The following is a 230,686-nucleotide window of genomic DNA, read 5'->3' on the forward strand; positions in this document are numbered from 1 at the left end:
CGTGCGTAACCGATTCTTTCAGATCCTGTGTTTTCATACCGTATCCGTTCCCGTGGCGTTCCGTAACGCTTTCAGGCGGTGCGCATTCGAGTTTCCGCCGCATTCACGCCGTACGGTCCGCATTTCCGCGTTATTCTCCGCGCGCTTTCGCTTCATCCCAGAACGCGTCCATCTGCGCAAGGTGCGCGTTGTCCATCGGAAGGCCCGCTTCCGCCATTTTCCGCTCGACGTACCCGAATCTGCGGTAAAATTTACCGTTCGCCCGTTCCAGCGCCGTCGCCGGATCCGCTTTCAGATGTCTGGCCCAGTTTACCACGGCAAAAAGCAAATCGCCTATTTCTTCTTCAAGATGCAGCTGGGCCCGATTGACCGCTTCGGGCGCTCCTTTCGTAAAAGCGGCCGGAACGTTTTTCTGCGCGGTTTTTTCCGTAGCGCTTTCCTGCGCGGTCTTTTCCCGACCGTCCGTTTCCGGTACGTCCGCCGCCGCCTCTATCGCGCTGCGCACGGTCAGCACCGCTTCTTTTACTTCTCTGATTTCTTCGGCAACTTTTCCGAACACGTCCGCTTCGGCAGACCAATCGAAGCCTTTTTTGCTCGCCTTTTTCTGCATTTTATACGCTTTCAAAAGCGGCGGAAATCCCGCCGGAACTTCGTCCAGCGTGCAGCCCGATTTTCGGCCTTCAACGTTGCGCTTGATCGCGTCCCATTGGTTCAGCACTTCTCCGGCCGTTCCGACTGCCCCTTTCATCTGCGACTTGCCGTCCGATTCGGCAAACACGTGCGGGTGGCGCCGTATCAGCTTGTCCGTGATTTCGTTCAGCGCGTCCGTAACGGTAAAATCGCCGTTTTGCTCGTACATGTAGGCGATCATAACCGCGTTGAGCAGTACGTCGCCGAGTTCTTCCCTTGCGTGCACAGCGTCTCCGGCGGAAATCGCTTCGACCGCTTCAAAAACTTCTTCTATCAGATCGTGCCGCATGGAAAGCGGCGTCTGTTCCCTGTCCCACGGGCAGCCGTCGTCTGCGCGCAGCCGCTTGATAACCGAAAAAAAACGCCCGAAAGCGTGTGTCGTGTCGTTCATGCGCTCAGTATACCGGAAAACGGTGGCGCAGTGAAAGCCCCGATGAACGATTCGATCGGCACTGTTGATTGCCGCCCGCGCACCATCCGCAGACCGCGCGCCTTGACCGTCGCCAGTGCGGTTTGTTCGCTGCCCGCGCGGCTTAGCCGTAAATTTCCGGCTCACCGCTGCCGCCGCTTTTCGCGGCGATCACGCCATAAGCTTCTTTTTATTCCATTCGGGCAGCAGCTTTTGCGGCTCCGCCTTGAGCGCCTGCGCCAGCATCGCCGCGCTTTGCGGAAAAATCTGACTTAAAATGATCCGCTCGTCCGCAGTAAACTCCGACAGCACGTATCCGGCGACGTCGGCGTGATCGGGACGTCCTATCCCGAACCGGAACCGCCAAAAATCCGCCGTACCGAGCACGGCTTTTGCGGACCGCAGCCCGTTGTGCCCTCCCAGTCCGCCGCTCCATTTCAGACTCACCGTTCCCGGCGGCAGCTCAAGCTCGTCGTGCACGAGCAGAATCCGTTCCGGCGTAATCTTGAAAAAACGAGCCAATTCCCCGACGCTTTCCCCCGACAAATTCATGTACGTTTCGGGCTTCAAAAAATACACCCGTTCCGGCCCCAAATCGTCCGCCGCCGCGTACAACCCCTTGAATTTGCGCTGCCAGTTCAATGTATCCGCAAAAGGCAGCGAATCCGCAAACTGCCACGCAACGTTGTGCCGCGTCCGCTCGTATTCGCGCCCGTAATTACCCAAAAATGCAACCAATGAAATCATAATGGCACGAGTATATCGCAAATTTTCCCTTTGTTCCAGCAATGCCGGCGGCAAACCGGCTTTGCGGGGCGTTCCCTCCCGGCCGGAACACACGGATATGCTTGCGCCGAACAGTCCGCCACGGACGGCGGTGTCAACGCACCCCGGGTTTTCCTGCGGAAAACCCGCAAGCAGAGATGATACGGATGTCATCTCTGCGACTGGACACATACTCCGTATTTTTGTATATTTAATAACGGAGTCTAACATGAATAATAAAAACGATACGTATATACGAGGTGTCCGCTTTGACGACGAACCGGACGAACGGGAATGTGAAAAATCGGCGAACGAAAACGCTTCCGACGCACTGAACGCGAAATTCCTTAAAACACGCCAAATCCTGCTTTCAGGCGAAGTAAATAAACCGCTTGCCGAAAAAATCGTCCGGCAGCTTTTGATCCTTGAAGCCGATTCGGACGAACCGATCCGCATCTTTATCGATTCACCCGGCGGCGACGTCGACGCCGGATATGCCATTTTCGATATGATCCGTTTCGTAAACGCCCCCGTGTACTGCATCGGCATGGGACTCGTCGCGAGCGCCGGCGCGCTTATTCTGCTCGCCGCTCCTAAGGAACGCCGTATCGCGCTGCCGAACAGCCATTACCTGATTCACCAGCCGCTGAGCGGAATTAAAGGCGTTGCGACGGACATCGAGATTCACGCACGTGAAATCGAAAAAACACGCGCGAAAATCAACGAACTTATCTCGCTTGAAACCGGAAAATCGCTCGATCAAGTCTGTAAAGACACCGACCGCGACTACTGGATGAACGCCGAAGAAGCCCGCTCGTACGGTCTGATCAGCACGGTCGTTTCTTCCCGTGAGGAACTCGCGTAGCATTTCCTCTTTTATTTCTGCGGAACGGCAGCGTCCGTTTCCGCAGCTGTCTTTTTCACTCTGCCGCGGCGTTCGCGCCCGCTGATTCTTGCCGAAACCTCTTTCAAATCCCCGCCGTATGTGTTATAATAAACGATATGATGTTTGCTCTGTCGGATGAATTGGTCAGTCAGATCATTTTCGCAATGGAAAACCAGAACGGCGCGTTCGTTTTGGATGCCGAAACTGCGTCTTTGGTTGAAAACGATCGTACGCTGCCGACGGACGAATCACGTTATTACGTGTTGCCGGAATGGGACTCTTCGTGCGGTTTCCGCATGATGGAACGGTTCGTTTCCATGCAGCGCAACGCGCAGCTGAAACAGCAGCTGCGTTCCGTGCTGTTTTCCGGTAAGGGGGTGTTCAGAAATTTCAAGAATGTTTTAAAATCGTTTCCTGAAGCGGAAAAACAATGGTTCGCTTTCAAGGAAAAAGAAATGGCCCGGCACATTATGCAATGGTATAATACGCTGCGCGAAGCGCGGGGACTTGAAAAACTGGGTGACGAACCGGAAGAAAGCGAAGACTTGGTGCACGATGATTTCGTGTTCCGCGGATACCGAAAAGATACCGACGAAGAAGCGTTCGCCGTTGCGGCAAACGCCATTATGGGCGAATTTGAAATTCAGTGGCCCGGTGAAATCGGAATCGCGTTGTCCGATCTATGGCAGCAGAAATGCGGAATGGCGGACCCCGGCTCGTTCGTTTCGATAGTCGCAGAGACCGTGAACGGAGATTTTGCAGGCTGCGTCGCCGCGTCGCCGTATCCGTCTTACACCCGGAAAACGGTGCTGCTTACCGCGTTTTTCGTTTTACAGAACTACAGAGGGCTGGGAATAGGAAAAGAGCTGCTTACTCTGATCCTTGCCGAATTGAAAACCCGCGGCGTTCGCTGGGTTTTATTAGCCGATATGGTGATACCCGATTTTTTGGTACCGTGCTTGCTCCGATGCGGATTTTCAAGCTGCGGCGGCGGGTATATTGCGGATATATCCGCAAATAAATGAGTCGTGATTTTTTGAATTGTTAAAATATACGGCGGCATGGAAAAGCGTCGCTTTCAAAGGTATTTCCCGCGTGCTTGAGCTTACGGCGGCGGGAACGGCCGCCGTCAATGTATGAGGAGTGATATATGTCTGCCAAAACGTTTAGTTCTTTTGATGAAGAACGTTTTACCGCATTGCTTTCAGATGCGGTCGATAGAGTAAAAACGGAAGAAGATCCGGTTGTATTGAATGAATTGAAAAAACTTTTTAAGAAAAACGTTCCGTTTACGCTGAGAATGTACGTAGCCGCCTATTTGGCAAAAAGCGGAATGTCCGGTATGAGAGGTTCTTACCGGAATCAGCGCCGGGATTTCGCGAATAAACCCGGCGAGCTCCGTGGCCGCCGTGATTCGGAACGCACCCGCCGCGACGACGCATCGGATTCCCCGCGCCGCGATTCCGAACCGGCTTTCCGCCGTTCCCGGCATGAAGACGGAGCTGCAGCCGAAGCGCGCCAGGCTCCCCGGCGCGTAACGATCGACGAATCGCTTGCAACGACCATTTTTATCGGAATCGGCCGGAACCGCAGAGTGTTTCCGCGCGATCTGGTCGGACTGCTCGTGCAGGTTGCCGGTCTTTCCCGCGACCGCATCGGCGATATCCGCACGCTCGACAATTATTCGTTCGTTCAGCTGTTCAGCGAAGACGCCGAACGCGTGATAGAATCCCTGAACGGATACGATTACCGCGGACGTAAATTGTCCGTCAGTTATTCCCGTAAAAAAGAAGACGAAACGTTTGAAGACGACGTTCCGTATCAGGCGGAAAACGACTCGGTTCCCGAAACGGAATGTGACGACGCGGCGCCTTCAGGATACGACGCGGAAACGGATTCCGTCTGCGACGATGCCGTTTGCGACGATGCCGATGCCGCCGGAGATGCCGGTGACGATATGCGGAATCAGGATGCCGAATAACGGCCCGGCGGTGCGTGTTGACGACGGATATAAGCGTTTGCAGAACCGGTCCGCTCGGTGTTAATACGCTGATCGTTCCGCTGTGTCCGGGATACGTCTTTATGGCCGATCCCGGCGGCGACGCCGGCTTGATTGACAGCCTGCTGAAGCGGCAGGCTGTGGTACCGGCCTTTATCGTGTGCACGCACGGCCATTTCGACCACGTGCTGGGATTGGGAGAATTGCTGTCGCGGTATCCGGGTACGCCCGTCGCCGCCGGCGTGTATGAAACCGGATATTTCGGCAGTGAAGGCGCGGAGCGGCAGCGTGCCGATTTGCACGCGCTCGGATTGGACGATATGATCCCCGCGCTCGCCGACCTGCCGCCGGTTACCGTTCCGCTTGCAGACGGTGCGGCGCTCGATTGCGCCGTTCGGCCGGACGCTCCCGCCGCCGTAAAAACGGCGGCCGCCCGGTGGTCAGTCCTGCATACGCCCGGGCACAGTGCGGGCGGCGTGTGTTTATACAACGCCGGCGACGCGCTGTTAGTGGCGGGTGATACGCTGTTTTACGGCGGATACGGCCGAACCGACTTGTACGGCGGAGACGGGCGCGCTTTGCGGCAAAGTCTGCGCCGCCTTTCCCTGCTGCCCGGATCGGTGCGCGTGTATCCCGGTCACGGAACCGCGGCGTTCCGCTTGGATGAAAACGTGCTGCCGGCGTTTTTTTAACGAAATCCGCGGCGCAGACCGCACTGCGGGTGGGGAACAGCGGCTCCGCGGGGAAACGATCGTACGGCTGCGCTATTGCGTCTGGGCGAGCGCTTCCGAAATGCTGAACGCCCGATCGCCGATTTTTTCGATGTTGCGAACCAAGTCTATATAGAGCAATTCCGATTTTACGTCCGCGCCGCTTTCGAGCCGTTTGCGTGCGACTTTTTTAAGATTTTTTCTGAACACGTCGATTTGATCTTCAAGATCCTGGGCAATCGTCAGCTGTTCTTCGCTCAGATGTTTGTTGATGTTTTCACGGATAAACGACAGAAAGCGGTGCGCAAGGTCGATATACGGATGCAGCCGTTCTATGTCCTCTTCCGCGAACGTCATGTCTTTTTCTATGCTGCGGCGCAGCAACAGCGCGACGCTGTAACAGTCGTCGGTCATACTTTCAAGGTCGTCTACGATACGCAGCATGATTGAAACGTTGTTGCGCAGTTTGTCGCTGACGGGCAGCTGTGAGCAGTGTACCAAAAATTTTGAAAGCTGCTCCTGCATTTGATCCGCGTAGTCTTCTTCCTTTGCAAGCGATTCCATCTGCGTTTCGATGAATTCCGACGTCCGGTGTGCAAAACCGAATTCGATCCGGTCGAACATTTTGGTAACGACGCCGGTCATGTCCGCGATTTCTTTTTCCGCGCGGATAACGTACGCGGCGGCGTTTTCTTTTGCCCCCGTTTCCATAAAATCAAGCCGGTAAACGTCCGGCGTTTCGTCTTTTTTCGGCTTGATAAGCACTTCGGTAAGAGACGCGATCTGCGTCGTGAACGGCAGGAACAGCAGCGTGTTCAGTACGTTGAACACCGTGTGCAGCATGGCGATATGGAACGTGATGTTCGCTTCGACCGGTCCGGGAACCAGCCGATCCACCAGCGCCAAAAGCGGGTGCAGCAGCAGCGCCGCGATCACGGTTCCCGTAACGTTAAACAGTACGTGCACGAGCGCGGCGCGTCTGGCGTTCACTTTGGTTCCGAACGCGGCGATAACCGCGTCGATCGTGGAACCGATATTGCTGCCCAGCACCATCGCCGCCGCGAACTCCCACGGTAACAGCCTGTTGTACGACATCGTCAAAATGATCGCGGTTGACGCGCTCGACGAATGCAGCAGTACGGTGATAATCATGCCCGCGGCGATACCGATGAGAACGCTCAGCGTTCCCTTATCCGTAAAAGCCGTCAAAAATTGTATGTTGTTCGCGTCGAGGGTCGGTATCGTTTTTGAAAGGAGATCAAGTCCCAGAAAGAGCAGTCCGAAGCCCATGAGCGCTTCGCCGATATTCTGTTTTTGCAGTTTTTTTATTACAGTCAGAATGTATCCGATGCCGAACACCGGAATGGCTACCGCCGATATTTTGAAATTGAAGCCGAAAAACGCCACGATCCAAGCCGTTACCGTCGTTCCGATGTTCGCACCGAATATGACGCCGACTGACTGCGTCAGCGTCAGCAGTCCGGCGTTGACGAACGACACGACCATGACCGTGGTCGCTCCCGACGACTGGATTATCATCGTTATGAACATACCGGTCAGCATCGCAGAAAAGCGGTTTCCGGTCATCATACCCAAAATACGGTGTAAGCTTTTTCCGGCGCTTTTTTGAATGCCGTCGCTCATCATTTTCATTCCGTACAGGAGAAATCCCAATGCGCCGATGAGCTGAAAGAGTATCGATATAATATTCACAGGATACACAATATCAGAACGTCCTGCTTTTTTCAACGGGAAAGGGCGGCCGTAAGCGGCGAAACTGCGGAAAACTTTCGGCACTGCCCGGATTTTGCGTACACTGCTTGTCCTGAACAGCGGATTCGAGTATAGTAAAGGTATGAAACGTCGGTTTTTTCCGGAAATTATCGTCCTTTTTTTTCTCGTGTTCGGTTGTTCTCAAGGCCGGTCTGATTTTTCGCAAACCGAGCACACCGTGCATTTCATACCCGAACCGGCGACGGCGCACGATACGGCAGTCGTGCACGCTCCGCGTCCGTTTCCCGAACCGGTCCGTCGTATTGCCGTTTTATTCGGCTACGGCTATAATGACGACGCGTTCGTTTCTTCGGCTTTGGAAAAACTGCGTCCGGCGTTCGGGCTCGTTCAGGACGGCGGGGCGGTGATTCCGCTCGTTTTTCCCGATGATTTTAAACGCGGCGGAACCGCCCGCATTTCGGCACTGTCGGCGCTCCTTGAGGCGAACGGTGCGGACGGTCTGGTGTTGCTCGGTGCGCCGGAAGGCACTCACGCGGCTCTTGCGCGGATGCAGGACGCAGGCGGCGGCTCTGTCGGATATCCCGTTTTTTCGCTTTTGCCGCAGGATGATTTGCTCGGCATGGAAGCCGGCTGCGATTTGGTGTTGGAATATATGCCGGCAGCGAACGAGGGGGCGGCTACAGCCGAAGAAACGTCGGTATTCGTTTCCGGAAATATCCCCGATTTACTGGTACGGGCGGTCGGATATCTGTCGCTGTTTCCGCAGGATGCGGTCGATTTGAGCGGTTCGGCATATGCCGATCTGCTGCAACACGCGCGGCAACTGACGGGAAGCGAATGGACCGTTACCCGATACGTTGATCCCGAAACGGGACTGCGGCCGGTGAATCATTTTGTAATAGAACAACACTAAAACAACCATATAATAGGAAGTGACATGAATACGTTGACAGTACAGGATACTTCTCTGATAGGATCGGAAGAAGCTATTTCTATGCTCGAAAAAAAACATGCTGCGCGTTTGCTCGTTGTTTCGGATTCTCACGGAGAGGCTGAAGTTCTTGAAAAAATAATAACGGAGTTCGGAAGCGATTGCGACGCGCTGATATTCTGCGGCGACGGAGTGTGCGACGTGATCGCGTGCATGGATGAATCCGTTTCGGATAAAAAACTCGCCGCCGCGCTGCCGCCGGTTATCGCGTGCGTAAAAGGGAACGGCGACGCCGAACGGTATCCTATATATGGAGAAGAAGACGAGCCGTCGGACGGCGCCGGTACGGAGCGGCGCGTATGCCGGTATTTTGAAGTTCAGCCGCGCGTCCTTTTGCGTGCGGCCGGGCGTACGGTACTCGTCGTTCACGGTAACCGTCACGGCGTCGATTTCGGAACGGAAACGCTGCAGTCGTCGGCGGAAGTCATGGACGCCGATATGGTGTTTTTTGGGCATACGCACCGTCCGTATCGGGAAGAAAACGGTGCGACGCTGCTCCTGAATCCGGGCAGCTGCGCCCGTCCGCGCGGCGGCGTGCCGCCGACGTTTGCCGTCGTGTCCGTACCCGGCAGTACGGAACGGTACGACGTTGAATTTTTTGAATTGGAAGAAACGATGTTCGGCGGATATGTGTTTACGCCGTTTCATGAAATTTCAGGATATTGAACGCGGCGGATTTATAGCCGTCTGCGTAAGGAGGTATACGATGAAAAAATTACACATGATTGCCGTTCTTGTCGTTTTCGGAACGGCCTGCGTTTTTGCGGATAAAATCATATCCGCCGACGCGTTGCCTAAAAACGCTCAAACCCTGATCGGCACCGCGTTTCCCGGAAAGACGGTTCAGTATGCTCAGGCTGATTTCAACGAATATGAAGCGGTTTTGAACGACGGAACTGAAATCCAATTTACCGGCAACGGCGACTGGGAAGAAATCAAATCGTACGGCGGCATTCCCGCCGCGCTGCTGCCGAAAGCTGCAGCGGATTACATCGGCACGCAGTATCCGAACGTGCTTATTGTAAAAGCGGAAAAAGACTGGCAGGCGCTTGAAGTAACGCTTGCCAATCGGATGGAACTGTATTTCGACAAAAACGGTAAACTGCTCGGACAAAAACTGGACGACTGATACCGGATCGGTTACGCGTTCAGTACTTTGCCCAAAAAGTCCTTGAGCCGCGGATTTTCCGGATTCCCGAAAATCCGCTGCGGCGAGCCCTGTTCCACGATAACGCCTTCGTCCATAAAGAGAATGCGGCTTCCGGCTTCTTGGGCGAACCGCATTTCGTGCGTAACGACCGCCATCGTCATGCCTTCTTTCGCAAGGTCCTGAATGACGGACAGCACTTCGCCCACCATTTCGGGATCAAGGGCGGAAGTCGGCTCGTCGAACAGCATCACTTTCGGCTGCATGGCCAGCGACCGCACGATCGCGATGCGCTGTTTTTGTCCGCCGGAAAGCTGCGGCGGGTACGCGGATTCCTTTTCGGCAAGCCCGACGCGCTCAAGCAGTTCCCGCGCGCGTTTTTCCGCTTCAGATTTTGTCTGCCGCTTGAGCAGAATCGGCGCGAGCGTGATGTTTTCAAGCACCGTTTTATGCGGAAACAGATTGAAATGCTGAAACACCATTCCCATTTCGCTGCGGTAGCCGTCGATGTTCTTTTCCCGTTTACGGCGGGAAACCGAGGAATCGGTCATATTGTGGCCGTCGAAAATAATTGTTCCCGACGTCGGCGCTTCAAGCAGATTCAGGCAGCGCAGAAACGTGCTCTTACCTGAACCCGACGGGCCGATGATAACGATAACTTCGCCTTTTTTGATTTCTTCGGTAATGCCGCGCAGCACTTTGAGCTGACCGAAATCTTTAGTCAATCCTTCAACTTTAATCATGAGAGCGCATCCTTTTTTCTATCCGGGCAAGCAGTTTTGACAGCGGAAACGTCATCAGAAAATAAACGACGGCGGCGACAAGCAGCGGCTCGAACGGCTGAAACGTATTGCCGCGCACGGTGTTCGCCTTGTACATCAAGTCCGCGATTCCGATGATGGAAACGATGGACGATTCCTTGATAACCACGACGAATTCGTTTCCGAGCGCGGGCAGCACGTTGCGCACCGCCTGCGGTATGATGATATGGGCGAGCGTCCGCGGATACGAAAGGCCGAGACTGCGTCCCGCTTCCGTCTGACCTTTGTCCACGGACTGAATGCCGGAGCGGAATATTTCGCAGACGTAGGCGGCGGAGTTCATGCCCATCGTAATAACGCCGGACATGAAGTCGGAAAAGTTGATTCCGAGCAGCGCCGTCATGAACGGTACGTCGGGAAAGCGGATGCCGATCGCCTGCAGTCCGTAGTAAATGATAAACAGCTGCACCAGAAGCGGCGTCCCGCGTATGAACTCGACGTACGCAGTGCCCAGAAAACGCAGTCCCCGATTCTTGCTGATCCGGCACATTGCCAGCAGCATTCCGAAACACGTTCCCAGCGCGACTGCAATGAGCGAAAGTAAAATGGTGTTTTTGGCCCCGATAAGATAGAACGACCAATATCTGCTTAAAAACGAAAAATTCACAGTGTATCCTTACCGCTTCCGCCGGAACGGATTCCGGGTGCAACAAATATACGCGTATTATAAACGGAAAAACCGATAAATGCAATCTATTGAAAATTGCCGGTGAATTCTGTATAATCAAACGATATTATCGAGGTGCGTACATGAAAGGTATAGAACTGGAAAAAGCGTATAATCCGCAGGATTTTGAAGACCGGATTTATAAAGAATGGAATGAAAAAGGATATTTCAAACCCGGAAGCGACGCCGATTCTCCCGTTCATGCCGAAATAGAATCCCGCCGCGGCGGGCAAAACGCACAGCCGTATACCGTCGTCATTCCGCCGCCGAACGTTACCGGCGTGCTGCACATGGGACACGGCCTGAACAACACGCTGCAGGATATCGTCGTGCGCTATCACCGCATGAAAGGCGACGACACGCTGTGGCTGCCGGGAACCGATCACGCGGGTATCGCGACGCAGAACGTCGTCGAACGCCGCCTTAAAAAAGAAGGCCTTTCCCGCCGCGACCTCGGGCGCGAAAAATTTCTGGAACGCACCTGGGCGGTCAAAAAAGAGCATCACGACATCATTGTAAAACAGCAGCGTAAACTGGGCAACAGCGTCGACTGGACGCGCGAGCGCTTTACGATGGACGAAGGTCTTTCCAAAGCCGTCCGCGACGTGTTCGTGACGCTGTACGAGCGCGGCCTCGTGTACCGCGGAAACTATTTGGTCAACTGGTGCCCGTCCTGCGGAACCGCGCTCGCCGACGACGAAGTCGATCACAGCGACACGAACGGCGCCATGTATCATATCTATTACGAAATAGCCGGCGGCGAGTCGATTCCCGCCGTTACGCTTGAAGACGGAACGGTGTTTCCCGGCGGAACGCGTATTGAAATCGCGACGACTCGTCCGGAAACGCTGCTGGGCGATACGGCCGTCGCCGTTCATCCCGAAGATCCTCGTTACGCGGCTTTGATTGGAAAGCACGTAAAGCTGCCGCTGACCGACCGCACGATTCCCGTCGTCGCCGATACGTACGTCGACCGCGTGTTCGGTACCGGCGTCGTAAAAATCACGCCGGCGCACGATCCGAACGACTGGGAAGTGGCGAAGCGGCACGATCTTGAAATCATCAACATACTGAATCCCGACGGCACGCTGAACGACGCGTGTCCGGAAAAATACCGCGGTATGCCGTGCGCCGCCGCGCGCAAGGCGGTCGTCGCGGATCTTGACGCGCTGGGACTGTTCAAGGAAGAAGAAAAAATCACGCATTCGGTGGGGCACTGCTACCGCTGCAATACGGTCGTGGAACCGTATCTGAGCGATCAGTGGTTCGTAAAAATGAAACCGCTCGCCGACAAAGCGCTCGCTGCCTGGAAAAACGGTGAAATCGTGTTTTATCCGCGCAAATGGGAAAACACCTATTCGCATTGGATGGAAAATATCCGCGACTGGTGCATCAGCCGGCAGCTGTGGTGGGGACACCGCATTCCCGTCTGGTACTGCAAAAAATGCGGCGAAATGATCGTTTCCCGCACTGATCCCGACTCGTGTCCCAAATGCGGCGCCGCGGCGGCAGACCTTGCGCAGGATCCCGACGTGCTGGACACTTGGTTTTCAAGCTGGCTGTGGCCGTTTTCTACGCTCGGCTGGCCTGAAAACACGGGCGATCTGCAGCGTTTTTATCCGACGACGGCGCTCGTCACCGCGTACGACATCATTTTCTTTTGGGTGAGCCGCATGATTATGGCCGGCCTTGAGTTTACCGGTAAAGCGCCGTTCCGCGACATTTACATACACGGACTCGTTCGCGACAAGCAGGGACGCAAAATGAGCAAGAGTCTCGGCAACGGGCTTGATCCGCTTGAAATAATAGCCGAATACGGTTCGGACGCGCTCAAATTTACGCTCGGCTTTATGTGCGCGCAGGGGCAGGACGTTCTGGTCGATAAGGAATCGTTCAAGCTCGGCAGCCGTTTTGCCAATAAGGTTTGGAACGCGAGCAGGTATATTCTGGGTAACCTCGAAGGACGCGAACTGGTGCCTGTTACCGATTCCGATTTGACCGAACTTGATGTGTGGATATACGGACGGCTCGACGCGGCGGCGCGCAGCGCGCGGTCGGCACTGGAAAGTTACCGGTATAACGACGCCGCGCAGACGCTGTACGAGTTTTTCTGGAACGATTTCTGCGATTGGTACGTTGAAGCTACCAAACTTTCGTTCAGGAGCGGCGACGACGCGGAAAAAGACCGCGCGGTTTCGGTACTGCTCAACGTGCTTGAAGAAAGCCTCCGTTTGCTGCATCCGTATCTGCCGTTCGTAACCGAAGAAATTTACGCAAAACTGCCGCGCGCCGAAATCACGCAGAACCGTGCGCGCGCCGCCGCGAGTCAAAACTGCTGCGAACCTTGTCCGCTGCGGATTCTGCCGCACACCGAATACTCCGGAATGCTGATATCGGCTCCGTATCCCGAACCCGCCGACGCGCGCCGTAACGATACCGTCGCGGAACGGTTCGCCGTTCTGCAGGACGTTATCCGCTCAGTGCGCGCGCTCCGCGCCGAATGCGGACTTTCGCCCGACGCGAAACTGCATATTTCACTCGTCATTACGCCGCTCAGCGCGGCCGAAGTCTGTGCGGAAAAAACCGATCTGATCCGGCTGCTCGCGGGCGTCGACGCCGTCAGCTTCGTGCGTGAAAAACCCGCGCGCGCTATCGGCGCCGTCGGAACCGGCTTTGAAGTGTTCCTGCTGGTAGACGAATCCGTAAACGCGGATCAGCTTGTCGCCCGGTTCAAAAAAGAACTCGCGGCCGAACAGTCGTTCGCCGATAAAGTAACGGCGAAGCTCGCCGGAAAATTCGCCCAGAACGCGCCCGCCGAAGTGGTCGCCGCAGAGCGTGAAAAACTTGAGGCAACGAAACGCCGAATCGAAAAGCTTTCATCGTATATCGAAAGCCTGTAACCTGAACGGACGCGGAGGTACTCGTTATGCAGATGAAAGATCAGGATATGTTGCATCTGAAAGGAATCTATCTTGCACCGTATATGCAGCTGGCGACGGCGCTTATCGGCAAAAGACGCCATTCCGGCGGTAACATGTTCCGCCATCAGATAGATACGATGGGTATCCTGATCGATTACGGGTACATCGACAGCGTGCTGCTGAAAGCCGCCGTCATTCACGATCTGGTGGAAGACATTCCCGACTTCAACCGCAATCTTATTCTGGAAATCGATTCGGAATCGGGTCAGGTGTACGATTTGGTGATGGAAGTGACCAAACGGGAAGGGCAGCTTAAAAGCGAATATTTGCGCGGTATCATCGAACGCGGCAGCATGAAGTCGAAGATTCTGAAGTGTGCCGACCGCATCAGCAATATGATTTCCATGGGATTCGTCACCGATCCGGCGTTTATCGAACGGTATTGCGATGAAACCGAATATTTCCTGTTTCCGCTGGCGCTGGAAGTCGATTTCAGAATGTATCAGGAACTGATAGAATTGGTTATGACGCGCCGGAAATATTTGGAAGATTCCGGGTATTTGGATAAAAAAAAGAGCCGGTAAGATGCGGAACTCCGTTTGCGGTCGGAAACGGAGTTTTTGGGGCAACGCACCGACTGCAGTGCGCTGACCGCTCGTTATCCGATCAGCATCGGAACCAATGAAAGCACGATTCCTCCGATTATGATCGAGCCGATCTGTCCCGATACGTTCGCGCTGACGGCGTGCATCAGGATGATGTTCTGATCGTCTTCTTTAAGCGCCATCTTTTGTACGACGCGGCTGGCCATCGGGAACGCCGAAATTCCGCACGCACCGAGCATCGGGTTCAGCTTGTTGTTTTTTCCGCGGAACAGATTCATCAATTTAACGAACAGAACGCCGCAGGCGGTGTCGCCGATAAACGCAATCAGTCCGAGCAGCATGATAAGCAGCGTTTGGTATTGCAGAAAGTGTTCCGCGCGCATGGACGCTCCCACGCTGATACCGAGCAGCAGCGTAACGATGTTCGCCAGTTCGTTCTGCGCCGTTTTGGACAGCTTTTCCAAAACGCCGCTTTCGCGGACCAGATTCCCGAACATCAGAAAACCGATGAGCGGTGCCGCAACGGGAACGATAATACTGACGATAATCGTTACCGCTATCGGAAACAGAACGACGACCCAGCGGGGAATGACCGAATCTTTGGCTGTTACGTGCAGCATCCGTTCCTTTTTGGTGGTCAGCAGTTTGATTACCGGCGGCATGATTATCGGTACGAGCGACATGTACGAATACGCAACGACCGTAACCGGTCCCATTAAATGCGGAGCGAATCGGGAGGTAACGAAGATCGACGTCGGTCCGTCCGCGGCGCCGATGACGCCGATGCTGGCGGCTTCTTCTATTGAAAAGCCCATCTTATATGCAACGAACGCCGCGATAAAAATACCCGTGTGCGCCACGAGGCCGAAAATCAGCATCCAGGGGCGCTGCAGCAGCGGGCGGAAATCGATCATCGCGCCGACGCCGACGAAGATGAGCAGCGGAAACAATTCGGTCATGATTCCCGCATTGAACAGGATCTGCAGCGCGCCGGCGATTCCGTCGTGTTCCCAGACCACTTCCAGCGGCAGATTTACCAAAATCGCTCCGAACCCGATCGGCAGCAGTAGCATCGGTTCGTAATCTTTTGCAATCGCAAGCCAAATGAGCAATCCGCCTACGCCGTACATGACGATCTGCTGCCAGCCGACGGCAGCGATTCCTTCCATAAAATATGAAAACATGTTTCATACCTCCTAATAATGGTAACGTTTGAATACAAAAAAAGACCTTTTGCTTAAAAATATCCGTCACACGAATATTTTCAAACAAAAGGTCTTGTTTCTTCAGTGATGAAGCCGCAGAACCAGATCCGCCCGACGGGAGCAAACCGGTTGTTGATTCTGCAGAGGTAACTACTCCCCTTTTGGATATTTTAAACTATACGCGATGGCGGTCCGGTTGTCAAGAGCTCCGTTGACTTGACACAAGTGATATGATTGCGTACAATTAAAATATATTTTTATTGATATAGGAGTTGCTTTACTATGGTTAAAGTTGGTATCAATGGTTTCGGACGCATTGGACGCATGGTTTTCCGTGCCGCAGTAGAAAACTTTTCAAAGGATATTCAGATCGTCGGTATTAACGACCTTCTCGATCCCGACTATCTGGCTTATATGCTGAAATACGATTCGGTACACGGCCAGTTCAAAGGCGATATTAAAGTTGAAGGCAACACTTTGATTGTCAACGGAAATAAAATCCGCCTGACCGCAGAAATGGATCCTGCCAATCTGAAATGGAACGAAGTCGGAGCCGACGTCGTCGTCGAATCGACCGGACTGTTCCTGGAAGATGAAAAAGCACGCAAACACATCACTGCCGGTGCAAAAAAAGTTATCATGTCAGCTCCTTCAAAGGATTCAACCCCGATGTTCGTATACGGCGTAAACCACAAATCATATGCCGGACAGGATATCATTTCCAACGCTTCGTGCACGACGAACTGCTTGGCGCCGCTGTCCAAAGTTCTGAACGACACGTTCGGAATCAAACGCGGTCTGATGACGACGATTCACGCGGCAACCGCTACTCAGAAAACCGTCGACGGTCCTTCAAAGAAAGACTGGAGAGGCGGACGCGGAATCCTTGAAAACATGATCCCGTCTTCAACCGGTGCTGCGAAAGCCGTCGGTAAAGTTCTGCCCGAGCTGAACGGCAAACTGACCGGTATGTCCGTTCGCGTTCCCACTTCTGACGTTTCTTTCGTAGACTTGACCTGCGAACTGAACAAAGAATGCTCGTACGAAGAAATCTGCGCCGCCATGAAGAAAGCTTCTGAAGGCGAACTGAAAGGTATCCTCGGTTATACGGAAGAAGCGGTCGTTTCAACCGATTTCCGCGACGATGCGCGCACTTCCATTTTCGATGCGAAAGCCGGTATCCAGCTGGACAAAACGTTCGTAAAAGTCTGCGCCTGGTACGACAACGAATGGGGTTATTCCAACAAAGTACTGGAAATGGCTCGCGTTATCGCCAAATAAGGTCGTATAATAAAATCTTTTGATTGTCCGGCTCGGACGATCAGAATGGACCGCGCGTATCGCGCGGTCCATTCTGACTATTTATATATTTTGCCGCAAAATAAGCTTGACAGCTTGTTTATTTGAAATTCAGTATTATAATAATATATAATGAATGGTAACGTGTCTTGGATGAGGAGCCGGATGTCTTATTTCCGTACGATGTGTTTTTTCGCACTTTGCGTTTTCTGCAGTTCGTTTTTGCCTGCGGCGGACATGCACTCGATGCAGTTTTATCAGGTGGCGGATAAACTGCCGTCCATGGCGGTTTCCGCCATAGCACAGGATTCGTCGGGCGCCATGTATTTCGGAACGCGCGGCAGCGGATTGGTAAAATTCGACGGCAATTCGTATACGCCGTATCTGCGGGAACCGTTTTCTCAGGATGTAAGCATACCTTCCGTCGTGCAGTGTATGCTGATGGACAACGACGTCCTGTTTCTCGGTACGTACGCAGGTGTTTTCCGTTTCGATACGAAAACCGGTTCGTGCCGGAATTATAAGATCTGCAACGACGTCGTGTGCTGCTTCCTGCGGGATTCAAAAGGCAGACTGTGGGCGGGAACGCTGGACGGTCTGGCGCTGCTCGACGACGTTACCGGCGAAAGCGTTACGTTCAGCAATCGGGATCCCATCAGAACTATTGGCAACAATACGGTCAGAGGGTTGTATGAAGATACTTCCGGGCGGATTTTTGCCTGTACGTACGACGGTATTTTTCAATATGACGAATCCGGCGGTTCTTTTGTACGGCCCGATTTTATCCGCGACGCGAATCCCGCCGCTCACAACGTCGTGTATGCGCTTGAAGAAGATCCGGCGGGTAATTTTTGGGCTTCGTCCTGGGGAACCGGACTGGTAAAAATCGACTCCGTTACCGGCGATTTTACCGTGTATCCGCTGCCGAACAACGCCATTTACTGCATGAGCACGCGATACGTCGACGGCGCCGTTCTTGCCGGAACCTGGGGCGGCGGTTTGCATCTGCTGTATCCGGACACCGGACTCGTCAGCTCGTATACGACCGATTTGAGCGCGCCGTACGCACTGCCGAACGACACGATTTATTCGATGTATAAAGACCGCTTGGGACTGCTGTGGATAGGCACGAACGGCGGCGGTATCGTTACGTATGATAAAAACCGGTCGTTCCTGCAGCCCGTGCGTTTCGATTCGCTTTCCGAACGGAGCGCACGACTGTCGATTCACTGCATAACGCCCGACGAAAACGGGAATCTGTGGGTAATCCTGAAAAATAAGGGCGTCCTCTATTACGAACCGAAATCGGGTGTGTTAAAAGAATATTCGCCTGAAAACGGAAATCTGAAAAGCGGCATTGCGTATTGCGTGTATATTGCGCCCGACGGAAATGTGTATTTGGGAACCGACTGCGGCCTGTTCTCATACGATAAACAGTCGGATGCGTTTGAATCCGTTGCGTGGTACGCCCCGTTTTTGAAAAAGCCTGAAAGCCGGATGGTGTACGATATCTTGCAGACGTCAGACGGTGAATTTTGGATCGGAACGTACGGCGCCGGATTGGTTACGTACGATCTGGCCGGTAAAAAATACCGGCGATACGTGTCGGACGACGGCGACGCGCATTCCCTTTCCAGCAATGTGATTTATTTTGTTGCCGAAGATTCCCGTGGTACGTTGTGGGTCGGAACGAATGCCGGCTTGAATCGGTATACGGCTGAAAAAGATACGTTTCAGCAGTATGTGTACGACGCAAAAAATACCTCCGGAATCGGCGGTTTGCAGATCATATCGTTTTATGAATCGCAGGACGGAACGCTGTGGTTTTCGTCGAACGACAGCGGCGTTACCGCGATGAATCCCGAAACCGAAACGTTTGCCACGTACGCACACGCGTCGGGTCTGCCTTCCAACATTGTCGCCGGTATGGTGGAGATTTCGCCGGATATGTTTTGGATCGCTACGGGAAACGGTTTGGTACTTTTCGACCGGACTACGGGATCAATGCAGGTATATACTACCGCTGACGGACTGCCGAGCAATCAGTTTTCTGCGGAGCCGGTCGTTTTTGCCGACGGAACGGTATGGTTCGGACGTCGGGCGGCTTGGTGTTTTTGCCTGCGGAAAGTAATCTGCTGCGCAGCAGCCGTTCCGGCGAAACGGGCGCGCGTTCGGTTTTGACGGGCGTTTCGGTAAACGGCGTGCCGCTTACTGCGGAAAGTTACGAACCGGGAGCGCCGGTATACGAGTGTGCGCCGCAGGAACGCAACGTAACCGTTTCGTTCGCATCGCTCGATTTTTCTCCGCTTGCACGTCCGTTGTTTTCATATCAGTTGGAAGGTTTTTCCGACGAGTGGATACCGACCGACAATGAAAAGACGGTTCGGTATATCAATTTGCCGCCGGGCTCGTATACGTTTCGGGCGAAAGATTCCGATCCGCTGTATGAAATTCCCGACGAAGGTGCCGCCTTTTCATTCGTTATAAAGAAACCGCTGTACGTTCGCTGGTATTTCATACTGCTGTACGCAGTGGCGAGTACGATCGGGTTGTATGCGGCGGTAAAAATACGCGACGTCATTTTGCTGAAACGGAAAATGCTTCAGCTTGAAGCGCTCGCGTCTTCTTTGCAGAATTCCAATCTGGAACTGCAGCGGTTGTCCTGTACAGACGTTTTAACCGGTATTGCGAATCGGCGGGGATTTGAACGGCTGGCGCCCGATTTATGGAAAGAGGCCGTTGTACACGGCCGGCTGATGTCGCTGATAATGGTCGATATCGATTATTTTAAAGATTTCAACGATACGTACGGGCATCCGGAGGGCGATAAAATACTGAAAACGGTTGCGAAAAAGATTACCAACGTGGTCGATTCCGGCAAAAGCATTTCCTGCCGGTACGGCGGAGAAGAATTTCTCATAATGATGTTTTCCGACGATTTTAATGAAATCCTTCACGCGGCGGAACGTATCAGACAATCGGTTGAATACTTACGGATAAAAGGCGCACATCCGGGGCACGAACTGATTACGGTCAGTGTCGGTTTGTTCGTAACCAACGCACGAGCGGAATTGAATTGGGAAACGTGCGTTTCTTATGCCGATTTGGCTTTGTATGAAGCCAAGAAAAACGGACGGAATTGTGTTCGCCTGTTTACGCCGTCCCTTTTGAAAAACTGAGCGCGTTTCGCTTGAAAACGGCGCCGCGTTCGGGTCGGCGTAAGACGAGCGGTCGGCATTCAGTGCGCCGTCTGTATTCGCCGCATTGTCAAAGTTCAGCGCGCCGCAGTGCGGTTAGCTCGTGCGCGCGGTTTTTATCAAAAGCGCACAGGCGGCCATGACGGCGAATATAACGCCCAGGCAGACAACTGCGGCCAGCTTGCAGACGGCGGGAAACAGCAGACATACGGCACCCGCGGCGATCAGCAGCGTTCCTGCTGCGGCGAACAGTTTGCCGCAGAGGCGGAGCGCGTTTCGCTTGAAAACGGCGCCGCGGTCGGCGTATAGTGTGCGGTCGGCGTAAGACGAGCGGTCGGCATTCAGCGCGCCGTCTGTATTCGCCGCATTGTCAAAGTTCAGCGCGCCGTCGTCCGTTTCAAACGCGGAAAGTCCGATTTTTTCTTTTTTTACCAAAATCAAAAAGGCGTTCCACAGCAGCATGATTCCGCCGAGCGCGAGTGCGCAGCACATGATGATTTCTTTTGACACGTTACGTTCCTTGCCTTCGGATCAGGAAAAAGGCGTTCTGTATTTCCCAATCGAATACGGTGCCGGCCGCGGCAGTTTCGATCAGTTCTTTTATTTCGGTAAGTTCTGCGCCGGAAAGTGTCTGCGCGAGGTGCGCACCGTATGCGGACGCTTCGGTGTCGAACCATCTGCCGATTTCCGATTCGCTGATACGCCGTTTTTCTGCGAACGGCTGCGTACTGTATGCAATTGAAAGCGGCGTTGCTCCGTTTTCGGCCGCGGACGGTTCCGCCAGAAGCCGCGCCGCACTTTCGGCGTTCCAGGCGAACAGCGGATTCGATTCGTCGGTAAAAAACGATTCTTCGGCGGCGGCCATTTTATCGAGTATCCGTTTATGTTTGTCCGCACGTCCGGCGAGTATCTGATCCCGCACGAGTGCGCTCAACCGTTGTCCCGAATTGGGAATCTTCTGCGTTACGACGCACTGCCAGCCGTCCGCGAGCCGTGCGGCGGCCCGATACAGCGAATCGGTAAAATTCCGGATGCTTTCTGTACTGCCGAACGGATCCCTGAAATACAGCGTGTCGAACAGAATGTCTGCGAATTCGGCAGGCGGAACACTGAACGCACCCGGTTCGGCCTGTTCCGCGAATACGGCAAGTCTCGGCCGCTCAAGCGGGCCGAGCGTGTGCGCATACTGTTCCAATATCTGTTTGCCTTGAACGCTTCGGCACACGCCCGCGGTGATTCCTTCGGGACTGCGCCGGATGCATTCCCAGACGAGCAGTCCGTCGTCGGCGTTCCATATGAAGTTCCGCCCGTGGCGGCTCGGCGCCGCCAACTGTACGAGCGTGTTCCGTATGACGGACAATAATTCCGCTTTGTTCGAGTCGAGCCGCCTGCGCCAGGCGGTTTGCGCGCGTTCGAGCGTTTTGTCGGTGCCCGGATCGGCCGGACTGAACGTTAAGTTTTCGGGTGATTTCACCGGTCCTACTCTGAAATGTTCTTTTTGCCACCAATCCGCGATCGGGTTTATTTCCTGCAGCGGCAGTCCCGCCGTCTGCATTCGGGTCTGTTCTTCAAGAATCGCCGCGATTTGCAGTTCCCGGCGCGACAGTACGTCTTCTTTAATGGATTTTTCATAGCCTTGATCGCTCGGCGTGTAAAAGACACGGCCTGACAATTCGGAAGGCAGGTATTGCTGGGCAACCCAGTGATCCTTGTACGCGTGGGGATAAAGATACCCGGCGCCGTGTCCGAATCCTTCTGCATCCCGGCTTGCGTCGCGCAAATGATTCGGTACTTCGGCGTCTTCTTTTTCAACGGCCGCAAGCGCGTCGAAAAACGCCATCGAACTGTTCGATTTGGGCGCGGTGGCCAAATAGAGCGCCGCGTGGGCCAAATGATAGCGGCCTTCAGGCAGTCCGACGCGGTCGAACGCGGCGGCGCAGCTTTCAACGACGCCGACGGCGCCCGGATCGGCGAGTCCGGTATCCTCGCAGGCGGAAATCAGCATTCTGCGGAAAATAAAGCCCGGATCTTCTCCCGCAGCGATCATGCGCGCAAGCCAATACATCGCCGCGTCGGGATCCCGACCGCGCAGACTTTTGATAAACGCGCTGATGATGTCGTAGTGGTAGTCGCCGTCCCGGTCGTAGAGCACCACTTTACGCTGAATGCTTTCTTCCGCCGTTTCCCGGCTGATGTAAATGGTCTGTCCGTCCGGCGGTTCCGGCGGCGTCGCGTCCGGCTGCCATTTCTGCGGCGTCGTTTCTACGGCGAGTTCCAGCGCGTTGAGCAGACTGCGTGCGTCTCCGTTCGCCGTTTCGATCAAATGTTCAAGCGCACCGTCTTCAAAGACGACGTTCCATCTCCCGTAGCCGCGCTCCTTATCGGAAAGCGCCATGCGCGCCGCTTTTTCCAAATCGGCTTGTTCCAGCGGTTTCAGCTGAAAGACGCGGCTTCTGCTCACGAGCGCTTTATTTACTTCAAAAAAGGGATTTTCGGTCGTCGCGCCGACGAGGATTATCGTGCCGTTTTCCACCCACGGAAGCAGCGCGTCCTGCTGGGAACGGTTCCAGCGATGAACTTCATCCACGAATAAAATGGTACGGCGGCCGTATAATTTGTAATGCTGTTCGGCCTGCGCAATGGAATCGCGGATGTTCTGAACGCCGGTGAGAACGGCGTTCAGCGTGATGAAATTGCTTTTGGTATGATTGGCGATGACCCGGGCGAGGGTCGTTTTACCGGTTCCCGGCGGTCCGTAAAAAATGGCGGACGTAAGTTGGTCGGCGGCTATCGCCCGACGCAGTAAACGACCTTTGCCGACGATATGATCCTGCCCGATGTATTCGTCGAGTGTTCTCGGCCGCATACGCGCGGCAAGCGGTTCTTTGGCACCTTGTCTGCTGTCGAATAAGTCCATCGCCGCCGCACGCCGTCCCGTTTATTCGCGGTTCCAGGTGCCCCGGCTTTCGTAATATCCCCAGAGCCCGTTGACTTTTGAATATGTAGAACCGGTCATGACGGTCGTCGCGTAGACCGCTTCGTACGAGGTTGTATCCAAAGTATATTTCGTTGCGTATACGGCGTACGTCTCATAGGATTTCAGCGTGGAACTGACGTTGGATCCGGGAACGTCGGCCGTAGAACCGGTGAGCGTTCCGTCCGTCTTCAAAGTCAATTTTTTTACGCCCGCCGCCGTTCCCGCGTACAGGCAGTCCGCTTTGGGCGAGTACGTCAGCGAGTACACCTCCGCGTCGAGCGTCGTCGTGTTCGTTCCGTCGCTGACGGTTTTCTTGCTGCCGTCCAGCGTGTACGTTTTTGAATCCGCCGTGTTGCCCGCTTCGACGACGTGCGACGTAACGGCCGTGGTTGCGGCGATCGTCGCTTCGGAAAGCGTAAAAAACGATTCCGTATCGTTGCCTTTCGCTTTTCCCTTGACGTACGCATTGCCGTTGTTGTCGCTGAAAATGGTCGTTATGGAGCCGAGCGTTCCGCTCCAGTCGTCGATTTCAGTCCAGTCGGCGGCGTCGTCTGAATAAAAGAGTTCTGATTCTGAATTGAGTGCGTATAAATACGTACTGTTCGCGGCGAGCTTTATTATATTGCCGCTCGGAGAGGTAACCTCGGCCCAGCCGCGCAGGACGTTTTTAGCTTTGGCGTAGATTCTGCCGTCGGTCGCGTAAATTTTATCCTTAAACGCAACTATGCTGAAAACGCTGCCTTTGATTACGGCGTCTTCCAGTTCCGTTTCGTCTTCTATCTGAGAAAATATGGTTTCCTGCTGGCAGCCGGAAATTGCGGTAATAGTAATCAGTATCAGCAGCACCGGCAGCAGTGTGCGCACGGTAAATCGGTTGTTTTTTTTCATATTTTTGGGTTCCTTAAAAATGATAACGCGCGGTGAGCGCAACGTCCATGATGATTCCGGTGTAATTTTTGGAAGCATCTTTGCACCACTGCGGCATGATGTAGAGACCGGCGTTCAGTCCGAACGACCAGCTCGGTGAATAGCGGAAAAAAGCGCCGATTTCCGGTTTTACCACCAAACCGAAGTACATGTCGTTTATGTAATTTTCAAATGCTCCGCCGATTCCGAACGAAATGGGAAATTCGAATTTGTGGAACGCGGGCTGATACATTACTTTGAGCATCAAGGGAATGAACGTAAAAATGTTTTCGCCGACGGTCGTCATATACGCAAAACTGGCGTCGCCGCCGACTGCGAATGAACTGTTAATAAATCGCATGTAGCCGAGCGTGCCGGAGCCGCCTAAATGGAGCTGCTGTATTGCGGGTTTGAAAGGAACGTTGAGCATCAGGCCGATTTTTATGAATTGATCACCTTTTTGGTTCATCTTATAAACGAACGTATCTTCCTTTTGCGGTGTTTCCGGAACGGCTTGTTCCTGGGCACATAAAAAACCGCTTGTCAGCATAAGCGTACATATCAGCAAACAAACATGCTTCATAATTCCTCACTGGTAGCAAAAAAAATTGAAATCCTATATAGTAGTACTATACCGTATTTAGCCGGTTAAGGGAAGTATTTTTCCTTGCCGCCGGTAAAACAATACATAAACAATAAAACGGAGCGGCGGTTACAGGCCGCACAGAGCAGGGGGTCGTATGAGTGCACAAGTTATCGACGGTTTTTCAATTGCGCAGGACGTGCGCGCACAGGCGGCGAAAGAAGCTTCCTGTTTGAAATCGTGCGGCGTTACGCCGTGTCTGGCGGTCGTGCTTGTCGGTGAAAATCCGGCGAGCGTTTCATACGTGACCGGAAAAGAAAAAGCGCTTGCCGAAGCGGGCATGGAAGGCCGCGACATACGGCTTCCCGCCGAAACGACCGAAGCGCAGCTGCTCGATCTGATAACCGACTTGAACGCCGATTCGGCCGTTCACGGTATTTTGGTGCAGCTGCCGCTGCCCGGTCATATCGACGAAGATAAAATCATCATGGCGATCAAGCCCGAAAAAGACGTGGACGGTTTCCATCCGGTAAACGTGGGCAATATGATGATCGGCCGCAAATCGTATCTGCCGTGTACGCCGCACGGCGTTTTGGTGTTGCTTAAAACGATGCATATCGAAACCGCCGGTGCGCACGCCGTTATCGTGGGACGCTCGAATATCGTGGGTAAACCGCTGGGCGTGCTGCTCGTGCGCAAGGAATACAACGCGACGGTAACGTTCTGTCACACCGGCACGAAAGACCTCGCGTCGTACACCCGCCGGGCGGATATACTGATAGCCGCCGCCGGACGGCCGAACGTGATTACCGCCGATATGATCAAACCCGGCGCCGCGGTGATTGACGTGGGTGTCAACCGGATCCCCGACGCTTCAAAAAAAAGCGGTTTCAGGCTGTGCGGCGACGTGGATTTTGAAGCGGCTAAAGAAGTGGCGTCTTTTATCACGCCGGTTCCGCGCGGCGTCGGGCCGATGACGATCGCCATGCTCATGATGAACACGGTGGAAGCGGCGCGCGCCGCCTGCAAAAAATGAGCTGCCGGCCATGATAGATATCCAAAATCAAACCGACACCCGCGACGTTCCGCTGAAAAAAGTCGGCGTGCGGGGCTTGAAATATCCGGTACAGGTTCTGGACAAGCGCCGGAAAACGCAGACGACCAGCGCCGTTGCGGATTTATTCGTAGACCTGCCGCATCATTTTAAGGGAACGCACATGAGCCGCTTTATCGAGATATTTCACGCGTATCACACGGACGTGTCCATGAAGCGTTTCCTTGCCATGCTGAACGAAATCCGCTGCAAACTCGACGCCGAATGCGCGTTCGGCACGCTGACGTTTCCGTTCTTTATAGAAAAAAACGCGCCGGTTTCCGGTCAGCCGGGGATGATGTCGTACGAATGCACGTACGAAGGTTCCGTTTCCGGAACCGGAAGCAGCTTTTTCGTGTCGGTAGCGGTTCCCGTAACGACCGTCTGTCCGTGTTCAAAAGCAATCAGCGACCGCGGTGCGCACAATCAGCGCGGCGTCGTCCGGGTTAAATTGCAGAGTTCGGCCTTTTTCTGGATAGAAGACGTCATCGCGCTGGTGGAAGCCGCCGCTTCTTCCGGATTGTATTCGATACTGAAACGCAGCGATGAGAAATTCGTTACCGAAGCGGCGTACGATAATCCGCGGTTCGTAGAAGACGTTGTTCGGGAAGTGTACATCGCGCTCCGCAATTTCCGGGTCGGCGATTCTCGGGACGCAAACGCGCCGCTTTCCGAAACCGCCGGACGCAAAACCGGTACCGCCGCTTTCCGCTGGTTCAGCGTAGAAGCGGAGAATTTTGAAAGTATCCACAATCACAATGCGTACGCCTATACCGAATTCGACGGCTGAGCGGCGGATGCGCGTACTTCTGGTGGGACTCGGTACCCGATATAATCACGTCAATCTTGCCGTCCGGACGATTGCGGCGTACGTGAACGCGTATCTCACTCCCGAAGAACTCGGCTGCTGTTCCGTTTCGTACGCCGAATGGCCGGTTTCTACGCCGCTGCTCGATTTGCTGAGCGCAATCAGCCGGTACGAACCTGACGCGGTGCTGTTTTCCGTATACATCTGGAACAGAACCGCCGCGCTCGACGCTGCGGCGGAACTGCCGAAAATCGTTCCCGGCGTGATTATCGGCGTCGGCGGGCCCGAAGTGTCGTATTGTGCCGAATCGCTGCTGCCGCTGCATCGCAGCGTCGATTTCGTCATGTCCGGAGAAGGTGAAAACACCGTGCTCGACGTGTGCCGGCTGCTCGTGCGCTGTAAAGCCAGTCGCATGCGGAGCGATTTGCGGCGTTCGTTTTTGGAAGCGCTGGTAAAGCAGCCCGTAATCGGAACTTTTTTCCGGAGTGAAAGCGGCGTCGTTTCGGGCGGGGAGCGCAGCGTTATCGGCGATCTGGCTCTCATTCCGTTTCCGTACCGAAGCGCGGACGGTTCGCTGAGTGCGGACGTCGATCCCGATCACCGCATCATCTATTACGAATCGTCGCGCGGCTGCCCGTTCCGCTGCTCGTATTGTCTTTCTTCCATAGATAAATCCGTGCGGTTCGCGCCGCTGGAACGCGTTTTTGCCGATTTACAGTTTTTTCTGGATGCGGGCTGCCGTCTCGTCAAATTCACCGATAGGACGTTCAATTTGGACGAGCAGCGATATCTGGCGATTTGGCAGTATATCATCGATCATCACAACGGCAAAACGGTGTTCCATTTTGAAATCGCGGCGCAACATCTTTCCGACGCCGCGCTCCGGCTGCTGCGTCTCGTTCCGGACGGAGCGATGCAGTTTGAAATCGGTATCCAGAGTATTCATCCGGAAACGCTCGCGCAAGCGGGACGCCCGTGTGATCCCGAGCGGCTTGCGGCCGTGATTCGGCGGATTCCCCGGCAGATTCACGTACATTTGGATTTGATCGCGGGATTGCCGTACGAAAACTTTGCGCAGTTTTCCCGCTCTTTCGATTATACCGCCGCGCTCAAGCCTGATATGATCCAGCTCGGTTTTTTGAAGATTTTATCGGGAACGGCGATGGAAACGTTCGCAAAGCGGCAGCCCGGATACGAATGGCTTTCTTCCGCGCCGTACGAAGTGCTTTCCACTCCCGACATGCCGTACGCGGATTTGCTGCGCCTGAAGAACATCGAGCGCCTGACCGATTCGTATTACAATTCCGGCTCGTATTCGTATACGGTAGCGTATCTGGCGGAACGGCGGGTATCTCTGTTCGCGTTTTTTACGGAATTGGCAGACCATTTTGAAAACCGCGGTTTGTTCGGCGGATTGCATAAAAGTACGGACGAGGCCGCTTTTCTGTTCGATTTTTGTACCGGAGACGCTGCGTGCCTTTCCGCGCTCGATCGGACGGTACTGAGTGAACTGCTGCGATTCGATTTTATCCGGCGTGAAAAAGCGGGCAGTTTTCCTTCTTGGTATCGACGCCGGTACGACAAAGCCGCGCACAACGAAGCCGTCCGCCGCCATACGGAGATTGCAAGCACGCGCGAAACGTTCGCAGCGACCGATTACGAGGAATTCCTGATACATCCGGAAACGTACGAACCGGTTCCGGGCGGGTTCCGCGTGCTGTTCGTATACCCGCCGCGCGGCGGCCGTTCCGAAATCCGGCTGAAAACGGAGGCTTCGTCCGTGAAAGACCGGCGCGTCCGCTGGATTGCCGTGTCGGAACCGTGACGGAACCGTGTCGGTGGAATGCGGCTGCCGCAGTTTGACTGCAGCCGCCGCCGTTGAGTGCAGCTGCCACAGTTTGAGTGCCGCCTCTATGTTTGCATGTTCCGCGCTTTTTCGGTATACTCGCCGTATGACGTATTTTTTTGAAACGTACGGCTGCCAGATGAATAAAGCGGAATCGGCTTCGTTGGAACAACTGCTGATTGCCCGCGGCTGGACAGCGTCGGATACTCCCGAATCGGCTGATATGGCTATCATCAACACCTGTTCCGTGCGGGCTACCGCGGAAAACCGGATTTTCGGCCGATTGGGATGGTTTTCCGCTTTGAAAGCGGTGCGTTCCGGCAGCAAGGACGCAAAAAACGCTTCGTTCCCGGACGCCGCGCGTGAATTCGCTTCCGGCCGGCCGCCGCTGACGCTTGTGGTTACCGGCTGCATGGCCGAACGACTTTTGGATTCCCTGCAAAAACAGTATCCGGTGATCGATTACGTTGTCGGAAATTTCCAAAAGCAGCATTTTCAGGATATCATCGATGCGGTGGAACAGCAGCGCGCTCCGTTCGTCGTGGACGAAGAACCCGTGTATTCGTTTGCGCCGGTATCGTGGGAGCCGGGCGCGTTTACCGCGTTCGTGCCGATCATGCACGGCTGCAACAATTTTTGCACGTACTGTATCGTTCCGTACGTGCGGGGCAGGGAAGTGTCCCGCTCTCCCGCCGACATCCTGAGCGAACTCGATCAGCTTTCGGCTCACAACGTGCGCGAAATCACGCTGCTCGGGCAGAACGTCAATTCGTACCGCTGGGACTGCAATGCGGAAACCGGTGCTGCTGAAACCGGCGATTCCGCCGTGGATTTTCCGGCGCTGGTGCAGCTGATCGCGGATCATCTGCGAAAAACCGCTTCGCCGATCGGCTGGGTGCGTTTTATGTCGAGCCATCCCAAAGATCTTTCAGACCGGCTGATCGACGTCATCGCGCGCGAGCCGGTGTTGTGCCGCCACATTCATCTGCCCGTTCAGCACGGATCGTCCGACGTCCTCAGGCGGATGAACCGCCGGTATACCCGCGAGCAGTATCTCGATTTGGTGTCCCGGATCCGGACGAAACTGCCGGACGCATCGCTGACGACCGATATTCTGATCGGTTTTCCCGGCGAAAACGACGCCGACTTCGAGCAGACCGTTTCACTGATGGAGTCGGTGCGGTATCAGGCCGCGTATATGTACTATTATAATCCCCGCGAGGGCACTCCCGCCGCGGAGTACGACGGACAGATTCCGCTTGAAACGAAGAAATCACGTCTCAAACGTATTATCGATATGCAGCTGGAAATTACCCGTGCGGAAACGGCGAAGCGTCTGGGTTCCACGGTAAAAGTGCTTGCCGAAAGCGTGTCGCGCGATAATCCCGGCGAATTGCTCGGTAAAACGGAACAGGACGAGCGCGTCGTGTTCGCCGCTCCCCGCTCGTGCATCGGCACGTTCGTACAGGTACTGCTGGTCGAATTGACGGGTAATACCATCCGTGGTATAGTGAAATAACCGTGTTCCGCCGTCGGATAAAAAAGGCGGCGGCGCGTTCGATCCTGCGATACGCCTGAACTGCGACTGTTTCGGTTGTTCGGCGTTCGGTTCGGTTCGCGTCCGTTTATGGAGGATTTTCATGCCGTGGAGACTTATTTCGTTTATCGTCTGCCTGATTCTGATAACCATTTTTGCCGGTTTCAATTTGGATAACAAATGTAATATTTCGTTCGGATTTACCGTTTTGCCCAATATCCCGATTTTTCTGAGTCTGATGGCGTCTTTCCTGATAGGCGTCGTCGTGATGCTTCCTTTTACGTTCGGAAAACGGCGTAAAGATCGCCGTTCGCAGCCGGGGGCGTCCGCCGTGCCGAACGAGGCGGGCAAATCGTCTGCTGCGGGCAAACCGTCTGTCGCCGGCAAAGCGACGGCTAAGACGCCGGTAGTTAAAACGTCGGCTGCTGCTAAAAAAGCGCCGCCGCAGCAAAATACGTCGTTTCCCGACGGTTCCAAAGCGGACGGTTCCAAGCCGTCCGCTGCCGGCAGTCAGCCGAAATCCGGGTTATAGGAGCACTGTCCGTGCACCGCGCCATTTTTGCCGCAGCGGTTTTCGCCGCGTTTTGTGCAGCGTCCGTACCGGTTGCCGCCGATTCGGCTAAACAGATAGTGGAACGGGCGATGCATGCTTCTGCGTCCGACGGTACTTCCGTTTACGACGTTCTGCGCGACGTGGAAAAAGCCGCCGCCGCGGCGAAGTCCGATTCCGACCGCCGCTCTTTGTATACGGTTTTGGGGTCCCTGAACGAGCAGGTGGGATCGTACGCGGAAGCCTCCCGCTGGTATGCGGCCGCCGCAGGTATAGCCGCCGCGCCGGCTGCCGGTACGCCCTCGTACACTTCCGAACAGCTGGTGCTCGCTGCTGTACGCACCGCGCTCGGCTGCGGCGACTACGGTACGGCGGAATCGTATCTCGCTTCGATTCGCGATTCAAAAAACGAAGATACCACTGCTTTGGTAAAATTATACAACGTATGGATTTGGCTGTGCCGTGCGGAGGATGAAGCCGGTTTGCTTGAACCGGTGGTACTGCTCGAATCGTACGCCTCACTTGCCACAATGGAGCAGGTTCGTCCGGCCGTCTATTTCACGCTTTGGTACGTAACCGGAAAATCCGTATGGGCGGAAAAAATAGCCGCCGAATATCCCGATTCGCCTGAACGGGCGGTCGTAACAGGTGCTTCATATTTGTATCCGGCGCCGTTTTGGTTCTTCGTTCCGCGTCTTGCCGCCGCAGAACCCCTGTCCGCCGAGTTTTTATCCGCCGTATCAGCGGAATCTTCCGCGGCGGCCGTTTTACCGCACGGGACCTCCGCGGAAGCCGCTGCCGAGAGCGTTTCTGCCGCGGGAGCCGCAGCCGAAAGCGCCGGCACTGTCGTCAAACAGCAGCTCGGCTTTTTCCGCAGCCGCGCGAATGCCGAAGCGCTTGCGGACCGGGTACGGGCGGCCGGCTTCGCTCCGGTCGTATCAGAAGAAGCGCGCCCGAGCGGAACAGTGTATTTCGTTGTAACCGTCGCCGAAGACGGCAGCGGTACAACCGGATTGAAGCTGAAAAGCGCCGGATTTGAATGCTACCCGGTGTTCGCTGAATGATTTTTTTTGCCGGCGCCTTCAGCCAATGACAGTGCCGCAACCCGCAGCCGGCGCCTTCAGCCAATGACAGTTACGCGCTTGCTGATACCGAGGCAGACGCATCCTGCCTGAAAGAAAGCGAATCCGCCGTGCTACTGTTTTACCGCTTCGAGTTTGATGGGTGCGGCGTCTTTTTTGGTAAGTCCGACGGGCGTTACCGTTACCGGTTCCAGAATGACGGCGGTAACCGTTCCTTCTTTCGTTTTTTCGGCGGAGACAGCGTACGCTTCGTTGCCGAAAAATGCAGATCCGTCGGCATTTCTGAGCTGAATGAATTCCTGTCCGCTGCAGTAACTGACCGTCGTTCTGCCTGATTTTCCCGATCCTGTGTTCGTTTCATCGGGCAGCGAATACGTGCCGTTTTCAAATACGATGTGCGTGATTCCTTTAATATACCAATCGGCCGTTTTTTCAAGAATCTCTACGGCGGACTGCGCTTCGGTTTGTTTTTTCTGCGGTATGTTTTTTGCGGATTGCTTTTTATACTGACCGTCCCACAATGTGTTTTCTCCGATCAGCATTCTGACGTCGTCCTGATTTTTGATTTTGATTTCATCGATGCCGGTAAGCGAAATATCGATGCGTCTGGTCAAGTTGGTAACGGATCCGTTTACCGTCGAAAGGTAAATACCGTTGCGGCGCAGCGTACTGTTCACCCAAGTGTACACTTCCTGCGAATCGCCGAATTGGAAAATGATTTCCTTTTCACGAAAATTAAAAAAGACGTAGCGGATTCCGTCCGCAGTATTGCTCGTTTTATACCACAAACCGTCCAAAAAATGAGCGAACGTTTCAACCGTTCCGTCCTGAATACGGGCGAGCTCTTTTGCCGTCAGTTTGGTACCGGCAACGCGGGTTTCTGTCGATTTGACGTATTTTTCCTGCCCCGGATTCCACGAATACATGGTCTGCAGCTGATCGAGTGAATTGCCGCCCTGCGACGAGTCCGAACTGTACACCCAGACCGGAAAACTGACGCCCGTCGTCTGCGCCGCTTCGTAAGAATCGTAGCGGTCCAGCTGCTGAATGAAAATGGTACCGTCGGATCGAAAATCGCCTATTTCCGTCAGTAAAAATTTGCCGCCGTTTTTTCCGCCGAGAAAGATTTTCATGACGGAGTCGCCGTTTTCGGCAAATCCCGAATAAATCAGTGCGTTTTTATGTTCGCCGGTAATATCCATACTGGTGTAGGAAAACGTTTTAGTCTGAATGATTTCGGTGTGAATTTCCGTCGTTCGTACGTATTGTCCCTGAAACGGATTATACAGACCGACCAGCAGCGTTATGTACGGATTGCTGATCCGTTTGACCGCGTTGATCTGGTCGTCGTATCCGTCGCCGTCGAAATCGATGCTGAGTGTGTTTATCAGCGTTTCGTCGCCCAGCAGCGGAATGAAAGAGGTGAGTACGGTTTCATCCGCATAACGCGACTTTTCCGCCGCAGTTTCGGCAGTGCCGTCGGCAGCGGCCGGAATAACCGTTTTCGATCTGATAACGGCTGCATTGTTCGGCGACGCAGAATCCTTTGTGGCGATAAAAAACGCCAATACCGCTGCTACGATAACGAATACGACAATAATCAAACGCTTCATGGGCGTATCATACTATTTTCTGCAAATAATTACCATAGTCGCCGCTTTTTCATTGTAAGGAGAAAAAGCGAAATCTCCGTAAATTTCGGCCGAAGAAAAACCCGCCGCCAGTATGAGGCGTTTCAGTTCAACGGCGGAATACAGCCGCTGAACGAACTCGTGCTCTATGCGGCCTCCGGTTTCGTTATCTATCAGTATCCATCTCGATTTCAGCCCTTCCCAGGCACCTTCAACGGAAAATTCGGTAAGCACGGTTTTTCCGGCGCGCTCGAACCATTCTCCGGCGGTAAAATCCCTGACGGCGTTTTCCCTGCTGAGGCATTCCATAACGAACCAACCGCCGCTTTTGACGGACTGAGCGATGTTTTTTAAAATCAGCATGTCTTCTTCTATAGAACTGCAATAACCGAACGACGTATATAAGTTGACGGCGGCGTCGAACGGCTGCGAACTCACGTACGTGCGCAGGTCGGACTGCACTAAGTTCAGCGAAACTCCTTCGTCTTCGGCCGATTCGCGCGCGGCGTCCAAGTACGGTTTAATGTTGTCCACACCGGTTACGTCCAGACCTCTGAGGGCCAGTTCGACGCTGATGCGTCCCGGGCCGCAGCCGGCGTCAAGTATCGTGCTGCCTTTTCCGAGCCCCGCGATCGCGCATATTTTTTCCGCTATGCCCGGTGCTTCCGCCCAGTGCTGGGTGTCGAACATGATGGGGCCGTAATTGAGCCAGAAATTTTCCTGCTCGAACCATTGCGTGTTTTCCATGACAAAAAGTATACCACCTTTGCCGCGGATATGTAAGACCCGAATCCTTCTTTTATCCGATATTGACACTGATCGCCGTTCCGTTGTATATTTAACTCCCGTATATCTGCGCGGAAGCGTACTGTCCGGCGGTTTGCTCGCTGTTCGGACGGAGCGGCCTTGAGTCGATGCTGGATTCACGCCGCAAGAAAGAACTTATTTTAGTAAGGTATATACATGAAAACTATTTTCGTAAATGAACGAGACGCTGTACGTAATTGGTATATTATCGATGCAGCGGAAAAACCGCTCGGCCGCATTGCCGCAAAAGCTGCGACCGTACTGCGCGGTAAAAACAAGGCAACCTTTGCTCCTAACCAGGAAATGGGTGATTTTATCGTTATTATCAACGCCGACAAAGTCGCCGTTACCGGCGCAAAGGCTTCCGATAAAATGTATCACCATCATACGGGCTTTCCCGGCGGATTGAAGTCTCATAATTTTGCAAAAACGATCGAACGCCATCCCGAAGATCCGCTGATGCTGGCTATCAAGGGCATGCTGCCGAAAGGACCGCTCGGCCGCGCTTTGTTGAAGAATGTAAAAGTGTACGCCGGGGTCAATCATCCTCACGCAGCACAGAATCCCCAGCCGTTGGAAGTATAACAGGAGTCTATCGTGGTAAAAAATATCGGAATTGGAACAGGAAGAAGAAAGACTGCCGTTGCCCGCGTATTTTTACGGGAAGGTACCGGTAAAATCGTTGTAAACGGTAAAGATATCAATGAGTATTTCGCTACGGCAGAACAGATTCGCGTGGTAAAACAGCCGTTGATGGTTACCGCTTGTGAAAATAAATTCGACGTTCTGATCAACGTGATCGGCGGCGGTTTGAACGGTCAGGCGGGCGCGTGCCTGCACGGATTGTCGCGTGCGTTGACGCAGGTCGATCAGGAAAATTACACTTCGCTGAAAGCGAACGGCTACCTTACCCGCGATTCCCGCATGGTCGAACGCAAAAAGTACGGTCAGCGCGGAGCACGCCGCAGATTCCAGTTCAGCAAACGTTAGTGTTTGTCGTTTCTGCGACCAAACAGATCTCGTCGGAATGCGTCCAGATAACGTTTTCCACGGGATCTTGTTTTTTTATACGATTCTGCTATCTGAAACAAGTTCCGCCGGAACGTATTCAGCCCGACGCTCGGTTTTCGGAAGACGAAGCGGCCGACATCATGAACGCGTCGATCGCGTTCGGTGCGGAAAAAGCCGCCGCTGCATATCTGGAACGAAGCGAACAAAGCCGCTATCTGCTGATCCAAAAATTGCTGAAAAAAGGGTTCGATCGCGACTCGATACGCTGCGCGCTCGATTATCTGGAATTTCGCGGCTATTTGTCCGACAGCCGGTACGCGCGGGCGTGGCTGCGAAACCGTGCGATCAATCATGCCGAAGGACGCGTCAAACTGCTTGCCGCACTCGTTTCTCGCGGTATCGAGCGGAGCATTGCACAGTGCGCCGTGGACGATTTTTTTGAATCCGTATCCGAAGAAGCTGCGTGCCTGCGCGCCGTTGAAAAATGCCGCCGTCAGGGAAAAAACGAATCGCAAATCGAAAAATATCTGCAGCGCAGCGGTTTTTCTCTTTCCGTAATCCGTGCGGCTTGTCAAAATTTGACATAATTTCGTGTCCCAAAAAAAATCCGTGAGTAAACCGGTTATTTTCAAGCGTTGTTTTTGATTTATTGCGGATAATATGCTATAATTTAAGAACGACCGTGCCGGAGATTATCATGTATTCCGTGTTCGGTTCTTTGTAAAAATATCAATATACACACATTACATGCCGAGGTACATTATGTCAAAAGATTTTTCAAAAACTGTCGTATATTCTGCGTTGGAAGTTGCGAACATATGCGGTGTTGCAAATCAGACTGCAATAAATTGGATCCGCAGCGGGTATTTGAAAGCGTACAGTACGCCGGGCGGGCAATATCGCGTGTATGCGGATAATCTGCTCGCGTTTATGGCGGAACGCGATATGCGTATTCCCGAAGAACTCGCCGCCGTCTGTAAAAAATATGCGGCGCAGCAGCAGAATATTTTGATCGTTGAAGACGACGAAGGGTTGAATTCGGTGCTCGCGTCGTATTTGACCAAACAGTTGTCTTCCGTTGAAATTCTTCAGGCGTTCGACGGGTTCGAGGCCGGCGCGCTTCTGGCGAACAAACGTCCCAAAGTGATCATATTGGACCTTAACCTGCCCGGCGTGGACGGCTTCGAGCTGTGCCGCAAAATCAATTCGTCCGACGAATTCGGTCACCCGTCCGTTATCGTTATCACCGCGCTGCAGGACACCGATATAGAACAGCGGGTTGCCGAGCTGCAGGTGGCGAGTTTTTTGCGGAAACCGCTTGCATTACCCGAATTGGCGCAGATCGCACGGGAGTGTCTGGACCGGTAAATCGGGCGTTTCCCGTCCCCTGCGAGTGTCGCGGTACGGAGCTGTTGTATGGGGCTGCGGGGCCGTGATACGGCAATTCACCGTTTTTTAATCGTATTCTGACGCACGCCGCACATACGGCGGATATGATGTGCGCATGAACAGTCCCATTGAATTTGAAATCGCCGCGGATGTTTTATCCGCAGTCGCCGCGTTCAGTAAGGAAATCGCTTCCCAGCCGGTGAGTCAGGTTGACGCGGAGTTTTTTATCTCCGCAGTTCAGCGCTTTACCGGTCAGTTATACGGATTCCGGAACGCGGCGTTGTATTACCGTTCCGAACCGGACGGTCCGGTTTTCTGTTCCCTGCCTGAAGCGGAATCGCCGTGCGAGCGATCTTCGTTTGAATCCCGGATTTCCACGCTCGGAAAAATCGAAACGGAATATCGGAATCCGGGAACTTTCGTAAAAGCGGAGTTTCACGCGTATCTGTGCGTTTCGTTTTTCATCAAAAAAGTATTTTTCTTTTCTATCGTCGTGTGCGGAAAAAAAAGTGAAATCAGACAGGCGGAACGGACCGCGCCGTTCCTGCACGCGTATCTTGCGTCCGAATTCCGGCGCGTCAGAAAAAGCAAAAAAGAATTGCAATCGGTAAAAAAAAGCGAACAGGAAGCGTTCCTTCTCCGGACGAAACGGATTCTGAAAACGCGGAAATCCGCTCAGCGATGGTTCGCCGACGACGGCAGAAGCGCGCTCGATTCGGGTACCGATTTTTCCGGTTTGTATCCGTGCAGAAAAGACGTTTGGCTTTCCTGCTTGTGCGACGTAACGGTTCCTTCCGACGCGCGCGCGAGCGTACTGCTGATGATCGACGCGTATATGGCGATGCTTTCGCGCAGCGGCAGCGACGCGGAAACGGTCGTGCGGCGGATCGGGCAGGCGATTCACGATAAATCGATGGAAATGTACGCGTCCGTCGTGTGCACGCTCTACGATAAGGGCAGCGGAACGGTTACGGTCTGCGGTGCCGGAAGCTGCCGCGCGTATTACGTTCATCACGATTCGGGGCGCTGTTCCGAACTGGTTTTCGGAGAGCCGCTGGGCAGCAAAAGCACCGTTCCCGAAAAATTTCCGCTTGAAATCCGCGTGCTGAACGTTTCGCCGGGAGACGTACTGTTTTTATGCAGCGACGGAATCGCGACGGCGCAGAAAAAAAACGGCGGAACTTTTGAAAACGACGCGATAGCGGCGGCCGTAAAAAAATACGCGGCGCTGAGCGCTTCGTATCTGATGGAAAAAATGTACAAATTCTTGGACGATACGTGCGGAGTTTACCGCGACGACTGTACGTGTCAGGTTTTCAAGTATGAATAAGACGGTTTGCGGGCCGTCTTTTCAGTGCATGTGTTACGGAGGAACGATGATACAGATCGACGATGCGCACCGGTTGTTCGATAAAACCGATATGACATACCGTGAATTCGAAACTTCTTTCGGCATGATCCGCTACGACGCGCTGCTTTTAATGCAGAATCTGCCGGCGGAATTCGCGGAAACGGCGCTGCTTGAAGTACAGATAAGCGAACTGCTGAAAAACGCGATGGAACACGGTAATAAATACGATTCGGATAAAATTGTCCGTACCTGGAGCCGCTTCGACGGTGCCGAATTCCGGCTCATTGTTGAAGACGAAGGCGCCGGTTTTCACGATATAGAGCGATGGAACGAATGGGCCCGAATCCGGCAGGAATGCATCAGGCTGAAAAATACGGAAAAATTGCTGCTGTATTTGGGATACCAGCCGCAGGGAACCGCGTATTACGGCAGAAATGACGGAATAGGCGGCGTTTCGCTTTTTGCGGCGGAATCGTACTGGAATTGCGGAATCGTTTTTTCATCCAAAAGGAATTGCGTTGCGGTGAGCCGGATTTTTCCGGCTGATTTCTGCGACGGCGGCGCGGAAGAGGAGCTTCAATGAAAACGGTTGAACCCCGGCTGATACACGGAGAACGGATCGTCCGCATTGCCGAAAACCGCGCGTACGTGTTTGCCGATGAATCGGTACACGACGTTTCGGCACAGCTTGCCGAAAGCGGACTGCCCGCGGCTGCGGTCGTCGACCGCGATTTGAAATTGACCGGCATCATTGTGGCAAAAGAACTTTTTTCGATATTGGGAAAACCGTTCGGACGGGATCTGCTGTTCCGTAAGGCGATCGGCAGTGCGGCGTCCTCCGCCGTCTCTTTTTTGTATACGGAACAGATTCGCGAAGTGGAACCGCATCTGGTGCAGGATTTCGCGATGGATGAAAACAGATATTATTGTCTGGTAGACGAGCGCGGCGCGTTCTGCGGCATTTTTTCGGTAAAAGATATGCTCGTGTATTCGGCCGAGATGCAGAAACGCGATATGAATCTTGCCGGAAGCATTCAAAGCCGCATCGTTCCGCAGTATACGTACCGGCGGGGGCATTCGTGTGAACTGGCAAGCACCGTCGTTATGGCGCAGAGTGTGGGCGGGGATTATTATCACGTACGCGAATACGAACCGGGCAAATGGTTTTTCTGTTTATGCGACATATCAGGAAAAGGAATCGCCGCGGCGATCATAACCGCCGTTCTTGAAGGGTTCCTGTGTACCGCCGATTACCGGGCGGGGCTTGCGGTTTTGGTGGAACGGCTGAACGCACTGATACTGCACACGTTTTCACTCGAAAAATACGTAACCGGCGTTTTCTGTTTGTACGACGAGCCGTCCGGCTGTCTGACGTATTGCGATATGGGGCACGGCTTGATTTACCGCCGGAAAACGGCTGACGGACGGCCGGTTTTCGTACCGGCAGCCGCTTCCGCCGACAACATGCCGGTGGGCATTATGGAAGACGTGCCGGTCGAAGTAAAAACGATGCAGATCGCGCGGGGCGAAGTGCTCGTACTGTTTACGGACGGATTATCCGAACAGACCGACCAGAAAGGCAACGCGTTCGATCTTTGTATCGTTTCCGATTGCATATCCGAAGCGTTCCGTGCGCGGCGGAATACGTCGGAAGGCGTGCTGCGCCGCGTAAAAATCGCCGTACTGGAAGCGTTTTATCAGTTTCGCGCGGACGCGGCGCAGCACGACGACCTGAGTCTGTTCATGCTGCACCGTTTTTCCTGAGCCGGCGGCTCAGCGGTGATAATAATAGGCCGGAAACGGAACGTCCGGCACGACCGATTCCGCCGCTTTCCGCAGCAATCGGGTTTCAGCCGACTGAGCGTCCGCTCCGGTAATCAGCCTGCCGGCCGCGGCGCGTGCGTTCATCAAATAGCGGTACAGTGAAGTTTTCGATTCCGGTGCGAACCATACGGTTTCGAGCGCCGGATTTTCAAATACGTCGTTCAGCAGGATGTCGACGGCGTCGCCGTAACGCGCTATTTCGTCTATAAGCCCGTGTTCAAGCGCCTGCGCGGCCGTGTAGACTCTGCCGTCGGCGAGCGCCGTTACCTGTTCAATGTCCAGGCCGCGGCTTTCGGCAACAATGCCGGTGAACTGATCGTAGCATTCGTCGGCGATGGACTGCATGATTGAACGCTGTTCTTCGGTCAGCGGACGGTTTATGCTCAGCATGTCTTTATTTCGGCCCGCGGTGAACGTGTTCATTTTAATACCGTATTTGTCCATCAGCGCGGATAAATCGACCGACTGCCCGCTGATGACTCCGATGGAACCGGTCAGCGTGTTCCTGTTTGCTATCAGATAATCGGCGGCGCAGGCGATGTAATAGCCGCCGGAGGCCGCCAGCGGTCCCAAGTACGCCAAGACGGGATTGCCCGTCGTTTCCTTGTATTTAACGAGTTCAAGATAGACTTCGTCCGACTGATAAACGCCGCCGCCGGGAGAGTCGATATACAGCAGTATTCCGACGTTTTTGGAATCGGCCGCAAGTGCGCCGATCGTGTCGAGCAGCCATTGCTGATCGTAGGTGTCGTTTTTTTCTTCAATGACGCCTTCAATACTGACGACGGCAAGATACTCTTTCAATGAAAAACGCGGTTTGGTGCCGAATTGTTTGCCGTTCACCGTAACGGAAAACGGCGTCGCCGCGTGCTGCCGGTTGCCCAGTACGATTTGGCCGATACCGACGAGCGCCGCACCGGCGAACAATATGATGAGAATTATCAGCCCTTTTTTATCGGCAGCTTTCTTTTTCCGCTGTATCTTTCCGGGAACGGGCAGCGTTTCCGGTGAATACTGTTCCCGGGGGGAACCGTTTTCCTGATCGTGTGTAAAATCGTCCATCTGTTTTAACGTCCCGTGAAATCGGATTCATTGAGCACACCCGCCGTCAGCGCCTGCCGTTTCAGATATGCGTACGCGTGCGTCTGGCTTGCGCGGATATACGGTATCAGCCAGAGCAGTCCGATGCCGAGTGTCGGTATGCAAAGCAGACCCCAGCCTAAAAAGCTCAAATCCAAAACGAACAAATCGCCTTTGTATCCTTTGGTCATGGCCATGCTCATTTTCATTGCCTTTCTGACGGTGATTCCGGGATTTTCCGCAATGATGAAAAACATTTGGGAATACGCGAATGCTTTGACGATGCCGGGAATCAGGAACAGCAGCGCCCACAGCCATACCCACAGCACGAACCACAACATGCCGAGAATTCCTTCTTTCCACTTGTTCAGCGCTTCAAGGAACGTGTTGAACGGTGCGTCCGACGGGTTCCGGATAAATTGCAGAAAATACGCCGTTTCGGCAATCAGCAGAATACCCGAAATGATCACCGCCAATATGTTAAGGATAATCGGCATGGCCGAATCCGGCTGCACCGCGCTCGGCAGTGACATAAGCAAATTTATACCGCCGATAATCAGCGTTATCAGAATCGGTACTTTCCAGTGACCTTTGAGATTTCCTTTCGCTGCCGTTTTATAAGCTAAACGATCAAACATTAATGTTCCTCCTGATTTGATATGAAAATAGTATACGGTATATTATTTCTTTACGCAATTACCGGCCGAAACCCGCTTTGCCGTCGGCGTTTGCGAGCATTTCGCTGTAATATCTGGATTCGATGCATTCCGTTCCGATCCCACATTTGCGCAGCGTGTCCATGAGTTCCGTTTTTGCCGCGGAAACGACGTGCGGCAGGTTCGATTCTTCGTTGATTTCGATTTCGATAAAATCGCCGATCGGCGGCACCGTACAGAGTTCTATCAGCGTGCCGGCGGTTTTCCACTGATAGACGGTCTTCAGTTTGCGGACTGCAACCGTGAATCCGGAATCTTTGAGGAACGTTTCAAACGGCAGCCGGGTGTTTATCGTGAATTCCTGTTCGTCGTTTACTTCAAAAGCCGCTCCGTCCGCCGCGGTTCTCAGTTCTTTTCGCTTGTACGTTACGATTATCGAGCCGGGTTCTTCCGGTGTGCCGGCGCCCCGTTCTGCAGAAACGCCGCCGTTCGCGCCGGGCAGTTCATCGCTCAATTCCAGCGGAATTTCTTCCCGAATCCGTATCTGGACGCCCGTTGCGGAATGTTTCCAGTACGTGTCGGTTTTCTGACAGGCTTTTTTGAACGCTGCAAACCCGTTCAGCTGCGTGATCGTTTGTTCCCGATCATAAACGTGTGCTTTTAATTCTATTTCGTACATGGCTATAGTATAGCCCCTTTTTCTGCGAATAACCAGCGGAACGGCTTGTAAGCCGTTTATTTTTTCGCTATGATTTTCCGTATGCGGTTCCGCGCGGAACCGTTCCCGAAATACGGAGTTCTTATGTCAAAATTACGGATGAAAAATGAAAGTGTATGCCGCGGATCTTTTTTTGAAGAGCAGTTGTTCGACCGCACCCGCCGTCTGACGGATGATGAAATACGGCGTTTGGAACGGAACGGAAACCGGGCGGCGAACGGTTCCTGGAACGGGGTTTTCGTAAAAACGGCGCCGGACCGATTCGATCCGGATCTGATTCGGGGCACCGAATTCCGCGGTACGGTCGTTATCGGCAATTTGCAGGCTGCGTCGCTCAAATATCACGACTTGGAACTCGATTGCGGTATTTATAACAGTTATATAGAAAATTGTGTGATCGGAAACGATTCGTGCATCCGGAACGTAAAATATCTGGTAAATTACCGCATCGGCGACCGGGTTATCCTGTTCAATATTGAAGAGATGAGCTGCACCCGGCATTCCAAATTCGGCAACGGTATTCTCAAAGAAGGCGAAGACGAATCGGTGCGAGTCAGAATCGGCGTTTCCAATGAAAACGACGAACGCTCCGTCCTGCCGTTCGAGTCGATGCTGCCGGCGGACGCGTTCATCTGGTCGCGATACCGCGAGGATACGGCGCTGATGAATCGCTTTGTCGAGCTGACCGAATACGGCAACGATAAAAAACGGCGCACGTACGGTATCGTCTGCGACGACGCCGTCGTAAAAAATACGGTTTTGATAAAAGACGCCAAAATCGGCAGTTTTGCGTATATAAAAGGCGCGTTCAAGTTAAAGAACATAACGGTGTGTTCTTCCGAAGCCGAACCGTCGCAGATAGGCGAAGGCGTCGAAATGGTGAACGGCATTATGGGCTACGGCAGTAAGGTTTTTTATCAGGCCGTTGCCGTCCGGTTCGTTATCGGGCGGAACTGCCAGCTTAAATACGGCGCCCGGCTGCTCAATTCCGTGCTGGGCGACAATTCGACGGTGTCGTGCTGCGAACTGCTGAACAACCTGATTTTTCCGTTTCACGAACAGCATCACAACACGTCGTTTCTTATCGCGACGACCGTTTTGGGTCAGTCGAATATCGCGGCGGGGGCCACGATCGGTTCCAATCACAATTCGCGCAGTCCCGACGGCGAAATCTATGCCGGCCGCGGATTTTGGCCGGGATTGTGCTCCGATTTCAAACACAACAGCAAGTTCGCGTCGTTCACGCTCGTCTCGAAAGGTTCGTATCAGAACGAGTTGAACATTACGTATCCGTTTTCACTCGTTTCCATAGACAGTACGGAGCGCGCCGTGCACATCATTCCCGCATATTGGTTTTTGTACAATATGTTCGCGATTGCGCGGAACAATTCCAAATTCCGCAAGCGCGATAAACGCGCGGTAAAAGCGCAGCATATAGAAACCGATCCGCTCGCGCCCGACACGATGCAGGAAGTGCTCGCCGCGCTCGACCGGCTGATCAAATTGACCGGACGGACGCTTCACGCGCTCGATTACCAGTCGGCGAAAGATTTTCTGCACCAGAATCCCGATTCCGATATCGTGCTTGAAGATCCGGGCGCGCAGAAACGGTTCGGTGCGCGCATTCTGAAACCCGCGCAGGGATACCGCGAATACCGTAAAGTCGTCAAATATTTTGCGGTGCGCTCGCTGATGGAATATTGCGCGGCGCGCGGCTCTGATTTTTTGTGTGAAACGATGCTCGCGGAAATAGGCGCCGTGCCGTTGTACACCGAATGGGTGAACGCGGGCGGGCAGGTGCTTCCGCAGGAGCGTTTGAACGAATTGTTCGCCCTCGTAAAAGACGCGCGCATCAAGACGTGGGATGAAGTGCACGCGTTTTACGATGCGTGTCAGGAGTCGTATCTTTCGTATAAAGCCCGCTACGCGCTGTATCTGCTGGAGCGGCTGTATTCGCGCCCCGTCGGTGAGTTTTCTGCGGAAATATACGCCGATATCCGCGGCGACGTAACGGTCGTTTCCAACGATATGTACGAAAGTTCCATCGCATCCCGGCAAAAAGATTACACGGATTTTTTCAGGGCCATGACGTACCGCAACGAAGCGGAGATGACCGCCGTTTTGGGTACGGTGGAAGGCAACGATTTTCTGCAGCAGCTTGAAAGCGATACTGCCGCGTTCAACCGCAAACTGAGCGTGTTTTTCGACCGAATCCGTCCGTAATCGCCCGACCGCCGTGCTGCCGTCTGATTCTGCGTACCAATACGATACTCACTGCCGTTGCAGTGATTCCGATGAGACCGTTGCTTATCAGCATCGCGATGCCGACAGCTTCGCTGTCGAGTGCGGTCCATTTCATCAGTATCCACAACGGCGGAATCCGGTACACGAATAGCCGGACGATGTTCAGCGTCATTGAAATTTTCGTATAACCGAATCCGTACAGCAGTCCCATGACTGACGTCGACGCGGCGATCAGAATGGACGCGTACCGCTCGTACCGGTAAATTTTGCGTATCTGTTCGGCGAACGCCGGATCGCCTTTGGCGAACAGCTGCACGAGCGGCGTTTGGAAAACGCTCATCAGGATAAAACAGACGCAGGCGAACAGCATGTTGATGCAGAACGTTTTTCTGAAAATTTGCAGCGCGCGATCGATATTCCGATTTCCCAAATTCTGGCTGATGAGCGTCGCTTCCGCTTCCTGAAATCCGGTCGGCGGATTGGTGGCGAGTCCGCCGATTCTGTTCGACACGCCGAGTGCGCCGACGGTCAAGCTGCCGTACGACGCGCTCATCGAATTGACGATGACTTTACCGAACGCAAACACGAATTTTTCAAGGAATACCGGTACGGACAGTTTTAAGATAGGCAGGATCGTACTCCGTTTAAAACTGCATAAACGGAACGATATTCTGAACGGATTTTTTTTAGAGCGCAGTCTGCGGACGGCTGCGGCGGTAACGACCGAATTCGCGATCAGCGTCGCCGTCGGCAATAGCAACATACCGCCCTTGAAGCCGTATATGAAAACGACGTTCAGCAGCGTTTTGAGTACCAGTACGAGCGTGTTGTACACCATGATCGCTTTGGTATTTCCGCGGGATTTTTCGATTGCAAAATAGATCGTATTGACGAACACGCTGATAAGGCCCGATACTTCTATGATCAGATACGCCGTTCCTCCGGCAATCAGATCTTCGGGCATCCGCAGCAGCGCGAGCAGCGGGTACGCGAACGGCACGATCAGGGCGAGCACCGCGCCGCCGCCGATTATCGCGAGAAAAAAGAGCGTGCTGATTTGTTTGCGGACTTCGTCCATATCGCCGGCACCGTAACAGCGGGCGATGATGATTCCTCCGCCGAGCGCAAGCCCCGAACCGATTGCCGCGAGCATCGTCTGTATCTGGCTGATGAAGGAAACGGTGGACACGACGTCGGCGCTCAAATGCGCCGCGATCAGCGTGTCTGCGAACTGGAAAATCTGGCTGAGGCTGTTGTAAAAAACGAGCGGCAGTGCGACGGCAAAAATGACGCGCCACTGATTCCCGCATAGGATATCCGTGCGGCGCTGCGATTCTTTTGCGTCAATCGTGTATTTCATGCGTACAGTGTATGCGGAAAATATGAAAAAATCCGTACACTATTTGTTATTTCTATGATATTATGTGCATATATTGATATATCCGGCGGCACATGGAGCGAATATGAGCGGGCAGGTGGGCGGGAGGTGCGTAATGCGGAGCGGAACGGAAGCGGACGGGGATTATCGGCTGGAAGAAACGGGGGCCGGATTTTCGTTTATCCGAAAAACACGGGCAAAAACGAATCCGGTGCGGCATTTTCACGATTGGTGGGAGATTCTGTTTATCGATTCGGGCGAACGGACGTTTTTTTACGGAAGCCGGACGTTTCACATCGGTGCGGGTACGTTTCTGTGCATCCGTCCCGGAACGCTGCACCGCGCGCTGAATCCGCCGGACGAGGTGTGCAGTCTGTACAACGTGTACTTTTCCAACGCGGATTCCGCTCCGTTCCGGTTGCTCGAACCGCTGCTGGAAGCGTGCGCGGCGGAACCCGTTTTTCCGCTGCCGTCCGCGGCTGCCGAACTGATTGCGGCGCAGTTTGCGGAAATCGGCCGGGAATTACGGGAGCACCGTCTCGGGGCCGTCCAGAAATCGTGGGGACTGCTGTACGGCTGCCTAGCCGACGCCGCGCGCGCCGCCGCCGATTATCGCGCGGGAAGCGGTGCGGTCGGCCGGCTGTATCCGCAGGACGATATGAACAAAACGGCGGCTCGTATCATCGATTACCTGAACGTTTCGTTCCGCGAGCCCGTGTCGCTGCAAACTGCGGCGGCCCGCTTCGGTTTGAGCGAATGCCACATCGCCCGGTTATTGCGTAAAGAAACCCGTTTTTCCTTCGTGGAGTACGTACACAGTCTGCGCGTAACCGAAGCGTGCCGGCTTTTGACGACTACCGCCAAAAACTGTACCGAAATCGCCGACGCGTGCGGGTTCGGCAGTATCACGCAGTTCGGCAGGGTTTTTCGGAAACATACCGGCTGCGCGCCGCGTGAGTACCGTGCTGCCCGGAAAAACGGGCGGTAGCGGAAGTCCTTGTTCGCCGCTGTCCGGTTTTACCGCCGCGTGGTGAATTATAAGCGGCACGCGTACGTTGCCGCTGAATTCCATGCTTGCATTTATTGCATAAATATGCAATAATTCGTATATTATTACGCTTTATGTTTAAAGAGGCTTTTTATGTCAAAGTTACGCGGCGCGTTTACCGCGCTTGTTACCCCCATGTTCGCCGACGGCTCTCTCGATTATGACGGTTTCCGTAATCTGGTGCGCTATCAGCTTGACAACGGTATCACCGGATTGCTTCCGCTCGGAACGACCGGCGAAACTCCCACGCTTGAAGCGGTCGGTGAAGAAGAAAAAATCATCGATATCGCTGTTGAAGAAGTAACCTCTTATAAACAGAAACAGAAACGTGATATACCGCTGATAGTGGGTGCCGGCAGCAACAATACTGCCGAAGCGATCCGGTACGTGCAGCGCGCGAAAGACAAGGGCGCCGATTACGCGCTCGTCGTTACGCCGTATTACAACAAACCGTCGGACGAGGGCGTTTTCCGGCATTTTGAAGCGGTTTCAAAAATCGGTATTCCGATCATCGTCTACAATATAATGGGGCGGACCGGCAAAAACATTTCGACGCCGCTTTTGATGCGGATTGCGGATCTGCCGAATATTGCCGGCGTCAAGGAAGCGTCGGGCGATATCAATCAGATGATGGAAGTTATCGCCAAAATTTCCCGTAAAAAGAGCGATTTTTGCGTACTTTCCGGAGACGACGGCCTGACGCTGCCATTGATCGCGGCGGGCGGCGACGGTATCATTTCCGTCGTCTCGAACGTGGCTCCGGCGTTGATTTCAAAGTTGACCGCCGCCGCGCTTGCCGGCGACTTGGATACCGCCCGCGATATTCATTACCGGCTGCTGCCGTTTTTTAAAGCGGCGTTCTGCGACGGTAATCCCACGTCCGTCAAATACGCAATGAACGTAAAAGGGCTGCCTGCCGGCGGCGTACGGCTGCCGCTGGTTGAAGTAAGCGACGGCGCAAAAAAAACGATTGAAGCGGCGCTTGCCGAATGCGGATTATAGGAGAATAATGATGTGTGCACATAAAATAGCTGTCGGTGTGTTGGGTGCTACCGGAATGGTCGGTCAGCGATATATTTATCTTCTGAAGGATCATCCCTGGTTTGAAGTGACGTACGTTGCCGCCTCTCCGCGTTCTGCCGGAAAAAAATACCGCGAAGCGGTCGAATCCCGCTGGCTTATCGGAAGCGACGTACCCGCCGGCGTTGCGGATTTGGTCGTTCAGGATGCGAACGACGCGAAACTCGCGCTCGGCGCCTGTAAATTCGTTTTCAGCGCGCTCGAAATGGATAAAGACGCGATCAAGGCGCTTGAAGCCGCGTACGCCGCCGAAGGTATTCCCGTCGTGTCGAACGCGAGCGCGAATCGCTGGACGGACGACGTTCCCATGCTGATTCCCGAAATCAATCCGCACCATTTGTCCGTAATCGCCGAACAGAAAAAGCATCGCGGCTGGGACAAAGGTTTTATTGCGGTTAAACCGAACTGTTCGCTCCAGTCGTACATGATGCCGATTTTCGCCTTGCAGCAGGCGGGGTATCCGGTCAAACGCATGATCGTGACGACGCTGCAGGCTACCAGCGGCGCAGGTTATCCGGGGGTTCCCTCGTTCGATATGATCGACAACATCGTGCCGTATATCGGCGGCGAAGAAGAAAAAACCGAGCGCGAAGTGCTCAAAATCCTCGGAACGGTTAAAGACGGTAAAATCGAAAACGCCGCCGGCCCGCTGGTTGCGGCTCACTGTAACCGCGTTCCCGTTATCGACGGACACACGGCGTGCGTAAGCCTTGAATTCGATCTGCCCGAAAATAAAAAGCCGTCTCTTGAAGAAATAGAACGGGTCTGGACGGCGTTTACGGCGCTGCCGCAGGAGCTGGCGCTGCCGTCCGCTCCGGTGCAGCCGATTATCGTCCGCCATGAACCTAATCGGCCGCAGCCCCGGCGCGACCGTGAAAACGATAAAGGCATGGCCGTAACGATCGGCCGCCTGCGCACGTGTCCGGTGTTCGATATCCGTTTCGTCGCGCTCAGTCATAATACGAAGCGCGGCGCCGCGCTCGGTGGTATTTTGAACGCCGAACTGCTGAAAGCGAAAGGGTTTTTCGACGCACTGTAAAATTCCGCATCGACGTATTTGGATTTGAAAGGGGTAGCTATGACGGAAAAGACGTTTCCGCTGAATCACGAACAATTGGAAGCCGCCGCGCGGCGTTTCGGTACGCCGTTTTACATCTACGACGAGCGTGCCATCCGTGAAAACATGCGCCGGTTTACGAAAGCATTCGGTATTTTTCCTTCTTTTAAGGAATATTTTGCGGTGAAGGCGTGTCCGAATCCGTATATATTGAAGATTTTGGCAAGTGAAGGCGCCGGTGCGGATTGTTCCAGTCTGCCCGAACTGATTCTGGCTGAAAAAGCCGGAATGTCAGGTGAAAACGTCATGTTTACGTCGAACGAAACGCCTGAAAAAGAATATATTTACGCGAATCTGAAAGGAAACGTCATCAATTTGGACGATATTTCCCATATTGCTTACTTGGAAAAAGCGCTGGGCGCGCTGCCCGAACTGCTGTGCTTCCGGTACAATCCGGGGCCGCTGAAAGAAGGCAACGCGCTTATCGGCAAACCCGAAGAAGCAAAATACGGTCTGACGCGCGAACAGATTTTTGAAGCGTACCGCGTCTGCAAAAACAAGGGCGTTAAACGGTTCGGCCTGCACACGATGGTCGCGTCGAACGAGCTGAATCCCGATTATTTCGTTGAAACGGCGGAACTGCTGTTTACGCTCGCGGCGGAACTGAAACGGAAAGAAGGCGTCCGCATCGAGTTCGTCGATTTGGGCGGAGGAATCGGTATTCCGTACCGGCCCGGACAGAAAGCGGTCGATTACGAATACGTCGCGCAGCGTATCCGCGCTGCGTACGACGAAATCATCGTTCCGGCGGGGCTTGATCCGCTGGCCGTCGCGTGGGAATGCGGCCGCCCGATAACCGGGCCGTACGGCTGGCTGGTAACGCGCGCGCTGCATGAAAAACACATTTACCGCGACTACGTCGGCGTCGACGCGAGTATGGCCGACTTGATGCGTCCGGGTATGTACGGCGCGTACCACGAAGTAACCGTCAGCGGCAAGGAAAACGCCGCGCGCGACCGTGTGTACGACGTCGTCGGTTCCCTGTGCGAAAACTGCGATAAATTCGCCGTACAGCGCGAATTGCCCGAAATCGTTCCCGGCGATCTGCTGATCATTCACGACGCCGGTGCGCACGGCCGCGCGATGGGCTTCAACTACAACGCGAAACTGCGCTGCGGCGAACTGCTGCTGCGAACCGACGGTTCGATCGTCCAAATCCGCCGCAACGAAACGGTGGACGATTATTTTGCAACGCTCGACTTTGCGGGGCTCGGCGCTTTTACGGTCTGAAATTTGAGGACATCGGCACCGTAAAACGAAAACGTATCGAGCAGTTCCCGTTCCGTCTTTTTCATGGTACGTTCGTTCGGTATCCACGGATACAGAGTACGGAACGTATCCGGTATGTGTCCGTTTAAAGAATCATAGGCGGCAAAAAATGCGTACGCATCAACCGGAACGGTCCGTGATTCAATCGTTTCAATTCCGGTTATCAAATAGCGGTCTTTTATAAAGGAAACTGCTACTCGATCCGTATTTTTGACAATTTTCAGCGGATAGTTGTCCGGCGTCGGTTCGTCGTCGTTTTCGGTAAGTCCTTGAAAGAAATAAAATGAAACGGTAAATGTCTGTATCTCCGATTCGGCGGGAGAATTGCCGCTTATGGACAGCTGGGAAATGCCGAAAACACTTTTTGTAAACGGATTTTTCAGAAGCAGCCATTCGGCAGGAGAATAGAATTCAGTTTTTAAATCGGCGGCTGCGCGGCAAAAAATACGGGCTTTTTCAGTCATAAACAGGGACGTAACAAGCGTGTTATAGTTTGCCGCGGCGGAGCCTGCTTCGGTGTGTTCCGTTTTTTCTAAAAACTGATCCATTTTGAATTGCTCCAGCGTGTTCATGCATGTGTAATAAGTCTGTACCACTTCTTGCGCGCTCATGGCGAGGGTGGAAGGGCGGTGTGCCTTATCGGAAGATATCATCGCGCCGATTGCAGCCGTAATAACGATAAAAACCACGGCAATTCGGATTGCAGCGGTATGGTTTTTCAGAAACCGGCGGCGGCGTATGCGTTTCTGCTGCTTTTTACCGTATGTATTCTTTTTTTGAATGAAGGATTCAAGTTCAGCAGTCGTTTCCATTCGGGCATTTTGCACGCACGCTTCATAGCGCACAGGCAGTTCCGCGGCAAATGCGGCAAAAGTCGTTTTTACCGGCAGGAGCAACGCTTTCTGTATCGTACGCGCAAGCGCCGCATCGCAATGATATTCGGTGTATTCAAGCGGCAAAAAGTTTGCATCTGCCATATCGTTTACCAGTGCGTCAAAATCGTTGCCGTGCGTTACGAAAGGCGGCGTCCCGGTTATAATCGTATAACTGAGTGCGGCACACATATACGCATACGCTTTGTCTGCTTTTTTTGTCAACGAAGGATGAATCCACTGATTATAGTGCGTAATGGAAAAGCAGTGTTCGCAAAACGGACCCGGTAAAAACAAAAACGCATCCTGCGACACGAGAATTCCTGCGGGACCGCTTACCGGCATTATGATTTCGGGGTGCTGCCGTTCTGCTTGGCAAAGAATCTCGCACAATACCGTTAACACACGCCACGCTTCTGTTTTAGCGGCAGTGTTTCGTGCTTCCAGTACCGTATCGTATAAAGAACGATACGGAAGAGCGGTAAAATCTTCAGCGTAAAAAGATATGAAAGAGTTGGTCTCTTTGGTGCCGGTAAATCTCCATGGTTTAAACGTGTACGTACCGTGTCCGGAAATCGTTACGCATATGCCTTCTTCTGTAAGATACTGCGCGTATTTTGCCCGTGCGAAAACGTTTTCTGTCAGCCCGGTGTCGAATACTACCACGACTGCAAACTCAAATTAAAAAAGCGGCGCATTCTTAAACTCGTTCATAATCAATTTATATGCAACGGAACCTTTTTTCGGGATAGACGGAAGCTTGTCCCGCGAAAACCAGCACAGTTCCTGAATTTCACTCGCTTCGGGAACGAGTTCGCCGCTTTTCCAGTCTGCGGTAAACGCGAGCATCAGCTGATCGGGAAACGGCCAGCTCTGGCTCGCGACGTAGGTGATGTTGGCGATTTTGATGCCCGCTTCTTCCCGGACTTCGCGCGCGACGCACTGTTCAAGATTTTCACCGTGTTCCACGTAGCCTGCCAGACAGGTAAAAATATCGGTATTGCGCTGCTTGTGGCGCGCAAGCAGTATTTTATCGTCCTTGCTCACCAGTACGATCATTGCAGGCGATAGGGACGGAAAATACGTTCTGCCGCATAGTATGCACGTCCGCGCGGTCTCGGCCGGATCGTCGTGCAGCGGTCCGCCGCATTTGCTGCAGAAACGGGCTTTCGTACGCCAATTAAGCAGTCCGAGTGCCCGGCTCGCACAAGCGGAAGCCGGGTGCTGTTCGGCAAATAAAGCACGCAGCGGCGCCCATACGTATCCGGCCGGTTCCGGTGCCGAATCTTCCAAAAGCAATGCGGTATATTGATAATCCGGTTCAGAAAACCAGTCTGAAGCCAGCTGATATTCAAGACACTTTTGACCGGCATCTGCGTCGGGCAAAATCAGTTCGTTTGTATCAGCAACCAGGATGTGATTCCCTCTGAAAATAAACGTGTAGCCGTTTTGATTCTCCTGCGTTGTCATATATTTAATATATCATGTGTTTTGTGAACTGGCAAATGTTTTCTGCTTGAAACAAGTACCTGTTTGTGATATAGTATTTTATCGACGGCTCATATAATTTCATGATGACGGTTTGACTTCTCCTTTCTTGAGAACCTCCTCAGTCAATCCGGGGTATGAAAGTTTCTACCGGCCACCCGAAACGGCTGACTATGGGTTCCGTTTTTCTTTGGTATACGCATGCCGTTATATACCGGAGCCGCCGATCTATTATATGGTGAATGAGGCGGAGGTATAATGAAAGCTGCCATTTTTTTCGGATCAAAATCAGACACAGATACTATGAAAAAAGCCGCTGCGGTGCTGCGCGATTTCGGCGTGGAGTATTCGGCGTACGTATTGTCCGCGCACCGTTCCGGCGATTTGCTGAAACGGACGGTTTCGCAGGTTGAAGCGGACGGAACCGAAGTTATCATCGCGGGAGCGGGACTTGCCGCGCATCTTCCCGGCGTTATCGCGTCTATGACGGTGCTGCCGGTTATCGGCGTACCGCTCGAATGCGTTACGCCCGGCTCGAACGGATTTGCCGGAATGGACGCGCTGCTTTCCATCGTACAGATGCCCAAGCAGATTCCCGTCGCGACGGTGGGCGTTAATAACGCGGCGAACGCAGCCTACCTTGCGGTAGAAATTCTTGCGGTGAAATATCCCGAACTTCGCGCGAAGCTTGCGGATTTCCGTACAAAACTTGCACATGATGCCGCCGAGAACGGCGGCTTAGGAGTAACGTTATGAGTATTGAAGTGAACGGCATTGTCAAACAGGACCAGTTGTATGAAGGCAAAGCGAAAAAAGTCTTCGCTACGAACGATCCCGATCTGGTCATTATGGAATACAAGGATTCCGCGACGGCTTTTAACGGTGAAAAAAAAGGCACCATCGACGAAAAAGGCGTGCTGAATAATACGATTGCGGCGGCTCTTTTTGAAATGCTCAACGCGAAAGGAATTCCCACACATTTTATTACGAAACTGAACGATCGCGAAGTTTTGTGCAAAAAGGTGAGCATTGTTCCGCTTGAAGTTATCGTACGCAACGTCGCCGCGGGTTCTTTCAGCAAAAGACTCGGCGTACCCGAAGGTTCCGCGCTCAAAACGACCGTTTTTGAAATTTCCTATAAGGACGATGCGCTCGGTGATCCGCTGATCAACGATTATCACGCCGTCGCGATAGGAGCGGCGACCTGGGACGAACTGAAAGTCATTTACGATTTGACCGCCAAAATCAACGACATACTGAAAGCGTTCTTTTTGAGCTGCGGTGTAAAGCTGATCGATTTCAAACTGGAATTCGGCAAAGATTCAAAAGGAACCATTATTCTTGCCGATGAAATTTCGCCCGATACCTGTCGGTTCTGGGATGCAAAAACGAACGAAAAACTGGACAAAGACCGCTTCCGCCGTGATCTGGGAAACGTCAAAGAAGCGTACGTTGAAATGCTGAACCGTATTACCGGAAAAAAATAATAGGCGGATCGTGATGCAGTATAACGCACCTGATGAAATTTTGGATACCGACGAAGACAAGTTGCGTGAAGAATGCGGTGTCGTCGGTATTTATCTGAATAAGAAAGATCAGTCCGCGCCGTTTAACGCCGCCAAACTCGCGTATTACGGTCTGTATTCGCTTCAGCATCGCGGGCAGGAAAGCGCGGGAATCGCGGTTTCCGACGGTGAAAAAATCGAATCGCACAAAGCGATGGGACTCGTCGCCGACGTGTTTACCGCCGAAAAACTGGAAGAACTGGGCGGGCAGATAGCCGTCGCTCACGTGCTGTATTCCACTTCGGGTGCCGCTCATATCGAAAACGCCCAGCCGTTCGTAAACCGTTTCAAACTCGGCGGAATCGCCGTAGCGCACAACGGAAATCTGGTTAATTACGAGCAGCTCAAAGAATTCCTTGAAGAAACCGGTTCGACGTTCGTTTCTACGAGCGACACGGAAGTTATCGTAAAACTGATCGCCAAAAGCTACAAAAAAGGTTTGGAACGCGCGCTGACCGACACGATCCAGATGATCAAAGGTTCGTTTGCGCTTGCGGTTATGACGGAAAACAGTCTTATCGGCGCGCGCGACCCGAACGGGATTCGTCCGCTGTGTTTGGGTAAGCTCGATAACGGCTGGATTCTTGCAAGCGAAAGCTGTGCGATTGACGCCGTGGGCGGAACGCTCGTTCGCGACATCGAGCCGGGCGAAATCGTCATCATCAACGAAGACGGCGTTTTGTCGTTCGAATTCGGCGAGCGTACGGCGAAGCGCACGTGCATTTTTGAATACGTGTATTTTGCCCGGCCGGATTCGGTTATCGATAACATTCCCGTTCAGGAAGCGCGGCTGCGTATGGGCGCGGTGCTTGCCCGCGAAACGCCGGTACCCGCGGACGTCGTTATCGGCGTGCCCGATTCGGGCTTGGGAGCCGCGATGGGCTATGCGAAAGCGTCCGGCATTCCGTACGCGATGGGCATTGTCAAAAATAAGTACATCGGCCGTACGTTCATCGCTCCCACTCAGTCGGAACGCGAGCAGATGGTGTTCGTCAAACTGAACGCGATGAAAAGCGACGTTGCCGGAAAACGCGTCGTCATTATCGACGATTCGATCGTGCGCGGCACGACGTGCCGCCGTTTGATTCAGATTCTGCGGAAAGCGGGTGCAAAAGAAGTGCATTTCCGCGTTTCGTCCCCGCCGGTTAAATTTCCGTGCTATTTCGGTATCGACACGCCGTGCCGCGCCGACCTGATTTCATCCGCACACAACACGGAAGAAATCTGCAAGGAGATAGGCGCCGATTCTTTGGCGTTTATTTCCATAGACGGTATGTTTGAAGCGCTGCGCGATGCGAACGAGCGTTCGTACGGGTATTGCAAAGGATGCTTTACTGGCGAATATCCGATTCCGTTTCCCGGCGAATTGAACGGAAAACGGCTGTAATTTGTTTTCATGCAGACCGGCGGCAAAGTTCGCCGGTTTGATCGTTTTGGGTTCGTATGCAAAACCCGGCTTTTATAGGAGAACGTATGATCGATTACCGTCAGTCCGGAGTAGACGTTGAAGAAGGCTATCGCGCCGTTGACAAATACAAAGCGCACGCCGCCCGTACGAAGATTCCCGGCGTATTGAACGGTTTGGGCAGTTTTGCCGGCATGTTTGAAGTGCCCGCCGGCATGAAACATCCGGTTATGGTGAGCGGAACCGACGGCGTCGGTACGAAGCTCGACGTTGCGTTTGCGGTGAAAAAGTACGACACGGTCGGAATCGACTGCGTCGCGATGAGCGTAAACGACATTCTGTGCACCGGTGCGCGGCCGTTGTACTTTTTGGACTATATTGCGTGCGGTAAATTGGATGCCGCCGTCGCAGCCGATTTGGTAAAAGGCGTTTCCGACGGCTGCGTTGACAGCAACTGCGCGCTGCTCGGCGGTGAAACGGCCGAAATGCCCGGATTTTACGATGCCGGCAAATACGATATGGCCGGTTTCGGCGTCGGTATTGCCGAAAAAGACGATATCATTACCGGCGAGCGTATCGACGAGGGAGACGTGCTGATAGGTTTGTCTTCTACCGGTGTACATTCAAACGGTTTTTCATTGGTGCGTAAACTGGTGAGCGATTTTGCCGAACCGGCTCCGTTCGCCGCCGGAAAAACGATGGGAGACGCGCTGCTTACGCCGACGCGCATCTACGTTCGTCCGGTTCTTGCCGTGCTTGAAAAATGCCGTTCCGCCGTGCACGGTATGGTGCATATCACCGGCGGCGGTTTTTACGAAAACATTCCGCGCATGTACCCTGCGGCGAACGAAAAACGCGCCGCGGCGGGAAAGGAACCGCTCGTTTCCGTGATTGAAAAAGGCAGCTGGGATATTCTTCCCGTGTTCGACGATTTGGTGCGGCGCGGGGCTGATCCCGACCGGATGTTCAACACGTTCAACATGGGAATCGGTTTCATATTGGCCGTATCGGCGTCCGCCGCCGACGGTATCATCGACGAGTTCAAACGATTCGCGGCATCCGACGCCGGCTGCTGTGCCGGTATGGGCGTGTATAAAATGGGACGCGTCGCCGCTGCAGCCGGTGAAGTACGCGGACAGGCGGACGAGGTGCTGTTTGAATAGTTCCGGTGAACTGCTGCCGGAGCAGTTTATCGGCGAATCGGTTACCGTAACGGATTCGGCGTTCGACGCTTCGGTTATGGCTTCCGGCGCCCCCGGCGTTCCGTCGGTTTTTTCCTGGCGGGGCACTTCGTACCGGGTGCGCGCGGTGCTGCACACCGGCAAAACGAACCGTCCGTGCCGGCACGGTTCGGGCGAACGCTATATCGATAAACACGTGTACTGTGTTGAAACCGAAACCGGCGAAGTTATGACTTTGTATTGCCGCCGGACGTCCGGCCGTAAAGCCGGCTGGACGCTGTATTCCCTTAGGAAAAAGGCTCGACCGATGATTCAATCTGATAAAAAAACAGCCGCCGCATCGTCCGGACCGCTGCGTGTCGCCGTGCTCGTTTCGGGCGGCGGAACGAATTTGCAGGCCATTATAGACGAGCAGCGCCGTATGAACCGGCTCGCCGCCGGCGCTTTTGCAGAAGGCAGTGTCTGCGCGAATGGCGTTTTTGCAGAAGGCGGCGCCGATACGGATGACGTCGCCGCGTGTCCGTATGAAGTGTGCGCCGTATTCAGCGACCGTAAAGACGCCTACGCGCTTGAGCGCGCGCGGCAAGCCGGAATTCCTGCCGAAATCGTGAGCCCGTACGCAGTGCTCGGCGCCGATAAGGCGAAAAGTGCGACGCGCGACGAAAAGCGCTTCGCCGTGTCAGACCGCGTACTCGCGCTTTCTCGTGCGTATGAAGCGGATATTCTGGTGCTTGCGGGGTTTTTGACCGTACTGGGCGGCGCCGTTATCGACGCGTACGGCGGCCGTATCATCAACCTGCATCCGGCGCTGCTGCCTAAATTCGGCGGCGAGGGGATGTGGGGCCGTCACGTGCACGAAGCGGTGCTTGCTTCCGGCGAAGCGGAATCCGGCTGCACGGTGCATTTGGTGGACGGCGGCTGCGATACGGGAAAGATCCTTTTGCAGCGCCGCGTTCCGGTGCTGCCCGGCGATACGCCCGAAACGCTGTATGCGCGGATCGCACCGTGCGAGCACGAAGCGCTCGTTGCCGGCATAAAAATGCTTGCGGAATTACGGTAGAACGGACTGAACTCCGCGTATTGTGATTACCATGCAGTCCGTATTCCCGCGTACGCCTGAACTGCATGGCCGCCGTCCGTTTTTACATGAAAATATTCAGTACTAAGAGTTCCGCAAAAGAAACTGCCCAGGCGATGGTCGTCGTGACTGACCATACTCGTATCTGTTCTTTCGTTTCAGTGATTCCGGTAAATCTGTTGACTACCCAATAGAAACTGTCGTTAAAATATGAGAAAAACAACGAACCGCTGCAGGCTGCTAACGCTCCTAAAACCATGTTCCCTCCCGCCGCGGCAACGATCGGAGCCGTTATTCCCGCCGCCGTAATCATCGCGACGGTACCGGACCCTTGTACGAAGCGTACTAAGGTTGCGATAACGAACGGCAATAGTATGACCGGCAGGGGTGTTGCCGCTATTCCGGCGGCAATGTAATCACCGACTCCGGCCGCTTTTATTATTTGCCCCAAAGCTCCGCCGGCACCGGTTACTAAAATGATGATACCGGCTGATTTAATGCTTCCTTCCAATTCCGTGATTACTTCTTTTCTGGGTTTTTTCGGCGTAAGAGTATAAATTGCGAGAATAAGTCCGATGCTAACGGCGATGATCGGTTTTCCCAGAAAAATGAATATTGAAGCAACTCCGTTCGTTATCCGCAGCGCGCTCAGTACCGTATTCAGCAGAATCAGTATAATGGGAGTAAGCAGCGGAACAAACGCGGTAAAAGTTGAAGGCATACGGGTTTCACATTCCGTATCGGCGGTTTCGGATACGGAGCTCTGATAGGGAGGTCTGATCCATCCGTCGTCCGTTTCACTCGGAATCTGATAGATTTTTTTGCCCAGATATTTTCCGTAGAACATGCACGCTACTGCGGGCAAGACTGATATCGCCAGGGCTAACAGCAGAAAAGATCCGATATCCACTCCGAACGTTCCCGCAACTCCCAACGGACCCGGCGTCGGCGGCACCAGCGAATGGGTAATCACCAGTCCCGCTGCAAGCGCTATGCTCAAACTGACTATCGACTTTTTCGTTCGCCGGGAAATGGCTTTTGCCAAAGGAGAAAGGATTACGAAGCCCGAATCACAAAAAATGGGAATGGAAACCAGAAATCCCGTCAGTGCCATGGCCATTTCTTCTTTGCCTTTCCCGAATAATTTCAAGAATGTTCGAGCCATCCGTTCGGCAGCGCCTGAAATTTCAAAAATTTTCCCCATCATAACGCCCATTCCGATGATAATACCGATACTGCCTAAGGTTCCTCCGAAGCCTCCCGTTATCGCTGCAATAACGTCGTTTCCTTTCATTCCGCCGCCGAGTCCTATAATGCACGAAGCTACGATCAGCGCAATAAAAACATGCAGTTTTGTTCTTAAAATCAGCAGAATAAGTACCGATAAGCCGATTCCCAGTGCAATCAACATTTGTCCACCTGAAATACCATTCATAACGTGCCTCCTTAATGCAACGCTTCGTATCTTTCAACGCGGGAAATATCAATTTTAAATTATGGGTTAGATTTATGGGTTAGATGAGGTTTCCTTTTTATTCTTGCGTAAATTTTACGGCGTATTTTGCCCCCAAGCGTATCGCTTCAATCATGCTTACGGCGCTCGCGCTGCCCGTTCCCGCAATATCCATGGCCGTACCGTGGTCGACGGATGTCCGCAGAATAGGCATACCTCCGGTAACGGAAACGGTACGTTCAAAATCCAACGTTTTGGCGGCAATATGCCCTTGATCGTGGTACAGCGACAGCACGCTGTTGAATTTTCCTTGCAGTGTTAAATGAAATACGGAGTCTGCTCCTATGGGACCGGCGACGTTGTAGCCTTCCGACTGAAGTTCCTGTACCGCGGGAATGACTTCCGTTGTCTCTTCATTTCCGAAAAGGCCGTGCTCGCCGCTGTGAGGATTCAAGCCGGCGACTGCCATGGTTCCCTGCTGAACACCGAGTGTCTTCAGCATTTTGTAACAGCGTTTTACGTAATCTTTAATTCGGTCTTTTTTTACCATATCACATGCCGCTCTTAACGATACGTGACGGGTCAGAAAGAAAATGCGTAATCCCCGCACTTCAAACATGGTAAGCGGATCTTCCGTGTGAGTAAGCGCGCCGAATATTTCGGTATGACCTATATACGGTATGCCTCCGGCTTTTAAAGCTTCCTTGTTGATCGGAGTTGTCGCAATCGCCGATACTTTTTTTGCCAAAGCCAGTTCGATACTTTTTTCAATATAGCTGAACGCCGCCCTGCCGCACATTCCGTCGATTTGACCGAATCGGAAACGGGTCGTGTCGATATTATCAATGGGCAGCAGGTTTATCGTGCCCTGAGCGTATCTGCATTCCGAGGGATCTTGTATTCGGCGTATACGGAGCGGCAGTCCCGTTATTTTTACCGCTTCTTCCATTATACGGCTGTCTCCTATTATAAGACAATTTATGTCTTTCTGAATCCGTTCATCGTACAGGGCTTTTGCAATAATTTCCGGCCCTATGCCGGCGGGATCGCCCATCGGAATCGCAATACACGGTTTGGTCATACTTCCTCCAAATAATAAACAGTAATACGAAAATTTTTATAAAAGCAAACGTTCCTGCATGTACAAAATGCATCGTTTCATGGCGTCTTTATCTCCTGCCATACCTCCTTTCGTAATGATTTTGAGTCCTGCATATTTTCCGCCGATAAACTCGCCGTATGCAGCGAGCGGCAGTACTTCTCCTATCAGTTTTATACCGGAAACTTGCAGCTGCTTGCTGACGGCAACGGTAATATCGCCTCCGCAGGTATATATACCTGCAAAATCGGGTGCTTCCCGTAATATCGCGTGAGTAATTTCCGCAAAAGCAGTGTTTATCAAATCCGATAAATGGGCTGCCGTGCATTCCTGCCGTGCCGTATAATGCGAAAAATCGACTCTGTTTTCGGGATATATGCCGTCTCCGTAAATACAGGAAATTTGACTGTTTTCATATCCTGCAAGGAATTCGCCGACCGTTCTCCGTATTTCCCTTTGCCTGCTTTGTTCGCCGTTCACAAGTTCCTTCGTTCTGATACACACCGAATGAACCGATTGTGAAAGAAACAGTTCGTCTATCTGCATCCGCGCTACGGGATTAACGCTGCCGACGACGGCGAGCAGTTTCATGTTTTTTTTCTGCTCTTTCGGAATAATCGTTTTGCGTACTACCGTTGCGCTGAACGGGCCCGGATCTACGCATATAAAAGGGATTCCGCTTTCGATCCCCGCTTCTGCAATAAGATTCAAATCTTCCTGCGATATGCAGTCGAAAAGTATTATTCTTTTCCCTTCCGTTTTTGCTTCGATTATACGCGAAATGAGATGATTTTTTCCTTTTTGCAAGTCGTCTATGTACAAAACGAGCGCGTCGTATGCGGATTGCCTGCAAATCAGATTGCGTACTGAAGAAGACGTAACGGGCGTTTTCGGATCTATCGCCGCTTCCGTTTTGTGAAGGGGAACGGAATTGACAAGCATATATCCGCCGCAGACTATTCTGCCCGATTCGGGAAAACAGGGCACAATGAATGCGACGTACGGAGCTCCCACTGCGTCAAGCAGCGCGTCGATTTCCGTTCCGATGTTTCCCCGCAGCGTACTGTCTATCCGTTTGCAGAAAATACGGGTATCCTGCGCCGCAAGCATTTTTACTGCGATAAATACGCGCTCGTACGCAACTTCAGGATCAATGGCGCGGCTGTCCGTAGGATAAATGATACAGTCGCAGTTTCGAGTTACGGATTTTTCAAAACGCTCCATATCCGTAACGGTAAAGGACTGATAGTTTATTTTTTGCAGCAGTACGCCGGTTGCATTCGCTCCCGTCAGGTCGTCGGCAATAATAAGGCATTGTGCCATGTCCATTATCCTTTTATAAGCGTAATATTTTTTTGCAGCAAAAGTTGTTGTTCCGATTGCGAAAATTCTTTCGTAGTAATTACACCGGTATAGTCCGCAAGTGAATTAATCCGCGTCATTGCCTGTTTATAAAATTTACTTGAATCCACCGTGAGAAACGAAGAACAGCTGTTTTTCACGATGAGTCTTTTCAGTTCCGCTTTAGCGGCGGTGGGCGTCAGAACATCAAAACGTTGGTCGATACACGGCGCACCGATAAACGAAACGTCGAAACGCATGTTTTCGAGCATGTTATTCGTAAACCAGCCGATCATGCTGCCGGTTTTCTTCTGTACCTCTCCGCCGCAGACGAACAGCTGCACTTCGGATCGTTTCAGGTGATTGGCAATTTCCAAATCTGCCGTTACCACTTTTAAAGACGGAAATTCACTGAGTAATAAGGCAATCTGCCAGGTGGTGGTTCCGGCGTCAAGAAAAACGGTACTGTTTTCTTCTACAAAACGGAGCGCCGTACGGGCGATATGTTGTTTTTCTTCCAGATTGCTTATTTGTTTTTCCTGATAAGGAGTTTCCCGTTTTAAGAGGGCCCCGCCGTGGCAGCGGTCTATCAGGCCGTTTTTTGCCAATTTTGCAAGATCGCGGCGGATTGTCATTGTGCTGACATTTGTTTCATTGGCCAGCGTTTCTACGTGAACCGCTTTCCCTGTCTTTATTTTTTCCAAAATAAACTGTATCCGTTCCCGTTCAAGCATGATACGGTGTCTCCTGTGTTTGTATTTGTTTGATTCTGTTTGAATATGTTTAAAGTAAACCCGAAGAGCGTATTTGTCAAGCTTTTTTTTGATGATTCATGCAACTGATTACGGAAGGCTTCGTTTATACCGATTCGATTCCGGGAACGGCGACTGCCGGTAATATTCCGGTCAGCTGCGCTATGGCGAGGCCGTAATTCGTCAGGGGAATTCCCGCACGCCGGGCTTTTTCCTGACGCGCGAGCACGAACGCACGGTTAGCCATACACGAGCCGCATTGAATGATGAGGTCGTAGCGCGGTCGGCCGTTTTCATCCGTCAGCGTATCGGGAAAATCGGCGCCGCGGACGAATCGGATATGCACGCCGGGATATTTTTCGCGCAGCAGCCGGGGAATCTTTACGGTACCGATATCTTCCGAAAGCGGCGCGTGCGTACAGGCTTCGGCGATGAGGATGCTGCCGCCGTCCGGCAGCCGTTCCATGGCGTGCGCTCCTTCAAGGAACAGTTTGATGTCTCCTTTTTCCGCGGCTAGCAGAATGCTGAACGACGTGAGACGGGGCGCCGGCGAATCCGCCGTTTCGGGTCTTTTCGCTGAATCTGTCTCGTCCGCCGCTCCGGGTGTTCCCGCCGAATCCGCCGCGTCTGCCGTTTCGGGCGTAACGGCGGCGTTCGTTCCGTACCGTTCGTTCAGTTCGGTTCGGACGCGGGCGAATACCTGACTGTCGGTAATAACGAGTTCCGGCGCAGCGATCAGGGCGCGCAGCGTGTGCGGAAACTGGTCGGCCGTACAGCAGAACGCGCGGCACTTTTTGTCGAGCAGTTCCCGAAGCACGCGTACTTGCGGCAGAATCAGCCTGCCTTTGGGCGCCTGTATGTCCTGCGGCATAACCAGAACGACGGCGTCTCCGGCGCGGCAGAGGTTGCCGGTGAGCGTCCGTTCCCGAAAATCTTCCGGTACGCAGCCGGCAATTGCGGTTCGTACGGTTTCGGTAACGGAGCCGCTTCCCGCGCTGAGCGTCAGAATCGGTATGGAAGCGGCGTCCGTTCCCGCCAAGCTGCTGACGGCTTCCTCAATACGGGCGCGGCAAACGGCGAGCGTCCGTGCGCTGATCGTGTCGGTTTTGTTCAGTATCAGAATACATTTTTTGCCGGCGTCCCGCAGCCGGCGCAGCCAGCGCAGTTCCGGTTCGGGCAGCGGCTGTCCGGTGAGGAGCGTGCCCGGTTCCCACACGAGCAGCGCGACGTCCGTTTTTTCGGCGGCAAGCAGCGTCTGCGCGATGCGTTTTTCTCCGAGTTCGCCCGTGTCGTCGAAGCCGGCCGTGTCTATGAACACGACCGGGCCGACGCCGTGCAGTTCCATCGGTTTGTATACCGGGTCAGTCGTGGTGCCTTTTACCGGCGAGGTCAGCGCGGCGTTCTGTCCGGTGATCGCGTTCAGCAGCGTCGACTTTCCGCTGTTCATTCTGCCGAAAATGCCCACGTGCAGCCGCTCTGAGATCGGAGTGTTTTCCATGCTCATGTTAAAACCTGAAATCCCTTTGTCCGTTTTCTTCTTCCTGCAAATGGCGCTGCGCGGCGGCGCGGATCTTCGGGTCGGGAATATGCGGCAGTTCGTTCCGAATGCAGCGTTCGCCCCACAGTTTGGTTTCGGGAAGCGCGTAATCTTCCAGATATTCTTTGAGGGTCATCAGTGCGTTCGGATGGCAGCAGTTCGCGATCTGTCCCGATTTGACCAGCGCCATAAAACGGTCGCCCGTTCGTCCCGCGCGGTAGCACGCGGTGCAGAAACTGGGAACGTAGTTCAGCTGCAGCAGCCAGCGCACTATTTCATCGAGTGTGCGCGTGTCGTTTACGTCGAATTGCGCGGTGTCGTTTTCGGAATCGCCGCTGCGTACGTCTTCGGCGTATCCGCCGACGCTGGTGCGGGAGCCGCCTGAGATTTGGCTGACGCCCAACTGGAGTATTTTTTCTCTGGTTTGCCGGCTTTCCCTTGTCGAAACGATCATGCCGGTATACGGAACGGCGATTCTGATGACGGTAACGATTTTAGCGAACGTTTCGTCGTCGATCGCGTTTGAAAAAGCCGCCGGGTCGATGTCGTCGGCGGGACGGATGCGCGGGACGCTGATCGTGTGCGGTCCGACGCCTTTCGCCGCTTCCAAATGTTCGGCGTGCATCAGCAATCCCACGAAGTCGTATCGATACAGATTCAGCCCGAACAGGACGCCGCAGCCGACGTCGTCTATGCCGCCGTCCATCGCCCTATCCATTGCTTCGGTGTGCCACGCGTAGTTGCTTTTGGGACCGGTCGGGTGCAGCCGCTCGTATGCTTCTTTGTTATACGTTTCCTGAAACAGAATGTACGTTCCGATTCCGGCGTCTTTGAGCATTTTATACTCCGAAACGGTGGTGGCCGCGATGTTTACGTTTACCCGGCGGATGGCGCCGTTTTTGTGTTTGATGGAGTAAATGGTGTCGATGCTTTCCAGAACGTATTCGATGGGATTCATCGTCGGATGTTCGCCTGCTTCCAGTGCCAGCCGCTTGTGTCCCATATCCTGCAGCGCGGTAACTTCTTTTCTGATTTCATCTTGAGTGAGCTTTTTGCGCGGAATGTGTTTGTTTACCGCGTGATACGGGCAGTACGTGCAGCCGTTCACGCAGTAATTGGAGAGATACAGCGGCGCAAAAAGAACGATCCGGTTGCCGTAGAGTTTCCGTTTGATAGTTTGCGCCACATCGCTCATCCGCCGGTTCAAATCCGGCAGATCGCATTCCAAAAGGACGGCGGCTTCCCGATGGGTAAGTCCTTTGCAGTCTTTTGCCCGCTCGAGCAATTTTTCAACGAGTGATCTGTCGCTTTTGTGTTCCCGCGCCCATTGCAGGGTGTCGAGAATTTCTTCATGATTGATAAAGTCCGCGGCGTGAGCCGATTTTACGTTATACATAGTTTCCGATTCCTTTGTCGATGTGATAGCCGATTGCCGATACTGTACGGTTCAATTCGTCCAACGCGGCGGCGTTTTCGGCTCCCGTACACTTTTTGTTCCGGTAAATTTCATAGCGTCCTTTTTCCGCTTCCGGCGTGAGGTTCGGCATGACTACGTTCGCGCCGTGCAGAATGCCGAGCTGTCTGCCGTCGGGACGGATAGTTGCCAGTGCCGTCGTCGCCGGCAGCAGCACCCGCTTAAACCGGATGCGGATGAGCGAAAGCAGAAAAAGGGTGAGTTCAAGTCGTTCGGTTTCCGGCGGTGTGTCCGGATACAGTCCGAGCGGCGTGTGCGGATGCGGGATAAACGGTCCGATACCTATCATGTGGGGCTGTAAATCTTCCAGAAAGCGCATATCTTCCGCAAGGTGCGCCGGCGTCTGTTTCGGCGTTCCCACCATAAAGCCCGCGCCCGTCTGGTACCCCAGCGATTTCAGGTTGTACAGGCATTGCTGCCGGTACGCCGCCGTGCGTCCGTTTCGGACGTCGCGCGGTGCGCCGTGCAGGAACGCGTAATGTGTCGGGTTCGCGCTTTCGTGGCGCAGCAGATACCGGTCGGCGCCGGAGCGCTTCCATTCGGCGTATACTTCTTTCGGATATTCTCCGAGCGACAGCGTGAGCGCGCAGTCCGGATGCGCCGTTTTTATCGTTCGTATCAGTCGGCTGATCCGTTCCGGGTGAAACGCCTCGTCTTCACCGCCTTGCAGCACGAACGTTCTGAATCCCAGCGCGTAACCTCTGCGGCAGCTGTCGAGTATTTGTGCGTCCGTCAAGCGGTAGCGTTCCACGGTGTCGTTACCGTATCTGATTCCGCAATACAGGCAGTCGTTGCGGCAGCAGTTCGATATTTCTATCAATCCCCGGATAAAGATTCCTTTTCCGAATTCCCGCTGCCGGATCTCCGCCGCTTTTTGCCGCAGCGCGCGCGCCGACGTATGGCGGTTTTCAAACAGTGAAAGAAAAAGTTCCGGAGTGAACGTTCCGCCGGCGACCAGACTGTCAAGCAGTTTTCCGGTCGGGCCGTGCATTTACGAACCCGTTTTCGGTGTGATCGTTTTGGTCGATACGCCTTCCAACGCTCCCAGCTTACCGCTCAGTGCGCTGATGACGTCCTGCGGTGCGTCCAGCACGATGCTGATTATTGAAAGTTTATCCTTTTTGTAGGGAAGCCCCATTCGCCCGATGATATATTCACCGTAGACGTGAAGCAGTTTGTTGAGCTGTTCTACGGACTCTCCGTCCGTAACGACAATCCCAATCAGTGCGACCCTCGTTTCCATTCGTTACCTCCGAAAAGAATAGTTGTCGTACCTGTGGACCGGCAGATGTGTCAGTCTTTCCCGTCAGCGTTCCCGTTCCGTACCGGAGGGGAATCTTTCAGGTCAGTACCCTTTCAGTATGAGGCATATCGGGCGTTTTGGCAAGGTATTTTTACCGCGGATACGATGAGACTTGTTTCCGGGGTGCCTGCGGGCTCGGCGGTTTTTACGGCGAATCCGCGATTTTTACGGCGTTTTGGCGGTGAGCGGGCGTTTCGGCATATTTTTTTCTTGACTTTTATTTAGTGTTAGTGTACTATTTAACTATAACAGTAATACTGATGCGCATCAATAAAAACGTATTACGGCATAGGAGGTGTTATGGATTTTGATCCCGATCTGCCGATTTATCTGCAGATCATGAACGACATAAAGCGGCAGATTTTTTCGGGAGCGCTGGCTCCGGGCGACAAACTCCCTTCGGTTCGGGAACTTGCCGAATCCATTAAAGTGAATCCGAACACGATCGTCCGCTCGTATCAGGAATTGGAACGCGAAGGCGTAACCGAAACCCGGCGCGGAACGGGAACGTTCGTCGGCGAAGATGAAAAAATGCTTGCGCAGATACGCACGGAGCAGTCGCAGCGGCTCGTGCGGAATTTTTTACGGCAAATGAAAAGCAGCGGCTTTTCGCGTGAACAAATCGCTTCGTTAGTAGAAGCGGCGTTCGACGATTGCGAGGAACGCAGTACGACAGGAGGTGCAATATGAACGATCAGTACATCGTCCGGATCGAAAATCTGGAAAAAAAATATACCCGCAAACGGGCTTTAAACGGCGTGACGATTTCTCTGGAAAAGGGAAAAATCCTGGGGCTTATGGGACCGAACGGCAGCGGAAAGACTACGCTGCTGAAAATTCTCGCCGGATTGCGGAAGCCGAGCGGCGGTACGGTGACGATCGGCGGCAAACCGCTGGGAACGGAAACGAAAGCGATGGTGTCTTTTTTACCCGACCGCAATATTCTGTATCGGTGGATGAGCGCAGAAGACGCAATCCGTTTTTATGCCGACTATTTTCGGGATTTCGATACGGAAAAAGCGTTCGATATGCTTTCTTTTATGAATCTTGAGCGGCATGAAAAAATTCAGACGATGTCCAAAGGTATGGTTGAAAAAATGAATCTGACTTTGGTTTTTTCCCGCAACGCCAAATTGTATCTTTTGGACGAACCGCTTGGCGGCGTCGATCCGGTCGCGCGTGATCGCATCGTGTCCGCGATCGTCAAAACGTACAGTGAAAACTCGTCCATAATCGTCAGCACCCATCTGGTGAACGACGTGGAAAACATGTTCGACGACGTCTGTTTTATTCACGAAGGGACTTGTCTGCTGCAAGGTTCGGCCGAAAGCCTGCGTGCGGAGCGGAAAATGTCCATCAATCAGCTGTACGTCCAGTTGTTTCAGGATAAATGAAAAAAACGGTAAACGCGCCGCTTGTGCGGCCTGAGTGCCGGAAACCGACGTTTCCGCACTGTCTTTGTAACAGGAGTTTTTTATGATGAAAGCAATTTTACGTCAGGAATGGCAGGGAAGAAAAAAAATAATCGGAATATGGAGTCTGATTCAGGGTGTCGTCGCAGTTTTATCGATTGCGCTGTGTCTGATAGCACCGCACGTTTCTCTGCAGATGGAAGCCGTTGCCGAAATATGGACGGGAATCGTGTTCTGCTTCTTTTTTCTGGGACTTCCGCTGTATACGCTGCTGAGAGGGGCAGGGTCGCTGGAATATTGGACGAAAGACGGCGGATACCTCGATTTGCTGCTGCCGGTGTCTCCGTATAAACTGATAGGCGGTAAAATGATTATCGGTTTGGCCGAGTTTTTCGTCTATTTCATACCGGCATGTTTGTATTCCTCCGTGCTGGTTCCGGCGGTTTCGCTTCTGGATCCAGACAACGTATCCGGATTTGCGGAAATGGTCCCGTCGCTGTATCGCGTCGTTTTCGTAGATCAGCTGAGTTTTTCGGTCAATTTGGTTTTTGCCATAGTCGTGATTTTTCTGGTAGCGCAAGCGGTTTTTAACTGCGCCGTCGTACTGTATTTATCTTTCATCAAATGGAAGCGCGGCGCAACCTTGGAGATCTTCATTCTGATTTTGATTGCGTGCTATATAATGATAAAAGCGACCGCGTTCACTGCGGAAATATCGGGATTCAATTATGAAGTACTCGATTCGTGGAAAAACTTTTGGCGCGTATCGCTCGTTTCAGGCGTTTTCGGCGTACTGTATTATCTGCTGACTTGTTTTCTGATACGGCATAAGGTGGAAGTCTGAACTTTTTGCCGGCGATGCGGGAGCGGCACGGACGCCGTTCCCGCGCCTTGACTTTGACTTTACATTTGCATAGAATTGAATCCATGCCGCAGCGCAGCCGCCGCGGTTCGAGGAGTCGAAAATGCAGGCGCAGCGCGTTCTCAATCTTAACCCGTACAAACCCGGCGAACAGCCGACCGACCGCACCTATATCAAACTGAATGCGAACGAAAACCCGTATCCGCCGCCGCCGGCCGTCGTCGAAGCGCTCGTAAATAAACTGTCCGCGTCGCCGCTGACGCTGGCTCGGTATCCCGATCCCGACGCGTCGGCGCTGCGCAACGCAATCGCTGCTTTTTTGAACGAGACCGGCGGCGTGCTGTGCCGTGCGACTGCCGCTTGCGGGGCGGACTCAGCCTGTGAAGCGGACTGTGCCTGTGAATTGAACTCTGCCCGCGAATCGTGTTCGGCCTGTGAAGCGGACTATGCCCGTGCCGCACCGTGCGTTCCTTCCGCGCGGGACGCGATTCCGTTTACGGTTACGCCCGACATGATTTTTACCGGAAACGGCTCGGACGAAGTGCTTTCGTTCGTGTTTTATTCGTTTTTCGATTCCGACCGCCCGCTGATTCAGCCCGAACACACGTACAGTTTCTATCCGGTGTATGCGGGTTACTACGGAATTCCGCTCGTGAAGGTTCCGCTTGCTCCCGATTATTCACTCGATACGGACGCGATGCTCGCCGCTGCAGCCGAACACGATGCCAGCCTCATTTTTGCCAATCCTAACGCACCTACCGGCATCGGTATGAGCCGCGACGAAGTGCGTGCGTTTTTGAATGCAGCCCCCAAAGACCGCGTTCACGTGGTAGACGAAGCGTACGTCGATTTCGGCGGCGAAAGCTGTATCCCGCTGCTCGCCGAGTTCGGCAATCTGGTAATCGTGCGTACCTTTTCAAAAAGTTTGTCGTTCGCGGGAATGCGCCTCGGTTATATCGTTGCGAATCCCGATTTGATTCGGATCGTGACGCGCGTCAAGGATTCGTTCAATCATTTTCCGGTAGACACGCTTGCACTGACGGCGGGTATCGCGGCGTGTGCGTCCGCCGCGTACTACGCGGACTGTGCGAGAAAAATTGCGGATGAACGTGATGCTTTCGCTTCGTTTTTGCGGGAAAACGGCTGGTTCGTACTGCCGTCGCAGACGAACTTCGTGCTGGCGCGCAAGGATTCCGTTTCCGGAAAACGAGCGTACGAGCAGATAAAACGGAACGGCATTTTGGTACGCCGCTTCGACACCCCCGGCGTGGAATCGTTTCTGCGCATCACGATCGGAACGCCCGCCCAGATGCGTGCGCTCCGTACCGCAATAGGAGATTTGCAATGAGATTTTTAGTTCTTTCGGACATGCACGGCGACATCGCTTATATTGAAAAACTGGGCGAAGAATTTGCCCGATCCGACGCGGTGCTGTTCGCCGGCGATTTCGCCCGCTTTCAGGACGTACAAACCGGGCTTCCGGCGCTCAAATTGCTGACCGACAAACACGATTCGGTGTTCGCCGTTACCGGAAACTGCGACGAACCGGCGTTTCTCGAAGAATTGGAAAAAGCCGATATTTCGGTACAGGGCGGACTGGTGTTCCGCGACGGACTCGTGTTCGCCGGCAGCGGCGGCGCGCTCAAGTTTACCGGTACGACGCCGAACGAACGTTCCGATGAAGAACTCGTTTCCGATCTGCGGATCGTGCGCGAACAGGAACCGCACGCGGAAGGCGGCGTTCGCTGGCCGAACCTGATTGCGCTCGTTCATCAGCCGCCCAAAGATACGAAGTGCGACCGTATCACGGCGGGCGTGCACGTGGGGTCGCCTTTAATCCGCGCATTTATAGAAGAAGTTCAGCCGCTCGCCGTCGTTACCGGTCATATTCACGAATCGTTCGGCATCGATTCGATCGGCGATACCGTCGTAATGAACCCCGGCTCGCTGGCCGAAGGCCGTTACGGCGTGCTGGAAGCCGAACGCACGCCGTCCGGCTGGAAAATTGCGCGCGCCGAATTGTGCGAAATCCCTTCCGACTGAGTGCGCCGCGTGCCGATCGCGCGTTTTTTCACCGCAGCTGTTCGCGCCTGTTTCGGGAAACCTCAAAAAGCTCCGGTTCTCGCCGCTTTTCTGTTGTGAAACGGCCGGTTTCGGTGTATAATGATGCATTATGATCTGGAATCCTGAATATGAATGTATGAATCCCGAAGCGCTGCAGCGGCTCCAGTTTGCGCGCCTGAAGAACCTCGTTGAACACGTGTATCGGACGGTTCCGTTTTATCGGCAGCGGTTCGACGACTTGGGGATTGCGCCCAAAGACATAACGTGCCTCGGTGATATCGCCCGGCTTCCGTTTACGGCGAAAGACGATCTGCGCCAGACTTATCCGTACGGCCTGCTCGCCGTTCCGCGGTCGGCGATTGAAGAAATACACATGTCTTCCGGCACGACCGGCGTTCCCGTCGTAGACGCGTATACGAAGCGCGACCTCGACGACTGGGCGGAAGGCATGGCCCGAACGCTTTCCGGCGCCGGCGCCGTGCGCGACGATACGATTCAAAACGCGTTCGGCTACGGTCTTTTTACCGGCGGACTGGGCGTGCATTACGGAACGCATAAAATCGGCGCGACGATCATTCCCATTTCTTCGGGAAACACGCAAAAGCAGCTCATGCTGATGCGCGATTTTCAGACGAATCTGTTTACCTGTACGCCGTCGTACGCGCTGTACATGGCGGAACAGGCGAAAGAGCTGCACATCGATTTGAACGAATTGCCGCTGAAAGCCGGCTGCTTCGGTGCCGAACCCTGGTCTGAAAACATGCGCCGCCAGATAGAAAAGGAATGGGGCATTAAAGCGTACGACATTTACGGTTTAACGGAAATCACCGGTCCCGGCGTTGCGTTCGAATGTGAATGTCAGTACGGAATGCACGTCAACGAAGATTTGTGGTATCCTGAAATCATCGATCCGAATACGGGAACGCCGCTTCCCGACGGAGAAAAAGGCGAACTGGTCATAACGACGATCACCAAAGAGGGAACGCCGCTTATCCGCTACCGGACGCGCGACATTACCTTTATCATCCCCGAACGCTGTTCGTGCGGCCGTACGACGCGGCGTATCCACCGGCTGTTCGGCCGTACCGACGATCTGCTGATTATTCGCGGTGTAAACGTATTTCCGAGTCAAATCGAGCATGCGCTGATCGAGATTCAGGGCGTGGAACCGAATTATCTGATCGTGGTCGACCGCAACGAAGCGACGCATCTTGACGAAGCGGAACTGCACGTCGAAGTGAGCCCCGATCAGTTTTCCGATGAAACGAAGGGAATGGAAGCGCTGCGCAGCCGTATCGAAAGCGTGATGAAGAGCAAACTCGGCATCATGCTGAAAGTAAAATTGGTGGAACCGAAATCGATCGAACGTTCCACCGGCAAGGCGAAGCGCGTCATAGACAAGCGTACGTTGTAGAATTATAGGAAGCACGAATGGTGCGGTTTAAAGAGCGCCGCACCTCATTGACTTTTATAGGAGTGTAAGATAAAAATCGCCTGCAATATCGTCGGTTTTTATCTTTTATAAGTTTGCGTTGCAAACTTTCTTATCAAGTGCAGCTTTTCACTTTGCTGCGAAGCTGCGTAAAAAGCCAAGCCGGAAATTGACATTTCCTCCTTGCCTTTTTATAGGAGGCGGTATGAAAATTAAACAGATTTCGATTTTTTTGGAAAATACGGCGGGGCGTATCGCCGACGTGACGAAAGCTCTCAAAGAAGCCGGCGTCAATCTGCGGGCGCTGATGATAGCCGATACTGCCGATTTCGGTATTCTGCGTATCATCGCCGACGATTCGGAGCACGCGCTTGAAGTGCTCAAAAAGGCAAAATTCACGACGCGCACCACCGACGTGCTCGCCGTCAGCGTAAAAGACAGCGTCGGTAGCCTGCACGAAGTGATGCAGCTGTTTCAGTCGCACGGGATCAACATCGAGTATCTGTACGCGTCGATGGAAAAAACCGGCAACACCGCCGTTATCATTTTTAAAGTTGAAGATGCCGATAAAGGTCTCGCAGTGATCAAAAACGCGGGCTTGAGCGGTTCTCACTCACTGTAGCTGCTGGCGATCCTGAATCCCATGTAATTATACGTTTCGTTCGGGTCGTACGCGTACCGGTCGCCGGCAAACATAAAGCCGGTGTACGGACTCCAGCTGCCGCCGCGGCTTACGCGCTGCGAACCGACTTCAGGTCCCGCAGCGAACGCGCCGGGCGCCGTTTCTTCATACGGCGCGAACCAATCCCAGCAAAATTCCAATACGTTGCCGCTCATGTCGAACAGTCCGAGCGCGTTCGCCGTGCCGCTTCCGGGCGCGGGGTTCGCAGAAAACGGTGTTCCCGCCGTTCCGACCGCGTGCGTTGCGTTCGTGTTGCCGTCGTACCAGGCGATAGTTCCCTCGTCGACCGAATCGTCGCTTTCACCGGCTGCGTCGACCGACCCGCTGGGCAAGTCTCCGCGCTGATATCCCGCCGCGGTTCTGCGCGCGGCGTATTCCCACTCGGTTTCGGTCGGAAGCCTGTATCCGTCGGCATTCCAGTCGCAATCGGCAAGATCGCAATCGGCCGTTTCCGTCGAGTCGCGCAGTACGTTTCCGTTAAACGTATAGACCGGCGTCCGCCCCGTCTGTTCGCTGAGCGCGTTGCACCAAACGATTGCGTCGTACCAGTTTATCATGGTAACCGGCTGATAGGCGCCGGATGCAGTCGGCGCCCGTCCGCGGCGGCCGGCGGAACCTTCCTGCCCGGGGTTGGCGAACACGTAGCCGTCTTTTTCCGCCTGTATGCGTACTTTGTACCACAGCGCGTAGGGCGTTTCGTATTTATTGATGCTGAACGGCCGGACGAAGCGGCGCGCGGTAATGGACTGCGTGTTTTCTCCTATTACGAACGTGTCGAACGCCGCTTCCGCAGTGAGGGGAAGGGTGATGCAATCGAAGCCGGGTGCGGCGGCTGTTTGTGTAACGGCGGCTGTTTGTGTAACGGCAGCCGCGGCGGCGGTAAATGCGGTAAGTAAGGCAAAAACGGTTCTGAGCCGGTGAGTCAGCTTCTGTTTCATAATAAACTCCTTAATCGCGTTCAAGTTTCTGTTCCTGCACTTTCATCAGGCGGACGAGCCTGCGTTCCTTACGTTTTTGCACACTGTTTTTCCGGACGGCTTTTGCCTGTTTGATAGGTTTTTCTTTCAGCAGCACTTTTGCGGCGAACAGCGCCGTTACGACGCACAACGCCGAAACGATAACGACGCCGAGCCAGCCCGAATCGGTGAACGGCAGCGGCACGTTCATGCCGAAAAAGCTGACGATAAAAGTCGGAATCATCATTATCAGCGAAATGATCGTCAGTTTTTTCATGACGATGTTCAAGTTGTTTGAAATGACCGAAGCGAACGCATCCATCATACCCGAAAGAATGTTGCTGTACGTGTCGGTCATTTCGATCGCCTGGCGGTTGTCTATTTCGACGTCTTCAAGCCATTCGCGGTCGTCTTCGTCCAGCGTGATGAGCCGGGTTTTCGTCAGTTTTTCAAGCAGCAGCTGGTTGCTCTTGAGCGACGTGGTAAAAAATTCGAGCGATTTTTCAAGGTTCAGGAGCTGAATCAGTTCGTTGTTTTTTACGGACATCTGCAGTTCGTTCTGAATGGTCGTCGAGCGCCGGTTGATTTCTTTCAGATAACGCAGAAACGTCAGATCGGCCCGGCTGAGCACTTTGATGATGAACGCCGGAAAATCGGACAGGGAAAGCCCGCGCGCGCGGTTCGCGGCCATGTCTTTAAGCACTTCGCAGTCGGTCCAGCAGATGGTTATAATCGTGCGGGTGTACATGAGTATTCCGACGGGGACGGTAAAATAGCTGATATCGTCGGACGGAACGAATACGGGAAGCCGCGCTATCGTGAGCGTATATTCGTCGTCCTTTTCTATTCGGGACAATTCGTCCGGGTCGAGGATGTCGAGGATGTGTTCCTGCTGAACGTGATATTCTTCTTCAAGAATGCGGATGTCTTCCCGGGTAACGGAACGGGCGTCGATCCACGTGTTGCGCGAGGGATCCAATTCGGCTTGGTCGCATTTAATGACCCGACCGTTTTCCTGCTGCCAGTATGTAATCATAACAATGTCCTTCTAAAAAAAGTGAAAGAGGCTTTCCGCGCGTCGCAATCGGTGCGCGGCATAAATGATAGTCGATGGTAATACTTCCAGGGTCGCTATCCATCTTTATGCCTCCTTCTTAGAAGATACAAAGTCCACAAACTTTACGTATACTATATAGAAAAACCGTAAAAAACGCAAGCTCGTTGCGGTATTCTCGCGTATCGTCTGGGAATTCGCGGCTGCGGAAACGTTCGTTCGCGTATTTGCCGCCGGGTCTTGCATAAATATTCATAATTTTGTATAGTAGTACCGTAAACAACGACGTTTACTGAAAAAATCACTTCGTTCGAGGTGTATTTTTTCGGTAAACGTCTTTTTTTTTGTCCGAGCCGTGCGAAAATCGTTCGGCTGCAAGGAGGTAAGCATGAAACGAGAAGGCGAAGTTCGCATTCCGTCAGGTTGTGCGATTTCAGGTATTTTTTCACGGGCGGGAAAACGGATGTCCGGCAGGGACATCATTACGTCGATCGCCGTAATGCACGACCGATCGAACGGATTGGGAGGCGGTTTCGCAGGATACGGTATCTATCCTGAGTACAAAGAATACTATGCGTTCCACATTTTTTACGACAGTACCGCTTGTAAGCACGAGTGTGAACAATATCTGGAACGCCACTTCGATATCATCAATCTGTCGAAGATTCCGACGGCTAAAAATCCCAAGATTCGGGACGAACCGCTTATATGGCGGTATTTCGTAACGCCGCTGCCGACGAAGCTCGGTGCGAGTCATCTCGATGAAAAAGAGTACACGGCGCAGTGCGTCAATCACGTCAATACGCTCGTTAACGGCGCGTACGTGTTTTCCAGCGGAAAAAATATGGGGGTTTTCAAGGCTGTCGGATTTCCCGAAGACGTCGGCGAGTTTTATCGGCTCGACGAATACGCCGGATACTGCTGGACGGCGCACGGGCGATATCCGACGAACACGCCCGGCTGGTGGGGCGGGGCGCATCCGTTCGCCTTGCTCGACTATACGATCGTGCATAACGGTGAGATTTCATCGTACGACGCGAACCGCCGGTATATCGAAATGTTCAATTACAAGTGCAATCTGCTGACCGATACCGAAGTTATCACGTATATTCTCGACTATCTGCTGCGCAAAGAAAAATTGACGCTTGAAGAAGCGGCTCACGTCATCGCCGCGCCGTTCTGGCAGACGATTGCCGGTAAAAATGACTGCGAAAAAGCGCAGCTTTCGTTTTTGCGCAAAGTATATCCCGAACTGCTGATAACCGGACCGTTTTCCATTCTGTTCGGTTTTACCGGCGGCATGATGGCGCTGAACGACCGGCTCAAGCTGCGTTCTATGGTTGCGGCGGAAAAAGGCGATATGGTGTATATGGCGAGCGAAGAATGCGCGATTTCGGTGATTGAAAAAGATCTCGACCGCGTGTGGTCCCCTGCCGGCGGCGAGCCGGTCATCGTTACCTTGTATGAAGAGGGAAAAAAATGCCTGTAGAATTTATGTATCCTGAATTTGAAGTGATCCGCAACAAGGATCGCTGCATTGCGTGCCGCGCGTGCGAACGCCAGTGCGCGAACGAAGTGCACCGTTACGACGCCGCCGCGGGCGTGATGATCGCCGACGAATCGAAGTGCGTGTGCTGTCACCGCTGCGTGTCGCTGTGCCCGGTTCGCGCGCTCAAAATCGTAAAAAGCGACCATACGTTCCGGCCGAACAAGAACTGGAACGCTCAGACTATAAACGAAGTGTACCGCCAGGCCGGCAGCGGCGGCGTGTTGCTTTCTTCCATGGGAAATCCGGTCGATTTGCCGGTATATTGGGATAAAATCGTCATAAACGCGTCGCAGGTTACCAACCCGTCCATAGATCCGTTGCGCGAACCGATGGAAACGCGCGTTTCGCTCGGCAAAAAGCCCGAAAAAATCGAACGCGCGGCGGACGGCCGCCTGAAAACCGATATTCCGCCGCACATCGATTTGTCCGTGCCGATCATGTTTTCCGCGATGAGTTACGGTTCCATCAGCTACAACGCGCACGAAAGCCTTGCGCGCGCGGCGACGGAGCTGGGTATCTGCTACAACACCGGAGAAGGCGGGCTGCATCAGGATTTTTACCGGTACGGGCCGAATACGATCGTGCAAGTCGCGTCCGGCCGGTTCGGCGTGCACAAAAAATACCTTGAAGCCGGAGCGGCCGTTGAAATCAAAATGGGACAGGGTGCAAAACCCGGTATCGGCGGGCACCTGCCCGGTGCGAAAATCGTCGGCGACGTTTCCGCTACGCGCATGATTCCCGAAGGTTCGGACGCGATTTCTCCCGCGCCGCACCACGATATTTACTCGATCGAAGACCTGCGGCAGCTTATCTATTCGCTCAAAGAAGCCACTGCGTACAAAAAACCGGTTATCGTCAAAATTGCCGCCGTCCATAACGTCGCGGCGATTGCAAGCGGTGTCGCGCGAAGCGGCGCCGACATTATCGCCATCGACGGTTTCCGCGGCGGCACGGGAGCCGCTCCCACGCGGATCCGCGACAACGTGGGTATTCCGATCGAGCTTGCGCTCGCAGCGGTGGACGAACGTCTGCGTGAAGAGGGTATCCGCGGCAGCGTGTCGGTCGTAGTCGGCGGCAGTATCCGCTCCAGCGCGGACGTGGTAAAAGCGATCGCACTCGGTGCCGACGCCGTCTATATCGCGACGAGCGCACTGCTCGCGCTCGGCTGCCACTTGTGCCGCAGCTGCCATTCGGGCAAATGCAACTGGGGCATCGCGACGCAGCGTCCCGATCTGGTAAAACGGCTGAATCCCGACGTCGGCTCTCAGCGGCTGGTCAATCTGATTACCGCCTGGACGCACGAAATAAAGGAAATGATGGGCGGTATGGGAATCAACTCCATCGAGGCGCTGAAAGGAAACAGGCTGATGCTGCGCGGCATCGGGCTGAATGAAAAAGAACTTGCAATTCTCGGTATCAAACATGCCGGCGAATGACGCGGAGGAACGGAATGAAACGAGTATACGTAAATGAAAAATGGTGCTTGGGCTGTCATTTGTGCGAATATTACTGCGCGTTCGCCAATTCGGGCGAAACCGATATGGTTGCGGCGTTGAAAGGTAAAAAAATATATCCGCGTATTCAGGTGGAAGGCAACAACGACGTGAGTTTCGCCGTCTCGTGCCGCCATTGCGAACAGCCGCTGTGCGTCAAAGCCTGCATTGCCGGCGCGCTCAGCGTGGTCGACGGGGTTATCGTGCGCGATGCACTCAAATGTGTCGGCTGTCACACGTGCATTTTGTCGTGTCCGTACGGCTGCATCGTTCCGGCTCCCGACGACGGCAGCGGCCATTCGGTCGTGCAGAAATGCGAATTGTGCACGTCGAATCGCGCCGGAAAACCTGCGTGCGTGGAGGGGTGTCCGAACAGGGCGATCGTTTTTGAGGATCGCGGTGTGAGCGGATACGGTGTTTGCGAACGCGGTGCGGCCGGAAACGCACCCGCTGCGGGAGGCTGCAAATGAATTACGTTATTATCGGTAACGCGGCCGCGGCCGTCGGCTGTGTCGAAGGTATCAGACAGATTGACGGAAAAGGAAAGATAACGGTGATTTCGGCGGAACCGTATCACACGTATTCGCGCCCGCTCATTTCTTATTTGCTGATGGGGGCGACGACGGAAGAACGCATGAACTACCGTCCGTCCGATTTTTATAAAAAGAACAAATGTACGCTGCTCAAAGGGCGCACTGCGGAAAAAATAGACGCTGCGGCAAAAACCGTCGTGCTCGACGGCGGTGAAACGCTTGCGTACGACAAACTGCTCGTTGCTGCCGGCTCGCGTCCGTTCGTTCCGCCGATGGAAGGTCTCGAATCGCTCGGCGGTTCGTTTACGTTCATGACGCTCGAAAGTGCCAAAAAACTCGGAAAGGTGTTGTCCCGGAAGAAGCGCGTGCTGATTATCGGCGCGGGATTGATCGGTATGAAATGTGCCGAAGGCATTGCCGAACGGTGCGGTTCGGTGACGGTCGTCGAAATGGCTCCGCGCGTACTGCCGGCCGTGCTCGACGCCGAGGGAGCCGCAATCATTCAGAAGCAAATGGAAAGCCGCGGTATTTCTTTCATTTTGGGCGATAGTGTTAAACGGTTTTCATCCGACGGAACGACGTACGGCGGAAAAGCGCTTTTGAACGGCGGCAGTGAAATCGCGTTCGACGTGCTGGTTACCGCCGTCGGCGTGCGTCCGAACACGGCGCTGGTATCCGATGCCGGCGGAGACGTGGGAAAAGGCATCACGGTAGATTCCTGTTGCCGCACGAGCCTTCCCGACGTGTTCGCCGCAGGCGACTGTACCGAAAGCGACGACATCACCTGTGCTCAGCGCCGCATTCTCGCGCTGCTGCCGAACGCGTACATGCAGGGCGAAACGGCCGGCATCGTAATGGCAAGCGGAACGGCTTCATACGATAACGCCATGCCCGTGAACGCGGCGGGATTTTTCGGGTTGCATCTGGTAACTGCCGGATCGTATACGGGCGAAACGCTCGACGTGCCGGCTCCCGGCTGTGCGTATCGTAGGTTTTTCGTGCAGGACGATCTGCTCAAAGGATTCATCATTATCGGCGATACGGATCGGGCGGGTATTTACACGTCGCTGATCAGAAATAAGGTGCCGCTTTCGTCCATAGATTTTGAATTGATCAAAATCCATCCGGCGCTGATGGCGTTCGGTAAGGCGAAACGGGCCGAAATGCTTTCCGCGGCAGCTCCCGCGGAAGAAGGAGCGTAATCATGCAGCGTATAAGTGCGGGAACCATACATTTTTCCGAATTGGACGAACGGATCCGCTCGTGCGCGGATAGCGATATCATCGTAGACGATTGTACGGGGCAGCGGTATATTGCGAGCGGATTGAGCGGAAAGCGCATATCCGTCAACGGTATTCCCGGAAACGCGCTCGGTTCGTACCTCGACGGCTGCGACATAACGGTGAACGGCAACGTGCAGGACGCGACGGGCGACACGATGAACGGCGGAACAATCGTCGTTCACGGAAACGCCGGCGACGCGACCGGTTACGCCATGCGCGGCGGCGGAATCTACGTTCGCGGCAACACCGGCTACCGCGCCGGAATTCACATGAAAGCGTTCAAGGAGCAGCAGCCCGCCGTCGTTATCGGCGGTAAGGCCGGCAGTTTTCTGGGCGAATATCAGGCCGGCGGAACGATCATCGTACTCGACCTTGAACCGCCCAAAACGGTCGACGGCAAGCGGGTGCTCGGTTCTCCTGCGGAACGCCCCATAACCGGCGCGTTCTGCGCGACCGGTATGCACGGCGGCGCAATCTATTTGCGTACCGACACGCCGCCCCAGCTGCCTTCCCAAATCATGATCGACACGGCGAAAGGCAAGAATATTCCGGAGATCGCGGCGTACATAGATCGGTTCTGCGAATATTTTCCCGACGTGAACAAGAGCCGGATATTATCGTCGACGTTCTGCATTTTGAAAGCGAACACGAAAAATCCGTACAAGCAGATGTACACGCACAATTAGGTACAAAAAGCGGCGCATGTACGGTGCGCCGCTTTGCTTTTCATTCAACCGTGACGCTTTTTGCCAAGTTGCGGGGTTTATCCGGATCGTTGCCGCGCTGCACGGCGCAGTAATACGCGAACAGCTGCGCCGGTATGATTGAAATTATCGGTGAAAAGACGTCGCTCACGTCGGGTATCACGAACGTTTCATCCGCACAGTCGGCAAAATAACCGTTCTGATCTTGCGTAATGACGAGCGACGATGCGCCGCGCGAGGCCACTTCGATTATATTCGAGGCGATTTTGTCGAAGAGCGCGCGTTGCGTTGCCGTCGCGACGATCAGGGTCGATTCGTCTACGAGCGCGATGGGGCCGTGTTTAAGTTCTCCCGCGGCGAACGCTTCCGAATGAGTATAGCTTATTTCTTTCAGTTTGAGCGCGCTTTCAAGGCTGATCGCGTAGTCGAACAGGCGGCCCATAAAAAACACTTTGTTTTTGTTGAACTGCCGGGCGGCGAATTTCTGGATGATTTCCTTATTGGCCAGTATCCGTTCCGCTTTTGCCGGAAGCGCTTCCAATTCCGCGGTGAGCGGCTGGAGCTGTTCGTGCGAAAGACTGCCGCGAACTTCCGCCATTTTGAGTGCGAGCAGATACAGGCACGTCAGCTGAGTGGTGAACGCCTTCGTAGACGCGACGGCGATTTCCGGCCCCGCCCAAGTGTACAGAACCAAGTCGGCTTCCCGTGAAAGCGTGGAGCCGACCGCGTTCGTCACCGCAAGAATTTTTGCTCCGGCGGATCTCGCCAGCCGTACGGCTGCGAGCGTGTCGGCCGTTTCTCCCGACTGGCTGATGACGATGAAAACGTCGCTCGGGTCGAACACGGGATCGCGGTACCGATATTCGGACGCAATGTCGACTTCCACCGGAATGCGCACGAAGTGCTCGAACGCGTATTTGCCGACGACGCCCGCGTGATACGCGGTACCGCACGCGGTGATTACGATGCGCTTTGCGTTTTTCCAGGCCGCGCCGTCTATCGCGACTTCGTCGAAGCGGATAGAGCGCGTTCCGTCGGCTTCTTTAGTGATGCGCGGCGTCAGCGTGTCGCGAAGCGCTTTGGGCTGCTCGTGGATTTCTTTGAGCATGAAATGCTCGAATCCGCCTTTTTCCGCCGAATCCAAATCCCAATCGACGTGATACGGCGCGCGGATGATTTTTTCTCCTTGCGCAGTAAACAGATCGACGTGATCGGTATATAATACGGCCAGTTCCCGGTCTTCAAGAAAATACACTTCGCGGGTGTATTCGAGCAGCGCCGGTACGTCTGACGCCAGCAGATTTTCTCCCTGACCGAGCCCGACGACGAGCGGGCTGTCTTTGCGGACGGCGATTATCCGGTCGGGAAAATCGCGGCACAGTACGCCGAGCGCGTAGGAACCTTCGAGCCGCTGCAGCGCTTGCAGTACGGCGGAAAAAATATCGCCTTCGTAGTAATAGTTTATCAGGTGCGCGATGACTTCGGTATCGGTCTGACTGCGGAACACGACGCCGCGCGACTGCAGCCATTCTTTGAGCCGCGCATAGTTTTCGATAATGCCGTTGTGAACGATCGCGATGCGCCCGGACACGTCCGTATGCGGATGCGAGTTTATGTCGGACGGTTCGCCGTGCGTTGCCCAGCGGGTGTGTCCGATACCGATCGAGCCGCGTATCGTTTCGGCGGCGATTTTCCGTTCCAGAAATTTGAGCGCACCCTTCGCTTTTCGTACGACGATGTCTTCGTCCTGAAGAACGGCGATTCCGGCGGAATCATATCCGCGGTATTCGAGCTTTTTGAGTGCGTTTACGAGCACCGGCGTAGCTTGCCGGGCGCCTACGTATCCTACGATTCCACACATGTGAGTTTCCTTTTTTTTTAACGATAATTCTTTTTCTTACGGAAAATAATATACCGATTGTTACCTACGCGTCAATCACCGGGTGCGGCGCGTGCGGCGTTCTCTACGGCGGCGCTTATGTCGAACGCCGCCGCCTGAGCGCTGACGTCGACTGCCGTTCCCGAGCGCAGATAGTACAGTATGCAGCGGCATTTCGTTTCTCCGGTGATGTCGAGCGCGGCTTTGCGGTAGCAGGCAAGCTGCGCGACGTGCCGGTCGGGGCGGACGTCGGTGTCGGTTTTGAAATCGACGACGAACAGTTCGCGTTCCGCTTGGGCACCGGCCGGAAACGTTCCGGTGAACAGCAGGTCTATCGCGCCTTCGATAAACGCGTCCGTTCCCGCCGCCGTTTTGATTCTGCTTCTGAACGGATATTCGCTTTCCCGCCAATGTGCCGCGCGCGCCGCCGCCGCGAGTTCAGACGCGGCGAATCGTTCCGCCATGCGCTGCGCCGCGCCGGTAACGACGGCGAGCTGTCTCGGGGTGAGGGTCGCGGCACCCCGGATTTCCGCACCGAGCGGGTTTCCGGTGAGCAGCGCTTCGATATGCGCGTGAGCGAGCGTTCCGAAGTCCGCCGCGGTAAAAGCGATTGCATCGCTGCCGGTAATGTCTGCGAGCGTCTTGAACTCGTTCAGTACGGCGTCGAGTTCCGCCCATTCGGCGGTATCCGCCGCCGGCTCGAACAGTTCCGGCTGCAACGGGCGCGGCATCGGTTCCGTGCCGAGCGTACTCGGCGTGAACCTGTCGGGCGGTACGGGCTGTACGCGCAGCAGTTTTTCTTGGGTACAGGCTGCATACTGAGGCGCCGCTTTGCGCTGTACGTCGCGCTTGGTGCGATCGGCGCCCCGCGAACGGTGCATGGTGCGCAGCAGACTTTTCGACTGGGGACGGTTCCAAAGCGGAATCCGTTCAAGGGTGAAAAACGGCGGATGCGGCGAACGGCCTATCCAGGCGGAAAGTACCGGCAGCACGAGACCGATTATCGTTCCGTTGTGCAGCACTGCGTCGTGTCCGAACGAAACGAGCGCGGCTGTTCCCTTTTTTGCGTCGTTTTCGGCCTGCGCGGCAGTTTTGGCGGCGGTATAGCGGACGACGGCCTGTTCGAGCGTTTCCTCCGCTTCAAGTTTGAGATCGAGTGCGGCGCTGACGTAGACTTCCTTTTCGGCACGCGTCAGCGCAACGTAGAAAAGCCGCCGCAATTCGGCGTGCTCTTTGGCGTTTTGTACGGCGCGGAATTTTCGGGTAAAATAGTCGCACGGCACTTTACCGGCGGAACGCAGCGCGTCGGGTACCGGCGGTTTAAGCACCATGCTGTCGCCGGCTCCCGGGACGATCGGTATGCGGCTGACGTACGCTTCCGAAAAATTGCCGCCGGCCTTCGCCGCCGTGTCGCAGATGAAGACGACCGGAAACTGCAATCCTTTGCTTTTATGGATACTCATGATGCGGACGGCCGGCGGCCGGTCGAGCGGAATTTCCATGTCGTCGATGCGGCTGCCGTCCTGCCGGAGCCGGTATAAGTCGTCGGCAAAATCGGCGAGCGATAAACTTTGGTCGTCGGCTTGCCGCGCCAGTTCGTACAGATAGTCGTATAGTTCGCGGTACAGCGCGGTGTTTTGGCTCCACAGCGTTTCGTAGCGGTAGCCTTCGTCGTACCACAGTCCGGTGATGACGTCCGCAACGGAAGCGCTCCGCGCACGGGCGGCGAGTCGTTCGTAGCGCGCGCGGCCGGAACGGTAGGCTGCCGCGTCGTCCTCGTCGAGCAGTTCGTCGGCGCCGCGGGAAAACGGAAGCGGCTGCGCCGCATCGGCGGGAATGGTATTGATGCCGGCGGCGGTGTGGAATTCCAGACAGCGCGCGACGCCGCTCGGTGAAAGACCCGCAAACGGAGACGCGAGTACCGCCGCGTAGGAGAGCACGTCGGCAGGATAAGCGGCAAGGCGCAGCAGGTGCAGTATGTCGTTCACCGGTGCGTCGGCAAAGAAGCTGACGATGTTTTCGGTAACGTAGGGAATGCCCGCTTCGCGCAGGGATTTTTCGTAAAAAATCTGTTTTGAATACGAACGCAGCAAAACGGCGCAGTCCTGCGTCCGGTAGCGCGCGTTCGGTCCGCACGTCAGTTCGTGTATCTTTTTCGCAATGAAAAGCGCTTCGTTTTCAACTGCGGAAAGTTCTTCCGCCGCCGCGTCGATTTCGTCTTTTTCCGCTGCGGTTTCACTGTCTTCGCTTTCCTCCGGTTCGGCTTTATCCAGCAGACACACGTGAACGCGCGGCGTCAGGCCGTCTTGCCCGGAAACGTCCGCGCCGTTTTCCGTTTTCTGTGCGGCGATCGAAGGCGGTACGAGCGCCGGCGTGCAGGCCGCTTCGTATTCGGGAAAATCACGCAGCGCGGCGTTCAGAAAAATGCCCGGCGATTCGGATTCCTCCCGTGCCTCCGGCTCTTCCCGTGGGTCGGACGGTTCGGGAGCCGGATCCGACGTTCTGCCGCTGAACAGGAGGTTCGACGCGTAAACGAGCGCCGGCTCGGAACGGTAATTGCAGCGCAGCCGGAGCATATCCGTTGAAGGCAGCGTTTCCGTCAGGCTTCTGAACACCGAAACGTCCGCGCCGCGGAATCGGTAAATGGATTGCTTTTCGTCGCCGACGAAAAACAGCTTGTCGGGACACACGTCGTCCGCGGACGGAATCCCGTCGGTAAGGCGGTCGCGTTTTTCGGCAAGCAGAAACAGCATGTCGCGCTGGACGGCGTTGTTGTCCTGGAATTCGTCTATCATGATCGCGTCGAACGACTGTTTTTCGTTCCGGCGGATATCGGTTTCATTTTTCAGTATGGTTACCGCGAGCGAAGCGACGTCGTCGAACGTCAGCTTGCCGTTCGTCCGCTTCCAAGTGAGAAACTGTGCCGAAAACGTATCCAGCAGGGGCATGATGTCGGCGCTCACTCCCGCCTGCAGAAGCAGCGCGGCGGCACTCGCAAGCGGTTCCGTTTCGGCAGCCGCCTGTTTGAACAGCGCGATCGCGTCGTGTTTACCGGTTTTGCGGATTTTGACGCCTTCAAGCACGTCCGAGAGCCAGGCCGGCAGATCGTGCTGAATGGCTGCCGCGGCGGCCGTCATGCATCGGCTGCCGGGCGGCGCTTTCAGTACGTCCGAAACGTATCGGCGGAGCACCTGTTCCGGCGGCAGCAGCGCGGCGGTTCGCTCGTGATACGCTTGCACGAACCGGTCGATTTTCTTTTCAGTTTCGCTCGCTGCCGGCTGCTGAGCGAACGCCAGGCGGACGGCGTCTAGGCAGGCTTCAAAGCGCTGCGTCTTTTCACCCCAGTCGCGGATCAGTATGTCGAACTGCGCTTCAAGCGAGCGCTCATACGCGGGCGGATCGCTTATTCGGCCGTAGGCGCAAACCGTATCGGCGAACAGTTCCTGCGCGAGCCGTTCGGGGCGCGTCGTTTGCAGAAACTGCCGGAGCGCGGGCTGCGAACGGTGCTCGATCAAAAACTGCAGCGCCTGCGTCCGCGCGGCTTCTTTGCACGCTTCGTTGTCGGTTTCAAAGTCGGGCGCGATTCCGTAGCGGTGCGCCGCGAGTTTTACGATGGAGGCGCCGTACGAGTCGAGCGTTTGAATGCGGGTCTTGAAAAACGATTCGATCGCCGTCCGTGCCTTGCGCTGCGCGTCGCCGCTGCCGTTTTCCGCGACCGTTTTGAGCGTCCGGTAAATGCGTGCGTACATTTCCGCGGCGGCTTTTTTGGTAAACGTGAGCGTCAGAATCTTTTCGGCGGGAATATCGCGGTACAGTACGAGATAGGCGAATCGGCCGGCGAGTACGGTCGTTTTGCCCGAACCGGCCCCCGCAGCGACCACGCTGTTGCGGGCCGCGGTTACCGCGGCAGTCTGTTCCTCGTTCAATTTGCTGAAAATGCCGGCGGTGCTCATATGCGGATATCCTCCTGTCTGTTGCCCGAAACCGAATAGCGGGTGCGGCAGACGTGCCGGTACGGACAGCCGCCGCACGTTTTGTAGGTGACGCCCGCAGCGCTTACGGGTTCGGCGGCTGCAACGGCCCGTACGTATGAACTGATTTTTTCTTGCAGCAGAAGGATGGACGGCTCGAAGGCTTCACGGCTGACGACGAGCGAATCCCGGTACGGTTTTTTCCGTCCGCCGTCGTCCGTAATCGAGCCGGTGACGACCGTCGGTTCGGCCTCAACCACGCTGAAAAAACAGGTTTTTTCAACGGCGATTCCCGGATGCGCGTGTTCGTACAGCAGCGTGTACATCGCCATCTGATAATTTTTCAATTCATAGGTTTTGACGGAATTCGACTGCTGCAGTTGCAGCTGCGCGCATTCGGCGGCGTTCGGTGTTCCGTTCGTTTTGAAGTCGATGATGACCGGCGCGTCCGTTTCCGGTTCGACGAGTACGAGGTCCAGTCGGCCGTTCAGTATGGAAGCGAGACCGTTTTCTTCCCGGTGGACGAACGAATAGGCCGTTTCGACTTCGCTGACGATATGACCGGCGAAGTACGACAAAAAGGCGCGCAGACAATTGCGGAGCGTTTCTTCCAAAGCCTGTTCGCGGGCGCGCAGCAGTTCGGCGCCGATAACGCTGACGGCGTTGCCTTGGAGGCTGCCGTTCCGTTCCGTTTCAGCCAGAACGGCGTTCAGTTCCCGCCGTACGATCTGCGCGCAGTTTTCCGGCATTTGTCCGTTTGCAAGCGGCGGCAGCGTACCCTTTGCCTGCGGATCCGCTTTTACGGCGGAAAAAAAACGTTCCAGTACGGTGTGGTACAGCACGCCCGTCGTGTTCGCCGCAGTCAGTTCCGCGTCGAGTGAAAAGGATTCAAGTCCGAATATCCGACTGAACAGCCATTTGACGGGACATTCGTAATACGCGTGCAGATCGGTGACCGACACGCGCAGCGTGCGGCTTGGCGCGTCCTGACCGACGCCGTCGATCGGTGCGTACAGCCGCGCCCTGACGGCTTCCGGTACGGCGGTACGGCTTCCGCGCCGGGCGCTCGGATTTTCGCCGGTGCATTCCGTTTGCCAGTCTTTTTCGTCCGACACGCCGACGTTTCCGCCGGTGCATTCCGTTTGCCGGTCTTTTTCGTCCGACACGCCGGCGGCTGCGCTCCAATTGAAAAATCCCGTTTTCTGAACCGGATACAACCGTTCAGGAAACGGCGTGCCGTCGGGATCGGCGAACCATTCGGCTTCAGCTCCGTACGCGTCGGGTTCCGCCGGATCCGGTTCCGCCTGAGCGAGCGCGCTGTGCGGTATGGCGTATCCGCCGAAACTGTTTTCCGCAAAGGTAAAATACGCATTTCCGTCGGCGCTGTGCATGTCGTACAGCCGGATGAACGACGCCGACAAGTCCGCGTCTACGAGTGCGAGCCGTTTACGCTTGTCTTCGCGCAGAAAGCCCAGCTGTTTTACCGTTACCGAAAGCGTTTTCTGCGACGCGCCGACGACGATATGGCAGCCTGCGGCCGCGCCGGCCGCCGCACGGTACGGCAGCAAGTTGACGCCCTGCGTTTCCTGGCGCGGCAGATATACCTTGTCGGCAAGATAGCGGACGAAGAACGAAAACGGCTGTTCCGGTTTGACCGTCGGATACGTGTTTTCTATGTCGACGAGCGCCAGCAGTTCCGAAACGCAGCGGCCGAGCACTTTATCCGCGAGCGGCGTACAGAGCGTCATGTCGAAAAAGCGTTCCCTGAATGAAAAATAGCGCGATCTGATCCGTTCAAACGAATCCGCCGCCGTAAGCGCACTCAGTTCCTTTTTCAGCAAAGTGTAAAACGTGCGGGCCCGTTCTTCCCTTCCGGCGGCCGCGCTGCGAAACGCCTGTTCCCACACGTCGATTTGCACGTCGCCTTCACGCCAGGAACACAGGCAGTTGTTTTTTTTCCCGAACGCGATCAATTGGTCGATGCTTTCGCCGTCTTTCCACGGAAGGTTTTTATCGAGCAGGAGTTTTCTGACCTCGTCGAACGGAAACTGCCGCGACACGCATTCCCACACCGTTTTGAAAAAAGTTCCGGCGGCGTAGCTTGAGAGCGGCTTTCCGGCGCGGCGAACGCACGGAATCGAATGCAGTTCGCATTCCCGCTCGAGGTAGGGGGCGTAGGTTTCCATGTCGGCGATGTTGACTGAAATGTCGTTCCACGCCAAGCCCCGATCGTGCAGTTCCTTTATTTTGCGGACGACGGCGGCGAGTTCTGCCCGGCTGTTGCCGAAGCAGTGCACGCGCGGCGAACTTGCCGTATCCGGTGAGGCCGCGGTGTCCGAAGGGTTTGCGGCAACCGAAAGGCGTGTGCCTCTTTCCGCGGCCGCCGCCTCGCCGTCCGATAAATCGCCGTTTATACGGATAAGTTCGACGTTCCGCGCCGATTCGAGCAGTTTTTCATATTCAAAAAAGTCCGTCAGTATTTCGGGATAAAAAATGTAATACGTTTTGCCGTCCGCTTTGAACGGAGGTTTTTCCCACGCCGGTTCAAACAGCTGGTGTTCTTCCAAAAACGCTTCGTATCGGCGCGTGAGCGTGAGCAGATCGCCGTCCTCACTGTCGCCTTCCGATTCACGCACGAACCGTTCGTACCAGGGACCGAGCGACGGCAGCAGTCCGGCGATCCATTCTGCAAACGACGAGGCCGTCTGTGCGTACTGCGGGTTGATGATAGACCGGAACAGGGGAGGTTCCCCCGTTTTTACGAGGCGCGCGTTTTCCGCGATGAGCCGTTCGGCGAACAGTTTCCGCAGAACGGAGGGAATACTCCGTTTCTGCTGTTTTTGGGAACGGATCGAATCCGATTTGAACGTATCCCACGCGATAAAACGGTCCAGTGCGACTGACTGCGCGTCCGTGATTTCGAGCGCGCGGTCGGCCCAGGCGGACGCCGCGATTTCCGTCGGAAAAACGTAAACGCAGCGGTTGTCCGCAATCGTAGCGCGTAATATGTCGTCTGCATACAGTGTCAAGAAAAACTCCTGGAACCGGTTCGCTTCGGCCGATAAACGATTTGCGCCGACGCCGACCGTTCTTTTATTGTATCTGATGAGCAGAACGCAGTCAACGGGCCGTATTCGTGTCTGAGGTAGCGGCGAATCGTCCTGAATTCCGAAAAACTTTGAAAAAAATTTACTTTTTTGAAAATTTTATTTGACATATCAAAAAAGTGGTTATATCATGTTTTTAAACCGCTTTAGTAAATCGGTTTAAAAGGTTTGAGGGAAAATCCTTTCGGCGGTGTCCGAAGCTGCAGGATCCGCCGTGCGTTTGTCCGGTATGATTTTGGAGTTTTATACGAAAATTGTCCGACGGGGTACCCTTAAACTCACCTTTAAAGGCTCTTACTGAAAAGGCGAGCCGAATCTTCAAGGAGGAATGATGAAAAAACTCTCAGCATTCATCATGGTGTTACTTGTTCTCTGCGGTTTTATGTTTGCAGATGTAACGGTAAAGAATTTGGGAGACGGTACTGCGGAAGTTACTTTCTTCTACGGGAACCCGAAAGCGACGGAAGTCGTAGTCGCCGGTTCATGGACGGATTGGGAAAAAGCTCCGCATCCCATGACGAAAGTCGAAAAGGGATGGGAGTATAAAACGATCGTTCCGATTGCAGATACCGTTTTGAAATATAAATTCATTTCTGACGGAAACTGGACGCCGGATATTAAAGCGCCCGATACGATCGACGACGGTTTCGGCGGAAAGAACGGACTCGTTGAAGTCGCCGTTCTTGCGGCGGCTGAGGCTCCCGCAGCGTCCGGCGCGGCGGCGGCTCCCGCGACGGGCAAGCTCAAGTTTCAGACTTGGAGTATGCTCGGCTTTCAGACGAAATTCAATATCAAAGACGGATTTGAAACCGAATCCGCCGGTATCAACCTGAAATCATATCTGAAAGTCGGCGGCGATATGCTGCCCAATATGCCCGTTTACATTGAAGTTGCGCTCGCGGAACAGGATGGTTTTGAAAATCTGTACAAAAAAGATTCCCTTTCATGGGGCGACGGTTTTCAGAATCTGCTCGTTGACACGATTTTTGATCCTATCTATTTCTACGGCGGACAGGAAGCTTCAAAAAGTTATCTGGGGCACCTGAAATTGGGTCTGACCACACCGTACGTTGAATTCGCGACCGGTTACAAATATGCGAAACTTCCGGCTCACAAGAACGTAAGTTGGACGACGCTGGATCAGGATTGGGAAGCGGGCTACAATTCCGTCGGCGGTTTCAGTGCGTTCACGCTCGGACAGGCACTGCGCCAGATCGGTGATGTGAAAATCAATGCGCAGATTCTGCCGAACAGAACCGCAGACCGCGCCGGCAGTCAGTACGGTATGGCCGCTTGGGCCAGCGCCGAATACGCCGGTCACTACGTCGATTTGCAGTACAACGGCGCGTACGGTAAAACGTACAAAACCATTTTCGACGAAGTCATGGAAATGGATATTATCGCCGGTTATTCCGGAAAATTCGGCCCGATCGGGGTAAAACTGAACGCGTTGATGAACAAATACGGTGATGTCAAGAATGCCGATGGAACACGAGCCGGTTATACGCCGCCGTCTTCCGACGTCGGTACCGTTTACAGCGATGCCGATTTTATCGACAACTTTGCGGCGAACGTTCAGACTTCTTACGGTTCAGACCTTATCACTGCGACGCTCGGTTACCGTATGCGCGGTGTTCAGGCGAGCATGATGTACGTTGAAGACGGCAAAGCCGACGATCACGAACACATCAAGGATCAGCTCGGTGACCGCAACAGTCAGCGCGTATGGCTCAATCTGTCTTCAAAACCGATGTCTTATTTGAGCGTCGGATTGGACACGTCGGTAGATATGGTTTTGGACAAGAACAAAACCATCGCGTTTGCCGATAAAGACAATCTGAAACTGTCCGTAAAACCGTCTGCCGGACTGAAACTGCAGGAACTTGCCGGTATCGACGCTTCTGTCGACGTATACGGTCAGATGTATTACAACACGAAAGACAAGTTTGCCGACGGTACCGCCGACGGAAATCAGTTCAAATTGAAAGAAATCGGTGTGAAATTCGCACTGGGTGCATTGAACGACGCGGTTAAAGGTATCGACGTTATGTACGGCCTTGACAACGACAACGACACTGCCCTGTTCAACACTTTGCTCGCCGCAGTCAAACTGCCGATGAACGTTACCGCACAGGCCGGTTTCGGTATCCGCACGGCGAAAGGCGACGCGGCTAATCCCGACACTCCGTTCGGATTCTTCCTCGGTGCGTCCACTCCGCTCAAGGTGCTGCAGAAACCCGTGCTGTACGCCCAGTTCCTGTACGGCATGGATCCGTACAAAGGATTCGGCGACGGTCAGGAGAATTTCAACCTGGACGGATACACGCTCGACAGCGGCGTCGGTAACTGGCAGAACAATGCCGCAGTCCGCGTCGGTATGCACTGGGATCTGTAGTTTTAAGGAGTAAAGATGAAAAAGATTTCTTTTGTTTTAATTATGGCGGCCGCCGTATTGCTGCTGCTGCCCTTGACCGGTTGCCCTTCGGAACTGTCTGATCTGTCCTGGGGGGGACCCGCCGTCGGTGACGTTGTCGGTGATATGAATGGAGACGGACTGGTTCTTTCTTCTACGGGAGCGGCAGGTGTGTATAAGACTGCAACCTTTGTGTATGCAAACGATATGACCGCCTGGGGCGGCGGAACCGGAACTATCAACTGCAAAATCCGTGCGAAAGCCGGAAATTGGGGAACCTCTTACGGTGCCGGCGGGCAGCCGACAATAGGCGGTGAGTTTGTTAAAGCTGATGGCGGCGGCAACTTTACTGTTTCCGGTTTTACTGTGGGATCCAATTACCATTTTGAAGTCAAATCGACGAGAGAACTGGGAGTTATGATCAAAGTTGTAAAAGAATAATTTGCAACTGTAAAGTATGTGATGATTTGTTCCGGCGATATCCGGACGGGTTCACTCCGTTCCTGTCCGGTCGTTGCCGGAACTTTCCGGTAAAAAGGGGGAGACGTAATGCAGACAAACGGGATATTCAACTGGTGCGGCAGCAAGTCTTACGTAAGCCCGCGCCATTCGGCGATAAAAATTGAAAATATTCACAATTCGCTTTCCGGATTACAGCCGGGTTGGTTTCGCGACTGCGCGTTTTATCATATTTGGATAAAAGGTTTTTGCGATTCAAACGGAGACGGGGTAGGCGACCTTCCGGGTATCGTTTCCCGGCTCGATTATATAAAGGAACGGCTCGGCTGCGACGCGATCTGGCTTTCTCCGGTGTTCGACTGCGGCGGCAAAGGCGCTGCGGCGGACAGTAACATGCACGGTTATGATACCGTCGATTATTATTCGGTAAATCCCCTGTTCGGCACGGACGAACAGTTAGACACGCTTCTTTCAGAAGCTCATAAACGCAATATAAAAGTCATTTTCGATTTCGTACCGAACCATACGGCGGTAACGCACCCCTGGTTCGTCGATTCCGCGCGCGGCTTGAACGGAAAATCGGATTGGTACGTTTGGAACAACGAGCCGCTCGACGGCTGGGTTCCCATGGGAGCCAATCCGCACACCTGGTTTAGCCCCGAAAAAACGGCGGATGTACTGCTGAACGAACCGATGTACGAAACCCAGCGTAAATCGCTCTCCGCGTTGAAGTCGGGCGTAAACTGCAAACGGTATTACTACGGGGCGTTCGGGCCTGTCATGCCCGATTTGAATTACCGCAACGCCGAAGTACGTGAAGAAATGAAAAACGTCGTGCGGTACTGGCTGAATCGCGGTTTTGACGGAATTCGCGTTGACGCGGTTCGGTATTTAGTGGAAGAAACCGGTGCGGACGGTGCCTTCGGTGCGGATACGATCGATACGGCTGAGACGCACCGCTTTTTTGCAGAACTGCGCCGCGACGTGATAGATGCGTACGCACAGTTGGGATATCCCAAATGTATGGTTGCCGAAGCGAACATGCACGGCGACCGGACGCTGCTCGAATCCTATTTCGGCACACCGGAAGCGCCTGAGTTTTCAATGCTGTTCGATTTCGATTTTGCGGCGGCAGTGTATCAGATGGTAACGGGATTCGACTCGTTCGCTCCCGCGGCGGGGTTCATGAAAGAAACCGGCCGCAAACGGCTGCCCGCGCTCAGCGTGAAAGCCTGTTTTTTAAGTAATCACGACAATCCCGCCGACCGTCCGGCGAGCGTGTACGCAGAGCCAAATCGGCTTAAATTGGCGACTGCGATCAGTCTGCTGCTGCCGGCCGTTCCGTTTATCTATTACGGAAACGAAATTGCGCTCGAGAACGCTCCAGGCTATACGGGCATGCACGACATCAGGTTCCGGAACGCGTTCGATTTTGCGGAAGCGGAACGCCAGTGCTCAGTGCCCGATTCTCTGCTTGCGCTGCATCGCAGTCTGCTTGTGCTGCGCCGCGAACATCCGGCACTTCGCCGCGGAGATTTGGTGCCGCTTTATTCGCCGTATCGCGCGATTACCGCGTATTACGTAACTTTTGAAAAAGACGCGGCCGTCTGCGTGTTCAACAACGGGACGGAACCGCTGGAGGAGATTCCGCTGCATCCGGCGAACGGAACCGTTCCGAATTTCCGGTTCGCGTGCGCTTATTCTTCGGAACCGTCGGTTTCCCGTACGCTTGATGTCCGGCAATCAGAAAACGCTCGTCCGTACGCAGTGCTTTCCGGGCTGCCGGCGGCGGCTTTCGCCGTTTTCGTACCGATAACGAATTGCTGAGACAGCTTTTGTACTTTATTTTGGAGGAATTATGAAAAACGGAAGAAAAAGATCAACCGGTATGATGACGGCCGGCTGTTTGGTGCTTACCGCGCTGCTGTTTGCCTCGTGCGCATCCGGTATGCAGGAAAAACCGGGAACTGCCGACGCGGATTCTCTTATGTCGGCTGCGCCGGGAAGTTTTGAAAACGCGGCGCCCGATAATCTCGATGCGGTCATCGCGTTGAATCAAAAACTCGCACCCGCGTCGGATGAGTTTATCATATATTACGTTCGCGGTGATAAAAATTACGAACCGTGGGCGCTGTGGATGTGGGCGCTGCCCGGCGGAGACGGTGCCGCCGCGTGGGATTACACGCAGCACTGGAACGTCGAAAACGGTATCGGTTACATGCGCTACAACCTTGACGGTTCGTCGACTGGCGGCACCGTTCCCGTTTCCGCCGACGGAAACATCGGTCTCATCGTTCGCCAAAAGGCGGACTGGATTAAAGACGGAAACGACGACCGCGTCTGGAACGTCAACACGTCGAACGCCGCCGTCGTGTTTTCGGGCGATATGAACACGTACGCGGTCAAAGGGTATAAACCACGCGTAACCGAAGCGATTCTGGTAACTCCGACGCAGATCCGGCTCACGCTCAGCGGCCGTTTTGCCCTCGATACCGACGGCGGCGCTTCCGGTTTTTCGGTTGCGTCCAAGACGGGAACGGATTTCGCCGTGGCGCAGGTGTTCAATACGGACAGTCCCGAGAATTCGGTTTACAATTACACTAAACACGTTACGATCACGCTTGCGCAGAGCGCCGGCGCCGCCGACGCACTGATCGTTTCAAATCCTGCATTTGAAGGAGCAAAAGAAGTGGATTCTACGAAACTGGCGGTTCAGCTTGCCGAATCAGCCGTTCCCGGAACGGACGCCGTGCTCGGTATGAGTTACGACAGCCGGAACAAGTCCGCCTCGTTCACGTTGTGGGCGCCGACTTCATCCGCGGCTCATCTCAATTTGTACCGTTCCGACCGTGCTGCGGCCGCCGACTATACGGTTCCGATGACGCTCGATGCGGCTTCCGGCGTTTGGTCGTGCACGTTCGCTCAGGTTGATCCCGACGGTCTTTTTTACGATTTTACGCTTACCAACGCCAAAGGTACGGTAACCGTACTCGATCCGTACGCCCGTTCCATGGCGGCTTACCGGAATCAAGGCGGCAGCGGCCGTGCGGCAGTTGTGGATATGAATTCGGCAAAAGCGCTGCCGGCGGGCGGTATGAACGCTCCGTTCGTCAGCCTTGCGCAGCGTGAAGACGCAATCATTTACGAAATGTCCGTCCGCGATTTTACGATCAGCGCCGATTCGGGTGTTTCCGCAAAAAAAGGAACCTACACTGCGTTTATCGAAAAGATTCCCTATCTGAAGGAACTCGGTATCACGCACGTTCAGCTGATGCCGGTGCAGAATTTCTATTTTACCGATGAAACGAAGCAGTCGTATGAAAGTTCCGGTACGGTGAACAACAACAATTACAACTGGGGATACGATCCGCACAACTATTTTACGCCGGAAGGTTGGTACGCGCAAAATCCGTCCGACCCGTATTCGCGCGTCGCCGAACTGCGTACGCTGATCAACGAGTGCCATAAAGCCGGCATCGGCGTACTGCTCGACGTCGTGTACAACCATATGGCCGGAACCTCGTTCCTGGACGACATCGTTCCCGGATACTTTTTCCGAACGAACGCACAGGGCAAGTTTACCAGTAATTCCGGCTGCGGTAACGACGTCGCCACGGAACGCACGATGGCGCGCAAACTGATTGTCGATTCCATCCGCTACTGGGTTGAAGAATATAAAGTCGACGGTTTCCGGTTCGACTTGATGGGGCTTATCGACACGCAGACCGTACTCGACGGATACGCCGCCGCCCGTGCGATCAACGCCGACACGCTGTTTGAAGGCGAAGGCTGGAAGATGTACAACGGCGAAAAAGGTACCGTCGGCATGGATCAGAATTATATGATCAAAACCGACAGCGTGGCCGTTTTCAACGACGAATTTCGCGATTTAATCAAAGCCGGCGGATTTAACGAAGCAGGTCAGGGTTTTATCACCAAAAAAGGAATCAACACCGACCGTCTGTTCAAAAACGTAATCGGTCAGCCGGTCGCCAATTACCGTGCCGACGATCCGGGCGACAACTTGCAGTATATCGCGGCGCACGACGGACTTACGCTGCACGACAGTATTTCGCACAACGCGCGCCTTGACGAACGGGTGCCCGCCCAGAAAGCGGAACTCATCAGCCGTATAAAACTCGGTAATTTTTTCATCATGACGTCGCAGGGGCTCGCGTTCATGCACGGCGGACAGGAACGCGGCCGTACGAAGCCGAACGTTACCGGCGCGTCGAACGAATGCGTGGGTAATTTCGTGCGCAACAGCTACGATTCTTCGGATAATATCAATCAGATCGTGTGGTCGCTGGACGGCGATTACCGGAAACTGCTCGATTATACCAAAAACCTGATCGCGCTGCGTAAAAACTTCGACGTGTTCCGCATCGGCGATATGGCGAAAGTAACCGCCGCCGCGTCCAAACTCGACTCACCCGAAAACAGCAATCTGACGCTCGGGTATTCGCTCAAATGGAACGACGGCACCTGGTTCGTTCTGATCAACGCCGAATCGAAGCCGATGACGTTCGCTTTGCCGGTCAACGCTTCCGCCGCCCTCGTCTTTGCGGACGCCGACGGCGCGTACTTGGACGGGCTTTCTGCCGCCGACGCTTCAGGTGTTTCGGTAAACGGAAACGCGGTAACGATCGCAGCGCTCACCGCTGCGGTAATTCGCGTAAAATAATTCGTATGAAACGCGGTTGTCCCGTAATGCGGACGGCCGCATGTTGAAAACAGTTTTTGTAGGAGGAAAAAATGAAAAAACTGATCACGACAGTTTTGCTGGTTCTGCTTGCAGCCGGTTTCGTCTTTGCAGGCGGACAGGGCGACAGCGGAAAAACCGTACTGAAAGTATGGGAATCGGAAGGTCCCGAAAAGGATTTCGTCCTGTGGGCTGCTGCCGAATTTGAAAAAACGCATCCCGACATCAAAATCGTGTACGAACCGGTCGGTTCAAACGATTCCCGTGCTAAAATCGAACTGGACGGTCCGGCCGGCGTCGGTGCGGACGTGTTCGTCGCGCCGCACGATCATATCGGCGCGCTGATCAACGGTGGGCACGTACTGCCGAATACGGATCCCGATTTCGCTTCAACGTTTATCGAAGCGGCGGTTACCGGAGCAACGTATAAAGGCGTCGTCTACGGTTATCCGCAGGCTATCGAAACGTACGCGCTGTTTTACAATAAGGATATCATTGCGAATCCGCCCAAAACCTGGGCTGAAATCGAAAAATTCGGGGAAACCTGGACCGATAAATCCCAGAATAAATTCCCGATCGTATGGGAAGTTGCGAACGCGTATTACGACTATATTTTCATGGGCGGATTCGGGGCACTGCTTTTCGGACCGAACGGCGACGATCGTTCCCAGCACAATATCAACAGTGCGCAGGCTATCGAAGGACTCACGTATTTCCAGAGTCTGCGTAAAAAACTGTTGGACGTTCCTTCGGCAGATGTGAGCGGCGACTTCTGCAACTCTTCGTTCATAGAAGGAAAAGCGGCGATGTACATCGTCGGGCCGTGGAAAATCGACGAATTCACTAAAGCGAAAATGAATTTCGGCATCGTTCCGATTCCCGTCTTCCCCGGTCAGAAAAATCCTCCGGCATCGTTCTCCGGTGTCCGCCTTGCGTTCGTCAGCGCCTATTCGGATCATCCCGAAGAAGCCGCCGAATTCGCAAAATTCCTGACTTCAAAACCGATTCTCGAAAAACGGTATGAAATGACGCAGCAGATTCCGCCCCGTAAGGATATCACGATCGATAATCAGTACAGCAACGGAATCATGGCTCAGGCAAAATTCGCTTCTCCGATGCCGACCATTCCCCAAATGGGTACGTTCTGGTCTGCAATGAACACTGCGTTCGCCAGCATTTGGGACGGCGCCGACGTTCGGGAAAACCTGAAAGCCGCCGCTGCCGCTATGGAAAGCGCACGCTGATTTAGAGCGGAACGCTCCGTCTTTGCGCCGTATTGAACCCTATCGGCAAAGACGGAGTTTCCGCGCTTGGCAACAGCCGTTTCGTGCACAGGGTTTAACTTTCTTAAACGGAGTATCTAATGGATAATCGGAAAACCGCTATCAGCGCGGGTATAATGAAAAAAGCTCCTATCGCGTCCGCTTGTTTTATGGGATTGGGGCAGATACTGTATTTGAAACAATATATCCGCGGCTTTATGCTCGCGGCGGCGGAAGCGGTCATGTTGTTTTTCATGTTGTTCAATCCCGCGACGATGAGCTTTAACGGCCGCGGTCCCGTTATTCAATCTCTTATCGGCCTTATTACGCTGGGAGATCCGCACCCGGAATTACCGGTTAAATTCCGCGATCATTCGATTTTCATGATGATTACCGGTCTCATCGTTTTTATCTGCTGCGCCCTGTACGTCTGCCTGTACGTTTACAATATCCGCGACGCGCGGAAATCGGCGGCGCAGCTTGTGAGCAAACAGCGCTATCCTTCCTTGAGGGAAACTCACGACAACCTTCAGGAAAAGGCTTTTCCGTATATGGGTATTCTGCCCGTCGTTATTCTGATTGCATTCTTTACGATCATACCGTTGCTTTTCGCCGCGCTCGTCGCGTTTACGAACTATTCTTCTCCCGATCACATTCCGCCGAACAATCTGGTAGATTGGGTCGGATTTGAAAACTTTCAAACGATGTTTACCCGCATGGGAGACGGCTCCGCGACTAACGCCTGGTTCGGCGCGTTCTGCCGCGTCGCCGTATGGACGCTCGTGTGGGCGTTCGCTTCTACCGTAACGTGTTATTTCGTCGGTATGTTCTTCGCCGTTTTGCTGAAAGACAACCGCATAAAAATATCGGCTTTTTACCGAACCATTTTCATTCTGCCGTACGCGATTCCTTCAATGCTCACGTTGTTTATTTGGCAGAACCTGCTGAACGGGACGTTCGGCCCCATCAACCGGACGCTGATTGCGTTGGGAGTCATTTCAAATCCCATTCCGTGGCTGTCCGATCCGAATATGGCGCGTCTGACGCTGATTCTGGTTAACATCTGGATCGGCTTTCCGTACAGTATGATCCTGATTACGTCCAACATGACCGCCATTCCGTCGCAGCTGTACGAAGCGGCTACTATCGACGGCGCCAACAAATGGCAGCAGTTCCGTTCCGTAACGTTTCCGCTCGTATTGTATCAGACGATGCCGATCCTGATCATGCAGTTCGCGGGCAATATCAACAACTTCGGCGCCGTATTCTTCCTGACTGCCGGCGACCCGAAGCTCAGCGACACGATTACGACGCAGGCCGGTGCAACCGACTTGTTCATATCGTGGATATACAAGCTGACGTACAACACGCCGAACATGTACAATCTCGCTTCGGTACTTTCGATTCTGGTTTTCGTCGTATTGGTGCCGTTTGCCGTTTATAACTTTACTCATACAAAATCTTTTAAGGATGGTGAAATATGAGATCAGATACGTCCGTTACCCGCCGGAAAACGAGCGGCGGTTATGCTAAAAATAAAATGGTCGCTACGATCATTCATATCGTATTGATTCTGACCGCGTTTATGGTGCTGTATCCGATTGCGTTCACTATCGGAGCCGCGTTTACCAAATCGAATTCGCTTGCCGCGACCAGCATCGTGCCGTGGCCAAAAGAACCGTCGCTCTATCAGTTTCAGCGGCTTCTGACGCCGTCAGACCAGATCGTCCCGGGAACGACGAACATACGCGGAACGAATTATCTGGTGTGGTACCGGAACACGCTCAAAATAGCAGTCATGAATACGATTCTGACTGTCATCGTATGCAGTACCGCAGGATACATTTTTTCACGATTCAAGTTTCCGCTGCGTAAACCGATGATGGCGTCGATGGTCGTCCTGCAGATGTTTCCGTCGTTTATCGGAATGATTGCAACCTACGTTATCCTGTGGCGCATCAACGGACTGAACACGCATTGGGGCTTGGTGCTCGTGTACGCAACGGGAAGCATTCCGATGAACTCCTGGCTGATGAAAGGGTACTTCGACACCGTTTCAAAAAATATCGAAGAGGCGGCGCGCGTCGACGGTGCCACGCCGTTCGTAACGTATACGCGCATCATTCTGCCGTCCGTTCGGCCGATGATCATGTTCCTGACGCTGATGAGTTTTACCGGTCCGTGGATGGATTTCATTTTTCCGCGTCTGGTATTGCGCAGCGACGATAAAAAAACGCTCGCCGTCGGTCTGTTCGAGCTTATCAACGGACGTGCGAACGATAACTTTACCATGTTCGCCGCGGGTGCGCTGCTGGTTGCGATTCCGTTCGCAATTCTGTTTTTGGCAGGACAGAACGTCATGCTCCAGTCCCTGGCGGGCGACGGCGTCAAGGAGTAGGCGTAATGAATAAATCGCATATATATAGAAGGTTTTTAACATTTTTAACGTTTTCCGTACTGATTCCGCTGCTGTGCCTGTCGTGTGCGTCGAACGAACCCGCCGCGATCGACCCTGAAAAAGCGGTATATCGGCTCTCGCCGGTAACGCGAAGCGCGGAAAAACCGTCGCAGGGCGTGTATTATTGTATTTTCGTCCGATCGTTCGCCGATTCCGACGGCGACGGTATCGGTGACTTCCGCGGATTGACGGAAAAACTCGACTACTTGAACGACGGTAACGATTCTACGACGGACGATCTCGGCGTTACCGGCATTTGGCTGATGCCGATGTTCCCGTCGCAGTCGTACCACGGTTACAATGTGGACGATTATTACGCGGTCAATCCCGATTACGGTACGATGGCGGATTTTGAGTATTTTCTGAAAGAAGCCGATTCGCGCGGAATTTCGGTTATCATCGACATGACGTGCAATCATTCGTCCGTGTACACCGACTGGTTTATCAGCTCCCGTGATCCGGATAGTCCGTACCGCGATTGGTATCGTTGGGCGAATGAAGACGATGCCGGTTACAATCTGAAACAGAAAATTTGGGGGCACAACGTGTGGAACAAAGACCCCAAAACGGGAACGTATTACGCGGGACTCTTTGAAAACGGTATGCCCGATTTCAATCTGGCGAATCCCGAAGTTCGCGCCGAATTCAAAAAAATCGTTTCTTTTTGGATGGATAAAGGCGTTTCCGGCTTCCGCTTCGACGCAGCCGGTCACGTGTTCAACAGTGCAAAATTGAAAGCGGGCGAATCGTCTCAGGAACAGGCCGTCGGCTGGTGGAAAGAGATTTGCGGGTATATCGCTGCGGAAAATCCCGACGCGTACAACGTGGGTGAAGTGTGGGAACCGGCTTCCACGCGCGCCGTGTATACGGCGGGACTCAAATCGACGTTTCACTTTGATTTGGGTACGGCGATCGTCGACACGATTCGGGCAGAAGACGGCGGCAAAAACAATCTTGCCAACATGCTTTACGGCGATTATCAGCTGTACGCAAAGCAGAACGCCGAATATATCGACGCGCCTTTTTTGACCAATCACGATCAGAACCGTATTTCGGGAATGCTCAAAGGTGATTTTACTAAACTGAAGCTCGCCGCTTCCCTGTATATTCTTGCCGAAGGCGTTCCGTTCATGTATTACGGAGAAGAAATCGGCTTGATGGGGGCGAAACCCGACGAGCAGATTCGCACGCCGATGCTCTGGAACGCGCCGGGTAAAGACGCGTTACAGACGACTTGGATAGATTCCAAATATAACAAAAAAACGGTTCCGGTCGCCGCACAGCGGAAAGACGAAGATTCGCTGCTGCAGTATTATAAGCGGCTTATCCGGGTCAAAACGGCTCATTCGGCGCTGTACGAAGGCCGCCTGACTCCGGTATGGACGGGCGAACCGGAACTCATTTCTTGGGTTATGGAAAGTGACGCGGAAAGAGCGTTCGTGATTCATAACGTATCGTCCGAAGCGATGACTGCCGCGCTTCCCGCCGAAGCCGGTGCGGAAGACCTGCAGCTCGTTTTTGCAACGTACTCTGATACGTCCGTTTCCGCAGACGGATATATCACGGTATCGCCGTACGGGTCAGCAGTACTCGCCGCCAGCCGGTAAGTACCTGGTTTATAGTTTCCTCCTAGTTTTTAGGGGTGCGAATCCGGATTATGTTCCTTCAGCAAACCGGATTTGCGCCCCGCTTTTTTTACTTGACAGTGTTTTTCCGCTCAGTATAATGGATGCATAACAGTATGGAGTTGCACATGAATTATACCCAAAGCGAAGTTCTGCAATACATTGCGGAAAACGACGTCAAATTTATCAAGCTGTTTTTTACGGATATTTTCGGTTCGATAAAAAGCATTTCGATTATGCCGGAACAGCTGCCGACTGCCTTCAAATGGGGTATACCGTTCGACGCATCGTGCGTAAAAGGGTTTCTGGAAGTGGCGAAAACCGATTTGTTTATTGTTCCCGATCCGGCGACGCTTGCCGTTCTGCCGTGGCGGCCGCAGCACGGCCGGGTGGTGCGTTTTTACTGCAACATCCGGTACCCCGACGGTGCGCCGTTTGCCGGCGACAGCCGTCTGATTCTGCAGCAGACGGCGGATAAAATCCGGGAACTCGGCTATACGTGCAAAATCGGAACCGACTGCGAGTTCTATCTGTTCAACGCCGATGAAAACGGCCAGCCGACGCTGACGCCGCAGGATCAGGCTTCTTACTGCGATCTGGCTCCGCGCGACCGGGGAGAAAACGTCCGGCGCGATATCTGTTTGACGCTTGAACAGATGGGCATCAAACCAGAAGCTTCCCATCATGAAAAGGGTCCCGGTCAGAATGAAATAGACTTCGCCGACAGCGACGTTCTGAACGCTGCCGACAATTTTGCAACGTTCAAAACCGTCGTGCGCACGATCGCCGCCCGGAACGGCCTGTTCGCCTCGTTCATGCCGAAACCGCTGGCAGACCGGAGCGGCAGCGGATTGCACGTCAACATTTCGCTCAAAAAAGACGGCTGCAACGTGTTTGAAGGCGAAAAACTGCGTCCCGAAGCCGAATCGTTCATAGCGGGCATTTTGCATCATATCAAGGACATTACCGCGTTTTTGAATCCGCTCAACAATTCGTACGACCGTTTCGGTGAATTCGAAGCGCCGCAGTACGTGTCGTGGTCGCGCTGGAATTTGAGTCAGCTGATCCGGTTTCCGGCTTCCGGCGGAAAAGACGTGCGTATCAAGGTCCGTTCGCCCGACCCGGCCTGCAATCAGTATCTGGCGCTTGCGCTGATTCTGTCTTCGGGACTTGACGGTATTGCCAATAAACGGCCGCTGCCGCCGGCAACCGATATCGATTTATGTTCGGCTCCGCCGCAGACGATTGCCGGTTTGCCCAAGCTGCCGGGGTCGCTGAAAGAAGCGCTCGCTTTTGCCGCCGCAAGCCCGTTCGTAGCGGATTTGCTGACGAAAGACGTTCTCGACATGTTCGCTGCGGCTAAAAGCGGCGGTCGGGATCCCGATTTCGGAGAAATCTGATACATAAGATGGACAGCATACTCATCGTTTCAAATACCGGTTCAACTCTGCAAATTATCAGCCGGCTGCTGCAGGCGCAATCGTTTTCGCGCGTCGCGACGGTGCAGAACAGCTGTGAAGGCCGCCGCTGTCTGCTGGAGGCCGATTTTGATCTTATCATCATAGACGCGCCGCTGGGAAACGAATACGGCGACGATTTTGCCCTGCACGCGGCGGAAACGACTTCCGCCGGAATCATTTTGATAGCTCCGTGCGATCGGCTCGACGATATGAACCTCATCGTTGAAGACGCCGGGATTTTCGTCGTTCCAAAGCCGCTCAGCGCCGATTTCTTTTATCAGTCGGTCAAATTGCTTACCGCGTCGCGCAAGCGGGTAATGAAGCTCCAGAATGAAAATGAAAAATTGCAGCATAAAATGCAGGAGGTTCGCCTGATCGACCGGGCGAAATGCATTCTGATCCAGTATCTGAAAATGACCGAGCCGCAGGCGCATCGGTACATAGAAAAACAGGCGATGGATCTGCGGCAGAGCCGCGTCGTTACCGCCGAAAACATTCTGCGCACGTACGAGCGCTGATTGCGTCCGGTCAGCGCAGAATGTCGAGCGCTGACAGCGCCCGGTCAGCGCAGAATGTCGACCGTAACGGCGGCGAGCGTATCTGCACTGCTGTCGGGCAGCACCGATTTTATGTAGGTTCCCAAATTATACGAATAATGCAGCCAGTCGCCTTTGCGGATGTGTTTGAGCTGCGCCGGTTTGCCGCCGGTGAACGGCGTCTGCAAACCGGTGACCGTATCCTGCACGAGTATTCGCGTCGCGTCCGTTACGCCGAACGTTACGTTTTTTCCGTCGGTTGAAACGACGCTCACCCTTTTATTTCTGATAAAAGAACAGTACGGCCCTGCGTTTTCTTTTCTTCCGCCTTTTATTCCCGGACGCCGCCGCAGCGGCAAAACGTACCGGGCGGGAGGCTGCGGCTGTCTGATAGACGACGAAGGAAGCGGCTACGCCATTGGAAGAGACGTATTGAAAGCCGTCGTCCGGGCTTTCGACGGGCGGAGCGCGCCGACGGTTTTAACCGAAAAAGTTTTGTCTTTTTTGCAGATAGACCGAATCGACGATATCGTAAAGTTCGTTCACAGCCCGGCTACCGATAAAAAGCGGATTGCGGAACTTTCCGCGCTGTGCGCTGCCGCCGCGGATGAAAACGATTCGGCTGCAATTTCCATACTGACGAAAGCTGCCGAGGAGCTTTCTTTGCTCGTCATTCCCGTACTGCGGAATCTCAATTTACCCAAAGGCCCTCTGGTGCTCACCGGCAGCGTTCTGCAGAAAGACCGTATAGTGCCGGTAAAGCTCAAGGCCGTGCTGGCACGGACTTTCCCGGAACTTGAATATGCGCAGGCTCCGGACGACGCGGCTGCCGGCGCTGCGCTGCTGGCTTTGCGGAGCGTCGTGGCAACGGGGTGCGCATGAACGGAATTTCGATCGAACGGAATGCGTTACCTCGGGTGTCTCCGCCCTTCCGTATTGACTTTTTTTTCGCACCTCTGTATAGTGATAAAAAATAAAGATTAACGCTTTCGGGTGTCGATCGACTGGACAAGGGCGTCCGCTGAAAAAAATATCCGTTCCCGCTTCCGTTTTGCCGGAAACGCACGATGTTTTTTTGAGTGGACGCCTTTTTCGTATTCTGGGGGTAAGTATGTGTGGTTTTGTCGGTATGTTTGACTTGAACTCCGGTTCGGTCCCGCTGGAAGACGGACTGCGTGAAGAATTGCGCAGCCGGCTTCTTGATATGTCAAAAAAAATCCGCCACCGCGGTCCGGATTGGTCCGGCGTATATACCGGAGCAAACGCCCTGCTCAGTCACGAACGTCTTTCGATCGTTGATCCGCTTTCCGGCAAACAGCCGCTGATAAGTGAAGACGGCAACGTAATCCTTGCCGTCAACGGTGAAATTTACAATCATCAGGAAATCAGAAAACGGTACGAAGGCCGCTATACGTTTAAAACGCAGTCGGACTGTGAAGTCATTCTTCCGCTGTATCAGGAAAAGGGAGCGGCCTTTCTTGAAGATCTGAGCGGCATATTCGCGTTCGCCTTATACGACAAGCAAAATGATGTGTATCTGGTAGCCCGCGATCACATCGGCATCATTCCGCTGTATCAGGGATGGGACGAAGACGGCCGGTATTACGTTGCGAGCGAACTGAAAGCGCTTGAAGGTACGTGCTGTACGATAGAAGAATTCCCGAACGGGTGTTATTTTTACAGCAAAGACTCTGCGCCGGTAAAATGGTACGAACGCGACTGGACGGATTACGCCGCCGTACAGAACAACGTTTCAAGCATAGCCGAGCTGCGCGCGGGACTTGAGACGGCGGTCAAAAAACAGCTGATGAGCGACGTGCCGTACGGCGTACTGCTATCGGGCGGCCTGGATTCTTCCATTATTGCGGCCGTTACCAAAAAGTTTTCGGCACGCCGGGTCGAAAGCGGCGGTACGCAGGAAGCGTGGTGGCCGCAGCTGCACAGTTTCGCCGTCGGTTTGGAAGGTGCGCCCGACTTGCTCGCCGCGCGGAAAGCGGCCGAATTTATCGGCACGGTGCATCACGAAGTGCATTTTACGATTCAGGAAGCGCTGGACGCGCTGAGCGACGTTATCTATCACCTTGAAACGTACGACATCACGACGGTGCGCGCGTCTACGCCGATGTATTTGCTTGCCCGCGTGATAAAATCGATGGGGATCAAAATGGTGCTTTCAGGCGAAGGCGCCGACGAACTGTTCGGCGGCTACTTGTATTTTCACAAGGCGCCCGACGCGAAAGAGTTTCACGAAGAAACGGTGCGCAAACTCGGAAAACTGCACTTGTACGATTGTTTACGCGCGAACAAGGCGCTCGCGGCGTGGGGCGTGGAAGGGCGCGTGCCGTTTTTGGATAAGGAATTTATCGACGTCGCGATGCGGCTGAATCCCGAAGACAAAATGAGTTCCCGCTGCGAGCCGGGGACGAAAGGTGCCGGCCGCGACGGCCGCCGTATGGAAAAATGGATTTTGCGCAAAGCGTTTGAAGAGTATTTGCCCGAATCGATTGCGTGGCGGCAGAAAGAGCAGTTTTCCGACGGCGTCGGCTACAGCTGGATCGATACGCTGAAAAAAATCGCAGAAGAACGCGTTTCGGATCAGCAGTTTGCCGCCGCCGCGAAGCGTTTTCCGATAAACACGCCGCTCAATAAGGAAGAATACTATTACCGTTCCCTTTTTGCCAAGTTTTTTCCGTCGGAAACGGCGGCTAAAACGGTTCCGCACGAAGCTTCCGTTGCCTGTTCAACGGCGAAAGCGCTCGAATGGGACGCATCGTTCAAAAATATGAATGATCCGTCCGGCCGCGCCGTTTCGGGCGTACATGATGAAGCGTATTCAAAATAACGGACATAAAATACACTAATATAAAAAATGCAGAGAAAAAGGCTGCCGGTTTCTTGCCGGCAGCCTTTCGTTTTTGCCGAATCCGTTCGGGCGTGTTTGTTCTGAAACTCCGGCACATACGAAACGCTGCAGCCGGTGCCGCGGTTCAGTACCAGACGGCCGCGCGTACCGGATAATTTCTTCGGACATCTTGACATTTTCTGATTTTCTGTTATTCTTTATATACACATTTATGACAAATTGATATGTTTTGTCATTTTGACTGTACGCACGGGAGGTACAATGGCTGTCGTTATACGCGGAACCGGAAACGCGGTTCCCATGAAAAAACTTCCGAACGAAGCGCTCGATCCTGCTCTTGAAACGTCCGACGAATGGATCCGCTCTCACACCGGAATCGGAAGCCGGTACGTCGCCGCGCCTGATGAAACTACTTCTCTGCTCGGTTCCATGGCGTGCAAAAAAGCGTTGGAGCACGCGAAGGTTCCGGTTAAACCGGATCAGATCGATTTGATTATCTGCGCGACCGCGACGCCCGATTTTCACGGGTTCCCGTCTACGGCGTGTCTGATACAGACCAAACTCGGCGCAGCGAAGGCCGCCGCGTTCGACGTGTCGGCCGCGTGTTCCGGGTTCATTTACGCGCTTGAAACCGCCGCCGGGCTGCTTGAACGCCACGGCTGGAAGTATGCGCTCGTGTGCGGAGCGGAAACGCTCAGCCGCATCCTCGACTGGAACGACCGTTCGACTTGCGTTCTGTTCGGCGACGGCGCGGGCGCGGTACTGGTCGAAAACACCGATTATAATCAGAAAGAAAAAGGTATCGGTTCGGTCGTGCTCGGTGCCGACGGCACGGGCGGCGGAGAATTGTATATCGACGAATCGAATCACATCAAAATGAACGGACGGGCGGTGTACAATTTCGCCGTGCGCGTGCTGAGTGAAACGGTAGAAACGCTCATGCAGAAAGAATGGCTTACCATCGACGATGTGGATTTGATCGTGTGTCATCAGGCTAACAGCCGGATTCTTGAAGCGGCCGCAAAACGGCTGAAAATAGATCCTGCAAAAATAGTGAACAATATGGAAGATTACGGAAATACCTCCGCGGCTTCGATCCCGATTACGCTGGCTGATCTTGCGGCTCAGGGACGGCTCAAGGAAGGTATGGTGATTATTTCTGCCGGCTTCGGTGCCGGTCTTACATGGGGAGGCTGTGTAATACGATGGTAAAAAAATACGCGTTTTTGTTTCCCGGACAGGGAGCTCAAGCTCAGGGCATGATGAAGGACGTGTGCGAAGCGTTTCCCGCTGCCCGCAAATGTGTGGATGCAATTTCCGAAATTGCAGGCGAAGATATTACGAAACTGCTGTGGGATACCGAAGCGTCCGTGCTGTCCCGCAGCGACCGCAGTCAGCTTGCGATTACCGCGGCGTCGTTGGCGGTTTTTTCGGCGCTGAAATCGAAAGGTATCGAGCCTTCCGTTTGTGCCGGTTTCAGTTTGGGTGAATTTCCGGCGCTCTGTGCCAGCGGCGTGCTGTCGTTTGACGATACGATTCGCGTGGTAAAAAAACGCGGCGAAATCATGCAGAAAGTCTGCGAAGCTATTGCCGCCCGCAATGCGGGCAACGCGCCGGGGATGGCCGCCATTATCGGGCTGCCTCCTGAAAAGGTTCTTGAAATTGCGAAAGCGAGCGGCGAAGTATACGGTGCGAACATGAACAGCGCACGTCAAACCGTCGTGTCGGGAACGGCCGCGGGACTTACGAAAGCCGAAGAATTGTGCAAAGAAGCCGGAGCGCGCCGCTTTGTCCGCCTTGCCGTTGCCGGTCCGTTCCATTGCCCGCTGATGCAGGAAGCCGCGGATGAATTTGAAAAAGCGATCGCGGCGGTAACGTTCAAAGATCCGGACGTACCGCTGCTTTCAAACGTATCCGGTGCGTTGGCGGTGAGCGGAGCTGAAATCAAAAAATCCGCCGTGCTGCATTTGACGCATCCGGTGTTGTGGACGTCGGAAGAAGCCGTTTTGGGTAAAATGATTACCGGCGAAACCGACGGGGGAAACGCCGAATGGGCGCTGCTTGAAGCGGGACCCGGAAAGGTGCTGTCTGGACTGTGGCGCGACACCGAATTCGGTGAAAAATGGGCGGCCGTTCCGGTAAACACGGCCGACGCAATAAACGCACTGTAATTTAGGAGAACGTATGAAGCGTCCGGCTCGGATAGCTCCGTTCATTTCAAGGAGAACGTATGTTGTTACAAGGTAAAAAAGCGCTGGTGACCGGCTCGTCGCGCGGCATCGGAAAAGAAATAGCGAGACGTTTTTTGGAAGAAGGCGCGGAAGTATGGGGTTTGTGTTCCAAACCGTCTGCAGCCCGCGCGGAACTTGAAGCGTACGCGGCGGAAAAAGGTTCCGCGTTTCATGAAATCTGCGCCGACGCGGGCAACGCTGAAAATCTTTCGGAAACGGTCAAGGCGGCGCTCGCCGACGCGGGTTGCTTCGATATTCTGGTAAACAACGCGGGAATTACCCGCGACGGACTGTCGTTCCGCATGAGTATGGACGACTGGCAGAAAGTACTGGACGTGAATCTGACGGGCGTGTTCATCGTGTCGCAGCTGGTTTCTTCGGCAATGATACGGAAACGCTCGGGTTCGATCATCAATATGACGAGCATCGTCGGACTGCACGGTCAGGGCGGCCAGGTGAACTATTCGGCGAGCAAAGCCGGACTGATCGGTTTGACGAAAAGCCTTGCGAAAGAGTGCGGCGGCCGCGGCGTGCGCGTGAACGCGATCGCTCCGGGGTTTATCGACACCGACATGACGCGCGCCGTTAACGAAGAAGCGCGCAAAGTGTGGCTCGAAGGCATACCGCTCAAGCGCGCCGGACAGGTTTCCGATATCGCGAACGCGGCGGTGTTTTTGGCGTCCGATATGTCCTCGTATATCACCGCGCAGGTCTTGGGCGTAGACGGGGGAATGGGCGCGTAGATACGCACACGCGGGTTGTGCACCTGCAGGAAATTTTCTGTTTTACAGATTAAATAGGGAAAAAGGAGTTAAACGATATGAGACGGGTTGTTGTCACCGGATTGGGGGCGGTTACGCCGCTTGGAAATAACGTTGCCGATACGTGGGCGGGTATCCGCGCCGGAAAAAGCGGAATCGGCGCCATCACTCATTTTGACACGGTAAACTCCGCGGTTAAAATTGCGGGTGAAGTAAAAGATTTTGATACGTCTGAATTTATCGATCGGAAAGAAGCGCGCAAAATGGCGCGTTTTACCCAATACGCGGTGATTGCGGCCGGACAGGCACTCAAAGACGCCGGTTTGCTTGAAGCAGACGCGCTTGAACCGCACAATACCGGCGTGTTCGTCGGTAACGGTATCGGCGGTTTTGAAGTGTTTGAAGAATCGTGCGGAAAATACTTTAAATCGGAAGGAACCCGCGTTCCTCCGCTGACCATTCCGATGCTTATTCCGAACGAAGCTGCCGGCAATATTTGTATGCGCTACGGTATCAAAGGCCCCGCGCCGACGATTGCGACCGCGTGTGCGTCGGGAACTGACGCGCTCGGACTGGCGCTCGACAGTATCAGAAGCGGCCGCGTGGACGTCTGTCTTGCAGGCGGTACGGAAGGCGCGGTTACGGGATTCGGCATCGCGTCGTTCGCCGTTTTGCAGACGTTGGCGAGTTCGTTCAACGATTGCCCCGAAAAGGCGAGCCGCCCGTTCGACGTAAAACGGGAAGGTTTCGTTATGGGCGAGGGATCGGCGATGCTGCTGCTTGAAGAATACGAACACGCCAAAAAACGCGGCGCGACGATTTACGCCGAATTTGCCGGATACGGCGGTTCGTCCGACGCATATCATATCACCAGTCCCGATCCGTCGGGCGACGGCGGTGCGGCGGCGATGACGGCGGCACTCAAAGATGCGGGCGTGAATCCCGAAGACGTGCAGTATTACAACGCGCACGGAACGTCTACGCCGATCAACGATCCGGCGGAAACCGCGATGATCAAAAAAGCGTTCGGCGATCACGCGTATAAAATGAAGATTTCTTCGACGAAGAGTATGACCGGTCATTGTTTGGGTGCCGCCGGAGCGATTGAAGCGCTGATCTGCATCAAGGCGATAAACGACGGTTTTTATCCGCCGACGATCAATCTTGAACAGCCCGACCTCGAACACGGCTGCGATTTGGATTACGTTCCGAATAAAGGCGTGGAAGGATCGATTACCTGCGCTGCGTCCGGTTCGCTCGGCTTCGGCGGACACAACGGCGTCGTCGTGTTCAAAAAAGTTTAAAACTGAAGGAATGCTCTATGAGTTTGACAAAAGATTTGGAAAGTTTGCTGCCGCACCGCAGCCCATTTCTGTTCGTGGATGAAATTATCAGCGCGGATGAAAAAGGCAGTGTGGCGGTCAGAACTTTTACCGATGAAGATTTCTTTTTTAAGGGACATTTTCCCGAATATCCGGTGGTGCCCGGCGTTATCCTGATAGAAACGATGGCACAAGCCGGCGGCGCGGCATTGAGCTTTCAGAAAGTGTTTGCAGAAGGTTCGCTGTTCTTTTTGGGAACGGTCGACAAGGTAAAGTTCCGCAGCCAAGTTCGCCCCGGCGATACGGTTCGCATGGAAATCACGAATCTGCGCGTTTCTCCCAGAATGATCAAACAGGCCGGAAAAGCGTACGTCGGCGACACCCTCGCTGCCGAAGCGGAATGGATGTGTTTAGTCGGTTCTGCCAACTAAACGCTCCGCAAGCAAGACGCGCAGCGTCTTGCTTCGTGCCGCAATCCGGCAAGGTGCGTGTTTCCCGCTTAGCGTGAGCGTTTTTTCGTCCAATTTTTACAAAAAACATTGATTCTTTTCAGAAAAGTCATCCGATAAAACTAATCCGAAGCAAATTCGCTTCATTTTCTCCCATAATATATATGCCGAATGAGCGGCGCGGCAGCGCATTGTATACGGCGCGTCGTATACGCTGAAGCGCGGGTTACCGGATACGCAGCCAGTCGCTGAGCCGCAGCCCACACCACCAGCAACCGGCGCCGCCGTCTTTGGCCAACGCGCGTCGTATACGCTGAAGCGCGGGTTACCGGATATGCGGCTAGTCGCTGAGCCGCAGCCCGCACCACCAGCAACCGGCGCCGCCGTCTTTGGCCAACGCGCGTCGTATACGATAAGCCCGCGCCGCCGTCTTTGGCCAACGCTGCCCGGTTGCCAGAACTCGCGGATTAGTCGCTAAGCGGCGCTGGCGCTTTCGGCCAACGCGGCCGGTTGCCAGAACTGCCGCCACCCACCGGCGGCAACCGGCACCGTCCGCTCGGAGCGTCATATACAGGAGAGACCATGAACGCAGATTTTCCCCGCTGGGAAGACGTTACCATCACGAACGACTTCTTCTTCGCCTACTCGATGCTTCACGACACCGAACTGTGCCGCCTCCTTCTGCGCACCCTGCTCAAGCTGGACGCAAAAGAAATCACCTACGTCAACACTCAGGAAACCCTCGCCGCCGCCCCCGGCTCCAAAAGCGTCCGCCTCGACGTGCTGCTCGAAACCACGAACGAGATCGTCAACGTCGAGATGCAGACGACCTCCGAGCCGAACCTGTTCAAGCGGATCCGCTATTATCAAAGCTCCATCGACATCGGCACCGCACAGCGCGGCGTTGATTACGACGACCTGAAAAAGCTGTACGTCTTGTTCATCTGCACGAAGGATCCGTTCGGCGAGGGTCTGCCGCGCTACACGCTCAGGACCGTCTGCGACGAGCACACTGCGCTCGACGTCCGGGACGAACGGTTTGCCGTCGTCTATAATGCCTCAGCGTATGAAAACGAACTTGATTCTGAAACGGCGGCCATGTTACACTACATAGCGGAAGGCGGAACGGACACGGAGACGGCGAAGAGCTTTGCCGAGCGGGTGTTCAAGCTGAAAACCGACGGTGCCGCCAAGGGGGTGTTCATGAAGTACGAGATAGAAATCAAACGCATCCGTAAGGAAGGCTTTGCCGAGGGTCTTACAGAAGGCGAATCCCTCGGTTTTGCAGCGGGCCGTAATGAGGGCATTGCTGAAGGTGAAACACGCGGCATGGAAAAAGGCCGAATCACCGGTATTGCGGAAGGTCGCACACAAGGTAAATCCGAAGAAAAATACGCTACGGCCGGCAATCTTCTTTCTATGGGAGTGCTTACGCCGGAGCAGATTGCCGCCGCAACGGAATTACCGCTGAAAACCGTGCAGGAACTCGCTTCTGCAAAGAACGAAGCGTTGTAAGATTGCAGCGTTTTCGATAAGGGAGGCGGTGTGGACGGCGTGCGGTATGCGCGTTCAGACGGGCTCGGATAGTGACGAACGCTGGGCTGCGGCTCTCAGTCGTTCCGTTTGCTTCTTTAAAATGCGTATTGACCTCCGTTCCGTTCGTTGCGGCAACGGCGGCTGCAGGAGTGCGTTCCGTTTACTTTTTTAAGCCTTGACAGGGAACTGTTCTGGATTGTATCATTAAAACATGATTGTAGATGAACTTTGTTTAAAAATATATCAGAATGCGTTTGCGCTCGCATCGGATGAAGGGATTATGGTTGCTTTTATCAATATCGTAGCGCCGCCGTCTTTGCCGTTTGGGGAGGATTCTCTGCGGACTGCGTTTCGGAAAACCGTCTGGAACACGCCGCTGTCGAACACCGATTTGGAAATTGCACGATCGGCCGAGCTCCGTTCGGGGGAAATGCGGCTTGATTCCATCGTTGAATTCGGTGACGAAGCGAACGCCGGGTGCGTGATTCCGTTTCCGGAAACACTCAGATATATTAATTATTAATATATTTTAAATGTAGCTTATTTTTAAATTTGGCTTTTCGAGATTTTCTGTTATAATAGTATTACATGCGTATTCTTAAACAATGTATTATAACATGTCTCCTTGCGGTATTGCCGGTTTTTGCGCTGTATGCGCAGTCGGAAGAGAATCGGATTTCCGAAAAAAAATCTGCCTGGCAGCTGCTTGAACCTGATGAAAAAGCTGCCTGTGCTTTTTCGGCTCCGCTGATTGCAATGAACGGACTGGAAATATGCGTTTTTAATCCTGAAGCCGGTGTGTTTGAATCACCCAGAAAAGGCCTGTCATTGAAGCTGCTGAATGAGTCCTGGTCCGTTTATTCTTATGCCGATTTGATTGCACAGATAGAAACACTTGAATCCGGCGGTCAGGCGGGGGCGTACCGGCGTTTGAAAAAGATGCTCGATGAAAATCGCGGATTGTCGGTAATGGAAATTGCAGAAAAAAACTGCCTTTCTACGCTTGAAACGATTCGGTTGTTTTACATACATTCCGTAGCCTCCCGGCTCGGTCAAAAAGGAATAGAAGCCTGGGATAAAGGACGAGAGCTTGCCTTGCTCCGATGGGCGGTTCCCGCCGGCTATATAACGGAAAAAGAAGCCGCTGAGCGCGCAAAAAAAATAACTGATGAGATTCTTACCGGATATACCGATTTTGAGGATTTTGCGGCTCACTATGCATTCGGCCGGGGATTTTTCGGCGCCGCGGATAATACGATCAATTCCAAAATGAAGGCCGTATGCGAATCCGTTGAAAGATGTATCCGTGAATACGGTATGGACGGTTTAAAATTCGCTTCTTCCGGCACGGAAAGTCCCATACTCACCTTATCTGAAGTAAAAGCGTATACCCCCGACAACGCATATTTTTCATGGTACGACGTGCATTCTTATCTTTCGTTTCGGAATAAAGAGGAGCAGGACGTCCAGATTGCCACCATTGATAACTATATAAAACAGTACGGCGCGCTCGCCGGTTTGTTTTATATGAAAGCCGAGCGTTATATGTATTTCGGGCGGTACCGCGACGCCGTGAAGATTTTCAGGGAATATGCTGCGCTTGTTGCCGAACGAACTGATTCCGAATCTTTTTTGCGCAGCGACTGGTTCTATTTATACGCCGTTGCGGCCAATAAAATGAACCTCCCCTTTGAAGCGCTTGAAGCGCTTTCCAACTTGAGTGCCGAGGACAAACGGGATCCGAAAATTTTATTTTATACGGGTTATACGTATTCAAAATGTATCGGCCGTTCCGCCGATTATGAAGTGAACGAACAATATGCGCAGAAAGCGCTTGATAATTATATCGCGGCCGGCAACGCCGGTTATGAATTGCCTGAACATATTATGAAATGGATACAAGGCAACTCAGAGGAAATGTAAAATATGAAAAAGAAACTGATAAGCACCGTATTCGTTTTTTGTGCGTTTGCAAGCGTTTGGTCACAGCAGATTCTTGAACCCGACGTACTCGGTAAGGTTCTTGCTTCCGTATTTGAGGTTGTCGTTGAAAAACCGGTGGAAAAAAACATCGAATACGAACGTGATTTGCCCTGGGCGCGTATTGCGTTTTCAATCAGAAATGATGCGTATTTGCCGTTGGGAACCGCGTTTCTGCTCGATACGGGAGAATTCTACTCTGCGGCGCACGTGTTCTCCCTGTACGAAGATTCCTTATACACGGATTATTATATTCGGGACGGCAGCGGAAAGACGTTTAAGGTTGATACCGTGACGAAGTTTTCCACAAATCGCGATTTCATATCTTTTACCGTCGAAGACTATACGCCGGAACAGGGCGCCGGACTTGCTGTTGCAGATGTTGCCGAGATGAATTCCGTCGTTTTTTCAGTCGGCAACGCGCTGGGAGACGGAATCGTAATCAGAAACGGTATTCTTACCAGCCGAACTTATGAAGTTGAAAACGGCGAATGGAAATGGCTCCGGTTTTCAGCGGCAGCGAGTCCCGGAAATTCAGGCGGCCCGCTTATTACCGCAGACGGCAGAGTACTCGGCATCGTTACGATGAAAAGTGAGAATGAAAATTTAAACTACGCGCTTCCTTTTGCGGAAACGGATTCCGTGGAAGCCGGCGTCGGTTTTATGTATAACAGTTTTTACTATTCGCTTCCGAATGTCCTTTCGGAAAAGTTTTACCATATTTTTGATCACACCGTATCGCTGCCGAAAAAACTGAAAGACGTGCAAAGCGAATTGACGGAAGCGTTTAATGCCTATGTTACGGACGTTGCCGCCGGAGTGCGTAAACAGTTTAACCCGTTGGGCCGTAAAGGCTTCGTATCGGCTTCCGGAAGTGCGGAAATATTGTCAAATTATTTCCTCATGAAGTTTCCGTATACGTTGTATCTGAATGAAGCGGGTAAGTGGGACTACGGATATCCGTCGTCGCAGGTGCATCAATTGCCGGGCAACGGAACCGTTCAGTTCGGAAATATGATGGGACTGTCGATGGGCATCATCCAGAAACCTGATAACGTTTCCATGGCGGAACTTCTTTCAAATCCGAAGCTTTATATGGATTATTCTCTTGCAGCAGATAAAATAACGCGTAATTTCAATTCGGAAAAAATCGCTGTTACTACGTTGGGCCAGCCTGCGGAATCATCGTCTTACGTTGATTATTTCGGCAGAACGTGGCAGGTGAATCTGTGGCGGCTCGGTTTTGCCGATTCTGCGCTGCTGTGCTATGCGCTGCCGCTTCCTAACGGCATATATTATATGTACGATATCGCCTCAACCGGAACGATCGCTGCGTGCGGAAAAAACGATATGTCGTTCGTAGCCGATTTCGTGTATCCGTGCTATACCGGAAAAATCAGTGAATGGCAGGAATTTTTATCTTTGCCGCAGGAACTTGCCGGTGTTCCCGTGGATTTTTTACGTGAATTTAAAATAGAAATGAAAGCCGACTCCGTTTCTATCGATACGGGAGTTTTTACGGTTGATATACCGCAATCCGTTCTGCCTCTTAACGAGGATTCTTATTTCCGCGCAACCTGCGCGTATACGATGCGGGACGATAAACTGATTTTCGATAATCGGTCGTTCGACGTATTTACGAACCGCCGTACGGATAATTATAAGTATATGAATATATCAAAATTGAAAAAACCGGCAGCCGGCGCGCTGAAAAATACCGTGGAAATATGGGAACAGAAAAGAGATCGAATCACGCCGTTTAATAGTGAACCGTACAATTACGAACAGTATACGTATTGCGATAAAGTCTTATATCCGGCAGGCGTGTCGTTTGAAAACCGTACGGATGCGGATGTCGTGTATCTGCTGTGCACCGAGTTGGGAGGCCAAAATAAATTTGAAGAAATATCGCGTTTTTCGGAACGGGCCGAATCGTGCATAATTGAATTGCGTTAACGGCTCCGGCAGCTCCGTTTATTAACTGAAAATTAACCGTCAATTCATTCAAAAGAAATATTGCGCTTGTATGTTTAGGACATGAAAAGTGCAGAAATCATGCAGAACGTGCAGACCGTCCCGTCCGTTTCGGCAGAATGTTTCGACATTGCCGATATGAACTTTTATTACGGACCTCACAAGGCGCTGGAAAACGTGAATATGGTTATCAGGGAAAACTCGATAACGGCTTGCATCGGTCCGTCCGGTTGCGGTAAGTCGACTTTTTTGCGTTCGCTCAACCGTATGAACGACACGATTCCGGGAACGCGCGTGGAAGGGGCGCTGCTGTACCGAGGCGTCGATTTGTACCATGAATACGACGTGCTGGAATTGCGCAAAAACGTCGGCATGGTGTTCCAGAAGCCGAATCCGTTTCCGATGAGCATTTACGACAATATCGCCTACGGACCGCGGCTGCACGGAAAACTTTCAAAAACGCAGTGCGACGAGTTGGTTGAACAGTGTCTGCGCGACGCGGCGCTTTGGGATGAAGTAAAAGACCGGCTGCATAAAAGCGCGATGGGCTTGTCGGGCGGTCAGCAGCAGCGGTTGTGCATTGCGCGGACGCTCGCCGTTAAGCCGGACGTTATCCTGATGGACGAACCGACGTCGGCGCTCGATCCGGTTTCGACCTCCCACATCGAAGAGTTGTGTTTTCAGCTGAAAAAACGGCTGACAATCGTAATCGTAACGCACAACATGCAGCAGGCTTCCCGTATTTCCGATACGACGGCCTTCTTTATGGTAAACGACGAGCGCTGCGGATATTTGGTCGAATACGGCGAAACGGAACAGGTTTTTTATAAGCCGCGCGATCCGAAAACCGAAGCGTACATATCGGGAAGATTCGGCTGAGCCGGAATGCCCGGACGTCCGGGCGCGGCGCGGCGGCCGTTTGAGCCGTTCGCATCGTAAAAAAAATGACGCTGCAAAGGAGAACCGGATGAGAACTCAATTTGACGAAAAACTGCGTACGTATTACAACGATACCATTTACATGGGAACGATGGTCGAAGAATATCTGACTTCGTGTATAGACGCGTTCCGTGCCGGTAATACGGAACGGGCCCGTTTGCTGATTACGGACGACAAAAAAATAGACGAAATGCAGATGACGCTGGAACAGGAAAGCGTTAAACTGCTGCTGCTTGAAGCGCCGGTGGCGAAAGATCTGCGGAAAATCATTACGTCCATTAAGATTTTTGCGAATCTGGAACGGATCGGCGACTACGCGTGCCATTTGGCAAAACTTACGGTAAAAGGCGATCGGTCGATTTATCCGTCTTTTATAGAACCGATTGCGCAGATGGCGTTGGCCGCGTCTACGATGATACGCGATTCGCTGACCGCTTATATACAGGACGACGAGCAGCTTGCCATGCAGACCGCCGCGCGCGACGCCGAAATAGATTCGGCAAAGAAAAAAATCATCGCGCAATTGATCATGCTCACACCGGCGAGTGAAAACGAAATGAAGCAGATTTACCGGTATATTTCCATTTGTAAGGATCTTGAACGGCTCGGCGACCATATTACGACGATTTGCGAATGGGTGGTGTTCACCGTTTCCGGCAAGATACTCGATTTGGGCAAATTGGTGACGAAAGACGAGTGATTCGCTTCCGGCGGGCGCGTCCCGGTAAACGCGTTGCCGGTAAACGTGCCGGCGGGCACCGAGGCCTCGGCAGCAGTGCCGGTAACGGCGCGCCCGTTTTGCGTTTAATAAAAATCTTTTTTTCCGTTTTTTTGCCGATACAAAATTGATAGAATGTTGTATACTTAAGTAAAGCATTTTGGAGGTTTTGTTGAATTTCCGCAATTGCCGCAGGCCGTTTTACCGCAGCACTACGTTTTCACTCTTTATCCGTTCAATCCTTTTGAGCGTACTGTTTCTGTGCGCCGCTTCCGCTTATGCCGCCGTATATACCTGGACCGGCGGAGCCGGTGACGGCAGCTGGAGTACAGCCGCTAACTGGAGCCCTTCCGGAGTTCCCGGATCTTCCGATACGATAAAGTTTACTGCCGGTCAGTCTGCCGAGATCACTTTGAACGGCGATGTTACCATTGCGGGTGCGCTCGTGTATAACACGACGGGTACGGTTACGTTCAATTTGAACGGACATTCTCTGTCGGTCAATGGCAGCGGAACCGAAATCAACAGCCGCTTCAATTTGGGATCTTCGACGGACGACGCCGCCCTGCAGGGCGCTCACGTTGTGATAAACGGCCCCGGTACCGTTAAAGTAAATGAATTCGATTCAAGTCAAAATGTCGATTGTTCGCTGACGCTGAACGGCGGCGTCAATTTTTCCGTTTCCAATACGATATATGCGAACGGTACGGCGGTAACGACTATCGCCGGTGATTCCTCCTGTTCTTTTACGCTGCCGGCGGCGTATGATTCCTCGGACAGTACGAACGTTATCGAATTTGCCGGCGCTATGCCCGTTACGTCTGCAGTGGGTGCGTATACCGTTTCAACGTCCGGAACGCCCGCCGTCGGCGGTACTGTAACCGTGACCGTGAGCAGTCCGGCGACCTTTTCGGAACTGAAGTATGTTTTTACGGTGAAGAACACTAGCGGTGCAACTGCCGAATCATACGTTATAGACGGCATGCCGTACACGTCCGGAACCACCGTAGATAAAACCGGTCTTACACCCTCCGATACGTCCGGTTCGGGTTCAGGACCGTACGTGTATACGTTTCCGATCGTTTTCCCGGCAATTATGGATTCGGGCGACGGCCTTTCTTTTACCGTGCAGGACGGAGCCGGCACCGCGCTGGGATCCGTGCTGTTTTTTGCACCGGCGTCGGGGAAGACTACGACCTGGACCGGCACAGTGAATCGTGATTGGTCTAATTCCGGTAACTGGACGAACGGCGTTCCTTCGAGTACCGTCCACACGGTAACGATTCCCGCCGTAGCAGTTTCGCCGGTGCTGAACGAGGCCGTTGCAAGCGGTGTCAAAAAAATAACCGTCGATTCCGGTGCGGAATTGTCGCTCAACGGTCAATCGGCGGGTGGCGCGGTTTTGGTGAACAACGGCACCGTAACGCTGACCGGCACGGAAACGGACATCGGTTCCGTTACGAACGGCACGGTAAGCACCGTCGTGTATACGGGACCGAGCGCGACTCCCGTGTGGGGCAGCGATTACGCTAATCTGACCGTCAATGCCGGCGCGACGCTGACGCTCGATAGAAATGTTGTGGTGAGCGGCGCTTTGACGAATTCTTCCGGTGCCGTTTTCGATTTAGCGGGTCAAAATGTAACGGTTACCGGTGCGTTAACGAACGACGGAACCGTCCGTCTGTACGGCACGCAAACCGTTTCCGCCGGTTCCGTTACGAACGGCGCGGGAAGCACCGTCGTGTATACGGGAGCAGACGATGCGACTACCGCGTTCGGCGCCTCGTTCGCCGCGCTGAAAACTTCTGCGGGAAAAGTACTCGATTTCAGCGCGTCCACCGTTACTGCGGAAACGATTGTGGCGGCCGGAGCGTTGACGCTGAAAGCGGCGAGTCTGACGCTGACCAGCGGCGGCTCTGCCGGCGGAAATGTTTCTTTTACGTGCGACGATTTTGAACTGGGCGGTTCGTTTGAAGTCACTTCCGGAAACGTTACGTTCGATTGTCCGCTTACGGTGGCTTCTGCCGCATCCGTTTCGGCACCCAACGGTAATGTCAATTTTAATTCTACAATAGACGACAGCACTTCAAATACGAACACGTTTACGGTTGTCGCGGGCGGCGGTACGGTTACGATCGGCGGGAACGTCGGTTCGACGAGTCCTCTTGCCGGATTTGAGGTAACGGCCGGTTTGGTAAACGTAGGGGCCGCCGCAGTGTTCGCCGATAAGCAGACGTATACTGCCAACGTTTCGGTGACGACCAATGCTGCGGCGACGTTCACCGGTTCGGTAACGATCGGTTCGGGCAATACGTTTACGTCCGGTATCGGCGGAATTACATTTAAAGGATCCGTAACGGGCGGAGAGGTGAGCGGTTCCGCCGGCGCCGCTATAACGATGGATAACGCGGCTGACGCCGTTTTTGCTCCCGGCTCCTTTACGCACAACGACTGCCTTTTTGAAGTGAAAGGTTCCGGTTCGCTCAACATAAAAGGTGCGTATACGTTCAATACGTTTACCTGCGTTCAGGCGGGCAAGCAGATTGCGTTTAAAGCCGGCGCGGTGCAGACCGTCGCCGGCACGTTTGCGGTTACCGGCACTACGGGTTCTCCTGTTTTGCTCGAAAGCGATACGTCCGGTACGAAGTGGATTATTAACGTCAATCCGAAGAAGACGACGGTAACGTACGCGAAAATCAGCGATTCCGAATCGTACGACGTTCTCGTTCCCTATGTTACGAATTCGACCGGTTCCAATACGGTGAACTGGGTTTCCGCCGTCTATACCTGGAAAGGAACCGCCGATTCCAATTGGGATACGCTTGAAAATTGGCGCGTCGGAACCGTTCTTCCCCAAAAGCCGACTGAAAAGCCGCTTTCAGACAATGCCAATTGCGAAATCGTGATAGGCGACAGCGGCACTGCGGGAACTTATCCGCTCGTACTGAGTGCGTCGAATCCCGCCGGCAACGGCTCCGGGGTGATAACGCTGAAATCGATTACGGTCAACGCCAGCTCCCGGTTTGAAACGAACGGCCGTTCCATAACCGCGGATACGGTCGAAAACAACGGTTCGGTAACGGTTTCCGGGAAAGAAAGCTTCTCTTTTACGGCGCTGACGAACGGTGCGGCAAGTACGGTTACGTACCGGAATGCCGGCGAGTCCGTTTTTCCCGTGTGGGCTGCTGATGGGGCAACCAACATTTCGTACGACAATCTGGTTATTCAAGGTTCATACACCGGCGGCATCGATACGACGAATACGACGTTACTGGTGGACAGTAACGTTATTACCGTGGCCGGTACGCTGACCAATTACGGCTGTATCGAAATAAACGGAACCGGTTCCGTTTCAAAGACGGACAGCGCACACGGTAAATTCATCTATTCCGCCGCTGCGGGTTCCATTGCCAATTACACTGATGCGGCCGGAGCGTACGACTATTACGATCTCGAGGTAACTGCGGGAACGTGGGCGGTTTCGGCGCCTATCACTGCCGCCGGTAGTGTTACGAATGCGGCGGTACTCTCGTTGTCTGCCGGAGGTTCCGTTACCGCCGTAAAAGGCGTCTACAGTAATGCCACTAAGGTAACCGGCGGAACTTGCGCCGTTTCGGCTACGGGCAGTACGTCATTCGTTACGGTTGCCGGTTTTGACCTAGCAGCGGGAAGCGCGCTGAAACTGAGCGCCACGGACAAGGTAACGACCGGCCTCTTCAGCAGCAGCGGTACGGGAACACTTGAATTAAGCGCCCCCAATCTGACTGTCGGTGCAGAGATTTCGGTTGATACGCTGATTCTTGCACCGACAAATGCCGCCGCCACGTATACGATTTCGACAAAGATATCCGCCGCGAACGTTCTGCTCCGGCAGGGCGGAACCGGTGCTCCGTCGTTCGTTCTGGATAATACGGATAATATCGTTTCACAGCTTGCGGCTAATGACGTCGGAGCGGTAACGCTCGTAACGGCCGGCGCACTGTCGTGCGGCAGTGTTACCGATGTCACCGGTACGTCTTACAGCGGAATAACCGCTTCCGGAAACGTTACGCTCAATGCGGACGGCGCCATTACGCAGACCGCTCCGCTTAAATGTGCGGAACTTACGGTTACTTCCGGCGCTGAGATTATACTCGGCAACGAGGCGAATAAAATTGCGTCGCTCGGTGCGGTGTCGCGCGGCGGTGAGTTTAAGCTCGTGGATTCTGAGGGCGGTCTCACCGTAGAGGGTGCGTTGGGGGCAGTTTCCGGCAAAGCAAGCAGCGTCAGCATTAAGACTGCCGGCGGCGATCTTGTGCTGAACGGTGCCATTACGGAAATCGGTACGGTAACGCTCATTGCGAGCGACGACATTACCCATGCCGCCGCCATTACGCAGACGGCGCCGCTTACCGCCGGGACGCTGCGCTTTCAAGCGGACGGAGCCGTTACGCTTACAAACGCAGACAATGCGTTCGGTTCGGTCGGAGGTTCGGGGGCCGCCGTTTCCCTTGCCGATGCGGACGGTTATACGATAGGCGATGCTGTTGCCGGTTCCGGAATCGTTGCAAGCGGAGCGGTCAGCCTTTCGAGTACTTCTGGTGATATTACGCTGATGCAGCCGGTTGCGTCGACCGGCGGAGATATAACGCTTGAAACAGTGGTTTCTCCGCCCGTCGGTTCGGTTGTTTTGAATTACACAGGAATAGCCGTTGTCTCCAACGGCGGAAAGATAACGTTCAACCGTCCGGTCCGTTTGGATGCAGATATCGAGATAGATTCGGGCGGCGGTGCGATAACTTTTGAAAACACGGTGACGAACGCGATGGAAAACGAGCTGACGTTGTCTGCGGGTACGGGCGAGGTTACCTTGAAAGGGGCGATCGGTACCGATACGGTTCCGTTGTCTAAATTTAACGTAACAGCCGATTCGGTTGCCCTGAACGGCGGTTACGTTTATGCCCAAGATCAAACGTATACGGCGAACGTGACGGTTACCACTGCGGTACAGTTGACAGGTACTGGGAAGTTGACGCTTTCGACGGATAAAAAATTCAGCGCGGGAACCGGTCTTGCGGTATTCGATATTAAAGTTACCAACGACGGAAAGATTATCGCCGGAAGCGGCGGTATCAGCTTTTTGAACTCGTATAGCGGTGCGTCCGGAACGCTTACGAACGACGCGGCGGTCGGTATCGAGTTCAAAAACACGAGCGGAGCTTCTCTTGCCGTCGACGTCGGAACGTATAAGGCGAACGGCGGGCTGTTAAAGTTCAGCGGTGATTCGGCGTACAACTTTAAACCCGGAGATTCGACGTATGCGGCGCTTTCGTTTCAGAATACGGCGAGAGTGACGCTGACAGCCGGAAGTACACTGAATACGGACGGTGAGGTTACGGTCGGCGGTGCCGGTGTCCCGGCTTCTTTGACGTTCAAGAACGGTGCGGGATTTGAGCAGTCCTGGACGGGAACCGCTCCCTCTTTTACCGTTACGAACGGTGAGGTTGCCGTCGGTACGGGAACGTTCGTCTGCGGCAATTTGAGCGTCGCTTCGGATGGAACGTTCACTCAAACCGGCGCTAACGCATCCGGTACGGCCGGTAATTCCGGATTTCAGTCCGTTCAGTCTATGACGAACGACGGTACGCTGGTGTGGGACAGTACTTCGATGGGCGGATTCGTTACGCTGAAGGACAGTGTGGGCGGTTCAAAAGCGGCTGAAATCGCTTTCAATAAGAAGAACGTTTCAGTTGCCGCGAACGTTACCCTTTCCGGCGTGTTTTACGATTTGACCGTTCCCCCAGGCGTTACCGTGACGAACGGCGCCGGAATACGGGTGAGACGTGATTTTACGATTAAAGCAGGCGGGCAGTACGCGGACAATGTGCAAATGCTGACGCTCGGCGGTTCCGATTCTTTGGGTGCCGATTCCGAGGCCGGCACGATCAGCGACAACGGAACGCCGAAAAGTTCACTCGGTTCCGTCGTCGTCAATCAGGGCGCTACGGCAAAATCGTTTTCAACGGGTATCAAAACGGGTCAGATTTCCGTTTCGGGCGGAAGCGGCGCGGTAACGTTCAGCGGTGCGCTTGAAGCCACGCAGTTCGAGAACAATGGCGGTACGTTCGCTTTGTCGTTTAACGCCGCGGCGGGCGGGCAATCTTCTTCCGTCGCCGCCGCTTTGACCGTCAATACGACGGGCGCCGTTTCGTTCGGCAACAGCTCGACGGATGTTTTTTCCGTAACGGGTGCGCTGTCGGTGCCCGTCGCCGCGGGTGAAGTCAAGACCGCCGGTACGATTTCGGCCGCATCCGTATCTTTTGATCGTCCCGTCTCCCTGCTCGCCGATACTAAAATTACCGGCAGCGGTGCCGGCACTCCGGCGGTTCAATTCGGTTCTACGATAGACGCCGCGCCCACAACTGCCGCCGCCCTGACCGTAACGGCGGGTACCGGCACCGTCGCGTTCAACGGAGCGGTGGGTGCTGTGAACGCACCGACTTCGCTGACGATAGAGAGCGCGTCCGCCGTTTCTTTGAACGGCGGGGAGGTGCATACTTCCGGCGCGCAAACGTACCGCGGTGCGGTAACGCTCGGCGCGGATACTTTGATTAAAACCGCGAACGACGCCGTTACCGCGAACGACGCCGTTACGTTCGACGGCGCGTCCTGCACGGTAAACGGTGCGTTCGCGCTTACGGTGAACAGCGGAACGGCGGCGCTCGTATTCGGCGGGGAAATCGGAACCACGACCATGCCGACCCTCGTGTCGATTTCTGCCGGCGCGGTCGAACTGCACGCGCCACTTAAAACGTCCGGCGCGCTTACCGTCAGCAATTCCGGCATATTCAAATCTCTTGACGGCGCCGATATCGAAGCCGACGGAAAAATCGAACTGACGGGCGCCGCAGTCGGCGGCTCGGTCGGCGGCGCGTATCAGCTCGCCGGCAGCGTCGTCTCTTCGGGCGGAGCGGTTTCCATCGGCGGAACCGTCTCGAGTCCCGTGAACGTGTATTTGTATACGTCAAACACCGGAACCGCTGTGCTCCAGTTCGAAGCCGGTGCGGGAAACGGCGTTACGTTCAACGGTAACCTGTTCGCGGCGGCTTCCGGCAAGACCGTCGCGTTCGACTCAGACGTTCAGGTCAACGGCAGTTTCGTTACGTACGGAATTCCGATTTCATTCGGCAGCAGCAGCACCGGCATAACGTGCGAGGGTGATATCGTGCTGCTCGGCGAAAAATATGTGGAAGACGACGACACGGCGGCTTCGGGAGTTGCGGGCCTGTTCGCCTACGATCATCCGCTGCGGACTGCGGCAGCCGGATACGCACCCGCTTCGCTCAGCCGCACCGTCCTGTTTCCGGAACGTCTTCCCGACGGCAGCTCGCTTTCTTTGCCTGAGAAGACTTCGGCACCCGTTCCTTCCAAATCGGCCGTATTCGACGCGGCTTCACTCGGCGGCAAAACGCTCTGCGCCAAAAAGAATTTCTACGCGAACGGCGTCGCGCTTGAAGGCACCGCCGTCTGGACACTTTCGATTCCCGACAACGGAAAAAAATCGGCCGCTTTTGCCGAAGCTTACCATACGTCGTTCAAAAACTGTACAGTAATCCCTCATCCCGGCACAGGCTCTCACGCTGCGGTCGCCGCCGCCGAAGGCTGCACCGATTCCGGCTCGAATACCGGCATCGCTTTTTCCCGGCCGTACTTGCTTATGGACACAGGAATCGCGGCCACCGATTTGTCGGGTACGGCGAATCGGTCCGGAACGTACACGGTGTACGACGACGTCGTCAGAGTGGAATTCCGCGATTCGGCGGGAAATGCAATACGAATCGAAAACTCGGAAAACGAAATAAGCGCCGCACTGCCGAACGTCAAGTTCAACGGCGGTTCGGTTGTGTTCAGCGGCGCTTTTACGGATGCGGACTGTACCGTTTCAACGGACGGCAAGGGAGATCTGGCGGTGTTTTATCTGCGGATTTCAGACGCGGATTCCCGGTGGAATACGGATGCAACCGGAACGTCCGCAGGACATCCCGACAGCACGGACCGGGGACGCATGGGTGTCGCTGCGGCTCACCGCACGGCCGTTCCGAACTTGGACATACCCAAAGCGCTCGTCGCCGTGTACGCGACGCTCGTTGACGAAAATAAAAACCGTATCGCTCATTACAGCGGCATCCCCGTTAAAACGGACGGTTCGGAAGGCGGTATTTTCGGTGCGGTTACCGACCGCTGCGCGCCCGTGCTGGTTGCAGTCCGTACCGGACAGGAATTGCACGAAATGGAAACGGCTACGGCAGGAACACCGAATCAGAAACCGTACGACGCGCATAATTTTATTGAATTCCGCTATTCGGAACCGGTCGATATAGGCGATTTATCGGCGATCGGCGGTGCGCTGAATGTGCAGGCGTCCCGTTCGTTCGCTTCGGCGGCCGAACATGGCGGCGCTATCACGGAAGCAGGAGGCGGCCTGACCGTTACGGGATTCGCTTCCGTTGCGTCGGGTACCCTTGTAACCGGCAGCCGCGATCCTGCCGTCGACGTCTCCGAAGTACATTCCCTGTACCGCTCTTTCGCCTTGACCGTCCGTGAGGGAACCGCTTCGGTACAGCCGCACCGCGTGAGAATAGGCATCGCCTCGTACGTGCAGGGAACCGTTACGCGGAACAATACCGTGTTCCACAACTGGATAGGTTTTATCGATGAAAGCAAACTTCCCGCCGGCGCGGTAACGCGGATAGGCAACGATTTTATCGTCGATACTGCCGCAGTGAAAAATAAGCTGGTTCATGAGGGAACTGCCAATCATCCGCTTCCCGCGCTTTCCGTCGATTCGGAGACCGATGAATTATACGGCGAGTGGGACTGTTCTCCGCCGGTATTTGCCAAATTCGCGGGTTACGACTCGACGGACGGGTGGGCAAACGATTCTCGCGAATGTGAAATTATCGGATCAGGCTACCTCACCGGCGGCTCTCCCGGTACAACCATAACGCAGCTGGAATTCCACCTGTTCGACAACACGCCGCGGTACACGGCTGCCGACGTGTATCAGTGGGTTTCAAAGCGCGGCTGGATGCGCGGCACTGCCGACGAGCAGGCTGCGCGCGATATAAGCGGCGGTGCCCGTTCGTTCGTTTCTCAGACGGGCGTTACGGCGGAAAACAAAACGTCAGGCGGCATCCGGGCGTCGTCGCTTGAAGGCGCTGTTTCCGCGTTTTCATACCGCAGCAATTCGTCGGGTCTCGATTCCTCCGTTAAAACGTTTGAAAACTCGGGCGTCGGCATAGATCAGAAATATTACGCCAACTCCGTGTTCGACGCGGCGACCTCGCCGACCAGATCGCCCGATTCGGACGGTCTGTATTTCGTGATCCCGCTAAAATCGGAGGATGCCGCGCTGTTTCCGCTGCGTTCGTCGTTCGACATTACGTACGATGCGTCGGCTTCGTATATTACCGATCTTGCCGGCAACCGGATGAAATCCGCAGAGGTTGCTTCCATAGACCGCTCTCCGCCGACCTTTTCGCTTACGGTTGCGCCGGTTAAAACCAACAAACTGTACATCGTGTTTTCCAAGCAGATACGGACGACCGCCGCCGCTTTGGCCGTTATCCCGACGCAGCTTGAGCTGACCTATACGAGCGGTACGCCGGTTCCTGCCACCAATTTTGCCATCAAAACGGACGTTCCCGCGGAACTGGTGCGGCAGACTGCCGACGGAACCGGGCTTGCCGTTACGCTGAGCCGCCCCGTAACGCTTGAGGACGTGCGGAATCTTCGTGTCCGCGTAAAACAGCCGGCGACGACGACGATAGATCCGCTGACGGGCTTGCCCGATTATATTCCCGAGATTTTCGATGTGAAGGGAAACTCGATGATCGCCTTATCGGCTCACACGTTGAGCGATTTTGCCGTGAACGTGGTGAACGTCATGTATGCGTTCGACGGCAAAGGCAACGCGGACGCGGATTCCGCCTTGCTGGGCGAAGGCACGTACGGTTCCGTTTACGACGAATATAATTGGGCCGTGCGCGATTTCAGCGGATCGGGAAACAACACCGGGCGGATGCTCACCGATTCCGATATCACCGTTGCGGTTCGCGTAACGGACGGCACCTCGGACGGCGGCATTGAAAACGCGCCGCGCGACGTTGCCTTTAAACTGATCGCCGCGGTAACGTATCCTCCCGATACGGTTTCCGACGCGTACAACAATCATCTGGGTACCGCTTTGCGGGTTTGGCTGCCGACCGAGCTTTCGACGCTCGCGTCCAAACCGAACCCGAACGCGAAGTATGTCGGCGAATACGCGGTGGACGCCGATACCGCCGGGCTGCTGCGGAATTTTGTCATACCGAACGCGTCCGATTCAGCCGGTTCGTTCGGCTGGACGGCGGGGCAGGAAGTGCAATTCCTGTTCGGGCTGTACGATGCTACTGATCCTGCTGCGGCAATTATGATTGATCACGACGCGGATCCCGGCACTCCTGACGTTCCGTTATACGCGCTGTGCCTCTCCGCCGATCGCCGCGGCGTGCAGTCGTCCGTTTCGGGTGAAATGGCGTCGTCGCTTGATCTGTGGTCTTTCAAATTGGCCGATAAAGTCAGGCAGCGCGGCGGGGTTACCATTTTGAACAACGTGATAAACGCGTCCGTCCGCGAAGAAACAGTCGTGGAAGTGGACATGCCGGCTGCCGGCAATCTGAGCGTCCAAATTTTGACGCTCGACGGCAACGTGGTAAAAACGCTGCAAAAAGGCAGAACCGCTTCCGGTCTGCATTATTACCGCTGGAACGGCACTAACAATAGCGGCAGTCCGGTCGCGCGCGGCATGTATTTCGTCAGAATTACCGGATCGGGATTTGACGAAACGCGGAAAGTCATGGTGGTGAAAGAGTAGCGGGCGGGCGGCCTTCGCGTCTGCACGTGCGGAGCCGGTGATCCGGCCTCCGCACGTGAGCGGCTCAGCTCAGCAGCATCCGGTCGTTTACAAGACCGTCTTCGCTGACGGTTTCAAACTTTTTGAGCAGATCGGCAACCTGCAGGTTCTTTTTTTCTTCGCCGCGCACGTCGTACACGACGTTGCCTTCAAGCATCATGATAAGCCGGTTGCCGTAGCGGATAGCGTTTTTCATGTTGTGCGTAACCATAAACGTCGTCAGCCTGTCTTTCGCGACGATTTCTTCTGTCAGTTCGAGCACTTTTTTCGCCGTTTTCGGGTCGAGCGCCGCCGTGTGTTCGTCGAGCAGCAGCAGCTTCGGTTTCTGCAGCGTCGCCATGAGCAGTGTCAGCGCTTGGCGCTGACCGCCCGAAAGCAGCCCCACTTTGGACGTCATCCGGTTTTCAAGACCGAGATCGAGCGACGCGAGCATGTCGCGGTATACGGCGCGTTCTTCCTGTTTGATGCCCCAGCCCAAACCGCGTTTTTTTCCGCGGCGGTAGGCGAGTGCGAGGTTTTCTTCTATCTCCATATTTGCGGCGGTTCCCATCATCGGGTCCTGAAACACGCGCCCCAAAAACTGCGCGCGGTTGTGTTCTTTCCAGCCGGTGATATCGGTTCCGTCCAGCATGATGGAACCGGTGTCCGTTCGGTGCACGCCTGCGATCAGATTCAGCAGCGTCGATTTTCCCGCGCCGTTTCCGCCGATGACCGTAACGAAATCTCCGTCGTCAAGTTCCAATGAAATGTCCCGCAGCGCCTTTTTTTCCGTAATGGTACCCGGATTGAACGTTTTTGAAACATGCGTCAGCTTCAGCATGAAGTACCTCCCTGCGTGCTCTGTTTTTTTATCATATTCTTTTTAATAACGGGAATGGCGAGCGCCAGCGCTACGATGACCGCGGTCAGGAGTTTCAGATCCGTCGATTTCAGTCCGAGCTGCAGGACGACCGCGATAATGATGCGGTAAATGATGGAACCGAACACGACGGACATGAGCATATACCAGAATGAAAACCGCCGGCCGAAGATGACTTCACCGATGATGATCGACGCGAGGCCGATAACGATAGTACCGGTTCCCATGCCGACGTCCGCGTATCCCTGACTTTGGGCAACGAGCGCGCCGGAAAGCGCGACGAGCGCGTTTGAAAGCATGAGCCCCGCGATTTTCATAGTATCGGTGTTGACGCCCTGCGCGCGCACCATCCGTTCGTTGTTTCCGGTGGCACGGATTGCACAGCCGGTTTCCGTTCCGAAAAACCAATAGAGCGCCGCGATGATGACTGCCGAAAAAATCATTCCGGACAAAAGCGAACTGACAGTTCGGTCCAAACCGAACAGCTCTTCAAACTGCGTCATCAGCGTAACCGTGCCCAGCAACGGCGTGTTCGCTTGCCCCATGACGCGGATATTTACGGAATACAACGCGATCATCGTCAAAATGCCGGCGAGTATACCGGGTATCTGGAGTTTCGTGTGCAGCAGTCCCGTTACGATGCCGGAAAGCCCGCCGGCGACGAACGCGGCGAGCAGTGAAACGGCGGGATTTATTCCGTTGACGATCATAACGGCGCTCACCGCTCCGCCCAACGCGAAACTGCCGTCTACGGTCAGATCGGCAAAATCAAGTACTTTGAAAGTGATGTATACTCCCAGCGCCATAATTCCCCAAAGCACACCCTGCGATGCGGCGCCTTGTACGGCAAGTAAAATTCCCATATGTGATCCTTTTTTGTTTTAGTCTGCAAAACGTGTGCGGCGGCAGCCGTTTCGGCTGCAACCGCCGTGCAGCCGCTCCGGCGATCGGCGATGCGGCAAACGGCACCCTTGTATGGTATCAAATTTTGCCGATTGTGTCATCAGAAAAAAAAGAGTATAATAGGCGGATATGAACACGATACAATATACGTTTACCGCAACAAGTCCGGATAAAAGCGGTTTAATTGCAGCTATTACGCACGCTATTGCCGCATCGGGCGGCAATATTTTAAATCTTGCGCAGCATACCGCGGTCGACGTCGGGATCTTTTTCTGCCGTATCAATTTTTCCGTTCCCGAATCGGCTGTTCCCGAATCATCCGATTCCGAATCATCCGATCAGTCGTTTTCGGAAGATCGGTTCCGTGAACTTTTTGATGAAACGGCCCGTTCCTTTTCCTTGACTTGGCAGCTGTTCCGCGCCGATAAAAAGCAGCGGATGGCCGTGCTGGTATCCAAGACGAGCCATTGTCTGTACGAAGTGCTGCTCAAGCATCAGGACAAGCAGTTGCATTGCGATATACCGGTCATTATTTCCAACCATCCCGATCTGTGTGCGGTTGCGACCGAATTCCATATTCCCTTTTATCAAGTCGATCCGGCCAAAGGCAAAGCCGCGTATGAAACCGATTTGGCGGCGATCCTTACCGAATACCGCATCGACATTCTGTGCCTCGCCCGGTATATGCAGATTCTGTCGCCCGAGTTTACGCGGGCGTGGAACAACAAGATTATCAACATACATCACGGCTTTTTGCCTGCGTTCAAAGGTGCAAAACCGTATCATCAGGCGTGGCATAAAGGCGTAAAAATCATCGGTGCCACGGCTCATTTTGCCAACGAAGATCTCGACCAGGGACCCATCATTTATCAGGACGTGATCCGCGTACAGGATACCAATTCAATAGAAGAATTCGTGCGCATGGGAAAAGACGTCGAACGGAAAGTACTTGTCGAAGGATTGAGGCGCTATTTCGATCACAGCATTTTCCTGCACGAAGGCCGCACGTTCATCATAGAATAAACGCTGAATAAACGTTTCTGCGCGGATAAAAAAACGGCGTGAAACGATTTTTTTTCCGCTTCACGCCGTTCTCCGTTTTTTTAGTTTTCAGTGCGGATTATTTCAGCTGCGCCTGAATTTCCGCCGGAACCGCAATACCGATTGCTTTCACCGTATCCGCGTTCACGGATAAGTCGCACGTTTCAAGATATTCGATCGGCATTTCAGCCGGTTTTTTGCCGTCACGGAGAATAGCCGCCGCCTGCTTGGCCGTCTGTTTGCCCAATTCGTAATAGTTTATGCCGTACGTTGCAAGACCGCCCTGGACGACCATGCCTTCTTCTCCGCAGAATACGGGAATTTTTGCCGGATTCGCTACGATTGCGACCGTCGCCATACCGGCGGCTATCATGTTGTCGGTCGGCGCGTAGATTGCGTCCACTTTGCCGATGAGACTCTGCGTAACCTGCTGGATTTCGTTCGAGTTGGATACCGTCGCGTCGATGTATTTGATGCCGAGCTCCGCGCACGCTTTTTTTGCAATATCGATCTGGAATTTAGAATTCTGCTCGCTTGAACAATACAGAAAGCCGATCGTTTTCAAATTGGGAACGAACTGTTTTGCGAGTTTGATCTGCGCTTCAACGGGCGTCAGGTCGGACGTACCCGTTACGTTCGTTCCGGGCAGTTCGTTCGACTTTACCAATTTTGCCGACGCCGGATCCGTTACCGCAGTAATCACGATCGGAATCGTGCGCGTCAGATTTGCAACCGCTTGAGCGGCGGGAGTGGCGATGGCCAGAATCAGGTCGTCTTTATCGTTCACCAGTTTCTGTGCGATCGTAACGCAGTTCGCCTGTTCGCCCTGCGCGTTCTGATAATCGATTTTGATATTCTGTCCGTCGACGAATCCTTCTTCTGCAAGGCCGTCCACGAATCCGCGGTACGACGCATCGAGCGCGACGTGTTCGACCAACTGCACGACGCCGATTTTATATACTTTTTCTCCGGTGGGTGCGTCTTTCTGTCCGAGCGCGAATACCGTGCTTCCGCTCAGCGCGGCTGCAAGCACGATGGCCGTCATTTTAGTGATCGTTTTTTTCATGTCCGTTTTCTCCTTGAACCGCCCGAATTTGTGTGCCGACCGGTTCGTACGTTTTCCCGATACAAGCTTCTGCAAATAAACTGTATCTTCTTTACTATAATGAAAGCGGCGTGCCGTAGTCAATATAATAACGGGCAAAAGCGTTTTTTTATTGTCAAACTGCATACGGAAAAGGTAAAATGTGGTATACTTGCATCCGTATCGGGCGGCCCGTTTCCGGCCGCTGTGAAGAAGCGCGCTGTGTGCGTGATCGATAAAAATTCTGCATTATATAGAGGTGTTTATGAAGGCGAAACCTATAACGGATCATATCTTTGCGTTGCACGCGGATATTACCGACGCACCGTATTTTGAAGGCATATGGTCAATTCCCGACGGCGTTACGCTCAATTCGTATATCGTGCGCGGTGAAAAAACGGCGCTCATCGATTTATACCGCGATTGGGAATCTGCGCCGCAGCAGATGAACGAACAGCTGTCTTCCGTCGGACTGACGGCGGCGGATATAGATTACGTGATTTTGAATCATCTTGAACCCGATCACACCGGATTTCTCAGGGAATTTCACGCGATGAATCCCGATGCGGAAATCATTTCAACGGCAAAAGGAATCGCGCTCGCGCAGAATTTCTGTAAAGCCGGAGCGGGAACGTATCGAGCGGTCAAAACCGGCGACGAACTTGATCTGGGAAAGGGCATCGTACTGCAGTTTACCGAAACGCCGAACGTCCACTGGCCCGAGACGATGATGACGTACGAACATTCGTCGGGCGTATTGTTTTCATGCGATGCCTTCGGTTCGTACGGCAAGACCGGCAACCGTATTTTCGACGACGAGTTCAGCACGGAAGAGCACGCTTTTTACGAACGTGAAGCGCTGCGCTATTATGCGAACATCGTCGCGAGTTTCAGTACCGCCGTCAAATCGGCGATCGCAAAATTTGACGGCGTTCCCGTTAACGTAGTGGCGCCGAGTCACGGACTGGTGTGGCGCGCTCATCCTGAAGTGATACTTGAACGCTACGCGTCGTACGCCGGCTGCAACACCGGCGGAAAACTCGAAAACAAAATATGCGTCGTATACGGTTCAATGTACGGCAGCACGAAGGCGGGCGTCGACGCCGTGGTTTCCGGTATCACGAAAGCCGGTGAACGCAGAGCCGCGGCCGGCGGAAATGCACCCGAAGTCGTCGTGCTCGAAATCCCCGCAACCGATATTTCAGTCGTGCTCGCGCAGGCGTACGATGCGGCGGGAATCGTTATGGCAATGCCGACGTACGAATATAAAATGTTCCCGCCGGCCGCGTACGTGCTGAATCTGTTCGCGCGCAAACATTTTACCGGCAAAAAAGCGCTGCGCATCGGCAGCTGGGGCTGGATCGGCGGCGCCAAAAAAGAATACGATGAAGCCGTCCTTCCGCTCAAATGGGATGAAATCGAATCGTACGAATGGCAGGGAATTCCGTCTGCGGAAGATTTGGAAGTTCTTGCGCAGCGCGGCGCGGCTCTTGCCGATACGGTTGCCGATACGGTTGCCGGTGCTGTTGCCGCTAGCGAGCGGAAATAATGTGTTTTTTTCACGTCGTTCCGGCTTTTACCGCCGGTTCGACTTGATTTTTTGTTTTCCTTTTATGATAATGTCATTATGAAACGTATATATGCGTGTATTATTTGCATTCTCGGTGTTTCCGCCGCCGCGTGGAGTTCCGCTTCGGATCGGATTATTTTCAGCGGATCGGTCGGAACCGCCGCCGTCTTTTACGGTGATTCCAGCCGTACCGACATGGCGTCCGGATTCAACCGATTCGTTCCCGAAGCGGACGTGTTTTTCGGCTTTATGCTCGATCCCGCGATACGTTTTTCCGTCGGAATGGTTTCCGTCTGCGATTTTCACGTTAAAGACGGCGCACACTGCAATTATATCGATTACGCGTTTTTCAGCGGTGTCAGAATATATCCGGGACTCGCAGGGCTTTGCGTCGCCGTCGAGTACGCCGTCGGCAGACGCACCGATTTTATCGATGCCGGTACGCCGCTCGACGGTATCCGTTCCACGCAGTGGGGCAACGGATTCAGGCTTTTGCTCGAATATGATTTTTCCGCCGGAGGAATAGGGTTCGCACCGGTTTTGGGCGGCGGCTGGCGCCGAATGCCTCGCGGCGATTCGGCGGACAATATATTGTCTTTGTATTTCAGAATAGCTTACCGATAGCTTCGCATTCCGAAATGAAAAAGACGGGAAACACCAATAAAACGTTTCAGCAGCAGCTGCTGTGGTACAGCGTCTCGCTGATAGCCGCAATGGTAGTTTTGGTTTCCGTCATCTTTTTTATCAGTTCCCGCGAGACGTTCAAATTACAGACGCAAACCTCCCGATATCTGTACGTGCGGCAGCTTACTACGTATTTGAACGGCTATCGCGAAAACCTCGATTCGTTTTTTCAAAGCGGTTCCGAGCAGTATTTGCAGAATATGAACTTGTACCTTGCCCGTTCGACCGATATGCTGCATTCTATAGAAGAAAGCGGTTCCGTCGGAAATACCGATATTCTGTTTTTGCTGCACGGTATTGAAAACGGACTCGATTTTATACGGCGCCGCTCGGAACCGTTCGCCGCGGAAGAGATTTCGGATTCGACGTACGCTGAATACGCAACGCTTTCCCGCGTCGTTTCGTACCTGCTCGATTACACCGACAATAAATTGCTTTCCGCCGTTATTGCCGACGATGCGGTGCGTATCGCGGAAAGCAGGCAGTTTATCGGCCGGTTCCGGTCGGTGCTGCTGATCGTCGTTATCGGAATCACCGCAGGATACGTTGCGGCGGCGCTGCTGCTCACGAGCTCGCTCGTTTCACCGATACGGAAAATGGTGCACGCCGCGCGCCAGATAACGAACGGAAACTTGGCGATTCCCGATATCAGCGTGCAGGGCGCCTCCGAACTGGCGTTTTTGGGCGACACGCTGAACCGGATGAAAGCGAGCCTGCTGGAACGGCTTTCGGCATTGCAGGAAAACGCCGATCTGGAAAAAAAACTGCATGAACAGGAACTTCAGCAGGTGAAAATCCTGAAAGAACTCGAAGCTGCCCAGTTTTTATCGCTGCAGGCGCAGATTCAGCCGCATTTCCTGTTCAATACGCTCAACGTTATCGCGCAAACTGCGCTGTTCGAGCAGGCGGCGCAGACGCGCACGCTGCTTTTCGATTTATCGTCGATGCTCCGGTACACGCTTGAAGCGCGGACCGCCGTATCCGTAGAGGCCGAATTCGATTTTATCCGCAGATATCTGCATATCCAGCAGACGCGTTTCGGCGATCGTCTCTCATTCGAGTTGAGCTGCGAGACTGAGGCGTACCGGGTGATGATTCCGCCGCTGCTCATTCAGCCGTTCGTTGAAAACGCCGTCATTCACGGGCTGGAACCGCTCGAAGACGGCGGAACGCTCAGCCTTGCTATCGCGCTGGAAGGCGATGCGCTGTCCATTACCGTTTGCGACAACGGAACCGGTATGACCGATGAAAAAATGGCCGCGCTGCTCGACAATTCACTGCCGGACGATCGGCCGCAAACGTCGCATATCGGCGTCAAAAACGTCGTAACGCGACTGCGCCTGTATTACGGCAGCAGCGCCCGGATCAGCATTCGGCGGATTGCGCCGCACGGAACGCAGGTGGAACTGCTGGTTCCGCAGTCGGGAGGAACTCGTGTATAAATTGATTATTGCCGACGACGAACCGCTGGAGCGGAAAGCGCTCGCGCTGATAGCGGCGCAAAGCGGACTGCCTTTTACCTGTATCGAAGCAAAAAACGGCAGGGAAGCGGTGGAGCTTGCGCTGGACCAAGCTGCCGACGCGGCGCTGCTCGACATCAAAATGCCCGCGGTGGATGGAATTCAAGCGGCGGAGAAAATACGGGAACGGCTGCCCGACTGTCTGATCGTGTTTTTGACCGCCTGGAGCGTGTTCGATTACGCGCAGACGGCCGTCAGACTCGGTGCGCGCGATTACATCGTAAAACCGGCTGAAACCGACGCCGTGATCGGCGTACTGTCCCGGCTGGTGCGGGAGCTTGATTCCCGCACCAGTTCACGCCGGGCGGCGGATTTGCAGATGAACGGTATGCTCGAACTGCTTGAAATGGATTTTTTCAACGCGCTCAAATACGGCGGTCTGTCCGCCGAAAAAATCAGATGCTGGCTTTCCCTGCAGCATATCCGCTGTGAATCGGGATTCTCGTTCGTTTTCAGTGCCGGAAACGACTTCGATTTGTGCGGCGGCGCCGTTTTACCGCAGATTACGGGGGCGTGCCGCAAAAACGGGTACGTTCCGTGCTGTTTTGAAGAACGGGCCGTGGACGGTACGGTTTTGTATCACGTGCTGGTGTTTTCGGAACAGCCGGAAAACGCCGTGCCGCGCATCGATTTGATGCAGTTTTCGTACAAATGGAGCGATTTCAGATGCGGAGAAGGGATGCCGTTCCGTTCCGCGGATCGAATCGCCTCGTCGCTTCAGCAAAGTCTGCTGGCGTATCTGAAAACGAACGCCGCTTCGCCGGTGCTGCATTACCGAAACCTGCCGCCTGCGGTTCCGCCGCTCGCCGGTACCTGGATGACCGAACTTGAATCGGGTATTATTCACGCGCTGTCCGAGGCCGACGAACAAGGCGCGCTGCTGCTGTCCGCTGAATATTTCGATCGCCTGATGCTTGAATACGGCGATGACGCGCCGGCGCAGCGGGCGGTCTGCATGGAAATGCTGCTGGTCGTTACCCGTTCCATTGAGTATAAATACCGCATCGCGCCGCCGGTGCTGCCTTCTTCGGCGGATACGGTAGATACGGCGGCGCTTCGGCTGATTTTTCAGGGATACGTGCATAAAACGTGTACCGAAGTGCTGACCGACCGGCGCAATAAGTACGAGCGTATTTTCAACAGTATAGAAGAGTATCTGCATATTCACTTTGCGGAACCGATTTCTTTGGAAACGGTTGCCGAATTCGTGGGAATCGACAGCGATTACTGTTGCAAATTATTTAAAAAACACACGTCGATTTCTTTCGTTGAATATCTTTCGGGACTCCGGCTGGATGCTGCGGCGGAATTGTTAAAAAACGGCAAACCCGTTGCCGACGCGGCGAGGAATTCCGGTTATCAGGATCCTGCGTATTTTTCCCGCGCGTTCAAGAAAAAATTCGGCCTGCCGCCGAAACAGTTCCAGCTCGTGCATTTGAACCGCTGAACCTCCGAGAGCTGAACCTCCGAGAGCCGAACGGCGGCGTGGTGCGGTTCGCTTTCCCTTTTTGCCGAAAATTTGGACTTTTTTGTAAATAATTGGACGCTTGTCGAAAAAACTGCCGTTGCCACCCTGTAATTTCCATCCTAAAATAAACCATACGACGCGCGGAACGGCGGCAAGTTCGCCGATTTGCGGTTTTAGGAGGATTTTATGAAGAAAATCATTTTTACGCTGCTCGCTCTGAGCGTACTTGGCGGAACCGTTTTTGCATCCGGTTCCGGTGACAAAGGTTCCAAAACGATGGTGCTCCGCTATGCTGAAAATCAGCCGCAGGATTATCCGACGACGCAGGCTGCGTACAAGTTTGCCGAACTGGTCGAACAGCGCACCGACGGACGCATCAAAGTCGAAGTGTATTACGGAGCGCAGCTCGGTGATGAAAAATCGGTTATCGAACAGCTGCAGTTCGGCGCTATCGATTTTACGCGCGTATCGCTTTCTCCGCTCGCCGAATTCAGCAAGGCGCTGAACGTACTGCAGCTGCCGTATTTGTATCGCGATCCCGAACACATGTGGAAAGTACTCGACGGATCCATCGGCGATACGTTCCTTAAATCCGTGGAGTCGAATAATCTGATCGGCCTTTCCTGGTTCGACGCCGGCGCGCGTAATTTTTACAATTCGGTTCGCCCTGTCACCTCTTTAGCCGATATGAAAGGTTTGAAAATCCGCGTGCAGGAATCGCAGCAGATGATGGACATGGTGCAGGCGCTGGGCGCCAATCCCACGCCGATGGCGTACGGTGAAGTCTATTCGGGATTGCAGACCGGAGTTATCGACGGTGCCGAAAACAATTGGCCGTCGTACGAATCGACGTCCCATTTTGAAGTGGCCAAGTATTTCGTCCTCGACGAACATACCCGCGTTCCCGAAATGCAGATGATTTCCGCCCTGACCTGGAAAAAACTTTCCGCCGAAGATCAGAAAATTATCCGCGAAGCGGCGCTGGAATCCGCAAAAATCGAACGCGAATTGTGGGCAGCCAAAGAAAACGCTTCCGAAGCCAAGGTAAAAGCCGGCGGTGCCGTCGTGACAGAATTGTCCGCAGCCGAAAAACAGAAGTTTCAGGATGCGATGGCTCCGCTGTACAAAAAATACGGCGCGGGATATGAATCGGTGATCGCCGATATTCAAGCTATCAAATAGTACTGCCGGCAGCACAGAGGAGGAACCGTGAAACATCCCGTTTTTAGATCGGAAATGAACCGTGCGGAAAAGGTGTTCAGTTGCGTTACGTATGCGTTCGATTGGGTATACCGCGTACTGCTCGAATATGCGAAAGTGGTACTGTTGGTTATCATCGTTATCGTAAGCGCGCAGGTGTTCAGCAGAAAAGTGTTCGGCACCAGCATCCGCTGGTCGGAAGAAGTGGCGCTTTTGCTTATGGTGTGGACTGCTTTCATTTCCATGGCGATCGGCGTGGAAAAAGGACTGCATATTGCCATTGAAATGTTTTTCAATCGGTTCCCCGGAAAAATTCGGATCGCAGTTACGAAAATAAACACGTTCGCGACTTTTTTGTTCGGTTTGGCGCTTGTCGTGTACGGCGGCAAACTGATCGGTTCCACCATGTCGTCCACGCTGCCGGCGACGCAGTGGCCCGCCGGTATGCTGTATCTGATGATGCCGGTCGGCGGCGTTTTTATCATGTATTTTACGTTTTTATCGTTATTCGGTTTGGAACGGTTCAGACATTTCGATATAGAAGACGGCGCCGCCGACGCGCCGCCGGAACCGCTCGCCGCGGTTTCCGGTAAGGAGGCTGATCATGTATGATCCTTCGATTGCGATCTGGCTGCTGCTCGGTTCGTTCGTCGTTTTCGTTATCTGCAAAATGCCGGTTGTGTTCGCACTTGCCGTTTCATCCTGCATTACGATGCTGTATATGGGAATTCCCCTGATGGCGTTCATTCAGCAGATGGGAAAAGCGGTAAACAGTTTTTCGCTGATGGCGATTCCGTTTTTCGTGTTCGCAGGTGAACTGATGGGAGCGGGCGGAATTTCAAACCGGCTGCTCGACTGCGCGAACGCGATCGTCGGCCGGTTTCGCGGCGGTCTTTCGTACGTAAACGTGCTGGGGTCGATGTTCTTCGGACATTTGTCCGGTTCCGCCGTTGCGGACGTGTCTTCGCTCGGCTCCGTGGAAATCCCCATGATGGAAAAGGCCGGCTACGATAAGGATTTTTCCGTCGCCATTACGGTCGCCTCGTCGTGCCAAGGCGTGCTGATTCCGCCGAGCCACAACATGATCATCTATTCGGTGGCGGCCGGCGGCGTTTCCGTAGGCGCGCTGTTTATGGCCGGACTGGTTCCGGGCATACTGTGCGGCATCATGCTGCTGATCGTCTGTTTCGTGCTGGCGCAGATTCGGCATTATCCTAAAGGTGAAAAGATTCCGTTCAAACGGGCGGTGAAAATCGTCTGGAACGCGCTGCTCGCGCTGTTCACCGCAGTTATCATTTTGGTCGGCGTTACCGCGGGGATTTTTACGGCGACCGAATCCGCTGCGATCGCCTGTATTTATGCGTTCATCATTTCCGTATTCGTCTATCGTGAACTGAAACTTACGCAGATTCCGCGGCTGCTGATGAATACCGTCAAGACGCTCGCCATGGTGTTTTCACTGATAGCTGCCGCCGGTGCGTTCGGCTATCTGTTGGCAATGCTGCGTGTTCCCTCGATGATTACGCAGGGGTTGATGGCGATTTCTTCAAGCAAAGTTGTGATTTTCTTATTGATCAACTTGATGCTTTTGCTGTTAGGCTGTATCATGGATATGGCGCCGCTTATTCTGATCGTAACACCGATTTTGGTACCGGTCGTGCAGTCGTTCGGTATGAGCCCGGTTCAGTTCGGCGTCATGCTCATTTTCAACCTTGCCGTCGGGCTGTGCACGCCGCCGGTCGGGTCCGCTCTGTTCGTCGGATGCGGTATCGGTAAGATTTCCGTCGAACGGACGGTCAAGGCGATGCTGCCGATGTATGCTGCAATGATCGTCGGATTGCTGCTGGTAACGTTCGTACCGTCGATTTCGCTGTTCTTACCCCGTTTGCTTGGATATGCTGTGTAAAACATATACCGCAGCGCTGCTGTTTTGTGCAGCAGTGCTGCCGCTGTTCGCCGCCGGTACGAAAGACCGGAACAAAACGTCTCCCGAAAACCGGATCATTTTACGGCTTGCGGATAATCAGCCAGACGGATATCCGACCGTTACCGGTGATCTGGCGTTCGCCCGATTGGTCGCCGAACGTTCCGGCGGCCGGATTACCATAGAAGTGTACAACAACGGTCTGCTCGGTGATGAAAAATCGGTTATCGAACAGGTACAATTCGGCGGAATCGATTTCTGCCGCGTTTCTATCTCTCCGCTCGCTTCTTTTTATCCCGATCTGAACGTGCTGCAGCTGCCGTATTTGTACCGCAGTTCGCTGCATTTGTGGAACGTTTTGAACGGCGAAATCGGTTCGTTTTTTCTCGACGCGGTTAATTCTTCCGGATTTCAGGGATTGTGCTATTTCGATTCCGGCGCCCGCAGCTTTTACACCGTCGGCAAGCCCATTCGCTCCGTCAAGGATATGAAAAACTTGCGGATTCGGGTGCAGGAATCGTCTCTGATGATGGCGCTCGTTTCGGCGCTCGGCGCGGTTCCCGTGCCGATGCGGTACGAATACGTGTACGAAGCGCTGCGGATGCGGGACATCGACGGTGCCGAAAACAATTTTCCGTCGTACGATTCCTCCGGTCATTACGAAGTTGCCCGGTTTTTTTCGGTCGACGAACACACCCGCGTTCCCGAAATGCTCATTGCGTCAAATATGTCTTTGGATAAATTGTCGGCGCCGGATCGCGCGCTCATTCTGCAGGCGGCGAAGGACGCTTCCGTTATCCAAATTCAGGCCTGGGCCGATTACGAGCAATCTTCCCGTTTAAGAATGCAGGAAGCCGGCTGCGTTATTCTTCCCATAGAAAACGTTCAGGAATTTGCCGAAGCAATATCGCCCGTGTACGGCGCGTTGAGCGAAACGCAGCGGCGGCTGGTTGCAAAGATTCGCGCCGTCGAAGATTAGAATTACGTTTTAAAATAAAAAAAGGATTGTCCGGAGTTCGGGCAATCCTTTTTTTATTTTTGTCGGTTCGGTTACCGTGCGTATTCGATAATGCGCGTTTCGCGTATCATCGTTATTTTTATTCTGCCCGGATACCGTAAATCGTTTTCAATCTGTTTTGCAATTTTCCGCGCCAGTTCTTTAACGTCCTGATCGGGAATCTTTTCGTTGTTGACCAGAACGCGCAGTTCGCGGCCGGCCTGTATGGCGTATGCTTTTTCAACGCCGCCGAAGTTTTCTGCAATCGCTTCAAGGTTTTCAAGCCGCTTTACGTAATTGTCGATCGTCTCACGGCGCGCGCCCGGACGGGCGGCCGAAATCGCGTCGGCAATCTGAACGATAATGGCTTCGATGCTCGTCGGTTCTACGTCGTTGTGGTGAGCGCCGACCGCGTTGATAACGCGTGCGTCTTCTCCCATTTTACGCGCCATATCCATACCCACTTCCGCGTGGTTCTGATCGGAATCGTTTTCCGCACCTTTTCCGATATCGTGCAGCACCGCGGCGCGCTTCGCCAAATCACGGTTTACGCCGATTTCGGCCGCGAGCATACCCGCGATGATTGCGACTTCTTTCGAGTGCGTGAGTACGTTCTGCCCGTAGCTGGTTCTGAAATACAGCCGTCCCAGCGCGCGCACGCCCTCCTGATTCATGTTGTGAATACCGAGGTCGAACAGTACTTTTTCACCTTCTTCGTAAATTTTCTGCTGTATTTCGCGCGTTACTTTCTGCACGATTTCTTCTATGCGGGCGGGGTGTATGCGTCCGTCGGAAATCAGCCGTTCCAGCGCTACTTTCGCAATTTCCTTGCGCACCGGATCGAAACACGAAATGACGACGGCTTCCGGCGTGTCGTCGATAATGATGTCGACGCCGGTCAGCGTTTCGAGCGTACGGATGTTGCGTCCTTCCCGTCCGATAATACGGCCTTTCATTTCATCGCTCGGCAGAGATACCGTTGCGACGGTGATGTCGCCCGTAGTTTCGGTTGCGATGCGCTGGATCGTCGTTACCAGAATATCGCGGGCTTTTTTTTCGGAAGAAAGCTGCGCTTCCTGTTCGATTTTGTTCAGCATCGCCTGCGCGTCGTGGCGCGCTTCGTTTTCGAGATTCTGGATAATCAGGTTTTTTGCTTCTTCGGCGGAAAGTCCGGAAATGCGTTCCAGTTCCTGACGGTACCGCTCTTCCTCGCTCAGCAGAACCGTTTCGCGCTCGGTCATTTTCTGAGCGCGCGCAGCCAGTTCCTGCTCCTGCTTATCCATGTCTTCGTTCCGTTTATCGAGCGCCTCTTCTTTTTGCATGAGGCGGCGCTCCATCCTCTGCAAATCGCTCCGGCGTTCACGGTTTTCCCGCTCCTGCTGCTTTTGTTCCCGAATGAGTTGATCTTTCGCTTCTAGTAAAATTTCTTTTTTCTGTGCTTCCGCTTCTTTTATAGCGTCCTGTTTTATCCGCTCCGCTCTCTGTTCGGATGCAGATAATTGAAATCTGGCGTACAGCCAGCGAATAGTCCATCCAAGAACAATTCCCGCAACAGGGAGCCCTATCCAAAACACTAAAGATATCATGTTTGTGCTCCTCGTTTTTAATAGAAATGTTCAGTCTATAAGTTATCATAAGTTGCCGGTATTGTCAAATATAAATTCGGCAAATGTAAATACAGAAAGGTTTTATACGGTGAATTCCGGATTCTCGGCTCCGCGGCCGTTTCGGCTGTCCGCACGCCCGTCCGTTTGCAGAATTTTACGGAAAGCATATTTACATATTTCATCTTACGCTATAAAATGAGAATATGACAGACTTACTTACAGACGCTGAATTCGACCTATTCCGTAAAGTTATTTATGCCGAGAGCGGAATTACTTTTTCAGAGACAAATAGATCAATTCTCGACAGCCGGCTGAAAGAACGACTGCGTGAAACGAAACTCGCCACCGTGCAGGAATATTACCGGCTCATCACTTCCGATAAAGAAGAAATGAAGCTGCTGCTCGATTCGGTGACGACCAATCTGACCCGGTTTTTCAGGAATCAACCGCATTTCGACGCGTTTGAACGGTATATCGTGCCGCGCCTGATTGAAATGAAAAAAACGCAGGTCGATAAAAAAATACGCGTGTGGAGCGCGGGCTGTTCCACCGGAGAAGAACCGTATACGATCGCGATGATTCTGAAAGACATTCTGCCTTCTCCGTACACCTTTGAGATCACCGCGTCCGACATTTCCCTGAAATCGCTTATGGTCGGCAAGCAGGGGTTTTATCCTGAGTCCCGCGTCGGCGGCATTCCCGATAAATATCTGAAACGTTTTTTTACCCAAACGGACGCCGGGTATCAGGTAACGGATGAATTGATGAAAACGATCCGCTTCGACTATCATAATCTCAAATATGATTCGGGTGCCCGCAATCTCGACGTCGTTTTCTGCCGCAACGTTCTCATTTATTTTGACGAGGCGGCGCAGCTTGAGGTTATAAACCGATTTTGGGACGCAATGGCGCCCTATTCGTTTCTTTTTATCGGTCATTCGGAATCGCTTTTCGGTATGAATACGAAATTCGAGTTTTTAAAAACGGACTGGGCTTGTTTATACCAGAAAAACGTACAGTAATAGGGGCTACTGATGAATTCAGCTGAAATTGGTGTGCTGATCGTCGACGATTCGGCGCTCATGCGGAATTTGATTTCCAGAATCGTAGAAAATACTCCGGGCTTATCAGTCGTCGGCAAGGCGATGAACGGTCAATTCGCATTGGAGAAAATTCCGTCGTGCCAGCCGGACGTTATCGTCCTTGATATTGAAATGCCGGTTATGACCGGATTGGAGTTTTTGAAAGAACGGAAAAAGCGGGGAATCGATATCCCCGTCATTATGCTGTCAAGCTTAACGACAGAAGGCGCGGCGGTAACGATGCAGTGCCTGGAACTGGGCGCAAGCGACTTTCTGACCAAACCGGGCGGTTCGGTCAGCGGCGACCTGAGCGCCGTTGCGGCGCGGCTGGTGGAACTGCTTTCATCGTACGGCGGACAATACGCCCGTCTCAAGAAAAACAAATATATTCCCGTATACAAGCATTTCGTTGATCCCGCCGCGCTTTCCGCAGTTGCCCGATCCGGATCGTTTACCGCACAGCCGGTTTCCGAAGCGGTGCCGGAGCCGAGCGCCGCGTTCCAGACTCCCATTGAAGTGCCGCAGCATAAGCAGCCCGCCGTCGTGCAGCCGCTGCGTGAAAGCGGCAGAATCGAAGTGATCGCCATCGGCATTTCTACCGGCGGACCGAACGCGCTGCGCGAAGTGTTCCGTGCGATCGATCCGGGATTATGTCAGCCCGTTTTGGTCGTGCAGCACATGCCGGCCGGTTTTACGGAAGAATTTGCAAACAGTCTGAATCATATTTGCCCGCTGGAAGTCAAAGAAGCGCACGACGGCGATCTGCTCAAACCGGGTCGTATCCTTATTGCGCCGGGCAATTATCATATGTTCGTGGAGCATAAATCGCTGGCGCAGGTGGTGCGGCTTTCGGACGCCGAGCAGCGCAACGGGCATCGCCCGTCGGTGGACGTGCTGTTTGAATCGGTTGCGGCCGTGTATCAGAATCGTGCGCTCGGCGTTATCATGACCGGTATGGGCCGCGACGGCGCCGCTCAGCTTGCGGAAATGCGCCGCCAAGGCGCGCGCACGCTCGGTCAGGATGAAAAAACGAGCGTCGTCTACGGTATGCCGAAAGTTGCGTGGGAATTAGGCGGCGTGCAGAAACAGGTACCGCTGCAGGATATGGCCGGCGAAATCAGCACTCTGGCGAAGGAGTATTGCTGAGCTGCCGCGAGCCGTTCAGTACCGAAATGATTTCCGGCTTCGTCAGATTCAGTCTACCTCTGGTAAGCAGAAAGACGATTCCGGTAGAGAGCAGCAGCAGTCCGAGCACGCCCGCCGCGCGCATTCCTTCCGTAACCGTTTTCTGCAGCAGTTGCGCTGCCGGATCGGCAAGAAAATAGCCGGCGGTTGCGGCCGCAACCGGCACGAGCAGTGAAAAGATTCCCTGCAGCGCCGCCGCTTTGGGCGACGAACCGATCTGCACGATGTCGCCGCACGAAAGTTCAAGCTTGCGCGGATTGGTCGCCTGAAACGGCGTGCCGCGTTTTGCGCAGGATTGCCGGTTGCAGTTTATGCACGTGTCGCTGATAAGCGGCGTAACCCACACCGTGTTCTTTTCAAAGTTGAGGACGCACGCTTTTTCACGCATAAAAATCACCTTTGCACGGGAGATCTTTCAGCCGCCGCGTGCATTCTTCGGCACCCGCTTTATTCCCCAGTTCTTTATACGTGTCGCGCAGATTGTACAGCGCGTCGTAGTAGGTCGGATCTACGGTCACCGCCTGTTCAAAAGCTTCACAGGCACTGTCGTATTCGGCACGGGTAAAATAAATGACGCCGCTGTTGTTCCACAGATGCGCGTTTTTCCTGTTGAGCGCAAGACCCGCCGCGCAAAACGTAAGCGCTTCGTCCTGTTCGTTCAGCATAAAACAGATGTGCGCCAGTGATTCCAACACTTCTTCGTCGTCCGGTTCCATTTTAAACGCCGTCAGTACGGCGTCTTTCGCCTGAAGCAGTTTGCCCGCGTCGCGGTACGTAACGCCCAGATTATACCAAAGCAGATAATTTTGATGTTCCATGGTGAGCGCCCGTTTAAAACACGCGATCGCCTCCGGATATTCACCGCGGGAAGCAAATTCTATCGCCCGGGTGTTCAGCATTTCAGGACTCTCTTTCATAACAGGCCTCCCTTTTTCGGAATACGGATATTGCCGATACGCATATCCTTACGTATATAGTACGGCTTTTCGGCCCGGAAGGCAAGCGCGATTTTACGGCAGCATTGACGTAAAAAGCGCGTCGATTTTACGGGCGGCGGCGGAGTCGGGATACAAACCGGTTACTTTTGCGCACGCTTGCCGTATCAGGGTGCGGGCGCGGGTGTGCGCCGCGGCGACGGCTCCGCTTGCGGTAAGCATGGTTACGCATCGTTCGACAGCCGGAGATTCTATGCCGTCTTTTCGGGCCTGCGTAAAACACGCCATGATCGTATCGAAATCCTGCGGCTGCTCGGCAAGGTGAATCAGCACCGGCAGACTTTTTTTGCCTTCAACGATATCGTCGCCGCGTTTTTTGCCGATATTGCCGGTCGTCAAATTCAATACGTCGTCGAGAATTTGAAATCCGACGCCGATGTCCGCCGCCGCGTTTCCCATAACGGATTCCTGTTCGGCAGTTCCTCCGCCGACGAGCGTTCCGGCTTTTGCCGCGAGCGCGGCGAGCGTTCCCGTTTTCATGCGGACCATCGCTTCGTATTCCTGAACGGAAGGCAGCGCGGTGTTGTCTTTATGCCATGCGATATCCATCGCCTGACCGAGGTGCAGCCGCCGCAATTCTTCGGCGTACAGCCGGTACAAGGCGAGTTTTCGTTCCGCCGGCAGCGGTACGTTCGTAAGGCAGGCCGCCGCGGTAAAATACAGCCAGGAGCCGGCGTTTATGGCCGTGTCGATTCCCCAGGTGATGTGCGCGGCCGGCATTCCCCGGCGGGTGTCCGCGCAGTCTTCTATATCGTCGTGGATAAGACTCGCCGTGTGAACGAATTCCACGAGCGGCGTTATTTCATACGCGGCTTCGGGACTTTCTTCCGTTCCGGCAGCCGCCGCCGCGCAGAGCGTTAAAAGCAGCGGCCGCCACCTTTTTCCGCCGAGCTTCAGCAGCGCTGCGCACGGGGATGAAAGCTGTTCTATGTGCTTTTCCGTCACGCAGCCCGGCAAAGTGCCGAATATGTTTTCATTCCAGCCGGCGCCCGGTGCGTCCGGTAAATTCTTTTGAAGAACCGATTCAATTTTTTGCAGTTCCATGGTATAATCATAACGCATATCGCGTAGTATACCATATTTCGATATAAAAATATAGGGCGAATGTGCCGATACTTGTGTATGGGAAGTTTATGGCAGCAAACAGTTATGAAAAACCCGATTATTGGTCCCGTAAAGCTTTTTCGGAAGGATATCCGGCTCGATCCGTATATAAACTGAAAGAAATAGATGAAAAATTCGGGATGATACGGAAAAATTACCGCGTTCTCGACCTCGGCGCGTCTCCCGGCAGCTGGACTGTTTTCGTTTTGCGGGCACTCGACGGCTCCGGGCACGTAACGTCCGTCGATCTGAATCCGCTTGCAAAAAACGTCAAAGGTGAAAACCTGACGTTCATACAAGGCGATTTGTACGATGCGGACGTGCGCCGTCAGGCGATGGAGCTCGGTCCGTACGATCTGGTCGTCTGCGACGCGGCTCCGCCGACGACGGGAAACCGCGTAGTGGATACCGCCCGTTCAACGGGACTGGTGGAATTGGCGGTGTATTACGCGCAGACGATGCTCAAAGCCGGCGGTAATTTTGCAGTGAAAGTCTTTCAGGGCGGCGATCAGCAGGCTCTGTTGAAAACAATGCGCGGCATGTTTTCTTCGGCAAAAGGTTTTAAGCCGGAAGCGTGTCGTTCCGAGTCGTTTGAAACGTATCTGGTAGGGCTCGGTAAAAAATAGGCGGACAGTTTGAAGTTGACATTGCGCAAAAAATACGTGTGCGTTGCGGCAGCCGTTGCCGCGGTGGGAGTCTCTTTCGCGATCTTTTCCGCGGTTTCCCGGCATTCGATCAGAACGGGGCAGGGCGGTTTTGAAACCGCTTTTATGCCGATCATGCAGGACGGTCAAATCGTTACCGACGGGGACGACGTTTCCGCCGATATGGTTTTTCCCGAATCGGACGTTTCCGTTTCGGACGGTTCTCTTTCCTATTCCGTATATCGGGTGAAATCCGGCGATATGATCGGCGTTATCGCCGAACAGTTCGGCTTGACGCAGGATACGATTATCAGCGTAAACAATATCAGACAGTCGCGTCTGCTTCAAATAGGGCAGTATTTGAAAATTCCCTCCATGCCGGGAATTTTATATACCGTGCGGGAAGACGGCGAGGTGCTTGATTCGGTTGCGCAGAAATATCGCATTTCCGCTGAAAAATGTGCGGAAGTCAACAACGTTTCGCTTGAAACATCCCTTTCGGCGGGAACGACGCTGTTTTTGCCCGAAGCCGAGCTGGATTGGGTTACCCGGCAGGAGATCAACGGCGATTTGTTCAGCCGGCCGCTCAAAACCAAATATTATTTTTCATCGTATTACGGCTGGCGGCAAAGTCCGTTTACCGGTGCCCGGTCGTTTCACAGCGGTATCGACATGGCCGCTCCGCGGGGAACTCCCGTTTACGCGGCGCTGAGCGGCACGGTCGTTCAGGCGGGATGGAGCAATACGTACGGAAACTATGTCCAGATCAAGCACCATTCCGGTTATCAGACGCTGTACGGTCATTTGGATAAAATTCTCGTTTCAAAGGGTGCCTACGTGTATACGACGACGAAGATCGGCTTGGTGGGCAGTTCCGGTTTAAGTACGGGAAACCACCTGCATTTTACCGTTTATAAAAACGGCAAAACGGTGAATCCTCAAAATTTGTGGAACTAACGGCGCACGCTTCGGGCGGCGATGCCGGAGTTAACGGAATCCGCCGCGCCGAAACCGGCAAATGGCCGGCGTTATGCAAATCGCTGCGGCGGCGTTACGACCCAGAACGCTTTAAGCGGTGAGTCCCCGATATTTATCAATGTGTGCGGCGACGATGCCGAAAATGAAACGCTGTCGCCCTGTTCCAAGTCGTACGCGTGCGATTCGTATTGAAGTTGGGCTTTTCCTTCTATTATAAAGCCCAATTCCCGTCCCATGTGTCCGTAGGAACCGCGGTGAGTTTTGCCGTTCGCCGGAATCCGTATCAGATACGATTCAAGGGCGTGTTTGCCGTCGCTTTCCGTCGGTTTTGCCAATTCTTCGTATATTACTTCGGCCTCTTCTACAGTGCGCCGTTCGTTTGCACGAATCACCTGTACCGGGCGATTCCGGCGGTATTCTTCAAACAGGAATTCAAGGTTGATATCCAGTACGTCCGCCAGCATCAGCAGCGTGTCGATTGCCGGTGAAACTTTGTTCCGCTCGATCTGCGATACCAGACTTTCGCTCACACCCGCGCGCTGCGCGACTACTTTCAGCGTATATCCTTTGCGCTCCCGCACTGCCCGAAGTTTTTCACCGAAACGGTAGGGAACCCGTTTATTTTGCGTAGATGTCATTGTATTGTTTCTCCTTGTTTTTTTCGAGTATGAACCGCATGTAATGATCTTCAAGGGTATTGTGCGGACCATTCAGATTGAGCCGTTTGCGCGCGCGCGCATTGTCGCGGCGAACCGTATACAGCATATAAAAATCACGGATATCGGAATTGATATCGGTTTTGATTTCCTGTTCCAAAAACGACGATATTTCGTCACGGCCGATAGCGGAAATACCTTGTTCCCTCAGTGTGGTTCTGAGCGTCTGTATCTGCTCGTATGAAAGTCCGAACAAGAATTCTTCCATAGCTTGTGATACGTCCCGATCGCCGAGGCGGGCTTTCAGAAACGCGTTCCACTGTTCGTCCAGCTGAATGGACAGCAGCAGCAGCTCGCTGGTTCCGACCATCGTTCCGAACGCGGGCGCAAGATTTCGCCGTGCTTCCCAAACCGCTTGCAGAACCGGCGCCGCGTCCGATACGTTCTGATCGTTGCGGTGTTCCCACAGAATTATCAGTGCGAACGCAATCTGCCGCCGGATATCGATCGGGATGGACATGTCGTCTATCAGGTTCATGTACACGTCTTCCGCCATCAGGGTAAACATGATGATACTGGTCGCCGTTTTGAACGCTTGCACTTCCGAATAATCGAGTCCGGAACTTTCTGCGATCCGCGTCATCGACGAAAACGTATGATATTTGACTACCAGAAATCCTTTGCCGAGCGTCGCTTTTGAGGGCAGATGAAGCATTTTATCTCCGTCCCGATGTATCAGCAGCGCTTCAATGAGCGTGTATTGCGTCCGGGTTTCTCCCATGATGATTTGCCGCTGCAGCAGCGACGGAAAATGCGCAATGCTCGTTGCAAGGCGTTTCATATCCGCAATTCGGTTCGTAAGTCCTTCAAGCGTTTCCGGTGAAACGGTTTGGAGCTTGTTCAGCAATTTTTTAACCAGTACGGATTCTTTATCCGTCAGTACGACGATATCGGTAGAAAAATCCGAATCCTGATTTTTCGATTCACCGTAGAATTCTTCTATATCGACCTGAGTAAATTCGTTTTGTTTTTTTAAAGTTTCATTTATCACAGTATTATCAGTATATCATATTTTACGCGGATTGCAAGTAAGTACTTGACAAGATGAATAATTATGCATATGATATGCATATGAATACAGTTTTTGCAGTGCTGGTAGTCGTCCTCGTCTCTGTCGTCGTGCTAAAGTGCGGTTTAGTACAGGAGGATTTGTATATGCAGCGCAATTACTGAAAAATGCTGTGCAGACAAGACAAGCCCTCCGTAAGGAGGGCTTTTTTTATGCGTATCGCGCCGACGCGCGGAATTTTTTAGAGGAGTTAGCATGATAGAAGCAACCGGAGCTCGGATTATAGTGCAGCTGTTGGAACGGCAGGGGATTACGACGGCAGCCGGAATTCCGGGCGGATCGATTTTGCCGCTGTACGACGAACTGTCGCGCAGTTCCATCACCCACGTTTTGGTCCGGCACGAACAAGCGGCCGGATTTATCGCTCAAGGTATCGCGCGGACGACCGGGCTGCCCGCAGTCTGTCTTGCGACCAGCGGTCCGGGAGCCATGAACTTATTGACTGCGATTGCCGACGCGCGCTCCGATTCAGTGCCGCTCGTTGCGATTACCGGGCAGGTCAATTCCTCCCTCATCGGAACGGACGCGTTTCAGGAAGCCGATACGTTCGGACTTTCGTTTCCCATTACGAAACACAGCGTTATGGTCAAGTCTCCCGAAGAACTGCTTCAGGCAATCCCGCAGGCGTTTGAAATAGCCGCTTCCGGGCGTCCGGGGCCCGTGCTGATAGACGTTCCGCGCGACGTTCAAACCGCAGTTTGCCGGTTCGACTCGTGGCCCGAACCGGGAAAGCGCTATCGCCGCGCGGCGCGCTTTCGGTCTGAAGGCGCCGAGTTTGCGCGGAAAATCGATGCTTTTGCCTGCGCGCTGCACGAATCTTCCCGACCCGTGCTGTACGCCGGCGGCGGCTGCAATTCTCCTGAAGCGGCCGCGGGTATAGCGGCACTGCTGGAGGTATTCCCGATGCCGGTCGTATCCAGTCTGATGGGAATCGGCTGTGTGCCCGAATCCCATCCGGTATGGTGCGGTATGGTCGGAATGCACGGCTGTGCGGCAGCGAACCGCGCGATGTACGATTCCGATCTGGTTTTGGCCGCCGGCGTCCGCTTCGACGATCGGGCAACCGGCATCGTACGGGAATTTTGTCCCGATGCGCAGATTTTGCATATTGACATCGACGCGGCGGAAGTAAACAAAATACTGCCGGCGTCGATTTCCGTGATTGCCGACTGCGAATCGGCGCTGCCCGCTTTGGCGCAGCGCGTACGGGAATATGCAGAAACCGAAAGCGGCCGCAGCGCGCGGTCGCACTGGCTTGCTTCCGCGGCCGGCTCGTATCGTTCGGAACGGGCGCGCGTTCCGGGCACATCGGCTTGCGGCGTTTACGGAAAACACGGGCCCGTTCCGGCAGCTGCCGGAAGTACCGCTTCGGAATCCGTCGTTTCGGAAAACGCCGGCCGGCTGCCGGATCCTCGTGTATTTATCGCCTCCGTGCCCGAACTCGCCGGTCGTGCGGGAATTTGCGCTTCGGATATTATCGTTACGACGGACGTCGGGCAGCATCAGATGTGGACGGCGCAGTATTATCCCGTAGAAAAACCGCGGCAGCTTTTGACCAGCGGTTCGCTCGGAACGATGGGCTTCGGGTTACCGGCGGCGATCGGTGCCGCGCTTGCAAATCCGGGAAAACGTGTGATCTGTTTTTCAGGTGACGGTTCGATCATGATGAACGTTCAGGAATTGGCGACGCTTGCGGAGCAAGGACTTGACGTTACGGTGATCGTACTGGAAAACGGTTCGCTCGGTATGGTTCGCCAACAGCAGGAATTCCTGTTCGCAAAAAATTATTCGGCGTGTCTGTTTTCAAAACAGCCCGATTTGGTGCGCATCGCTTCCGGCTTCGGTATTCCCGCGGCAGACGTGCAGTCTGATCCGCTCTGGTATGAAAAAGCGTTCCCCGCGGCCGGCGGCGGGCCCCGGTTCGTGCGGTGCAGAATTTCCCGGGATGAAAACGTGTATCCGTTCGTTCCCGCCGGCAAGCCGAACATCGACGCCATTCTGAATTAGGCGACGGGTTCCCGGTGCAGCTTTGCAGTGCGGATTTAGGCAGCTGTAACAGTTTTGCGCGCAGTGCATAAAAAAGCCGCAGAATAACACTGCGGCTTTGCGTTGAGATTTTGCAGTGCGGCTTTCGCCGCATTTTTCAGTACGCCGGAGCGTCAGTTTTTCGGAAACTTCGCTTCAAATTCTTTCAGAATGGCGGAGGTCAGCGGGCGGGCGTCGATATCCGTCAGCACCTTTTTGTTCCGATAGAAGTCGATGAGCGGCGCCGTCTGTTCCCGATATACTTCAAGGCGGTGCGTGATCGCTTCGATTTTGTCGTCGTCGCGAATATAGAGCTCGGCTTTGCACGAATCGCATATGCCTTCGTGCGCCGGAGGCATGAACTTAACGTGGTAATTCTGTCCGCAGTTTCTGCAGACGCGCCGGCCCGACAGCCGCTCCACAACTTCTTTATCCGCGATGTCAAAGTTTACCACCGCGTTTACCGGAACAATTCCTTCAAGCGCTTCCGCCTGCGGAATGGTGCGCGGAAATCCGTCCAGAATAAATCCTTTCTGCGCGTCGGGCTGGGACAGCCGCTCGCGGACCAATTCTATCGTAATATCGTCGCTTACCAGTGATCCGGCGTCGATGATAGCCTGAACTTTTTTTCCGAGCGGAGTTTGAGCTTTTATCGCCGCGCGGAAAATTTCTCCGGTCGAAATATGAGGGATATTATATGATTCTGCGACTTTCGCAGCCAACGTACCTTTACCGGCGCCCGGCGGTCCTAAAAAAATAAATTTCATGACGGAAGCTCCTCTTATTTTGTGCATACATTTTACACTATTTCGGGCGATATGTACAGTGAAACTGTTGACAGTGAAATTATTTGCACTGCCGGAACTTACATCACCGGCAGCTTAACTAACCGAAACAACGACTCCCTTTTTTTCAGATTCCCGTTTGGTAAATTCCGCGTAGGTAAACGTTATGAAATTTTTTATTTCAGCCCGTTTTTCCTCAGGCAGATCGATCATCATGTGCAGCAGGGGCCGAAACTCCGCGTATAGCGGCGGCAGGTATTCGTCGTCGGGACGGGGGGAATCGTTTTGCCCCGTAACCAGATATTCGACGGATACGTTCAGCGCCTTTGCGATCCTGACGGCAATTTCCGCATTCGGAACGGTTGCCCGGCTTCCCAAATAACAATCAAGCGACGGTTTGGGAATTCCCGTTTTTGCGGCTAATTCTTTGACCGTTAAAAGCTGATAATCCAATTCGTTTCGTAAATTCCGACGGAAAGAACTCATAAACGCATGATAATGCAAAATCATTATTACCGGCTTGACAATAATGATATTTCATAGTATTTATTAAGTGATAATGATATATCATTATCAACTTCGGTTTCTGTTAAAAGAATTACGGTTCGCCATTCTGTTACCTTGTTTCGGCGGGAACGTTTGGTTTTATAATTTTCTCTTTCGGGCGGTACGTCGTTTGCAGCCAGGCTGTCCGCGGCTCGGCTCCTTCGCCTCGGTGCGTCAACCGTTCCGGTTTCCGCACGCTTCGCCCGCTCCCATCCTGCGCAGCCGTAACCTTGCGCACGTAAACGCTTTATGCAGCCGTTCGGTTGCCGTTATCGGCAGATTCGGAACCAGACTGTGGCCTTTATCCCGGTCACAATTTTTAAAACAATTTCTTGCCCTTACATCAGAGTATACAATGCTATTGGAACCGATTGGAAAAAACACAGCGCCGGCAATAGCTGCAGCCGCATTACAAGCTGTTCAAACGGCACACTTGTAACATTCGGTGTAGTTTCTGTATCTCCGGAAACGGGCTATGGTTATATGAAAACAGCAGGTTCCGGTTCTGTCCTGAAACTTGCACAGTTTGTTGAAAAATCAGACTTGCCTGCCGCAACAGAATATCTTGCAGACGGCAGCTATTATAAAACAAATGTGGCAGAAATCAAAGAACTTTTTTTATTCGTGGCGAACAGAGATTTTGCCGCTATTTAAGAAATATGTACTGAGTTTTGCTAGCGGATATTTTTTGTTTCAGATATATACTCCGCTGATGCATTATTTTCATGGACCGATATTGAGTAGAAAAGTCGGTATTACAATGAGTCTTGTTACAGCAATGTTTTCTTTTAGCAATATTTGGATATATACAATTAGACTATTCAAACGTTTCTGATAGGCTATAGCAGGCTTTTTTATAATAACAGAATCTTGTTTAGGCGTTCAGAAAAAATGTTTTATCTTAATAAAAATGTCTGAAAAAATTACAAAAAATACAGTCATATCATCCCTGATTTGGAAATTCTTGGAACGCGGCGGAGTACAAGGAGTTCAATTTATTCTGTCTATTGTACTTGCGCGGCTTGTTACACCTTCTGACTACGGTGTGATTGCGCTGCTCCTCGTTTTTGTACAGATTGCGAATGTATTTATTCAAAGCGGATTCAATACTGCTTTGATTCAGAAGAAAGACAGCGATGACGTTGATTTTTCTTCTATCTTGTATTTGAGCCTGTTTATTTCAGCTGTTTTATATCTGCTGCTGTTCTTTATATCGCCGATTATTGCAGAATTTTATAATCAGCCGGTTCTAAAACCGCTTTTACGGGTGATTTCAATAACGCTTTTCTTCGGCGCAGTGAACAGCGTTCAGAGCGCATACATTTCAAAGACTATGCAGTTCAAGCGGTTCTTTTTCAGCAGTATGGGGGCTGTAATTGGTTCCGGTATTCTCGGAATTATCCTTGCATATTTTGGCTTCGGAGTATGGGCGCTTGTTTTTCAGCAGCTTTCCAGTGTATTTCTGACCTGTGTGATTTTATGGTTTACCGTAAAATGGCGTCCAAAACTGTTGTTTTCCTTTGAAAGAGTGAAGCAGCTGTTCGGCTTCGGCTGGAAACTTCTTTGTTCGGCTCTGCTTGATACAGTTTTCAGGAATATCTACAACCTTGTTATCGGACGTTTGTATTCCAGCAGTCAGCTGGGAGTCTTTAACAGAGGGCAGCAGTTTCCTCAGGTCATTGCATCAAATCTTGACGGTTCCATACAGAGCGTGATGCTGCCGACTCTTTCCGCAAACAATGATAATGTTCAGGAAGTGAAGCGGATAACGCGGCGTTCCATAAGTACAAGCGCCTATATTCTTATGCCGTGCATGTTCGGACTTGCAGCTGTTGCCGAGCCGCTGGTAAAACTGTTGCTTACAGACAAGTGGTTGCCGTGTGTACCGTTCCTGCAGCTTGCCTGCATCAGCTATGCCTTGTACCCGATTCATACAGCTAATCTTACGGGAATAAACGCGCTTGGAAGAAGCGATATTTTCTTAAAGCTTGAAATTATAAAAAAGATAGTAACGGTTATCAATCTTGTCATAACAATTCCCTTGGGGATCTATGCGATGGCTGTTGGACAGGTCGTTTCCGGTTTTATTTCGACGTTCATAAATGCATATCCAAATAAAAAGTTGATGGGATATTCATATATAGAGCAGTGGAAAGATCTTCTGCCGTCTTTTCTGCTTTCCATAGCAATGGCCGCTGCCGTTTGGAGTATTCATTTTATTCCGATGATGACGGTTGTTCTTTTAATTTTGCAAATTTTGGCAGGATTCGTAATCTACACTCTGCTTTCAAAATTATTTCATCTTGAGTCGTACGAATATTTTGTAAATACAATCAAAGGTTTAAGAAAGTGAAAGAATGCTATTTATCAACAGAATTTCATCCTGTAAAGAAGCAGAGGGATTCTAATATAGAATTGCTCAGAATCCTGATGATGCTCGTGATTATTGCGCATCATTATGTTGTAAACAGCGGTATCTATCAGTGTATAATTAATACCCCCCCCCCCCAGTCAGATAGCAAGTGAATTCAACACAATATTTGCACTGGTTTTCGGCTGGGGTGGAAAAACTGCTATAAATGTGTTCGTTTTGATTACCAGCTATTTTATGTGCAAGCAGGATTTCAAATGGAAAAAAGTGATAAATCTTGTATTGGAAATAATTTTATACAGGTGGGTAATTTCAGGAATCTTTTTACTTACAGGTTATGAACAATTTTCTTTAAAAGAATTTTATAAAACAATTTTTGTAATACCTTTTAATTTTGGAAAAGGATTTACTTCATCATTTTTGGGACTGTATATACTTATTCCATTTGTAAACAAGTTTATACTGTGTTTAGATAAGAAAAGTTTTGAGAAATTGATTATAACGCTTTTAATTCTTTTTACAGGATTATCATCATTCTTATTAAATACCGCTTTTGAATATATTGGTTGGTATATAACAGTTTATTTTATTGGGTGTTACATCCGTCTGTATGAAATGGAATGGATGAAAAACAAAAAAACTACAATATTGCTATGCGTGGGAACTCTGTTACTTTCGTGGTTGAGTATTGTAGTAATCAGGATTGTATCTGTAAAAATAAATAAAAATCTTCTTTACTATTGGTTTGTTTCGGATTCAAATAAGATTCTTGCTATTACAACTGCAATAGGATTGTTTCTTTATTTTAAGAACATAAAAATTGGATCAAATAAAGTAATAAACATAATGGCTGCATCAACTTTTGGTGTTCTTATGATACATGCCTCTAGCGATACGATGCGCAGATGGTTGTGGCAAGATGTCTGCAAAAATGTAGAGGCATTCACATCAAATAAATATTTTATACTCCACGCGTTTTGTTGTACTTTGTCAGTTTATTTTATCTGTATGTTTATTGATGTTTGTAGAAAATATATTTTTGGAAAAATAATTCAAATGATATCTAAAATGGAAAAATAAATATGACCGAACAAAAAACAATAACCGTAACGTCCCCGCTGTTGCCGGATTTGAAAGAATTTGAGAAATATCTTGAGGATATTTGGAGTCGGAAGTGGCTCACAAACAACGGATTCTATCATAAGGAGCTGGAGAAAGCTCTGTCGGAATATTTGGGCGTGCCGTATCTGAGTCTTTTTACGAACGGAACCCTGCCTTTAATTACAGCGCTTCAGGCGCTCAGAATAACCGGAGAAGTTATTACAACACCGTACAGTTTTGTAGCTACAACACATTCTATCTGGTGGAACGGAATAAAGCCAGTCTTTGTTGATATTGATGAAAAAACGGGAAATATTGACCCGGAAAAAATAGAGGCAGCAATCACTCCAAAAACTACTGCAATTATGCCTGTTCACGTTTATGGAACGCCTTGCGACACAAAACGGATAAAGGAAATTGCCGATAAATACGGGCTGAAAGTGATTTATGATGCTGCACACGCCTTTGGCGTAAAGGTGAACGGAAAATCAATTTTGGATGAGGGCGATGTATCCACGCTCAGTTTTCATGCGACAAAGGTATACAACACTATCGAAGGCGGTGCTCTTATCTGTCATGACGAGGCGATGAAAAAACGGATTGATTATCTGAAAAACTTCGGTTTTGCAGATGAAGTTACCGTTGTTGCGCCGGGAATAAACAGCAAGATGGACGAAATCCGCAGTGCTTACGGGCTTTTAAACTTGAAGCAGGTTGATAAGGCTATAGAAAGCCGGAACTCGACGGCAAAAAAATATCGTGAAGGCTTAAAAGAAGTTGAAGGAATTCGCTGGCTTGAGGATATAGAAGGCGTAAGACACAACTACTCGTACTTCCCGATTTTTATTGACAAAGAAAAATATGGAATGAGCCGGGATGAACTTTATGCAAAACTCAAAGAACACAATATTCTGGGAAGAAGGTATTTTTATCCGCTTATAAGTGAATTCAGCACATATCGTGGTCTTGAATCAGCTGCCCCGGAAAATCTTCCTGTTTCAAATAAAATGGCAGAACAGGTGTTGTGTTTGCCGATGTATGCATGGTTATCTGATGAAGATATTGGGCGAGTAATTTCAATAGTGAGGAAGTAATGAAAAAGTTGATGATTCTTGGCGGTTCACGTTATATTTTACCAGTTATTGAAGCTGCGCACAAATTAGGATTATATGTAATAACTGCAGATTATTTACCGGATAATGTTGCGCACAAGCATTCTGACGAATATGTTAATGTTAGTATTATTGACAAAGAAGCAACATTAGAAGCTGCTAAAAGACTTAAAATCGATGGAATAATATCTTTTGCTTGTGATCCTGGTGTTATAACGGCTGCATTTGTAGCAGAACAGATGGAACTGCCGTTTCAAGGCTCATACAAATCAACTTGTATCTTGCAGGATAAAGGATTATTCAGACAGTTTCTTGCTGATAATGGTTTTAATGCGCCTCATGCAAGACGGTATACAAACATAAAAGAAGCAGTTGAAGATGTGAACTTTTTTACATGGCCTGTTATTGTAAAACCGACAGATTCTGCAGGAAGTAAAGGAGTTACAAAAGTTGATTTCCCTGAAAAGCTCGAAGATGCTATAAAAATTGCCTTAGGGGGCTCTCATAACGGAGCTTTTATTATAGAAGATTTTCTTACTTTTGAAGGACATCATTCAAGCGCCGATTCTTTTACGATTAACGGTGAGCTTAAGTTTGTGACATATTCTGATCAATTATTTGATAAGGATGCAGAGAATCCGTATACACCAGCTTTTATTATCTGGCCATCATCTATGAAAGAAAAATATCAAGAGGAACTTACTAAAGAAACTCAAAGGCTTATGACTCTGCTTGATATGAAAACTGGAATTTACAACATTGAAACCTGTGTTTCTAATGGCAAACCATATCTGATGGAAATTTCACCGCGCGGCGGGGGCTGTAAAATCGCAGAATTACAACAAATGGCGTTTTCTAATACATTGATAGAGAATGAAATTAGAAGTTCTATAGGAATGCCCTTAGTGGAGTTACATCAGACTGACTGTAATGGTCATTGGTGTGAAATGGTAGTTCACGCAGAATCTGGAAAAAGCGGTACTCTAAAAAAAATATGGGTCGAAAAGGAAATTGAAGAAAAATATCTGAAGCTTACTGATATAACAGCAAAAGAAAGAGATAAGGTCTTACCTTTTACAGGTGCTAATATGTCGTTAGGAGATATGTTCTTTAGGTTTGATACACGGGAAGAACTTGATGATGTAATGTCAAAATCAAGAAAATGGCTTCATATAGAGTTGTCATAATAATAGTATTGATACAGATATTTAGGTAGTGGTGTTATGAATTTGAATACAAAAGATTATTTTCAGTTTTTCATAGAAACAGTGTCTTTTGATGAAGTATTTGAATTTGTTATTCAAGCAAAAAAACACTACCCATATTTACTAGAAGGAGTACAAATAGAATCGTTCTGTAAGAAAATTTCTTCTCTGGCAACATTTGTTACAGTAAGAAATGAATCTGATAAACTTATAGGATTAATTGCTTTTTATATGAATAACAGTAATTTTTTGTATATAACTTTAGCTTGTGTTTTAAAAGAATATCAAGGTAAAAAATTGTTTAAAAAAATGTTTTTTCTTTTAGAAACAAAGGCTAAGTGTCAGAATTATCCGCTAGTACAGTTGGAAGTAAATAAAACTAATGAAAAAGTAAAGGCTCTGTATGAGCATTCAGGGTTTATTCAAATACTAGAAAAGGATGAATCTCTGATTATGCAGAAAAAAATTAATATTTGTGAAGTTTCTGAGTATAGGGGGGGGGGGTATATAAAACTTTCTTAAAGACTCATCTTTGTTCAATTTATATAAGTCAACAATCTCGGAGATGCGTATGAAAGAGATTGGTGGCTATTTAGAATTAGAACTGTCCAGTGGAAAAGAATATTATTCAAATCTGATATCAGTTAATACTGCAAGAAATGCATTTGTTTATATAGCTAAAGCAAAAAAAATCAAGAAGGTTTTTCTTCCATATTTTTTATGTGATTCTGTATCTGAGGTGTGTGAAAGAGAGGAAATCAAATACTCGTTCTATCATATAGATAGACAATTTAAACCCATTATTGATTTTTTACTTGGAGAAAATCAATATCTCTATATTGTTAATTATTACGGTCAGATATCAAACAAAGAAATCAGAGAATTTAAAACAAAGTATAAAAACATAATAATAGATAATGTTCAAGCATTTTTTCAGGAACCAATAGAAAAAATAGATACTATCTATTCTTGTAGAAAATATTTTGGTGTTTCTGATGGTGCTTATCTTTCAACAGAAAAGAGATGTCAGGAAAATATAGAAACTGATATTTCAAAAGACAGAATGAAACATATCTTAGGCAGATTTGAAAGTAGTGCTTCTGATTATTATTCTGATTTCCATAATAATGACGAGTCTTTTAAGGGATTACCGTTAAAGTATATGTCAAAACTAACTCACAATTTATTGAGTCAGATTGATTATCCTAAAGTAATGCAAAAGCGAAATGAGAATTGGTCATTCTTGAATAAACAATTAAAATCAAAAAATAAACTTGATTTGATACAGACAGGAGCTCCTTATTGCTATCCATTCTATATAAAAAACGGAATAAATATAAAAAAACAGTTATCTACAAAGAAGATTTATATACCAACCCTATGGCCTAATGTGCTTAATCAGGAAAACTGTATAGAAAAGGATTATGCAGAAAATATTCTGCCGTTACCAATAGATCAACGGTATGGACTTGAGGAAATAACGTATTTGCTAGAGGAGTTGATGAAATGTATAGGTTAAGGGAATTAGCAGAAAAGGATATAGAAACTATAAACAAATGGAGAAATGATAAAAGGCTAATAGATTTATTAGGAGCTCCATATCGGTACATAGATATAAATACTGATAGCGAATGGTTCCAAAATTATCTCAAAAATCGAAAGACTACAGTTAGATGTTCTATTGTTGATGAAGACGATAAACTTTTAGGTCTTATCAGTTTAACTGATGTAGATCAGTTAAATCAATGTGCTGTACTGCATATAATGTTAGGAAGTGAAGCCTCTTTTGGAAAGGGAATAGGTACTTTCGCAATAAAAGAAATGCTTAATCATGCATTTAACAATTTAAACCTAAGACGCATAGAATTATCAGTATTAGAAAGTAATTCAAGAGCGATTCATGTTTATGAAAAGATTGGATTTGTACAAGAAGGAATAAAAAGAGAATGCGTTTTTAAAAATGGTAGTTTTATAAGTATGAGAATGTATGCAATGCTAAAAAATGAATTTACGGCTGGAATAACAATTTAATACGAATTGCCAATAGCATAAAATTGAAATACGGTAGAATCAAATGATAAATAGAACGCAAGAAGATGTAATGAGTACTTGGAAAAATCAGGATCTAGAACATCCGATGGTTTCTGTTGTATGTCTAACATATAATCATGAAAAATATATAAAAGATGCCTTAAATGGTTTTCTTATCCAAGAAACTGATTTCCCATTTGAGGTGTTGGTTAATGAGGATACTTCAACTGATGATACTGCAATTATCTTAAAGGAATATGAAAAAAAATATCAAAATATAATAAAACCGATTTATCATACAGTGAATGAATATTCACAAGATATAGATGTATTCGGGAATACCGTAAAAAGAACAAAAGGAAAATATATAGCTATCTGTGAAGGTGATGATTTCTGGATTGATAAGAATAAGCTGCAGATGCAAGTGGATTTTTTGGAGAAGAATCTAGAGTATTCAATGTGTTGTCATAATGCACAAGTAGTTAATGAACTAAATAAAATAAGCACAATATGTTTCTACATCGGTGATGCAGGGACGGCAACAATCATTGATAAAGGAAGTTTTGCAGAATCTTTTTTTGAATTGGGAACTGACGGAAGGAGAAATTCTTCTATCAGAATCAATGCAAAGAACGGTGGAAGAACTCCGCTGCCCGCGAAATCTTTGAATGAGATCTTGCAGAAAGACAGAAATATACGTTCCGACGTTCAGATGTTTATGGATGGAGCGAGCATTTTTTCTTTCACACTCAAGCAAGTTCCAAAACTGGTAAAAAATGTGCTGGAGAGAAATCAAAAGCAGATGGATGATATAGATTATTTTGTGTTTTATCAGGCGAATGTGTATATTCTTGAATATCTGCGGAAAAAGCTGAAAGTGGAAAACGAGCGTTTTGCTTATTTTATTGAGGATATCGGAAATACGGTCTCAAACTCAATACCAATTGTCCTGTCAGAAAAACTGAAAGACGAAACATTGTACACTAAAAAACATATTTTACTGGCAGGATTCGGAGTCGGGTTGAGTTGGAGCGGCTGTATGTTGGAGAAGATATAATTTGATGCCTTCTAGTTCGTCTTTTATGTGTTATCCGATAATTATTCCGACATTGAATCGATTTTCTCATTTTAAGGCGTGTATAGAATCTCTTGCGGCCTGTTTTCATGCTTCTGAAACGGAACTTATAATAGGTTTGGATTTTCCGCCTGCTGAAAAGTATATAGATGGATGGAAGAAGATTAAAGAATATATTCCGTCTATAAAAGGATTCAAAAATGTAGAATGTTTTGAACGGACTGAAAATTATGGATCTTTTAAAAATAGTAGTGAATTGCAGAATTATGTCCTCACAAAATACGATGCGTACATTTATACAGAGGATGATAACATTTTCTCTCCTGCATTTTTGGATTTCATAAATAAAGGGTTGGAAAGATATCGGGATGATCCTGATGTCGTATCTATCTGCGGATATTCCTATCCGATAAAATGGGAAACAACGGCTTCAGCAATACTTCAGCATCAATATTTTTCGGCATGGGGTTATGGTGAATGGGGGAAAAAACGAACATTGCTGCTGAACGATTTGAGTTCTGAATTTATCAGAAAAGCTCTTACTGATAAAGAGTCGTTAAGACAATTAAATTTTTCTCCTAAAAACAAGATTATGACTCTGTTTCTCTTTAATACAGAGGAAATTTCCTGTATAGATATTGTCCGCTCTCTCTATCTTACTATTACAAAAAAATATGTTCTTATGCCTACTGTTTCTCTTGTAAAAAACAACGGTTGGGACGGAAGCGGAGAACATTGTTGTGACATAAGGTTATCTATTTTTAAAGATCAGAAAATATGTGATCCACAAAAGCTGAATAAGAATTCTGCGCAGATAGTTGTCTTTTCTGAAAATCTTGAAAAATTTCAAATGAAAATTTTTGAAAACAGAAATAGAAATAAAGTAAAAGCATTTGTTATTTTATTGATGATAAAAATATTGGGATTTGATTTGGCTAAAAAATTATATAAGTCTTTCAAGGAATTAAAGCATGGAATTAAATGAAAAATCTGTCGCCATATGTATTTTGGCCAGGGATGTTGAATCTGCTCTTTACCGAAATATTCCGAAACTAGACGTATTAAGAAAATATTTTATGAATTCATGGATTATCGTAGTTGAAAATGATAGCAAAGACCGAACCAAAGACGTCTTGCATGCTTGGCAGAAAAAAAATGAACAGATATTAATTGATTCTCACGATGGAATAGATATCTCTTCTGTTTCATATTTCTCCGATAATTCTTTTTCCGGTACCTGTAGAAATAGAATTGAAAAAATGGTTGCTGTTAGAAACAAATATCTTCAAATAATGAAACAAAAGTCCATACATACTGATTATATAGTAATAATTGATATAGATTTGGATAATTTTGATGAAAAAGAAATTGTACAGGCAATAAAGAATGCCCCATATGACTGGAGTGCTATATTTGCAAATGGATTGTTGTATGCAACTGTGTTGGGGCGTCCTGTTTTTACTAAATTTTATGATACGTATGCTTATGTTCCGGCGAATTCAAAGACTAATCAGTTAACTTACAAAGAACAATATCTTAATAGAGAAATAAAAACTAAAAAAAATGATTATATTTTGTGCAGGTCTGCATTCGGAGGTATAGGGATTTATAAATATGAATCAATAATCGATGCAGTATACTCCACCCAAGAAAATAAAAGAAGTCAAGTAGAAGAAGTTATATGTGAGCATATCTCCGTAAATGAATATGCAAATAATTTCGGACGAAATTACATTTGTAATGACTTAAAAACATATTATCAAAAAATTTCTTTTTTGGTTGCAATTTTACCGACATGGATTTTTATGAAAATACAGGAAATAAAAAATCATAGGAAATTTCCGGAGTGAATAATGAATCTGATTAAGAAAGTATTAAAAGTAAATTTACGGTCCATATTTTTGAATTTCTATTTACTTTCGATTAATAAAGCTATCTGTCTGCAGATTCTTTTTTCACGGAATATAAAAATTGTCTCGATTTATGGGATAGGGGGTGCATGACAAACATATTCATACAGGAATGATTCAATTTGGTTTTAATAATGTCGGAAATCTAGATCCAAGATATGAACGCTTAATAATAGAAATTGTAAAACCCGGAAAAGTTATTTTTACCGGACGTTCTTTTTGAGGAAACGGTACAAGACTCTCTATCCATGGAGTGCTTTCAGTTGGTAACAATATTTGTATAAATGGTAACACTACAATTTGTTGTGCTCAAGAAATAAATTTAGGTTCAAATACTTTGGTTTCATGGGACTGTATTTTTATGGATACGGATTTTTATAAAATTTATTCTGCAAATAAAGAAATAAATCAAAACACTCCTATCATTATTGGTGAAAATACATGGATTGGCTGTAGAGTAAGTATTCTTAAAGGATGCCGAATTCCAGCAGGTTCTGTTATTGCTGCAGGAAGTGTCGTAAATAAAAACTTTGAACAGAAGAACTGCATTTACGGCGGAGTTCCAGCGAAGATTCTTAAAGAAAATATAAGTTGGGATATGTAATAAGAAAAAAAGCGCATTAATAATGATTGTAAAAAACAACAAATAAAAGTGCTTATTTACGAGGATAGATTCCCCTGTTAAATTTTATCGTTTACACACTTTTTCTGACATGCCCGCTTGAATTGAACTTATTGAATCTATTATAGATAGAGAGAACCTATAAACAGCGTTTTTCCAGCCATAGCAGTATTTTCTTCAAGGATAAAAATGTTATATACATTACCCTATTGTTTTGCATTTTGTTTTATACTTTTTTGTGAATTTATTCCGAACGAGTGCGGAACTGTATCAAAAAAGTGGCTCCCTTCTATAAGTATTATTTTCTTTCTGCTGATTTTTTTAGGTTTCAGAGGTTTTATAGTAACTGATTGGGTCAGTTATTATCCGTATTATGATGAAGTTCCGACTCTGTTTGATAATAATGTTTCGGATTTTATTAACAATTATCCTTGGGAAAAGGGATTTTTATTATATTCCGTTATTTTAAAATCTTTTTGCCAAAACTATTTCTTTTTTCAGTTTGTATCTTTTTTTATAGATCTGCTGATAATCCATAAAGTATTAAAATGCTATGTGCAAAGAAAATATCTTCCTTTGGCTTATGCGGTATTTTTTGTTTTTCAGGGATTTGTCATTGAGGTAAATCTTCTCAGAAATTCAAAGGCAATAATGCTATTTCTACTTTCTGTCCCATATTTACTGAATAAAAAATTTTGTAAGTATGTGGTTTTGAATTGTATCGGCGGATTATTTCATGTAAGCGGTTTTATTTATATTCCGTTATATTTTCTGCTGAATCGTACTTTTAATCGAAAACTAATTTTAATTTTATTTCTGATAGGAAATATATTCTTTTTTGCAAAAATAAAACTTATTTCGATACTTCTTGTTTCTATAGCTCCGTTTCTTAGCGGATCAAGATTTGGTTCTCTTATAACGGCTTATGGTTTATTGGCAGATGAATTCACTTCATATTCAATAGGTGTTGGGTTTATAGAACGTATGTTGAGCTTTTTTGTTGTGTTTCACTTTCAGAATAAATTGCTTAAAGATAATAAAAATCTTTCCGTATTTGTTAATTTGCTTTATTTGTTTTTATTTTCATACTTGTATTTGGCAGAAGTTGGAATACTAATACAGCGGATAACAATACTTTTTGTTGCCGGATATTGGGTGATATTACCGAATATTTATCGACTTTTGCATAAAGATAAGAAAAATATATTTTTGGTAATTCTCTTTTTATACGGAATATTAAAAATGATGGTGCAATGTGATGAACCTAATTATTCATATACAAATATTCTTTATGAAGAACCGAATTATTCTCAGCGTTTACAACTTATAAAGATATCGGAGAAAAACAAGTGATTCCTAAAATAATACATTTATGTTGGCTGAGCGGAGACGAATATCCGGAAAATATAAAGAAATGTATTAATTCAGTGTATGAAAAACTTCCGAACTATGAAATAAAAATATGGACTAAAGAGAATTTTGACGTAGGTTCTGTTTCATGGGTTAAACAGGCTTTTGATTCAAAGAAATATGCGTTTGCTGCCGATTATATACGCTTTTGGTCTTTATATAATTACGGCGGCATTTATCTCGATTCGGATGTTGAAGTAGTGAAAAATTTTGACTTTTTTTTGAATGTAAAAAGTTTCATCGGTTTTGAATACCTGAATATTCCTGAAGCCGCCGTTGTGGGGGCTGAAGAGGGTACTGACTGGGTAAAGACGTGCCTTGACTGGTATGACGGAAAATCTTTCTTTGCTGAGAATGGTGAAATGAAAAAAGACGTTGTACCCCGACTTGTAAAACGTGTTCTTGAAAAAAAATATAATCAAAAAATCGTCGATACAGGGAAGATACGAGAGTTTGAAGGATTGACGATTTATCCATATTTTTATTTTTCTCCCAAAAATTATTTTACGGGAAAAATTAAGGTAGAAGATAAAACGGTATGTATTCATCATTTTGCAAGTGCATGGGGACCGAACAAAAAACGAAAGTGGACACTCGTTTTACATAATAGTTGTATTCACTTGATGGGGAAACGTCTCCATGACAAACTTTTCAGACTCATCCGTCCTCTACCGAAAACTTTCAACGGAGAAGAAATATGATTTCAGTTTGCATGGCGACCTACAACGGTGTGCGATTTATAAAAGAACAGCTGAATTCGATCCTGGCTCAACTTAGCGCAGATGACGAGCTGATTATCAGCGATGACGGGAGCACGGACGGAACGCTTGAGATAATCGGGTCGTATAAAGACGACAGAATAAAACTTTTTCACCATAAACAAAATCCCTCATTTTCCGAAATCAAATACTGCAGGAATTTCTACTATACAACGTCAAATTTTGAGAATGCCCTGATTCATGCAAACGGCGATTATATTTTTTTATCCGATCAGGACGATATATGGCTTCCGCAGAAAAAAGACAGAATGGTTTCCGCATTGAGAACAGCGGATTTGGTAATGTCGAACTTCAATATCATTGACGATGATGGAAACATACTGAAAAAAGCTTTTTATCAGACGAATCCTATCAGTAATTTTACGCTGTTGAATATTATAAAGTCAAAATTTATCGGATGCTGTATGGCTTTCAATAAAGAGGTTCTCCGTGCTTCTCTGCCGTTTCCCGAAAAACTTTTAGCACATGATTATTGGATCGGGCTTGTCAGTTCCCAAGATTATTCTTTTTTATTTATATCGGAGCCGCTACTTAATTACAGACGCTTTGATTCCAATGTTTCGTCTTCAACGGGGAAATCAAAAAATAACTTCTTATTCAGAATCCGTTTCAGACTCGTCATCTTGATTCAACTGACATTCCGGATTTTTAGAAGACGGAGATTTCAGAAATGAACCGTGTTTTCTTAGTCTTCAATCCCTTCGCAGTTATGAATGACTTTACGCATAAAAAGGAGCGTCTGTATGTCCGGGCAAAACGAATGTAAACACAAAGTTCTGTTCCTATCCAACACCGCAAACTTTTCCAAGTTCAACTTGCCGTATATGCGCTGGTTCCGCGAGCAGGGCTGGCAGGTTGACTATGTTTCTTCCGGTGAGGAGTCGGTCGCCGATTGTGACAATCAGTATACAATCGCAATCGCGCGTTCGCCCTTCTCGCCTGCGAACTTAAAGGCGTACCGCCAGCTGAAAAAGCTCCTTGCCGAGAACCGGTATGACATCCTGCACTGCCACACGCCGATGGGCGGCGTCATCGGCCGGCTTGCGGCAAAAAAGTTATGGAAAGAACACAAAATCAAGGTGATTTACACTGCGCACGGCTTCCACTTTTATAAGGGCGCGCCGCTTATAAACTGGCTTTTGTATTACCCGATGGAAAAATACCTTGCGCGCTGCACGGACGTAATTGTAACCATAAACGAGGAAGATTATGAAAAAGCAAAAGAGTCATTCTGAAAACGGTGGAAATACCGGGAATATAGCAAGTACCGTGAATACCACGGCAAGGGCGAAGATCTACAAAATTGACGGAGTCGGCGTGAACCTTGAACGCTTCCGCCCGGTGCGGTCGCCGGAAGAAAAAACTACGCTGCGCAAGGAACTTGGCTTTTCTCCTGAAGATTTTATCTTAATTTATACGGCGGAGTTTATTCCGCGCAAGAATCACCGGCTGCTTTTTGATATTCTTCCGGAATTAAAGTTAAAAATCCCGGAGCTTAAAACCGTTCTGTGCGGCAAGGGTGAACTTTTAGAGCAGTACCGGCAGCTTGCTTCTGAACACGGAATGGATTACGTAACGTTTACCGGCTACACGAAGCGCGTGGCGGATTATTGCCGGGCAAGCGATGTGCTTGTTATGCCGAGCCATCAGGAAGGGCTGCCGCTTTCTATGATTGAATCCATTGCAACCGGGCTTCCGGTCGTTGCTTCAAAAATCCGCGGACACGTGGACGTTGTAGAAGACTGCGTGAACGGCTTTTTGTTTGAGCCTAGTGATTGCAGCGGCTTTGTGAAAGCTGTGTACACATTGTACAAAAATCCAGTTCTGCGCACAGAAATGGGGCTGCGTAACGTAGAACGGGCGAAATTATTTTCCGTGGATACGGCTGTGTCCCGTATGGCGAATCTATACCGTAAAATAATGCAGAATGCTCTCTGACTGCATGAATAAATGGATTAACCTTGCCACTGGGTTTAGAAAACGGACGCAGAGTTCGTAAAAGCTGCGGCTACCTTTCCCGGCAAGCAAGTTCCTGCACGGTTTCCAACGGTAATTCCGTTGCGGCGGCAATCTGCTCCGGCGTAAGCACTCCCATAGACAAAAGGTTGCCGGCCGTAGCGTATTTTTCTTCGGATTTACCTTCCGCGATACCGCTGATTCTGCCTTTTTCCATGCCCCGTGTTTCGCCCTTAGCAATACCGCTCGATTCGCCCGCTGCAAAACCGAGGGATTCGCCCTCGGCAAAGCCTTCCTTACGGATGCGTTTGATTTCTATCTCGTACTTCATGAACGCCCCCTTGGCGGCACCGTCGGTTTTCAGCTTGAACACCCGTTCGGCAAAGCTCTTCGCCGTCTCCGTGTCCGTTCCGCCTTCCGCTATATAGTGTAACATGGCCGCCGTTTCCGAATCAAGCTCGTTTTCATACGCTGAGGCATTATAGACGACGGCAAATCGTTCGTCCCGAACGTCGAGCGCAGTGTGCTCGTCGCAGACGGTTCTGAGCGTGTAGCGCGGCAGCCCTTCGCCGAACGGATCCTTCGTGCAGATGAACAGGACGTACAGCTTTTTCAGGTCGTCGTAATCAACGCCGCGCTGTGCGGTGCCGATGTCGATGGAGCTTTGATAATAGCGGATCCGCTTGAACAGGTTCGGCTCGGAGGTCGTCTGCATCTCGACGTTGACGATTTCACCGGTGGTTTCGAGCAGCACGTCGAGGCGGACGCTTTTGGAGCCGGGGGCGGCGGCGAGGGTTTCCTGCGTGTTGACGTAGGTGATTTCTTTTGCGTCCAGCTTGAGCAGGGTGCGCAGAAGGAGACGGCACAGTTCGGTGTCGTGAAGCATCGAATAGGCGAAGAAGAAGTCGTTCGTGATGGTAACGTCTTCCCAGCGGGGAAAATCTGCGTTCATGGTCTCTCCTGTATAAAGCCGCTCCGAGCGGAATTTACGATAATCGGCTCGGCTCAGCGAATAATCCGCGAGCTGTGGCAACCGGCCGTGTTGGCCAAAGTCGGCGGCGCCGGTTGCTGGTGGTGCGGACTGCGCTTCAGCATATACGGCGCGCCGTATACAATGCGCTGCCGTACCGCTCACTCGGCATATATATTATGGGAGAAAATGAAGCGAATTTGCCTCGGATTGGCTGCATCGGCTGATTTTTCAGGAAAAAATAACGGAAGTTTTCGATTGAAAACTGTTCCATAAGACATGCATCACATGACGTACGTTACGGTTCCGGCACCCGTTCCGAACCGCAGCAGACAGTCGCCGCCGGAAGAGGCATCTTTTAGGAAATTATGGAAATTTAGGAAATTATGGAAAATCTTTCACCTTTTGAACAGGCAATTCTTGCCATTCTGCCCGAATTCCGCAGGAATCAGAGCACTGCGTTATCCCGTGCTGCCGTCTCCGCGGTTCCCGTGCCCGGCGCGGTTCCGCATGATTCCGCGCTTTGCAAAGCAGGCCGTTCCGTACCTCATAATCACACATCTTACACGCCTCTTACCGAAGAAAAAATTGCAAAGCTGTATCTGAATGCTGTCGCAGGCGCTGCCGCGCCGGATTCTCCGTTTACCGTTCATTATCCTGCATCGAATCATGCGCAGCTGATTGTGCGGCAATCCGGTAATCAGTCCGAGTGGAGCGCGAAAGAGATTTTCAGTGCGGAATGTATCCGCATCGTTCAGAGACTGCGGCAAACGACTGATTTTCTGGCTTTTCTGCTGGACGACGGATACGCGGACGCCGTTCCACGAGAAAAAAACGATTTACCTGGCGTACCGAACGGTATCGGTACCGAATGGCGCTGTTACCGCAGTCTGCCCAAAGATCTTATCTGTGATTTATGTTTTTTTAGGCAAGTTTCCGTTGTGATTCGGCCGAGTGCTTTCGATATTGCCTGAATTAGTATCTGAATTTCCCGATTTTTCTCCCATATTGAGCCGGGCGTCCGTTTTTGCTATACTGCTATCATGTACGAAGTCAGAATAGAAGCGGATTTTGCCGCGGCTCATTTTTTAAAAGAGTATCACGGCAAATGCGAGCGTTTGCACGGGCATAACTATAAAGTGTTCGCACACGTACGCGGCAGCCGACTCGACGAAGGCGGAATGCTGCTCGATTTTTCCGAATTGAAACGCGTCGTGCGCTCCGTCTGTGCGGAGTTGGATCATACGAATCTGAACGATATGCAGTGTGACGGCGTCGATGTGTTCGATCAGAATCCGAGCGCGGAACACATTGCGCAGTGGATATTCCGCCGGATTCAGTCTCAGCTTGCCGGAAACGCCGGCATGCAAAGCGGCACCGCGCTGTACGCTGTCGACGTGTTTGAAACGGATACCAGCCGCGCGCGGTATTGCGAACCGTGATCCGACTTACCGGACGCCGTCGCCGTCGGTTGTAAGAAGCTATCCAGTTCCGGCAAACGTGCCGATGCGCCGGTTTTTTAGCGAACGGGAATTCCCGCTCGGCTGAGCGCCGATTTTATGCTTTGAACGGTGTATGCGCCCGAGTGTACTATCGACGCGATGAGCGCCGCGTCCGCTTTGCCTTCCGTCAGTACGTCCGCCAAATGCTGCGGCGCGCCGCCTCCGCCGGACGCAATGACCGGAACCGGAACGGCTTCGCTTATCATGCGCGTCAGATTGATTTCATATCCGGCTTTCGTGCCGTCCGCGTCTATCGAATTGAGTACGATTTCTCCCGCACCGAGTTCAACCGCACGCAACGCCCACGCTTTGGCGTCGAGTTCCGTTGCGACCCGTCCGCCGTTTATGAAAACACGGTAGCCGGACGGCATCGCGTCGTCTTTCGCTGCGTCCATTCCCAAAACGATGCACTGATTGCCGAACACGCGCGCGCCTTGCCGTATCAGGTCGGGATTTTTGACAGCCTGAGAGTTCAGGCTGATTTTTTCGGCCCCGGCCAGAATCGTCGAGCGTATATCGTCGAGCGTGCCGATTCCGCCGCCGACGCAGAACGGAATGAACACCTGGGCGGCGACTCGTGCGATGAGATCCAGAATCGGACCTCGGCCGCGTGCGGACGCCATGATATCGTAAAAAACCAATTCGTCAACGCCTTGACGATAGTAGTCCGCCGCCATTTCCACCGGATCACCGATGTCGATATTGTCTTTAAATTTAACGCCTTTTGTCGTCCGCCCGTCTTTTACGTCGAGGCAGACGACGATCCGTTTTTTCAGCATCAGCAGCCTCCCGCCGGCGGAATTCGTTCCGCAAAATTTTTTAAAATCCGCAATCCCGGTTCTCCAGATTTTTCCGGATGAAATTGGAGCGCGTACACGTTGCCCGATCGGATTGCCGCAGGTACGGAAATTCCGTAATCGGCGGCAGCCGTAACGATCCGTGTGTCTTCAGGCTGAATGACGTACGAGTGTACGAAGTAAAACGCCGTGTGTTCGGGTACTTCGGTAAATAATCGGCAGGGAGCGCTCTTTTCCGTTTCCGTATAATATATGTCGTTCCAGCCCATGTGCGGAACTTTGAACGGAAATCGTTTATTTATAGAAGAAAAATGGCGGATACGTCCCGGTACGAGTCCGAGGCATTCGGTGTCGCCTTCTTCCGAATAGTCGAAAATGATTTGCGATCCCAGACAGATACCCAAAATCGGAATCCCTGCCGCCGTCTTGTCTTTCAGAAACGAATCGAATCCGGTCTGTTTCAGCTGTTCCATTGCGTACCGTGCGTCGCCCACGCCGGGAAAAATCAATTTATCGGCCCGTTCGAGTTCCGCCGGATTTTTTGAAATAACGTATTCGCAGTTCAGTGCGGCAAGCGCGTGCTCCACGCTTCGGATATTACCTGCGTTGTAATCGATGATTCCTATCATTCGTTTATGATACAGGGGGAGCGGGGGTGCGTCAAGGGGAAGCGGATGCGTTTCCAGGCCAACCGCATTATAAACCCTCTCGACAAAACCGGATTAAAAGTGTTTTTGCCACGTACCAGGTAATCAAGCGAGTAAAATCGAGAATAAAGGACAGGCGCATTACTTTGTGCCGGAAAGCTGTATTGACGTACTGTTTTGACGTTCAAATCCTACTGTTTTGACGTTCAAACCTTACTGTTTTGACGCTCAAACCTTATTGTTTTGACGCTCAAACCTTATTGTTTTGACGCTCAAACCTTATTGTTTTGACGCTCAAACCTTACGGTCGTGACTCTCAAACGTTACGGTCGTGACCCTCAAATCCTATCGTGCGGATACAATCCTGCGCGTGCTTGCAAGAATCGATGACAAGCAGCTGGAAAAGTTTTCTGTGAATACGCAAAAGGAATATTCAGTGACTTACTTCCGGAAACGGAAGTAACCGCAATCGACGGAAAAACAATCAGAAGATCGAACGTGTTGAAATCGGCCGCGGAAAAAAACGTAATCATTACCCGTGCGCGTTCCGTGCAGTGCCTGCCGTTTAGTCGCCGGTGCGCGGCCGAATAAAAAAACAGCCCCGAATCGAGCGATTCGAGGCTGTTCGTTGCAGTGCATTCGCCGGAAAACAATGTTTTCCTAACGTAAGCATCGCCGACACTTTTGTCTTACAAAAGTGTCGGAGTCGCGATTAGTACATGCCGCCCATGTCGCCCATACCGCCGCCGGCAGGGGCTGCAGGCGGATTTTTCTCGGGCAGATCCGTGATGGCGCATTCGGTCGTCAGCAGCAAGCTTGCAACCGAAGCCGCGTTCTGCAGCGCCGAACGGGTAACTTTAGCCGGGTCGATGATACCGGCGGTAACCATGTCTTTCCATTCCATCTTAGCCGCGTCGAAACCGATGCCTTTCTTTTCGTGCTTTGCACGGTCGGCAATAACGGCTCCGTCGAGACCGGCGTTTTCGGCAATCTGGCGGATCGGTTCTTCAAGCGCGCGTTTTACGATTTTGAAACCGACTTTCGCGTCGTCGCTCAAATCGGTCGCACCGATTTTTTCAAGACTTTCGGCAGCCTGAATCAGGGCGAGACCGCCTCCGGCGACGATACCTTCTTCAAGCGCGGCACGCGTAGCCGACAGCGCGTCCTCAACGCGGTGTTTCTTTTCTTTCATTTCAACTTCGGTAACCGCACCGATGTTGATCACGGCGACGCCGCCTGAAATCTTGGCAAGGCGTTCCTTGAGTTTTTCCTTATCGTAGTCGCTGGTCGATTCTTCAATCTGTTTTTTCAGCTGCGCTACGCGGTCTTTGATGTCTTTCGCGTTGCCCGCACCGTCGACGATCGTCGTATTGTCTTTGTCGATTTTGACGCTCTTTGCCTGACCGAGCTGCGAAATGTCGGCAGTTTCAAGCTTGAGACCGAGATCTTCGGTGATAACCTGTCCGCCGGTAAGAATCGCAATATCTTCCAGCATGGCCTTGCGGCGGTCGCCGAATCCGGGCGCTTTTACCGCGCAGGTTTTGAGCGTTCCGCGGATGCTGTTGACGATCAGCGTTGCCAGCGCTTCGCCGTCCATATCTTCGCAGATGATGACGAGCGGTTTTCCCGTCTGCGCAACTTTTTCAAGCAGCGGCAGCAGGTCTTTCATGCTGGAAATCTTTTTATCGTGGATCAGAACGTATGCGTCGCTGAACACGGTTTCCATGCGGTCGCGGTCGGTTACGAAATAAGAAGAAATGTAACCGCGGTCGAACTGCATACCTTCGACGAAATCGGTCGTCGTGTCCATCGTTTTCGATTCTTCAACGGTGATAACGCCGTCTTTGCCGACTTTTTCGATCGCACCGGCAAGGATGGAACCGATTTCTTCATCGTTGTTTGCGGAAACCGACGCAACGTGGGAAACTTCATCGGAACCCTTGATTTCTTTCGCGTTCTTTTTGATTTCTTCCACCGCGATCTTTACGGCTTTGTCCATTCCGCGTTTCAGTTCGATCGGCGTCATGCCCGCGGCTACGGCTTTGAGTCCCTCGCGGATCATGGAATATGCGAGTACCGTCGCCGTCGTCGTTCCGTCGCCGGCAACGTCGTTCGTCTTCGTCGCGACTTCTTTGAGCAGCTGGGCTCCCATGTTTTCATACGGATCTTCAAGCTCAACTTCTTTCGCTACGGAAACTCCGTCCTTCGTTACGGTCGGCGCACCGAATTTTTTATCCAACAAAACGTTGCGACCTTTGGGACCGAGGGTAACCTTTACCGCCTGTGAAATCTGTTCAACGCCGGAAAGCAGTTTTTTGCGGGCGTCTTCGTTAAAAAGCAGTTGTTTTGCCATTTTTCCAAATCTCCTTATGATAGTCATAATGTATGATTTATGATACATTACGATATATTATCTTTACCTATAAAGATACAAAATCTTTTGCCGAACGGCAAGTGCAGCGGGGTATCTTGTGAAAAAAATTACGTGGGGAATTATCGGTGCGGGGCGAATAGCCCGCTCTTTCGTGCAGGCTTTGTGTCAGTCTCCGGATTCCGAATGTACGGCAGTTGCTTCACACAGCGCCGAGCGGGGGGCAGACTTTGCCCGCACGTACGGTTTTAAGAAAAACTATACCGATTACCGGCAGCTGCTGCTGGATCCGGAAATAGAGGCCGTCTACGTTGCGACACCGCATATCAATCATGCCGAGCTTTCTATCGCCGCGCTGAAAGCGGGCAAATCCGTATTGTGCGAAAAACCTGCGGCTATAAACGCCCGTGAACTGCAGGACATTTACGATTGCGCGTATAAAAGCGGCGGTTTTTTTATGGAAGCGATGTGGACGAAATGTAATCCCGTGTTTATTACGGCGATGGAATGGATCCGATCCGGCAAAATCGGCAGGCTGAAAGCCGTATACGCCGATTTCTGCATTGATCGGCCGAACGAGCCGACGTATCCCGAATCGGGATATGGCTCGAACCGGCTGTACGACTTGAATCTGGCAGGCGGAGCGCTGCTCGACGTGGGAATCTATCCGGTAACCGCCGCGTACTGTGCCGTAAACGCCGCAATGGATGCGGACTGCGTTCCGATTCCCGTTTCGATTGAAGCCGCCGGCCGCCTTTCGGATACCGGCGTCGACACGTTCGACAGTATGACGCTCGCGTTCGGCGAAAAAACCGGAACCGACTGCGGCGGCGTAATTGCGCATTTGTCGTGTGCCATCGATACCGAATGCGCTGATGAACTGAAAACCGCCCGTTTCGTCGGCTCCGACGGCTGCGTTGTGCTGCCTTTTTTCTGGATGTGCCGGGAAGCGCAGCGGTACGCCGCCGACGGTACGCTCGCAGAAGAACGTTCGATTCCGTTCCGAATCAACGGCTATGAATATGAAATAGCGGAATTCTGCCGCTGTCTTGCCGAACGCAGCGCCGGCGCGGATATCCGCGAATCGCCCCTGCATACGCACGCGCAGAGTCTCTCCGTTATAAAAACGCTCGACGCGCTTCGGGCAAAACTCGGCGTCGTATATCCGAGCGAGCAGACGGGGCGCGTCATTATGGAGGAAACGCAGATGCCCGAAAAAACGGGAGATGCAGCCGAACTGGCATTCGGTTCCGAAGAAATAATCGTGTATACGGACGGCGGCTGTTCGGGAAATCCCGGCCCCGGCGGCTGGGGCTGCGTCATATTGGCCGACGGCACGCAGTACACTGCATCGGGCGGGGAACCGGTTACGACGAACAACCGCATGGAACTGTCCGCTGCGATCGCTGCACTGTCCGCGATCGATCAGAACGAATCCTGGAAACAGCGTCCCATCCGCGTGCATATCGACAGTCAGTACGTTAAAAACGGCATCACGTCATGGATCCGTTCGTGGAAGAAAAACGGCTGGCGTAATTCCGAAAAACAGCCGGTAAAAAATCGCGATTTGTGGGAATTACTCGATGCGCTTAACGGCCGGCTTTCCGTTTCCTGGAATTGGGTAAAAGGCCACGCGGGCGTTACGTACAACGAATTGTGCGACGAATTGGCTACGAAAGAAGTAAAAAAGTACAGCAAATAAAAAACATGTCCGGCTGAACGGTGTGAAATCCGTCCGGTCCGGACATGTCCATATTATAGTAGAAACAGTGATTATTGCTGGGAATCGGCAAGGAGACTTGCCGTTCCGACGAATTCGGTGATTTTGTCTTCCGCAGTCAGGCGGGCGATCGTTTTGTTGATCGCGCTGACCAAATCCTGATTGCCTTTCTTAACGGCGATAGCGGAACCGCCTTCGCTGTCTTCAAACGTGTAGTCCGCAAGTATCAGATCGGGATTCGCCTTGACGTACGCTTTCGCAACCGGCAATTCGGCGACGACCGCTTCGACTTTACCGTTTTTCACTTCCATGATAAGATCGGGCAGCGTACCCAATTCCTTGATCTGCGGATGATTGTCGTCAAGCGCCGCACCGGTAACGCCTTTGATCTGTTCTTTGGCAATGCCGACTTGGATGGCACCTTTCTGAGCGCCGAGCATTGCGTTTTTCAGCGACGCCGGATCGGAACCGTATTTGCCCGTATCGGCGGCGCGGATCACGGCACCGTGCACGGCCTGATAGTAAATGTCCGAAAAATCCACGTTCTGCTTGCGCTCTTCAGTCGGCGTCATTCCGGAAATGACGAAGTCGACGTTTCCCGAAACGAGTGCCGCCAAAAGACCGTCGAAGTTCATGTCTTTGATTTCAAGCGTTACGCCGAGATCTTTCGCAATTTCCTCGGCGATCGCAACGTCGAATCCGACGATCGTATCTTTTCCGTCTTTGAGCAGATGGAATTCATACGGCGGATAATCGGCCGACGTTCCGAGGATGATTTTTCCTTTCGCCTTGATCTGATCCAGTTTTGAGCCTGCGTCTTTCTGTCCGAGTGCGATCACGGGCAAAACGAGTAAAAAAGCTGCAAAAACGGTAAGTGTTTTTTTGAGCATGTTCACCATATTCCTCCAAAAAAATGAATGATAATCGAATTATAACGATAATGAAACTGTTCCTCAAGGTGTTATAAACGGCTTTCTGAACGGCGGCTGCGCGATTTGCGTACGTATCCGTACCGGCGGCTGCCGTAAATAGACAGACTGCGTTTTTTTGTATAGTATTGGTATCCATGAAACGATTCCGCATTATTTTATGTGCCTCCGCTGCCGTCGCGGCAGCGCTCGTTTTGAGTTTCGGTATATACGTTCATTTACTGAAAAATCCGTCCGCACCTGATCCGCTGACCGCTTCCGAGCTGAACCGGTTCGCATCCGCGTGTGCGGAACGTTATCCTCAGACCATTCTGAATCCGCTTCCGTATCGGATAACGGATGCGCAGCTGGACGTCTACAGCGGTGCGGCGATCCTCGTCGATACCGCGAACGGCTGCATTCTGTTCGAGAAAAACGCGGACGACGTCATTCCGCCGGCGTCGATGACCAAACTGGTCGTCATGTACGTCGTCTTTCAGGAAATCGCGGCCGGCCGCATTTCACTGAGCGACGTCGTTCCGCTGCCGCCCGAATCCTGGGCGGTGAACGCGCCGCCTAATTCTTCCCTGATGTTTTTGGGGCAGGGGCAGACCGTTACGCTTGAAGAATTACTGCTGGGACTGGCCGTTGCGTCGGGAAACGATGCGGCCGTCGCCGTGGCCGACTACGTTTCGGGTTCCGTCGGCGCGTTCGTGGATCGGATGAACGCCGAAATGGAAAAACTCGGTCTCGAACATACCCGATTCGTGGAACCGTCCGGTTACAGCGAACTGAATTTGACCACGCCGCGTGAATTCGCTGCTTTCGCCCGTACGTACGTGAATCGGTATCCCGAAGCACTTGAAAAATTCCATTCGGCTCGGTCGATAGCGTACCCGCAGGAAAAAAATCTTGCGCCGTGGCACGCGGGAACCGGCAGTCAGCCGCCGATCGTCCAGCAAAGTACCAATAAACTGCTGGGCGTGCTGCCCGGCTGCGACGGACTGAAAACCGGGTTCATTTACGAATCGGGATACAATCTGTCGCTGACGGCGGAGCGCGGCGGAACCCGTTTCCTTGCCGTCATGATGCGCGGTCCGGGCAGCGGCAGCGCTGAAGGAAACGAATACCGCGTAAAAGATTCTACGACGATGATGGAGTGGGCGTTCGGACGGTTCGCCACGCGTCCGGCCGACGCGTTGGAAGCCGTTACCGTACCGGTTTTGGGCGCTGCGTCGAACGCGGTGACGCTGATACCCGTCGGCGGTAAACCGTTGACGGTTCCCTTGATTGTTGCCGATAAAACGCCGGCGCAAGCCGCGTCGCTGGTAACCTATGAAGTTCGTCTGCCGCCGTACGTGAGCGGAGCCGTGGAAGCGGGCGTTCGGTACGGTTCGGTCGTGTATTCGCTCGGCGGCGTTACGCTGCAGGAAATTCCGCTCGTCGCCGACCGCGACATCGCCGAGGGCAACGGATTGAAACGCCTGCTCGACCGGTGTGCCAAGCCGTTTTTGCGGAACCCGGCTTCTTGACGGTATCGGTGCAAATAAGTAGAATATGTTAAATTATACTGTATGAAATTCAGTGAGGATTTGGCCATGAAAAGTGACAACGCAAAAAAAGGTATCGCGCGCGCACCGCACCGGTCGTTATTCCGGGCGATGGGGTATACTGATGAAGAACTGGAACGCCCGCTCGTCGGCGTTTGCTGTGCCAAAAACGAAATTATTCCCGGCCATATTCACCTCGATAAAATCGCCGAAGCCGTTAAAGCCGGCATCCGCATGGCCGGCGGAACTCCCATTGAATTCCCCGCGATCGGCGTCTGCGACGGTATCGCGATGGGACACGAAGGAATGCGCTATTCACTGGTAACCCGCGAACTGATCGCCGATTCCATTGAATGCATGGCGAAAGCCCACCAATTCGACGCGCTCGTTATGGTGCCGAACTGCGATAAAATCGTGCCCGGTATGCTGATGGCTGCCGGCCGCCTCGATCTGCCGACGGTTTTCTGTTCCGGCGGACCCATGATGCCCGGTAAACTGCCCGGCGCGGATTCCTGCTATGAAGGCAATCCGTACGGCGGCAGACACCTGAGTTTGACCGATATGTTTGAAGCGGTCGGTGCCGTCGGCGCCGGAAAAATCACCGAAGCGCAGCTGACGGAGCTGGAACACGTCGCGTGCCCCGGCTGCGGCGCCTGTTCCGGTATGTTTACCGCGAACAGCATGAACTGCGTAACCGAAGTGCTCGGTTTGGCTTTGCCGGGAAACGGAACGGTTCCGGCGGTAACCGGCGAACGCATCGCGCTCGCCAAACACGCGGGCATGGCCGTTATGGATATGTTTGCAAAGGGAATTACCGCCCGCCGAATCATGACGCCCGCTGCGTTTGAAAACGCGCTCGCCGCCGACATGGCGCTCGGTTGCAGTTCCAACACCGTGCTGCATTTGCCCGCGATCGCGCACGAAGCCGGTACGAGTATCGATCTGCGTCTGATCAACGCCGTGTCCGAACGGACGCCCAATTTGTGTCACTTGGCGCCTGCAGGACACACGTTCATGTGCGACTTGAACGAAGCCGGCGGCGTTCAGGCGGTGCTCGCCGAACTGGCAAAGAAAAACCTGATCCGTACCGATCTGCCGACCGTAACCGGCAAAACCGTCGGCGAAAATATCGCCGGCGTAAAAAACCGGAATCCCGCCGTGCTCCGGCCGATCGAAAATCCGTATTCGCCCACCGGCGGTATCGCGATTTTGTTCGGTAATCTCGCACCCGACGGTACCGTCGTCAAGCGTTCCGCGTGCGCGCCGGAACTGATGAAACACACGGGACCGGCCCGCGTGTTCGATTCCGAAGAAGACTGTTTCGCCGCCGTCCAGGCGCAGAAAATAAAAAAAGGCGACGTCGTCGTCATCCGCTACGAAGGTCCCAAAGGCGGGCCCGGAATGCGCGAAATGCTCGCCGTTACCGCCGCTCTCGCCGGACAGGGGCTCGACCGCGACGTGGCGCTCATCACGGACGGCCGCTTTTCGGGTGCAACCCGCGGCGCGTCGCTCGGCCATTGTTCTCCCGAAGCCGCCGACGGCGGACCTATCGCGCTGGTTCGCGAAGGGGATACCGTTACGCTCGACATCAACGCGTACAAAATTACGCTCGACGTTTCCGATGCGGAACTCGCCGCGCGCCGCGCCGCCTGGGTCTGCCCCGCGCCGAAAGTAACCGGCGGATATCTCGCCCGATACGCAAAACTCGTATCGTCGGCCGATAAAGGAGCCATCCTGCAATGAAATATACCGGCGCGCGAATCGTTATAGAATGTCTCGCCGAACAAGGCGTCGACGTCGTGTTCGGGTACCCCGGCGGGGCCATTCTGAATATCTACGACGAATTGTACAAACATAAAGACCGCGTCCGTCATATCCTGACGGCGCACGAACAGGGCGCGGCGCACGCTGCCGACGGCTACAGCCGTTCCACCGGCAAAACCGGCGTGGTGCTCGCCACCAGCGGTCCCGGCGCTACGAATCTCGTAACCGGCATCGCCACCGCGTACATGGATTCCGTTCCGCTGATCGCGATTACGTGCAACGTGGCGTGCAGTCTGCTCGGTAAAGACAGCTTTCAGGAAGTGGACATTACCGGTATTACGATGCCGATTACCAAACATAATTATATCGTGCGCGACGTTGCGAAACTGGCCGACACGATCCGCGAAGCGTTCGTCATCGCACAGAGCGGCCGTCCCGGTCCCGTTTTGATCGATATTCCCAAAGACGTTACGGCAGCCGTCGCCGAATACGAACCGCCGGTATGCGGCATCGTGTCCGAAGAAGAAACGGCGCTCGCCCGCGCGAGCATCCGCCGCGTTACGAAAGAACATATTCCTTCCGACGCCGAAATCGAATCGGCCGTGCAGCTGATAAACGCGTCCGTTCGCCCGTTTCTGTATATCGGCGGCGGCGTGATCATTTCGGATGCGTGTGCGGAACTCAAAGCGTTCGCCGAACGTGCCAACATTCCCGTGTCCGTTTCGCTCATGGGCAAATCTGCGTTTCCGTCCGCGCACCCGCTGTGCTGCGGCATGATCGGCATGCACGGTACGAAAGCCGCGAATACCGGTGCAAACAAATCGGATCTGATTATCGCAATCGGCGCGCGGTTTTCCGACCGCGTTATTTCCGATCCGTCGAAATTTGCCAAAAACAGTAAAATTCTGCATATAGACATCGATCCGGCGGAAATCAATAAAAACATTCCCACGTGCGGGGCGCTCGTCGGCAACATAAAAGACATTCTCGCGCGCCTGCTGCCGCTCGTCGCCGTGCGTTCCCGTTCGGCGTGGAACGATCAGGTCGAAGAATGGAAAAAACACGTACCGGCGATGTATTCCAAAAAAACGAAACTGCATCCCAAATTCGTGTTTGAAAAAATACACGAATTGCTCGGCGACGATACGATTATTACGACGGAAGTCGGTCAGCATCAGATGTGGACGGCACAGTTTTATCCGTTCGCGAATCCGCGTACGTTTTTGACGTCGGGCGGACTGGGCACGATGGGGTACGGAACCGGGGCGGCGATCGGCGCTCAGATTGCGAATCCCTCGCGGCACGTCGTGCATATCGCCGGAGACGGCTCGTTCCGCATGAACTGCAACGAACTGGCGACCGTCGCGCATTACAAGTTGCCGATCATCATCATCGTCGTCAACAACGGCGTGCTGGGAATGGTGCGCCAGTGGCAGAATCTGTTTTACGACAAACGGTATTCCGAAACGACGCTCGACTTTGCGCCCGATTTCGTAAAACTTGCCGAAGCGTACGGAATCGACGGATACCGCGCGATGTCGGAAGCCGAGTTTTCCGGCGTTTTTGCCCGAGCCGTCGCCGCCCGTAAGCCTGCCGTTATCGACTGCGGTATGAATATCGACGAAATGGTGTTGCCGATGGTTCCCGCCGGCAAGCCGATCGACGAACTGCTGCTGGATATATAGGACGGCAGCTGAATATAATCGAACAAAAGATGAGGATACGATATGATACGGAAAAACCCTGCGTTTGAAAATCTTGCCGCCGGCTATTTGTTCCCTGAAATAGCGAAGCGCCGCCGCTCTTACGCTGCGGCTCATCCCGATGCAAAACTGATCAGCTTGGGAATCGGCAATACGACCGAACCGCTGACACCCTACATTACCGCCGCGATGAAATCGTACGTCGAAGCGCTCGGAACGGCCGCCGGCTATTCCGGTTACGGCGACGACAGCGCGGGTGAAGCGCCGCTTCGTGCGAAGATCGCTTCCGTACTGTACGGAGGTCTCGTCGGCGCGGACGAAGTATTCGTTTCCGACGGCGCCAAATGCGACGTCGGCCGCGTGCAGCAAATGTTCGGCGCCGCCGTTTCCGTCGCGGTGCAGGATCCCGCGTACCCGGTGTACGTGGACGGCTCGGTTATGGTCGGCGCCGCGGGTAAAATGCCCGCTTCGGCCGCCGGCTACGCGGACGTTACGTACATGCCGTGTCTGCCCGAAAATAATTTTTTCCCCGATTTGTCCGTCGTAAAACCCGACAGTCTGATATATTTCTGTTCGCCGAACAATCCGACGGGTGCGGTCGCAACGAAAGCCGAACTGCGCCGGCTCGTCGATTTTGCACGTGCGAACGGCTGCATAATCCTGTTCGACGCGGCGTATTTTGCGTTTATCCGCGATCCGTCGCTTCCCAAAACGATTTTTGAAATCGACGGCGCGCGCGAATGTGCTGTTGAAATCAATTCTTTTTCCAAACCGATCGGGTTTACCGGCGTGCGTCTCGGCTGGACGGTTATCCCGAAAGAATTGCGATTCGCCGACGGAACGCCCGTGCAGACGCTGTGGACCCGGCTGACGAATACGTTTTTCAACGGCGCTTCCAACATCGCGCAGGCGGGCGGATTGGCTTCGCTCGATCCTGAAGGGCTGGCTGAAATGCGGACGCTTACCGATTATTATCTTGAGAACGCCCGCCTTATCCGTGAAGCGCTTTCCGGTGCGAATTTTACCGCCGAAGGGGTGGAAACGTACGCTCAGGGGAACGCGCCGTATCTGTGGGTGCGGTTTCCCGGAAGAAAAAGCTGGGAAGTGTTCGACGCGATTCTCGACCGCTGCCGCGTCGTAACGACGCCGGGCGCGGGCTTCGGTCCTGCGGGTGAAAGTTTTATCCGGTTCAGTTCGTTCGGGCACCGCAGCGCGGTGGTTGAAGCGTGCGACCGTTTGGCTCAGCTGAAACTGTAGCGTGCGACCGGATGCGCGCGCGGCCCGTTAAGTGTGCCTCGGTGCGCCGCCCGTTCAAATCCGGTGCTGCCGTTTCGCGCGCCCGGTTCGCGTCAGATGTTACCGTTCGTTTAAGGTCAGTTCGATGCCCGCTGCAATTTCAAACGGCGTCGAAACCGCCCGATAGGTAAGCGGTGTTACTTGTCCGCGCAGAAAATACGTGCCGGCTTTTTCGGTAATAATGGAAAAGCCGCCTTTGCCGTAGAGTTCAAGCGACATTTTTGCCGAATTCGCCGTTGTTTCGGTAAGAAAATCGGTTCCGAACGCCAGCAGGAGTTTGAACGGAACGCCCTGCGTGAACGCTTCCACTTCAAACAGCACCGTGTGAACGGTGTGTTCTTCGGCTGCGTTCCGATTGACCGCATATTGAATAAACGAATCCGCGTGTTCCGTTGAAAACAGCAGTTTTCCCATCATATAAAAGCCGTATTGTTTGTACAGATTTGCCGGCACCAAAGAAAAGACGCCCGCTCCTTCCAAACCGAGCTTGAACGGCAGCAGCAATTTTCCCGTTACGCCGATTCCCGGCACGATTACGTCGGAGACGTTGTTGTCGATCGTATACGCTATGCCGCCGCCCACGAAACCGCGCTTGCCCGAATAACGGATCAGACACTGCGCCTGATAGCGGTTCGCCGTGAAATACTGCAGGTCCGCGCTCAGCTCGCAATAGGGCAGAATCCGTTCGGAAACTTCAAACGAAAACGCCGGCGTGACGGTGCCTGCGTACGTGTCCACGTGCACCGTGCCCGACAACTCCAGCGCCGCCGCTCCTGCCGGAATCAGCACTACGAGAATAAGCAGACTGACGGTGCGCCGGACTTTTTTCATAACAGCACTTTATACCCCGCGGTAAATTTAAACGAATCATACCAGGAAGCGAGTTTAAACACGTCGAGTTTGACCGCGATATTGCACGTACCGCCGAAAATCCGGGCCGAAACGAACGGCGCCAGCTGCAGTGAAAGTTCGTCGGGCGATACGTGCGAGATGTTTGAAAGCGTCGTATTGCCGGCGGAAAACGTGGCGTGTACGCCGCTCGTCAGCAGCGCCGTTCCAAGCTGCAGGTTGTCTACGTAGACCGCCAAATTGCAGCCGATCGGATTCGACACGTAAAACAGTTCGTCCGTAACGCTTTCCGGCGGAAAATTGAACAGCGTGAAATTCAAGTGAAAGTTTTCGGCGGCAAACCGCGGTTCTATGATAAAATACAGATCTTCAAGTTTTAACACTTGCTCGTCCGCGGCGGGTTTTACGCGGATTTTTTTTACGCCGCCCTGAAGGAACAGCGACGTCGTGCGCGTGTTGCCCAGCAGCAAACTGAATCCGGTGTGAAGGTCCATCGTCCGGATGAGCAGAAACACTTTTTCACCCGCATCCGTTTTATTTTCTATCGGAAAACTCATTCCCGCCGCGACGTCGAACGTCGCGTATCGGTAGACCGCGCCGAACCGCACGTCCATATTGATGTTCATCAAATCTTCTTTATCGTTCGTATACACGTATATTCCGGCAGCTTTCGGCGAATGCATACGCATGACGTACGAAAGTCCGATATCGGAAAACGGATAAATCGACGTGCCGCTCAACCCGCGCCACGTTTCGGCTATACGCGACCCGATCGGCGTGATACCGAACTGCCGCTGCAAAAAGAGATCGGAACCGATCGATTCGTATTCGCCCACGAACAGTCCGACGAAGTGCGACATGCCGGAACTCGTAAATCGGGCGGTCGCCGATATTTCGTCGATTCTGAACGAAGCGGGCGTATCGTGAAAAATACCGTTGGCAGAAATGTTGTCAGTCTGAACGGAAAGTTCGGTTCTCAGCAGAAAAACGCCGGAAAGGTCGATTTGTCCGGCAAAAAACGCCTGCGCGGTCAAATTCGGTTTGGACGAATCTTTTACGGGTTTGAGAGAAGCCAGCGCTCCCGCGTAACCGGTAAAAAACGGCGCGGCAAACCCGGCCGCTGCGGAAAAAAGCATCGTGAATAATGCAAATATGGTATATAATATATTTTTCATGCTCATACGGAAGCTCCCGGCGTATAGACGTTCTTTATGATTATCGGCGCGATGCGGATATATCTACAGTAAAATAACACAATATACGGAAAAAATAAACGTTTGCTTCCGAAAAATGAAAAAAAAAGAAATATAAAAAAAACGCTACTTGACTTATCTTTTTTAACGTATAAAATGTAATGATATGAGTGACTATCTTGATATAAATAATGAAGAGCTGCTCAAGGATTTTTTCAGCGAAGCCGAACAGCAGGTTGAAAATCTTGAAAGTAATATTCTTGTAATCGAAAACGATCCTGCGAATCACGAAGCGATCGACGAAATCTTCCGTGCGGCGCACACGCTGAAAGGCGGGTCCGCGACTGTCGAAATGAACGAACTCTCCGGCTTTACCCACGCGGTGGAAGATTTGCTGGACGAAATACGTTCCGACCGCGTAACGGTAACTGAGCCGGTCGTAGACACGCTGCTTTCTTCCATCGACGTTATCAAGGCCATGCTCGAAGCCCGTCAGGAAGGGTCCGTATACGACGCGGATGTCGAGCCGATCAAACGGACGCTTAAATCTTTCATACCGGAAAAAGCGCCGAAGGGCAAAAGTGCTGCCGCCGTAAAACCGGCTCCCGTGCAGGCGGCGTCTCCCGGTGTGCCGGCCTCTTCCGGTGCTCCGCGCCCTGCAGCCGCCGTTCAAAATCCGGCGTCCGTGCCGCCGCCGTCCGCTTCCGCCGTATCCGGCGGTGCGAGTCTGCCGTCTCCGGCAGCGGGAGTTTCCGAATACGATTTGCTCGAGCTGAAACAGGCTTGTCCGGCCGGCCAGAAGTTATGGGGCGTTACGGTTCTGTTCGATGAAGCGAATCCGATGAATTCGGTCGGCGGTATTCAAGTATTCGCCGCGCTGAAAGAAAAAGGGATGATTCTTAAAACGATTCCCGATTTCGACGCGCTCTATGAAGACGAATTTTATCCGCAGGTTATCTATTTTATCGCGACGGCCGCTTCCGGTGAAGACCTTGAAGACGCTGCGTTCATTTCCGAAGTAACGGATTGTACTGACGCCCAGCTGCTCGATACGGCCGCCCCCGCCGCTGTCTCCGCACCGGTTCAGCAGGCAAAACCTGCCGCATCCGAAAAACCTGCCGGTGGTACCGCATCTTCGGTGCAGCCGGTATCCGCTTCTCCGGCAGCGGCTCAGTCCGCCGCGGCGGAAACGCCGCCCGACATTGAAGCGGAAAAGAAATCCGTTGCGCCGGTGAAAAACGATGCCGCAAAGAAATCCGCGGCGGCGCATTCAAACACAGGCAGCGTATTGCGCGTAGACGCCAAGCGCATCGATTACCTGCTGAATCTGGTCAGTGAAACCGTTATAACGAAAGCTTCGTTCAATCAGATTGCCATGCAGGTCGGCGACCTTCAAGTGCAGTTTCAGTCTGTCGACGCTGCGTATAAAGAAAAAATTCACGCGATGTTTGAGCAGCTGCCCCGGTATCTTGAAGAAATCCAAAACGGTGCGCCCGTTAAGGAAATAAAAGCCGCCATTAACGAAGAATTCGGAAGCATCATTTCGTTCTTTGATCCGTTTGAAGCGGATTTTAAGGGAATCGCGGCGAAATTTCGCTCTTCCACGCAGAATCTGGGCCGTATTGCCGGTGAACTGCAGGAAGGCGTCATGAAGATCCGCATGGTTCCCATCAGCCAGATTTTTTCCCGGTTTCCGCGCGTGGTGCGCGATTTGTCGCGCGATCTCGATAAGAAAATCAATCTCGTGATTGAAGGTGAAGAAACGGAACTCGATAAATCGGTTATAGAAGATCTGCTCGATCCGATCATGCACTGCGTACGCAATTCGCTCGACCACGGTATTGAAAAACCCGAAGCCCGCATCGCCGCCGGAAAACCGGAAGAAGGCACGCTGCTGCTGAAAGCGAGCAACGAGGGAAACCTGATTGTCATAGACGTGATCGACGACGGCGGCGGTATAGACGTCGCGCGCGTCCGTCAAAAAGCGATCGAGCGCGGTCTGATCCATCCCAATAAATTGCTGACCGATCAGGAAGCGTTTCAGCTCATTTTCGAGCCGGGATTTTCCACATCGGGAAAAATCACGAACGTTTCCGGCCGCGGCGTCGGACTCGACGTCGTAAAAACGCAGATTGAAAAACTGAACGGAACGGTCGTCGTTACTTCGGAACACGGCACCGGCACCAAGTTCAGCATCAGGCTGCCGCTGACGCTCGCAATCATACAGGGACTGCTTATCAGAGTCGGTCCGGAAGTGTATTCGATTCCGATTGCGTCCGTTATTGAAAGCCATCGCATCAAGCAGAGTGAAATCAGCACGATCGATAATTACGAAGTGCTGAACGTACGCAACGAAGTTATCAGCGTACTCCGGCTCAACCGGCTGTTCAATATCAAACAGAAAGAAGAAAAAGAGTACTGTTTCGTCGTTATCGTCGGAACGGCGGATAAAAAAATAGGTGTCATGGTCGATTCGCTGATCGGAGAAGAAGACGTCGTTATAAAACCGCTTCGCGATCAGTTTACCAATTCGCCCGGTATTGCAGGAGCTTCCATTTTGGGAGACGGTTCGGTTTCGCTGATCATCGACGTGAGTCAGCTGCTGGAACTGGGCGTACGGCAGGAAATCACCGCCCGCGAACAGCGGGAAGAGACGACGGTATAAGGGGCGCATATGGAAGCTGTTGTGGAAAATACGGAACTGACGGCCGGTTCGGCGGAAAATACCGCCGACGCGAATAAAGAACGGATCGCCGCCGTCGATTTCAAAATGGTAACATTTTCGCTCGCGGGAAAAGATTACGCGATCGACATCATGAAAGTAAAGGAAATCGCAAAAGCGGGACATTTTACGTACGTACCGAACACGCTGCCGTTCGTACTCGGCGTATACAATCTGCGCGGCGACATCATTCCGATCGTTGATTTGCGGCTCTTCTTCAATATTGAAGTGCCCGAGCGATCCAAAGAAGATCTTGAAAACATGTTGATCGTTACCGTCGACGAACAGCCGTTCGGTGTCGTCGTGGACGTAATCGACAAAGTCGTGGGTATTCAGCAAAGCACTATCCAACCGCCGCATCCGCTGTTCGGCGATATAAATATCAAATATATTTACGGCGTCGTGGAGAGCAACGACCGTCTGTACGTACTGCTCGATATCGACCGGATTTTCGGCGTGCGTGGGGTGGCTCATACGGATGAGACGAAGTCCGAAGAGTCGAAATTTGCCGTCGTGCACCCGCATGAGGAACCTGCAGCCGCAGAGCCGGGTGAAACAAAGGCCGTATCCGCTCCGCCGGCAAAGCAAAGCCGGGCCGCTTCGCCGCAGCCGCAGGCAGTTGCCCCGGCAGCGGTTAAGGATCCTTTCGAGGCCGATTTTCTGTTCGTAAAAGACAGTCTGCAGAAATTAAAATCGTTTTACGTAAACGACATAAACGAAGCCTGGGTCAAACGGCGCTTTGCCGAATGGCAAAAAGAACGCGGTGATGCCGTGCAGCTGACGAACGTTCAGGATGCGGAAGCCTTTCTGGCGCCGTTTTATTCAACGGATACCGCTTCGTTCTGGTCGCGCCAATATGCGGACGCAGTGTATAAAACGCTGCCGGAGAACGGCGCAAAACAGATCGTGGTTTGGAATCCCGGGAGCGGAAAGGGATATGAAGCGTATTCGCTTGCCTGTCTGCTTGCCAAACGCTACCCCGAAAGCCGCGTAAAAATCTACGCGCAGGACATTGATCTGCTGAGCGTGTCGAACGCGCCGCTGCTGACCGTTCCCGCCAAATTTGCGGAAGATTGGTACGCGCCGTACGTGGTGCGATCGGTGTCGGGGGAATACGTATTCTCTGCGGAAATAAAAGACACGGTCATGTTTGAATATCACGACTGCATGCACGCGAACACGATGCCGCCCGTCGATATTATCTTCAGCCGCGACGTGGTGTCTTTCCTTGCGCCGGGGACGCAGGAAACGTTGTTTGAAGATTTTGATGAAAAACTGAAAGGCAACGGTATCATTATTTTAGGCGAAAATGAAACGCTGGCTAATATGTCCGCATGGTCTGAAAAGATGGTTGGATCCGTCGTTATATACGGCAAACAATAGTAAATAGGAAAGGAGAAACGCATGAGAGTCGAATATATCAATCCATTCGTTGAAACTGCGTACAGCATTCTCAAAGAAGTTCTCGGCGGAGAAGTAAAGCGCGGAGAATTATATCTTAAATCAACGTCGATGCCCGTTATGGGCGTCGCGGCGCTCGTCGGTCTCGCGGGCGACGTCGAAGGCCGCGTGCTGTTCGATATGACGTTTGATACCGCGCTGAAAATCGCTTCCCGCATGAATATGGAAGAATTGCCCGCGTTCGACGAATTGGCAAAAGCGACTATTACCGAACTTGCAAATCTTATCACTGCTCAGGCAGTTACCAAACTGCACGAGCTCGGTTTTAAATTTGACCTGACCCCGCCGGCGCTTTTTACCGGTGAAAAAATGGAGATTTCCGATCACGAAGTCGAAGCACTGATTGTTCCGATGATCACCGAACAGGGAAAGGTTGAAGTTAACGTTGCAATCCGGGAACGGATGTAAAGAAGTGGAGTTGTACTATGAAAACAAAACAGGATTTTCCTTCAATTAACGAACGCCCGCCGGAAGGGATCAGAGTCGACGGAACTAAAATCAAGGTTCTCGTCGTGGACGATTCCATGTTCGTTGCAAAACAGTTGGGCCAGATCCTTTCAAGCGAAGGATATGACGTAGTAGCGACCGCGGCGGACGGCAAAGAGGGCGTCGACAAGTATAAGGAATTATATCCGAACGTCGACATCGTTACGATGGATATAACGATGCCCCGTATGGACGGTATTACGGCGCTCGAGCAGATTATGGCGTTCGATAAAAACGCACGCGTTATTATGGTCAGTGCACTCGGAAAAGAAGAGCTGGTCAAGAAATCGCTCATGCTCGGTGCAAAGAATTATATCGTCAAGCCGCTCGACCGCAAAAAGGTTCTTGAACGGATCAGCGCCGCGATAAAATAGTCTATTCCGCAACGAGCAGACTGTAATAGCCTTTGCGTACTTTGACGACTTTTCTGGGGGATTTATGCGAATCGTGCAGTAAATCCCTCAGAGAATGAATATATGTGTAGAGCGTTTTAATATGTCCCTCCGAATGTTCCTGCCACAAATATGTTTCCATTTGCCGCAGGGAAACGACTTCGTTTCTGTTTTTATACAATAATTCCAATACAACTACCGCGGATTTGCAAATGGTGTGCGGATATCCTTTGTCCAGAAAATAAACGGGGAACGGTTCCCTCCGCTTCGTATAGTTCGCTTCGATTGCCGGATAGCTGATCGGTGCAGGGGAATCGAACGGTTTTTGTTCCGCGCCGGCGGCAATCCGCAAAAAATGCTGCATTTCGGGCGTGTTGTGCGACTGAAAATACTGCGACAGCTGATCCTGCCACGCTTCGTAGACGGAACCGGCGGGCAGCGTGTCCTGATTGAAATAGAACAGTACCAAATCCTGCCGCCGTGCCGTAATATGGGTTACGACGTTAAAATGTTTGTGGTCTATCATTTGATAGTCGGCGAATATGACGTTGATCTCTTCCTGTTTGAATAACTGGTGCAGTGCGTTGAATTCGCTTACTTCCCAATTGGCAAAACCCGCCGCAGAAAGCGATTGTCTGTATGCCGAACAGAGCTCCGAATGCGGCGCTAAAAATACTGTGTTCATATACGCTCCGTAAAAAAGAACGATATTCGTTTTTTTGCCCGTTTATCTATTGACCAAATGTACGGTTTATTATAATATAGAAAAACAACGGTATCTGCCGTTATTCGGGCGATTAGCTCAGATGGTTAGAGTACAAGCATGACACGCTTGGGGTCACTGGTTCGATTCCAGTATCGCCCAGAGAAACTGTTCGGAAACTCCGGTTTTCGGACAGTTTTTTTATGCAAAGGTGTGTAAGACGGCACTTTTTTAATATCGGCGGTATGCGGCCGGAAAATGAGCGTTTTCCGTTTTCAGTGTGCCGCCGTGCAGGGTAAATAAAAAAAGCGGCGGAACCGATCGTTCGCCGCTTTTTTGTGAAACCGGAACTTAGCCGTTTACGCGTTCAACGTATTCGTTCGTTTCCGTGTTTACCAATATTTTTTCATCCTGCTTGATGAACAGGGGAACGCGAACCGTCAGCCCGGTTTCCGTAACGATCGGTTTCGTTGCGCCTGAAACGGTGTCTCCGCGGACGTAGTTTTCACTTTGTTCAACTGAAAATACCATTTTCTGCGGAATCTTTACGTCGATCGGATTTTCTTCCCAAATAACGATCGGATATTCTTCGCCTTCTTTCAGGTAGTATTTCAGATTTTCATTCAGCGATTCGGGAACGTGGACCGTTTCAAAAGTCGCCGAATCCATGAATACGTAATTTTCACCGTCGCTATACTGGTATTGGCAGGTGCGCGTGTCGATTTCCGCGTCTTCAACCGTATCGGGCGTTTTTATGGTCTGCGTCAGGACCGAACCGTCTTTGAGATTCTTCATTTTAACGCGGGCAAAAGCTGTTCCTTTTCCGGGATTGACGAATTCGCGTTCTACAACGAGATACGGCGCGTTTTTAATAAGCAAAACCGTACCTTTACCGATATCTCCACCTCTAATCATGTGCGTTTCCTCACTATATAAAACAAAATCTGTAAGCGTTGCAAATAGTATACCGAAATCCGCCGTTTATGCCTAGTGCCGTACCTGTTCCAGCGGAAAGGGGAGCACGGAATCTATGGATGAACATCCCGCAAGCAGTGCGATAAGCCTGTCCACGCCGAGCGCACTGCCGCTGCATGCGGGGAATTTCCGGAATATTTTCCAGTAGTCGGGATCGATTGCATGGGGTACGCGGGCCGTGTTTTGCTTCAGTTTTCCTTCCGTTTCAAAATAGGCTTTGACTTTATCGGGATCGGTTTCTTCGGTATAGCAGTTCGCCAGTTCAATTCCCTGCGCATACAGTTCCCAGCGCTCTTTCCATAACGGCGTCCGTCCGGAATCTTGTTCCGACGGCGAGCCGTGCACGGCGTCGGTTACGTCTTTTGCCAGACACGGCACTTTGGCCGGGTAATCCGTTAAAAATACCGGTTTTTCCCGCGGAAGCGCCGGTTCCACGCACTGGACCAATAGCAGTTCGTACAGGTCGTCCCACGGCCACTCGCGGAACGGATGTTCGGCGGGTTCGGCGATGCCGAGTTTTGCCGCCCGATCGGCAAGGTCTGCCGCTTCCGGACAGTCGGACAGACGGAAGCCGGCGTATGCTTTAAACGCGTCGTCCATCGTGAGTCTGATGAACGGCGGGCGGAGCGGTGAATACGGATCCCGTACGGTTCCGTCCGCGGCAGCCGGCTCCGGCGCGGGCAGCAGCGCGGTGAACAGGTCTTCGGTAACAGCCGCGGATACGGCGTAATCGGCGTTCATCGTGTAATATTCGAGCATCGTGAATTCGGGACTGTGGATGCGGCCGGTCGATTCGACGTTTCGGTAACATTTTGAAAGCTGAAAAACGGAAACGGCGTGTCGGGCAATGATTTTTTTCATATAAATTTCCGGCGACGGCACCAAATACAGCGGCTGCGTGCCGCCGCTCCAAGGTTCGATGTAATCGGTGCGAAACACTTCAAGGCACGTTTCCGGTATCAGATCTCGGCTCAGCGCCGGCGTGTCGAGTTCCAGATATCCCCGCTCTATAAAAAACGTCCTGATTTTTTGCATGATCCGCGCGCGGAATTGCAGCATCTCTAAATCCATATGCCGCGAGTATAGCGAAAATCGCGTTTCTGTGCTATAGTAGCGGTCGAGGATGCACGATGCCCCAGCCCAAATTGTTCAGGATTATCGATAAAGCGGTGTTTGAATACCGTATGATAGAAGACGGCGACCGGATTCTGATCGGCGCCAGCGGCGGAAAAGATTCCACCGCGTTGGTCGAGTATTTTGCAGCGCGCAAAAAGCAGGGGCGGGACCGATTCGATTTTACGGCGCTGCACGTGTCGACCGAAATAGCTCCCGCGTTCGACCGCCGGCTGCTCGAACTGTTCGCGCAATGGAACGTGTTTCCTGAAACGGTGAACGTCGGCGTACTGGAGCGGCTGAAACCGGGGCGCCGCATGAATTGCTGGTGGTGTTCCACGCAGCGCCGAACCGAATTGAACGCGTACGCGATCGCGCACGGATACAATAAAATCGCGCTCGGCCACCATATGGACGATATTCTTGAAACGCTGCTGATGAACGCTCTGGGTAAAGGAGAACTTTCCACGATGCCGCCGCGGCTTCAGTATGAAAAATATCCGGTTACCGTCGTACGCCCGCTGTGTTTTTCCGACGTGGATACGATCGTCGCTCACGCGGCGGAGCGCGGGTACATTTCGGCAACGTGCACCTGCTCGTATCAGGATAATTCCGGCAGAAAATCAGCGCGCGCCCGGCTTGCACAGCTTACCGGCGGATCTTACGCTGAGAAACGCCGGCTTTTTGAATCGCTGCGAAATATCAAGCGTGAATATTTACCCTGAAAACCTGAGTAAAGTGTGGATTTTTTGATTCACGCGTGTTATAGTAATAGATATATTTTGGAGGTATCTAATGAATCGTTTTACATTGATTTCATTGAGCGTAGTCGTTGCCGCCGTTCTGAGTTTTGCCGGCTGTGCTTCAAAACCCGAAGCGGTAGAACCGGAACCCAAAGAACTTACCAGTATGGTGAAAACGGAAGTTGTTGAACATAAAGGAACTGCTCTGGGGATTACTCAGCTGCCGATATGGGTTGAAACGTATATCACCACCGGTATCCTTGGACTTGAAAAACTGCCCGATTACACCGGTTCCTACTGCTTCGTGGGTGAACAGATCGGTACCAATCTGAACGCGGTTCAGACGTGGGCCTCTTCTTTCAACGTGTCGCGTGAAATTGCGACGACCGTTTCGAGCCGTGTTGACGCGCTGTTTACCGGTGCCGCCAGCGGTTCTCCCGAAGGAAAATACGGTACGTATTTTGAAAACGTGGTAAAAGCCGCCGCAAACGCGAATTTTTCCGGTGCGCGTAAAATCAACGACTGGTGGGTTCTCGTCCGCCGGTACGATACCGATGTGAAGAAAAAGTTTACCGACGAATACCGCGTGTACGTTCTGTATACAATCGAAAAGGACGTCCTGGATCAGCAGGTTATGTCGATGATCGACAAAGTCGCTTCCGATTCCAGCGTTACGGATGAACAGAAATCCGCGATCAACAACGTGAAAAAGATAATGGAAAGCGAAGGCTTCTGATCCGCGGAGCCGGATTTCCGGTGAAGCGTTAAAAGGCGGCGGCGCGAAATAGGGCTTCCGAAAGCAGGTTTTATCCGGCTTTCGGCGCATATTTCGGCGGCCGCTTTTTTTATTCATTCCGGTCAATCGCTCCGCGGCCGGCGTCTTTTTTGCGTTATGGGGCAGATGATTAAAAAAAATGCTGGTAAAAATACAGATATGTGATATAATTGGATAAATATATTAAAAAGTGACAGGGGAATTGTACGATGAATGAAGACGACTCACTGATGGATCGTGTGCTTGATTTTATCAGCGAAACGGCTGTTTATGAATCTGCGGCGGCAGCTTGCAGAATTGGGTATGCCGTTCCGGGCGGAAATTCCGGTTCACTGATGAGTTTTTCCCATCTGCTTGAAAAGTTCGTACATCTTGATTTTACCGAAGACGAAGCAATCCGCCACTGGGAGCGAATCCTGCTGGTGGCGCAGCAGCTCGAACGGAAGCTGGGGCAGCACGTAAGCGCCTATCTGGCTATCGTCGATTATTTTACTTCGGCGGAACATGTGTTCGATTCTCCGGTACTTATCGAAGTTCACGTACTCCGCAAAACGGAGGAACTGGCGATGCTGGACGGTTTAACCGGTGCTTTTAACCGGCGGTATATGGATGTCGCCTTGAAAAAGGAACTGAATCGGAGTACCCGTTACGGAAAGCAGTTTTCGCTTATCATTCTCGATATCGATGATTTTAAACGGCTGAACGATACGTACGGACACGAAGTAGGCGATATCGTTCTACAGGAATTTTCGGATGCCGCCAGAAGCGCCATACGGGAAGAGGACGTTTTTTGCCGGTACGGCGGGGAAGAATTTTTGGTTATTCTGCCGGAAACCGACACTTCCGGGGCGTACGTATTGGCGGAACGGATCAGACATCAGCTGGAAAGCGCGGCCATTCACGAAACGTACGGAATCACGTTTTCTGCGGGAACGGTTACGTATCCCGATTATGCGGATAATTCGGCCGATTTACTGCGGAGAGTTGACCGCGCGCTGTATCAGGCGAAGTTCAACGGTAAAAATCAGACTGTGTCGGCTGTCGCTGATACTCTATAAGCTGCGGAAGCGGTCTCCCGGTTCCGCATTGCACAAACCCCGATTTCAGGCTATACTGAATCCATATTTAACGTATATAAGGATTCTGTATGGCTATAAATTGCGGTATCGTCGGATTGCCGAACGTCGGTAAATCCACCATTTTTTCAGCGTTAACTTCTGCTCCCGCGGAAGCGGCGAATTATCCGTTCTGCACGATAAATCCGAACGTCGGAATCGTCGATCTGCCCGATGCCCGGCTCGATTTTTTGGCGAAAACGTTTGAAACCAAACGCAAAGTTCCCGCAACGGTCGAATTCGTCGATATAGCGGGATTGGTAAAAGGCGCTTCAAAAGGCGAAGGGCTGGGCAATCAGTTTTTGGCTCATATCCGTGAAGTCGGCGTTATCGCGCACGTCGTACGCTGCTTCGACAACCCCGACATCATTCACGTGAACAATAAAATCGATCCGGCCGACGATATTGAAACGATCAATATGGAACTTGCATTTGCGGATTTGGATACGGTCGATAAACGGATCGAAAAAGCAAACCGTTCGGCGCGCGTTATGGGAAAAGATGAACAGAAAAAGGCTGCGGTCGTGCTCGGTGCGCTGAATAAGATAAAACCGCTGCTTGAAAACGGCGAAGGTGCGCGCAAAGCCGAACTGTCCGACGATGAAAAGCTTGCCGTGTACGATTGCCATCTTATTACGATGAAGCCGCTCATGTACGTCTGTAACGTGGATGAAGACGGTATCAAAAACGGCAGCCCGTACGTGGACACCGTCAGAAAAATTGCGGAAACTCAGGGATCCGATGTGGTCGTCATCTGCGGTAAGTTCGAGTCCGAACTTGCAGATATGGAAAGTCCGGAAGAAAAGCTCGAATTTCTTGCGGAAATCGGACTGAAAGAATCCGGGCTTACCACGCTGGCTCGCGCAGCGTATCATCTTATGGGATTGCGGACGTTTTTTACCGCCGGTGCCGACGAGTGCCGCGCCTGGACCATTCACGCCGGCGATACGGCGCCGAACGCCGCCGGAGTCATTCACACCGATTTTGAAAAAGGTTTTATCAAAGCCGAAGTGTACCGATACGAAGACCTCGTTGAATACGGTACGGAAGCGAAAATCCGTGAAGCGGGAAAATACCGTGTCGAAGGCAAGGAGTATACCGTACAGGACGGCGACGTGATGTTCTTTAAATTCAACGTGTAGGGAGCGCAATGTCGCGGATTACGCATGCCGTTTGGGATTGGAACGGAACGTTATTTATGATATCGATCTTTGTATCGAAACGATAAACGGTATTTTAGAAGAACAGAATCTCGATAAAATAAAGATGAATATAGAAAAAAAATTCTGTTTTCCTATTATTCGATACTATAAAAATCTCGGTTTGGATGTCTCCGGTTATAATTTTGAAAAATTGGCGCAGAAATATATCGAACGGTATCAGACGAAAAGTGCGCAGTGTAGGCTGGTTCATCATGCCGAACGAGTGTTGGAACACTTGAAAATAGAGGTGTGGTGCAAATCATAGTGTCGGCTTCAAAATTGGAGCTACTGAAAGCACCAGTATGCGATACGGATATTTTTGAATAATAATCCTCTTTTTATGCACGATTTGTTTTATTGCGTACCATAACTGATACGGACTTGCGTCCGGGAGTGTTACGGTATGAAAAATGAAACGAAAATCATCTGTTCCGTTGTATGGTTTTGCGGAGTCGTGATATGCGCGTTGCTTTCACTTACGGCGGTTTCGCTGCTCCTGTACGGCTGCGGCGCTCTGGTGCCGGGAGAAACCGGGAACTCCGGGACTGATATCCGCGTCGTCAGCTGGAACGTGCAGACTTTTTTTGACGCGCAGACGGCCGGCACCGAATACGGGGAATTCCGCGGACCGAACACGGCGTGGTCGCTTGCAAAGTATACCGCCCGCTTGGAGCGGTTGTGCGGCGCTATAAAACGGCTGGATGCGGATATTCTCGTGCTTCAGGAAATCGAAAACGAATCGGTTTTGCGTGATATCGTTAATTTTCTTGCGTCGGACAATACGTACCGATACGTATGTTTTGCCGCAGACGGAGACGGAGCGATCGGCTGCGGCGTTTTGTCCCGTCTGCCGGTTGTATCCGGTACGGTTCATCAAGTCGATTCCCGTATACACGGCGTACAGCCGTCCCTTCGGCCGCTTTTGGAAATTACCGTTTCAAATACGGCGGACGTTCCCGTGTGTGTGCTGCTGATCTGCCATTGGAAATCAAAAGCCGGCGGAAGCGACGCCGCCGCTGTCTGGCAAGCGGCGCAGGAACGTCTTGCGGCGATCCGTGCGGCGGAACTGCTGTACGCCGTGCTGCCGGCGGATGAAAATCGCCTGCCGGTCGTGCTGTGCGGTGATTTTAATCGGGATATCGGAGAATTTACCGAAGACGGCGCAGACGGCCGGGCGGTGTGTATGGACGGTGTTTCCCTTAAAAGCGGCTGGCTTTCTTTTTCTTCCGCAGATACCGGGGCGGGAAGTTATTTTTATCGGAATAATTGGGAAAAAATAGATCATTTTTTTATAGCCGGTGCCATCGATTTCGTTGATTTTAAAGCCGAATCGGACGGTCCGTGGAGCCGGCTTTCTGATACCGGTGTTCTCGTTCCTTTTAGATACGAATTATGGAACGGACAAGGGTATTCCGATCATTTTCCCATAGCGGCGACCTTCCGCATATCAGGCCGGCAGAAACAAAACGGGTCGCATTGACCGTAGCGGTGAAATATGCAATAATGACGTATACGAATAGCAAAGCAGCTTTCCGAAACTGCTTTTATATTACCGGAGGTTTTTCATGGTTGCAATGATTGTAGGTATTGTTTTAATTGCTTTTACCGTATTTGCTGCAATTCCCGGAGGGCTTGCATGGGGTGCCGATATTATTACGTTCCTTAAAGGCTGTGCTCCCGTTTTAACCGCGTTTATCGGTTTGATAGCGATTTTTATCGGAATTGCCGATTTGAAAGATAAAAAAGAAGCAAAAAAAGAAGAAGCAGCAGCTCGGGATCAGGAAAGCCGGAAATAAAAGGTTTACGGATTCCGTTTCGGCCGGACGCACTGGATGCGGTCCGGCTTTTTTTATGCAGTTTCAGGTAAATAAAAAAAGACTGAATCTTGCAGATTCAGTCTTTAACGCCCCCTGCTGGGCTTGAACCAGCGACAAACGGATTAACAGTCCGTTGCTCTACCAACTGAGCTAAGGGAGCAACATTCGTTGCCGAACGTATGATGATATTATAGTTTTTCCGAAAAAAAGTCAAGAGGCCGTATGAAAAATATCGGATACCGTACGTAAAACGAATCAGTAAACGGCCGCCGTTTTTATGACGGCGTACATTCCGTCAGACCGGCGGGAGTGAGCAGATGGGTAAGCGGTATGTCGAGTTCGGTAACGGGAATAAAGTTCCGTATTTGCATGGTAAAACAGGCGCCGACCAATGCCGACGGCTGCCGGTCCGCAGCGTTGCATCTGTATATTTTTTCAAGATAGCGGTCGTAATATCCCTTGCCGTGGCCCAATCTGGATCCGCTGCGGGTAAAGGCAAGTCCGGGAACGATCACAACCGTTTTAACGGGAAACAGTGAGGGATCTATGCGCTGCAGCGAGCAGGGCGGCTCGTAAATTCCGTAACCGCCTTTTTGCAGTTGCGCTTCCGCAGGTATGTCCGGCTTCAGAATGTAAAAATCCATGTCGTTTGTTCCCGGTATCGTCCGCGGCAGTGCGACCGTTTTTCCGTCGCGCCGCGCCGATTCCATCAGAAGCGCCGTATCGATTTCAGTTTCCGCTGCCGCGTATACACAAAGCGTCCGGGCCGCCGCATAGAGAGCGGAATGCACAAAAAGATCTGCGGCCGCTGCACTTTCCCGTTCCCGCGCGGCGCGGTTTTGCCGATATACGTTCAACTGTGCCCGCATTTCCGTACGGAGCTTCGTTTTCTCGGCTGCGATTGTTTTCTCGTTTTTTCCCGATTCAGTTTTCATTTGCCGCCACCGTTTTTCTGTCCGAACAGCAGCGTTTCGTATTGCGCTTTCATAATGGTAACGCAGTCTTCTTTTGCTGCGTTGCCGCGTACGATGTCTTCAGCCAGTGCGCGGCAATTCGGTGCGCCGCATGAACCGCAGTCAAGACCGGGCAGTTCGTCGATTATCCGTTCCATTTTTTCGAGCATGGCGCGCGCTTTTGAAAAATCCGCATCCAGAATACGTCCGGGCCGCGGCGGTATGTCCCGGCTGAACGTGATTTTTTCCTGTTGTCCGGGTTGTAGAATTGTCGCCGGTTTTTGGTCGGAAACCGGTTCCGGCGGTGTTTGTCCGGTTTGCTGCTGTTGCCCGGAGTGCCGGCCGTGTGCCTCAGCGTGCGCGGTTTGCTGCAGACGGTTTCTGATAATAGCCTGCGCTTCAGGTACGCACGTTATGTTGAGCGGTCCGCCGAGACAGCCGCCGTTGCAGGCGGCGATTTCCGCAAACTCGTACACGCTGAATAATCCGGCTTCAATGGCTTCCAATGCGGAAATGGCCTGGGGAATTCCGCCGGCTGAAATCCAGGCTGTCCGCCGCATATCGGAAAGACATTCCGATTCGCCGCTTTCTTTGCTCCACACGGTGGTATTCCGGATAGTTTCGTGCCGTCGTCGGCCGGCGTCCGGATCGGTTTCGGGGTGTGAATCCGGTTCCGCCGCGTTTTTTTTCAGCGCGGAAAGGATTGCGATGTATAACGTGCCGACGGAAAACGAGCCGTCTATTTGCGAACCGTCGTATCCGAGCGGCACGCGCGCCGCAGTCATTTTTGCGGGGCAGGGGGAAATCAGATAGATTTTGCTGCCCGGCGGCAGCGTTTTTCTTGCCCGGCGCGCGGTTACTTCCACCGGCGGCAGCACCGGCAGCAAATTTTCTATCAGACTCGGAAATCTGATCTGAATCAGCTTGATAACGGCGGGACACGATGAGGAGATGACGGGATGCGGCGGATTTTCCGTCCGTGCAAGAAATTCCGCCGTCGCGCGCGTTACGGTTTCCGTGTCGTCGGCAACGTCGAACACGTCGGTAAACCCGATGTTCCGCACGGCGTCTCTGATCATGTCCGCCGTATATTTAACCGGAAATTGTCCGTAAAACGACGGAGTCAGCAGCGCCGCCCGCCGCCGCCCCTTCTGCAATTCGGCTATATCGAGCGACGCGGCGTATTTCGCCTTATTCGGACAATGGCGGATACATTCTCCGCAGTCTATGCAGCGCTCTTCCATGATAACCGCTTTGCCGTTTCTGACGCGGATAGCTTCTGCCGGACAACCGGTAACGCAGATAGTGCAGCCTTTGCACATATGCGAATATAATCCGACTGAATGGAATGCCGACGAATGTGTTTTCATACGGCGGTGTCTCCGTCTGCCTGATGTTCGGCAATATTGATTTTCATGGTTACCGTCGTTCCCTTGTCCGGACTGCTTTCAACGGACAGAAAATCGGAATTCCGCTTCATATTCGGAAGTCCCATTCCCGCGCCGAAGCCGAGTCCCTGTACCAGTTCAGGCGCCGTTGAAAACCCTTCCTGCATGGCTTGTTCTATATCGGCAATGCCGGGGCCGTGATCTTTCATTGTGATTATGATCTGCGTGTCCGTAATTTCTATAAATGCTTCTCCGCCGCCTGCATGAATGACCATATTGATTTCCGCTTCGTACATTGCGACCGCAGTCCGCTTGACGACCGGGGCGGGAAGTCCCAGCTGCTGCAGCTTCTTTTTGATTTCTGCCGAAGCCGTTCCTGCCTGAGAAAAATCTGTTCCTGATACAACGTAATGGAATATCATATGCAGTTCGGCCCGGAATTTTATTCCTGGGTTCCCGAAAGCCCTTCCCGGTAGAGTATGCCGCAGGCGGTAAACATCGGCAAATCCGTCTGCATCAATACGATGTCCATTTCACCCGCCAGTTTTATCATTTCTTCGTTCGGTTTTTTCCCCCGGACGAAGCATACCGCTTTTATGTCCATGAGATTGGCCGTGCGCACAACCTGTACGTTGATCAGTCCGGTCAAAAGCATTCCCTGTCCGTGAAAAAACGCCATAACGTCGCTCATCATGTCGGAACCGCAGGCGGAAACGATTTCCGTGTCGCTCAGCGATGTCCCGCTTACAATTCGGGCTTGTATATAATCTGCGGCCTGCCGTATGGTCATAGCAGCCTCCTTTTTCATTCAGCATACTGCTTTTGATGATACCATGAATTCCATACGCGGGCAAGAAAAAATCTAAAGTTTTCAAACGGGTATCCGATATTTATACTGTAAGACATATAAAACCGACGGCGGTATTCGACATCCAGACGCCGTCGGTTCTGTATTGTTTTACGGTTTCGTAAGGGGCTGTCGAAAAGACTGTCCGGAATATGATACGGTGCACGCGCTGCGTGCGAATCGCGTTCATGCTCCGGTCTGTGGTTACGCCTTTTCAGACAGCTTCTTTTTTTTAAAGATAAAACTGTTATTGAAATCCGCCCGTATGCCGATATTTTAAAAGATATTACCAGCGCCGTTACAGGAGTTTTCATCTATGAATTCATACGATGTTGCAGATTTAAAAGAGAATACGTATTTTACCGATGAAGTCGTTTTGGATAAAATGTTCCTGCTTTTAAATAGTACCATTCCCGTGACGAACGATTTGATAAAGGCTTTGCTTGACTGGGATTTCAGGCAAGTGTATTCGGATGGGACGATCGGTACGGGAATCGCCAAATCCGTCTCCGCTCCGGCTTCCGCTTCCGAACCGATGTCTGCTGCCGATATATTGAAGTTTAATTCACAGATGGAATCCGTTGATCCGGAAGAGTTGAAAATTGCCGTCGGGCAGAAAAAACTCGGAGATTCGGTGAAACGCATTATGGAAGACGCCGGCCAGCAGTTTCAGGATTCGGCTTCCGTTGACAATGAGCAAAGCCGCATGTCCATGGTGCAGACCGTATACAACGAATACCTCAATTATATCGGCAAAGTGTACACGCACTACGCTACGCACAAAGAACTGAATCTTGAAGAATTGCATTCCACCGTAAAAGATTTTTGCGTATTCATAAAAGAAAACCGCCGCTACGTGCTGCGCGTAGAACCGGAGATGGAAGCCCGCAGCAAGAATTTCCTGATCAGCCATTCGATGCGCTCTACGGTGCTTGCCATTACGATCGGGCTGCAGTTGCGCATTCCGCTGAGTAAACTGGTCGAGTTGGGCGTGGCTTGTATTCTGCACGAAATCGGCATGATCCGGCTGCCGCCGCAGTTGTATATGACGGACAGGATGCTTTCTCCGGCGGAAAAAAATCAAATCAATACGCATCCCATTATTTCGTACACCATTCTGAAAAGCTACGACGCGCCGCTCAGCATCTGTCTGGGCGTGCTGGAGCATCATGAGAAAGAAAACGGCACCGGTTACCCGCGGCATATCAGCGGCGACAAAATTTCAATGTATGCGAAAATCATTTCGGTTGCCTGTTCTTTTGAAGCGATTACCGCTCCCCGGCATTATAAGGAAGCCTCCAGTTCGTACGACGCCATGGTTGAAATGCTCAAAAATAAGGGAAAACAGTACGACGAATTGGTCATAAAAGCGCTGCTGTACAGTTTATCCCTGTTTCCCATCGGTGCGTACGTGTATTTATCGAACGGAAAAATAGGGCAGGTCGTCGACGTGAATCCTGAAAATCCCAAAAACCCGATCGTGCAGATCGTCGGCGAAAAAGACACCGCCGGTGATCCGAAAACGGTGGAAACGAACGACTCGACGCTGCGCGTTATGCGCGTTCTGAATAAACAGGAAGTAGCTGATATTTTGAAAACCGTGGGCGTAAAATGAAAAACGACCGGGCGGGCGGCTCGATCGTTTTATCTTGCAGCGGAAACGGGCGGCTATCGTATCAGGAAAAAAACGAACGAAGCGCTTCTTCGTCGGTTAAGAATTTATCGTCTATAACGGGCGGATGCGTTTCAAAATAGAGTATTTGTTGCAGTTCTTCCTGATGCTGTACGCCCCACACGGGCACCGCGTTTTCAAAGCGGCGCAGAAAACCGTATGCGAGCGGTATGTTGCGGATAACGCCGCCGCACAACGGCTGCATGGCAATGAAGCCGACGTCGTGCGCTTCGCTTTCACGCACCAGCGCGCGCGTCTCGTCCGGGCAAAGCATGTTGAACGGATATTGCAGCGTTTCGTATAAACCGTTCGCGAGCGCGCACCGGGCGAGCGGCAGCGAATCTGTTACGAACCCGATATGCCGGATTTTTCCCGATTTTTTCAAATCTTCGAGCGTTTCGTAAATGCCGTCGGAAGCGCCCCGTTCGGGAACGAACGGCGGCATTTCCAACTGATACAAATCGACGTAATCCGTCTGCAGTGTGTCGAGACTTTCTTCCAATTCCGCTCGGATTTGCGCAGCCGAAAGCGCGGTCGTTTTGGTTGCAAGCAGTATGTTTTTGCGAATCGCGTAAACGGCCGCACCGAGCCGCCGTTCGCTTTCCGGACTGGAACGGGCGGTGTCAAAAAAATTGACGCCGCCTTCGTACGCTTGCGTAACGAGCGCTTCCGCGTCATCGGGATTTTCAAGTTTCTGCAGATTCTGGGCGCCGAACGCCGTTCTGCTTACCAGCAGATTTGATTTTCCCAGTGCTACGTATTCCATAGTCGTATACGGCTGCCCGTTTATCCGCGCTTGTAATTTTTGATTTCCTGATGAAGACGGGAAACCAATTCGCTGCGCGGAACACGGATCTGTTCCATTGAATCACGGAAACGGATCGTGACGGTTCCGTCTTCTTTCGTGTCGTGGTCGACGGTAATGCAGAACGGCGTGCCGATTTCGTCCTGACGGCGGTACCGTTTACCGATCGTACCGGACTGATCGTAGTCGGTTACGAATTCTTCCTGCAATTCGGCTCTGATTTCCTGCGCCAATTCGGCGAGACCGTCTTTTTTCATCAGCGGCAGAATGGCGACGGTAACCGGCGCTATTTTCGGGTGAAAATGCAGCACCGTGCGGTAATCTTCCGGTGCGCCCGCGGCGGCTACGTTTTGTTCTTCGTACGCATCGCACAGGAACATCAGCAGATTGCGTGTCAGACCGGCCGACGTTTCGATGATGTACGGAATGTATTTTTCATTGCCGTTGTCCTGGTCGATGTACTGCATGTCTTTTCCGGAAAATTCGGTATGACGGGTCAAATCGAAATTCGTGCGGTTGTGCACGCCTTCCAGTTCCTGAAAACCCATCGGAAATTCGTATTCGATATCGTACGCGTCTTTCGCATAGTGCGCCAGTTTTTCGTGATGATACCAGCGGAGTTTTTCCATGTGGATACCGTATTTTTTATAAAAGCTCCAACGCTGTTCGCGCCAGTATTCAAACCATTTGTCGTCTTCGCCCGGTTTTACGAAAAACTGCATTTCCATCTGTTCAAATTCGCACGTGCGGAAAATGAAGTTTTTGGTAACGATTTCGTTGCGGAACGCTTTTCCGACTTGCGCGATGCCGAACGGCACTTTCATACGGTTCGACTGGATGATGTTCTTATAATTGACGTAAATGCCCTGAGCCGTTTCGGGGCGGAGATACACGACGCTCGCGCTGTCTTCGGCGGGGCCTATGTGCGTTTTGAACATGAGATTGAACGCTCGCGGTTCTGTCAATTCACCGCCGCAGTTCGGGCATTTTTTTGCGGCAAGCGCGGCTTGATCCATCGTATCCGCACGGAAGCGCATTTTGCACTGCTTGCAGTCGACCAGCGGGTCGGAAAAGTTTGCGACGTGACCGGAAGCTTCCCAGACGCGCGGATGCATGAGAATCGCCGCGTCGAGACCGACGATATTGTCGTGCAGCTGGGTCATTTCTTTCCACCAAGCGTTCTGTATGTTCTTTTTCAATTCGATACCGACCGGACCGTAATCCCACGCTCCGGCCTGTCCGCCGTAAATTTCTGAAGACTGAAATACGAAACCGCGCCGTTTGCACAGGCTGACGATTTTTTCCATAGTTATTTCACGTGAATCCATTTTGCGCCTCATTAAAATGATACTTTTTATATGATATCATAGATACAACGGAAATGTACAGTAGCCCGCCGATGCTGCGTGACTGCGGTTGCAACTTATGCAGGTATGCGGTATAGTGTGCGATACCGTTTTTTGGAGTTTACATGAAAAATATGAAGAAATCTGTTTATGTTGCGTTTCCGGTCGGTTTGACTATTCTGACCGTTTTGTTGTACGGCTGCGTGTCGGTCGGCGTAAAATCCGCCGCGCGTTCCGCCGCCGGTGATTGGAAACTGGTCGCCGCCGCTGCAAACGGAACGGCGGTCGCCGTGCCGGAGGATCTCGGCGTAACGTTTTCCGCCGAAGCCGACGGAAACGGAGGTTTCGACGTGTACGGTTTTGCCGGCGTGAATAATTACTCCGGTTCCGCCTCGATTTCGGGAGACGTTTTCGAGCACAGCGCGTTCGCCGTAACGCTGATGGCCGGCCCGGAAGCCGACGCCGCCTTTGAGCGGGTGTTCCTTTCTATCCTCGAATCTGCCGAAAAGGCCGCCGTCGTGCCGGAACACGGCGGCACGGTTCTGCGCTTGAGCGATGCCGACGGTAAAAACACGCTTACGTTTGCCGCCCTGAACTTGGCGGACACGGCGTGGCGGCTTTCTGCATATAATACGGGCAGCGCCGTTTCGTCGCTGCCTGCCGATACGGAAACGCCGGAACTCGTTTTTGACGGAAAAGGCGGAATCACGGGGTTCACCGGGGTAAACCGTCTGGTGGGCACGTACGCCGCCGATGAAACGGAGCGGACGCTCTCCTTTTCCGCGCTCGGTATGACCAAGATGGGCGCGCCGTCGCAGACGGCGGCGTCGCTGGAATCCCGGTACGCGGAACTTTTGGGAATCGTTTCCCGCTATCAGTTGTCCGCATCGTCTCTGCGGCTGCTTGATGACAACGGAACGACGCTGCTCGTTTTTGTGAAAGCAATTTGACATTGTTTTACTTTTTTGATACAATGGTATTTCAGATATTTTATAGGCAGGTTTGTTATGTCCAGAAGATGTGATATTTGCGGAAAAGGTTCTCTGAGCGGTAATAAAGTGAGTAAATCATATAATCATACGCGCCGTACATGGAAACCGAATATTGTCGAAGTAAAAACTGAAATCGGCGGCACCGCAATGACGATCAAAATGTGTACCCGCTGCTTGAGAAGCGGATACGTTACCAAAAAAGTCTAATCCGGACTGTCAGGTAAAAGAGAGCTGTTCAGGATAAAATCCGGCAGCTCTTTTTTTATTTTCCGGAGGAGGCGCACGGCAGCCGCGACTTACGGCAGCGGCGTTCTCCTCGGGCTGCAGTTCACATCGGCTGCAGCTCACATCAGCGGTGAAAACAGTTTGCAAAATCCACGCCAGGCTCGTTTTAATATGAAATGATTGTCGAAGGTTCCTTTCGATGCTTCCGCAGCGTTTTTGATATCGTCGAGAAATATTTTTTCGCACGTCAGTGCCAACTTTGCGTCGTAAAAAATGGCGTTCACTTCAAAATGCAGTTCAAAGCTGCGGGTGTCTATATTCGTTGAACCCACCGTGGCTATTTTACGGTCGACGACCATCGTTTTGGAATGGATAAATCCGTTGTATTGATAAAACTTTATACCGAGTGCCAGCATTTCCCGCATGAATTCGTGCGAAGCCGCTTTTACGTAAAATTTATCCCACACGCCGGGTACCATGATGCGGACGTCCACTCCCGAAAAAGCGGCGATCCTGAGCGCGGTAAAAAATTGCGCGTCGGGAGTAAAATAGGGCGTTTGAATATAAACGTATTTTTTTGCACTCATGATCATCCGGATGAGTGCGTCCTCTATTTCCGTTTTTTGTATGTCGTCCGGACCCGCCGTTACTATTTGGGTGGGAATTTTTCCCGTACTGAAAATGGTATCGAATATGTCGGGATGTTCTTTTACGGATACCTGCTGCGTAAAATCGGAGAATACGTTCGGCGGAAAATATTTTGCGGTATCTTCGGGGCCGTGCAGCCGGGTTTTCCATGCCGGCATACTGAACCAATCGATGCAGAACACGGTTTGCAGCTGAACGACGCTCGTGCCGGTAAACCTGATGTGCGTGTCACGCCAGAACGGTTTGCGGTTGCTCCGGTTGCGGTTCGCGTATTCGTCGCCGACGTTGACGCCGCCCATATAGGCGATGGTTCCGTCTATTACCGTAATCTTGCGATGGTTGCGGAAGTTGATCGAAAAGGGCAGTCCCCGGCGCACCGGAAAAAACGCAAGCGATTTTCCGCCGGCTTTGTCGAGTTTTCTGAAGAATCCGGTGGGAGTCGAAATCGAGCCGAAATCGTCGTACAGCAATTTTACGTCCACACCTTCACGGGCTTTCCGGCAGAGAATCTCCATGATTTCACATCCGGTTGCGTCGTTATGGAAAATGAAAAATTCCATATTGATCGTCCGTTCCGCAGCTTGCAGATCCTTTTTCAGCTGCGTGAACATATCCTGCCCCCATCGGTAGATTTCTATGGAATCAGTCGCCGTCAGCAAGCTGCCGCCTTTTGACAGATTCATATCTACGAGCGGAAAATAATCTTTTATGACATGATTCGGCAGTTCGTGCCGCCGTTCTTTTAAATAGGCGAGCTGTTCGGCCTTCAGATTTTTCAGTTTTTCGTTTATGTAAGCCGTCGTCGTGCTCATCCGCTTCGTCCGCGTAAAAAAATGCCCGCTGAACAGCAAATACAGTATCATGCCGATACCGGGCAGCAGTACGAGCGTCAAAAGCCACGCCATTCTGCGCGCTGATTCTTTGCGTTCAAAAAACAGGATAAAACCGATGAATAATATGTTCAGCGTGTGTACGATATCCCATAAAATATTCATAGACCTACCGCAGGAAAACCGTACATTCCAATGCGAACGCGATGCGCGCGCTGCCGTCGGGACGAACGGTTCCGGTTCCCTGTATGCCGAGCATGACCGGTGTGTTCGGAATGACGTACGCCGCGTCCGCACCGAACGACGTTCCGCTGAACCAATCCCGCGGAGCGTCCGCAGCCGTACTGAACGATGAAACCGCGACTCCCCAAATACCTGCGGAAAAGCTTCCCCTGTTGAGCCGGAGCGACAGACCGTTTTTCCAGCAGATCGAACCGGTTGAAACGTCTCCCCGCTCGGGGCCGAAAATGCATTCGCTGGAGACGTTCGCCGTTACCGAGCGTACGGTGATGCCGGCGGCGGCGCCCAGTCCGAGTCCGAGTTGGGAATCCGCCGCGGAAAGCGCGGCGCTTTGCGTGCCGTATCCGTATCGCAGCAGCGCTCCCGCGTTGAACGCACCGGCGCGGTACGCCGCTTTTACGGTTCCCGCCGCGTACAGCGGCACTTCGCCCGATTCGGGGACAGTAAAGCCCGCCTGCACGGCGTATTCAAGCCAGTCCAGCGGCGTGTGCATGAACAGCATGGTCAGCGGCACGCCGTATTCGGCCGGGCGCTCGGTTTGCCAGCCGTAGCCGAGCCGCCATACGGTGCTTATCGTGCCGGCCGGATACAGGCGGGCCGACGGAACGAGACCGGTTCCGGTTCCCGACGCGCTGAGACTGGCGAACGGATACGAAATGCTTCTGTTTATGGTAACGGACGCGGACGACGTCTGCCGCACCGGATCGCCGCCGGCGGTAAATCCGTTCACGTCGGCCGTGATAAGATACGTGCCGTCCGGTGCGGAAGTGCCGGCATCCGTGCGGCCGTCCCACTCGCACGACTGTTCCCAAGTCGTAAACCGCTTGAGTGGCATCGTTCTGATGACGCCGCCGTTTTGGAATACGGTGATCGTTCCGTCGCCGCCCGCCGTAACCGAAAAGCGTACGGCGCACGTTCCGAATACGCCCGGGTTTTGCGGATTAAACGTGTCCGGCGTTACCCGTATCGCCGTTGCGCTGAAATCGGCCCGTTCCAGCGTAACGCGCAGCGTGGTGATCGTGTTGCGCGGTACGTACACGGACTGCATATCCGGGCGGTATCCGAATGCGCGTATTTCAACGGTGTGAATTCCTTCCGGCAGTTCAAACGTCCGTACGGACATCGCCGCGCTTTTTTGTACACCGTCGATAAACACGAGCGAGTCTGCAGGTTGTGCGGAAATTTGCAGGATGCCGGTGATGAGACGCAGTTCAAGGTAAAAAGATTTTTCCGTACCGGCGGCAATGTCCGCGTAGATTTCTTTGGTTTCGTATCCGCTTTTTTTGACCGTGATGCGGTAGGTTCCGGGAACAAGCCCGTCTACGGTGAGCGGCGCCGTCCCCGCGTACGCGCCGTTCAGGTATACCGCCGCGCCGGAGACGTTCGCCGTTATTTTCAATGAAGCCCGTTCCGATTCCGTGTGAGATACGGTTCCGTCCTGTGCAAAACAAAACGTCCCGACCGCAGATAAAACCAACGCGGCGGCGGCAGCCGTCAACCGTAAGCGAATGTGCTTCATCAAGCCTCCCGTTTACTGCAACCGGGCCTCTATAAAGGTCAGTTTCAGCGCTTTCAATGCTTCCGTAATGGATACTTTGTAAATATGCGGATTCAGTATACGCTTGTACGTTGAGTCGAGCGTTTGGAGCTGCCGCTGCATGACGTCGCGGGCGTCCTTCAGCGCCTGCTGCGGTTCGGGAACCGGACCGACGCGACGTCCCGATTCAATCCGTTTGGTAAGCAGCGGTTCCACTTTCGCCGGAGAAAATCCGAACTGCCGGTAATCGACGGACGGATGGTAATAGCGGCGGAATTCACCGGGAGTGACCGCTTCGTCTTCCAGCGCAAGAATATCCGCGCGCGCCATACCGTCCGCGTCGTACAGCCGCCACACGTTTTTGACTCCCGGATTCGTCGTCTTTTCGGGGTTATCCGAAAACTTCATCGTCGGGATCAGCGCGCCGCCGTCGGCGTTGTGTCGGGCGGCCAGTTTATACACGCCCGTAAAAGACGCTTCGTCGCCGCCGGTTACCATGTGCGTACCGACGCCCCAACTGTTTATGGGCGCTTTCTGCTGCACGAGCGTTTCGATGATTTCCTCCGTCAACTCGTTCGAGACCGAAACGAGTGCCTGCGGAAATCCCGCTTCGTCGAGCCGCTTTCGCACTTCGGTCGAAAGATATTGAATGTCGCCCGAATCCAGACGCACGCCGAAGCCGAAGCCTTTTTCAACCAGGCCGCGTCCCGCTTCTATCGCGTTTTTTATACCCGAATTGAGCGTGTCGTACGTGTCTATCAGAAAGATCGATTTTTCGGGATACAATTCGGCGTACGCGTTGAACGCTTCCAGTTCGGACGGAAACGACATGATCCAGGAGTGCGCCATCGTTCCCTGCACCGGAATACCGTACAGCTTTCCGGCCAGTGTGTTGCTGGTACCCGACGCACCGCCGATATACGCGGCGCGCGACGCACTCATCGCACCGTCGGGGCCTTGCGCGCGGCGCAGGCCGAATTCCATGATGTGACCTTTGCCCGACGCAAGCCAAACGCGCGCGGTTTTGGTCGCTATCAGACTTTGAAAATTGATGTGATTCAGAACGAGACCTTCGATAATCTGCGCTTCGATCAAATTCGCGTGGATGCGGACGATCGGTTCGTTCGGAAAAACGACTGATCCTTCGGTCATCGCGTACAAATCGCCGCGGAACCGGAACGCTTTCAGATAATCAAGAAATCCCTGCTCGAATATGCCCTGTTCGGCAAGATAGGCGACGTCGCTTTCGCTGAACGTAAAATGCACCAAAGCGTCGAGCAGCGTTTCCAATCCGGCAAAAATCGAAAACCCGCCGTTGAACGGCTGGCGTCTGAAAAACATGTCGAATACGGCCGGCGAATCCATTCGCTGTTTCCAATAGCCTTGCGCCATCGTCAATTCGTAAAAATCGGTAAACAAAGCGCTGGTTTCGTTATTTTCCAGAGAACGTGTCATTTTTCTCTCCTCATAAAAGGGAGCTCCGCACTTTTCGGGCATCCCCGCGGAATTATCCAACGACCGTAACGGATGTTGAAGCGGTATAACTATAGCCCGTTAAAATCATCGTGTCAAACGCATCGGCCGCCGGCAAACCCGTCAGTCGGCGCGAGGCCGTTTTTCAAACAGATACGTGTACCGGGCAAAAAAATACCGGCCGACGAATCTGCTCATAAACGCCTTGCATTTCCACTTCCATGCCATAATTGCCGTCCGTCTGCCGCGTTCAAGCGCCCGCAGCGCGTGGCGGACGACGCTTTCCGCCGATTTTCCGTGCAGCACCCGCGTCCGCGCACCGTTGGACGCGACGTCCGCAAATTCCGTGTCGACCGGTCCGGGGCAAACGGCCAGCACCCGTATTCCGCTGTCCGCGACTTCCGCGGCGAGGGCGAGCGTATAGCTGAGCACGTATGCTTTGGTCGCTCCGTACACGGCGAAGTTGCCGAGCGGTATAAAGGCGGCGAGACTGGACACGTTTACGACGGAACAGCCGCCCGTCATAAACGGAAGCACGGCGCCGCACAATCCGGTGAGCGCCGTTACGTTCAGTTCTATCATCTCGAGCTGCTTTTCCAGCGGCGTCTGAACGAACGGGCCGTAGGTGCCGAATCCCGCGTTGTTGACCAGCGTGTCGACGGTCAGTCCGTCGGGGCAGCGTTCCGCTTCCCGTTCGAGCAGTGCCAAAAATCGCCCGTATCCGGCGGCGCCTGCGATATCCATATCGAACACGCGCACGGCGGAACCGGCGTTTTCGAGTTCTGCCGCGAGTTCCCGTAATCTGTCTTTTCTGCGGGCAATCAGCCACAACTCGTCTATTGCCGGTTTTCGGGCGAGCTGCCGTGCAAATTCCGTACCCATGCCGGAACTTGCGCCTGTTACGATAATTATCCGTTTCATATGTTCGATTATACGCCGATTCTTCCGTGCGGACAAGATCCTTCCGTTCCGTCCGATATTAAAAAATGCTTCAGTCTATTTTACCTTTTTCAATTTTTTCTGCTTGACAATTCTGCCTTACCTATCTACTATAGTACATTATGACTGCTAACGAATTACGTTCTAAATACATTGAGTTCTTCAAAAGCAAGAACCATGTCGAAATTTCCGGTAAATCGCTGATTCCGGAAAATGATCCAACGGTCCTTTTTACGACTGCCGGTATGCATCCGTTAGTTCCGTATCTGATGGGTGAACCGCATCCGGCCGGAAAACGCCTGGTCGATTATCAGAAATGTATCAGAACCGGCGACATCGAATCCGTAGGTGATTCGAGTCACCTGACTTTTTTTGAAATGCTGGGGAACTGGTCGCTGGGCGACTATTTTAAACAGGAATCCATCGGCTTCAGCTTTGAATTTTTGACGAAACCCGAATATCTGCATATTCCGCTCGAAAAACTGTCCGTAACCGTTTTTGCCGGAGACGAAAGCGTCCCCCGTGACGACGAATCCGCCGCCCGATGGGAACAGCTGGGCATTCCGCGCGAACGGATCCATTTCCTGCCGCGCTCGGACAACTGGTGGGGTCCCGCCGGTGAAACCGGGCCGTGCGGTCCCGATACCGAAATTTTCATAGACACCGGCAAACGCGCCTGTTCCGAAAATTGCCGCCCCGGCTGCGGCTGCGGCAAATATATAGAAATCTGGAACAACGTTTTCATGCAGTACAATAAGGATGCGGACGGCGTATACACGAAGCTCGCCCATCCGTGCGTAGATACCGGAATGGGCGTGGAGCGTACCGTCGCGATGCTGCAGGGCAAAAAATCCGTGTATGAAACGGAAGTGTTTACGCCGCTGATCGCCGTAATTGAAAAACTGACCGGAAAAACGTACGGGACCGACGAAGCCTCCGACACGTCTATCCGTATCATCTGCGACCACGTGCGCGCCGCGACGTTCATTCTCGGCGATCCCAAAGGCGTGCTGCCTTCAAACGTCGGAGCCGGATACGTGCTGCGCCGTATCATCCGCCGTGCCGTGCGCCACGGACGGAAGCTCGGTCTCGACGGCGAATTCCTGAAAGAACCCGCGCAGACCGTTATCGGCATGTATCGGGACGCGTATCCCGAAGTTGACGCAAAGCGCGAGCTCATTTTGGCTGAATTGCAGCGCGAAGAACAGAAATTCCTTGAAACCCTGAAAAAGGGCGAAGCCGAATTCGATAAATTGGTGCCGAACTTGCTGAAAAATCCGGCGAAAGTAATACCCGGCCGCGTTGCATTCCGTCTGTACGATACGTTCGGCTTTCCCGTCGAACTGACGGAAGAACTCGCCGGTGAACACGGGCTGACCGTCAACCGCGAAGAATTCGACGCTGCGTACAAGAAGCACCAGGAACTGTCGCGCGCCGGCAGTGAACAGGTGTTCAAAGGCGGTCTCGCCGACCATTCGGAAATTACGACGAAGTATCACACGGCGACGCATCTGCTGCATAAAGCGCTGAAAATGGTGCTCGGTGATCATATCGCGCAAAAAGGATCGAATATTACCGCCGAACGGCTGCGGTTTGATTTTTCACATCCGGCGCCGATGACGAAAGAAGAAATTCAGCGCGTTGAAGATATCGTAAACGAACAGATCCGGCGTGATCTGAAGGTTACGATGGAAGTCATGGATCTGGAAGAAGCGAAAAAAGGCGGCGCTACGGCGCTGTTCGGTGAAAAATACGAATCAAAAGTAAAAGTGTATACGATCGGCGATTTTTCAAAAGAAGTATGCGGCGGTCCGCACGTGGAGCACACCGGCTTGATCGGGACGTTCAAAATTCAAAAAGAACAGTCTTCTTCCGCCGGTGTCCGCCGTATCCGCGCGGTCATATCGTAATTGTAACGAAACGGGGTTAAACCTGTTATATACCATATATGCAGCTGTGACAGAGCAGTGCGACCAATTTTTCCAACCGTACGGAGTGCGGTATTTTAGAGGAGTTTCCCTGATGAAGCGTTTGGTAGTAAGTTTCATAGTATGTATCTGCGGCGCCGCCGCCGTTTTTGCGCAGGCCGATTTGCAGCCGCTCGCGAATGTAAAGCTGTATCAGCCGGAATCGATCACGTTGAAACAGCTTAAAAACCGGGTCGAATCGTATAAGCTGCAGTCCGGCGTCGCGTCGTTTACCGTCGATCAGAAAAAAGAAATCCTTAACGGCATGATCGATGAAAAACTCGTCGTGCAGGCCGCCATGAAAAACGGCATCAATATAACCGACGCGCAGATAAACGACTATTTCCTGTCGTACATGTCCCAGCAGATCGGCCAGACCGTAACCGAAGTTCAGCTCGCAAAACTGGTAAAGGAACAAACCGGTATGTCCTTGGACGATTATATCAAGGGCCAGGTCGGAATGGGACTTGCCGAATACAAGAGTTATCTGAAAAACCAATTGATCGCGCAGCAGTACATTCTTTCTTTGAAGCAGAGTGAAGTGCAGAAAATAGCGCCGACGGATGAAGAGATCCGTGCGTTTTACGAAATGAGCAAATCGTCGTTCGTGCAGAGCGACGTGTTGAAGCTGTTTTTGGTCGTTGTTCCCAAAAACGATGATGAAAAAGCCGCCCGTAAAAAGATTACGGGTATGTTTGACGACGTAAAAAGCAAAAAGCTGACTGCGGATAAAATTAAGGCGCTGCAGCAGTCCGACAGTTCTTTTCAGGCAGGCGATTTGTACGTCAGCAAAACGGCACAGGCCGCACAGCAGCTGGGAATCAATTATCAGGGATTGCTGGAGCTTTTTACGAAAGATACGGGATTCATTTCCGATTTGAACGAAACCGATACCGATTTTCAGTTTTACATTGTCCGCAATAAATACGATGCCAAAATGCTGACGCTGAGCGACGTCGTGCAGCCCGATTCCACGGTAACGGTGTACGAATATATCCGCCAGAATCTTACCGCGCAGAAGCAGTCCCAGTTTTTGGTGGCTGCGGTTCAGGAAGTAACGGAAAGTCTGCGTGTACCTGAAAATTATCAGATGCTGAAAACCGGCAGTGCGCTTGATTCTCTGCTGCAGAACTGGTAGACCGCCGTGGCACGAAGAAAAGGTAGAATACTTGCGTTTCAGGCGCTGTTTTCATGGGATGTCGGCGGAATGTCCGTAGACGAACTGCTGGCGTTTCCCTGGATGGAAGCGGACGTGCTTGCGAAGACCGATGAGGGGAGTCTGTCTTTTGCCCGGCTTCTGATAGCCGGAACAATTGAACATATTGACGAAATAGATTCGCTGATAAAAGCCCATTTGGATTCATGGGATTTCGAGCGCATAAACAAAGTCGATCTCGCCGTATTGCGGATCAGCGTGTATCCGCTCCTCTATCAGCACGATATACATCCTTCCATCGTTATAGACGAAGCCATCGATATTGCGAAAGAATTCGGTTCGGGCGATTCGTTCCGTTTTATCAACGCGGTGCTGGATAATATCAGAAAAGACGTTTCGCCGTAATCCCGTTCGGAGTTTGCAGATGAAAATACGGTATGCGGGTTATGTTTGTACGCTCTGCTGTATGCTCGTATGCTTTTCATGCCGTATGAGTTCAAAGGAACAGGCGTTTACGGCAAAACTCGATGAAATAGACGTTGCCGTTTCGATAGGCGACACCTCCGCCGCCGTTGCGCTGCTTGACAAACTTGCAAAGCAGCCGGCCGGCGCGTTTCAGCGTCTGGGCGTGTATCGCAGATATATGACACTCGGCCAAACCGCCGCTGCCGAAAAATATTTGCGTGCGGGACTTGAAAAATTACCGGAAAATCCTGAATTGACCGCCGTATACGTCTGGTTTTTGTACGGGCAGGGGCGTTCGGCTGAAGCGCTTGAAGCCGCCCGTCCGCTGCAGCAGACTCAGTACGCCGCGCTTCTGTCGGAATTGACGGTTCGGAACGCGGCCGGCGGTGCGGCGTTAACCGATCCCGGTTTTATCCGGATTTATACGGATGCGTATGCCGCTTCAAAAAACGATTTATGGCTTCAAAACGCCGCCGTCATAGAAGCCGCTGCGAGCGGTGCGGTAGCCGTTTCCGCGTTTCCCCCGGAGCAAACGTGTACGATGCCGCTTTTCTGGGCGTATGCGGCGTACGATGCCGGCAGGTATTCACAGGCGCTTGCGTATGCGAATACCGCCGCCGCGCGGGAAGGCGACGATTCGCTTGAAGCCCGGTTGCTTGCGGCCGATATTTTTACCGCTTCGGGTGACGACGCGGCGGCGGAATCGGCGCGCGCGGCGATCATTGCGCGTAAAGGCGCTCCGGCAGCGCTTTATTTCAATTCCGCCCGGTACGCCCGTCTTACGGGCGATACGGTTCGGGAATACGAATTACTGAACGAATTGACTTCCTTATATCCGGATTACGTGCCCGGGCTTGACGCGTACGCGGATTTCGCGCTGCGGAGCGCCGCCGTTCCTCCCGAAGACGCGCTCGCGCGCGCCGTCAGGGCGGCCGGAATGCAGTCGGCCGGGATGAAAGCGTACGACGCCGTTCCGCGGATCAGTTCCGCATCGGTTATCTCCCGAATGGACGCCGCGCTGGAGCGCAGTCGGGATCCGCTGCTGGCTGCGATACGCTACCGCTATGCGTTTGACTCCGCACTCGATACTTCCGCCGATCTGCAGAAAAAAATCGCCGAACTGTGGCTTTTATTGGAACGCTGGACGGATGCCGGCGGTGCGGTAAACGGAACGCTGGTGTCGTACGCCGTTCCGCTGCTGCTGTCCTTCGGTGAAGAGGCGGACGCGCGGCGTCTGTTCGATACGTACCTGCTGCGGCGTTACGGATCGTCCGTTTACGCGGATATCCTTTCCGAATTGAGTGCAGCGGAGTGCGGGTACGCGGCGTATTTTTGTGCGACTGGTGCGGGCGAGGGGCCCGATATTCCCGCCGCGCAGTATATCTATCAGTATCTTGCGGAAAATATGAAAGAATCGTATCCGGAACTCGCGGAAAAAAACGCGTACGAACCATCTCCCGACGTTTTGGTTAATCTGGCGGAATTATACGCGGGTACGCGCAAGTACGACGCGGCAAAACGTTTATACGGTACGGCCGCCGGTAAAACCGCCGATACGCAGCTGAAAGCGGAAATCCTGTACCGGCTTGCAGACACGCAATTCGCTTCGGGAGATAAACGCGCGGCGCTGATTTCCGCCGATTATTGTCTTTCCCTGAATTCTTCCCATGCCGGAGCGCGTATTTTGCGCAAACGGCTTGCGGCGGATCGCTGAAACGTAAGAGCAAAAAAAAGACCGCCGCAGCGCGACGCCGGGCAGTCCTTTTCCGTTATCGGTTATATTATTCAATAACGGCGATAATATCGTCGCCTTTCAGAATCAAGTGATCTTCACCGTCGATTTTGATCGCCGTTCCCGCATACTTGTCGTACATAACGTGTTCGCCGACTTTTACCTTGATTTTTTCAGTGTTGTCGCCGATTGCAACAACGGTAGCGGTCTGCGTTTTTTCCTGAGCCGTTTCGGGGATAATAATACCGCTCGCGGTTTTTGATTCGGTTTTTTCCGTTTTTACCAGAACGCGGTCTGCTAGGGGTTTAACTTTCATATAAGTCCTCCATGTGGATTATTATTTGTTTGTTTGCACTATTTAATATACGAATGAAACGGACGAACGTCAAGAAAAATCGCATATTCGGCGTCCGTTTTTGTGTCTTTTTGATACGGCTGCACCCGTTCCGTTCTTTGCTGTGTCATTCTGAACCACTGTTTTATGCTTTCGCTCCGTGTGTGTCGTTTTGATACACTCGCTGCGGACGGCTGCTTTTTTTAACGTTTCATTAGACCGTTGCCGTTTTATATAATTCATTGCTTTATAACGATATATGGTGTCATTTTCTGGCGGAGAAAAAACGGTGAAAGTTGGCACGATTATTGCTATATAATTAGTGTCAACGAATTATATTATAAGGAGATTCAAAATGGCAACAGTTAAGAATTATACGATGGCTTCGGACGATAACGTATTGGCTCTGTATCTTAAAGAAATCAATAAAATACCGCTGTTGAGCCGTGAAGAAGAAACCGATCTTGCCGTCAAAGCTGCGGCCGGCGACAAAGCTGCCAAAGATCGAATCGTTAATGCAAATCTCCGGTTTGTTGTTAATGTTGCAAAAAAATATCAGAATCACGGACTTGATTTAGTCGACTTGATAAGCGAAGGCAATATCGGTTTGATGACTGCAATAGAACGTTTCGACGTGTCAAAAGGATATCATTTCATTTCATACGCCGTCTGGTGGATCCGGCAGTCGATTTTGAAAGCGATCTGCGAAAAATCGCGCATGATCCGGCTCCCGCTCAACCGTGCGAACGAACTGGTGCAAATAGAACACGCGCGGAAATTGGTTGCCCAGGATAAGACAGAAGAAGAAGAAATCACGGAAGTTGCCGATATGCTGAACATGGACGTGTCGCACGTGCGTGAAATGCTGAATATTTCACGCGATATGATTTCGCTCGACGCGTCTATCCGTTCTTCCGATCAGGACAGCGCTTCCATCGGTGAATTCCTGGAAGATTCCCGGTACGAAGATCCTGCCGATACGGTGCTGAACGCTTCCATGCAGGACGACATCGACGGCGTGTTGGGGACGCTTACCGACAAGGAAGCCGACGTACTGCGCTACCGCTTCGGATTGAACGGCAATAAATCGATGTCTTTGAAAGAAGTCGGTGATAAATTTAACCTGACCAAGGAACGCATCCGCCAGATTGAAAAGAAAGCGATCAAACGGCTGCAGCATCCGGCCCGTACCGTCCGTCTTGAAGCGTACGTCGCCTGATATTCTCCGGTGCGAAACCTGCGGGTTTCAGGCCGGGTAGGGTCAATCGGGTTGTGCGAGCGCGGAGGCATATGCGGGAGATCGTCTGATGTGATCGAACGCGTCCTGCCGCGCCAGCTCCAAAAGCTGCGAATCGCGTACCGGGTCGGCAATGCCGAGCGTCAGATAGCCTGATTGCTGGATTCCCGACACTTCGCCCGGTCCGCGCAGCTGCAGGTCCTGTTCGGCGATGACGAAGCCGTCGGTCGTTTCGTGGAGCGCTTTCATGCGCTCTATGCCCGTTTTTGAAATGTGTGCGCCGTATACGAGAAAGCAGAACGACTGCAAACTGCTCCTTCCGACGCGCCCGCGCAGCTGATGCAGGGCGGCCATGCCGAACCGGTCCGCGTGTTCCACAACCATACAGGTAGCGTTCGGAACGTCTACGCCGACTTCCACGACGCTGGTTGCGACCAATATGTCCGTGCGGCCGTTTTTGAAATCATCCAATATCCGGTGCTGTTCCGCTTCTTCTATCCGCGAATGCACGAGCGCTATTCTGAATTGCGGGTACACTTCCTGCGACAAAAACCGGTACATATCTTCTGCATTTTTTATGCCGTTTCCCGTATCGGGAATCAGGCTGCCGTCGTCGTCCGATTCCGACTCTTCTATGCGCGGATAGACGAAATATGCCTGATGCCCTTTGGCGACTTCGGCACGGACGTAATCGTAAACGTTTTTTTCGTTTCCCATGCGGGTGAGATACGTTTTGACGGGAAGCCGCCCGCGGGGCATAGTCCTGATAACGGAAACGTCGAGATCACCGAACGCCGTCAGCGCAAGCGTCCGCGGAATGGGAGTCGCGCTCAGCATAAGCAGCGACGGCACGACGTACTGCGGAGAATCAGGCGCGGCGGGCTGTCTGCCTTTTTCGATGATCGCGTTGCGCTGCAGCACGCCGAAGCGATGCTGTTCGTCGATGACTGCGAGGCGCAGATCTTTATAATGCACGTTTCGGGAAAAAAGCGCGTGGGTTCCGATTACGATATCGATGTCACCCGCTTTGAGCGATTTCAAAAGCGGGCCGCGGCTTTCCGCGGTGATGTTTCCGGTCAGAAACGCAAGCGTAACGCCCGTTTGTTCCAGCAGTTTCGCCGCGCTTTCGGCATGTTGGCGGGCGAGCAGTTCCGTCGGGGCGAGGAGCGCACATTGCCCGCCCCAGTCGGCGGTGCGCAGACAGGCGAAGAAAGCGGTGAGCGTTTTGCCTGAACCGACGTCGCCTTGAACGAGGCGCGCCATCGTATAAAGCGGTTTGCCGGCGGCGGCTTTCGCCCTGCTTTGTTCGGCTCGGTCTATATCGTCGTTCATTTCCGAAATGCATTTCATTTGATCGGCTGTCAGCTCGAACGGCAATGAATCGAACAGTTTTTTCTGCCGGGGCGACAATTTGCGTGCGAACGTTTCGGTAAGCGTTTCTTGCGTGTGTTCCCGTTCGGAATTTTCCGGCATAACGTCCGAGCCCGTGGCAAAAAAAGGCTGCTTTTCATCGTCGGGAAGGCGTCCTTTGTGGCGCAGGGCGCTCAAGCCGATCGCCGTTTGAAAATGATACAGTTCTTCATAGATAAGCGTGCGCCGTGCGTCGAGTGCCTGCCGCAGTGTCTCCGGGCAGTGCATGGCGTGTAACGCCGCCTGCTTGCGGAGCAAGTGTCGGGTTTCGATAACGTCCGCAGGCAGCGTGTCTTCTATTCCCCGCGCGTATTCCTGCAGCGCTTTCCGTACGGCTTTCCGCATCTGCGCCTGAGAGAGGCCCGCGGTAAGCGAATACACGGGAAAAACCGCCGAGCCGGGAACGCGTTTCGTTTCATATTCGGCGAGCGAACCGCCGGGCGCGATGAGCGCAGTTTCAAACGCACTGCTTTGTAGCCGGCCGTACCGTTCCGAAAACGTTCCGGTTACGGCGATGATCGCGCCGTCCGGCAGCGATTTTTCCAAAAACGGCCGGTTGAACGCGACGAGTTCCGCATCGGCCGAGCCGTCCGTTATATGGATTTTGAGCGTTTTCATTTTTCCATAGCCGAACCAGCTGTGTCCGGTTACCCGGGCGACGGTATGTACTTTTCCGTTGGAACGGAACTGTGCGAGCGGAACCCGCTGCGTGCGGTCTTCCCAATCGCGCGGATAATACGCAAGCAAATCAGCAACCGTGTAAATACCGAGCGCGGCGAACAGTTTTGCCCGTGCGGGACCTATGCCCGCAAGCGTGGAGACCGGTGTTTCGATTTCCGTCAGTTTCATAGTCCGTATGCGAACCGGCTGCGGATTTTCAGAACGGCAGATGCAGGCAGAGCGATATGATTATCCGCATCAGACTGCCCAATACGAGCTGGCAGACGACCAGAACCGCCAAACTGATGCCGATCGCTTTTTTTTGAGACAGAAATTGACTGTTTTTGGTACTGAACATGCCTGCAATCCGGTATATGACGGGATTCAGCGTGCTGTCGAGCATTTGCCATATTGAGGACGACGCGTTTTTGCTGACGAGCAGGACGATCAGCCTGATGACGAGCAGCAGAATCAGGAATCCGAGCACCGACGACAGCACGACCCACACGACGTTCAGCAGCGCGGCGAGTATGCCGCCGAGTGAAATACTGTTCTGCAGTACGATGGAACTGAACAGCGACGAGGCTGCGACCAGTACGCCGATCGCCGCAACCGGACTGAAATCTATCATGCCGATACGGAGAAATCTGAACCGCTTGAATACGTCGAGATACGGATCGCAGATCCGTGCGAGAAACTGCACGAATTTACTGTACGTCAGGGACGGCACCCAGGTAAGCAATATTCTGATAAAACACAGCATCGTGTATACCGAAACAATACCGGTCAGTATGTTCAAAATCAGCGCCATAAAACACTCCTGTAACCGCAGCTATTCCCGCCATACGGAATCGACCAGCGGCTGGCTTTCCAGTTCACTGATGAACGAGTCGGTTCCGGGAACGGTCATCTGCGCGTTCGATTTGACTATGTAGTCTTTGTTATCAGTCTCCATATGAAAATATACACAACAAGTACCGGTAGTGCCAAATAAAAAATCACGCAGCGGGTATAATTGCTGTTCTTTCGTAAAAAACGAGCTCAATTTGACGTGCAGCTCGCGTGCGGTTTTTACTTGAAGCGCGGCGGGATCCAGTAATTCATCCACTAAAAAGGACGGCGCGTCGGGATCGCGGCTTTTGTCCACTTTGCCTGCAAACGCCTGCACCGTTTCTTCAGCAACTCTGCCGGTGGCTTTTATCTGTTCCCACGTTTTCGGAAAGAACGTCAGATCGAAGGAACCGTTCAAATCTTCCAATTGGGCGAACGCCATCTGAGCGCCTTTTTTGGTCGTAATGGTTCTGATATTCTTTAAAAGGCCGATGATCTGATATTGTTTTCCTTCCTGTGCACGTCCCATGGTGGCGGACGTTACCGTCGCCGCGTTTTTGATCGTTTCACGGTATTTATCGAGCGGATGTCCCGACACGTAGCAGCCGATCAGTTCTTTTTCCATATTGAGCATTTCCATAACCGGGATTTCCGGCTGCTCTTCATATTTGAAATCCGCGAATTCCTGCACGCCGCTGTCTTCAAAAAGGCTTACCTGGCCGAACCGTCCGGCGCTTTTTTTGCTTTCGGCATAGTCGATCGCCCGTTCCATATTCGCGGTGAGCGTCGCCCGGTTTTTATCGAGCTTGTCGAACGCGCCCGTTTTGATGAGCACTTCAATGGCTTTTTTGTTCACGTCGTGCGTGTTCACGCGGTCGAGAAAATTCATGAAATCGGTATACGGGCCGTTCGCTTTGCGTTCGGCGATAATCGCGTCGGCGGCTGCTTCTCCCAGCCCTTTGATACCGAGCAGCCCGAACACGATGCGCCCGTCGACGACGTCGAACACTTTATCCGAGCGGTTTATATCCGGCGGGTCGATTTCGAGGCCCATGGAACGTCCTTCGGTGATATATTCGGGCAGCTTGTCGGTACTGGTGATTTCGTTCGTCAAGTTGGCCGCGATGAATTCCGCCGGAAAGTTCGCTTTCAGATATGCCGTACGGTACGCAACGACCGAATAGGCGGCGGCGTGGCTTTTGTTAAAACCGTAGCCGGCGAACGGAATCATGATTTCAAAAATGTCCGCCGCGTGTTCGGCGGTAAAGCCGTTTTTGACCGCGCCTTCGATAAACTTGGTTTTTTCGGCGGCCATAACTTCGACTTTTTTCTTTCCCATAGCACGGCGCAGCATATCCGCACCGCCGAGCGAGTAACCGGCGATACGCTGTGCGACTTGCATGACCTGTTCCTGATATACCATAACGCCGTACGTTTCTTCAAGGATGCTTTTCAGGCACGGATCGGGATAGGTTATTTTTGAACTGTCGAATTTGCCTTCAATATATTGGGGAATATAATCCATCGGACCGGGACGGTACAGTGCGTTCAAAGCGACGATGTCTTCAAGACGGCGCGGCTGCGCCTGCTTCAGGATTTTCTGCATACCGGGACTTTCAAACTGGAACACTGCGGACGTTTGTCCCGCGCAGAACAGATCGAACGTTTTTTCATCGGTTTCGGAAACTTCATCCGCCCTGAACTGCTCGTATCCCGGCCGCTTTCGGATGATCCGCTCGGCGTATTTTATGAGCGTGAGCGTTTTGAGTCCGAGGTAATCCATTTTGACCAGTCCGCACGGTTCGATGATATCCATCGTGTACTGTACGGCGACTTTTCCCGTTTTGCTATCTTTGTAGACCGGCGCCCATTCGGGGAGTTTCGATTTGCCGATTACGATGCCCGAAGCGTGCAGACTGGTGTTGCGGTTGTTGTCTTCGAGTTTAAAGCACAAATCGAACAGTTCTTTATAGCGCGGATCGTTCCGGTACGGAGCGAGCTGTCCCGAGCCGGGAATCTTTTCGTTTACTTCAAACGCGTCTTTGAGGTGTACCTTCGGTCCATCGGGAACAAGCTTGGTGAGTATGTTTACTTCGCTGAGCGGAATATCCAGAACGCGGGCAACGTCTTTGATAACGGCCTTCGCCTTGAGCGTTCCGAACGTTACGATATGTCCGACCTGCGGATCGCCGTATTTGCGTCTGGTGTATTCGATAACGTCCTGCCGGCCTTCGTAACAGATATCGACGTCGAAGTCCGGCATACTGATGCGCTCCGGATTCAAAAAACGCTCAAAAATCAAATTGAAGCGGAACGGATCTATATCGGTAATGGTCATGGCGTACGCGACGAGCGAACCCGCCCCCGAACCGCGTCCGGGTCCTACGGGAATGTCGTTCTGTTTTGCCCAGTTGATAAAATCCCATACTATCAGAAAATAACCGGAAAATCCCATCTGAAAAATGATACCGAGTTCGTACTCGGCGCGCTGCCTGATTTCTTCCGTAATTTCCGGATAGCGTTTTTCAAGTCCCTTATATACCAGATGCCGTACGTAATCGTCCTGAGTTTTGAATTCCGGCGGAATCTGATACACGGGCAGGCAGTCTTTCAGTTCTTTCGTACTGAACTGCGGAATCGTCAGATCGCACATGTCCGCGACCCGTTTCGTGTTTTCGATCATTTCGGGATAGGCGGGAAACAGCTGTGCCATTTCTTCGCCCGTTTTCATGTAAAATTCGGTTCCTTCGAATTTCATCCTCCGCGGATCGTCCCGCGTTTTTTTTGTGCCGATACAGACGAGTACGTCTTGCGCGATATAATCTTCTTTCAGACAATAATGAATATCGTTTGTCACTACCATCGGTACGCCGAGTTTGCGCGCGATGTCGATCAGTTTGGGCGCAACTTCTTTTTGCTGCGCGATGCCGTGATCCTGCAGTTCGATAAAATAATTTTCCGCACCGAAGATGTCCCGGTAGCGGCGCACGAGGTCTTCGGCTTCTTTGTTTTGGTTGTTCAGCAGCAGCTGCGGCAGCTGTCCGGCAAGGCACGCGCTCAGGCAGACGAGCCCGCCCGAATACTCGCGGATCAGTTCTTCGTCGATACGGGGCTTGTAATACATACCTTCCGTGTAGGAACGGGAAGTGAGCATCATCAAATTCCGGTAGCCTTCGACGTTTTTGGCGATCAGTATGAGATGGTAATATTTGTTTCCCTGTTCGGTTCCTTTATGCTCGTGGCGGCTGCTGCCCGCGACGTAAAATTCACAGCCGACCAGCGGTTTTATACCTTCTTTGTGGCACAGCTGTTCAAAACGCAGCGCGCCGAACATGTTGCCGTGATCGGTCAGCGCGAGCGCGCTCATGCCGAGTTCTTTTGCCCGTGCGACGAGCGTTTTTACTTTTGCCGCGCCGTCGAGAAGCGAATAATCCGAGTGAACGTGTAAATGTACGAAATCTGTTACAGCCATGCGTATATTGTACCGGTGCGCGCGTTTTTTTGCAACGCCGCCGCCGGCATTTCCGCATATTCCGTCCATTGACTTGATACGGTAATATTCTTATAATTGCATAATTATACAGGATTTTTTGTAAAAGGCGGTTTTTTGTGCAGATCACGCTCGATAACCTTGTAAGGACTTATACTGCTTCTTCCGCTGCGTCGAAGGACGTGCACGCGGTCAGAAATATCAGTCTTTCGATTCCGTCCAACAGTATTTTCGGCATTATCGGAAAAAGCGGTGCGGGAAAATCGACGCTGGTCAGGCTTATCAGTCTGCTTGAAAAACCCGATTCCGGTGCAGTTTACTTTGACGACAAGCGGGTCGATATGCTTTCCGGAACCGAGTTGATAGCGCGCCGCCGCCGCATCGGTATGATTTTTCAGAATTTCAACTTGTTCAGTTCCCGAACGGCGGCAAAAAACATTGCGTATCCGCTTGAAATCTGCGGAACGGGAGCCGCGGAGATTTCGGCGCGCGTGGCGGAATTGCTTGAGCTGGTAGGTCTTGCCGACCGCGGAAATTCGCCGGTCAGTCAGCTTTCGGGCGGACAGAAACAGCGTGTGGCGATTGCCCGCGCGCTGGCGAACCGTCCCGATATATTGTTCTGCGACGAAGCGACGAGCGCGCTTGATCCGCAGACGACGCGGTCGATCCTCGAACTCATTCGCCGGATCCAGCGCAAAATGAATTTAACGGTCGTCATGATCACCCATCAGATGGAAGTCGTCCGCGACGCCTGCGATTTCGTCGCCGTACTCGATAACGGAACGCTGGTAGAGCAGGGAACGGTCGAGCATATCTTTTCACGGCCGCAGACCGCCGTTACCAAGGATTTTCTGGCCAATTTGGCGCTGCCGGTTGAAACTGCGGAGCCGAGGGCGGAAACGGACGGAATCGCCGTTCCCGAAGACAGTCTCGTCCGCTGGTCCAAGGAAGGCGGCAAATATACGCTGCGTTTTATCGGTAATTTGACCGGCGAAC

The 230,686-nt window shown here is 52.3% G+C and carries 197 protein-coding genes, 2 tRNA genes and 1 riboswitch (2 of these 200 running past the window's edge); of the genes, 130 read left to right on the forward strand and 69 right to left on the reverse strand.

Annotated elements, in window-relative coordinates:
* From TREBR_RS03080 to pth, 3 genes are all read right to left on the reverse strand, one after another.
* Nucleotides 1-37 carry the 5' end (the start) of an AraC family transcriptional regulator gene (locus TREBR_RS03080; protein WP_013757764.1) on the reverse strand. Its footprint begins 839 nt before the window's first position, so only the first 37 of its 876 coding nucleotides appear in the window; it begins with the start codon at nucleotides 35-37; its stop codon lies off the left edge, out of view.
* Nucleotides 38-130: 93 nt separating this feature from the next.
* Complete coding sequence (gene mazG, locus TREBR_RS03085) at nucleotides 131-1,081, reverse strand: nucleoside triphosphate pyrophosphohydrolase (RefSeq protein WP_013757765.1); 951 nt, start codon at nucleotides 1,079-1,081, stop codon at nucleotides 131-133.
* Nucleotides 1,082-1,270: 189 nt separating this feature from the next.
* Entirely contained in the window at nucleotides 1,271-1,846 is a 576-nt protein-coding gene (gene pth, locus TREBR_RS03090) for an aminoacyl-tRNA hydrolase (protein WP_041610588.1), read from the reverse strand.
* Nucleotides 1,847-2,093: 247 nt separating this feature from the next.
* Here pth and TREBR_RS03095 point away from each other — a divergent pair, with 247 nt between their 5' ends.
* From TREBR_RS03095 to TREBR_RS03110, 4 genes are all read left to right on the forward strand, one after another.
* The gene (locus TREBR_RS03095; protein ID WP_013757767.1) at nucleotides 2,094-2,729 is read left to right on the forward strand and encodes an ATP-dependent Clp protease proteolytic subunit; all 636 of its coding nucleotides are present in this window, start codon (nucleotides 2,094-2,096) and stop codon (nucleotides 2,727-2,729) included.
* A gap of 137 nt (nucleotides 2,730-2,866) precedes the next feature.
* Nucleotides 2,867-3,775, forward strand: a complete 909-nt coding sequence (locus tag TREBR_RS13475; protein WP_013757768.1) for a GNAT family N-acetyltransferase — start codon at nucleotides 2,867-2,869, stop codon at nucleotides 3,773-3,775.
* Between the two features lie 125 nt (nucleotides 3,776-3,900).
* Nucleotides 3,901-4,731, forward strand: coding sequence for a DbpA RNA binding domain-containing protein (locus TREBR_RS03105; RefSeq protein ID WP_013757769.1), 831 nt, complete (start codon nucleotides 3,901-3,903; stop codon nucleotides 4,729-4,731).
* A 17-nt stretch (nucleotides 4,732-4,748) separates the two neighbouring features.
* Nucleotides 4,749-5,441, forward strand: a complete 693-nt coding sequence (locus TREBR_RS03110; RefSeq protein ID WP_052296141.1) for an MBL fold metallo-hydrolase — start codon at nucleotides 4,749-4,751, stop codon at nucleotides 5,439-5,441.
* 72 nt (nucleotides 5,442-5,513) lie between these two features.
* Here TREBR_RS03110 and TREBR_RS03115 read toward each other — a convergent pair whose 3' ends face one another.
* Complete coding sequence (locus tag TREBR_RS03115; protein WP_041610592.1) at nucleotides 5,514-7,172, reverse strand: Na/Pi cotransporter family protein; 1,659 nt, start codon at nucleotides 7,170-7,172, stop codon at nucleotides 5,514-5,516.
* A 142-nt stretch (nucleotides 7,173-7,314) separates the two neighbouring features.
* On the opposite strand from TREBR_RS03115, the gene TREBR_RS03120 reads away from it, so the two are divergent.
* From TREBR_RS03120 to TREBR_RS03130, 3 genes are read left to right on the forward strand one after another with little or no spacing between them, the layout of a single operon-like run.
* Nucleotides 7,315-8,106, forward strand: coding sequence for a hypothetical protein (locus tag TREBR_RS03120; RefSeq protein ID WP_013757772.1), 792 nt, complete (start codon nucleotides 7,315-7,317; stop codon nucleotides 8,104-8,106).
* Between the two features lie 24 nt (nucleotides 8,107-8,130).
* Complete coding sequence (locus TREBR_RS03125) at nucleotides 8,131-8,850, forward strand: metallophosphoesterase (protein ID WP_013757773.1); 720 nt, start codon at nucleotides 8,131-8,133, stop codon at nucleotides 8,848-8,850.
* 40 nt (nucleotides 8,851-8,890) lie between these two features.
* The gene (locus TREBR_RS03130) at nucleotides 8,891-9,313 is read left to right on the forward strand and encodes a PepSY-like domain-containing protein (RefSeq protein WP_013757774.1); all 423 of its coding nucleotides are present in this window, start codon (nucleotides 8,891-8,893) and stop codon (nucleotides 9,311-9,313) included.
* A gap of 11 nt (nucleotides 9,314-9,324) precedes the next feature.
* On the opposite strand, the gene TREBR_RS03135 is transcribed toward TREBR_RS03130, so the two are convergent.
* Both TREBR_RS03135 and TREBR_RS03140 read right to left on the reverse strand, forming a co-directional pair.
* Nucleotides 9,325-10,074 carry an amino acid ABC transporter ATP-binding protein gene (locus TREBR_RS03135; protein ID WP_013757775.1) on the reverse strand — a complete coding sequence of 250 codons (750 nt, stop codon included), beginning with the start codon at nucleotides 10,072-10,074 and terminating at the stop codon, nucleotides 9,325-9,327.
* Nucleotides 10,067-10,759 carry an amino acid ABC transporter permease gene (locus TREBR_RS03140; protein ID WP_013757776.1) on the reverse strand — a complete coding sequence of 231 codons (693 nt, stop codon included), beginning with the start codon at nucleotides 10,757-10,759 and terminating at the stop codon, nucleotides 10,067-10,069. Before TREBR_RS03140 ends, TREBR_RS03135 begins: the two co-directional genes overlap by 8 nt.
* A 143-nt stretch (nucleotides 10,760-10,902) precedes the next feature.
* On the opposite strand from TREBR_RS03140, the gene TREBR_RS03145 reads away from it, so the two are divergent.
* Together TREBR_RS03145 and TREBR_RS03150 are read left to right on the forward strand one after the other, a co-directional pair.
* Entirely contained in the window at nucleotides 10,903-13,719 is a 2,817-nt protein-coding gene (locus TREBR_RS03145) for a valine--tRNA ligase (protein WP_013757777.1), read from the forward strand.
* A 26-nt stretch (nucleotides 13,720-13,745) separates the two neighbouring features.
* Entirely contained in the window at nucleotides 13,746-14,324 is a 579-nt protein-coding gene (locus TREBR_RS03150) for an HD domain-containing protein (RefSeq protein WP_013757778.1), read from the forward strand.
* 74 nt (nucleotides 14,325-14,398) lie between these two features.
* Here TREBR_RS03150 and TREBR_RS03155 read toward each other — a convergent pair whose 3' ends face one another.
* Nucleotides 14,399-15,529 (reverse strand): sodium ion-translocating decarboxylase subunit beta, encoded by a 1,131-nt coding sequence (locus tag TREBR_RS03155; RefSeq protein ID WP_013757779.1) that lies wholly within the window; start codon nucleotides 15,527-15,529, stop codon nucleotides 14,399-14,401.
* 303 nt (nucleotides 15,530-15,832) lie between these two features.
* Between TREBR_RS03155 and gap the strand changes: the two genes are divergently transcribed.
* The 3 genes from gap (at nucleotide 15,833) to TREBR_RS14255 (ending at nucleotide 20,028) form a co-directional block, all read left to right on the forward strand.
* Nucleotides 15,833-16,831: a type I glyceraldehyde-3-phosphate dehydrogenase gene (gene gap, locus TREBR_RS03160; RefSeq protein WP_013757780.1), complete on the forward strand. Its 999-nt coding sequence runs from the start codon at nucleotides 15,833-15,835 to the stop codon at nucleotides 16,829-16,831.
* A 150-nt stretch (nucleotides 16,832-16,981) separates the two neighbouring features.
* A complete protein-coding gene (locus tag TREBR_RS03165; protein WP_083816436.1) occupies nucleotides 16,982-19,030 on the forward strand; it encodes a ligand-binding sensor domain-containing protein in 2,049 nt (682 codons plus the stop codon).
* Entirely contained in the window at nucleotides 18,934-20,028 is a 1,095-nt protein-coding gene (locus TREBR_RS14255; RefSeq protein ID WP_156786592.1) for a GGDEF domain-containing protein, read from the forward strand. Before TREBR_RS03165 ends, TREBR_RS14255 begins: the two co-directional genes overlap by 97 nt.
* A gap of 114 nt (nucleotides 20,029-20,142) precedes the next feature.
* Here TREBR_RS14255 and TREBR_RS03175 read toward each other — a convergent pair whose 3' ends face one another.
* Genes TREBR_RS03175 through TREBR_RS03190 form a run of 4 tightly spaced genes read right to left on the reverse strand, consistent with a single transcriptional unit; the run spans nucleotide 20,143 to nucleotide 24,512 of the window.
* The gene (locus TREBR_RS03175; protein WP_013757783.1) at nucleotides 20,143-20,556 is read right to left on the reverse strand and encodes an SdpI family protein; all 414 of its coding nucleotides are present in this window, start codon (nucleotides 20,554-20,556) and stop codon (nucleotides 20,143-20,145) included.
* Nucleotide 20,557: 1 nt separating this feature from the next.
* Entirely contained in the window at nucleotides 20,558-22,963 is a 2,406-nt protein-coding gene (locus TREBR_RS03180; protein ID WP_013757784.1) for an AAA family ATPase, read from the reverse strand.
* Between the two features lie 21 nt (nucleotides 22,964-22,984).
* A complete protein-coding gene (locus TREBR_RS03185; protein WP_013757785.1) occupies nucleotides 22,985-23,911 on the reverse strand; it encodes a hypothetical protein in 927 nt (308 codons plus the stop codon).
* Nucleotides 23,912-23,924: 13 nt separating this feature from the next.
* Nucleotides 23,925-24,512: a TP0733 family outer membrane beta-barrel protein gene (locus TREBR_RS03190; protein WP_013757786.1), complete on the reverse strand. Its 588-nt coding sequence runs from the start codon at nucleotides 24,510-24,512 to the stop codon at nucleotides 23,925-23,927.
* Between the two features lie 157 nt (nucleotides 24,513-24,669).
* Between TREBR_RS03190 and TREBR_RS03195 the strand changes: the two genes are divergently transcribed.
* The 6 genes from TREBR_RS03195 (at nucleotide 24,670) to TREBR_RS14530 (ending at nucleotide 31,410) form a co-directional block, all read left to right on the forward strand.
* On the forward strand, nucleotides 24,670-25,548 hold the full coding sequence (locus TREBR_RS03195) for a bifunctional 5,10-methylenetetrahydrofolate dehydrogenase/5,10-methenyltetrahydrofolate cyclohydrolase (RefSeq protein WP_013757787.1): 879 nt from the start codon (nucleotides 24,670-24,672) through the stop codon (nucleotides 25,546-25,548).
* Between the two features lie 10 nt (nucleotides 25,549-25,558).
* Complete coding sequence (gene folE2 / locus TREBR_RS03200) at nucleotides 25,559-26,395, forward strand: GTP cyclohydrolase FolE2 (RefSeq protein ID WP_013757788.1); 837 nt, start codon at nucleotides 25,559-25,561, stop codon at nucleotides 26,393-26,395.
* A complete protein-coding gene (locus TREBR_RS03205; RefSeq protein ID WP_052296143.1) occupies nucleotides 26,364-28,238 on the forward strand; it encodes a B12-binding domain-containing radical SAM protein in 1,875 nt (624 codons plus the stop codon). The genes folE2 and TREBR_RS03205 overlap by 32 nt, the downstream gene beginning before the upstream one ends.
* Before the next feature lie 127 nt (nucleotides 28,239-28,365).
* The gene (miaB, locus tag TREBR_RS03210; protein ID WP_013757790.1) at nucleotides 28,366-29,778 is read left to right on the forward strand and encodes a tRNA (N6-isopentenyl adenosine(37)-C2)-methylthiotransferase MiaB; all 1,413 of its coding nucleotides are present in this window, start codon (nucleotides 28,366-28,368) and stop codon (nucleotides 29,776-29,778) included.
* A 121-nt stretch (nucleotides 29,779-29,899) separates the two neighbouring features.
* Nucleotides 29,900-30,328, forward strand: a complete 429-nt coding sequence (locus TREBR_RS13480; RefSeq protein WP_013757791.1) for a hypothetical protein — start codon at nucleotides 29,900-29,902, stop codon at nucleotides 30,326-30,328.
* Between the two features lie 11 nt (nucleotides 30,329-30,339).
* The gene (locus tag TREBR_RS14530; protein WP_013757792.1) at nucleotides 30,340-31,410 is read left to right on the forward strand and encodes an SPOR domain-containing protein; all 1,071 of its coding nucleotides are present in this window, start codon (nucleotides 30,340-30,342) and stop codon (nucleotides 31,408-31,410) included.
* Nucleotides 31,411-31,541: 131 nt separating this feature from the next.
* Here the strand turns inward: TREBR_RS14530 and TREBR_RS03225 are convergent, their stop codons facing one another.
* Nucleotides 31,542-33,041 carry a pallilysin-related adhesin gene (locus TREBR_RS03225; protein ID WP_013757793.1) on the reverse strand — a complete coding sequence of 500 codons (1,500 nt, stop codon included), beginning with the start codon at nucleotides 33,039-33,041 and terminating at the stop codon, nucleotides 31,542-31,544.
* A 12-nt stretch (nucleotides 33,042-33,053) separates the two neighbouring features.
* Nucleotides 33,054-33,806: a class I SAM-dependent methyltransferase gene (locus tag TREBR_RS03230; RefSeq protein WP_013757794.1), complete on the reverse strand. Its 753-nt coding sequence runs from the start codon at nucleotides 33,804-33,806 to the stop codon at nucleotides 33,054-33,056.
* Between the two features lie 216 nt (nucleotides 33,807-34,022).
* Between TREBR_RS03230 and rplM the strand changes: the two genes are divergently transcribed.
* The 7 genes from rplM to TREBR_RS03265 all read left to right on the forward strand — a co-directional run bounded on the left by rplM (nucleotide 34,023) and on the right by TREBR_RS03265 (nucleotide 39,381).
* Nucleotides 34,023-34,451: a 50S ribosomal protein L13 gene (gene rplM, locus TREBR_RS03235; RefSeq protein WP_013757795.1), complete on the forward strand. Its 429-nt coding sequence runs from the start codon at nucleotides 34,023-34,025 to the stop codon at nucleotides 34,449-34,451.
* Nucleotides 34,452-34,463: 12 nt separating this feature from the next.
* Complete coding sequence (gene rpsI / locus TREBR_RS03240) at nucleotides 34,464-34,856, forward strand: 30S ribosomal protein S9 (protein ID WP_013757796.1); 393 nt, start codon at nucleotides 34,464-34,466, stop codon at nucleotides 34,854-34,856.
* Nucleotides 34,856-35,464 carry a regulatory protein RecX gene (locus TREBR_RS03245; RefSeq protein WP_013757797.1) on the forward strand — a complete coding sequence of 203 codons (609 nt, stop codon included), beginning with the start codon at nucleotides 34,856-34,858 and terminating at the stop codon, nucleotides 35,462-35,464. The genes rpsI and TREBR_RS03245 overlap by 1 nt, the downstream gene beginning before the upstream one ends.
* Before the next feature lie 175 nt (nucleotides 35,465-35,639).
* Complete coding sequence (locus tag TREBR_RS03250) at nucleotides 35,640-36,245, forward strand: response regulator (protein WP_013757798.1); 606 nt, start codon at nucleotides 35,640-35,642, stop codon at nucleotides 36,243-36,245.
* Nucleotides 36,246-36,381: 136 nt separating this feature from the next.
* Nucleotides 36,382-37,596, forward strand: coding sequence for a PP2C family protein-serine/threonine phosphatase (locus TREBR_RS03255; RefSeq protein ID WP_013757799.1), 1,215 nt, complete (start codon nucleotides 36,382-36,384; stop codon nucleotides 37,594-37,596).
* A gap of 46 nt (nucleotides 37,597-37,642) precedes the next feature.
* Nucleotides 37,643-38,200, forward strand: coding sequence for an ATP-binding protein (locus TREBR_RS03260; RefSeq protein WP_013757800.1), 558 nt, complete (start codon nucleotides 37,643-37,645; stop codon nucleotides 38,198-38,200).
* A complete protein-coding gene (locus TREBR_RS03265; RefSeq protein ID WP_013757801.1) occupies nucleotides 38,197-39,381 on the forward strand; it encodes a PP2C family protein-serine/threonine phosphatase in 1,185 nt (394 codons plus the stop codon). Before TREBR_RS03260 ends, TREBR_RS03265 begins: the two co-directional genes overlap by 4 nt.
* A 9-nt stretch (nucleotides 39,382-39,390) precedes the next feature.
* Here TREBR_RS03265 and sppA read toward each other — a convergent pair whose 3' ends face one another.
* From sppA to TREBR_RS03280, 3 genes are read right to left on the reverse strand one after another with little or no spacing between them, the layout of a single operon-like run.
* Nucleotides 39,391-40,503, reverse strand: coding sequence for a signal peptide peptidase SppA (gene sppA, locus TREBR_RS03270; protein WP_013757802.1), 1,113 nt, complete (start codon nucleotides 40,501-40,503; stop codon nucleotides 39,391-39,393).
* A gap of 5 nt (nucleotides 40,504-40,508) precedes the next feature.
* Nucleotides 40,509-41,159, reverse strand: a complete 651-nt coding sequence (locus tag TREBR_RS03275; protein WP_013757803.1) for a DUF975 family protein — start codon at nucleotides 41,157-41,159, stop codon at nucleotides 40,509-40,511.
* A 58-nt stretch (nucleotides 41,160-41,217) separates the two neighbouring features.
* Entirely contained in the window at nucleotides 41,218-41,856 is a 639-nt protein-coding gene (locus TREBR_RS03280; RefSeq protein WP_013757804.1) for a CYTH domain-containing protein, read from the reverse strand.
* Nucleotides 41,857-41,979: 123 nt separating this feature from the next.
* On the opposite strand from TREBR_RS03280, the gene TREBR_RS03285 reads away from it, so the two are divergent.
* Entirely contained in the window at nucleotides 41,980-44,118 is a 2,139-nt protein-coding gene (locus TREBR_RS03285; protein ID WP_013757805.1) for a DUF4954 family protein, read from the forward strand.
* On the opposite strand, the gene TREBR_RS03290 is transcribed toward TREBR_RS03285, so the two are convergent.
* Nucleotides 44,075-45,499: an MATE family efflux transporter gene (locus TREBR_RS03290; RefSeq protein WP_013757806.1), complete on the reverse strand. Its 1,425-nt coding sequence runs from the start codon at nucleotides 45,497-45,499 to the stop codon at nucleotides 44,075-44,077. The genes TREBR_RS03285 and TREBR_RS03290 overlap by 44 nt on opposite strands.
* Before the next feature lie 133 nt (nucleotides 45,500-45,632).
* Here TREBR_RS03290 and TREBR_RS03295 point away from each other — a divergent pair, with 133 nt between their 5' ends.
* The 4 genes from TREBR_RS03295 to TREBR_RS03310 all read left to right on the forward strand — a co-directional run bounded on the left by TREBR_RS03295 (nucleotide 45,633) and on the right by TREBR_RS03310 (nucleotide 49,992).
* Nucleotides 45,633-46,505: an AraC family transcriptional regulator gene (locus TREBR_RS03295; RefSeq protein ID WP_013757807.1), complete on the forward strand. Its 873-nt coding sequence runs from the start codon at nucleotides 45,633-45,635 to the stop codon at nucleotides 46,503-46,505.
* A 153-nt stretch (nucleotides 46,506-46,658) separates the two neighbouring features.
* A complete protein-coding gene (gene dapA / locus TREBR_RS03300) occupies nucleotides 46,659-47,567 on the forward strand; it encodes a 4-hydroxy-tetrahydrodipicolinate synthase (RefSeq protein ID WP_013757808.1) in 909 nt (302 codons plus the stop codon).
* Between the two features lie 10 nt (nucleotides 47,568-47,577).
* Entirely contained in the window at nucleotides 47,578-48,684 is a 1,107-nt protein-coding gene (asd, locus tag TREBR_RS03305) for an aspartate-semialdehyde dehydrogenase (protein ID WP_013757809.1), read from the forward strand.
* Between the two features lie 39 nt (nucleotides 48,685-48,723).
* Nucleotides 48,724-49,992, forward strand: coding sequence for a diaminopimelate decarboxylase (locus TREBR_RS03310; RefSeq protein WP_013757810.1), 1,269 nt, complete (start codon nucleotides 48,724-48,726; stop codon nucleotides 49,990-49,992).
* Here the strand turns inward: TREBR_RS03310 and TREBR_RS03315 are convergent.
* Both TREBR_RS03315 and nudC read right to left on the reverse strand, forming a co-directional pair.
* Nucleotides 49,944-51,569, reverse strand: coding sequence for a hypothetical protein (locus TREBR_RS03315; RefSeq protein ID WP_013757811.1), 1,626 nt, complete (start codon nucleotides 51,567-51,569; stop codon nucleotides 49,944-49,946). The two genes, TREBR_RS03310 and TREBR_RS03315, sit on opposite strands and share 49 nt — an antisense overlap.
* Nucleotides 51,570-51,584: 15 nt before the next feature.
* A complete protein-coding gene (gene nudC, locus TREBR_RS03320) occupies nucleotides 51,585-52,373 on the reverse strand; it encodes an NAD(+) diphosphatase (protein WP_013757812.1) in 789 nt (262 codons plus the stop codon).
* A gap of 69 nt (nucleotides 52,374-52,442) precedes the next feature.
* A riboswitch (purine riboswitch) is annotated at nucleotides 52,443-52,585 on the forward strand.
* 64 nt (nucleotides 52,586-52,649) lie between these two features.
* Between nudC and purE the strand changes: the two genes are divergently transcribed.
* From purE to TREBR_RS03345, 5 genes are all read left to right on the forward strand, one after another.
* Complete coding sequence (gene purE / locus TREBR_RS03325; protein WP_013757813.1) at nucleotides 52,650-53,147, forward strand: 5-(carboxyamino)imidazole ribonucleotide mutase; 498 nt, start codon at nucleotides 52,650-52,652, stop codon at nucleotides 53,145-53,147.
* The gene (gene purC, locus TREBR_RS03330) at nucleotides 53,144-53,878 is read left to right on the forward strand and encodes a phosphoribosylaminoimidazolesuccinocarboxamide synthase (protein ID WP_013757814.1); all 735 of its coding nucleotides are present in this window, start codon (nucleotides 53,144-53,146) and stop codon (nucleotides 53,876-53,878) included. The genes purE and purC overlap by 4 nt, the downstream gene beginning before the upstream one ends.
* 13 nt (nucleotides 53,879-53,891) lie before the next feature.
* A complete protein-coding gene (gene purF / locus TREBR_RS03335) occupies nucleotides 53,892-55,343 on the forward strand; it encodes an amidophosphoribosyltransferase (protein ID WP_013757815.1) in 1,452 nt (483 codons plus the stop codon).
* An 86-nt stretch (nucleotides 55,344-55,429) separates the two neighbouring features.
* On the forward strand, nucleotides 55,430-56,524 hold the full coding sequence (gene purM / locus TREBR_RS03340) for a phosphoribosylformylglycinamidine cyclo-ligase (protein WP_013757816.1): 1,095 nt from the start codon (nucleotides 55,430-55,432) through the stop codon (nucleotides 56,522-56,524).
* Complete coding sequence (locus tag TREBR_RS03345) at nucleotides 56,517-57,602, forward strand: DUF6504 family protein (protein ID WP_013757817.1); 1,086 nt, start codon at nucleotides 56,517-56,519, stop codon at nucleotides 57,600-57,602. Before purM ends, TREBR_RS03345 begins: the two co-directional genes overlap by 8 nt.
* A gap of 82 nt (nucleotides 57,603-57,684) precedes the next feature.
* Here the strand turns inward: TREBR_RS03345 and TREBR_RS03350 are convergent, their stop codons facing one another.
* From TREBR_RS03350 to TREBR_RS03385, 8 genes are all read right to left on the reverse strand, one after another.
* On the reverse strand, nucleotides 57,685-59,055 hold the full coding sequence (locus TREBR_RS03350; RefSeq protein WP_013757818.1) for a GntP family permease: 1,371 nt from the start codon (nucleotides 59,053-59,055) through the stop codon (nucleotides 57,685-57,687).
* 97 nt (nucleotides 59,056-59,152) lie between these two features.
* Nucleotides 59,153-60,154 (reverse strand): 4-hydroxythreonine-4-phosphate dehydrogenase PdxA, encoded by a 1,002-nt coding sequence (pdxA, locus tag TREBR_RS03355; RefSeq protein WP_013757819.1) that lies wholly within the window; start codon nucleotides 60,152-60,154, stop codon nucleotides 59,153-59,155.
* A 36-nt stretch (nucleotides 60,155-60,190) separates the two neighbouring features.
* Nucleotides 60,191-61,501, reverse strand: coding sequence for a four-carbon acid sugar kinase family protein (locus tag TREBR_RS03360; RefSeq protein ID WP_215904831.1), 1,311 nt, complete (start codon nucleotides 61,499-61,501; stop codon nucleotides 60,191-60,193).
* Nucleotides 61,501-62,247 carry a DeoR/GlpR family DNA-binding transcription regulator gene (locus TREBR_RS03365; RefSeq protein WP_013757821.1) on the reverse strand — a complete coding sequence of 249 codons (747 nt, stop codon included), beginning with the start codon at nucleotides 62,245-62,247 and terminating at the stop codon, nucleotides 61,501-61,503. The genes TREBR_RS03360 and TREBR_RS03365 overlap by 1 nt, the downstream gene beginning before the upstream one ends.
* Before the next feature lie 124 nt (nucleotides 62,248-62,371).
* Nucleotides 62,372-63,769, reverse strand: a complete 1,398-nt coding sequence (locus TREBR_RS03370) for a GTPase (RefSeq protein ID WP_013757822.1) — start codon at nucleotides 63,767-63,769, stop codon at nucleotides 62,372-62,374.
* A 1-nt stretch (nucleotide 63,770) separates the two neighbouring features.
* On the reverse strand, nucleotides 63,771-65,198 hold the full coding sequence (hydG, locus tag TREBR_RS03375) for a [FeFe] hydrogenase H-cluster radical SAM maturase HydG (protein ID WP_013757823.1): 1,428 nt from the start codon (nucleotides 65,196-65,198) through the stop codon (nucleotides 63,771-63,773).
* Nucleotides 65,191-66,267: a [FeFe] hydrogenase H-cluster radical SAM maturase HydE gene (gene hydE / locus TREBR_RS03380; RefSeq protein WP_013757824.1), complete on the reverse strand. Its 1,077-nt coding sequence runs from the start codon at nucleotides 66,265-66,267 to the stop codon at nucleotides 65,191-65,193. The genes hydG and hydE overlap by 8 nt, the downstream gene beginning before the upstream one ends.
* Entirely contained in the window at nucleotides 66,268-66,519 is a 252-nt protein-coding gene (locus TREBR_RS03385) for a TM1266 family iron-only hydrogenase system putative regulator (RefSeq protein WP_013757825.1), read from the reverse strand.
* Nucleotides 66,520-66,879: 360 nt separating this feature from the next.
* Here TREBR_RS03385 and TREBR_RS03390 point away from each other — a divergent pair, with 360 nt between their 5' ends.
* The 7 genes from TREBR_RS03390 (at nucleotide 66,880) to TREBR_RS03420 (ending at nucleotide 72,971) form a co-directional block, all read left to right on the forward strand.
* Nucleotides 66,880-67,269 carry a GntR family transcriptional regulator gene (locus tag TREBR_RS03390; RefSeq protein ID WP_013757826.1) on the forward strand — a complete coding sequence of 130 codons (390 nt, stop codon included), beginning with the start codon at nucleotides 66,880-66,882 and terminating at the stop codon, nucleotides 67,267-67,269.
* The gene (locus TREBR_RS03395) at nucleotides 67,266-67,973 is read left to right on the forward strand and encodes an ABC transporter ATP-binding protein (RefSeq protein ID WP_013757827.1); all 708 of its coding nucleotides are present in this window, start codon (nucleotides 67,266-67,268) and stop codon (nucleotides 67,971-67,973) included. The genes TREBR_RS03390 and TREBR_RS03395 overlap by 4 nt, the downstream gene beginning before the upstream one ends.
* An 82-nt stretch (nucleotides 67,974-68,055) precedes the next feature.
* On the forward strand, nucleotides 68,056-68,835 hold the full coding sequence (locus tag TREBR_RS03400) for a hypothetical protein (RefSeq protein WP_013757828.1): 780 nt from the start codon (nucleotides 68,056-68,058) through the stop codon (nucleotides 68,833-68,835).
* A 121-nt stretch (nucleotides 68,836-68,956) separates the two neighbouring features.
* Entirely contained in the window at nucleotides 68,957-70,201 is a 1,245-nt protein-coding gene (hisC, locus tag TREBR_RS03405) for a histidinol-phosphate transaminase (RefSeq protein ID WP_013757829.1), read from the forward strand.
* The gene (locus tag TREBR_RS03410; RefSeq protein WP_013757830.1) at nucleotides 70,198-70,896 is read left to right on the forward strand and encodes a metallophosphoesterase; all 699 of its coding nucleotides are present in this window, start codon (nucleotides 70,198-70,200) and stop codon (nucleotides 70,894-70,896) included. The genes hisC and TREBR_RS03410 overlap by 4 nt, the downstream gene beginning before the upstream one ends.
* Before the next feature lie 130 nt (nucleotides 70,897-71,026).
* Complete coding sequence (locus TREBR_RS03415; RefSeq protein ID WP_013757831.1) at nucleotides 71,027-72,331, forward strand: phenylacetate--CoA ligase family protein; 1,305 nt, start codon at nucleotides 71,027-71,029, stop codon at nucleotides 72,329-72,331.
* 223 nt (nucleotides 72,332-72,554) lie between these two features.
* The gene (locus tag TREBR_RS03420; protein WP_013757832.1) at nucleotides 72,555-72,971 is read left to right on the forward strand and encodes an ACT domain-containing protein; all 417 of its coding nucleotides are present in this window, start codon (nucleotides 72,555-72,557) and stop codon (nucleotides 72,969-72,971) included.
* Here the strand turns inward: TREBR_RS03420 and TREBR_RS03425 are convergent.
* Both TREBR_RS03425 and TREBR_RS03430 read right to left on the reverse strand, forming a co-directional pair.
* Nucleotides 72,959-73,969 carry a formylglycine-generating enzyme family protein gene (locus TREBR_RS03425; RefSeq protein ID WP_013757833.1) on the reverse strand — a complete coding sequence of 337 codons (1,011 nt, stop codon included), beginning with the start codon at nucleotides 73,967-73,969 and terminating at the stop codon, nucleotides 72,959-72,961. The genes TREBR_RS03420 and TREBR_RS03425 overlap by 13 nt on opposite strands.
* A 10-nt stretch (nucleotides 73,970-73,979) precedes the next feature.
* A complete protein-coding gene (locus TREBR_RS03430) occupies nucleotides 73,980-75,023 on the reverse strand; it encodes a magnesium transporter CorA family protein (RefSeq protein WP_013757834.1) in 1,044 nt (347 codons plus the stop codon).
* A gap of 406 nt (nucleotides 75,024-75,429) precedes the next feature.
* Here TREBR_RS03430 and TREBR_RS03435 point away from each other — a divergent pair, with 406 nt between their 5' ends.
* From TREBR_RS03435 to TREBR_RS03455, 5 genes are read left to right on the forward strand one after another with little or no spacing between them, the layout of a single operon-like run.
* Nucleotides 75,430-76,530 carry a class II glutamine amidotransferase gene (locus TREBR_RS03435; RefSeq protein WP_013757835.1) on the forward strand — a complete coding sequence of 367 codons (1,101 nt, stop codon included), beginning with the start codon at nucleotides 75,430-75,432 and terminating at the stop codon, nucleotides 76,528-76,530.
* On the forward strand, nucleotides 76,521-78,026 hold the full coding sequence (locus tag TREBR_RS03440; RefSeq protein ID WP_013757836.1) for a glutamate synthase-related protein: 1,506 nt from the start codon (nucleotides 76,521-76,523) through the stop codon (nucleotides 78,024-78,026). The genes TREBR_RS03435 and TREBR_RS03440 overlap by 10 nt, the downstream gene beginning before the upstream one ends.
* 14 nt (nucleotides 78,027-78,040) lie before the next feature.
* Nucleotides 78,041-78,553 carry a 4Fe-4S dicluster domain-containing protein gene (locus TREBR_RS03445; protein ID WP_013757837.1) on the forward strand — a complete coding sequence of 171 codons (513 nt, stop codon included), beginning with the start codon at nucleotides 78,041-78,043 and terminating at the stop codon, nucleotides 78,551-78,553.
* Nucleotides 78,550-79,818: an NAD(P)/FAD-dependent oxidoreductase gene (locus TREBR_RS03450; RefSeq protein WP_013757838.1), complete on the forward strand. Its 1,269-nt coding sequence runs from the start codon at nucleotides 78,550-78,552 to the stop codon at nucleotides 79,816-79,818. Before TREBR_RS03445 ends, TREBR_RS03450 begins: the two co-directional genes overlap by 4 nt.
* Nucleotides 79,819-79,820: 2 nt before the next feature.
* A complete protein-coding gene (locus tag TREBR_RS03455; protein WP_013757839.1) occupies nucleotides 79,821-80,585 on the forward strand; it encodes a GltB/FmdC/FwdC-like GXGXG domain-containing protein in 765 nt (254 codons plus the stop codon).
* Nucleotides 80,586-80,625: 40 nt separating this feature from the next.
* On the opposite strand, the gene glmS is transcribed toward TREBR_RS03455, so the two are convergent.
* From glmS to TREBR_RS03470, 3 genes are all read right to left on the reverse strand, one after another.
* On the reverse strand, nucleotides 80,626-82,464 hold the full coding sequence (gene glmS / locus TREBR_RS03460) for a glutamine--fructose-6-phosphate transaminase (isomerizing) (protein ID WP_013757840.1): 1,839 nt from the start codon (nucleotides 82,462-82,464) through the stop codon (nucleotides 80,626-80,628).
* A gap of 71 nt (nucleotides 82,465-82,535) precedes the next feature.
* Nucleotides 82,536-86,435, reverse strand: a complete 3,900-nt coding sequence (locus tag TREBR_RS03465) for a UvrD-helicase domain-containing protein (RefSeq protein ID WP_013757841.1) — start codon at nucleotides 86,433-86,435, stop codon at nucleotides 82,536-82,538.
* A complete protein-coding gene (locus TREBR_RS03470; RefSeq protein WP_013757842.1) occupies nucleotides 86,432-89,482 on the reverse strand; it encodes a PD-(D/E)XK nuclease family protein in 3,051 nt (1,016 codons plus the stop codon). Before TREBR_RS03470 ends, TREBR_RS03465 begins: the two co-directional genes overlap by 4 nt.
* A 409-nt stretch (nucleotides 89,483-89,891) precedes the next feature.
* Here TREBR_RS03470 and TREBR_RS03480 point away from each other — a divergent pair, with 409 nt between their 5' ends.
* The 10 genes from TREBR_RS03480 to TREBR_RS03525 all read left to right on the forward strand — a co-directional run bounded on the left by TREBR_RS03480 (nucleotide 89,892) and on the right by TREBR_RS03525 (nucleotide 104,457).
* Complete coding sequence (locus TREBR_RS03480) at nucleotides 89,892-91,955, forward strand: glycogen-binding domain-containing protein (RefSeq protein WP_013757843.1); 2,064 nt, start codon at nucleotides 89,892-89,894, stop codon at nucleotides 91,953-91,955.
* A 15-nt stretch (nucleotides 91,956-91,970) separates the two neighbouring features.
* Nucleotides 91,971-92,414 carry a hypothetical protein gene (locus tag TREBR_RS03485; RefSeq protein WP_013757844.1) on the forward strand — a complete coding sequence of 148 codons (444 nt, stop codon included), beginning with the start codon at nucleotides 91,971-91,973 and terminating at the stop codon, nucleotides 92,412-92,414.
* Between the two features lie 108 nt (nucleotides 92,415-92,522).
* Nucleotides 92,523-94,259, forward strand: coding sequence for an alpha-amylase family glycosyl hydrolase (locus TREBR_RS03490; RefSeq protein WP_013757845.1), 1,737 nt, complete (start codon nucleotides 92,523-92,525; stop codon nucleotides 94,257-94,259).
* Between the two features lie 31 nt (nucleotides 94,260-94,290).
* Nucleotides 94,291-97,116, forward strand: coding sequence for an alpha-amylase family glycosyl hydrolase (locus TREBR_RS03495; protein WP_013757846.1), 2,826 nt, complete (start codon nucleotides 94,291-94,293; stop codon nucleotides 97,114-97,116).
* Nucleotides 97,117-97,187: 71 nt separating this feature from the next.
* A complete protein-coding gene (locus TREBR_RS03500) occupies nucleotides 97,188-98,378 on the forward strand; it encodes a sugar ABC transporter substrate-binding protein (RefSeq protein WP_013757847.1) in 1,191 nt (396 codons plus the stop codon).
* A gap of 119 nt (nucleotides 98,379-98,497) precedes the next feature.
* Nucleotides 98,498-99,880 carry a carbohydrate ABC transporter permease gene (locus TREBR_RS03505; RefSeq protein WP_013757848.1) on the forward strand — a complete coding sequence of 461 codons (1,383 nt, stop codon included), beginning with the start codon at nucleotides 98,498-98,500 and terminating at the stop codon, nucleotides 99,878-99,880.
* Between the two features lie 56 nt (nucleotides 99,881-99,936).
* A complete protein-coding gene (locus TREBR_RS03510; protein ID WP_041610607.1) occupies nucleotides 99,937-100,794 on the forward strand; it encodes a sugar ABC transporter permease in 858 nt (285 codons plus the stop codon).
* 5 nt (nucleotides 100,795-100,799) lie between these two features.
* Nucleotides 100,800-102,461, forward strand: coding sequence for an alpha-amylase family glycosyl hydrolase (locus TREBR_RS03515; RefSeq protein WP_013757850.1), 1,662 nt, complete (start codon nucleotides 100,800-100,802; stop codon nucleotides 102,459-102,461).
* Nucleotides 102,462-102,607: 146 nt separating this feature from the next.
* On the forward strand, nucleotides 102,608-103,879 hold the full coding sequence (locus TREBR_RS03520) for a glutamine synthetase family protein (protein WP_013757851.1): 1,272 nt from the start codon (nucleotides 102,608-102,610) through the stop codon (nucleotides 103,877-103,879).
* Nucleotides 103,880-103,887: 8 nt separating this feature from the next.
* Nucleotides 103,888-104,457, forward strand: coding sequence for an ANTAR domain-containing response regulator (locus tag TREBR_RS03525; protein ID WP_013757852.1), 570 nt, complete (start codon nucleotides 103,888-103,890; stop codon nucleotides 104,455-104,457).
* Nucleotides 104,458-104,501: 44 nt separating this feature from the next.
* Here the strand turns inward: TREBR_RS03525 and TREBR_RS14260 are convergent, their stop codons facing one another.
* Nucleotides 104,502-104,684, reverse strand: a complete 183-nt coding sequence (locus TREBR_RS14260) for a hypothetical protein (protein ID WP_169310620.1) — start codon at nucleotides 104,682-104,684, stop codon at nucleotides 104,502-104,504.
* Between TREBR_RS14260 and TREBR_RS03530 the strand changes: the two genes are divergently transcribed.
* From TREBR_RS03530 to TREBR_RS03595, 14 genes are all read left to right on the forward strand, one after another.
* Nucleotides 104,668-105,357: an N-acetylglucosamine kinase gene (locus tag TREBR_RS03530; RefSeq protein ID WP_052296145.1), complete on the forward strand. Its 690-nt coding sequence runs from the start codon at nucleotides 104,668-104,670 to the stop codon at nucleotides 105,355-105,357. The two genes, TREBR_RS14260 and TREBR_RS03530, sit on opposite strands and share 17 nt — an antisense overlap.
* 229 nt (nucleotides 105,358-105,586) lie before the next feature.
* A complete protein-coding gene (asnB, locus tag TREBR_RS03535) occupies nucleotides 105,587-107,317 on the forward strand; it encodes an asparagine synthase B (RefSeq protein ID WP_013757854.1) in 1,731 nt (576 codons plus the stop codon).
* Nucleotides 107,318-107,599: 282 nt separating this feature from the next.
* Nucleotides 107,600-108,550 carry a beta-ketoacyl-ACP synthase III gene (locus TREBR_RS03540; RefSeq protein ID WP_013757855.1) on the forward strand — a complete coding sequence of 317 codons (951 nt, stop codon included), beginning with the start codon at nucleotides 107,600-107,602 and terminating at the stop codon, nucleotides 108,548-108,550.
* A complete protein-coding gene (locus TREBR_RS03545; protein ID WP_013757856.1) occupies nucleotides 108,544-109,509 on the forward strand; it encodes an ACP S-malonyltransferase in 966 nt (321 codons plus the stop codon). Before TREBR_RS03540 ends, TREBR_RS03545 begins: the two co-directional genes overlap by 7 nt.
* Nucleotides 109,510-109,568: 59 nt before the next feature.
* Nucleotides 109,569-110,312 carry a 3-oxoacyl-[acyl-carrier-protein] reductase gene (gene fabG, locus TREBR_RS03550; protein WP_013757857.1) on the forward strand — a complete coding sequence of 248 codons (744 nt, stop codon included), beginning with the start codon at nucleotides 109,569-109,571 and terminating at the stop codon, nucleotides 110,310-110,312.
* A gap of 77 nt (nucleotides 110,313-110,389) precedes the next feature.
* Complete coding sequence (gene fabF / locus TREBR_RS03555; protein WP_013757858.1) at nucleotides 110,390-111,634, forward strand: beta-ketoacyl-ACP synthase II; 1,245 nt, start codon at nucleotides 110,390-110,392, stop codon at nucleotides 111,632-111,634.
* A 17-nt stretch (nucleotides 111,635-111,651) separates the two neighbouring features.
* Nucleotides 111,652-112,083 carry a 3-hydroxyacyl-ACP dehydratase FabZ gene (gene fabZ, locus TREBR_RS03560; protein WP_013757859.1) on the forward strand — a complete coding sequence of 144 codons (432 nt, stop codon included), beginning with the start codon at nucleotides 111,652-111,654 and terminating at the stop codon, nucleotides 112,081-112,083.
* Nucleotides 112,084-112,683: 600 nt separating this feature from the next.
* The gene (locus TREBR_RS03565; protein WP_013757860.1) at nucleotides 112,684-113,616 is read left to right on the forward strand and encodes an Rpn family recombination-promoting nuclease/putative transposase; all 933 of its coding nucleotides are present in this window, start codon (nucleotides 112,684-112,686) and stop codon (nucleotides 113,614-113,616) included.
* 232 nt (nucleotides 113,617-113,848) lie between these two features.
* Complete coding sequence (locus tag TREBR_RS03570; protein ID WP_013757861.1) at nucleotides 113,849-114,160, forward strand: hypothetical protein; 312 nt, start codon at nucleotides 113,849-113,851, stop codon at nucleotides 114,158-114,160.
* A gap of 65 nt (nucleotides 114,161-114,225) precedes the next feature.
* The gene (locus TREBR_RS03575) at nucleotides 114,226-115,560 is read left to right on the forward strand and encodes a DUF1266 domain-containing protein (protein ID WP_013757862.1); all 1,335 of its coding nucleotides are present in this window, start codon (nucleotides 114,226-114,228) and stop codon (nucleotides 115,558-115,560) included.
* A 3-nt stretch (nucleotides 115,561-115,563) separates the two neighbouring features.
* Nucleotides 115,564-117,573, forward strand: coding sequence for a S1 family peptidase (locus TREBR_RS03580; RefSeq protein ID WP_013757863.1), 2,010 nt, complete (start codon nucleotides 115,564-115,566; stop codon nucleotides 117,571-117,573).
* A 99-nt stretch (nucleotides 117,574-117,672) separates the two neighbouring features.
* Nucleotides 117,673-118,470: a phosphate ABC transporter ATP-binding protein PstB gene (gene pstB, locus TREBR_RS03585; protein ID WP_052296202.1), complete on the forward strand. Its 798-nt coding sequence runs from the start codon at nucleotides 117,673-117,675 to the stop codon at nucleotides 118,468-118,470.
* Between the two features lie 88 nt (nucleotides 118,471-118,558).
* Nucleotides 118,559-119,230: a phosphate signaling complex protein PhoU gene (gene phoU, locus TREBR_RS03590; RefSeq protein WP_013757865.1), complete on the forward strand. Its 672-nt coding sequence runs from the start codon at nucleotides 118,559-118,561 to the stop codon at nucleotides 119,228-119,230.
* 190 nt (nucleotides 119,231-119,420) lie between these two features.
* The gene (locus TREBR_RS03595) at nucleotides 119,421-130,142 is read left to right on the forward strand and encodes a FlgD immunoglobulin-like domain containing protein (RefSeq protein ID WP_013757866.1); all 10,722 of its coding nucleotides are present in this window, start codon (nucleotides 119,421-119,423) and stop codon (nucleotides 130,140-130,142) included.
* A gap of 64 nt (nucleotides 130,143-130,206) precedes the next feature.
* On the opposite strand, the gene TREBR_RS03600 is transcribed toward TREBR_RS03595, so the two are convergent.
* Nucleotides 130,207-131,001: an ABC transporter ATP-binding protein gene (locus TREBR_RS03600; protein ID WP_013757867.1), complete on the reverse strand. Its 795-nt coding sequence runs from the start codon at nucleotides 130,999-131,001 to the stop codon at nucleotides 130,207-130,209.
* A complete protein-coding gene (locus tag TREBR_RS03605) occupies nucleotides 130,995-131,903 on the reverse strand; it encodes an ABC transporter permease (RefSeq protein WP_013757868.1) in 909 nt (302 codons plus the stop codon). Before TREBR_RS03605 ends, TREBR_RS03600 begins: the two co-directional genes overlap by 7 nt.
* Before the next feature lie 169 nt (nucleotides 131,904-132,072).
* On the opposite strand from TREBR_RS03605, the gene purU reads away from it, so the two are divergent.
* A complete protein-coding gene (gene purU / locus TREBR_RS03610; protein ID WP_013757869.1) occupies nucleotides 132,073-132,966 on the forward strand; it encodes a formyltetrahydrofolate deformylase in 894 nt (297 codons plus the stop codon).
* 97 nt (nucleotides 132,967-133,063) lie between these two features.
* On the opposite strand, the gene TREBR_RS03615 is transcribed toward purU, so the two are convergent.
* Nucleotides 133,064-134,050, reverse strand: a complete 987-nt coding sequence (locus TREBR_RS03615; protein ID WP_013757870.1) for an ABC transporter substrate-binding protein — start codon at nucleotides 134,048-134,050, stop codon at nucleotides 133,064-133,066.
* A gap of 283 nt (nucleotides 134,051-134,333) precedes the next feature.
* On the opposite strand from TREBR_RS03615, the gene TREBR_RS03620 reads away from it, so the two are divergent.
* The 8 genes from TREBR_RS03620 (at nucleotide 134,334) to TREBR_RS03655 (ending at nucleotide 143,413) form a co-directional block, all read left to right on the forward strand.
* The gene (locus tag TREBR_RS03620; protein WP_013757871.1) at nucleotides 134,334-135,617 is read left to right on the forward strand and encodes an FprA family A-type flavoprotein; all 1,284 of its coding nucleotides are present in this window, start codon (nucleotides 134,334-134,336) and stop codon (nucleotides 135,615-135,617) included.
* A 78-nt stretch (nucleotides 135,618-135,695) separates the two neighbouring features.
* Nucleotides 135,696-136,262, forward strand: a complete 567-nt coding sequence (locus TREBR_RS03625; protein ID WP_013757872.1) for a hypothetical protein — start codon at nucleotides 135,696-135,698, stop codon at nucleotides 136,260-136,262.
* Nucleotides 136,263-136,276: 14 nt separating this feature from the next.
* Nucleotides 136,277-137,764 (forward strand): sensor histidine kinase, encoded by a 1,488-nt coding sequence (locus TREBR_RS03630; protein WP_013757873.1) that lies wholly within the window; start codon nucleotides 136,277-136,279, stop codon nucleotides 137,762-137,764.
* Nucleotides 137,757-139,289 (forward strand): response regulator, encoded by a 1,533-nt coding sequence (locus tag TREBR_RS03635; RefSeq protein ID WP_013757874.1) that lies wholly within the window; start codon nucleotides 137,757-137,759, stop codon nucleotides 139,287-139,289. Before TREBR_RS03630 ends, TREBR_RS03635 begins: the two co-directional genes overlap by 8 nt.
* A 207-nt stretch (nucleotides 139,290-139,496) precedes the next feature.
* On the forward strand, nucleotides 139,497-140,492 hold the full coding sequence (locus tag TREBR_RS03640) for a TRAP transporter substrate-binding protein (RefSeq protein ID WP_013757875.1): 996 nt from the start codon (nucleotides 139,497-139,499) through the stop codon (nucleotides 140,490-140,492).
* Between the two features lie 27 nt (nucleotides 140,493-140,519).
* Nucleotides 140,520-141,122: a TRAP transporter small permease gene (locus TREBR_RS03645; RefSeq protein ID WP_013757876.1), complete on the forward strand. Its 603-nt coding sequence runs from the start codon at nucleotides 140,520-140,522 to the stop codon at nucleotides 141,120-141,122.
* Complete coding sequence (locus TREBR_RS03650) at nucleotides 141,115-142,416, forward strand: TRAP transporter large permease (RefSeq protein ID WP_013757877.1); 1,302 nt, start codon at nucleotides 141,115-141,117, stop codon at nucleotides 142,414-142,416. Before TREBR_RS03645 ends, TREBR_RS03650 begins: the two co-directional genes overlap by 8 nt.
* The gene (locus TREBR_RS03655) at nucleotides 142,406-143,413 is read left to right on the forward strand and encodes a TRAP transporter substrate-binding protein (RefSeq protein WP_013757878.1); all 1,008 of its coding nucleotides are present in this window, start codon (nucleotides 142,406-142,408) and stop codon (nucleotides 143,411-143,413) included. The genes TREBR_RS03650 and TREBR_RS03655 overlap by 11 nt, the downstream gene beginning before the upstream one ends.
* 71 nt (nucleotides 143,414-143,484) lie before the next feature.
* Here the strand turns inward: TREBR_RS03655 and rny are convergent, their stop codons facing one another.
* Entirely contained in the window at nucleotides 143,485-145,017 is a 1,533-nt protein-coding gene (rny, locus tag TREBR_RS03660; RefSeq protein ID WP_013757879.1) for a ribonuclease Y, read from the reverse strand.
* Nucleotides 145,018-145,241: 224 nt separating this feature from the next.
* Between rny and TREBR_RS03665 the strand changes: the two genes are divergently transcribed.
* Together TREBR_RS03665 and TREBR_RS03670 are read left to right on the forward strand one after the other, a co-directional pair.
* Nucleotides 145,242-146,060, forward strand: a complete 819-nt coding sequence (locus TREBR_RS03665; protein ID WP_013757880.1) for a CheR family methyltransferase — start codon at nucleotides 145,242-145,244, stop codon at nucleotides 146,058-146,060.
* Nucleotides 146,061-146,072: 12 nt separating this feature from the next.
* Complete coding sequence (locus TREBR_RS03670) at nucleotides 146,073-147,266, forward strand: protein-glutamate methylesterase/protein-glutamine glutaminase (RefSeq protein WP_013757881.1); 1,194 nt, start codon at nucleotides 146,073-146,075, stop codon at nucleotides 147,264-147,266.
* Here the strand turns inward: TREBR_RS03670 and TREBR_RS03675 are convergent.
* The 3 genes from TREBR_RS03675 to TREBR_RS03685 form a co-directional block, all read right to left on the reverse strand.
* Nucleotides 147,238-147,693, reverse strand: a complete 456-nt coding sequence (locus TREBR_RS03675; RefSeq protein WP_013757882.1) for a SoxR reducing system RseC family protein — start codon at nucleotides 147,691-147,693, stop codon at nucleotides 147,238-147,240. The two genes, TREBR_RS03670 and TREBR_RS03675, sit on opposite strands and share 29 nt — an antisense overlap.
* The gene (locus tag TREBR_RS03680; protein ID WP_013757883.1) at nucleotides 147,686-148,222 is read right to left on the reverse strand and encodes a tetratricopeptide repeat protein; all 537 of its coding nucleotides are present in this window, start codon (nucleotides 148,220-148,222) and stop codon (nucleotides 147,686-147,688) included. The genes TREBR_RS03675 and TREBR_RS03680 overlap by 8 nt, the downstream gene beginning before the upstream one ends.
* Before the next feature lie 93 nt (nucleotides 148,223-148,315).
* Nucleotides 148,316-149,362: a polyprenyl synthetase family protein gene (locus TREBR_RS03685; protein WP_013757884.1), complete on the reverse strand. Its 1,047-nt coding sequence runs from the start codon at nucleotides 149,360-149,362 to the stop codon at nucleotides 148,316-148,318.
* Between the two features lie 71 nt (nucleotides 149,363-149,433).
* Between TREBR_RS03685 and TREBR_RS03690 the strand changes: the two genes are divergently transcribed.
* Together TREBR_RS03690 and TREBR_RS03695 are read left to right on the forward strand one after the other, a co-directional pair.
* Entirely contained in the window at nucleotides 149,434-150,030 is a 597-nt protein-coding gene (locus tag TREBR_RS03690) for an SAM-dependent methyltransferase (RefSeq protein ID WP_013757885.1), read from the forward strand.
* Nucleotides 150,031-150,039: 9 nt separating this feature from the next.
* The gene (locus tag TREBR_RS03695; RefSeq protein WP_013757886.1) at nucleotides 150,040-151,005 is read left to right on the forward strand and encodes a M23 family metallopeptidase; all 966 of its coding nucleotides are present in this window, start codon (nucleotides 150,040-150,042) and stop codon (nucleotides 151,003-151,005) included.
* Between the two features lie 71 nt (nucleotides 151,006-151,076).
* On the opposite strand, the gene TREBR_RS03700 is transcribed toward TREBR_RS03695, so the two are convergent.
* Together TREBR_RS03700 and TREBR_RS03705 are read right to left on the reverse strand one after the other, a co-directional pair.
* Nucleotides 151,077-151,664, reverse strand: coding sequence for a helix-turn-helix domain-containing protein (locus tag TREBR_RS03700; RefSeq protein ID WP_013757887.1), 588 nt, complete (start codon nucleotides 151,662-151,664; stop codon nucleotides 151,077-151,079).
* Nucleotides 151,645-152,733, reverse strand: a complete 1,089-nt coding sequence (locus tag TREBR_RS03705; RefSeq protein WP_013757888.1) for a hypothetical protein — start codon at nucleotides 152,731-152,733, stop codon at nucleotides 151,645-151,647. The genes TREBR_RS03700 and TREBR_RS03705 overlap by 20 nt, the downstream gene beginning before the upstream one ends.
* Before the next feature lie 273 nt (nucleotides 152,734-153,006).
* Between TREBR_RS03705 and TREBR_RS03710 the strand changes: the two genes are divergently transcribed.
* On the forward strand, nucleotides 153,007-154,818 hold the full coding sequence (locus TREBR_RS03710) for a thiamine pyrophosphate-dependent enzyme (protein WP_013757889.1): 1,812 nt from the start codon (nucleotides 153,007-153,009) through the stop codon (nucleotides 154,816-154,818).
* Nucleotides 154,819-154,970: 152 nt separating this feature from the next.
* Here the strand turns inward: TREBR_RS03710 and TREBR_RS03715 are convergent, their stop codons facing one another.
* Nucleotides 154,971-155,603 carry an adenylate kinase gene (locus TREBR_RS03715; RefSeq protein ID WP_013757890.1) on the reverse strand — a complete coding sequence of 211 codons (633 nt, stop codon included), beginning with the start codon at nucleotides 155,601-155,603 and terminating at the stop codon, nucleotides 154,971-154,973.
* 114 nt (nucleotides 155,604-155,717) lie between these two features.
* Nucleotides 155,718-156,107 carry a helix-turn-helix domain-containing protein gene (locus tag TREBR_RS03720; protein WP_041610612.1) on the reverse strand — a complete coding sequence of 130 codons (390 nt, stop codon included), beginning with the start codon at nucleotides 156,105-156,107 and terminating at the stop codon, nucleotides 155,718-155,720.
* A 354-nt stretch (nucleotides 156,108-156,461) separates the two neighbouring features.
* Between TREBR_RS03720 and TREBR_RS14535 the strand changes: the two genes are divergently transcribed.
* From TREBR_RS14535 to TREBR_RS13495, 17 genes are all read left to right on the forward strand, one after another.
* Entirely contained in the window at nucleotides 156,462-156,821 is a 360-nt protein-coding gene (locus TREBR_RS14535) for a sugar phosphate nucleotidyltransferase (RefSeq protein WP_215904833.1), read from the forward strand.
* Nucleotides 156,822-157,077: 256 nt separating this feature from the next.
* Nucleotides 157,078-158,520 (forward strand): lipopolysaccharide biosynthesis protein, encoded by a 1,443-nt coding sequence (locus TREBR_RS03725; protein ID WP_013757892.1) that lies wholly within the window; start codon nucleotides 157,078-157,080, stop codon nucleotides 158,518-158,520.
* Between the two features lie 237 nt (nucleotides 158,521-158,757).
* Nucleotides 158,758-159,618: an acyltransferase family protein gene (locus TREBR_RS03730; RefSeq protein WP_156786594.1), complete on the forward strand. Its 861-nt coding sequence runs from the start codon at nucleotides 158,758-158,760 to the stop codon at nucleotides 159,616-159,618.
* 2 nt (nucleotides 159,619-159,620) lie between these two features.
* Nucleotides 159,621-160,733: a DegT/DnrJ/EryC1/StrS family aminotransferase gene (locus TREBR_RS03735; protein ID WP_013757893.1), complete on the forward strand. Its 1,113-nt coding sequence runs from the start codon at nucleotides 159,621-159,623 to the stop codon at nucleotides 160,731-160,733.
* Entirely contained in the window at nucleotides 160,733-161,938 is a 1,206-nt protein-coding gene (locus tag TREBR_RS03740; RefSeq protein WP_013757894.1) for an ATP-grasp domain-containing protein, read from the forward strand. Before TREBR_RS03735 ends, TREBR_RS03740 begins: the two co-directional genes overlap by 1 nt.
* A gap of 36 nt (nucleotides 161,939-161,974) precedes the next feature.
* Entirely contained in the window at nucleotides 161,975-162,478 is a 504-nt protein-coding gene (locus TREBR_RS03745) for a GNAT family N-acetyltransferase (RefSeq protein ID WP_013757895.1), read from the forward strand.
* A gap of 49 nt (nucleotides 162,479-162,527) precedes the next feature.
* Nucleotides 162,528-163,475, forward strand: coding sequence for a hypothetical protein (locus TREBR_RS03750; protein ID WP_013757896.1), 948 nt, complete (start codon nucleotides 162,528-162,530; stop codon nucleotides 163,473-163,475).
* Nucleotides 163,463-163,987 (forward strand): GNAT family N-acetyltransferase, encoded by a 525-nt coding sequence (locus TREBR_RS03755; protein WP_013757897.1) that lies wholly within the window; start codon nucleotides 163,463-163,465, stop codon nucleotides 163,985-163,987. The genes TREBR_RS03750 and TREBR_RS03755 overlap by 13 nt, the downstream gene beginning before the upstream one ends.
* Nucleotides 163,988-164,030: 43 nt before the next feature.
* The gene (locus TREBR_RS13485) at nucleotides 164,031-165,044 is read left to right on the forward strand and encodes a 3-oxoacyl-[acyl-carrier-protein] synthase III C-terminal domain-containing protein (RefSeq protein WP_052296146.1); all 1,014 of its coding nucleotides are present in this window, start codon (nucleotides 164,031-164,033) and stop codon (nucleotides 165,042-165,044) included.
* Between the two features lie 52 nt (nucleotides 165,045-165,096).
* A complete protein-coding gene (locus tag TREBR_RS03765) occupies nucleotides 165,097-166,047 on the forward strand; it encodes a hypothetical protein (protein WP_156786595.1) in 951 nt (316 codons plus the stop codon).
* Nucleotides 166,034-166,912: a hypothetical protein gene (locus TREBR_RS03770; RefSeq protein ID WP_013757900.1), complete on the forward strand. Its 879-nt coding sequence runs from the start codon at nucleotides 166,034-166,036 to the stop codon at nucleotides 166,910-166,912. The genes TREBR_RS03765 and TREBR_RS03770 overlap by 14 nt, the downstream gene beginning before the upstream one ends.
* Nucleotides 166,913-167,333: 421 nt before the next feature.
* The gene (locus TREBR_RS14025) at nucleotides 167,334-167,576 is read left to right on the forward strand and encodes an acyltransferase (RefSeq protein ID WP_083816440.1); all 243 of its coding nucleotides are present in this window, start codon (nucleotides 167,334-167,336) and stop codon (nucleotides 167,574-167,576) included.
* Between the two features lie 207 nt (nucleotides 167,577-167,783).
* Nucleotides 167,784-168,947: an EpsG family protein gene (locus TREBR_RS03775; protein ID WP_013757901.1), complete on the forward strand. Its 1,164-nt coding sequence runs from the start codon at nucleotides 167,784-167,786 to the stop codon at nucleotides 168,945-168,947.
* Nucleotides 168,944-169,705: a glycosyltransferase family 32 protein gene (locus TREBR_RS03780; protein WP_013757902.1), complete on the forward strand. Its 762-nt coding sequence runs from the start codon at nucleotides 168,944-168,946 to the stop codon at nucleotides 169,703-169,705. Before TREBR_RS03775 ends, TREBR_RS03780 begins: the two co-directional genes overlap by 4 nt.
* Nucleotides 169,706-169,716: 11 nt before the next feature.
* Nucleotides 169,717-170,457, forward strand: a complete 741-nt coding sequence (locus TREBR_RS03785; protein WP_215904834.1) for a glycosyltransferase — start codon at nucleotides 169,717-169,719, stop codon at nucleotides 170,455-170,457.
* 69 nt (nucleotides 170,458-170,526) lie between these two features.
* Nucleotides 170,527-171,018 (forward strand): glycosyltransferase, encoded by a 492-nt coding sequence (locus TREBR_RS13490; RefSeq protein WP_052296147.1) that lies wholly within the window; start codon nucleotides 170,527-170,529, stop codon nucleotides 171,016-171,018.
* Nucleotides 170,993-171,721: a glycosyltransferase family 4 protein gene (locus TREBR_RS13495; protein ID WP_052296148.1), complete on the forward strand. Its 729-nt coding sequence runs from the start codon at nucleotides 170,993-170,995 to the stop codon at nucleotides 171,719-171,721. The genes TREBR_RS13490 and TREBR_RS13495 overlap by 26 nt, the downstream gene beginning before the upstream one ends.
* Nucleotides 171,722-171,791: 70 nt before the next feature.
* Here TREBR_RS13495 and TREBR_RS13500 read toward each other — a convergent pair whose 3' ends face one another.
* Nucleotides 171,792-172,691 (reverse strand): Rpn family recombination-promoting nuclease/putative transposase, encoded by a 900-nt coding sequence (locus TREBR_RS13500; protein WP_013757904.1) that lies wholly within the window; start codon nucleotides 172,689-172,691, stop codon nucleotides 171,792-171,794.
* A 404-nt stretch (nucleotides 172,692-173,095) separates the two neighbouring features.
* On the opposite strand from TREBR_RS13500, the gene TREBR_RS03800 reads away from it, so the two are divergent.
* Both TREBR_RS03800 and queD read left to right on the forward strand, forming a co-directional pair.
* Nucleotides 173,096-173,683: a hypothetical protein gene (locus tag TREBR_RS03800; RefSeq protein ID WP_013757905.1), complete on the forward strand. Its 588-nt coding sequence runs from the start codon at nucleotides 173,096-173,098 to the stop codon at nucleotides 173,681-173,683.
* Nucleotides 173,684-173,752: 69 nt separating this feature from the next.
* Entirely contained in the window at nucleotides 173,753-174,151 is a 399-nt protein-coding gene (gene queD, locus TREBR_RS03805; protein ID WP_013757906.1) for a 6-carboxytetrahydropterin synthase QueD, read from the forward strand.
* A gap of 77 nt (nucleotides 174,152-174,228) precedes the next feature.
* On the opposite strand, the gene hisF is transcribed toward queD, so the two are convergent.
* From hisF to groL, 3 genes are all read right to left on the reverse strand, one after another.
* A complete protein-coding gene (hisF, locus tag TREBR_RS03810) occupies nucleotides 174,229-174,990 on the reverse strand; it encodes an imidazole glycerol phosphate synthase subunit HisF (RefSeq protein ID WP_013757907.1) in 762 nt (253 codons plus the stop codon).
* A complete protein-coding gene (gene hisH / locus TREBR_RS03815) occupies nucleotides 174,990-175,637 on the reverse strand; it encodes an imidazole glycerol phosphate synthase subunit HisH (protein WP_013757908.1) in 648 nt (215 codons plus the stop codon). The genes hisF and hisH overlap by 1 nt, the downstream gene beginning before the upstream one ends.
* Nucleotides 175,638-176,367: 730 nt before the next feature.
* Nucleotides 176,368-178,008, reverse strand: a complete 1,641-nt coding sequence (groL, locus tag TREBR_RS03825) for a chaperonin GroEL (protein WP_013757909.1) — start codon at nucleotides 178,006-178,008, stop codon at nucleotides 176,368-176,370.
* A 118-nt stretch (nucleotides 178,009-178,126) separates the two neighbouring features.
* On the opposite strand from groL, the gene rnhA reads away from it, so the two are divergent.
* On the forward strand, nucleotides 178,127-179,728 hold the full coding sequence (rnhA, locus tag TREBR_RS14740; RefSeq protein WP_013757910.1) for a ribonuclease HI: 1,602 nt from the start codon (nucleotides 178,127-178,129) through the stop codon (nucleotides 179,726-179,728).
* A 71-nt stretch (nucleotides 179,729-179,799) separates the two neighbouring features.
* Here the strand turns inward: rnhA and TREBR_RS03835 are convergent, their stop codons facing one another.
* Entirely contained in the window at nucleotides 179,800-180,636 is an 837-nt protein-coding gene (locus TREBR_RS03835; protein ID WP_013757911.1) for a transporter substrate-binding domain-containing protein, read from the reverse strand.
* Nucleotides 180,637-180,812: 176 nt separating this feature from the next.
* Here TREBR_RS03835 and TREBR_RS03840 point away from each other — a divergent pair, with 176 nt between their 5' ends.
* The 4 genes from TREBR_RS03840 (at nucleotide 180,813) to TREBR_RS03855 (ending at nucleotide 186,928) form a co-directional block, all read left to right on the forward strand.
* Entirely contained in the window at nucleotides 180,813-182,186 is a 1,374-nt protein-coding gene (locus tag TREBR_RS03840; protein ID WP_013757912.1) for a D-alanyl-D-alanine carboxypeptidase family protein, read from the forward strand.
* A gap of 66 nt (nucleotides 182,187-182,252) precedes the next feature.
* Nucleotides 182,253-183,947: a dihydroxy-acid dehydratase gene (gene ilvD, locus TREBR_RS03845; RefSeq protein ID WP_013757913.1), complete on the forward strand. Its 1,695-nt coding sequence runs from the start codon at nucleotides 182,253-182,255 to the stop codon at nucleotides 183,945-183,947.
* Nucleotides 183,944-185,653 (forward strand): biosynthetic-type acetolactate synthase large subunit, encoded by a 1,710-nt coding sequence (gene ilvB, locus TREBR_RS03850; protein ID WP_013757914.1) that lies wholly within the window; start codon nucleotides 183,944-183,946, stop codon nucleotides 185,651-185,653. The genes ilvD and ilvB overlap by 4 nt, the downstream gene beginning before the upstream one ends.
* A gap of 42 nt (nucleotides 185,654-185,695) precedes the next feature.
* Nucleotides 185,696-186,928 (forward strand): LL-diaminopimelate aminotransferase, encoded by a 1,233-nt coding sequence (locus TREBR_RS03855; RefSeq protein ID WP_013757915.1) that lies wholly within the window; start codon nucleotides 185,696-185,698, stop codon nucleotides 186,926-186,928.
* A gap of 99 nt (nucleotides 186,929-187,027) precedes the next feature.
* Here the strand turns inward: TREBR_RS03855 and TREBR_RS03860 are convergent, their stop codons facing one another.
* Complete coding sequence (locus TREBR_RS03860; RefSeq protein WP_013757916.1) at nucleotides 187,028-187,798, reverse strand: hypothetical protein; 771 nt, start codon at nucleotides 187,796-187,798, stop codon at nucleotides 187,028-187,030.
* Nucleotides 187,795-188,997 (reverse strand): hypothetical protein, encoded by a 1,203-nt coding sequence (locus tag TREBR_RS03865; protein ID WP_013757917.1) that lies wholly within the window; start codon nucleotides 188,995-188,997, stop codon nucleotides 187,795-187,797. Before TREBR_RS03865 ends, TREBR_RS03860 begins: the two co-directional genes overlap by 4 nt.
* A 178-nt stretch (nucleotides 188,998-189,175) precedes the next feature.
* On the opposite strand from TREBR_RS03865, the gene TREBR_RS03870 reads away from it, so the two are divergent.
* Genes TREBR_RS03870 through TREBR_RS03885 form a run of 4 tightly spaced genes read left to right on the forward strand, consistent with a single transcriptional unit; the run spans nucleotide 189,176 to nucleotide 194,052 of the window.
* The gene (locus tag TREBR_RS03870; RefSeq protein ID WP_013757918.1) at nucleotides 189,176-191,674 is read left to right on the forward strand and encodes a chemotaxis protein CheA; all 2,499 of its coding nucleotides are present in this window, start codon (nucleotides 189,176-189,178) and stop codon (nucleotides 191,672-191,674) included.
* 9 nt (nucleotides 191,675-191,683) lie between these two features.
* Complete coding sequence (locus TREBR_RS03875; protein WP_013757919.1) at nucleotides 191,684-193,114, forward strand: CheR family methyltransferase; 1,431 nt, start codon at nucleotides 191,684-191,686, stop codon at nucleotides 193,112-193,114.
* A 21-nt stretch (nucleotides 193,115-193,135) separates the two neighbouring features.
* On the forward strand, nucleotides 193,136-193,600 hold the full coding sequence (locus TREBR_RS03880; protein ID WP_013757920.1) for a chemotaxis protein CheX: 465 nt from the start codon (nucleotides 193,136-193,138) through the stop codon (nucleotides 193,598-193,600).
* A gap of 17 nt (nucleotides 193,601-193,617) precedes the next feature.
* Nucleotides 193,618-194,052: a response regulator gene (locus TREBR_RS03885; protein ID WP_013757921.1), complete on the forward strand. Its 435-nt coding sequence runs from the start codon at nucleotides 193,618-193,620 to the stop codon at nucleotides 194,050-194,052.
* 1 nt (nucleotide 194,053) lies between these two features.
* On the opposite strand, the gene TREBR_RS03890 is transcribed toward TREBR_RS03885, so the two are convergent.
* A complete protein-coding gene (locus TREBR_RS03890) occupies nucleotides 194,054-194,755 on the reverse strand; it encodes a winged helix-turn-helix domain-containing protein (RefSeq protein WP_013757922.1) in 702 nt (233 codons plus the stop codon).
* A gap of 106 nt (nucleotides 194,756-194,861) precedes the next feature.
* Between TREBR_RS03890 and TREBR_RS03895 the strand changes: the two genes are divergently transcribed.
* Nucleotides 194,862-194,935 (forward strand) — tRNA-Val (locus TREBR_RS03895).
* A 189-nt stretch (nucleotides 194,936-195,124) separates the two neighbouring features.
* On the opposite strand, the gene efp is transcribed toward TREBR_RS03895, so the two are convergent.
* Together efp and TREBR_RS03905 are read right to left on the reverse strand one after the other, a co-directional pair.
* Complete coding sequence (efp, locus tag TREBR_RS03900; RefSeq protein ID WP_013757923.1) at nucleotides 195,125-195,688, reverse strand: elongation factor P; 564 nt, start codon at nucleotides 195,686-195,688, stop codon at nucleotides 195,125-195,127.
* Nucleotides 195,689-195,760: 72 nt separating this feature from the next.
* Nucleotides 195,761-196,873 carry an EF-P lysine aminoacylase GenX gene (locus TREBR_RS03905; protein ID WP_425358330.1) on the reverse strand — a complete coding sequence of 371 codons (1,113 nt, stop codon included), beginning with the start codon at nucleotides 196,871-196,873 and terminating at the stop codon, nucleotides 195,761-195,763.
* Nucleotides 196,874-196,878: 5 nt separating this feature from the next.
* On the opposite strand from TREBR_RS03905, the gene TREBR_RS03910 reads away from it, so the two are divergent.
* From TREBR_RS03910 to TREBR_RS03940, 7 genes are all read left to right on the forward strand, one after another.
* Complete coding sequence (locus TREBR_RS03910) at nucleotides 196,879-197,586, forward strand: tRNA 2-thiocytidine biosynthesis TtcA family protein (RefSeq protein WP_013757925.1); 708 nt, start codon at nucleotides 196,879-196,881, stop codon at nucleotides 197,584-197,586.
* Between the two features lie 70 nt (nucleotides 197,587-197,656).
* Nucleotides 197,657-198,340 (forward strand): hypothetical protein, encoded by a 684-nt coding sequence (locus TREBR_RS03915; protein WP_013757926.1) that lies wholly within the window; start codon nucleotides 197,657-197,659, stop codon nucleotides 198,338-198,340.
* A 248-nt stretch (nucleotides 198,341-198,588) separates the two neighbouring features.
* Complete coding sequence (locus tag TREBR_RS13505; RefSeq protein WP_013757927.1) at nucleotides 198,589-199,437, forward strand: GGDEF domain-containing protein; 849 nt, start codon at nucleotides 198,589-198,591, stop codon at nucleotides 199,435-199,437.
* A gap of 89 nt (nucleotides 199,438-199,526) precedes the next feature.
* Nucleotides 199,527-200,636 (forward strand): redox-regulated ATPase YchF, encoded by a 1,110-nt coding sequence (gene ychF, locus TREBR_RS03925; protein WP_013757928.1) that lies wholly within the window; start codon nucleotides 199,527-199,529, stop codon nucleotides 200,634-200,636.
* Between the two features lie 31 nt (nucleotides 200,637-200,667).
* Nucleotides 200,668-200,961 (forward strand): hypothetical protein, encoded by a 294-nt coding sequence (locus TREBR_RS03930; protein WP_052296149.1) that lies wholly within the window; start codon nucleotides 200,668-200,670, stop codon nucleotides 200,959-200,961.
* Nucleotides 200,962-201,099: 138 nt separating this feature from the next.
* Nucleotides 201,100-202,176, forward strand: a complete 1,077-nt coding sequence (locus TREBR_RS03935) for an endonuclease/exonuclease/phosphatase family protein (protein WP_013757929.1) — start codon at nucleotides 201,100-201,102, stop codon at nucleotides 202,174-202,176.
* A gap of 85 nt (nucleotides 202,177-202,261) precedes the next feature.
* Nucleotides 202,262-202,492 carry a hypothetical protein gene (locus tag TREBR_RS03940; protein ID WP_013757930.1) on the forward strand — a complete coding sequence of 77 codons (231 nt, stop codon included), beginning with the start codon at nucleotides 202,262-202,264 and terminating at the stop codon, nucleotides 202,490-202,492.
* A gap of 108 nt (nucleotides 202,493-202,600) precedes the next feature.
* Here the strand turns inward: TREBR_RS03940 and TREBR_RS03945 are convergent.
* The 5 genes from TREBR_RS03945 to TREBR_RS03965 form a co-directional block, all read right to left on the reverse strand.
* Nucleotides 202,601-202,673: transfer RNA gene (locus TREBR_RS03945), tRNA-Asn, on the reverse strand.
* Nucleotides 202,674-202,788: 115 nt separating this feature from the next.
* Entirely contained in the window at nucleotides 202,789-203,448 is a 660-nt protein-coding gene (locus TREBR_RS13510) for a 5-formyltetrahydrofolate cyclo-ligase (RefSeq protein ID WP_013757931.1), read from the reverse strand.
* On the reverse strand, nucleotides 203,445-204,836 hold the full coding sequence (locus TREBR_RS03955; RefSeq protein WP_013757932.1) for a [Fe-Fe] hydrogenase large subunit C-terminal domain-containing protein: 1,392 nt from the start codon (nucleotides 204,834-204,836) through the stop codon (nucleotides 203,445-203,447). Before TREBR_RS03955 ends, TREBR_RS13510 begins: the two co-directional genes overlap by 4 nt.
* On the reverse strand, nucleotides 204,833-205,276 hold the full coding sequence (locus TREBR_RS03960; protein ID WP_013757933.1) for an ATP-binding protein: 444 nt from the start codon (nucleotides 205,274-205,276) through the stop codon (nucleotides 204,833-204,835). The genes TREBR_RS03955 and TREBR_RS03960 overlap by 4 nt, the downstream gene beginning before the upstream one ends.
* Before the next feature lie 20 nt (nucleotides 205,277-205,296).
* A complete protein-coding gene (locus TREBR_RS03965) occupies nucleotides 205,297-205,644 on the reverse strand; it encodes a hypothetical protein (RefSeq protein WP_013757934.1) in 348 nt (115 codons plus the stop codon).
* A 373-nt stretch (nucleotides 205,645-206,017) separates the two neighbouring features.
* On the opposite strand from TREBR_RS03965, the gene TREBR_RS03970 reads away from it, so the two are divergent.
* Entirely contained in the window at nucleotides 206,018-207,316 is a 1,299-nt protein-coding gene (locus TREBR_RS03970; RefSeq protein ID WP_013757935.1) for an HD-GYP domain-containing protein, read from the forward strand.
* A gap of 61 nt (nucleotides 207,317-207,377) precedes the next feature.
* Here the strand turns inward: TREBR_RS03970 and TREBR_RS03975 are convergent, their stop codons facing one another.
* A complete protein-coding gene (locus tag TREBR_RS03975; protein WP_013757936.1) occupies nucleotides 207,378-208,139 on the reverse strand; it encodes an aldo/keto reductase in 762 nt (253 codons plus the stop codon).
* A 20-nt stretch (nucleotides 208,140-208,159) separates the two neighbouring features.
* Entirely contained in the window at nucleotides 208,160-209,506 is a 1,347-nt protein-coding gene (locus TREBR_RS03980) for a glycine--tRNA ligase (RefSeq protein ID WP_013757937.1), read from the reverse strand.
* 152 nt (nucleotides 209,507-209,658) lie between these two features.
* Between TREBR_RS03980 and TREBR_RS03985 the strand changes: the two genes are divergently transcribed.
* Nucleotides 209,659-210,474, forward strand: a complete 816-nt coding sequence (locus tag TREBR_RS03985; RefSeq protein ID WP_169310621.1) for an META domain-containing protein — start codon at nucleotides 209,659-209,661, stop codon at nucleotides 210,472-210,474.
* 57 nt (nucleotides 210,475-210,531) lie between these two features.
* Nucleotides 210,532-210,723, forward strand: coding sequence for a 50S ribosomal protein L28 (gene rpmB / locus TREBR_RS03990; protein WP_013757939.1), 192 nt, complete (start codon nucleotides 210,532-210,534; stop codon nucleotides 210,721-210,723).
* 137 nt (nucleotides 210,724-210,860) lie between these two features.
* Here rpmB and cls read toward each other — a convergent pair whose 3' ends face one another.
* The 4 genes from cls to TREBR_RS04010 form a co-directional block, all read right to left on the reverse strand.
* Nucleotides 210,861-212,384, reverse strand: coding sequence for a cardiolipin synthase (gene cls / locus TREBR_RS03995; RefSeq protein WP_013757940.1), 1,524 nt, complete (start codon nucleotides 212,382-212,384; stop codon nucleotides 210,861-210,863).
* 4 nt (nucleotides 212,385-212,388) lie between these two features.
* Nucleotides 212,389-213,978 carry a PEGA domain-containing protein gene (locus tag TREBR_RS04000; protein ID WP_013757941.1) on the reverse strand — a complete coding sequence of 530 codons (1,590 nt, stop codon included), beginning with the start codon at nucleotides 213,976-213,978 and terminating at the stop codon, nucleotides 212,389-212,391.
* Nucleotides 213,979-213,990: 12 nt separating this feature from the next.
* Nucleotides 213,991-215,451, reverse strand: a complete 1,461-nt coding sequence (locus TREBR_RS04005) for a nicotinate phosphoribosyltransferase (RefSeq protein WP_013757942.1) — start codon at nucleotides 215,449-215,451, stop codon at nucleotides 213,991-213,993.
* Between the two features lie 141 nt (nucleotides 215,452-215,592).
* The gene (locus TREBR_RS04010; protein WP_013757943.1) at nucleotides 215,593-216,390 is read right to left on the reverse strand and encodes an SDR family NAD(P)-dependent oxidoreductase; all 798 of its coding nucleotides are present in this window, start codon (nucleotides 216,388-216,390) and stop codon (nucleotides 215,593-215,595) included.
* 140 nt (nucleotides 216,391-216,530) lie between these two features.
* On the opposite strand from TREBR_RS04010, the gene TREBR_RS04015 reads away from it, so the two are divergent.
* The 4 genes from TREBR_RS04015 to TREBR_RS04030 all read left to right on the forward strand — a co-directional run bounded on the left by TREBR_RS04015 (nucleotide 216,531) and on the right by TREBR_RS04030 (nucleotide 221,710).
* The gene (locus TREBR_RS04015; protein ID WP_013757944.1) at nucleotides 216,531-218,318 is read left to right on the forward strand and encodes an alanine--tRNA ligase; all 1,788 of its coding nucleotides are present in this window, start codon (nucleotides 216,531-216,533) and stop codon (nucleotides 218,316-218,318) included.
* 112 nt (nucleotides 218,319-218,430) lie between these two features.
* Nucleotides 218,431-219,513, forward strand: a complete 1,083-nt coding sequence (locus TREBR_RS04020) for an MOSP complex formation periplasmic protein, TDE1658 family (RefSeq protein WP_013757945.1) — start codon at nucleotides 218,431-218,433, stop codon at nucleotides 219,511-219,513.
* 6 nt (nucleotides 219,514-219,519) lie between these two features.
* The gene (gene nusB / locus TREBR_RS04025) at nucleotides 219,520-219,936 is read left to right on the forward strand and encodes a transcription antitermination factor NusB (protein WP_013757946.1); all 417 of its coding nucleotides are present in this window, start codon (nucleotides 219,520-219,522) and stop codon (nucleotides 219,934-219,936) included.
* 85 nt (nucleotides 219,937-220,021) lie between these two features.
* Nucleotides 220,022-221,710, forward strand: a complete 1,689-nt coding sequence (locus TREBR_RS04030; protein ID WP_156786596.1) for a hypothetical protein — start codon at nucleotides 220,022-220,024, stop codon at nucleotides 221,708-221,710.
* 67 nt (nucleotides 221,711-221,777) lie between these two features.
* Here the strand turns inward: TREBR_RS04030 and TREBR_RS04035 are convergent, their stop codons facing one another.
* Nucleotides 221,778-222,044 (reverse strand): co-chaperone GroES, encoded by a 267-nt coding sequence (locus tag TREBR_RS04035; RefSeq protein ID WP_013757948.1) that lies wholly within the window; start codon nucleotides 222,042-222,044, stop codon nucleotides 221,778-221,780.
* Between the two features lie 373 nt (nucleotides 222,045-222,417).
* On the opposite strand from TREBR_RS04035, the gene TREBR_RS04040 reads away from it, so the two are divergent.
* Nucleotides 222,418-223,281 (forward strand): sigma-70 family RNA polymerase sigma factor, encoded by an 864-nt coding sequence (locus TREBR_RS04040; RefSeq protein WP_013757949.1) that lies wholly within the window; start codon nucleotides 222,418-222,420, stop codon nucleotides 223,279-223,281.
* A gap of 42 nt (nucleotides 223,282-223,323) precedes the next feature.
* Here TREBR_RS04040 and recG read toward each other — a convergent pair whose 3' ends face one another.
* From recG to dnaE, 3 genes are read right to left on the reverse strand one after another with little or no spacing between them, the layout of a single operon-like run.
* On the reverse strand, nucleotides 223,324-225,558 hold the full coding sequence (gene recG, locus TREBR_RS04045) for an ATP-dependent DNA helicase RecG (protein WP_013757950.1): 2,235 nt from the start codon (nucleotides 225,556-225,558) through the stop codon (nucleotides 223,324-223,326).
* A 28-nt stretch (nucleotides 225,559-225,586) separates the two neighbouring features.
* Nucleotides 225,587-226,180, reverse strand: coding sequence for a YggT family protein (locus tag TREBR_RS04050; RefSeq protein ID WP_013757951.1), 594 nt, complete (start codon nucleotides 226,178-226,180; stop codon nucleotides 225,587-225,589).
* A 21-nt stretch (nucleotides 226,181-226,201) separates the two neighbouring features.
* Nucleotides 226,202-229,672 carry a DNA polymerase III subunit alpha gene (dnaE, locus tag TREBR_RS04055; protein ID WP_041610622.1) on the reverse strand — a complete coding sequence of 1,157 codons (3,471 nt, stop codon included), beginning with the start codon at nucleotides 229,670-229,672 and terminating at the stop codon, nucleotides 226,202-226,204.
* Nucleotides 229,673-229,809: 137 nt separating this feature from the next.
* Between dnaE and TREBR_RS04060 the strand changes: the two genes are divergently transcribed.
* A protein-coding gene (locus TREBR_RS04060) for a methionine ABC transporter ATP-binding protein (RefSeq protein WP_013757953.1) crosses the window boundary here: on the forward strand, nucleotides 229,810-230,686 show its 5' portion. Its footprint extends 182 nt past the window's final position; only the first 877 of its 1,059 coding nucleotides appear in the window; the start codon lies at nucleotides 229,810-229,812; its stop codon lies off the right edge, out of view.

It is taken from the genome of Treponema brennaborense DSM 12168, assembly GCF_000212415.1.
GTDB classification, from domain to species: Bacteria; Spirochaetota; Spirochaetia; order Treponematales; family Treponemataceae; genus Treponema_F; species Treponema_F brennaborense.

What these genes read in the sequence shown, in the direction of transcription:
- TREBR_RS03640 (WP_013757875.1), top strand. Translation starts at nt 139,497, where the DNA reads ATGAAGAAAATCATTTTTACGCTGCTCGCTCTGAGCGTACTTGGCGGA.
- pstB (WP_052296202.1), top strand. Translation starts at nt 117,673, where the DNA reads ATGCAGAACGTGCAGACCGTCCCGTCCGTTTCGGCAGAATGTTTCGAC.
- hydE (WP_013757824.1), bottom strand. Translation starts at nt 66,267, where the DNA reads ATGCACGGCCCGACCGGAAAACTGCTTGACAGTCTGGTCGCCGGCGGA.
- TREBR_RS04030 (WP_156786596.1), top strand. Translation starts at nt 220,022, where the DNA reads ATGAGTTCAAAGGAACAGGCGTTTACGGCAAAACTCGATGAAATAGAC.
- TREBR_RS03750 (WP_013757896.1), top strand. Translation starts at nt 162,528, where the DNA reads ATGAAAGAGATTGGTGGCTATTTAGAATTAGAACTGTCCAGTGGAAAA.
- fabF (WP_013757858.1), top strand. Translation starts at nt 110,390, where the DNA reads ATGAGACGGGTTGTTGTCACCGGATTGGGGGCGGTTACGCCGCTTGGA.
- TREBR_RS03570 (WP_013757861.1), top strand. Translation starts at nt 113,849, where the DNA reads ATGATTGTAGATGAACTTTGTTTAAAAATATATCAGAATGCGTTTGCG.
- TREBR_RS03650 (WP_013757877.1), top strand. Translation starts at nt 141,115, where the DNA reads ATGTATGATCCTTCGATTGCGATCTGGCTGCTGCTCGGTTCGTTCGTC.
- TREBR_RS03370 (WP_013757822.1), bottom strand. Translation starts at nt 63,769, where the DNA reads ATGAGCATGGAAAACACTCCGATCTCAGAGCGGCTGCACGTGGGCATT.
- fabZ (WP_013757859.1), top strand. Translation starts at nt 111,652, where the DNA reads ATGAGTTTGACAAAAGATTTGGAAAGTTTGCTGCCGCACCGCAGCCCA.
- pdxA (WP_013757819.1), bottom strand. Translation starts at nt 60,154, where the DNA reads ATGACCAAACCGTGTATTGCGATTCCGATGGGCGATCCCGCCGGCATA.
- TREBR_RS03280 (WP_013757804.1), bottom strand. Translation starts at nt 41,856, where the DNA reads ATGTACGAAATAGAATTAAAAGCACACGTTTATGATCGGGAACAAACG.
- TREBR_RS03395 (WP_013757827.1), top strand. Translation starts at nt 67,266, where the DNA reads ATGAACGATCAGTACATCGTCCGGATCGAAAATCTGGAAAAAAAATAT.
- TREBR_RS03275 (WP_013757803.1), bottom strand. Translation starts at nt 41,159, where the DNA reads ATGTTTGATCGTTTAGCTTATAAAACGGCAGCGAAAGGAAATCTCAAA.
- TREBR_RS03875 (WP_013757919.1), top strand. Translation starts at nt 191,684, where the DNA reads ATGGAAGCTGTTGTGGAAAATACGGAACTGACGGCCGGTTCGGCGGAA.
- TREBR_RS03125 (WP_013757773.1), top strand. Translation starts at nt 8,131, where the DNA reads ATGAATACGTTGACAGTACAGGATACTTCTCTGATAGGATCGGAAGAA.
- ilvD (WP_013757913.1), top strand. Translation starts at nt 182,253, where the DNA reads ATGAAAAGTGACAACGCAAAAAAAGGTATCGCGCGCGCACCGCACCGG.
- TREBR_RS03540 (WP_013757855.1), top strand. Translation starts at nt 107,600, where the DNA reads ATGGCTGTCGTTATACGCGGAACCGGAAACGCGGTTCCCATGAAAAAA.
- TREBR_RS03955 (WP_013757932.1), bottom strand. Translation starts at nt 204,836, where the DNA reads ATGAAAACACATTCGTCGGCATTCCATTCAGTCGGATTATATTCGCAT.
- TREBR_RS03205 (WP_052296143.1), top strand. Translation starts at nt 26,364, where the DNA reads ATGCGTACGCCTATACCGAATTCGACGGCTGAGCGGCGGATGCGCGTA.
- TREBR_RS14025 (WP_083816440.1), top strand. Translation starts at nt 167,334, where the DNA reads ATGGATACGGATTTTTATAAAATTTATTCTGCAAATAAAGAAATAAAT.
- TREBR_RS03130 (WP_013757774.1), top strand. Translation starts at nt 8,891, where the DNA reads ATGAAAAAATTACACATGATTGCCGTTCTTGTCGTTTTCGGAACGGCC.
- TREBR_RS03430 (WP_013757834.1), bottom strand. Translation starts at nt 75,023, where the DNA reads ATGATTACATACTGGCAGCAGGAAAACGGTCGGGTCATTAAATGCGAC.
- TREBR_RS03350 (WP_013757818.1), bottom strand. Translation starts at nt 59,055, where the DNA reads ATGAATGGTATTTCAGGTGGACAAATGTTGATTGCACTGGGAATCGGC.
- TREBR_RS03490 (WP_013757845.1), top strand. Translation starts at nt 92,523, where the DNA reads ATGCAGACAAACGGGATATTCAACTGGTGCGGCAGCAAGTCTTACGTA.
- TREBR_RS03290 (WP_013757806.1), bottom strand. Translation starts at nt 45,499, where the DNA reads ATGAAATACACGATTGACGCAAAAGAATCGCAGCGCCGCACGGATATC.
- TREBR_RS03740 (WP_013757894.1), top strand. Translation starts at nt 160,733, where the DNA reads ATGAAAAAGTTGATGATTCTTGGCGGTTCACGTTATATTTTACCAGTT.
- TREBR_RS04000 (WP_013757941.1), bottom strand. Translation starts at nt 213,978, where the DNA reads ATGAAGCACATTCGCTTACGGTTGACGGCTGCCGCCGCCGCGTTGGTT.
- TREBR_RS03980 (WP_013757937.1), bottom strand. Translation starts at nt 209,506, where the DNA reads ATGGATTCACGTGAAATAACTATGGAAAAAATCGTCAGCCTGTGCAAA.
- TREBR_RS03745 (WP_013757895.1), top strand. Translation starts at nt 161,975, where the DNA reads ATGAATTTGAATACAAAAGATTATTTTCAGTTTTTCATAGAAACAGTG.
- TREBR_RS03860 (WP_013757916.1), bottom strand. Translation starts at nt 187,798, where the DNA reads ATGAAAAAAGTCCGGCGCACCGTCAGTCTGCTTATTCTCGTAGTGCTG.
- TREBR_RS03165 (WP_083816436.1), top strand. Translation starts at nt 16,982, where the DNA reads ATGAATGGTAACGTGTCTTGGATGAGGAGCCGGATGTCTTATTTCCGT.
- TREBR_RS04005 (WP_013757942.1), bottom strand. Translation starts at nt 215,451, where the DNA reads ATGACACGTTCTCTGGAAAATAACGAAACCAGCGCTTTGTTTACCGAT.
- purU (WP_013757869.1), top strand. Translation starts at nt 132,073, where the DNA reads ATGAACACGATACAATATACGTTTACCGCAACAAGTCCGGATAAAAGC.
- ychF (WP_013757928.1), top strand. Translation starts at nt 199,527, where the DNA reads ATGGCTATAAATTGCGGTATCGTCGGATTGCCGAACGTCGGTAAATCC.
- TREBR_RS03720 (WP_041610612.1), bottom strand. Translation starts at nt 156,107, where the DNA reads ATGAGTTCTTTCCGTCGGAATTTACGAAACGAATTGGATTATCAGCTT.
- folE2 (WP_013757788.1), top strand. Translation starts at nt 25,559, where the DNA reads ATGATAGATATCCAAAATCAAACCGACACCCGCGACGTTCCGCTGAAA.
- hisH (WP_013757908.1), bottom strand. Translation starts at nt 175,637, where the DNA reads ATGATAGGAATCATCGATTACAACGCAGGTAATATCCGAAGCGTGGAG.
- TREBR_RS03855 (WP_013757915.1), top strand. Translation starts at nt 185,696, where the DNA reads ATGATACGGAAAAACCCTGCGTTTGAAAATCTTGCCGCCGGCTATTTG.
- TREBR_RS03940 (WP_013757930.1), top strand. Translation starts at nt 202,262, where the DNA reads ATGGTTGCAATGATTGTAGGTATTGTTTTAATTGCTTTTACCGTATTT.
- TREBR_RS03155 (WP_013757779.1), bottom strand. Translation starts at nt 15,529, where the DNA reads ATGTTTTCATATTTTATGGAAGGAATCGCTGCCGTCGGCTGGCAGCAG.
- ilvB (WP_013757914.1), top strand. Translation starts at nt 183,944, where the DNA reads ATGAAATATACCGGCGCGCGAATCGTTATAGAATGTCTCGCCGAACAA.
- hydG (WP_013757823.1), bottom strand. Translation starts at nt 65,198, where the DNA reads ATGTATAACGTAAAATCGGCTCACGCCGCGGACTTTATCAATCATGAA.
- gap (WP_013757780.1), top strand. Translation starts at nt 15,833, where the DNA reads ATGGTTAAAGTTGGTATCAATGGTTTCGGACGCATTGGACGCATGGTT.
- TREBR_RS03500 (WP_013757847.1), top strand. Translation starts at nt 97,188, where the DNA reads ATGAAAAAACTGATCACGACAGTTTTGCTGGTTCTGCTTGCAGCCGGT.
- purF (WP_013757815.1), top strand. Translation starts at nt 53,892, where the DNA reads ATGCAGTATAACGCACCTGATGAAATTTTGGATACCGACGAAGACAAG.
- TREBR_RS03725 (WP_013757892.1), top strand. Translation starts at nt 157,078, where the DNA reads ATGTCTGAAAAAATTACAAAAAATACAGTCATATCATCCCTGATTTGG.
- efp (WP_013757923.1), bottom strand. Translation starts at nt 195,688, where the DNA reads ATGATTAGAGGTGGAGATATCGGTAAAGGTACGGTTTTGCTTATTAAA.
- TREBR_RS03605 (WP_013757868.1), bottom strand. Translation starts at nt 131,903, where the DNA reads ATGGGAATTTTACTTGCCGTACAAGGCGCCGCATCGCAGGGTGTGCTT.
- TREBR_RS03525 (WP_013757852.1), top strand. Translation starts at nt 103,888, where the DNA reads ATGGACAGCATACTCATCGTTTCAAATACCGGTTCAACTCTGCAAATT.
- TREBR_RS03655 (WP_013757878.1), top strand. Translation starts at nt 142,406, where the DNA reads ATGCTGTGTAAAACATATACCGCAGCGCTGCTGTTTTGTGCAGCAGTG.
- TREBR_RS13475 (WP_013757768.1), top strand. Translation starts at nt 2,867, where the DNA reads ATGATGTTTGCTCTGTCGGATGAATTGGTCAGTCAGATCATTTTCGCA.
- TREBR_RS03580 (WP_013757863.1), top strand. Translation starts at nt 115,564, where the DNA reads ATGAAAAAGAAACTGATAAGCACCGTATTCGTTTTTTGTGCGTTTGCA.
- TREBR_RS13495 (WP_052296148.1), top strand. Translation starts at nt 170,993, where the DNA reads ATGAAAAAGCAAAAGAGTCATTCTGAAAACGGTGGAAATACCGGGAAT.
- fabG (WP_013757857.1), top strand. Translation starts at nt 109,569, where the DNA reads ATGTTGTTACAAGGTAAAAAAGCGCTGGTGACCGGCTCGTCGCGCGGC.
- TREBR_RS03735 (WP_013757893.1), top strand. Translation starts at nt 159,621, where the DNA reads ATGACCGAACAAAAAACAATAACCGTAACGTCCCCGCTGTTGCCGGAT.
- nudC (WP_013757812.1), bottom strand. Translation starts at nt 52,373, where the DNA reads ATGACAACGCAGGAGAATCAAAACGGCTACACGTTTATTTTCAGAGGG.
- TREBR_RS03665 (WP_013757880.1), top strand. Translation starts at nt 145,242, where the DNA reads ATGACAGACTTACTTACAGACGCTGAATTCGACCTATTCCGTAAAGTT.
- TREBR_RS03890 (WP_013757922.1), bottom strand. Translation starts at nt 194,755, where the DNA reads ATGAACACAGTATTTTTAGCGCCGCATTCGGAGCTCTGTTCGGCATAC.
- TREBR_RS03915 (WP_013757926.1), top strand. Translation starts at nt 197,657, where the DNA reads ATGAATCGTTTTACATTGATTTCATTGAGCGTAGTCGTTGCCGCCGTT.
- recG (WP_013757950.1), bottom strand. Translation starts at nt 225,558, where the DNA reads ATGAAACTGACGGAAATCGAAACACCGGTCTCCACGCTTGCGGGCATA.
- TREBR_RS03690 (WP_013757885.1), top strand. Translation starts at nt 149,434, where the DNA reads ATGGCAGCAAACAGTTATGAAAAACCCGATTATTGGTCCCGTAAAGCT.
- TREBR_RS03415 (WP_013757831.1), top strand. Translation starts at nt 71,027, where the DNA reads ATGATCTGGAATCCTGAATATGAATGTATGAATCCCGAAGCGCTGCAG.
- cls (WP_013757940.1), bottom strand. Translation starts at nt 212,384, where the DNA reads ATGAATATTTTATGGGATATCGTACACACGCTGAACATATTATTCATC.
- TREBR_RS03465 (WP_013757841.1), bottom strand. Translation starts at nt 86,435, where the DNA reads ATGAGCACCGCCGGCATTTTCAGCAAATTGAACGAGGAACAGACTGCC.
- TREBR_RS13505 (WP_013757927.1), top strand. Translation starts at nt 198,589, where the DNA reads ATGAATGAAGACGACTCACTGATGGATCGTGTGCTTGATTTTATCAGC.
- purM (WP_013757816.1), top strand. Translation starts at nt 55,430, where the DNA reads ATGATCGATTACCGTCAGTCCGGAGTAGACGTTGAAGAAGGCTATCGC.
- TREBR_RS03800 (WP_013757905.1), top strand. Translation starts at nt 173,096, where the DNA reads ATGGAAAATCTTTCACCTTTTGAACAGGCAATTCTTGCCATTCTGCCC.
- TREBR_RS03455 (WP_013757839.1), top strand. Translation starts at nt 79,821, where the DNA reads ATGCAGCGTATAAGTGCGGGAACCATACATTTTTCCGAATTGGACGAA.
- TREBR_RS03105 (WP_013757769.1), top strand. Translation starts at nt 3,901, where the DNA reads ATGTCTGCCAAAACGTTTAGTTCTTTTGATGAAGAACGTTTTACCGCA.
- TREBR_RS13500 (WP_013757904.1), bottom strand. Translation starts at nt 172,691, where the DNA reads ATGAACGCAGATTTTCCCCGCTGGGAAGACGTTACCATCACGAACGAC.
- TREBR_RS03260 (WP_013757800.1), top strand. Translation starts at nt 37,643, where the DNA reads ATGATACAGATCGACGATGCGCACCGGTTGTTCGATAAAACCGATATG.
- TREBR_RS13510 (WP_013757931.1), bottom strand. Translation starts at nt 203,448, where the DNA reads ATGAAAACTGAATCGGGAAAAAACGAGAAAACAATCGCAGCCGAGAAA.
- TREBR_RS03935 (WP_013757929.1), top strand. Translation starts at nt 201,100, where the DNA reads ATGAAAAATGAAACGAAAATCATCTGTTCCGTTGTATGGTTTTGCGGA.
- TREBR_RS03565 (WP_013757860.1), top strand. Translation starts at nt 112,684, where the DNA reads ATGAACGCAGATTTTCCCCGCTGGGAAGACGTTACCATCACGAACGAC.
- groL (WP_013757909.1), bottom strand. Translation starts at nt 178,008, where the DNA reads ATGGCAAAACAACTGCTTTTTAACGAAGACGCCCGCAAAAAACTGCTT.
- rpmB (WP_013757939.1), top strand. Translation starts at nt 210,532, where the DNA reads ATGTCCAGAAGATGTGATATTTGCGGAAAAGGTTCTCTGAGCGGTAAT.
- TREBR_RS03700 (WP_013757887.1), bottom strand. Translation starts at nt 151,664, where the DNA reads ATGACATCTACGCAAAATAAACGGGTTCCCTACCGTTTCGGTGAAAAA.
- TREBR_RS04020 (WP_013757945.1), top strand. Translation starts at nt 218,431, where the DNA reads ATGAAGCGTTTGGTAGTAAGTTTCATAGTATGTATCTGCGGCGCCGCC.
- TREBR_RS03360 (WP_215904831.1), bottom strand. Translation starts at nt 61,501, where the DNA reads ATGGACATGGCACAATGCCTTATTATTGCCGACGACCTGACGGGAGCG.
- miaB (WP_013757790.1), top strand. Translation starts at nt 28,366, where the DNA reads ATGACGTATTTTTTTGAAACGTACGGCTGCCAGATGAATAAAGCGGAA.
- TREBR_RS03285 (WP_013757805.1), top strand. Translation starts at nt 41,980, where the DNA reads ATGTCAAAATTACGGATGAAAAATGAAAGTGTATGCCGCGGATCTTTT.
- TREBR_RS03600 (WP_013757867.1), bottom strand. Translation starts at nt 131,001, where the DNA reads ATGCTGAAGCTGACGCATGTTTCAAAAACGTTCAATCCGGGTACCATT.
- TREBR_RS03835 (WP_013757911.1), bottom strand. Translation starts at nt 180,636, where the DNA reads ATGCTCAAAAAAACACTTACCGTTTTTGCAGCTTTTTTACTCGTTTTG.
- TREBR_RS03120 (WP_013757772.1), top strand. Translation starts at nt 7,315, where the DNA reads ATGAAACGTCGGTTTTTTCCGGAAATTATCGTCCTTTTTTTTCTCGTG.
- TREBR_RS03480 (WP_013757843.1), top strand. Translation starts at nt 89,892, where the DNA reads ATGAAAAAACTCTCAGCATTCATCATGGTGTTACTTGTTCTCTGCGGT.
- TREBR_RS03675 (WP_013757882.1), bottom strand. Translation starts at nt 147,693, where the DNA reads ATGCGTGAAAAAGCGTGCGTCCTCAACTTTGAAAAGAACACGGTGTGG.
- TREBR_RS03410 (WP_013757830.1), top strand. Translation starts at nt 70,198, where the DNA reads ATGAGATTTTTAGTTCTTTCGGACATGCACGGCGACATCGCTTATATT.
- TREBR_RS13485 (WP_052296146.1), top strand. Translation starts at nt 164,031, where the DNA reads ATGATAAATAGAACGCAAGAAGATGTAATGAGTACTTGGAAAAATCAG.
- TREBR_RS03445 (WP_013757837.1), top strand. Translation starts at nt 78,041, where the DNA reads ATGAAACGAGTATACGTAAATGAAAAATGGTGCTTGGGCTGTCATTTG.
- purE (WP_013757813.1), top strand. Translation starts at nt 52,650, where the DNA reads ATGAAAGCTGCCATTTTTTTCGGATCAAAATCAGACACAGATACTATG.
- TREBR_RS03710 (WP_013757889.1), top strand. Translation starts at nt 153,007, where the DNA reads ATGATAGAAGCAACCGGAGCTCGGATTATAGTGCAGCTGTTGGAACGG.
- TREBR_RS03515 (WP_013757850.1), top strand. Translation starts at nt 100,800, where the DNA reads ATGAATAAATCGCATATATATAGAAGGTTTTTAACATTTTTAACGTTT.
- TREBR_RS03615 (WP_013757870.1), bottom strand. Translation starts at nt 134,050, where the DNA reads ATGAAAAAAACGATCACTAAAATGACGGCCATCGTGCTTGCAGCCGCG.
- rplM (WP_013757795.1), top strand. Translation starts at nt 34,023, where the DNA reads ATGAAAACTATTTTCGTAAATGAACGAGACGCTGTACGTAATTGGTAT.
- TREBR_RS03685 (WP_013757884.1), bottom strand. Translation starts at nt 149,362, where the DNA reads ATGCGTTATGATTATACCATGGAACTGCAAAAAATTGAATCGGTTCTT.
- TREBR_RS03190 (WP_013757786.1), bottom strand. Translation starts at nt 24,512, where the DNA reads ATGAAGCATGTTTGTTTGCTGATATGTACGCTTATGCTGACAAGCGGT.
- TREBR_RS14255 (WP_156786592.1), top strand. Translation starts at nt 18,934, where the DNA reads ATGGTTCGGACGTCGGGCGGCTTGGTGTTTTTGCCTGCGGAAAGTAAT.
- TREBR_RS03680 (WP_013757883.1), bottom strand. Translation starts at nt 148,222, where the DNA reads ATGAAAGAGAGTCCTGAAATGCTGAACACCCGGGCGATAGAATTTGCT.
- TREBR_RS03495 (WP_013757846.1), top strand. Translation starts at nt 94,291, where the DNA reads ATGAAAAACGGAAGAAAAAGATCAACCGGTATGATGACGGCCGGCTGT.
- TREBR_RS03510 (WP_041610607.1), top strand. Translation starts at nt 99,937, where the DNA reads ATGGTCGCTACGATCATTCATATCGTATTGATTCTGACCGCGTTTATG.
- asd (WP_013757809.1), top strand. Translation starts at nt 47,578, where the DNA reads ATGTGTGCACATAAAATAGCTGTCGGTGTGTTGGGTGCTACCGGAATG.
- mazG (WP_013757765.1), bottom strand. Translation starts at nt 1,081, where the DNA reads ATGAACGACACGACACACGCTTTCGGGCGTTTTTTTTCGGTTATCAAG.
- phoU (WP_013757865.1), top strand. Translation starts at nt 118,559, where the DNA reads ATGAGAACTCAATTTGACGAAAAACTGCGTACGTATTACAACGATACC.
- TREBR_RS03295 (WP_013757807.1), top strand. Translation starts at nt 45,633, where the DNA reads ATGCGGAGCGGAACGGAAGCGGACGGGGATTATCGGCTGGAAGAAACG.
- TREBR_RS04015 (WP_013757944.1), top strand. Translation starts at nt 216,531, where the DNA reads ATGACTGCTAACGAATTACGTTCTAAATACATTGAGTTCTTCAAAAGC.
- TREBR_RS04050 (WP_013757951.1), bottom strand. Translation starts at nt 226,180, where the DNA reads ATGGCGCTGATTTTGAACATACTGACCGGTATTGTTTCGGTATACACG.
- TREBR_RS03180 (WP_013757784.1), bottom strand. Translation starts at nt 22,963, where the DNA reads ATGGACTTATTCGACAGCAGACAAGGTGCCAAAGAACCGCTTGCCGCG.
- TREBR_RS03670 (WP_013757881.1), top strand. Translation starts at nt 146,073, where the DNA reads ATGAATTCAGCTGAAATTGGTGTGCTGATCGTCGACGATTCGGCGCTC.
- TREBR_RS03775 (WP_013757901.1), top strand. Translation starts at nt 167,784, where the DNA reads ATGTTATATACATTACCCTATTGTTTTGCATTTTGTTTTATACTTTTT.
- TREBR_RS03440 (WP_013757836.1), top strand. Translation starts at nt 76,521, where the DNA reads ATGCCTGTAGAATTTATGTATCCTGAATTTGAAGTGATCCGCAACAAG.
- TREBR_RS03625 (WP_013757872.1), top strand. Translation starts at nt 135,696, where the DNA reads ATGAAACGTATATATGCGTGTATTATTTGCATTCTCGGTGTTTCCGCC.
- TREBR_RS03575 (WP_013757862.1), top strand. Translation starts at nt 114,226, where the DNA reads ATGCGTATTCTTAAACAATGTATTATAACATGTCTCCTTGCGGTATTG.
- TREBR_RS03250 (WP_013757798.1), top strand. Translation starts at nt 35,640, where the DNA reads ATGTCAAAAGATTTTTCAAAAACTGTCGTATATTCTGCGTTGGAAGTT.
- TREBR_RS03230 (WP_013757794.1), bottom strand. Translation starts at nt 33,806, where the DNA reads ATGGAAAACACGCAATGGTTCGAGCAGGAAAATTTCTGGCTCAATTAC.
- TREBR_RS03520 (WP_013757851.1), top strand. Translation starts at nt 102,608, where the DNA reads ATGAATTATACCCAAAGCGAAGTTCTGCAATACATTGCGGAAAACGAC.
- TREBR_RS03420 (WP_013757832.1), top strand. Translation starts at nt 72,555, where the DNA reads ATGAAAATTAAACAGATTTCGATTTTTTTGGAAAATACGGCGGGGCGT.
- TREBR_RS03095 (WP_013757767.1), top strand. Translation starts at nt 2,094, where the DNA reads ATGAATAATAAAAACGATACGTATATACGAGGTGTCCGCTTTGACGAC.
- asnB (WP_013757854.1), top strand. Translation starts at nt 105,587, where the DNA reads ATGTGTGGTTTTGTCGGTATGTTTGACTTGAACTCCGGTTCGGTCCCG.
- purC (WP_013757814.1), top strand. Translation starts at nt 53,144, where the DNA reads ATGAGTATTGAAGTGAACGGCATTGTCAAACAGGACCAGTTGTATGAA.
- sppA (WP_013757802.1), bottom strand. Translation starts at nt 40,503, where the DNA reads ATGGACGATTTTACACACGATCAGGAAAACGGTTCCCCCCGGGAACAG.
- TREBR_RS03255 (WP_013757799.1), top strand. Translation starts at nt 36,382, where the DNA reads ATGAACAGTCCCATTGAATTTGAAATCGCCGCGGATGTTTTATCCGCA.
- glmS (WP_013757840.1), bottom strand. Translation starts at nt 82,464, where the DNA reads ATGTGTGGAATCGTAGGATACGTAGGCGCCCGGCAAGCTACGCCGGTG.
- TREBR_RS03545 (WP_013757856.1), top strand. Translation starts at nt 108,544, where the DNA reads ATGGTAAAAAAATACGCGTTTTTGTTTCCCGGACAGGGAGCTCAAGCT.
- dnaE (WP_041610622.1), bottom strand. Translation starts at nt 229,672, where the DNA reads ATGGCTGTAACAGATTTCGTACATTTACACGTTCACTCGGATTATTCG.
- TREBR_RS03970 (WP_013757935.1), top strand. Translation starts at nt 206,018, where the DNA reads ATGAATTCATACGATGTTGCAGATTTAAAAGAGAATACGTATTTTACC.
- TREBR_RS03400 (WP_013757828.1), top strand. Translation starts at nt 68,056, where the DNA reads ATGATGAAAGCAATTTTACGTCAGGAATGGCAGGGAAGAAAAAAAATA.
- TREBR_RS03865 (WP_013757917.1), bottom strand. Translation starts at nt 188,997, where the DNA reads ATGAGCATGAAAAATATATTATATACCATATTTGCATTATTCACGATG.
- pth (WP_041610588.1), bottom strand. Translation starts at nt 1,846, where the DNA reads ATGATTTCATTGGTTGCATTTTTGGGTAATTACGGGCGCGAATACGAG.
- TREBR_RS03965 (WP_013757934.1), bottom strand. Translation starts at nt 205,644, where the DNA reads ATGACCATACGGCAGGCCGCAGATTATATACAAGCCCGAATTGTAAGC.
- TREBR_RS03870 (WP_013757918.1), top strand. Translation starts at nt 189,176, where the DNA reads ATGAGTGACTATCTTGATATAAATAATGAAGAGCTGCTCAAGGATTTT.
- TREBR_RS03785 (WP_215904834.1), top strand. Translation starts at nt 169,717, where the DNA reads ATGGCGACCTACAACGGTGTGCGATTTATAAAAGAACAGCTGAATTCG.
- TREBR_RS04035 (WP_013757948.1), bottom strand. Translation starts at nt 222,044, where the DNA reads ATGAAAGTTAAACCCCTAGCAGACCGCGTTCTGGTAAAAACGGAAAAA.
- TREBR_RS03620 (WP_013757871.1), top strand. Translation starts at nt 134,334, where the DNA reads ATGAAGGCGAAACCTATAACGGATCATATCTTTGCGTTGCACGCGGAT.
- TREBR_RS04010 (WP_013757943.1), bottom strand. Translation starts at nt 216,390, where the DNA reads ATGAAACGGATAATTATCGTAACAGGCGCAAGTTCCGGCATGGGTACG.
- TREBR_RS03310 (WP_013757810.1), top strand. Translation starts at nt 48,724, where the DNA reads ATGACGGAAAAGACGTTTCCGCTGAATCACGAACAATTGGAAGCCGCC.
- TREBR_RS03630 (WP_013757873.1), top strand. Translation starts at nt 136,277, where the DNA reads ATGAAAAAGACGGGAAACACCAATAAAACGTTTCAGCAGCAGCTGCTG.
- TREBR_RS13480 (WP_013757791.1), top strand. Translation starts at nt 29,900, where the DNA reads ATGCCGTGGAGACTTATTTCGTTTATCGTCTGCCTGATTCTGATAACC.
- TREBR_RS03385 (WP_013757825.1), bottom strand. Translation starts at nt 66,519, where the DNA reads ATGGAAACGAGGGTCGCACTGATTGGGATTGTCGTTACGGACGGAGAG.
- TREBR_RS03975 (WP_013757936.1), bottom strand. Translation starts at nt 208,139, where the DNA reads ATGGAATACGTAGCACTGGGAAAATCAAATCTGCTGGTAAGCAGAACG.
- TREBR_RS03885 (WP_013757921.1), top strand. Translation starts at nt 193,618, where the DNA reads ATGAAAACAAAACAGGATTTTCCTTCAATTAACGAACGCCCGCCGGAA.
- TREBR_RS03195 (WP_013757787.1), top strand. Translation starts at nt 24,670, where the DNA reads ATGAGTGCACAAGTTATCGACGGTTTTTCAATTGCGCAGGACGTGCGC.
- TREBR_RS13490 (WP_052296147.1), top strand. Translation starts at nt 170,527, where the DNA reads ATGTCCGGGCAAAACGAATGTAAACACAAAGTTCTGTTCCTATCCAAC.
- TREBR_RS03450 (WP_013757838.1), top strand. Translation starts at nt 78,550, where the DNA reads ATGAATTACGTTATTATCGGTAACGCGGCCGCGGCCGTCGGCTGTGTC.
- TREBR_RS03505 (WP_013757848.1), top strand. Translation starts at nt 98,498, where the DNA reads ATGGATAATCGGAAAACCGCTATCAGCGCGGGTATAATGAAAAAAGCT.
- TREBR_RS04040 (WP_013757949.1), top strand. Translation starts at nt 222,418, where the DNA reads ATGGCAACAGTTAAGAATTATACGATGGCTTCGGACGATAACGTATTG.
- TREBR_RS03985 (WP_169310621.1), top strand. Translation starts at nt 209,659, where the DNA reads ATGAAGAAATCTGTTTATGTTGCGTTTCCGGTCGGTTTGACTATTCTG.
- TREBR_RS03755 (WP_013757897.1), top strand. Translation starts at nt 163,463, where the DNA reads ATGTATAGGTTAAGGGAATTAGCAGAAAAGGATATAGAAACTATAAAC.
- hisC (WP_013757829.1), top strand. Translation starts at nt 68,957, where the DNA reads ATGCAGGCGCAGCGCGTTCTCAATCTTAACCCGTACAAACCCGGCGAA.
- TREBR_RS03425 (WP_013757833.1), bottom strand. Translation starts at nt 73,969, where the DNA reads ATGAAACAGAAGCTGACTCACCGGCTCAGAACCGTTTTTGCCTTACTT.
- TREBR_RS03770 (WP_013757900.1), top strand. Translation starts at nt 166,034, where the DNA reads ATGGAATTAAATGAAAAATCTGTCGCCATATGTATTTTGGCCAGGGAT.
- TREBR_RS03365 (WP_013757821.1), bottom strand. Translation starts at nt 62,247, where the DNA reads ATGCTTGAACGGGAACGGATACAGTTTATTTTGGAAAAAATAAAGACA.
- TREBR_RS03485 (WP_013757844.1), top strand. Translation starts at nt 91,971, where the DNA reads ATGAAAAAGATTTCTTTTGTTTTAATTATGGCGGCCGCCGTATTGCTG.
- queD (WP_013757906.1), top strand. Translation starts at nt 173,753, where the DNA reads ATGTACGAAGTCAGAATAGAAGCGGATTTTGCCGCGGCTCATTTTTTA.
- TREBR_RS03435 (WP_013757835.1), top strand. Translation starts at nt 75,430, where the DNA reads ATGAAACGAGAAGGCGAAGTTCGCATTCCGTCAGGTTGTGCGATTTCA.
- TREBR_RS03150 (WP_013757778.1), top strand. Translation starts at nt 13,746, where the DNA reads ATGCAGATGAAAGATCAGGATATGTTGCATCTGAAAGGAATCTATCTT.
- hisF (WP_013757907.1), bottom strand. Translation starts at nt 174,990, where the DNA reads ATGCTGAAAAAACGGATCGTCGTCTGCCTCGACGTAAAAGACGGGCGG.
- TREBR_RS03265 (WP_013757801.1), top strand. Translation starts at nt 38,197, where the DNA reads ATGAAAACGGTTGAACCCCGGCTGATACACGGAGAACGGATCGTCCGC.
- TREBR_RS03840 (WP_013757912.1), top strand. Translation starts at nt 180,813, where the DNA reads ATGAAACGATTCCGCATTATTTTATGTGCCTCCGCTGCCGTCGCGGCA.
- TREBR_RS03135 (WP_013757775.1), bottom strand. Translation starts at nt 10,074, where the DNA reads ATGATTAAAGTTGAAGGATTGACTAAAGATTTCGGTCAGCTCAAAGTG.
- TREBR_RS03960 (WP_013757933.1), bottom strand. Translation starts at nt 205,276, where the DNA reads ATGATATTCCATTACGTTGTATCAGGAACAGATTTTTCTCAGGCAGGA.
- TREBR_RS03880 (WP_013757920.1), top strand. Translation starts at nt 193,136, where the DNA reads ATGAGAGTCGAATATATCAATCCATTCGTTGAAACTGCGTACAGCATT.
- TREBR_RS03145 (WP_013757777.1), top strand. Translation starts at nt 10,903, where the DNA reads ATGAAAGGTATAGAACTGGAAAAAGCGTATAATCCGCAGGATTTTGAA.
- dapA (WP_013757808.1), top strand. Translation starts at nt 46,659, where the DNA reads ATGTCAAAGTTACGCGGCGCGTTTACCGCGCTTGTTACCCCCATGTTC.
- TREBR_RS03910 (WP_013757925.1), top strand. Translation starts at nt 196,879, where the DNA reads ATGCCCCAGCCCAAATTGTTCAGGATTATCGATAAAGCGGTGTTTGAA.
- TREBR_RS03390 (WP_013757826.1), top strand. Translation starts at nt 66,880, where the DNA reads ATGGATTTTGATCCCGATCTGCCGATTTATCTGCAGATCATGAACGAC.
- rny (WP_013757879.1), bottom strand. Translation starts at nt 145,017, where the DNA reads ATGATATCTTTAGTGTTTTGGATAGGGCTCCCTGTTGCGGGAATTGTT.
- TREBR_RS03185 (WP_013757785.1), bottom strand. Translation starts at nt 23,911, where the DNA reads ATGAAAAAAAACAACCGATTTACCGTGCGCACACTGCTGCCGGTGCTG.
- TREBR_RS03225 (WP_013757793.1), bottom strand. Translation starts at nt 33,041, where the DNA reads ATGAAGCGTTTGATTATTGTCGTATTCGTTATCGTAGCAGCGGTATTG.
- TREBR_RS03715 (WP_013757890.1), bottom strand. Translation starts at nt 155,603, where the DNA reads ATGAAATTTATTTTTTTAGGACCGCCGGGCGCCGGTAAAGGTACGTTG.